General features: G+C 60.5%; 218 protein-coding genes, 1 tRNA gene and 5 pseudogenes (2 of these 224 cut by a window edge). 113 read left to right on the plus strand and 111 right to left on the minus strand.

Annotation, left to right across the window (positions count from 1 at the left end):
- A protein-coding gene (locus HU722_RS17240; RefSeq protein ID WP_065881993.1) for a creatininase family protein crosses the window boundary here: on the plus strand, nt 1-575 show its 3' portion. Its footprint begins 172 nt before the window's first position; only the last 575 of its 747 coding nucleotides appear in the window; its start codon lies off the left edge, out of view; the stop codon is at nt 573-575.
- Nucleotides 576-633: 58 nt separating this feature from the next.
- Here HU722_RS17240 and HU722_RS17245 read toward each other — a convergent pair whose 3' ends face one another.
- Together HU722_RS17245 and HU722_RS17250 are read right to left on the minus strand one after the other, a co-directional pair.
- On the minus strand, nt 634-975 hold the full coding sequence (locus tag HU722_RS17245) for a hypothetical protein (protein WP_049712789.1): 342 nt from the start codon (nt 973-975) through the stop codon (nt 634-636).
- A gap of 34 nt (nt 976-1,009) precedes the next feature.
- Complete coding sequence (locus HU722_RS17250) at nt 1,010-1,645, minus strand: ATPase (RefSeq protein WP_186752809.1); 636 nt, start codon at nt 1,643-1,645, stop codon at nt 1,010-1,012.
- Nucleotides 1,646-1,776: 131 nt separating this feature from the next.
- On the opposite strand from HU722_RS17250, the gene HU722_RS17255 reads away from it, so the two are divergent.
- Nucleotides 1,777-2,049: a hypothetical protein gene (locus tag HU722_RS17255; protein WP_049712787.1), complete on the plus strand. Its 273-nt coding sequence runs from the start codon at nt 1,777-1,779 to the stop codon at nt 2,047-2,049.
- Here HU722_RS17255 and yfcF read toward each other — a convergent pair.
- A complete protein-coding gene (gene yfcF / locus HU722_RS17260; RefSeq protein ID WP_065890812.1) occupies nt 2,024-2,656 on the minus strand; it encodes a glutathione transferase in 633 nt (210 codons plus the stop codon). The two genes, HU722_RS17255 and yfcF, sit on opposite strands and share 26 nt — an antisense overlap.
- A gap of 232 nt (nt 2,657-2,888) precedes the next feature.
- Between yfcF and HU722_RS17265 the strand changes: the two genes are divergently transcribed.
- Complete coding sequence (locus HU722_RS17265) at nt 2,889-3,542, plus strand: hypothetical protein (RefSeq protein ID WP_139114560.1); 654 nt, start codon at nt 2,889-2,891, stop codon at nt 3,540-3,542.
- 9 nt (nt 3,543-3,551) lie between these two features.
- Here HU722_RS17265 and HU722_RS17270 read toward each other — a convergent pair whose 3' ends face one another.
- The 4 genes from HU722_RS17270 to HU722_RS17285 all read right to left on the minus strand — a co-directional run bounded on the left by HU722_RS17270 (nt 3,552) and on the right by HU722_RS17285 (nt 8,144).
- A complete protein-coding gene (locus tag HU722_RS17270; protein ID WP_065890810.1) occupies nt 3,552-4,088 on the minus strand; it encodes a DUF924 family protein in 537 nt (178 codons plus the stop codon).
- An 85-nt stretch (nt 4,089-4,173) separates the two neighbouring features.
- Nucleotides 4,174-6,606, minus strand: coding sequence for a TonB-dependent receptor (locus HU722_RS17275; RefSeq protein WP_065890809.1), 2,433 nt, complete (start codon nt 6,604-6,606; stop codon nt 4,174-4,176).
- Nucleotides 6,607-6,696: 90 nt separating this feature from the next.
- Entirely contained in the window at nt 6,697-7,650 is a 954-nt protein-coding gene (locus HU722_RS17280) for a FecR domain-containing protein (protein ID WP_065890808.1), read from the minus strand.
- On the minus strand, nt 7,647-8,144 hold the full coding sequence (locus tag HU722_RS17285; protein ID WP_049712781.1) for a sigma-70 family RNA polymerase sigma factor: 498 nt from the start codon (nt 8,142-8,144) through the stop codon (nt 7,647-7,649). The genes HU722_RS17280 and HU722_RS17285 overlap by 4 nt, the downstream gene beginning before the upstream one ends.
- Nucleotides 8,145-8,278: 134 nt before the next feature.
- Here HU722_RS17285 and HU722_RS17290 point away from each other — a divergent pair, with 134 nt between their 5' ends.
- Nucleotides 8,279-9,433: an acetyltransferase domain-containing protein gene (locus HU722_RS17290; RefSeq protein ID WP_065890836.1), complete on the plus strand. Its 1,155-nt coding sequence runs from the start codon at nt 8,279-8,281 to the stop codon at nt 9,431-9,433.
- A gap of 128 nt (nt 9,434-9,561) precedes the next feature.
- On the opposite strand, the gene metE is transcribed toward HU722_RS17290, so the two are convergent.
- Entirely contained in the window at nt 9,562-11,850 is a 2,289-nt protein-coding gene (metE, locus tag HU722_RS17295) for a 5-methyltetrahydropteroyltriglutamate--homocysteine S-methyltransferase (RefSeq protein WP_065946306.1), read from the minus strand.
- A gap of 317 nt (nt 11,851-12,167) precedes the next feature.
- On the opposite strand from metE, the gene HU722_RS17300 reads away from it, so the two are divergent.
- Entirely contained in the window at nt 12,168-12,653 is a 486-nt protein-coding gene (locus tag HU722_RS17300; RefSeq protein ID WP_065872164.1) for a GNAT family N-acetyltransferase, read from the plus strand.
- Between the two features lie 171 nt (nt 12,654-12,824).
- Here HU722_RS17300 and HU722_RS17305 read toward each other — a convergent pair whose 3' ends face one another.
- The 7 genes from HU722_RS17305 to HU722_RS17335 form a co-directional block, all read right to left on the minus strand.
- On the minus strand, nt 12,825-14,144 hold the full coding sequence (locus HU722_RS17305) for an OprD family porin (RefSeq protein ID WP_065872163.1): 1,320 nt from the start codon (nt 14,142-14,144) through the stop codon (nt 12,825-12,827).
- 137 nt (nt 14,145-14,281) lie between these two features.
- Complete coding sequence (locus HU722_RS17310) at nt 14,282-15,115, minus strand: phosphodiesterase (protein WP_065881978.1); 834 nt, start codon at nt 15,113-15,115, stop codon at nt 14,282-14,284.
- A gap of 9 nt (nt 15,116-15,124) precedes the next feature.
- The gene (locus HU722_RS17315; protein WP_065890806.1) at nt 15,125-16,156 is read right to left on the minus strand and encodes an ABC transporter ATP-binding protein; all 1,032 of its coding nucleotides are present in this window, start codon (nt 16,154-16,156) and stop codon (nt 15,125-15,127) included.
- Nucleotides 16,153-16,947 carry an ABC transporter permease gene (locus HU722_RS17320; protein ID WP_065872160.1) on the minus strand — a complete coding sequence of 265 codons (795 nt, stop codon included), beginning with the start codon at nt 16,945-16,947 and terminating at the stop codon, nt 16,153-16,155. The genes HU722_RS17315 and HU722_RS17320 overlap by 4 nt, the downstream gene beginning before the upstream one ends.
- Nucleotides 16,944-17,762, minus strand: coding sequence for an ABC transporter permease (locus tag HU722_RS17325; protein WP_065872159.1), 819 nt, complete (start codon nt 17,760-17,762; stop codon nt 16,944-16,946). The genes HU722_RS17320 and HU722_RS17325 overlap by 4 nt, the downstream gene beginning before the upstream one ends.
- Nucleotides 17,763-18,767, minus strand: coding sequence for an ABC transporter substrate-binding protein (locus HU722_RS17330; protein ID WP_065872158.1), 1,005 nt, complete (start codon nt 18,765-18,767; stop codon nt 17,763-17,765).
- Nucleotides 18,751-19,770 carry a LacI family DNA-binding transcriptional regulator gene (locus HU722_RS17335; RefSeq protein WP_065890805.1) on the minus strand — a complete coding sequence of 340 codons (1,020 nt, stop codon included), beginning with the start codon at nt 19,768-19,770 and terminating at the stop codon, nt 18,751-18,753. Before HU722_RS17335 ends, HU722_RS17330 begins: the two co-directional genes overlap by 17 nt.
- Nucleotides 19,771-20,139: 369 nt before the next feature.
- Between HU722_RS17335 and HU722_RS17340 the strand changes: the two genes are divergently transcribed.
- A complete protein-coding gene (locus HU722_RS17340; RefSeq protein WP_065890804.1) occupies nt 20,140-21,237 on the plus strand; it encodes a carboxynorspermidine decarboxylase in 1,098 nt (365 codons plus the stop codon).
- A 28-nt stretch (nt 21,238-21,265) separates the two neighbouring features.
- The gene (locus HU722_RS17345) at nt 21,266-22,510 is read left to right on the plus strand and encodes a saccharopine dehydrogenase family protein (protein WP_065872155.1); all 1,245 of its coding nucleotides are present in this window, start codon (nt 21,266-21,268) and stop codon (nt 22,508-22,510) included.
- A gap of 206 nt (nt 22,511-22,716) precedes the next feature.
- Here the strand turns inward: HU722_RS17345 and HU722_RS17350 are convergent, their stop codons facing one another.
- Nucleotides 22,717-25,701: an amino acid adenylation domain-containing protein gene (locus HU722_RS17350; protein WP_065890803.1), complete on the minus strand. Its 2,985-nt coding sequence runs from the start codon at nt 25,699-25,701 to the stop codon at nt 22,717-22,719.
- A 444-nt stretch (nt 25,702-26,145) separates the two neighbouring features.
- Here HU722_RS17350 and HU722_RS17355 point away from each other — a divergent pair.
- The 3 genes and pseudogenes from HU722_RS17355 to HU722_RS17365 form a co-directional block, all read left to right on the plus strand.
- Nucleotides 26,146-26,490: pseudogene (locus tag HU722_RS17355) on the plus strand (methyltransferase family protein); the annotation flags it as partial.
- A 422-nt stretch (nt 26,491-26,912) separates the two neighbouring features.
- On the plus strand, nt 26,913-27,152 hold the full coding sequence (locus tag HU722_RS17360) for a DUF6124 family protein (RefSeq protein WP_065872153.1): 240 nt from the start codon (nt 26,913-26,915) through the stop codon (nt 27,150-27,152).
- Nucleotides 27,153-27,224: 72 nt separating this feature from the next.
- Nucleotides 27,225-27,725, plus strand: a complete 501-nt coding sequence (locus HU722_RS17365) for a signal peptidase II (protein WP_065890802.1) — start codon at nt 27,225-27,227, stop codon at nt 27,723-27,725.
- A gap of 98 nt (nt 27,726-27,823) precedes the next feature.
- On the opposite strand, the gene glsB is transcribed toward HU722_RS17365, so the two are convergent.
- Together glsB and HU722_RS17375 are read right to left on the minus strand one after the other, a co-directional pair.
- Entirely contained in the window at nt 27,824-28,732 is a 909-nt protein-coding gene (gene glsB, locus HU722_RS17370) for a glutaminase B (RefSeq protein ID WP_065890801.1), read from the minus strand.
- 55 nt (nt 28,733-28,787) lie between these two features.
- Complete coding sequence (locus HU722_RS17375) at nt 28,788-29,132, minus strand: hypothetical protein (protein ID WP_065872151.1); 345 nt, start codon at nt 29,130-29,132, stop codon at nt 28,788-28,790.
- 91 nt (nt 29,133-29,223) lie between these two features.
- On the opposite strand from HU722_RS17375, the gene HU722_RS17380 reads away from it, so the two are divergent.
- Nucleotides 29,224-29,571, plus strand: a complete 348-nt coding sequence (locus HU722_RS17380; protein WP_065872150.1) for a hypothetical protein — start codon at nt 29,224-29,226, stop codon at nt 29,569-29,571.
- A 128-nt stretch (nt 29,572-29,699) separates the two neighbouring features.
- On the opposite strand, the gene HU722_RS17385 is transcribed toward HU722_RS17380, so the two are convergent.
- Complete coding sequence (locus HU722_RS17385; protein ID WP_065890800.1) at nt 29,700-30,110, minus strand: hypothetical protein; 411 nt, start codon at nt 30,108-30,110, stop codon at nt 29,700-29,702.
- Nucleotides 30,111-30,220: 110 nt separating this feature from the next.
- On the opposite strand from HU722_RS17385, the gene HU722_RS17390 reads away from it, so the two are divergent.
- Nucleotides 30,221-31,075 carry an AraC family transcriptional regulator gene (locus tag HU722_RS17390; RefSeq protein ID WP_065890799.1) on the plus strand — a complete coding sequence of 285 codons (855 nt, stop codon included), beginning with the start codon at nt 30,221-30,223 and terminating at the stop codon, nt 31,073-31,075.
- On the opposite strand, the gene HU722_RS17395 is transcribed toward HU722_RS17390, so the two are convergent.
- The 5 genes from HU722_RS17395 to HU722_RS17415 are packed head-to-tail and all read right to left on the minus strand — an operon-like array spanning nt 31,076 to nt 36,204.
- Nucleotides 31,076-31,864 (minus strand): ABC transporter ATP-binding protein, encoded by a 789-nt coding sequence (locus tag HU722_RS17395; RefSeq protein WP_065890798.1) that lies wholly within the window; start codon nt 31,862-31,864, stop codon nt 31,076-31,078. It lies immediately after the preceding gene.
- Nucleotides 31,858-32,847, minus strand: coding sequence for an ABC transporter permease (locus tag HU722_RS17400; RefSeq protein ID WP_065872146.1), 990 nt, complete (start codon nt 32,845-32,847; stop codon nt 31,858-31,860). The genes HU722_RS17395 and HU722_RS17400 overlap by 7 nt, the downstream gene beginning before the upstream one ends.
- On the minus strand, nt 32,834-33,892 hold the full coding sequence (locus HU722_RS17405; protein WP_065890797.1) for an ABC transporter substrate-binding protein: 1,059 nt from the start codon (nt 33,890-33,892) through the stop codon (nt 32,834-32,836). The genes HU722_RS17400 and HU722_RS17405 overlap by 14 nt, the downstream gene beginning before the upstream one ends.
- Nucleotides 33,893-33,943: 51 nt before the next feature.
- Nucleotides 33,944-35,269, minus strand: coding sequence for an LLM class flavin-dependent oxidoreductase (locus HU722_RS17410; protein ID WP_065890796.1), 1,326 nt, complete (start codon nt 35,267-35,269; stop codon nt 33,944-33,946).
- Nucleotides 35,266-36,204 (minus strand): aliphatic sulfonate ABC transporter substrate-binding protein, encoded by a 939-nt coding sequence (locus tag HU722_RS17415; protein WP_186752810.1) that lies wholly within the window; start codon nt 36,202-36,204, stop codon nt 35,266-35,268. Before HU722_RS17415 ends, HU722_RS17410 begins: the two co-directional genes overlap by 4 nt.
- 336 nt (nt 36,205-36,540) lie before the next feature.
- On the opposite strand from HU722_RS17415, the pseudogene HU722_RS17420 reads away from it, so the two are divergent.
- Nucleotides 36,541-36,804 (plus strand): annotated as a pseudogene (locus HU722_RS17420) (ABC transporter substrate-binding protein); the annotation flags it as partial.
- 151 nt (nt 36,805-36,955) lie between these two features.
- On the opposite strand, the gene HU722_RS17425 reads toward HU722_RS17420, so the two are convergent.
- From HU722_RS17425 to HU722_RS17435, 3 genes are read right to left on the minus strand one after another with little or no spacing between them, the layout of a single operon-like run.
- Nucleotides 36,956-38,431 (minus strand): FGGY family carbohydrate kinase, encoded by a 1,476-nt coding sequence (locus HU722_RS17425; protein WP_065872141.1) that lies wholly within the window; start codon nt 38,429-38,431, stop codon nt 36,956-36,958.
- A gap of 5 nt (nt 38,432-38,436) precedes the next feature.
- On the minus strand, nt 38,437-39,369 hold the full coding sequence (locus HU722_RS17430; protein ID WP_065872140.1) for a transketolase family protein: 933 nt from the start codon (nt 39,367-39,369) through the stop codon (nt 38,437-38,439).
- A complete protein-coding gene (locus HU722_RS17435; RefSeq protein WP_065872139.1) occupies nt 39,359-40,195 on the minus strand; it encodes a transketolase in 837 nt (278 codons plus the stop codon). The genes HU722_RS17430 and HU722_RS17435 overlap by 11 nt, the downstream gene beginning before the upstream one ends.
- Nucleotides 40,196-40,556: 361 nt before the next feature.
- Between HU722_RS17435 and HU722_RS17440 the strand changes: the two genes are divergently transcribed.
- The 7 genes from HU722_RS17440 (at nt 40,557) to tal (ending at nt 47,739) form a co-directional block, all read left to right on the plus strand.
- Nucleotides 40,557-41,564 (plus strand): ABC transporter permease, encoded by a 1,008-nt coding sequence (locus HU722_RS17440; protein WP_049712752.1) that lies wholly within the window; start codon nt 40,557-40,559, stop codon nt 41,562-41,564.
- A gap of 51 nt (nt 41,565-41,615) precedes the next feature.
- Nucleotides 41,616-42,548, plus strand: coding sequence for a sugar ABC transporter substrate-binding protein (locus HU722_RS17445; protein WP_065872138.1), 933 nt, complete (start codon nt 41,616-41,618; stop codon nt 42,546-42,548).
- 15 nt (nt 42,549-42,563) lie between these two features.
- The gene (locus tag HU722_RS17450; RefSeq protein WP_065881951.1) at nt 42,564-44,072 is read left to right on the plus strand and encodes a sugar ABC transporter ATP-binding protein; all 1,509 of its coding nucleotides are present in this window, start codon (nt 42,564-42,566) and stop codon (nt 44,070-44,072) included.
- A gap of 145 nt (nt 44,073-44,217) precedes the next feature.
- Entirely contained in the window at nt 44,218-44,982 is a 765-nt protein-coding gene (locus HU722_RS17455; RefSeq protein WP_065872136.1) for an SDR family oxidoreductase, read from the plus strand.
- 9 nt (nt 44,983-44,991) lie between these two features.
- Complete coding sequence (locus HU722_RS17460; protein WP_065872135.1) at nt 44,992-45,792, plus strand: SDR family oxidoreductase; 801 nt, start codon at nt 44,992-44,994, stop codon at nt 45,790-45,792.
- Nucleotides 45,793-45,837: 45 nt separating this feature from the next.
- Entirely contained in the window at nt 45,838-46,791 is a 954-nt protein-coding gene (locus tag HU722_RS17465; RefSeq protein ID WP_065872134.1) for a sugar-binding transcriptional regulator, read from the plus strand.
- A 24-nt stretch (nt 46,792-46,815) separates the two neighbouring features.
- Nucleotides 46,816-47,739: a transaldolase gene (tal, locus tag HU722_RS17470; RefSeq protein ID WP_065890794.1), complete on the plus strand. Its 924-nt coding sequence runs from the start codon at nt 46,816-46,818 to the stop codon at nt 47,737-47,739.
- Between the two features lie 493 nt (nt 47,740-48,232).
- Here tal and aqpZ read toward each other — a convergent pair whose 3' ends face one another.
- Nucleotides 48,233-48,937 carry an aquaporin Z gene (aqpZ, locus tag HU722_RS17475; RefSeq protein WP_065890793.1) on the minus strand — a complete coding sequence of 235 codons (705 nt, stop codon included), beginning with the start codon at nt 48,935-48,937 and terminating at the stop codon, nt 48,233-48,235.
- A 223-nt stretch (nt 48,938-49,160) separates the two neighbouring features.
- On the opposite strand from aqpZ, the gene HU722_RS17480 reads away from it, so the two are divergent.
- Both HU722_RS17480 and nadS read left to right on the plus strand, forming a co-directional pair.
- Complete coding sequence (locus HU722_RS17480; RefSeq protein ID WP_065872131.1) at nt 49,161-49,475, plus strand: type II toxin-antitoxin system RelE/ParE family toxin; 315 nt, start codon at nt 49,161-49,163, stop codon at nt 49,473-49,475.
- 2 nt (nt 49,476-49,477) lie between these two features.
- Nucleotides 49,478-49,765, plus strand: coding sequence for a NadS family protein (gene nadS, locus HU722_RS17485; RefSeq protein WP_049712743.1), 288 nt, complete (start codon nt 49,478-49,480; stop codon nt 49,763-49,765).
- A 29-nt stretch (nt 49,766-49,794) separates the two neighbouring features.
- Here nadS and HU722_RS17490 read toward each other — a convergent pair whose 3' ends face one another.
- The 4 genes from HU722_RS17490 to HU722_RS17500 all read right to left on the minus strand — a co-directional run bounded on the left by HU722_RS17490 (nt 49,795) and on the right by HU722_RS17500 (nt 52,504).
- Entirely contained in the window at nt 49,795-50,979 is a 1,185-nt protein-coding gene (locus HU722_RS17490; protein ID WP_065872129.1) for a sugar transporter, read from the minus strand.
- 113 nt (nt 50,980-51,092) lie between these two features.
- Nucleotides 51,093-51,248 (minus strand): hypothetical protein, encoded by a 156-nt coding sequence (locus tag HU722_RS29305; protein WP_371913946.1) that lies wholly within the window; start codon nt 51,246-51,248, stop codon nt 51,093-51,095.
- Complete coding sequence (locus tag HU722_RS29310) at nt 51,233-51,421, minus strand: hypothetical protein (RefSeq protein WP_371913945.1); 189 nt, start codon at nt 51,419-51,421, stop codon at nt 51,233-51,235. Before HU722_RS29310 ends, HU722_RS29305 begins: the two co-directional genes overlap by 16 nt.
- Nucleotides 51,422-51,505: 84 nt before the next feature.
- Entirely contained in the window at nt 51,506-52,504 is a 999-nt protein-coding gene (locus HU722_RS17500) for a bile acid:sodium symporter family protein (protein ID WP_065872128.1), read from the minus strand.
- Nucleotides 52,505-52,590: 86 nt separating this feature from the next.
- Between HU722_RS17500 and HU722_RS17505 the strand changes: the two genes are divergently transcribed.
- Nucleotides 52,591-53,379, plus strand: coding sequence for an AraC family transcriptional regulator (locus HU722_RS17505; protein ID WP_065872127.1), 789 nt, complete (start codon nt 52,591-52,593; stop codon nt 53,377-53,379).
- A gap of 32 nt (nt 53,380-53,411) precedes the next feature.
- Here the strand turns inward: HU722_RS17505 and HU722_RS17510 are convergent, their stop codons facing one another.
- The gene (locus HU722_RS17510; protein ID WP_065890792.1) at nt 53,412-54,425 is read right to left on the minus strand and encodes an ABC transporter substrate-binding protein; all 1,014 of its coding nucleotides are present in this window, start codon (nt 54,423-54,425) and stop codon (nt 53,412-53,414) included.
- Between the two features lie 163 nt (nt 54,426-54,588).
- On the opposite strand from HU722_RS17510, the gene HU722_RS17515 reads away from it, so the two are divergent.
- Entirely contained in the window at nt 54,589-55,017 is a 429-nt protein-coding gene (locus HU722_RS17515) for a hypothetical protein (protein ID WP_065872125.1), read from the plus strand.
- Between the two features lie 360 nt (nt 55,018-55,377).
- On the opposite strand, the gene HU722_RS17520 is transcribed toward HU722_RS17515, so the two are convergent.
- Genes HU722_RS17520 through HU722_RS17530 form a run of 3 tightly spaced genes read right to left on the minus strand, consistent with a single transcriptional unit; the run spans nt 55,378 to nt 57,495 of the window.
- Entirely contained in the window at nt 55,378-56,337 is a 960-nt protein-coding gene (locus HU722_RS17520) for a saccharopine dehydrogenase family protein (RefSeq protein ID WP_065890791.1), read from the minus strand.
- Nucleotides 56,334-56,735 (minus strand): VOC family protein, encoded by a 402-nt coding sequence (locus HU722_RS17525; RefSeq protein WP_065890790.1) that lies wholly within the window; start codon nt 56,733-56,735, stop codon nt 56,334-56,336. Before HU722_RS17525 ends, HU722_RS17520 begins: the two co-directional genes overlap by 4 nt.
- A 16-nt stretch (nt 56,736-56,751) precedes the next feature.
- Complete coding sequence (locus tag HU722_RS17530) at nt 56,752-57,495, minus strand: SDR family NAD(P)-dependent oxidoreductase (RefSeq protein ID WP_065890789.1); 744 nt, start codon at nt 57,493-57,495, stop codon at nt 56,752-56,754.
- Nucleotides 57,496-57,633: 138 nt separating this feature from the next.
- On the opposite strand from HU722_RS17530, the gene HU722_RS17535 reads away from it, so the two are divergent.
- The 5 genes from HU722_RS17535 to HU722_RS17550 all read left to right on the plus strand — a co-directional run bounded on the left by HU722_RS17535 (nt 57,634) and on the right by HU722_RS17550 (nt 62,133).
- Nucleotides 57,634-58,536, plus strand: a complete 903-nt coding sequence (locus tag HU722_RS17535; protein ID WP_175403066.1) for an AraC family transcriptional regulator — start codon at nt 57,634-57,636, stop codon at nt 58,534-58,536.
- Nucleotides 58,537-58,966: 430 nt separating this feature from the next.
- Complete coding sequence (locus HU722_RS29005) at nt 58,967-59,098, plus strand: hypothetical protein (RefSeq protein WP_256532845.1); 132 nt, start codon at nt 58,967-58,969, stop codon at nt 59,096-59,098.
- Between the two features lie 49 nt (nt 59,099-59,147).
- Entirely contained in the window at nt 59,148-60,392 is a 1,245-nt protein-coding gene (locus tag HU722_RS17540) for a YcaO-like family protein (RefSeq protein WP_083213970.1), read from the plus strand.
- Between the two features lie 104 nt (nt 60,393-60,496).
- Nucleotides 60,497-61,270 carry a class I SAM-dependent methyltransferase gene (locus HU722_RS17545; protein ID WP_175403061.1) on the plus strand — a complete coding sequence of 258 codons (774 nt, stop codon included), beginning with the start codon at nt 60,497-60,499 and terminating at the stop codon, nt 61,268-61,270.
- A gap of 23 nt (nt 61,271-61,293) precedes the next feature.
- Complete coding sequence (locus HU722_RS17550) at nt 61,294-62,133, plus strand: alpha/beta fold hydrolase (protein ID WP_175403062.1); 840 nt, start codon at nt 61,294-61,296, stop codon at nt 62,131-62,133.
- Between the two features lie 44 nt (nt 62,134-62,177).
- Here HU722_RS17550 and HU722_RS17555 read toward each other — a convergent pair whose 3' ends face one another.
- From HU722_RS17555 to HU722_RS17580, 6 genes are read right to left on the minus strand one after another with little or no spacing between them, the layout of a single operon-like run.
- Nucleotides 62,178-63,920: an ABC transporter substrate-binding protein gene (locus tag HU722_RS17555; protein WP_065872119.1), complete on the minus strand. Its 1,743-nt coding sequence runs from the start codon at nt 63,918-63,920 to the stop codon at nt 62,178-62,180.
- 32 nt (nt 63,921-63,952) lie between these two features.
- The gene (locus HU722_RS17560) at nt 63,953-64,225 is read right to left on the minus strand and encodes a DUF2160 domain-containing protein (protein WP_003232363.1); all 273 of its coding nucleotides are present in this window, start codon (nt 64,223-64,225) and stop codon (nt 63,953-63,955) included.
- 10 nt (nt 64,226-64,235) lie between these two features.
- Entirely contained in the window at nt 64,236-65,036 is an 801-nt protein-coding gene (locus HU722_RS17565) for a carbohydrate ABC transporter permease (protein WP_003232361.1), read from the minus strand.
- Between the two features lie 10 nt (nt 65,037-65,046).
- A complete protein-coding gene (locus HU722_RS17570) occupies nt 65,047-65,913 on the minus strand; it encodes a carbohydrate ABC transporter permease (protein ID WP_017735078.1) in 867 nt (288 codons plus the stop codon).
- Nucleotides 65,910-67,007: an ABC transporter ATP-binding protein gene (locus HU722_RS17575; RefSeq protein ID WP_065872118.1), complete on the minus strand. Its 1,098-nt coding sequence runs from the start codon at nt 67,005-67,007 to the stop codon at nt 65,910-65,912. Before HU722_RS17575 ends, HU722_RS17570 begins: the two co-directional genes overlap by 4 nt.
- Nucleotides 67,007-68,101, minus strand: coding sequence for an ABC transporter ATP-binding protein (locus HU722_RS17580; protein WP_065881935.1), 1,095 nt, complete (start codon nt 68,099-68,101; stop codon nt 67,007-67,009). The genes HU722_RS17575 and HU722_RS17580 overlap by 1 nt, the downstream gene beginning before the upstream one ends.
- Nucleotides 68,102-68,466: 365 nt before the next feature.
- Between HU722_RS17580 and HU722_RS17585 the strand changes: the two genes are divergently transcribed.
- Nucleotides 68,467-70,284, plus strand: coding sequence for a sigma-54-dependent Fis family transcriptional regulator (locus HU722_RS17585; protein ID WP_065872116.1), 1,818 nt, complete (start codon nt 68,467-68,469; stop codon nt 70,282-70,284).
- Here the strand turns inward: HU722_RS17585 and HU722_RS17590 are convergent.
- The 4 genes from HU722_RS17590 to HU722_RS17605 all read right to left on the minus strand — a co-directional run bounded on the left by HU722_RS17590 (nt 70,281) and on the right by HU722_RS17605 (nt 74,404).
- Nucleotides 70,281-71,213 carry a FecR family protein gene (locus tag HU722_RS17590; RefSeq protein ID WP_065872115.1) on the minus strand — a complete coding sequence of 311 codons (933 nt, stop codon included), beginning with the start codon at nt 71,211-71,213 and terminating at the stop codon, nt 70,281-70,283. The two genes, HU722_RS17585 and HU722_RS17590, sit on opposite strands and share 4 nt — an antisense overlap.
- Entirely contained in the window at nt 71,210-71,752 is a 543-nt protein-coding gene (locus HU722_RS17595; RefSeq protein WP_065872114.1) for a sigma-70 family RNA polymerase sigma factor, read from the minus strand. Before HU722_RS17595 ends, HU722_RS17590 begins: the two co-directional genes overlap by 4 nt.
- A gap of 126 nt (nt 71,753-71,878) precedes the next feature.
- Entirely contained in the window at nt 71,879-73,990 is a 2,112-nt protein-coding gene (locus HU722_RS17600; protein WP_065890788.1) for a TonB-dependent receptor family protein, read from the minus strand.
- Nucleotides 73,991-74,134: 144 nt separating this feature from the next.
- Nucleotides 74,135-74,404, minus strand: a complete 270-nt coding sequence (locus tag HU722_RS17605; protein ID WP_065872112.1) for a hypothetical protein — start codon at nt 74,402-74,404, stop codon at nt 74,135-74,137.
- Nucleotides 74,405-74,644: 240 nt separating this feature from the next.
- On the opposite strand from HU722_RS17605, the gene HU722_RS17610 reads away from it, so the two are divergent.
- The 3 genes and pseudogenes from HU722_RS17610 to HU722_RS17620 all read left to right on the plus strand — a co-directional run bounded on the left by HU722_RS17610 (nt 74,645) and on the right by HU722_RS17620 (nt 76,982).
- Nucleotides 74,645-74,926 (plus strand): hypothetical protein, encoded by a 282-nt coding sequence (locus tag HU722_RS17610; RefSeq protein WP_065872111.1) that lies wholly within the window; start codon nt 74,645-74,647, stop codon nt 74,924-74,926.
- A 54-nt stretch (nt 74,927-74,980) separates the two neighbouring features.
- Nucleotides 74,981-75,073, plus strand: a pseudogene (locus tag HU722_RS29085) (DUF2256 domain-containing protein); the annotation flags it as partial.
- A gap of 91 nt (nt 75,074-75,164) precedes the next feature.
- Nucleotides 75,165-76,982 (plus strand): sensor domain-containing phosphodiesterase, encoded by a 1,818-nt coding sequence (locus HU722_RS17620; protein ID WP_065872110.1) that lies wholly within the window; start codon nt 75,165-75,167, stop codon nt 76,980-76,982.
- Here the strand turns inward: HU722_RS17620 and HU722_RS17625 are convergent.
- Nucleotides 76,933-77,682 (minus strand): hypothetical protein, encoded by a 750-nt coding sequence (locus tag HU722_RS17625; protein ID WP_065872109.1) that lies wholly within the window; start codon nt 77,680-77,682, stop codon nt 76,933-76,935. The two genes, HU722_RS17620 and HU722_RS17625, sit on opposite strands and share 50 nt — an antisense overlap.
- A 476-nt stretch (nt 77,683-78,158) precedes the next feature.
- Complete coding sequence (locus HU722_RS17630; protein ID WP_065882052.1) at nt 78,159-78,476, minus strand: hypothetical protein; 318 nt, start codon at nt 78,474-78,476, stop codon at nt 78,159-78,161.
- Nucleotides 78,477-78,818: 342 nt separating this feature from the next.
- Between HU722_RS17630 and HU722_RS17635 the strand changes: the two genes are divergently transcribed.
- From HU722_RS17635 to HU722_RS17645, 3 genes are all read left to right on the plus strand, one after another.
- A complete protein-coding gene (locus tag HU722_RS17635; protein WP_065946311.1) occupies nt 78,819-79,220 on the plus strand; it encodes a hypothetical protein in 402 nt (133 codons plus the stop codon).
- A gap of 228 nt (nt 79,221-79,448) precedes the next feature.
- On the plus strand, nt 79,449-79,880 hold the full coding sequence (locus HU722_RS17640) for a glycine zipper domain-containing protein (protein ID WP_065872107.1): 432 nt from the start codon (nt 79,449-79,451) through the stop codon (nt 79,878-79,880).
- 228 nt (nt 79,881-80,108) lie between these two features.
- Nucleotides 80,109-80,972: a sensor domain-containing diguanylate cyclase gene (locus tag HU722_RS17645; protein ID WP_065890834.1), complete on the plus strand. Its 864-nt coding sequence runs from the start codon at nt 80,109-80,111 to the stop codon at nt 80,970-80,972.
- A 158-nt stretch (nt 80,973-81,130) separates the two neighbouring features.
- Here HU722_RS17645 and HU722_RS28900 read toward each other — a convergent pair whose 3' ends face one another.
- From HU722_RS28900 to HU722_RS17675, 6 genes are all read right to left on the minus strand, one after another.
- Nucleotides 81,131-81,628, minus strand: coding sequence for a YuaE family lipoprotein (locus tag HU722_RS28900; RefSeq protein ID WP_225930637.1), 498 nt, complete (start codon nt 81,626-81,628; stop codon nt 81,131-81,133).
- A gap of 702 nt (nt 81,629-82,330) precedes the next feature.
- A complete protein-coding gene (locus tag HU722_RS17655; protein ID WP_309304401.1) occupies nt 82,331-82,822 on the minus strand; it encodes a GNAT family N-acetyltransferase in 492 nt (163 codons plus the stop codon).
- Nucleotides 82,823-83,022: 200 nt separating this feature from the next.
- Nucleotides 83,023-83,655 carry a hypothetical protein gene (locus tag HU722_RS17660; protein ID WP_065881928.1) on the minus strand — a complete coding sequence of 211 codons (633 nt, stop codon included), beginning with the start codon at nt 83,653-83,655 and terminating at the stop codon, nt 83,023-83,025.
- A gap of 92 nt (nt 83,656-83,747) precedes the next feature.
- On the minus strand, nt 83,748-84,119 hold the full coding sequence (locus tag HU722_RS17665) for a hypothetical protein (RefSeq protein ID WP_225930638.1): 372 nt from the start codon (nt 84,117-84,119) through the stop codon (nt 83,748-83,750).
- A gap of 170 nt (nt 84,120-84,289) precedes the next feature.
- Entirely contained in the window at nt 84,290-84,718 is a 429-nt protein-coding gene (locus HU722_RS17670; RefSeq protein ID WP_065881926.1) for a hypothetical protein, read from the minus strand.
- A gap of 252 nt (nt 84,719-84,970) precedes the next feature.
- Nucleotides 84,971-85,201 (minus strand): hypothetical protein, encoded by a 231-nt coding sequence (locus HU722_RS17675; protein ID WP_175405789.1) that lies wholly within the window; start codon nt 85,199-85,201, stop codon nt 84,971-84,973.
- An 88-nt stretch (nt 85,202-85,289) separates the two neighbouring features.
- Between HU722_RS17675 and HU722_RS28905 the strand changes: the two are divergent.
- Nucleotides 85,290-85,454, plus strand: a pseudogene (locus tag HU722_RS28905) (integrase); the annotation flags it as partial.
- A gap of 127 nt (nt 85,455-85,581) precedes the next feature.
- On the opposite strand, the gene HU722_RS17680 reads toward HU722_RS28905, so the two are convergent.
- Nucleotides 85,582-85,672, minus strand: a tRNA-Ser gene (locus tag HU722_RS17680).
- A gap of 152 nt (nt 85,673-85,824) precedes the next feature.
- On the opposite strand from HU722_RS17680, the gene HU722_RS17685 reads away from it, so the two are divergent.
- Nucleotides 85,825-86,496, plus strand: coding sequence for a Bax inhibitor-1/YccA family protein (locus HU722_RS17685; RefSeq protein WP_003174664.1), 672 nt, complete (start codon nt 85,825-85,827; stop codon nt 86,494-86,496).
- Between the two features lie 75 nt (nt 86,497-86,571).
- On the opposite strand, the gene murB is transcribed toward HU722_RS17685, so the two are convergent.
- The 8 genes from murB to HU722_RS17725 form a co-directional block, all read right to left on the minus strand.
- Complete coding sequence (gene murB, locus HU722_RS17690) at nt 86,572-87,591, minus strand: UDP-N-acetylmuramate dehydrogenase (protein WP_065890784.1); 1,020 nt, start codon at nt 87,589-87,591, stop codon at nt 86,572-86,574.
- Nucleotides 87,588-88,052, minus strand: a complete 465-nt coding sequence (locus tag HU722_RS17695) for a low molecular weight protein-tyrosine-phosphatase (RefSeq protein ID WP_065872101.1) — start codon at nt 88,050-88,052, stop codon at nt 87,588-87,590. The genes murB and HU722_RS17695 overlap by 4 nt, the downstream gene beginning before the upstream one ends.
- The gene (gene kdsB / locus HU722_RS17700) at nt 88,052-88,816 is read right to left on the minus strand and encodes a 3-deoxy-manno-octulosonate cytidylyltransferase (RefSeq protein WP_065881922.1); all 765 of its coding nucleotides are present in this window, start codon (nt 88,814-88,816) and stop codon (nt 88,052-88,054) included. Before kdsB ends, HU722_RS17695 begins: the two co-directional genes overlap by 1 nt.
- Nucleotides 88,813-88,998 (minus strand): Trm112 family protein, encoded by a 186-nt coding sequence (locus HU722_RS17705; RefSeq protein ID WP_003174668.1) that lies wholly within the window; start codon nt 88,996-88,998, stop codon nt 88,813-88,815. Before HU722_RS17705 ends, kdsB begins: the two co-directional genes overlap by 4 nt.
- Before the next feature lie 24 nt (nt 88,999-89,022).
- Nucleotides 89,023-90,033, minus strand: coding sequence for a tetraacyldisaccharide 4'-kinase (lpxK, locus tag HU722_RS17710; protein ID WP_065890783.1), 1,011 nt, complete (start codon nt 90,031-90,033; stop codon nt 89,023-89,025).
- Nucleotides 90,033-90,461 carry an ExbD/TolR family protein gene (locus tag HU722_RS17715; RefSeq protein WP_065872098.1) on the minus strand — a complete coding sequence of 143 codons (429 nt, stop codon included), beginning with the start codon at nt 90,459-90,461 and terminating at the stop codon, nt 90,033-90,035. The genes lpxK and HU722_RS17715 overlap by 1 nt, the downstream gene beginning before the upstream one ends.
- The gene (locus HU722_RS17720) at nt 90,458-91,093 is read right to left on the minus strand and encodes a MotA/TolQ/ExbB proton channel family protein (RefSeq protein ID WP_033896796.1); all 636 of its coding nucleotides are present in this window, start codon (nt 91,091-91,093) and stop codon (nt 90,458-90,460) included. Before HU722_RS17720 ends, HU722_RS17715 begins: the two co-directional genes overlap by 4 nt.
- An 83-nt stretch (nt 91,094-91,176) precedes the next feature.
- Complete coding sequence (locus HU722_RS17725; RefSeq protein WP_065890782.1) at nt 91,177-93,390, minus strand: DNA internalization-related competence protein ComEC/Rec2; 2,214 nt, start codon at nt 93,388-93,390, stop codon at nt 91,177-91,179.
- A gap of 147 nt (nt 93,391-93,537) precedes the next feature.
- On the opposite strand from HU722_RS17725, the gene HU722_RS17730 reads away from it, so the two are divergent.
- Nucleotides 93,538-94,053 (plus strand): DUF2062 domain-containing protein, encoded by a 516-nt coding sequence (locus HU722_RS17730; protein WP_012724913.1) that lies wholly within the window; start codon nt 93,538-93,540, stop codon nt 94,051-94,053.
- 44 nt (nt 94,054-94,097) lie between these two features.
- Here HU722_RS17730 and HU722_RS17735 read toward each other — a convergent pair.
- Nucleotides 94,098-94,637: pseudogene (locus HU722_RS17735) on the minus strand (ATP-binding protein); the annotation flags it as partial.
- Between the two features lie 338 nt (nt 94,638-94,975).
- Between HU722_RS17735 and HU722_RS17745 the strand changes: the two are divergent.
- From HU722_RS17745 to HU722_RS17760, 4 genes are all read left to right on the plus strand, one after another.
- Nucleotides 94,976-97,729: a response regulator gene (locus HU722_RS17745; protein WP_065881915.1), complete on the plus strand. Its 2,754-nt coding sequence runs from the start codon at nt 94,976-94,978 to the stop codon at nt 97,727-97,729.
- Nucleotides 97,730-97,907: 178 nt separating this feature from the next.
- Nucleotides 97,908-98,897, plus strand: a complete 990-nt coding sequence (locus HU722_RS17750) for a 2-hydroxyacid dehydrogenase (RefSeq protein WP_065890781.1) — start codon at nt 97,908-97,910, stop codon at nt 98,895-98,897.
- A 71-nt stretch (nt 98,898-98,968) separates the two neighbouring features.
- Nucleotides 98,969-99,409 (plus strand): hypothetical protein, encoded by a 441-nt coding sequence (locus HU722_RS17755; protein ID WP_065872093.1) that lies wholly within the window; start codon nt 98,969-98,971, stop codon nt 99,407-99,409.
- Nucleotides 99,406-99,810: an META domain-containing protein gene (locus HU722_RS17760; RefSeq protein WP_065890780.1), complete on the plus strand. Its 405-nt coding sequence runs from the start codon at nt 99,406-99,408 to the stop codon at nt 99,808-99,810. The genes HU722_RS17755 and HU722_RS17760 overlap by 4 nt, the downstream gene beginning before the upstream one ends.
- Before the next feature lie 112 nt (nt 99,811-99,922).
- Here the strand turns inward: HU722_RS17760 and HU722_RS17765 are convergent, their stop codons facing one another.
- Nucleotides 99,923-100,384: a TlpA disulfide reductase family protein gene (locus HU722_RS17765; protein ID WP_049712698.1), complete on the minus strand. Its 462-nt coding sequence runs from the start codon at nt 100,382-100,384 to the stop codon at nt 99,923-99,925.
- 115 nt (nt 100,385-100,499) lie between these two features.
- On the opposite strand from HU722_RS17765, the gene arsC reads away from it, so the two are divergent.
- The 3 genes from arsC to HU722_RS17780 are packed head-to-tail and all read left to right on the plus strand — an operon-like array spanning nt 100,500 to nt 101,867.
- Entirely contained in the window at nt 100,500-100,853 is a 354-nt protein-coding gene (gene arsC, locus HU722_RS17770; RefSeq protein ID WP_065881911.1) for an arsenate reductase (glutaredoxin), read from the plus strand.
- Nucleotides 100,850-101,464: an NAD(P)H:quinone oxidoreductase gene (gene wrbA / locus HU722_RS17775; RefSeq protein WP_065890779.1), complete on the plus strand. Its 615-nt coding sequence runs from the start codon at nt 100,850-100,852 to the stop codon at nt 101,462-101,464. The genes arsC and wrbA overlap by 4 nt, the downstream gene beginning before the upstream one ends.
- Nucleotides 101,448-101,867, plus strand: coding sequence for a DUF2069 domain-containing protein (locus HU722_RS17780; protein WP_065881909.1), 420 nt, complete (start codon nt 101,448-101,450; stop codon nt 101,865-101,867). Before wrbA ends, HU722_RS17780 begins: the two co-directional genes overlap by 17 nt.
- A gap of 88 nt (nt 101,868-101,955) precedes the next feature.
- Here the strand turns inward: HU722_RS17780 and HU722_RS17785 are convergent, their stop codons facing one another.
- Together HU722_RS17785 and ttcA are read right to left on the minus strand one after the other, a co-directional pair.
- Nucleotides 101,956-102,627 carry a DNA-3-methyladenine glycosylase I gene (locus HU722_RS17785; protein WP_065872088.1) on the minus strand — a complete coding sequence of 224 codons (672 nt, stop codon included), beginning with the start codon at nt 102,625-102,627 and terminating at the stop codon, nt 101,956-101,958.
- A gap of 67 nt (nt 102,628-102,694) precedes the next feature.
- Nucleotides 102,695-103,519 (minus strand): tRNA 2-thiocytidine(32) synthetase TtcA, encoded by an 825-nt coding sequence (gene ttcA, locus HU722_RS17790; RefSeq protein WP_065890778.1) that lies wholly within the window; start codon nt 103,517-103,519, stop codon nt 102,695-102,697.
- Between the two features lie 364 nt (nt 103,520-103,883).
- On the opposite strand from ttcA, the gene HU722_RS17795 reads away from it, so the two are divergent.
- Both HU722_RS17795 and HU722_RS17800 read left to right on the plus strand, forming a co-directional pair.
- The gene (locus HU722_RS17795) at nt 103,884-104,486 is read left to right on the plus strand and encodes a Yip1 family protein (protein WP_065872086.1); all 603 of its coding nucleotides are present in this window, start codon (nt 103,884-103,886) and stop codon (nt 104,484-104,486) included.
- Nucleotides 104,487-104,614: 128 nt separating this feature from the next.
- On the plus strand, nt 104,615-105,109 hold the full coding sequence (locus HU722_RS17800; protein ID WP_065872224.1) for a SprT family zinc-dependent metalloprotease: 495 nt from the start codon (nt 104,615-104,617) through the stop codon (nt 105,107-105,109).
- A gap of 92 nt (nt 105,110-105,201) precedes the next feature.
- On the opposite strand, the gene HU722_RS17805 is transcribed toward HU722_RS17800, so the two are convergent.
- The gene (locus tag HU722_RS17805; RefSeq protein ID WP_065890777.1) at nt 105,202-106,383 is read right to left on the minus strand and encodes a CaiB/BaiF CoA transferase family protein; all 1,182 of its coding nucleotides are present in this window, start codon (nt 106,381-106,383) and stop codon (nt 105,202-105,204) included.
- 157 nt (nt 106,384-106,540) lie between these two features.
- On the opposite strand from HU722_RS17805, the gene tusD reads away from it, so the two are divergent.
- From tusD to HU722_RS17835, 6 genes are all read left to right on the plus strand, one after another.
- Nucleotides 106,541-106,933 carry a sulfurtransferase complex subunit TusD gene (gene tusD, locus HU722_RS17810; RefSeq protein WP_065890776.1) on the plus strand — a complete coding sequence of 131 codons (393 nt, stop codon included), beginning with the start codon at nt 106,541-106,543 and terminating at the stop codon, nt 106,931-106,933.
- 1 nt (nt 106,934) lies between these two features.
- The gene (gene tusC / locus HU722_RS17815) at nt 106,935-107,285 is read left to right on the plus strand and encodes a sulfurtransferase complex subunit TusC (protein ID WP_065890775.1); all 351 of its coding nucleotides are present in this window, start codon (nt 106,935-106,937) and stop codon (nt 107,283-107,285) included.
- The gene (tusB, locus tag HU722_RS17820; protein WP_065872082.1) at nt 107,285-107,563 is read left to right on the plus strand and encodes a sulfurtransferase complex subunit TusB; all 279 of its coding nucleotides are present in this window, start codon (nt 107,285-107,287) and stop codon (nt 107,561-107,563) included. The genes tusC and tusB overlap by 1 nt, the downstream gene beginning before the upstream one ends.
- A complete protein-coding gene (locus HU722_RS17825) occupies nt 107,560-107,895 on the plus strand; it encodes a TusE/DsrC/DsvC family sulfur relay protein (protein ID WP_065872081.1) in 336 nt (111 codons plus the stop codon). The genes tusB and HU722_RS17825 overlap by 4 nt, the downstream gene beginning before the upstream one ends.
- Complete coding sequence (locus HU722_RS17830; RefSeq protein ID WP_065890774.1) at nt 107,892-108,893, plus strand: glycosyl transferase family protein; 1,002 nt, start codon at nt 107,892-107,894, stop codon at nt 108,891-108,893. The genes HU722_RS17825 and HU722_RS17830 overlap by 4 nt, the downstream gene beginning before the upstream one ends.
- 88 nt (nt 108,894-108,981) lie before the next feature.
- Entirely contained in the window at nt 108,982-109,977 is a 996-nt protein-coding gene (locus tag HU722_RS17835; RefSeq protein ID WP_065890773.1) for a glutathione S-transferase family protein, read from the plus strand.
- Between the two features lie 104 nt (nt 109,978-110,081).
- On the opposite strand, the gene cysG is transcribed toward HU722_RS17835, so the two are convergent.
- Genes cysG through HU722_RS17870 form a run of 7 tightly spaced genes read right to left on the minus strand, consistent with a single transcriptional unit; the run spans nt 110,082 to nt 117,831 of the window.
- Nucleotides 110,082-111,476 carry a siroheme synthase CysG gene (cysG, locus tag HU722_RS17840; RefSeq protein ID WP_065872078.1) on the minus strand — a complete coding sequence of 465 codons (1,395 nt, stop codon included), beginning with the start codon at nt 111,474-111,476 and terminating at the stop codon, nt 110,082-110,084.
- On the minus strand, nt 111,477-112,757 hold the full coding sequence (serS, locus tag HU722_RS17845) for a serine--tRNA ligase (protein WP_065881892.1): 1,281 nt from the start codon (nt 112,755-112,757) through the stop codon (nt 111,477-111,479).
- 16 nt (nt 112,758-112,773) lie between these two features.
- The gene (gene crcB, locus HU722_RS17850; RefSeq protein WP_065872076.1) at nt 112,774-113,148 is read right to left on the minus strand and encodes a fluoride efflux transporter CrcB; all 375 of its coding nucleotides are present in this window, start codon (nt 113,146-113,148) and stop codon (nt 112,774-112,776) included.
- Nucleotides 113,148-114,470 (minus strand): replication-associated recombination protein A, encoded by a 1,323-nt coding sequence (locus HU722_RS17855; RefSeq protein WP_065890772.1) that lies wholly within the window; start codon nt 114,468-114,470, stop codon nt 113,148-113,150. Before HU722_RS17855 ends, crcB begins: the two co-directional genes overlap by 1 nt.
- A gap of 27 nt (nt 114,471-114,497) precedes the next feature.
- Entirely contained in the window at nt 114,498-115,121 is a 624-nt protein-coding gene (gene lolA, locus HU722_RS17860; protein WP_016975527.1) for an outer membrane lipoprotein periplasmic chaperone LolA, read from the minus strand.
- A 54-nt stretch (nt 115,122-115,175) separates the two neighbouring features.
- A complete protein-coding gene (locus HU722_RS17865; protein ID WP_065890771.1) occupies nt 115,176-117,581 on the minus strand; it encodes a DNA translocase FtsK in 2,406 nt (801 codons plus the stop codon).
- Entirely contained in the window at nt 117,556-117,831 is a 276-nt protein-coding gene (locus tag HU722_RS17870; RefSeq protein WP_139114558.1) for a hypothetical protein, read from the minus strand. Before HU722_RS17870 ends, HU722_RS17865 begins: the two co-directional genes overlap by 26 nt.
- 246 nt (nt 117,832-118,077) lie before the next feature.
- Between HU722_RS17870 and aat the strand changes: the two genes are divergently transcribed.
- The 3 genes from aat to infA all read left to right on the plus strand — a co-directional run bounded on the left by aat (nt 118,078) and on the right by infA (nt 119,840).
- Complete coding sequence (gene aat, locus HU722_RS17875) at nt 118,078-118,758, plus strand: leucyl/phenylalanyl-tRNA--protein transferase (protein WP_065890770.1); 681 nt, start codon at nt 118,078-118,080, stop codon at nt 118,756-118,758.
- 55 nt (nt 118,759-118,813) lie between these two features.
- Nucleotides 118,814-119,521, plus strand: a complete 708-nt coding sequence (locus HU722_RS17880; RefSeq protein ID WP_012724939.1) for an arginyltransferase — start codon at nt 118,814-118,816, stop codon at nt 119,519-119,521.
- A gap of 100 nt (nt 119,522-119,621) precedes the next feature.
- Nucleotides 119,622-119,840 carry a translation initiation factor IF-1 gene (gene infA, locus HU722_RS17885; RefSeq protein ID WP_002553999.1) on the plus strand — a complete coding sequence of 73 codons (219 nt, stop codon included), beginning with the start codon at nt 119,622-119,624 and terminating at the stop codon, nt 119,838-119,840.
- A gap of 175 nt (nt 119,841-120,015) precedes the next feature.
- Here infA and clpA read toward each other — a convergent pair whose 3' ends face one another.
- Complete coding sequence (gene clpA / locus HU722_RS17890) at nt 120,016-122,286, minus strand: ATP-dependent Clp protease ATP-binding subunit ClpA (protein ID WP_049712679.1); 2,271 nt, start codon at nt 122,284-122,286, stop codon at nt 120,016-120,018.
- Between the two features lie 29 nt (nt 122,287-122,315).
- Nucleotides 122,316-122,684, minus strand: coding sequence for an ATP-dependent Clp protease adapter ClpS (clpS, locus tag HU722_RS17895; protein WP_005789091.1), 369 nt, complete (start codon nt 122,682-122,684; stop codon nt 122,316-122,318).
- A gap of 218 nt (nt 122,685-122,902) precedes the next feature.
- Between clpS and cspD the strand changes: the two genes are divergently transcribed.
- Entirely contained in the window at nt 122,903-123,169 is a 267-nt protein-coding gene (gene cspD / locus HU722_RS17900) for a cold shock domain-containing protein CspD (RefSeq protein WP_065872072.1), read from the plus strand.
- Between the two features lie 77 nt (nt 123,170-123,246).
- Here cspD and icd read toward each other — a convergent pair whose 3' ends face one another.
- A complete protein-coding gene (icd, locus tag HU722_RS17905) occupies nt 123,247-124,503 on the minus strand; it encodes an NADP-dependent isocitrate dehydrogenase (protein WP_065890769.1) in 1,257 nt (418 codons plus the stop codon).
- A 495-nt stretch (nt 124,504-124,998) separates the two neighbouring features.
- Between icd and HU722_RS17910 the strand changes: the two genes are divergently transcribed.
- From HU722_RS17910 to HU722_RS18030, 25 genes are all read left to right on the plus strand, one after another.
- Nucleotides 124,999-127,224, plus strand: a complete 2,226-nt coding sequence (locus HU722_RS17910) for an NADP-dependent isocitrate dehydrogenase (protein ID WP_065872071.1) — start codon at nt 124,999-125,001, stop codon at nt 127,222-127,224.
- Nucleotides 127,225-127,396: 172 nt separating this feature from the next.
- Complete coding sequence (locus tag HU722_RS17915; protein WP_065890768.1) at nt 127,397-128,614, plus strand: serine hydrolase domain-containing protein; 1,218 nt, start codon at nt 127,397-127,399, stop codon at nt 128,612-128,614.
- A 69-nt stretch (nt 128,615-128,683) separates the two neighbouring features.
- Nucleotides 128,684-129,130: an NUDIX hydrolase gene (locus tag HU722_RS17920; RefSeq protein WP_186752811.1), complete on the plus strand. Its 447-nt coding sequence runs from the start codon at nt 128,684-128,686 to the stop codon at nt 129,128-129,130.
- A gap of 58 nt (nt 129,131-129,188) precedes the next feature.
- On the plus strand, nt 129,189-130,313 hold the full coding sequence (gene mnmA / locus HU722_RS17925; RefSeq protein WP_065890766.1) for a tRNA 2-thiouridine(34) synthase MnmA: 1,125 nt from the start codon (nt 129,189-129,191) through the stop codon (nt 130,311-130,313).
- A complete protein-coding gene (hflD, locus tag HU722_RS17930; RefSeq protein ID WP_065872067.1) occupies nt 130,310-130,933 on the plus strand; it encodes a high frequency lysogenization protein HflD in 624 nt (207 codons plus the stop codon). Before mnmA ends, hflD begins: the two co-directional genes overlap by 4 nt.
- Before the next feature lie 125 nt (nt 130,934-131,058).
- Nucleotides 131,059-132,429, plus strand: coding sequence for an adenylosuccinate lyase (gene purB / locus HU722_RS17935; RefSeq protein WP_065872066.1), 1,371 nt, complete (start codon nt 131,059-131,061; stop codon nt 132,427-132,429).
- Nucleotides 132,430-132,512: 83 nt separating this feature from the next.
- Nucleotides 132,513-133,679, plus strand: coding sequence for a ribosomal protein uL16 3-hydroxylase (locus HU722_RS17940; RefSeq protein WP_065881884.1), 1,167 nt, complete (start codon nt 132,513-132,515; stop codon nt 133,677-133,679).
- Nucleotides 133,672-134,094 carry a GNAT family N-acetyltransferase gene (locus HU722_RS17945; RefSeq protein WP_049712672.1) on the plus strand — a complete coding sequence of 141 codons (423 nt, stop codon included), beginning with the start codon at nt 133,672-133,674 and terminating at the stop codon, nt 134,092-134,094. Before HU722_RS17940 ends, HU722_RS17945 begins: the two co-directional genes overlap by 8 nt.
- 205 nt (nt 134,095-134,299) lie before the next feature.
- On the plus strand, nt 134,300-135,037 hold the full coding sequence (locus HU722_RS17950) for a secretin N-terminal domain-containing protein (RefSeq protein WP_065881881.1): 738 nt from the start codon (nt 134,300-134,302) through the stop codon (nt 135,035-135,037).
- A 490-nt stretch (nt 135,038-135,527) separates the two neighbouring features.
- Complete coding sequence (gene aceA / locus HU722_RS17955; protein ID WP_065872064.1) at nt 135,528-136,853, plus strand: isocitrate lyase; 1,326 nt, start codon at nt 135,528-135,530, stop codon at nt 136,851-136,853.
- Between the two features lie 651 nt (nt 136,854-137,504).
- On the plus strand, nt 137,505-137,918 hold the full coding sequence (locus tag HU722_RS17960; RefSeq protein WP_003219575.1) for an NADH-quinone oxidoreductase subunit A: 414 nt from the start codon (nt 137,505-137,507) through the stop codon (nt 137,916-137,918).
- Between the two features lie 10 nt (nt 137,919-137,928).
- A complete protein-coding gene (locus HU722_RS17965) occupies nt 137,929-138,603 on the plus strand; it encodes a NuoB/complex I 20 kDa subunit family protein (RefSeq protein WP_012724951.1) in 675 nt (224 codons plus the stop codon).
- A 72-nt stretch (nt 138,604-138,675) separates the two neighbouring features.
- Complete coding sequence (nuoC, locus tag HU722_RS17970) at nt 138,676-140,460, plus strand: NADH-quinone oxidoreductase subunit C/D (protein WP_065890764.1); 1,785 nt, start codon at nt 138,676-138,678, stop codon at nt 140,458-140,460.
- Between the two features lie 2 nt (nt 140,461-140,462).
- Nucleotides 140,463-140,960 carry an NADH-quinone oxidoreductase subunit NuoE gene (gene nuoE / locus HU722_RS17975; RefSeq protein WP_065872062.1) on the plus strand — a complete coding sequence of 166 codons (498 nt, stop codon included), beginning with the start codon at nt 140,463-140,465 and terminating at the stop codon, nt 140,958-140,960.
- Nucleotides 140,957-142,312 (plus strand): NADH-quinone oxidoreductase subunit NuoF, encoded by a 1,356-nt coding sequence (nuoF, locus tag HU722_RS17980; RefSeq protein ID WP_065872061.1) that lies wholly within the window; start codon nt 140,957-140,959, stop codon nt 142,310-142,312. The genes nuoE and nuoF overlap by 4 nt, the downstream gene beginning before the upstream one ends.
- 135 nt (nt 142,313-142,447) lie before the next feature.
- Complete coding sequence (nuoG, locus tag HU722_RS17985) at nt 142,448-145,162, plus strand: NADH-quinone oxidoreductase subunit NuoG (RefSeq protein WP_065890763.1); 2,715 nt, start codon at nt 142,448-142,450, stop codon at nt 145,160-145,162.
- The gene (nuoH, locus tag HU722_RS17990) at nt 145,159-146,166 is read left to right on the plus strand and encodes an NADH-quinone oxidoreductase subunit NuoH (protein WP_012724954.1); all 1,008 of its coding nucleotides are present in this window, start codon (nt 145,159-145,161) and stop codon (nt 146,164-146,166) included. The genes nuoG and nuoH overlap by 4 nt, the downstream gene beginning before the upstream one ends.
- 11 nt (nt 146,167-146,177) lie before the next feature.
- Nucleotides 146,178-146,726, plus strand: coding sequence for an NADH-quinone oxidoreductase subunit NuoI (nuoI, locus tag HU722_RS17995; RefSeq protein ID WP_003174725.1), 549 nt, complete (start codon nt 146,178-146,180; stop codon nt 146,724-146,726).
- A 9-nt stretch (nt 146,727-146,735) separates the two neighbouring features.
- Nucleotides 146,736-147,239, plus strand: a complete 504-nt coding sequence (gene nuoJ, locus HU722_RS18000; RefSeq protein ID WP_049712667.1) for an NADH-quinone oxidoreductase subunit J — start codon at nt 146,736-146,738, stop codon at nt 147,237-147,239.
- A 2-nt stretch (nt 147,240-147,241) separates the two neighbouring features.
- The gene (gene nuoK / locus HU722_RS18005) at nt 147,242-147,550 is read left to right on the plus strand and encodes an NADH-quinone oxidoreductase subunit NuoK (RefSeq protein WP_003174727.1); all 309 of its coding nucleotides are present in this window, start codon (nt 147,242-147,244) and stop codon (nt 147,548-147,550) included.
- Complete coding sequence (nuoL, locus tag HU722_RS18010) at nt 147,547-149,400, plus strand: NADH-quinone oxidoreductase subunit L (protein WP_065872059.1); 1,854 nt, start codon at nt 147,547-147,549, stop codon at nt 149,398-149,400. Before nuoK ends, nuoL begins: the two co-directional genes overlap by 4 nt.
- Before the next feature lie 49 nt (nt 149,401-149,449).
- A complete protein-coding gene (gene nuoM, locus HU722_RS18015) occupies nt 149,450-150,982 on the plus strand; it encodes an NADH-quinone oxidoreductase subunit M (protein WP_049712665.1) in 1,533 nt (510 codons plus the stop codon).
- 7 nt (nt 150,983-150,989) lie between these two features.
- Entirely contained in the window at nt 150,990-152,453 is a 1,464-nt protein-coding gene (nuoN, locus tag HU722_RS18020) for an NADH-quinone oxidoreductase subunit NuoN (protein WP_049712664.1), read from the plus strand.
- Nucleotides 152,454-152,691: 238 nt separating this feature from the next.
- On the plus strand, nt 152,692-153,042 hold the full coding sequence (locus tag HU722_RS18025; protein ID WP_065890833.1) for a type II toxin-antitoxin system RelE/ParE family toxin: 351 nt from the start codon (nt 152,692-152,694) through the stop codon (nt 153,040-153,042).
- Nucleotides 153,032-153,346 carry a helix-turn-helix domain-containing protein gene (locus HU722_RS18030; RefSeq protein WP_065881873.1) on the plus strand — a complete coding sequence of 105 codons (315 nt, stop codon included), beginning with the start codon at nt 153,032-153,034 and terminating at the stop codon, nt 153,344-153,346. The genes HU722_RS18025 and HU722_RS18030 overlap by 11 nt, the downstream gene beginning before the upstream one ends.
- A 60-nt stretch (nt 153,347-153,406) precedes the next feature.
- Here HU722_RS18030 and HU722_RS18035 read toward each other — a convergent pair whose 3' ends face one another.
- A complete protein-coding gene (locus HU722_RS18035) occupies nt 153,407-154,159 on the minus strand; it encodes an outer membrane beta-barrel protein (RefSeq protein WP_065890761.1) in 753 nt (250 codons plus the stop codon).
- A gap of 124 nt (nt 154,160-154,283) precedes the next feature.
- Complete coding sequence (locus HU722_RS18040) at nt 154,284-155,120, minus strand: arylamine N-acetyltransferase family protein (RefSeq protein WP_065890760.1); 837 nt, start codon at nt 155,118-155,120, stop codon at nt 154,284-154,286.
- 120 nt (nt 155,121-155,240) lie between these two features.
- Here HU722_RS18040 and HU722_RS18045 point away from each other — a divergent pair, with 120 nt between their 5' ends.
- Complete coding sequence (locus HU722_RS18045; RefSeq protein WP_065872056.1) at nt 155,241-155,477, plus strand: DUF6555 family protein; 237 nt, start codon at nt 155,241-155,243, stop codon at nt 155,475-155,477.
- 31 nt (nt 155,478-155,508) lie between these two features.
- Here the strand turns inward: HU722_RS18045 and HU722_RS18050 are convergent, their stop codons facing one another.
- Together HU722_RS18050 and HU722_RS18055 are read right to left on the minus strand one after the other, a co-directional pair.
- Entirely contained in the window at nt 155,509-155,709 is a 201-nt protein-coding gene (locus tag HU722_RS18050; RefSeq protein WP_065872055.1) for a DUF6021 family protein, read from the minus strand.
- 14 nt (nt 155,710-155,723) lie between these two features.
- Complete coding sequence (locus tag HU722_RS18055) at nt 155,724-155,900, minus strand: hypothetical protein (RefSeq protein WP_175403064.1); 177 nt, start codon at nt 155,898-155,900, stop codon at nt 155,724-155,726.
- A 113-nt stretch (nt 155,901-156,013) separates the two neighbouring features.
- Between HU722_RS18055 and HU722_RS18060 the strand changes: the two genes are divergently transcribed.
- Nucleotides 156,014-156,535 carry a DUF3087 domain-containing protein gene (locus tag HU722_RS18060; protein ID WP_065881869.1) on the plus strand — a complete coding sequence of 174 codons (522 nt, stop codon included), beginning with the start codon at nt 156,014-156,016 and terminating at the stop codon, nt 156,533-156,535.
- A 1-nt stretch (nt 156,536) separates the two neighbouring features.
- Here HU722_RS18060 and HU722_RS18065 read toward each other — a convergent pair whose 3' ends face one another.
- From HU722_RS18065 to HU722_RS18080, 4 genes are all read right to left on the minus strand, one after another.
- The gene (locus HU722_RS18065) at nt 156,537-157,670 is read right to left on the minus strand and encodes an MFS transporter (RefSeq protein ID WP_065890759.1); all 1,134 of its coding nucleotides are present in this window, start codon (nt 157,668-157,670) and stop codon (nt 156,537-156,539) included.
- 58 nt (nt 157,671-157,728) lie between these two features.
- Nucleotides 157,729-159,096 carry an MFS transporter gene (locus tag HU722_RS18070; protein WP_065873423.1) on the minus strand — a complete coding sequence of 456 codons (1,368 nt, stop codon included), beginning with the start codon at nt 159,094-159,096 and terminating at the stop codon, nt 157,729-157,731.
- 200 nt (nt 159,097-159,296) lie between these two features.
- On the minus strand, nt 159,297-160,172 hold the full coding sequence (locus HU722_RS18075) for a Dyp-type peroxidase (protein ID WP_065873424.1): 876 nt from the start codon (nt 160,170-160,172) through the stop codon (nt 159,297-159,299).
- Nucleotides 160,173-160,200: 28 nt separating this feature from the next.
- Nucleotides 160,201-160,917, minus strand: a complete 717-nt coding sequence (locus HU722_RS18080; protein WP_065873425.1) for an ArsR/SmtB family transcription factor — start codon at nt 160,915-160,917, stop codon at nt 160,201-160,203.
- A 128-nt stretch (nt 160,918-161,045) separates the two neighbouring features.
- On the opposite strand from HU722_RS18080, the gene HU722_RS18085 reads away from it, so the two are divergent.
- From HU722_RS18085 to HU722_RS18095, 3 genes are all read left to right on the plus strand, one after another.
- Complete coding sequence (locus HU722_RS18085) at nt 161,046-162,110, plus strand: MFS transporter (protein WP_065890758.1); 1,065 nt, start codon at nt 161,046-161,048, stop codon at nt 162,108-162,110.
- 78 nt (nt 162,111-162,188) lie between these two features.
- Complete coding sequence (locus tag HU722_RS18090) at nt 162,189-163,805, plus strand: NADP-dependent glyceraldehyde-3-phosphate dehydrogenase (protein WP_065881859.1); 1,617 nt, start codon at nt 162,189-162,191, stop codon at nt 163,803-163,805.
- 148 nt (nt 163,806-163,953) lie between these two features.
- A complete protein-coding gene (locus HU722_RS18095) occupies nt 163,954-165,012 on the plus strand; it encodes an FUSC family protein (protein WP_186752812.1) in 1,059 nt (352 codons plus the stop codon).
- A gap of 180 nt (nt 165,013-165,192) precedes the next feature.
- On the opposite strand, the gene HU722_RS18100 is transcribed toward HU722_RS18095, so the two are convergent.
- Entirely contained in the window at nt 165,193-165,951 is a 759-nt protein-coding gene (locus HU722_RS18100) for a TetR/AcrR family transcriptional regulator (protein WP_065873428.1), read from the minus strand.
- Nucleotides 165,952-166,313: 362 nt separating this feature from the next.
- On the opposite strand from HU722_RS18100, the gene HU722_RS18105 reads away from it, so the two are divergent.
- From HU722_RS18105 to HU722_RS18120, 4 genes are read left to right on the plus strand one after another with little or no spacing between them, the layout of a single operon-like run.
- Nucleotides 166,314-167,018 carry an ABC transporter ATP-binding protein gene (locus HU722_RS18105; protein WP_065881857.1) on the plus strand — a complete coding sequence of 235 codons (705 nt, stop codon included), beginning with the start codon at nt 166,314-166,316 and terminating at the stop codon, nt 167,016-167,018.
- Nucleotides 167,015-168,232: an ABC transporter permease gene (locus tag HU722_RS18110; RefSeq protein WP_065890757.1), complete on the plus strand. Its 1,218-nt coding sequence runs from the start codon at nt 167,015-167,017 to the stop codon at nt 168,230-168,232. Before HU722_RS18105 ends, HU722_RS18110 begins: the two co-directional genes overlap by 4 nt.
- Nucleotides 168,225-169,703, plus strand: a complete 1,479-nt coding sequence (locus HU722_RS18115; protein WP_049712645.1) for a TolC family protein — start codon at nt 168,225-168,227, stop codon at nt 169,701-169,703. The genes HU722_RS18110 and HU722_RS18115 overlap by 8 nt, the downstream gene beginning before the upstream one ends.
- Nucleotides 169,693-170,940 (plus strand): efflux RND transporter periplasmic adaptor subunit, encoded by a 1,248-nt coding sequence (locus HU722_RS18120; RefSeq protein WP_065890756.1) that lies wholly within the window; start codon nt 169,693-169,695, stop codon nt 170,938-170,940. The genes HU722_RS18115 and HU722_RS18120 overlap by 11 nt, the downstream gene beginning before the upstream one ends.
- 12 nt (nt 170,941-170,952) lie before the next feature.
- Here HU722_RS18120 and HU722_RS18125 read toward each other — a convergent pair whose 3' ends face one another.
- The 11 genes from HU722_RS18125 to HU722_RS18175 form a co-directional block, all read right to left on the minus strand.
- Nucleotides 170,953-172,347 (minus strand): FAD/NAD(P)-binding protein, encoded by a 1,395-nt coding sequence (locus HU722_RS18125; protein ID WP_065890755.1) that lies wholly within the window; start codon nt 172,345-172,347, stop codon nt 170,953-170,955.
- Nucleotides 172,348-172,359: 12 nt separating this feature from the next.
- On the minus strand, nt 172,360-173,127 hold the full coding sequence (locus HU722_RS18130; RefSeq protein ID WP_065890754.1) for an ABC transporter ATP-binding protein: 768 nt from the start codon (nt 173,125-173,127) through the stop codon (nt 172,360-172,362).
- 3 nt (nt 173,128-173,130) lie between these two features.
- Nucleotides 173,131-174,471 (minus strand): ABC transporter substrate-binding protein, encoded by a 1,341-nt coding sequence (locus tag HU722_RS18135; RefSeq protein WP_065890753.1) that lies wholly within the window; start codon nt 174,469-174,471, stop codon nt 173,131-173,133.
- Between the two features lie 21 nt (nt 174,472-174,492).
- The gene (locus HU722_RS18140) at nt 174,493-175,542 is read right to left on the minus strand and encodes a branched-chain amino acid ABC transporter permease (RefSeq protein WP_065881845.1); all 1,050 of its coding nucleotides are present in this window, start codon (nt 175,540-175,542) and stop codon (nt 174,493-174,495) included.
- Nucleotides 175,543-175,546: 4 nt separating this feature from the next.
- Nucleotides 175,547-176,428: a branched-chain amino acid ABC transporter permease gene (locus HU722_RS18145; RefSeq protein WP_065890752.1), complete on the minus strand. Its 882-nt coding sequence runs from the start codon at nt 176,426-176,428 to the stop codon at nt 175,547-175,549.
- Nucleotides 176,428-177,198, minus strand: coding sequence for an ABC transporter ATP-binding protein (locus HU722_RS18150; RefSeq protein ID WP_065910984.1), 771 nt, complete (start codon nt 177,196-177,198; stop codon nt 176,428-176,430). Before HU722_RS18150 ends, HU722_RS18145 begins: the two co-directional genes overlap by 1 nt.
- Nucleotides 177,195-178,097, minus strand: a complete 903-nt coding sequence (locus HU722_RS18155; protein ID WP_065890751.1) for an AMP-binding protein — start codon at nt 178,095-178,097, stop codon at nt 177,195-177,197. The genes HU722_RS18150 and HU722_RS18155 overlap by 4 nt, the downstream gene beginning before the upstream one ends.
- Before the next feature lie 132 nt (nt 178,098-178,229).
- Nucleotides 178,230-179,660 carry an LLM class flavin-dependent oxidoreductase gene (locus tag HU722_RS18160; RefSeq protein ID WP_065873439.1) on the minus strand — a complete coding sequence of 477 codons (1,431 nt, stop codon included), beginning with the start codon at nt 179,658-179,660 and terminating at the stop codon, nt 178,230-178,232.
- A complete protein-coding gene (locus tag HU722_RS18165; RefSeq protein WP_065873440.1) occupies nt 179,660-179,986 on the minus strand; it encodes an acyl-CoA dehydrogenase in 327 nt (108 codons plus the stop codon). The genes HU722_RS18160 and HU722_RS18165 overlap by 1 nt, the downstream gene beginning before the upstream one ends.
- A 12-nt stretch (nt 179,987-179,998) precedes the next feature.
- Complete coding sequence (locus tag HU722_RS18170; protein ID WP_065890750.1) at nt 179,999-181,195, minus strand: SfnB family sulfur acquisition oxidoreductase; 1,197 nt, start codon at nt 181,193-181,195, stop codon at nt 179,999-180,001.
- Between the two features lie 154 nt (nt 181,196-181,349).
- Nucleotides 181,350-181,913, minus strand: a complete 564-nt coding sequence (locus HU722_RS18175) for a helix-turn-helix domain-containing protein (RefSeq protein ID WP_065873442.1) — start codon at nt 181,911-181,913, stop codon at nt 181,350-181,352.
- Nucleotides 181,914-181,967: 54 nt separating this feature from the next.
- Here HU722_RS18175 and HU722_RS18180 point away from each other — a divergent pair, with 54 nt between their 5' ends.
- The 9 genes from HU722_RS18180 (at nt 181,968) to HU722_RS18220 (ending at nt 190,569) form a co-directional block, all read left to right on the plus strand.
- Complete coding sequence (locus tag HU722_RS18180) at nt 181,968-182,936, plus strand: DMT family transporter (protein WP_371905586.1); 969 nt, start codon at nt 181,968-181,970, stop codon at nt 182,934-182,936.
- Nucleotides 182,937-183,140: 204 nt separating this feature from the next.
- Nucleotides 183,141-186,062, plus strand: coding sequence for a monovalent cation/H+ antiporter subunit A (locus HU722_RS18185; protein WP_065890749.1), 2,922 nt, complete (start codon nt 183,141-183,143; stop codon nt 186,060-186,062).
- On the plus strand, nt 186,062-186,406 hold the full coding sequence (locus tag HU722_RS18190) for a Na+/H+ antiporter subunit C (protein ID WP_003192163.1): 345 nt from the start codon (nt 186,062-186,064) through the stop codon (nt 186,404-186,406). The genes HU722_RS18185 and HU722_RS18190 overlap by 1 nt, the downstream gene beginning before the upstream one ends.
- The gene (locus HU722_RS18195) at nt 186,403-188,085 is read left to right on the plus strand and encodes a monovalent cation/H+ antiporter subunit D (protein ID WP_065890748.1); all 1,683 of its coding nucleotides are present in this window, start codon (nt 186,403-186,405) and stop codon (nt 188,083-188,085) included. Before HU722_RS18190 ends, HU722_RS18195 begins: the two co-directional genes overlap by 4 nt.
- On the plus strand, nt 188,082-188,570 hold the full coding sequence (locus HU722_RS18200; RefSeq protein ID WP_065881838.1) for a Na+/H+ antiporter subunit E: 489 nt from the start codon (nt 188,082-188,084) through the stop codon (nt 188,568-188,570). The genes HU722_RS18195 and HU722_RS18200 overlap by 4 nt, the downstream gene beginning before the upstream one ends.
- Entirely contained in the window at nt 188,567-188,845 is a 279-nt protein-coding gene (locus HU722_RS18205; protein WP_003211751.1) for a K+/H+ antiporter subunit F, read from the plus strand. The genes HU722_RS18200 and HU722_RS18205 overlap by 4 nt, the downstream gene beginning before the upstream one ends.
- Nucleotides 188,842-189,180, plus strand: a complete 339-nt coding sequence (locus HU722_RS18210) for a Na+/H+ antiporter subunit G (protein WP_065881836.1) — start codon at nt 188,842-188,844, stop codon at nt 189,178-189,180. Before HU722_RS18205 ends, HU722_RS18210 begins: the two co-directional genes overlap by 4 nt.
- Nucleotides 189,181-189,370: 190 nt before the next feature.
- Nucleotides 189,371-189,922, plus strand: a complete 552-nt coding sequence (locus tag HU722_RS18215) for a dihydrofolate reductase family protein (protein ID WP_065890747.1) — start codon at nt 189,371-189,373, stop codon at nt 189,920-189,922.
- Between the two features lie 311 nt (nt 189,923-190,233).
- Nucleotides 190,234-190,569, plus strand: coding sequence for a DUF6124 family protein (locus HU722_RS18220; RefSeq protein ID WP_065873447.1), 336 nt, complete (start codon nt 190,234-190,236; stop codon nt 190,567-190,569).
- A gap of 378 nt (nt 190,570-190,947) precedes the next feature.
- Here the strand turns inward: HU722_RS18220 and cysS are convergent, their stop codons facing one another.
- Both cysS and HU722_RS18230 read right to left on the minus strand, forming a co-directional pair.
- Nucleotides 190,948-192,336 (minus strand): cysteine--tRNA ligase, encoded by a 1,389-nt coding sequence (gene cysS / locus HU722_RS18225; protein ID WP_065890746.1) that lies wholly within the window; start codon nt 192,334-192,336, stop codon nt 190,948-190,950.
- A 37-nt stretch (nt 192,337-192,373) separates the two neighbouring features.
- Nucleotides 192,374-194,074 carry a glutamine--tRNA ligase/YqeY domain fusion protein gene (locus tag HU722_RS18230; RefSeq protein WP_065873449.1) on the minus strand — a complete coding sequence of 567 codons (1,701 nt, stop codon included), beginning with the start codon at nt 194,072-194,074 and terminating at the stop codon, nt 192,374-192,376.
- Nucleotides 194,075-194,322: 248 nt separating this feature from the next.
- On the opposite strand from HU722_RS18230, the gene HU722_RS18235 reads away from it, so the two are divergent.
- A complete protein-coding gene (locus HU722_RS18235) occupies nt 194,323-194,826 on the plus strand; it encodes a peptidylprolyl isomerase (RefSeq protein ID WP_065873450.1) in 504 nt (167 codons plus the stop codon).
- Entirely contained in the window at nt 194,823-195,572 is a 750-nt protein-coding gene (lpxH, locus tag HU722_RS18240; RefSeq protein ID WP_065890745.1) for a UDP-2,3-diacylglucosamine diphosphatase, read from the plus strand. Before HU722_RS18235 ends, lpxH begins: the two co-directional genes overlap by 4 nt.
- A gap of 91 nt (nt 195,573-195,663) precedes the next feature.
- On the opposite strand, the gene HU722_RS18245 is transcribed toward lpxH, so the two are convergent.
- The 7 genes from HU722_RS18245 to HU722_RS18275 all read right to left on the minus strand — a co-directional run bounded on the left by HU722_RS18245 (nt 195,664) and on the right by HU722_RS18275 (nt 206,629).
- The gene (locus HU722_RS18245) at nt 195,664-197,193 is read right to left on the minus strand and encodes a DHA2 family efflux MFS transporter permease subunit (RefSeq protein WP_065890744.1); all 1,530 of its coding nucleotides are present in this window, start codon (nt 197,191-197,193) and stop codon (nt 195,664-195,666) included.
- Nucleotides 197,193-198,392 (minus strand): HlyD family secretion protein, encoded by a 1,200-nt coding sequence (locus HU722_RS18250; RefSeq protein ID WP_065890743.1) that lies wholly within the window; start codon nt 198,390-198,392, stop codon nt 197,193-197,195. Before HU722_RS18250 ends, HU722_RS18245 begins: the two co-directional genes overlap by 1 nt.
- Before the next feature lie 15 nt (nt 198,393-198,407).
- On the minus strand, nt 198,408-199,859 hold the full coding sequence (locus HU722_RS18255) for an efflux transporter outer membrane subunit (protein ID WP_186752813.1): 1,452 nt from the start codon (nt 199,857-199,859) through the stop codon (nt 198,408-198,410).
- The gene (locus HU722_RS18260) at nt 199,856-200,329 is read right to left on the minus strand and encodes a MarR family winged helix-turn-helix transcriptional regulator (protein ID WP_065873455.1); all 474 of its coding nucleotides are present in this window, start codon (nt 200,327-200,329) and stop codon (nt 199,856-199,858) included. The genes HU722_RS18255 and HU722_RS18260 overlap by 4 nt, the downstream gene beginning before the upstream one ends.
- A gap of 186 nt (nt 200,330-200,515) precedes the next feature.
- On the minus strand, nt 200,516-204,187 hold the full coding sequence (locus HU722_RS18265) for a translocation/assembly module TamB domain-containing protein (protein ID WP_065890742.1): 3,672 nt from the start codon (nt 204,185-204,187) through the stop codon (nt 200,516-200,518).
- A complete protein-coding gene (locus HU722_RS18270; protein ID WP_065890741.1) occupies nt 204,187-205,914 on the minus strand; it encodes an autotransporter assembly complex protein TamA in 1,728 nt (575 codons plus the stop codon). The genes HU722_RS18265 and HU722_RS18270 overlap by 1 nt, the downstream gene beginning before the upstream one ends.
- 64 nt (nt 205,915-205,978) lie before the next feature.
- Nucleotides 205,979-206,629: a GNAT family N-acetyltransferase gene (locus tag HU722_RS18275; RefSeq protein ID WP_065873458.1), complete on the minus strand. Its 651-nt coding sequence runs from the start codon at nt 206,627-206,629 to the stop codon at nt 205,979-205,981.
- Between the two features lie 169 nt (nt 206,630-206,798).
- Here HU722_RS18275 and xthA point away from each other — a divergent pair, with 169 nt between their 5' ends.
- Together xthA and HU722_RS18285 are read left to right on the plus strand one after the other, a co-directional pair.
- A complete protein-coding gene (xthA, locus tag HU722_RS18280) occupies nt 206,799-207,611 on the plus strand; it encodes an exodeoxyribonuclease III (RefSeq protein WP_065873459.1) in 813 nt (270 codons plus the stop codon).
- 127 nt (nt 207,612-207,738) lie between these two features.
- Nucleotides 207,739-209,070, plus strand: a complete 1,332-nt coding sequence (locus HU722_RS18285; protein WP_065881823.1) for a substrate-binding domain-containing protein — start codon at nt 207,739-207,741, stop codon at nt 209,068-209,070.
- 131 nt (nt 209,071-209,201) lie between these two features.
- Here the strand turns inward: HU722_RS18285 and HU722_RS18290 are convergent, their stop codons facing one another.
- Nucleotides 209,202-210,431 (minus strand): acyl-CoA dehydrogenase, encoded by a 1,230-nt coding sequence (locus HU722_RS18290; RefSeq protein WP_065873461.1) that lies wholly within the window; start codon nt 210,429-210,431, stop codon nt 209,202-209,204.
- 152 nt (nt 210,432-210,583) lie between these two features.
- On the opposite strand from HU722_RS18290, the gene HU722_RS18295 reads away from it, so the two are divergent.
- From HU722_RS18295 to HU722_RS18305, 3 genes are all read left to right on the plus strand, one after another.
- Nucleotides 210,584-211,519 carry a LysR family transcriptional regulator gene (locus tag HU722_RS18295; protein ID WP_049712614.1) on the plus strand — a complete coding sequence of 312 codons (936 nt, stop codon included), beginning with the start codon at nt 210,584-210,586 and terminating at the stop codon, nt 211,517-211,519.
- Nucleotides 211,520-211,741: 222 nt separating this feature from the next.
- Nucleotides 211,742-212,134, plus strand: a complete 393-nt coding sequence (locus HU722_RS18300) for a MerR family transcriptional regulator (protein WP_065881821.1) — start codon at nt 211,742-211,744, stop codon at nt 212,132-212,134.
- A gap of 16 nt (nt 212,135-212,150) precedes the next feature.
- On the plus strand, nt 212,151-213,050 hold the full coding sequence (locus tag HU722_RS18305; protein WP_065890832.1) for a hydroxymethylglutaryl-CoA lyase: 900 nt from the start codon (nt 212,151-212,153) through the stop codon (nt 213,048-213,050).
- A gap of 548 nt (nt 213,051-213,598) precedes the next feature.
- Here HU722_RS18305 and HU722_RS18310 read toward each other — a convergent pair.
- Nucleotides 213,599-218,773, minus strand: coding sequence for an NEL-type E3 ubiquitin ligase domain-containing protein (locus HU722_RS18310; RefSeq protein ID WP_065890740.1), 5,175 nt, complete (start codon nt 218,771-218,773; stop codon nt 213,599-213,601).
- A gap of 81 nt (nt 218,774-218,854) precedes the next feature.
- Nucleotides 218,855-220,489, minus strand: a complete 1,635-nt coding sequence (locus HU722_RS18315) for an AMP-binding protein (protein WP_065873464.1) — start codon at nt 220,487-220,489, stop codon at nt 218,855-218,857.
- Nucleotides 220,490-220,639: 150 nt separating this feature from the next.
- Between HU722_RS18315 and HU722_RS18320 the strand changes: the two genes are divergently transcribed.
- Genes HU722_RS18320 through HU722_RS18335 form a run of 4 tightly spaced genes read left to right on the plus strand, consistent with a single transcriptional unit; the run spans nt 220,640 to nt 226,166 of the window.
- Nucleotides 220,640-221,803, plus strand: coding sequence for an isovaleryl-CoA dehydrogenase (locus HU722_RS18320; RefSeq protein WP_065890739.1), 1,164 nt, complete (start codon nt 220,640-220,642; stop codon nt 221,801-221,803).
- An 11-nt stretch (nt 221,804-221,814) separates the two neighbouring features.
- Complete coding sequence (locus HU722_RS18325) at nt 221,815-223,422, plus strand: carboxyl transferase domain-containing protein (RefSeq protein WP_065873466.1); 1,608 nt, start codon at nt 221,815-221,817, stop codon at nt 223,420-223,422.
- A 15-nt stretch (nt 223,423-223,437) separates the two neighbouring features.
- Entirely contained in the window at nt 223,438-224,244 is an 807-nt protein-coding gene (locus tag HU722_RS18330; protein ID WP_065890738.1) for a gamma-carboxygeranoyl-CoA hydratase, read from the plus strand.
- Nucleotides 224,241-226,166: an acetyl/propionyl/methylcrotonyl-CoA carboxylase subunit alpha gene (locus HU722_RS18335; RefSeq protein ID WP_065890737.1), complete on the plus strand. Its 1,926-nt coding sequence runs from the start codon at nt 224,241-224,243 to the stop codon at nt 226,164-226,166. The genes HU722_RS18330 and HU722_RS18335 overlap by 4 nt, the downstream gene beginning before the upstream one ends.
- Here the strand turns inward: HU722_RS18335 and HU722_RS18340 are convergent.
- The gene (locus HU722_RS18340) at nt 226,163-226,795 is read right to left on the minus strand and encodes a LexA family protein (RefSeq protein ID WP_065881809.1); all 633 of its coding nucleotides are present in this window, start codon (nt 226,793-226,795) and stop codon (nt 226,163-226,165) included. The genes HU722_RS18335 and HU722_RS18340 overlap by 4 nt on opposite strands.
- 130 nt (nt 226,796-226,925) lie before the next feature.
- Here HU722_RS18340 and HU722_RS18345 point away from each other — a divergent pair, with 130 nt between their 5' ends.
- Nucleotides 226,926-227,043: the beginning of a DUF6124 family protein gene (locus HU722_RS18345; RefSeq protein ID WP_065873470.1), read on the plus strand. It continues 233 nt past the right edge of the window; the window shows 118 of its 351 coding nt (coding positions 1-118); the start codon lies at nt 226,926-226,928; the stop codon falls past the right edge of the window.

A 227,043-nucleotide genomic window follows, 5' to 3' on the forward strand; every position in this document is an offset into this window, starting at 1 on the left:
TCATCGGCCCGACCTTCAACATCGGCATGGCCCAGCACCACCTGGGCTTCCCCGGCACCATTTCCCTGCGCCCTTCCACCTTCATGGCCGCCATTGGCGACTGGGTGCGTTCGCTGGCCGGGCACGGTTTCGAGAAGATCCTGTTCCTGAACGGCCATGGCGGCAATATCGCCACGATTGAAGCGGCGTTTTCCGAGCTGTACGCCGAAGCGAGCTTCGCCCGCCGCCCGGCCGGTTTTGCGTTGAAGCTGGTGAACTGGTGGGACCTGGAAGGCGTGAGTGACCTGGCTCAGCGCCAATTTCCGGTGGGCCATGGCAGCCATGCCACGCCATCGGAGATCGCGGTGACGCAGTGGGCGTACCCGGACTCGATCAAGACTGCCGACTACTCGCCACAAATCGCCAACACCGGGCCGATCCGCGAAGCGCTGGACTTCCGCGCGCGTTTCCCAGATGGGCGCATGGGCTCGGACCCAGCGCTGGCGACGGTAGAGAAAGGTGGGGAATTGGTGGCACTGGCGGCTCAAGGGCTGATCAAGACGGTCAACACCTTCAGCAACGAAGCCAAACCCTAGGCCCTACACACATCCAAACTGTGGGAGCTGGCTTGCCTGCTCCCACAGGGATCGTGTGTTACTTACATTCCTGTGCAGCCAGCTCCAACCGCGACGGCGTAATCGTCGACGCCAGTGGCTTGCGTTCATACAAGAACACCTTGGCGCCCTCCTGGGACTTGTAGGCTTCCAGTACATCGTCGGCGGCAATCTTGCTGGTCAACAACACCCTGGCGTGGCGCGAGCCTTGTGTCACGGTGGAGGTAATCCCGTGCTTTTCCAGCTTGGGCAATACACATTGCACATAAGCCTCGGGAGCCTTGCTGGTTTGCAGGGTCAGCGTTGGTGCGTTGGGAGCAGAAACACAACCGGCCAGCAACAGGGAAGCAAAGGCCAAGCCCGGGGCGAAAAAAGAGCGCATGAAAAATTCCTGACTATAAAAATAATGGTTCACATCAACCCGCACGGACTAACGCCTTGAGCGACGCATCGAACTGCTTCAAGGCATCCAGCTGCACATCCCGCTGCTGCTCGATCTGCGCGGCAATCTCTGGCACGGCCTTGTTACGTACCCACACCGACGGCACCTGCTTGTGCACCGAGCCTTCGGCCTTGGCGATGTATTGCAGGTTCGCGTCATAGAACCGCGCAATAAAACGCGCTTCGACTTGGTCATTACGCTGGGTCAACAGTTGGTTATGGGTATCGAGCATCACCACCACATCGGGGTGAGCCTGCACCAGGACATCCATGTTGTCGTAGACAGTCACCGACAAAAAACTGCCTTGCAGCGAGTTCATCAACCAATCAATGGCCAATTCCGGGTCGGAACTGTTGACGAACGCCTGGCGGATGCGCCCGTCGAGGGCATCCTTGGCGCCATTCAAGGCCATGTCGTGGTAGCGTTCAAGGTAGCTGAGGTTGTCGCGGGTGTTATCGCTCAACAACACACCTACCGACTGCGTGTGCTGTAGCGAGTCTACGCTACTGACGATAGGTAGCAAATGGCTATCATCGGCGAGTGCGACGTTGTTCACGACGACCGTGCCAAGCATCAGGGCCATCAAAGCTAGTTGAATAAACGTCCTCATCGCGCATTTCCTTGAACAGCGTCTCGATGGGGGGATTTTCCGCTTTTCCTGCAAAAACAGAACTTGCGATCCGTGATGGTGACTATTATCTGAACCGATAGTGCACCCATAAAACCTATAAGGACCACGCCATGAAGCCCCACCAGAAAACCTTCGACCGCATCCGCGAAGCCGTACTACCGGAGTTTCGCGAGCGGGTCGCCGATTACCTGGTCGATTATGAAAACGTGCTGCAGGATGACGCGGCGGATGCCAGCCGAGTCACGGCCAGCGCCCAGCAACTGCGCGGCTACCTGCGCGGCCTGAACACCACGCGAGTGCTGGGCATGGCGGACTGGGAAGACCTGGACCGCCGCGTCTTGCAGATCACTGAACGCTCTACAGCGCAGGGCGTTGTTGATTGACCCACGCCTGCACCGACGGCCGCTGCCACTGGCGCTGCGCGTATTCCACCAACTCGGCGGGCACGTTGTCGCCGTTGAGAATCAAGCGATTGAGCATTACCGCCAAGTCCACATCGGCAATTGACCATGCGCCGAACAGATAGGCCGGGTTACCCACCAACAACGCCTGTGCCGCACTGATCAACTTCGCGGCGGCGGCTTCGGCCACGGGTGACAGCGGCGGCATCTTCTGCCCATAGAACACCACCATCGTCGAGCGTTCCTGGCGAATCGGCAGCAAATCGCTGCGCAGCCACGCCTGCACCTGCCGCGCCCTCGCCCGCTGTTTGGGGTCGGCCGGGTACACCGGCGTTTCGGGATAAACCTGCTCCAGGTACTCGGTGATCGCCGAAGACTCCGACAGTGCAAATTCACCTTCTACCAAGGTGGGCACACGCTGGGTCAGGGACAGTTGGGCGAAATCAGCCGTCTGGTTCTGCGCAGCGTCCAAGTCCAGGGTGAGCGTGTCGAACGCCAGGCCCTTTTCCTTCAGGGTCACGAACACCGACATGGCGTAGGGGCTGGTATACAAATGATCAACATACAGACGCAACGGTCGCTGGCTCATAACGGCTCTCCTTGAATGGAACACCACGCTACGAGATGTGCCGCGAGAAAGACAATGCGCTGTTTTTATGGGGGCATTCCTGGCAGGAATAGCCAAGCTAGGCTTTGACGGCCAGGCCTGCCAAGGTAGACTCGCCGCCTCGCGTGCAACCCTGCACGGCCGGAAAGGGATTTTCGTCTTGCGCTTGCCTTTTGTGTTTTGCCTGCCCCTCTTCGCCGCTTCGTGGATAGCCATGGCCGACGAAAACTCATCGCCTCCCGGCGAAGCGCAGTACCAGGAAGCAGTCGCGGTCCTGGCGAAAACCGACCCACAGCTCGCCGACCTGATGCGGTCCGTGCAGGCCAACCAGAAGGCGGCGGACTTTGATCAGAAAATGCGCGAGCTGGGCGAGCCATTTCGTCTCACCGAGCGACTGCTGAGCGAGTCGGCAACGGCCGGGCACCCTGTCGCGCAATATCGGCTGGTGTTGCTTTACCAGTCTTATCTGGTCCCCGGTAAAGAACAGGAGATGTGCGACCTCTCGGCGTCAAGCCTGGAGGCAGGCTTCGCCCCTGCCGCCCTGTATCTGGCCAATGCCTGCCTGAGTTACACCCAAGGCCCACGGTATGAACCGGCGCTGCAAGGCGCTCTCGCGAAATTGCCCGACTATGCTCGCTATTACCCGCAACCGACCGTCTGGCTAACGTGCGGCGCGCCACCCACGGGCGTTGAACTGCAACTGGGCAGTGCAAACGACTTCCGCGCTGAGCTCTACAAATTGCTCGCCAGTCAGACTGATAAGAGGAAGGCGTTGCCCCTGCGCATCGAATACCTGGAGAAAGCGCTGGCAAGCAACGGTTGCCCGTATGCGCGCGAGCGGCTGGACATCTACCGACCCGCTCAATAAAACCCTGCTCTATCCAGCAAAGCCACCCTCATCCAGAAACACACGCTCTTCATCCGTGGTCTCTCGAGCCAACACCTCATTACGATGGGGAAAGCGTCCGAAACGCTCGATGATCGCGGCGTGCTCCTTGGCCCAATGGTAGGTGTTGGCGTCCAGTTGCTGGTTGAGGATCAGGGAGCGCTGCTGATCAGCCGGGTTCTCCGAATGTTCGAACGGCAGGTAGCAGAACGCACGCAACGCCGGTTCGATCTGCCGGTCCAGCCCGGCGTCCACCATGCGCTGGGCATACAGCCGCGCCAGCGGGTCGGTGGCGAACATATGCGCGGTGCCACGAAAGGTATTGCGGGGGTATTGGTCGAGCAGGATCAGCAGGGCCAGCGCGCCCTCCGCCGAGTCCAGCCAGCTTTCCAGCTCGCGCCGGGCGGCTTGCAGGTGGGCGGCATGGAAGGTGTCGCGGAACGTAGCGTCGAAGACGTCGTCCTTGGCGAACCAGCGTTTTGGGCCGGCGTGTTTCCAGAAGTCGATGACGGCATTTGGCGTTGTCATGATGAGAGGCCTAGGCAAGCGATTCATCTGACGGTATCAGAATCCATCGCCTGGCCGGGATCAAATATGGGAGCGGCGTCGCTGGTTAGAAATCCACCGTCGCCGAGAGTTTGACGGTGCGCGGCTCACCCTGGGTAAGGTAATTATTGGCCGTCGACGCCGACGCCCAATACGCTTTGTTCGCCACGTTCTCGACGTTGGCGCGCAGGGTGATGTACTTGTCGTCGGCCTTGAAACCATAACGGGCGCCGAGATCGACACGGGTCCAGGCGGGGATGCTCAGGGTGTTGGTGGCGTTGACGTACTCGCCACCGGTGCGCAGCATCCGTGCGTTGACGGCGGCGCCCTGGATGCCGGGAATGTCCCAGTCGGCGCCGACGTTGTACTGGAAGCGCGGTACGCCGGCGGCGCGATTGCCGTCGCTGAGGCCGTTGGAGGTGTTCTTCAATTCGGTGTTCATCCAGGTCGCACCGGCCAGCAGGCGCAGGCCGTCAATTGGTTCGCCGAAGACGTTCAACTCCACACCTTTGTTGATCTGCTCGCCGTCGACGCTGAAGGTGTCCAGGGTATTGCCGGGCAGGCGCGATGTGGCGTTGTTCGGCTGCTCGATACGGTAAACACCCAAGGTCGCACCAAAGCTGTCCCAATCCAGCTTCACCCCTGCTTCCGTCTGTTTGCTGCGGTTAGGCGCAAAGACCTCACCAGGGTTGGTGACATTGGTCAACGGCGCGGTTGGCCCCTGGGCCAGCCCTTCAATGCGGTTGGCGTAGAACGACACGTGCTCCCACGGCTTTACCACCAGGCCATACACGGGTGTGGTGATGGTCTCGGCGTAGTTGGCATTGCGCACGCCTGTGGTGGTATTCCACGCGTCCACCTCAATGGTCTGGCGCCGCACGCCCAGGGTCAGCAACACACGATCGTCAATAAAGCCCAGGGTGTCGGACACCGCCGCGCTTTTGATGCGGTTTTTGCCGACGATGCGCGGGTCGTGGATATCACTGCCGAAGTAGGTGACAGACGGACGCGGAATCTGCACCGGGTCATACAGATTGCCCGGCTGACGATTGGCCTGCTGGATCGCTTCAAACGCCGAACGCTGCTCACCCCAGATGCCAGACAAACCGACGTTGACCTGATGAGTCACCGCCCCCGTGTTGAAATGCCCGTTCAAGCCGGCCATGGCGCTTTTGTTGTCTTCATCGTGAGGCGAGTACAAAAAGCCCACGCGACCGCTGCCATTGTTGCCCACGTACAGCGACGAATACTGACCATTTTCCCGCGTGTGCTTGGCCCCGCCGCCCACGTAGGCCGTCCAGCTTTCATTCAGGTCGTACTCGGCATTGAACATGCCGTAGGTGTCTTCCAGCTCCGACCAGCTCCAGTCCTGGGCGTAGTTGTGCTTTGGCGATGGCGCCTCTGGCACTTGGGTGCCATTCGGGTACACCACCGAGCGGCCATTGTTGATGCGCTGTTTCTGGTAGCCGACATCGGTGGACACCCGCAGGCGATCGCCACGGTAATCCAGGGCGACGGCCACCAATTGCGAGCTTCTGAATTCATCCTCGATGGCCGTGTCGCCACCGTGCTTGGCCAGGTTAACCCGCGCGCCAAAGCGGTTGTCTTCGCCAAAACGCTGGCCCAGGTCGAGGTGGCCGCCGCTTTGACCATCGGTAGTGGTGTCGAGGGTGACGCTGCGGGTCGGCGTGTCTTCGGCGCGCTTGGGCACCAGGTTGACGCTGCCGCCAATGCCGCTGCCCGCTGGCGATACACCATTGACGAACGCATTGGGGCCTTTGAACAACTCGACACGCTCCAGCGCTTCGGTGGTGATGATCTGCCGCGGCAGCACGCCGTACAGGCCGTTGAAGGCAATGTCATCGGTGTTCAGCGGCAGGCCGCGAATGGTAAACACCTGGGAGAAATTGCCGAAGCCTGACGATTGGCGCACCGACGCGTCATTGAGCAGCACATCCCCCACGGTGCGCGCCTGCTGGTCGGCAATGGTCTTGGCGGTGTAGCTGACCACGCTGAATGGCACGTCATTGATTGAGCGATTACCCAACACCCCCAAACGCGCCGAACGCGCGACCTGGCCACCGGCATAGGTGTCGGCCTGCGCCCCGCTCTCGCCGCTGATAGTGGTCGCGCCCAGCTCCAGCGCATCGCCAGTGGCCTGGGGCACTACGGTGTAGCCATTCGCGCCAGTGTTTTGCAGGGTATAGCCGCTGCCTTGCAGCAGCTGCATAAAACCCGATTGCGCGGTATAGCCGCCCTGTAAACCGGCGCTTTGCTGGTCATTGAGCAGTGTGGAATCAAACGACAACGGCACCCCGGACAACGCCGCGAACTGCGCCAACACATTGCCCAAGGGGCCCGGCGCGAGGCTGTAGCTGCGTACTGCGCTGGTCGACGCCGCGTCCGCTGCCACGGCACTGTGCAACGGTGCGATCGCCGCCAGGGCAACAGCCAGGCTCAAGGCCTTCAAAGGGCGGATGGGATGCGGTGTGAAGGTCATGGGAATTCCTGTCGGCGCGGTACAAATGTTGAGGGTTCTCCTCTACACCGGGCGACAACTGAAAAGGTATCAGCGAAAAATGAAAAAATTTCAGCGCGGTTCGAGGGTCACCCAGTAACCGGTCAGGCTGCTGACTTTGATCGGCAGGGTTTCCTGCAACAGGCGTAGGCTGGCGTCGGTGTCACGCAAGGGGAATGCCCCGGACACGGTCAACCCGGCCACACTGTCGTGGCAACGCAACACGCCATGGCGATAGCGCCCCAGTTCATCGAGCAAATCCGCCAGGCGCATCTGCTGGGCCAGCAGCATGCCGCTCTGCCAGGTCGTCGCGCTGATATCCAGCGGCTGCACTGCGGCGACGCCGTCACTGCCAAAGGCACTTTGCTCGCCGGCCTTGAGGATCAACCCACGACTGGCGCGCTGCGGCAGCATTTCCACCGCGCCGTCGAGCACAGCCACGCGGCTGCTCTGCTCGCCGACCCGCACGCTGAAATGCGTCCCCAGCGCACGGGCGGTGCCGTGGCGGGTCTGCACGACAAACGGTCGAGGTGTCGGCGCGGGGTCTTTGGCGGTGGTGATCATCACCTCGCCTTGCAGCAACTCGAGGCGCCGCACCTGGTCGGTGAAGGCGATATTCAGCGAGCTGGCGGTGTTGATCAACAGGCGCGTGCCGTCGGGCAACATGAGATTGCGTTGCTCGCCGACGGCGGTGTGCTGGTCGGCGGTCCACGGTTGCCAAGGCTTGTGCCGATAGGCCAGCCAAGTCGCCGGCGCCGCCAGCAGCAACAGCCCGAGGGCCTGGCGGCGTCCGAGGGCTTGCTTGCGGCCGATGCATTTGAGGGTGTCGCCGGCAATCGCAGCCGGCACGCTGTTGAAATCCCCCAGAATCGCCTGCGCCCGTTGCCACGCCTGGGCGTGCTGGGCGCTGCGGCCCTGCCATTGGGCGATGGCGCGGCGGTCTTCATCGGTGGCGCTGCCGGACTGCAACTGCACCATCCAGTCAGCGGCTTCGCCGAGGATCAGCGGGTCAATGGCGGGGGTCATGCCACGCTCAGGCACGCAAGGAAGGCCTCGCGCATATAGCGTTTGACCGAGACCAGCGACACCGCTAACTCATCGGCTATCTGCTGGTAAGTCAGGCCGTCGATCTGCGACATCAGGAAGGCTCGGCGAGTCTTGTCCGGTAAATCGCGCAGCATGGCTTCGATACGGTACAGCGCCTCCAGGATCAGCCAGCGGGTTTCCGGCGACGGCACTTCCTGCTCCGGCAAGTGCGCGATGGTTTCCAGATAGGCGCGCTCAACTTCCTGGCGACGCCAGCTGTCGATCATCAAGCCCTTGGCGATATGGGTGAGCAACGCGCGCGGCTCAGTGCCGAACCCGGCGCCGTTCTGACGGGTCAGCAGGCGCATAAAGGTGTCATGGGCCAGGTCGGCCGCGTCGCTGGCATTGCCCAACTTGCGGTCGAGCCAGCGGTACAACCATCCGTGGTGTTCGCAGTACAGGTCCTGAATGGGCAGATTGACGGGGGACGACATGCGAGTCACCGGCACAGGGGCCAAGGAGTAATTAAGAATTGATCGCATTCTAATCCGCGCAACGAATCGCGGCAACGCGCAAATTAATGTTATAGGATAACGCGCCATTTCCACCCTGCCCTGTGACCCTGCCCATGACCGATGCTGTTCCGCTACGCCAACGCCTGCTTTCCATCGACGCCCTGCGCGGCTTGGTGATCCTGTTCATGCTGCTGGACCACGTGCGCGAAACGTTCCTGTTGCACCGCCAGGTCGGCGACCCGATGACCATCGACAGCACCGAGCCCGCACTGTTTATCAGCCGCACCCTCGCCCACCTGTGTGCGCCAGTGTTTGTGTTGCTCACGGGTTTGTCGGCCTGGCTGTACGGCCAGAAATACCAGGGCCGCCGCGATGTCTCGGCGTTCCTGTTCAAGCGCGGGCTGTTCCTGGTGGTGCTGGAATTTACCCTGGTCAACTTCGCCTGGACCTTCCAGCTGCCGCCCAGCGTGATCTATATGCAGGTGATCTGGGCGATTGGCGTGAGCATGATCGCCCTGGCCGCGCTGGTGTGGTTGCCGCGTCCGGCGTTGATCGTGTTGGCGGTGGTGATCATCGCCGGGCATAACCTGCTGGATGGGCTGCATTTCGACGCGGGTTCGGCGTTGCATATTCCGTGGACGATCCTGCATGAGCGCAACTGGATCGACGTGGGCGACTCGCTGCGACTGCGCACCACTTATCCGGTGCTGCCGTGGATCGGTGTGATTGCCCTGGGTTACGGCTTGGGCCCGCTGTTTGCCAATGGCATGCAACCGGCGTTTCGCCAACGTTATCTGTTGCTGGGCGGTGTGGGTGCGTTGGTGGGGTTTGTGGTAGTGCGCGCGGCCAATGGTTATGGCGAGAAGCCCTGGCAGGCGTATGACAGTGGCGTGCAGACGTTGATGAGCTTTTTCAACGTCACCAAGTACCCGCCTTCGCTGTTGTTTTTGGCGCTGACATTGGGGATTGGGTTGTTGCTGTTGCTGGCGTTTGAACGTGCGGGGCAGAAACGCTGGATTGGCGTGCTCGCCACGTTCGGGGCTGCGCCGATGTTCTTTTATTTACTGCATCTGTATGTGTTGAAAGTGCTGTATGTCGCGTGTGTGGCGTTGTTTGGCCTGAACCATGGCAACTACTTTGGGTTCGACGGCATGGGCGCGATATGGCTAATGGCGCTGTTGTTGCCCCTGGGGCTCTACCTGCCAGTGCGCTGGTTCGCCGGGCTAAAAGCGCGGCGCCGCGACCTGGCCTGGCTCAAATACCTGTAGCGCCCCGGTTGCTTTTCTGTGGGAGCTGGCTTACCTGCGATTGCATCACCGCGGTATCACGTTAGACCGAGGTGCCTGCATCGCAGGCAAGCCAGCTCCCACATTTTTGACCGTGTTCTACTCAGGAATCAGGCCAGTTCGGCGCGCAGTTGACGGGCGGCCGTCACCATGTGGATCAACGCCGCCTCAGTCTCCGGCCAGCCACGGGTTTTCAACCCACAATCCGGGTTCACCCACAACCGCTCAGCCGGAATCCGCTTCGCCGCCTTGCGCAACAGATTGGCCATCTCCGAAGCCTCCGGCACGCGCGGCGAGTGGATGTCATACACGCCCGGCCCAATGTCATTCGGGTAAGCGAAGGCTTCAAACGCATCCAGCAACTCCATATCCGAACGTGACGTCTCGATGGTGATCACGTCAGCATCCATCGCCGCGATGCTTTCGATCACATCGTTGAATTCGCTGTAGCACATGTGGGTGTGGATCTGGGTTTCGTCACGCACACCCGAGGCGCACAGGCGGAACACTTCGGTGGCCCAATCCAGATAAGGCTGCCACTGCGCCTGGCGTAGCGGCAGGCCTTCGCGGAATGCGGCTTCGTCGATCTGCACGATCTTGATGCCGGCGGCTTCCAGGTCCACCACTTCATCACGAATGGCGAGGGCCAGTTGACGGGCCTGCGCTTCGCGGCTCACGTCTTCGCGGGGGAACGACCACATCAGCATCGTCACCGGGCCGGTCAGCATGCCCTTCATCACCTTGCCTGTCAGGCCTTGGGCGTAGCGTATCCACTCCACGGTCATGGCTTTCGGGCGGCTCAAGTCGCCCACAATCACCGCCGGTTTCACGCAGCGCGAACCATAGCTCTGCACCCAGCCGAAGCGGGTGAATGCATAGCCGTCCAGTTGCTCGGCGAAGTACTCGACCATGTCGTTACGCTCGGCTTCACCGTGCACCAGCACGTCCAGGCCGAGGTTTTCCTGCACCTCCACGGCGTGCTTGATCTCGCTGTGCATGGCTTCGACGTATTCGGCTTCGCTCAGTTTTCCAGCCTTGTACGACTGACGCGCCAGGCGAATCGACGCGGTCTGCGGGAACGAACCGATGGTGGTGGTCGGGAACAGCGGCAGGTTGAGGCCGGCCCGTTGCTTCTCGATGCGCTGGGCAAACACTGACTGGCGCTGGCTGTCCCTGGCGGTAATGGCGGCGACACGGGCCTGCACCGCAGGTTTATGGATACGCGGCGACGCGGCGCGGGCCGCTTGTACGGTGCGGCTCTCAGCCAGGGCAGCCAGTACGTTTGGCGCTTCTGGCACGTCGACCGCACGTGCCAACACGGCGACTTCAGCGCACTTCTGCACGGCAAACGCCAGCCAGCTTTTCAGCTCAGAATCCAATTTGTCTTCACGGCCTACATCCACCGGGCTGTGCAACAAGGAACAGGACGGCGCAACCCACAACCGATCACCCAGTTTCTCATGGGCGTGCTGCAAGGTAGCCAAGGCCTTTTCCAGGTCGCAACGCCAGACGTTACGGCCGTTGACCACGCCCAGGGACAGCACCTTATACGCCGGCAGGCGGTCGAGGATGGTCGGGTACTGGTCCGGCGCACGCACCAGGTCGATGTGCAGGCCATCCACCGGCAAGTTGGCGGCCAGACCGAGGTTCTCTTCCAGACCACCGAAGTAAGTCGCCACCAGCTTTTTCAACGGGTCGCGCTGGATCTGGTTGTAGGCACGTTCAAAGGCGTTTTTCCAATCCTGCGGCAGGTCCAGCACCAGGATCGGCTCGTCGATCTGCACCCATTCCACGCCCAGTTCTGCCAGGCGCTGGAAGATCTGGCCGTACAGCGGCAGCAGGCGGTCAAGCAAATCGAGCTTGTCGAAATCACCACCCTTGGCCTTGCCCAGCCACAGGTAAGTCAGCGGGCCGATCACTACCGGCTTGACGTTGTGGCCCAGCTCGTGGGCTTCCTGGACTTCTTCGAACAACTGATCCCAACCCAGGTGAAACTGCTGGTCAGCACTGAATTCAGGCACCAGATAGTGGTAATTGGTATCGAACCACTTGGTCATTTCCTGGGCGTGGGCACTGCCGCAGCAGCTGTCGCTGACACCACGGGCCATGCCAAACAGGGTCTGCAGGGTGGCTATGCCATCCGCCGGGCGGAACCGCTCCGGGATCACACCGAACATCAGCGAGTGGGTCAGTACCTGGTCGTACCAGGCGAAGTCACCGGCTGGCAGCAGTTCAATGCCGGCCTGTTTTTGCAGGTCCCAGTGGGTCTTGCGCAGATCACGGCCAACGGCGCGGAGGCCGGCTTCGTCGAGCTCACCCTTCCAGAACGCTTCCTGCGCTTTTTTCAATTCACGATCGCGTCCAATGCGCGGAAAACCAAGGGAATGAGCGACTGCCATGACTTACAACTCCAATGTCAATATTTATGGAGCTATTGTCGGCAGATGGAGATAGTGAAACAAACTCATTTTATTCGAGATGATCACAAGATCTGCTCATGTTGGTAGGTAGTGAGCGGGCTTGCCCCGCGCTGGCCGGCGAAGCCGCCCCAATAAATCCACCTCGGTTTTTCAGAAAGATTGCGGCGCCTGGGTTTAGGGCGGCTTCGCCACCCAGCGCGGGGCAAGCCCGCTCACTACAGGGGCGGCTACCGCATTTGATCTTCTGGGTTTTCAGGGTTGTAATCGCGTGGGTATTTATCAAGAGCAGAATTAGCATGGATGCCACCAACCACAGCCATTCCAGAAAATGCCAGGACAACCTTCCTTCGATACGCAAACTCGAACGACTTCCAGAACAGATCCGTAACTTGGAAGCCCAAGCTATCGCCGAAGGTTTCAGATTCCTGACGCGCCTGATTACCGAGTGGGACGACCACGCCAACCGATTCGACCAACCGGGCGAGTGCCTGTTGGGCGTATTTTGTGAAGGGCAACTGGTCGCAATCGGCGGCCTTAACTGTGACCCGTATGCACCTCCAGGCACGGGACGACTCCGCCGCGTGTACGTTGCGCCCGCCGTACGCGGTCGCAATGTCGGAAAAGCACTGGTGCAACAGCTGCTGGAACATGCCCGCGCGCAGTTCCAATCGGTTCGCCTGTCGACCGATACGCCCGAAGCCGCAGCGTTTTATCTTCGCTGTGGCTTTCATCAGGTGGCGGATGACACGGCAACGCATGCAAAGGCACTGAAGCGTTGCTGAGACGGACACTGTCCGTTCAGCAACATCGATCAACTGTGGGAGTTGTCGAACTTCAGCGAGGCTGCGATGGCGGTGTGTCAGGCGGCATCTCTATCGGCAATGCCGCCGTCATCGCGGCCTCGCTGGGGCTCGACGGCTCCCACATTGGTTTTTGCAGAGCTTTGAGAGTAATTACATCAACGGAATCGAATAACTCACGAACAGCCGATTCTGGTCCTGATCCCGTGCGACCTCGCTGCGCGAAACCCCATTACGCCAGCCAAACCCAACGTTCTTGAACGTACCGCTCTGCACCACGTAATCCAGGGAAATATCCCGCTCCCATTCGCTGGCATCGTTGCCACTGGCGGTAAGGATATGGTCGCCTTTCAAGTACATCAGCGACGCCTTCAAACCCGGCACGCCGAGCGACGCGAAGTCATAGGCATATTGCGCAAACGCGGTGCGCTCGCCGGCCTGGATGAAGGTCTGCACGGTGCGGTCGGTGTAAAGGTACAGGCTGGAACCACCCTCCCCTTTATTCACCAGGCCGCCCTGGTTGAGTTGGGCGAAGTTGCTGTCGTCCGAGACTTGCTGGTAACCGGCAGTAATCGCGTGCGGGCCCAGGGAATAGATGAACGCTGCGCTCCAGGTGTTGTTGTCGATTTCACCTGTGCCGTTCTTGGTATAACCGCCAAGTTTGTAGCCTTCGGCACGACCGGCGACGGTGCTGTTTTTGCCGTCGGACGTGGTTTTGAAGTAACGCAGGTCAGTCTTCAGCGAGCCGTATTCGCCGAGCGGCAACACGTGGATCAGCCCGGCAAAGTGCTGTTGGTAATAGTCTTCAAGGTTGGCGTAGTAGTACTGGACCATCAGGTCCTTGGTCACTTGGTAGTCGGCACCGGCGTAGTTGAATTTGTTGCTTTCCTGAGTGCCACCCGCCGCGGCCAGGCCGCTGCGATCACTGGAGCCTCGACCGGTGGTGTGTTGCAGTTGGCCGCCGACCAGGGTCAGGTTGTCGATGTCCTTGCTGGTGATTTGCCCGCCTTCGAACGACTGCGGTAACAGGCGCCCATCGTTGCTCACCAGGATCGGCAGGTTCGGTCGCAGGTAACCGTAGCGCGCCTCGGTCTTGGCGAAACGCGCCTTAGCGGTGGCGCCGCCACGGCTCCAGCTATCGGCGGCCTTACCGTCGTCGTTGGGGATCATCGAGCTGCCCACATGGCGGCCGGCGCCGCTATCGAGGGTCAGGCCGAGCATGCCGACCGCATCCAGACCAAACCCCACCGTGCCATCGGTAAAGCCTGACTGATAGTTAAGGATAAACGCCTGGCCCCACTCTTCGGTCTTGGACGGTGCGGCGGCGCCGTCACGGTTGTCGTTGTTGAAGTAGAAGTTGCGCATGCTCACGTTGGCTTTACTGTCACTCAAGAAATCAGCCGAGGCCAAGGGGCTCAGGGCAATGCCCAGGCCGCCGGTCAATACGCTTATTACATTCAAAGTGGCTTTCATCAGGACGAACTCCGGCGCGGAATCCAAGTTCCGGGCGCAAAAAATGGGCAGCAGGAAGCACGCGGCCAAACTCGGCTTGGCCGGTGCGTTAACTAACGTTTACGACTTAGTTGCGCGAAGTGAACCTCCGTAAAACCTCAGTCAATCAATCCATGAGCGTCATAAAACGGATACGGCCCCGGGTACTCCCCGAACACGCCGTTGTGGCTGATCACACCTTGTTGCGCCTCCCAGCGGTGCAACAAATAGCCCGCCGGCTCCAGGTTAAAATGCGCGGGCGCCGCTTCTTGCAAATCCAGCACGATCTGGTGAGACGTGCCGGGACACACACAACTCAAACTGCCGCCGAAACGGCGCTGCATCGGCCGATGCAGATGCCCGCACAACAGCCGCTCCACTTGCGGGTGGCGTGCGACGACCTGCTCCAGGCCAGCGGCGTTGATGAAGGGTTCGCGGTCCATATGGCCGATACCGCTGATGAACGGCGGGTGATGCAGGATCAGCAAGGTGGGTGCATCAGGACGCAACGCCAGTTGCTCATCGAGCCACTGCAATTGGCTGTCCAACAACTGCCCGCCATGGCCGCCGGGAATGGTGGAGTCGAGGCCGATCAGGCGCAGCGGATACTCGTCCACCACCCAGTCCAACGGGCCATCTGCCGACAGTGGCAAATAAGGGTGATCACGGAACGCCTCCAGCAACGGCCCGCGTGTGTCATGGTTGCCAGGCACCAGGTAGCACGGCATGTGCAGGCGTGCGAGTTCGGGGTGCAGCACGGCATATTCATCGGCGCGGCCGAAGTCCACCAGGTCACCGCTGATTACCACGATATCGGGCCGTGGGTGGCTTGCGTTCAAATGGTCGACGGCGCGGCGCAACGCACCCAGGGTATCGACAACGCCATAGGTCAGGCGCTGGCCGGCTTTGAGGTGCAGGTCGCTGATCTGCGCGACTAGAAACGGACGATTCACAATAGATTCTCAAGCATTCAGGGTGAACAACATGTGCGGCGCAACCGCCAGGGCAATCGGCGCGCCGACCGCGTACAGTTGGTTGTCGCTGCTGTCGACCAACAGCGGTTGCGGGCCGCCGACATCCACCAGCAGGCGGCTTTGCGCGCCCTGGAAAAACTGCGCCAGCAGATGGCCGTGCAGGTGCCCTTCGCCCTCCATCACCCGCAGGTGTTCGGGGCGGCAGTAGACCGTGCCCGGCAGGTTGGCTTCGTGCCACGGCAACTCGCCGCCGCAGACTTTCAAGCCATGGGATGACGGCTCGATCACCACGAAAGCGTTAAGGTTGCCGACAAAGCCCGCGACGAAGGCGTTGGCCGGTTTCTGGTAGATGTCCCGTGGGCTGGCCAACTGGGCGACGCGACCGTGCTCCATCACCAGGATACGATCGCCCAGGGCCATGGCCTCACCCTGGTCGTGGGTGACGAACACTGACGTAATGCCGAGACCGCGCAACAGTTCATTCAGCTCACTGCGCAGGCGTTCGCGCAGTTGCGCATCCAGCGCTGCCAGAGGTTCATCCAGCAATAAAACCTTGGGGCGCGGCGCCAACGCACGGGCCAACGCCACGCGCTGACGCTGACCGCCGGAGAGTTCATGGATGCTGCGCTTGCCGTGGTCCTGCAAACCCACCAATTCCAGCAATTCATCACAACGCTTGTTGCGCTCCGGTGCCGACATACCGCGAATTTTCAGGCCGTAGACGATATTGCCCGCCACATCCAGGTTGGGAAACAGCGCGTAGTTCTGAAACACCATGCCCACGTCACGGCGTTCAATGGGCAGGCGGGTCACGTTCTGGTCACCGAAAAACACCTGGCCCACATCCGGGCGTTCCAGGCCGGCAATCAGGCGCAGGGTGGTGGTTTTGCCACAGCCGGACGGGCCAAGGATCGCCAGGGTTTCGCCGCCTTCAACGGTCAAATTCAAGTCATGCACGGCCACGGTGCCGTCGGCGAACGCCTTGCGACAGCCTTGCAGGCGGATAGTGATAGCGGTCATCGACGCTCTCCACGGGACAAACGGGCACTGATGGCCTGCAACGCAATCAGCAGCGGCACGATCATCAGCAAAAAGATAAGGGTGTAGGCGCTGGCGATTTCCAGCCGGGCCGAGGCGTAGCTGTCGGCCAGGCCGACCGGCAAGGTTTTGGTCATCGGCGTGTGCAGCATCCAGGTCAGGTTGAATTCACCCAGGGACAAGGTGACCACCATCAGCACACCCGCCAGAATCCCCGCCCGGCAATTAGGTACCACCACGCTGAAAAAGCGCTTTATCGGACCTGCACCCAGGCTGGCCGCTGCTTCCTCCAATACCGGCAATTGCTGGCGTTGCATCACCGCCATCACCGGGCGTACCAGGAACGGCAAAGTGAACAGCACATGACCGACGAGGATGAACAGCCAACTGCTGCGGAAGCTGCCGAACTGGCCGTAGGTCAGCAGCAAAGCCAACGCACTGGCCAAGCCGGGCATGGCCACCGGCAGCACCATCAGCTCCTCGAAGGCGCGGCTGAAGCGGTTGTTCATACGCACCAAGGCGTAGGCTGCCGGCACACCGATGACACAGACGCACACCGCGCAGGCCAAGGCCAATTGCAGCGACAGCCACACAGTCGGCGAATAGGCCTGCCACACCTGAATAATCCAATCAAAGGTCAAGCCACTGGACACACCCACGAAAAAGTTGCGGGTCAGCCCGGCCAGCAACGACATCAGCACCGGTACCAGCATGAAGGCGCACACCAGCAGGGTGAACAGCAGTTGAATCACAAACAGCGATGAGCGTTTCACAGCACAGTCCCCGCGTTTTTCACCAGGCGTCGCGTGAGCAGCAACACCGCCCAGGTCACCGCACCGAGTACCACCGACAGCGCAGCGGCGACGGCAAAATTGGCGTAGTTGGTGAATACGTTGTAGATCGCCACCGGGGTGACATTGAGCCGCGTGCCCAAGGTAAAGGCGGTGCCGAAAGCGCCCATGGACGTGGCAAAGCAGATCGCCCCACAGGACGCCAACGCGGGTGCCAAACCGGGCACGATCACGTCGCAGACCACGCGCCAGTGCCCTGCGCCCAGTGAATGCGCGGCCTCCTCCAGGCTGCGGTCGAGGCTTTCACAGGCGGCCATTACCGTGAGAATTACTCGCGGAATCGAGAAGTACAGGTAGCCCACAAACAGCCCCGCCAATGAGTAGGCGAAGATCCAACGTTCCCCGGCCAGTTGCAGGCCCAGTGACGCCAGCAGGCCTTGGCGGCCTGCCAACAAAATCACCAGGAAGCCCACCACCACGCCGGGAAAGGCCAAAGGAAAAGTGAGCAACGCCACCAGCGCCGAGCGCCCGAAAAACTGCTGGCGGGCGAGGAACACGCCGCTGATGCCGCCAATCACCAAAGCGACCAGCGTCACCACCACTGCCAGGATCAGGGTTTGCCCAAGGCTGCCCAGGTACTGCGCGCTGCTGAGCACCTGCCAATAGCCGCTGCCGCTGCTGTCGCGGCTCTCGGCGCCAAGCACCATCAGGTGCGCCAGCGGCAACAACCAGAACGCGAGCAGTACCGCAAAAGCCGGGGCCAGCGCCCAGGCTGCATGTCTTGCCGATGCGGCCACTTACTTGACCTCGTTAAGGTATCGGGCGGCGAAGGCTTCCTGCACAGCGGCCATTTTTTCGTAGTCCACCACACCGGCACGGGCATAGTCGCTGTCCGGGAGGAACTGCGCAGCCACGTCAGCCGGCATTTTCATTGGACGCACTGGGCGCAAGTAAGCCTTGGCCCAAAGCGCCTGGCCTTCGTCCGACAGCACGAAGTCGAGGACTTTCTCGGCATTGGCGCGGTGCGGTGCATTGGCGACCAGGCTCATCACGTAGGGCACGCTGATGCTGCCTTCTTTCGGAATCACGAAGGCGACGTTGGCGTTGTCTTTGTAGCGCGCGCGATAGGCGTTGAAGTCGTAGTCCACCAGGATCGGCAATTCGCCGGAGAGCACCCGCGCATAGGCGGTTTGCTTGGGCACGATGGGCGCGTTTTTCGCGAGTTTCTGGAAGTAGTCGATGGCCGGGGCGAAGTTGTCCAGGTCGCCGCCCATGGCGCGGTTGATCGCCACTGCCGACACGTAGCCGACGAAGGCACTGGACGGATCGAGGTAACCGACCATGCCTTTGTATTCCGGCTTGAGCAGGTCAGCCCAGCTTTGCGGGACCGGCAAACCGCCGAGCGCGTCGACATTGACCATGATGCCCAAGGTGCCGGAGTGGATCGCGAACCAATGGCCGGCCGGGTCTTTGAGGCCAGCGGGGATCTGGTCCCAGGCCTTGGGTTTGTAGGTGTCGACCACGCCGGCTTTTTGCGCCTGCAGGCCGAAGGTCACGCCGTAGTAAACGACATCGGCGACCGGTGCGGCTTTTTCCGCCACCAATTGCGCCAGGGACTGGCCGGAGTTTTTGTTGTCCAGCGGCACTTGCACGCCGGTGCTGGCGGCGATGGCCTTGAGCTGGGTGCCCCAATCGGCCCAGTCCGGCGGGCAGTTGTAGCAGATCGCGGTTTCGGCGGCCTGGGCCAGGCTGGCCGCACCGCACAGCAACAGGGCTGCCAGGGTTTTACTGAGTGCGCGCATCAAGGGTCTCCTCGTAGGGTTGAGTACTTTCGCCGGGCCGGATATGGCAAGGCAGGCAATGGGACGTCGGAGCATTGCCGGCGATTTGCGCCAGCAGTTGGTCAATCACGGTGCTGGCCAACAGCGCAATGGGCTGCACCACGCTGCACAGGGTCGGGTGCATCTGGGTGCCGAGGCTGATGCCGTCGAAGCCCATAACCGAAAGCTGTTGGGGCACGTTCCAGGCGTTGCGACGCAGTTCGGCAATCAGGCTGATCGCCAGGAAATCGTTGGAGCACACCAAGGCGGTCGGTGCATCGGCGCCCTGGAGGAAAGGTTCGATGGCGGCGAACTCAGCTTGGGTGTGAGCCGGCATTTCGATCACCGGACGGCTCTTGATGCCGTATTCCTGCATGGCATCGCAGTAGCCGGCGTAGCGCAGGCGAGCACGGTCCGATTGCAACGCGGGCCCGGCGACCATGCTGATGCGGCGGTGCCCGGCTTCCAGCAGATATCGCGTGGCGAGGGCCATGCCAGCGCGGTTGTCGACCGACACAGCGCTGTAGTTGGGGTTGCTCGGCTGGTGATACGCCAGCACGAACGGGGTCTGCTCGGTGTTCAGGCTGCTGAGCACGCTGTTGCTTTCGGCATCGGTGACCGTCAGTACCAAGCCGTCGACGCGCTGGCGCAGCAGTTCTTCCACCACAATGCACTCACGTTCGCTGCTGTAGTCGGTGGTCGCCAGCAACAGGCTGTAGCCGCGCGACCGTGCAGCGCGCTCCATGGCCTGGAACTGTTCAGCGAACACCGGGTTGAGCAGGTTAGGCACCACCACGCCGATCAACTGGGTGGTTTGCAGGCGCAGTTGGCGGCCCAGCAGATTGGGCCGAAACCCCAACTCGCGGGCGGCGGCGAACACCTGTTCACGGGTGGCCGGGCGCACTTGGTCAGGGGAAGCAAAAGTGCGGGCGGCGGTGGCGCGGGATACGCCAGCCAGGCGCGCAACGTCTTTCAGGTCAGTCATTGTCACTCGCTTGAGATCGATCTCATTGGCGAGGACAGTAGCGGGGGAATATGGCAGGACGGTGGTGGGGAGATGACGGTTTGATGTCACTGAGCATTAAGCGCCCTCTCCCTCTGGGTGATGATCAAAGGTGGGAGCTGGCTTGCCTGCGATTGCGGACTATCAGCCAGTACTGTTGGCACTGACCCACCGCTATCGCAGGCAAGCCAGCGCCCACATTCGACCTGTGTATGCCTATAGACAGTCATACTTCGCAACTACGATTGAAAACCGGGTGCAGCAAATTCCGCCCACTAACCTTTCGATTCAATCCAAGTGCGGGCACAATGCCTGTCCTTTTTTGGCAGGCACCGCCGCAGGCTCTCAAAAATGATCAAAACGCCGTACTACCTCATCGATAAACAGAAACTTCTGGTCAACATGCAGAAGATTGCTTATGTGCGCGAGCAGTCCGGCGCCAAGGCGTTGCTGGCGCTCAAGTGCTTTGCCACCTGGTCGGTGTTCGACCTGATGCAGCAATACATGGACGGCACCACCTCGTCGTCGCTGTACGAGTTGAAGCTCGGCCGCCAGAAATTCGAAGGTGAAGCGCACGCCTACAGCGTGGCCTGGGCCGACGATGAAATCGAAGAGATGCTGGAGCACTGCGACAAGATCATCTTCAACTCGATCAGCCAGCTGCAGCGCTTTGCCGAACGCTCCGAAGGCAAGACCCGTGGCCTGCGCGTGAACCCACAGGTGAGTAGCTCCGACTACCTCCTGGCGGACCCGGCGCGCCCGTTTAGCCGCCTCGGCGAATGGGACCCGGTGAAGATCGAAGGCGTCATTGATCAGATCTCCGGCTTCATGTTCCACAACAACTGCGAGAACGGCGATTTCAGCCTGTTCGACAAAATGCTCGGCACCATCGAAGAACGCTTCGGCGCGCTGCTGCACAAGGTCGAGTGGGTCAGCCTTGGCGGCGGCATCCATTTCACCGGTGAAGACTATGCCGTGGACGCGTTCTGCGCCCGCTTGAAGGCGTTCTCCGAGAAGTACGGCGTGCAGGTCTACCTGGAACCGGGCGAAGCGGCGATCACCAACAGCGCCTCCCTGGAAGTGACCGTGCTCGACACCCTCTACAACGGCAAAAACCTCGCCGTGGTAGACAGCTCCATCGAAGCCCACCTGCTGGACCTGCTGATCTATCGCCTCAATGCCAAGCTGGCACCGAGCGAGGGTGAACACACCGTCATGGTGTGTGGCAAATCCTGCCTGGCCGGGGACATTTTCGGCGAGTATCAATTTGATCGTCCGTTGGCCATCGGCGATCGGCTGTCGTTCATCGACACCGCGGGCTACACCATGGTCAAGAAAAACTGGTTCAACGGCCTGAAAATGCCGTCCATCGTAGTGAAACAACTCGACGGTACAGTCGAAGTGGTTCGTGAATTTGGTTACGACGACTACCTGTCCAGCCTTTCGTAAGCTGGCGGATAAAGGAGAGATAAAGCAATTGAAAAAGAACGTTCTTATCATTGGTGCAGGAGGTGTCGCCAAGGTGGTGGCCCACAAGTGCGCGCAGCACAACGACGAACTCGGTCGTATTGCTATCGCGTCGCGCAACATCTCCAAATGCCAGGCCATCATCGACAGCGTCAAGGCCAAGGGTAGCCTCAAGGTTCCCGCCGACATCCAAGCCTTCGCGCTGAACGCCCTGGACGTGGAAGCGACCAAGGCCCTGATCCGCGAGACTGAATCGCAGATCGTCATTAACGTGGGTTCCGCGTTCCTCAACATGTCGGTACTGCGTGCCTGCATCGACACGGGCGTTGCGTACCTCGACACCGCCATCCACGAAGAGCCGGGCAAGGTCTGCGAGACCCCGCCGTGGTACGGCAACTACGAATGGAACCACCTGGAAGAGTGCAAACAGAAGAACATCACCGCCATCCTTGGCGTGGGCTTCGACCCAGGTGTCGTCAACGCGTACGCCGCGCTGGCGCAGCAACAGCATTTCGACCGCATTGACTCGATCGACATCCTCGACGTCAATGCCGGCTCCCATGGCAAATACTTCGCCACCAACTTCGACCCGGAAATCAACTTCCGCGAGTTCACCGGACAGGTGTGGAGCTGGCAGAACAGCCAGTGGACCAGCAACACCATGTTCGAAGTCAAACGCACCGACGACCTGCCGGTCGTCGGTTCGCAGAACCTTTACCTCACCGGCCACGATGAAGTGCACTCCCTGTCGAAAAACCTCGACGTGCCCAACGTGCGCTTCTGGATGAGCTTCGGCGAACACTACATCAACGTGTTCACCGTACTGAAAAACCTCGGCCTGCTCTCCGAGAAGCCGGTCACCACCGCCGAAGGCCTGGAAGTCGTGCCGCTGAAACTGGTCAAGGCCGTGCTGCCCGACCCGTCTTCGCTCGCGCCGGGCTACACCGGCAAGACCTGCATCGGCGACCTGGTCAAAGGCACCAAGGACGGCCAGCCGCGTGAGATGTTCATCTACAACGTGGCGTGCCATGAAGAAGCCTTTGCCGAGACTGACAGCCAGGGCATTTCGTACACCGCAGGCGTTCCACCCGTAGCCGCTGCGCTGCTGGTTGCCCGTGGTGAGTGGGATGTGAAGCACATGGCCAACGTCGAGGAACTGCCGGCTGAGCCGTTCCTGAAGGCGCTGGACGTGATGGGGTTGCCAACTCGGATTAAAGACGAGAATGGTGATCGTGCTTGGGATGCGACTGCCTGAATAGGCGATAGCTGACCGAACAAAAAAATGCGCCCTCAGGGGCGCATTTTTTGTTGGGGCTCACATAAATCCCAAAGAAGAATGAAGATCAAAATGTGGGAGCTGGTTTGCCTGCGATAGCGGTCTTCCAGTGACTGAGAGACTGCTGACACACCGGTATCGCAGGCAAGCCAGCTCCCACAGGGATGGCACTGCGCCCCAAATTCTCAGATATTTCCAACGCCGCCTCCCAACCGGTCCAGGTAGCGCGCCAGCACGTCTCCCGAGAATTCCGATTGCCGAATCCCGCTGCCCATCAAAAAAGCCCGGACATTGCGCCTATCCCAAGCGTAATTGTGCTGGTAAAGCTGCAATATCGTTTGCCCCTCATGCATGTCGTCCTTGAACATCCCCAATAGCGGGTACAGCAACGCATCCGTCTGGTTTTCCCACAGCCCAACCCATTTCTCGTACGGCAAGACAGCAAGGCGGCGCCCATAGTAACGGCCAACCCGCGAACAAAACTGCTTGAGATTTGGATCACGGTGCAGCGTCTGGCACAGGTTGAATTTCTTGCCAAGGGCCGCAGGTTGGCGAGCAATGTGAGCGACGGCCTTTACCATGTAGTCAACAGTCGTCAGGCCTTCGCGCATTTTTCGCAGGTCTGGCACAGCGCCATGCTCAAGACAGGTTTTGATAAACCGGCCCCACCACTGGTAGTCGGCACATACGCCGGTGCGGCTGTGACAGGTCGCGTAACCGAGGCGGAAAGTCATCAAGGGCAGGCCTTTGGCAGCCGCCATATCCGCTATCTTTTCCATCACCCACTTACTTTGAACATACCCAAGATCGTGCCGTATTGCGGGTAGGTTTTCATCGATGCAATCGTCCTCGTACACACGGCGCTTAAGGGTATAGCGGTGCCCCCAGCTGTAGATGGAAATAGTCGACATCAACATCAGCGCTTTGGTTTTTCCTGCGGCGCAAAAACTGAGAATGCGCCTGAGGCCCTCGACGTTATCAGTCCTCATGTAGGAATACGGCATGATGAAATTGACCGCGCTGGCCGAGTGGACCACCGCATCAATCATTTTAGAAAGCCACGCATACTCGCCGGGCTCTAATCCCATGTTGTGCTGCGACAAATCGCTGACATACACACGGATGCGCGCCCAATCACTCGCTTTAAGCTCCACCCGGTAACGCTCGCTGATTTGTTGAAGCCGCGCCAGGCCGGCTTCGGGCTGTTCACAGCGTACCGGGCAATGAATGCACGCGGCGCCCGTGGCTAAAAGCTGCTGGAGCAGATGAATCCCAACGAACCCTGTCACCCCGGTAAGCCAGACATGCTTTGGGTCGCCTACCTGTGCGGTATCAAAGCCACCTCTAAAATCCGTACCGGCATCCAGGAATACATCATCTTCGAAATTGATGGCAGGCTGAGCGCCGCCCTGCGCGGAAGGCTGACAGCGGTGGGCCAGCTCAGCGGCAAGATCTTTCAATACGATATGTTCATAGATTTCACGCACTGCCACCCTGATACCGAAGCCTTCAGACAGCTGTTTAGCCAACTGCGCCACGCGCAACGAATGCCCGCCCACCTCAAGAAAACTATCGTCCACTGAAAAATTGCCATGCCCGAGCACCGCATACCAAGCGAGCGCGACCTTGCGCTGGTTTTCATCGCTGAAGCGATCCACTGCCAACAGGTCGGGTTGCAGTTTTTTCAATAATTCGAGCAGGGCTGGCTTATCGGTCTTGCCGTTGCCATTGCTTGGCAGTTCGGCCACGCAGTGGAAGGTGAAAGGCACCATATATTCAGGCAAGTCGCGCCCAAGGCTACGGCGCAGGTCGGCCTCCAGCCGCTTCGGATGGACGTGTCGATTCCAGGGCACGACAAATGCAACCAAACGTTTGTCAGCCTGAGTGCCCCCATCTTCCACAACCACCGCCGCACTGGTGACTTGCGACTCCTTAAGCAGGCGTGCCTCGATCTCACCCAGTTCAACCCGGTAGCCGCGTATCTTGACTTGACCGTCCAGCCGCCCTAGAAACTGGATACTGCCATCCTCAAGGATCCGTGCTTGGTCGCCGCTGCGATATAGGCGACGCCTGAGCACTTTGGAATAGATGAAACGCTGCCGGGTCAATTCAGGCGCGCCCAGATATTCTCTGGCCAAACAGGGCCCGGCAATACACAACTCACCTACCTCGCCAGCGCCTACTTCTTGCAAATGCTCATCAAGGATGTGGATTTTGCACTGTCCGATCGGAAGGCCAATGGAATCGGCTTGGTTCAAACGTCTGCTTTGCACAAGGTGCGAGGTAACGAAAATAGTCGCTTCGGTGGGGCCATAACAGTCCACCAATTTAAAGGATAAGTGCTCCACTCTCAGGGGATGCAGCTTTTCGCCACAGGTATAGATGTATTTGAGTGAGAGGGCTGGCGGCTGGCGGGCATTCACGATGTTGTAGACTTTCAGGGTTGGTACGAACGCGTGCGTGATTTGATGCGTCACACAAAAAGCCAGGAATGCATCACTGCTGAGTAACGACTCTTGATCCAGCAGATAAAGGCAAGCTCCGGCAACCAGATTTGACCAGACTTCTGCTTGGATCAAGTCAAACCCTACTGCTGCCATCACCGTGGATCGGCTGCTCGGGTCGATATCCAGACGTGCATTGTGTTCGAGCATCAACCCTATGACGCTACGATGCTCGACGACCACGCCCTTCGGATTGCCCGTAGTGCCCGATGTGAAAATCACGTACATAACGTCCGTGGGCTTGACCCACACCGGTCGAGACAGCACGGACTCGGGGCCGGCCAGCAACTCGTCGACCGTTGTTAATGTGCACTCAGGCAGTGGCGCTCGATCATGAGCCAGGGTAGAGAGCACCACCCGAGCGCCGCATTGCCGGGCAACGTATTCTTTGCGGTTTTGTGGCAATGTCCTGTCGAGCGGGACGTACGCTGCACCGGTTTTGAGTACGGCCAAAAAGGCAATGATCAGCGCCACCGAGCGCTCAGCCTGAACCAACACCAGATCGCCGGCACCGATCTTCAACGCTTGCAAACCGGCCGCCACCTTAGTGCTTTGATGGTCGAGCTCTGCGTAAGTCAGCCGCTGCGCCTGGCCTACCACAGCCAACCTATCAGGATTGACCTTGACCTTTTGTGCAAATGCGCTCACAACCGTGTGCGGGAACATGTTAAACCCTCCTGGTTCGCTCTCCTTGGCCACGTACTGCCGCCTTCGAGCTGTTATTTTTTTCTGATTTCCAGAACATTTCTCCTGTTAGAAATGACAGTTTTTTAGACTGACTTCATCTAATTGCTATAGCGTCCGAACACCGCCCCCCCCCAATTTGCTCACTCAGTCACTCCTACGCCTTCATCCCCGCCAGCGGATATCCCGGCGCATTCAATTCCGGCGACCAGCCCCCACCGCTTCAAAGACACTGTCACTTCTCACAGGTTACTGATCTCATAAACCCCGCTAGCCTTAGCCAGTCGAATTCGTACGTCGACTGGTTTACCCATTCACCATGCACGAAAGGAGTCGTCCATGATCTCGCAAAAAAACTCAAACAGCCTCGTCGTGCGGGTGTACAGCATCGGCTGCTATCTGACTTTCCTGGTCACGTTTTTATAGCTGGCGACGTTGTTGTTCAGCCACTTCGAACTTTTCGGGCTCAAACAGGCTATTGACCGCTGGCGCGGCACGGCACAACACGCGCCGGCATTCAGAACGCCGGGGCTCTACAAGATCGTTCGTCACCCGCTTTACCTGGGGTTCTTGATTGCCTTTTGGGCAACACCGGACATGACGGCAGGTCATCTGTTGTTTGCGGTGGGGCTGACCATCTATCTCTTCGTTGGGACCCACTTTGAAGAAAAGGATCTGGTGGTGCTGTTTGGGGAAAGGTATCAACGGTATCAGGGTGAGGTGAGCATGATCGTGCCGGTGCCGAAGAGGAAAGCCAGGGGATGCCAATAAAGACAGTGAATAGACACTCCAGCCGATGATTTACGATGTGGCGAGAGTGCCAGTGCCGGATGTGCTAGCTGACACACTGCATAGCAGGCAAGCCAGCTCCCACAGGGATGGCACTGCGCCCCAGATTCTCGGATATATCCCACAACCGTTTCAGGTTGTCGCTCGGAAGTGCGCTGACTAACCTCTCTGCCGTCGCTGCCAATTCAGCGACCGGATTTGACCGTCCGAACCCGAATACACTTATGCCAACATCGATTCAGGCGTTTTTTTTACGTCTGATGTATCGTGTCGCGGCAGCTGTACGCGGGATACCTTTGGGTATGCCGGGCTCCTCGGGACCGGTCGGTCAACCCGCGTATAGCTGCCACCCTATTTCGTTTGACCGCGAATCGTGGCAGCTCCATTCCCGACGGAGTTTCACCATGATCAAAGACAGTCCAAATCCCCCAGAAACACTCTTCACCGTCCGCGCCGATTTAGGCACGGAAACCCTGCTGGTCAACGCCTCCCAGGACCTGGCCTCCATCAACGATATCGCCACTCACCTGGCCTTTGAAATCGACGGTGCTCAACGCAACGTCGCGCTGGGTATCTGCCGCATGCTCGAAGGTGTGCAACTGCTGGTCGACAAGGCATTGGACGTAGCCCACCCGGCGGCCTGAAGATGGACGGGATAGAGCGCCTGAGCTATCTTCGGGCGCTCTATCGACCGCCCCCAGACAGGAAGTTACCGCTTGAGCACGTCACCCCTACTGCGAGGCCGCACCTTCGCCCTCTTCGCCGGTATCGCCTTTGTTGCCATCGACCAACTCGTCAAACTACTGGCCCTGGTTTCACTGCAAGCCAACAGTTTCAAAATCGGCTCTAACCCCATCAACCTCGCATTGGAACTGAGCCTGAACCCAGGCGCCTTCCTGAGCCTGGGCGCTGCTTTGCCGCCGCAGGTCAAACAGCTGATCTTTATCGTCGGCGTGGCAGTAGTGGTGGCCTGGGCGATGTGGTGGTCGCTGTCCAATTGGAGCCAACCACTGCGTAAGGTCTTGCCGCTGTATGCGATTGCGTTGGGTGGCATTGCCAACCTTATAGACCGCGTCTTTCGCGACGGTCATGTGGTCGACTACATGGTCCTGAATGTCGGACCGACGCATACCGGCGTGTTCAATATCGCCGATATCGCGATCACCGCTGGAGCGCTGTACTTGATGGTGGATTTGTTTTTGAAACGTAAGGCCTAAAGTGATTGCTGAACCCGTGTGGGAACGGGCAAGCCCGCTCCCACAGGGAAATCATGGTGCTGGTAGATTGCATTTCAGCAGATCAACGCCATTACACCTTAGAACACCGACCACCCAATCCGCTCACTCAACAACTCCAACGCCTTCATCCCCGCCAGCGAATTCCCCGCCGCATTCAGCTCCGGCGACCACACGCACACCGTAAACTGCCCCGGCACCACCGCGACAATCCCGCCGCCGACCCCGCTCTTGCCCGGCAACCCCACGCGATAGGCGAAATTCCCTGCCTCGTCATACAGCCCGCTGGTGGCCATGATCGAGTTGACTTGCTTGGTCTGGCGCGCCGTCAGGATTTGCTCGCCGCTGTGGGCGCTGGTGCCCTCGTTGGCGAGAAAGCTGAAGGCCTTGGCCAGGTCCAGGCAGCTCATCTGCAACGCGCAATAGTTGAAGTAGCTGTGCAGCACCGCGTCTACGTCATTGTGGAAGTTACCGAAGGACTTCATCAGGTAAGCCATGGCCGCGTTGCGCGCGCCGTGCTGGGCTTCGGATTCGGCGACAACGCTGTTGACCAGGATCTGCGGGTTGCCGGACAGGCGCCTTACAAAGTCGCGCATCGACAGGATCGGTACGGCAAAGCGCGATTGGTTGATGTCACAAATCACCAGCGCGCCCGCATTGATAAACGGATTACGCGGGCGCCCGCGCTCGAATTCCAGTTGCACCATGGAGTTGAACGGTTGCCCGGACGGTTCGTGGCCCAAGCGTTCCCAGATGGTTTCGCCGCCGTGGTCGATGGCCTGCACCAGGCTGAACACCTTGGAAATGCTCTGCACCGAGAACAACGTATCGGCGTCACCGGCGCGGTAGGCCGAGCCGTCGTTGCCGTACACGGCGATGCCGATCTGGTTGGCGGGTACATCGGCCAGCGCGGGGATGTAGTCGGCGACTTTGCCGAGGCCGATCAATGGACGAACTTCGTCAAGGATCGAGTCCAGCAGCGCCTGCATGTCTTGTCCTGTCATCTGTCTTTGAATCAGTGATAAGCGGGGCGCGGAGGATACTTCAATGCGCGCGGAAGCCCCACACAATCTCTACCACCCGCTCGGCCACCACCAGATACACCAGGATCAACAACAGCTGTAGCGCCAGGTGATAACGCAGCTTGGCCAATCGACGGATACCATCACTGACGTTCAACAGCATCAACAGCGTCGACAGCACAATCAGTCCCCAGCCGGCCACGCTGGAGGCAAACACCCCGATAAACAGGTCCTGCTGGCCCACGAGCGTATTGGTCCCTGCCGCAAACAACAGCGCACACACCAGCAGGTTTTTCACGTTGTCGAAAATCTGTGTGCTCAGATCGTTTTCCAGCAAGGCCAAATACCGCTTCCATAACGCGTGCATGGGTAAGTACCGGGTAGGGATCGCTCGTCAATCAAAGTAGTCCAATTGCCCGTACACTGCACCGCTGCGCTTACCCAATGAGGACTTTTGCATGAAATTGATGATCGGCCTGGCCGCCCTGCTGTTGGTATCGGCTTGCACCTCAACAGCGCCCACCACGCCACCTGCGCAAGACGCCGCCGCGTCGACGTGCCTGGCAGGCGGCGGCACGATGAAGCAAGTCGGCAAGTTGCAGAGCTGGAAATGCATCACGCCGTACAAGGATGCAGGTAAGGCGTGTACCGACTCTAGTCAGTGTGATGGCGAGTGCCAAACCAGTGTCACCACCCAAACTGGCAGCACGCCGATCAGCGGCACCTGCCAAGTGGACAACAGCCACTTCGGCTGCTCGGCGACGGTGGAAAAAGGCAAGCTCGGCCGGGCGATTTGCGTGGACTGAGCCTCGCCACCGAACAAATGTGGGAGCGGGCTTGCTCGCGAATACGGTGTATCAGTTAACGATGTATCCACTGATCAAACGCATTCGCGAGCAAGCCCGCTCCCACATTTTTTGCTCCACATTACCCTTCAAAAATGCGCCACATCCGACACCCGCTCATCCAGCACATCCCGAGCCAGTGCCCACGCCTGGTCTTTGGACTCCACCACCAGCAACGGGTACCCCCACGCCTTGCCGAACATCGCGGCGAACGGCTTGAGCGCCAGGCGCTGCGCTGCGCTGGGTTCCACCTGGATCATGCCTTTGACGTAGGCACGCAGCGCCTGTTTGTTTTTCTTCATCCAGATCGAGGCGTGCTTGCGTTCCTCGTGGGAGTGTTCGTGGTTGTTTTCATCCACGGTTTTTTCGTGCAGCAACACGAAGGATTGCTGACGGGCCAACAGGCTTTCGAAAATCCGGAAGGCATCTTCCGGGCCTCTCTCGCTGGGCGCATCAAAGACGATTTTCACCACCGGAAATGTTGTGCTGTCGAGTCGCATGGCAGAGCTCCTTGTTGAGAACGGATCTCACTATATCCACCGCACCACTAGACGGCATTGCACAGGATAGCCAGACTGTTTCGCAATTCAGCCAACTTGCGATCCCCGCCATGAAGCACCATCGCCTTGAAATGCACGACCCGCTGATGGCCAAGGACGCCGATGTGTTCCCGCGCGCCGTGGTGGCCGTGACCGCCACCAGCACGTCGGACACCTGGGAACATGCGCAACATGCCCATCGCAAGGGCCAGTTGATGTACACCCTGCGCGGGATCATCCATTGCGAGATCGAAGCGGGTATCTGGATCGTTCCGCCGCAATGTGCACTGTGGATTCCCGGCGGCACGTCCCACGCGGCGCGCGGGTCTGGCGAAGCGGAAGTCTATTGCCTGTTGATCGACCCTGGCGTCGCATGCGCCCTGCCCCTGCGATGCTGCACGTTGGCCGTGTCGGGGCTGTTGCATGAGTTGATCAGCAAGGCGGTGAATTTCCCGCAGCTCTATGACGAAGGGGGTGCCCAGGGCCGTTTGATCGATACGCTGCTGGACGAACTGGCGGCTGCACCCATCGAAGCCCTGCATTTGCCCATGCCCAAGGACCCTCGACTGCGCCGCCTGGCCGATAGTCTGTTGGCCGAACCGGCGGACAAAGCCACTCTCGGCCTATGGGCGGTGCGCATCGGCATGAGCGAACGCAGCATGACGCGCTTGCTGCTGGAGGAACTGGGGCTGAGCTTCGGTCGCTGGCGCCGGCAGTTGCATGTGATCCTGTCGTTGCAGCGCCTCGCCAAAGGCCAGAGCGTGCAAACGGTGGCGTTGGAGCTCGGCTATGAGAACGCCAGCGGCTTTATCACCATGTTCCGCAAGGCGGTGGGCCAGCCGCCGGCGCGTTACCTGGCAGACCGCGCCGGAGCATTCAGCGCGATGCCCCAGGCCATTGCGCTGAAAGAAGCTGAGCCTGAATGACTACCAGCTACCGCCCAACCCCAGCAGGCCTAGTATCTGGCGCCGCAGGTCAACCAGATAAGGATCATCCCGGTGCCGCGGATACGGCCGATCGATGCTCAATTGCGCCTGGATTTTTGCCGGACGGTCGCTGAACACAATCACCCGGTTGGCCAGCAGCAGGGCTTCTTCCACGTCATGGGTCACCAGCAACGCCGTGTAGCCCTGGCGCTGCCACAGGTCGATCAGCTCTTTTTGCATGGTGATGCGGGTCAAGGAGTCGAGCTTGCCTAAGGGCTCATCGAGGATCAGCAGGCGCGGTTGATTGACCAGTGCGCGGGCCAGAGCCACCCGCTGCGCCATGCCACCGGACAGTTGCCGAGGATAGGCACGGGCGAACTGACTCAGGCCGACTTTTTCCAGGGTTTCATCGACCTTGGCCGAATGGGTCTTGAGCAGACCCTGGGCTTCCAGGCCGACCGCCACGTTGTCCCACACGCGGCGCCACGGGTAAAGCGTCGGGTCCTGGAACACCACCACGCGGCTCGGGTCCGGGCCGGTGATGGCTTCACCATCCGCCAGCAAGCGGCCGGAATCCGCAGGTTCCAGGCCGGCCACCAAACGCAGCAAGGTGGATTTGCCGCAACCCGACGGTCCGAGCAAGGCCACGAACTCTCCCGACGCTACCTCCAGAGATACCCGCTCCAACACCGGCAGGTGCTGCCCGTCCAGGGCAAAGCCATGGCTGAGGTTTTCGATGCGCAGCGCCAAGCCTTCCGACGCCGATACTGCGTGTGCCAGGGCTACCATTTCATTGATCCTTTCTGCCAGGCCAGCAACCGATCACGCACCAGGAACAACCCGGTGATCAACCCTGAACAGGCGAGTGCCATGATCAGCAATGCGGCGTACATATTCGCGTAGGCGGCCCACCCTTGGGCCCATTGCAGGTACCAGCCGATGCCGGATTTGACGCCCATCATCTCCGCCACCACCAGCGTCGAAAAGGAAGCGCCCAGGCCCATGAACAGGCCAACGAACACGTGGGGCAAGGCCGCGGGAATCGCCACTTTGAAAACCAGGAAGCCCTGCTTGGCGCCCAAGGTGCGGGCCACGTCGTAATAGGCTTGATCCACGCTCGACACGCCGGACCAAGTCAGTACCGTGACCGGGAACCACGTGGCCAGGGCGATCAGAAACACGCTGGCGCTCCAACTGCTCGGAAACAGGAAAAAACACAGCGGCAACAACGCCGTTGACGGCACCGGGCCAAGGATGCGCAGCACCGGGTGCAACCAGTAGCCGATGCGCGTGGACCAACCGATGGCCACCCCGGCAATAAACCCGGTGATCGCGCCCAGGGCCACGCCCGAGCCGAGCAGCAACGCCGAATGCAGCAGGCTGTCGGCCAGTCGCGGATAGTCTTCGAGATACACCGCCAGCAAGGCCTGGGGCGGCGCAAAAAACGGCACCGGCAACAGCGCCAGCTTGGCGGTGGCCAACTCCCAGATACCCAGTAGCACCGGCAAGGCGATCAACCAAGGGCCGGCATTACGCAAGCGCAGGCCTAGCCCTGGCAGCTTGCGCCCCAGCAGGCTCAGCACGATGAACAGCGCCGCCACAGCCACACACAGGTTGGCCAAGCCTTGGGTCATCGGCCAGTTGCGTGTCGCGTTGGGCCAGTAGCTGATCAACAGCGCAACGGCGACCCAGGCCCCGACCACCGCCACGCCCTGCCACCAGACTTTGAACGCCAGGGAGGGGTTCAGGGTTGTTGCATCAGCTGAAGACATCGACGGTGATCTCCTTGGCAAACTCCAACGGGTCGGTGCTCTTGCTGATCACCTCGACGGTTTTCAGGTCGGTAATGTAGGTGAGGATTTCCTGGGTCAGCGCCGCGCCCACCGCGTGGTGACCGTGGGTGTGGTCGTGGAGGATCGCCTGCACTTCCTCCACCGAGGTGTTCAGCGCATGGGCCTGGAAGCCTTTGGCGACTTCTTCCGGATGTTGCACCGAATAGTCGTGAGCTTCGAGGATCGCCTGGGTCAGTGCCGCGACCACGCGCTTTTCTTCACGCACCAGCTTGCCGGTGACACCGACCACGCAGCAGCTGAGGTTGGCGTACTCCTCCACCAGGTTGGTGGACAGCTCCTTCGCCACGCCAGACTTGATCAGGCGGTACATGAAGGGGTCGCTACCGCTCACCGCCTGCACTTCGCCGCGCTCAAGCGCAGTGCCGAGTAGGTCGGCTGGAAACAGACGCCATTCCACGTCACGTACCGGGTCGACACCGTGTTTTTTCAGCAGGATCGAGAAGAAATTGCGGTCCGGGCTGGCCATGTCGGTCACGCCAATGGCCTTGCCCTTGAGGTCTTCGAGTTTGGTCACGCCGCCATTCACCGCACTGAGCAAGCGCAGGCAGCCACCGTGGGTGCCGGCGGTGAGTTTCACGTCAAAACCCTGCTCCAGCGCCTTGAGCCAACGCAGCGCCATGCCCACGCCGGCATCGGCCTTGCCGGTGGCAATCGCTTCCAACAGCACTTCGGTGGAGTTACCGAAGTTGACCAGTTCCACGTCCAGGTTGTGATTGGTGAAAAAGCCCTGGCCATGGGCGATCACCACCGGGGCCAGGCACACGGCGTTCAGGTTGACGGCGAGTTTCAACTTGCGCGGTGCGTCGAGGCGGATGAACTCACCGGTGCCGGCAGGTTCCTGGGCGACATTATGGCCGGCATGCGCGTCGGCAGCGAAGCCGAGGCGCGGCAGCGACAGGCTGGCCAGGGTGATACCGGCCAGGCCGAGCAGGCGACGACGGGTTAAATAATCGAAATCAGTCATGCAAAGTGTCCCTTCTAAATTGATAGATTTGCGGATATGACATGTGGGCGTTCAGCGTGTGAGATCAGCGAGGCCCAGGTGCTCGCGCAGCGTCGTCCCCTCATACGCCGTGCGGAACAACCCCTTGCGCTGCAAATGCGGAATCACACTCTCCACAAACTCCGTGAACGAGCCCGGCAGATACCCCGGCGAAATCACAAACCCATCGCAACCGCCCTGCTCGAACAGCTCGGCCAACTGGTCGGCGATTTGTGCGCCCGTGCCCACCAACTGGGGCACACGCACGCTACTGGCGAAGATGCGGCCGAGTTGTTCGAGGGTGGTTTCCGGGCCTTGCATCAATAGCTTTTCAGCGGCCGCCCGAGGGATCAGGGGCGACTGAGCGATCTCGGCCAGCGTCGCCGACAGCGGGAATGGCGACAGGTCGACATTCAGCTGCGAAGCCAAGGTCACCAACCCCAACTCCGGACGTGCCAGCGCGTTGTGCTTGTCGCGCTTGGCGCGGGCCTCGGCTTCGCTGCCACCAATAAACGGCATCACCGCCGTGAGCACTTTGCAGCTGTCAGCGGCACGGCCTTGTTGCACGACCTGGGCACGTACGTCATCACGAAACGCGCGCATCGCCGCCAAGTGCGAGTGAATGGTGAAAATGGCCTCGGCCCAACGCGCACCAAAACGCCGGCCACGCCCCGAAGAACCGGCCTGGATCAGCACCGGCCGGCCCTGGGGCGTGCGCGGAATATTCAGCGGGCCTTCAACCTTGAACCACTCGCCCTGATGCTGCACCGAACGGATCAGTTCAGGGTCCGCCAGCACCCCGCTTTCGCGATCCAGTTTCAGCGCGTCCTTGCCCCAGCTGTTCCAGAGCTTCAACGCGACTTCGACAAACTCATCGGCGCGGTCGTAGCGCAGGTCGTGTTCCAGGTGCTTGTCCTTGCCGAACAGGCGCCCTTCGCTGTCGTTCATCGAGGTGACGATATTCCACGCTGCACGGCCCTTGGACAGATGGTCGAGGGTCGCGAATTCACGGGCAATGTGCGCCGGCTCGTAATAGGTGGTGGAGCGGGTGGCGCCCAGGCCCAGCTTGGTGGTCTTGCCCACCAGGTAAGAGAGGATCGGCAACGGGTCCAGGCGCGTGGCGTCCTGGGCGCCGTAGCGCAAGGCGAACTCGCGGGAGCCGCCCATCTGGTCACCCACCGCGAGGCGATCAGCGAAGAACAGGAAGTCGAACAGCCCCTCCTCCACCACCTTGGCTACCCGTGCGTAATACTCGGGGTCGAGGTAATTGCCGACGGTTTCCGGGTGGCGCCACACCGCATGGCTGTGCACCACCGGCCCACTCAACAGGAACGCGGATAAATGGATTTGGCGGCTCATGGTTTGGGTGTCCACACGGTGATTGCGCTGACCTTCAACGCCTTGGGAATCAGCTTGGCGGCGTAGTAGGTGTCGGCGATGCGTTGTTGTTCGGCGAGGTGTTCAACCTTCACGGGAATGATGTCGTAGCTGCGGCGACTGTTCGCGCGCTCCACCGTGGCAGGGGCGATATTGCCCCACAGTGGGCCAAGTATTTCGGCGGCTTCCTTGGGATGGGCCTTCACCCATTGGCCGGTCTCGCGCAGGGTGTCGAAGGTCACCTGCAACACGTCCGGATGGGCGTTGGCGAACTGAGTGGTGGCCAGGTAGAAGCGGTTGTAGTCGGCCAAGCCGTCCTTGCCATCGGCGATCACACGCACATGATGATCGAGTTGCTGGGTGGCGAGAAACGGGTCCCAGATCACCCAGGCGTCCACGCTGCCATTGGCGAAGGCGGCGCCGCCATCCGGCGCTTTCAGGTAACGCGGGGTGATATCGCTTAGCGTCAGCCCGGCTTTTTTCAGCGCAGAGATCAGCAGGAAGTTGCTGCCCGAGCCTTTGGATACGGCGACGGTCTTGCCCTTGAGGTCGGCGATGCTGTGGATCGGTGATTTTTCCTGGACGATGATCGCCTGGGCACTCGGCGATGAGTTTTCCTGGGCGTAGTAGGTCAACGGCGCGTCCGCGGCCTGGGTAAACAGGGCAAAGGCGTCGGCCACATCGGCGTGCAGATCGACACTGCCAGCGTTGAGCGAGCTGAGCAGGCCGGTGCTGAACTCATGCCAGTTAACTGTGAAACCCAGCGGCTTGAGGCGCTGTTCCAACTGGCCATTTTGCTTGAGCAGGATCCACAAGGTGGACGAACGCTGGTAGCTGATATCCAGGCTTTGCTCGGCATGGGCCGCCGCAGCGGCGAACAGCAAACTGGCGGCAACAATAAGTTTCTTGAACGTCATGGAAGACCTTGGCGTGGGAGAAATGAAAAGAGCTGCATATGCCAAAAACCCGCGCAAGGCCTGGCAGTAGAGTTAATTCGATTATATTAATGACGAGAAATTATGAAAGAACCCTATAATTCTATGGTTATGCCCAATTCGTCGGAACCTGGAAAAAGCGCCCTAAGCTAAGATCGAAAGAGTATTTAGCGAATAGTTTTTAGAACCTTAAGCTCAAATCTATTTCGTTAGAGATCGAGCACACCATGTCCATACGTCGTCCCCTCGCCGCAGTAATCGGGTTGCTGGCTTTTTCCATCGGCATAAGCGCCGAGGCCCAGGCTATCGTGGGGCGCGTTGAAGGTGGTGTATGACGCTTTGGAAAAAGCGGGCAAGTGGGTGAAAACCAACCCGCAGGACGCGGCTAAAGTGCTCGGCCCGTTGTGGGGCAATCTGGATGTCGCCACGGTTGAAGCGGCGAATGCACACCGCAGTTATCAGGTGCAGCCGGTGACGATCGATCAGTTGGGTGAACAGCAGAAGATTGCCGATGCATTCTTCAAGGCGGGGTTGTTGCCCAAGGCGGTGGATGCGAAGGATGTGCAGACCTGGAAGCCTTAAGCGAATAACAGGCACAACTCGATCAATTGTGGGAGCTGGCTTGCCTGCGATGGCGGTGGGTCAGCAATGAAAATATTGGCTGAAAAACCGCTATCGCAGCGGTGCGACGATTCGACAAGCCAGCTCCCACACTTTTAGGCTGCATAAATAGTTAGAGAAGAGTACGGCTCAAGGCCTTTTTCCACTCGCCATAACGCCCCGCCATCGCCGGATCTTCCTGCGGCTCAAACCGCTCCCGCTGGCGCTCCAACGCGCCCAGCGCTTCATCACTCGCCCACACTCCCGACGCCCTGCCCGCCAGGTGCGCCGCGCCCAATGCCGACACCTCCGGTGACAGGCTGCGCACCACCGGGCGTTGCAGCAGGTTGGCCAGGAACTGCATCAGCCAGCGGTTGCGCGTCGCGCCGCCATCCACCCACAACTCCTTCAACGGGCTGCCGATGTCCTGCTGCATCGCTTCGAACACATCACGGATCTGATAACCGATGGATTCCAGTGAAGCACGCAGGATGTGTGCGCCGGACGTGGCTTCGGTCAGCCCGCAGATCAACCCGCGTGCGTCAGCTTTCCAATGTGGCGCGCCCAGCCCGGACAGCGCCGGCACGAAATACACGCCGCCGTTGTCGGGCAGTTGCGCGGCCTGCTCCGTCAAGGCGTCCAGGGATTCCCCGGCCACCAGCCGCGAAGCCCACTGCACGGCGGCACCGGTGTGGACGATATTGCCTTCCATGCCGAAGGTCGGTGTGCCGCCGTCGTGCCAGGCCAGTGTGGTCGAAAGGCCGTGAGTGGAGGCAATCGGGCCGCTCATGGGCGTCATCAAGGATGAGCCGGTGCCAAGCGTGGCTTTCACCAGGCCGGGCGCAAAACCACCCTGCCCGTAGAGTGCGGCGTGTGAGTCGCCGATCATCGACATCACCGGGATGCCGGCGGGCAAGCCGCCCACCGCGACGGTTTCGGCGAAGAAGCCGGCGCTGGGCCGAATCGGCGCCAGTGCCGCCAGCGGGATGGCGAACAGCGCTAACAGCTCTGGGTCCCAGGCGCAGGTGTGCAGGTTGAACAATTGCGTGCGCGCGGCGTTGGAATAGTCGGTGGCAAATACCTGGCCGCCGCTGAGTTTCCACAGCAGCCAACTGTCGACCGTGCCCAGGCAGATCTCACCCGCAGCAGCGCGGGCATGACCATTTTCCAGATTGTCGAGAATCCAGCGAAACTTGCCGGCGGAAAACATCGGGTCGAGGGCCAAACCGGTTTTTTCCAGAACGAGCGCCTCATGACCTTGCGCGTGCAGCCGGGCACATAACGCCGTGGAGCGCCGGCACTGCCAACTGATACACGGCGAGAGTGCTTCACCGGTATGTCGATCCCAGGCCACCACCGATTCACGCTGGTTGCTGATGGCCAATGCAGTGACTGGCCGATCCACCTGAGCCAGGCATTCTTCAATGGCGGCCAGGGTGCTGTGCCAGATCAACAGCGGATCCTGCTCAGAAAAACCCGGCTGTGGATGAATGATGCTCAATGGCCGAGAGCCGCGTGCTATCACCTGCCCGAGCTCGTTGACCAGCACCGCCTTGGCGTTGCTGGTGCCTTCATCTATCGCCAGGATCAGCGGCGTAGGATTATTCATGACGTTCACCGCAACCGAGTGGCAGCCGCCACAATCCCAGCCACGTCGATGTTATGCAAGGCGCGCGTCGGTTCCCGGGCGCCCGCGGCGGCGTATTCGCCATCGCCGATGCCCAGGCGAGTCAGCGCAATGCCCAGGCCGGCCTCGGCGAGCACTTCGGCGACCAGGCTGCCGACACCGCCATTGATGTTGTGTTCTTCGACAGTGATCACCGCGCGCGTGCCACGCAACGCGCTCAACAGCACATCACGCTGCAAGGGGCGGATCGACGACAGGTTGATCACCTGCGCCTCAATGCCCTGCTCCGCCAGCAACGCCGCCGCGTCGACCGCTTCGTGCACCACCGACCCCAAAGCGACGATGCTGAGGTCTGCACCCTGGCGCAGGATATCCACGTGCCCGGGTTTGAATTGGTAATCGGCGCCATGAACGTCGGGCAAGGCCTTGCCGTCGAGACGGATGTACACCGGCCCCTCATACCGCAGCGCGTAATCGACAATCTGCCGGCACTCGACGGCATCGGCAGGGGCAAAGATCTGCACATTGCCAAAGCCACGCATCACCGAAATGTCGTCGAGGCTGTGGTGGGTACTGGCTAACGGGCCATAGCTGGTGCCGGCATTCAGACCGAACATCTTCACATTGGCCTGGTTGTAGCAGACGTCCACTTTGATCTGTTCATTGGCCCGCGAAATCAGGAACGGCGCCGCATTGCAGGTGGCGGCGATCTTACCGCCCAATGCCAGCCCCGCCGCCACGCTGACCAGCGACTGCTCGGCGATGCCAACGTTGATCAGGCGCTCGGGAAAACGCTGCGCAAACGGCCCGATCTTGGCGGTGGACGTGGAATCGCTGACCACCGGCACCACGTCGAGCCCGGCATCAACGGCGGCAATAAAGGCGTCCACCATGACGCTCGCCAAATGTTCACTCGCCATGGTTCAACTCCTCCAGTGCTGCGTTGATTTCATCACCCTTGGGCACACGGTGGTGCCATTCGGGGCGAGCTTCGATAAACGACACGCCCTTGCCTTTGATGGTGTGGGCGATCAGCACCTGGGGCGCGCCGGTCTTGGTCTGCATGCTTTCCAGGGCTGCGATCAACTGACCCACATCGTTGCCGTCGCACTCGCTGACGCTGAAGCCGAAGGCGGCCCATTTCACGTCCAGCGGATCCAGCGGCATGATGTCGGCCGTCAGCCCCGCCAGCTGCAGCTTGTTTTTGTCGACGATCACAAACAGGTTATCCAGGCCGTACTTGGCCGCCGCCATCGCGGCTTCCCAATTGGAGCCCTCGGCCAACTCGCCGTCGCCGGTCAGCACATAGATGCGCTTTTTGCTGCCGGACATCTTCGCCGCCAACGCCAGCCCCACCGCCACCGGCAGACCGTGCCCGAGGGCGCCGGTATTCAGTTCGATGCCGGGGGTTTTCTGGCGTACCGGGTGGCCGGGCAAGTGGGAATTGAAGTGCTGGTAGGTAGGCAACCACTCGGTGGGGATGTAGCCCGCCTGGGCCAGGCAGCAATACAAGCCGCCGACGCCGTGGCCTTTACTCTGGATGTAGATATCCCGCTCCGGGTCTTCGGTGCGCTCCGGACCGGTATTGAGGATGCGGAAGTACAGGGTGGCGAGGATGTCGGTTTCCGACAGGTCGGCCCCGGTGTGCCCGCCGGCCGGAGAGTCGGCATTCAGGCGGATCACGTGGCGCCGGATCAGGCGGGCCTGTTCTTTGATCTGGTGAGCGTCGTACTGGAAGGCATTCATGCAGCGGCTCCTGTGGGCTGACCACGCGAGGTGAAAGTGCCGAAAGCTGTGTTTGAATATTTATTCAGCAGTGACAATATATTTCTATTTAGACGCCGAACGCCCCGCAGGTCAAGTAAGCGGACGGTGGAAAAATGAAATAAAACTCGGAAAGACCCCTCGGACAAACGGCCAAAATCCCACGCGCACCACTCTATCCCGTGGCTTTGCGCCCGGTGAAAGCAGCGTTCTAGAGACATACCTGAAAAATTAAGCGCTTGACTTTGACACGGTGGCACTGGAATCTGAATTAACAGTCAGGCACGCATAAATATTCAAGCCGCCTGAAAGCACTCCAAAAAAAATAAATCAGGAGAACACTGTGGACGCCAAAGCTATTGTCCAGCACCCGGCCGAACTCAAGCCGCCCCACCGCCCACGGCTGGTGAAACTGCTCCCCAGCAACATCGGCGGCCCGCTGATCGGCCTGGTGCTGCTGGTGCTGGTCTTCTCCTTCAGTTCGGAATTCTTCTTCTCTTTACGCAATGGCCTGAACATCCTTGATCAGGTCACGGTGCTGGGCATCCTGGCGATTGGCATGACCGCCGTGATCGTGATCGGCGGCATCGACCTGTCGGTAGGGTCGGTGCTGGCCTTCTCAATGATGATGCTCGGCTGGCTCTATCAGGATCAGGCCGTGCCGCTGGGCTTTGCGATTCCGATCTCGATCGCCACCGGCATGCTCGCCGGGCTGGTGTCGGGCGCGCTGATTACCTATGCCAAGTTGCCGCCATTCATTGCCACGCTGACCATGATGTCGGTGGCCCGTGGCCTGGCGAATATCCTCACCGAAGGCCGGCAGATTGTCGGCTACCCGGAGTGGTTTACCAATCTGGCCACGGTGCGGCATTTCGGTTTTCTCTCGGCGACGGTCGGGTTTTTCCTGGTGATGCTGGTAGTGGCCTGGGTGTTCCTGCGCTTTCGTGCCGGTGGCCGCAACCTGTACGCCATGGGCGGCAGCCCGGAAGTTGCGCGGCTGTCGGGTATCAAGGTGCGCGCGATTACGTTGTGGGTGTACGCCATCAGTGGCGCCCTCGCCGGTATCGCCGCCGTGACCCTGGCCGCGCGCCTCGATTCCTCGCAACCCAGCGCCGGCCTGAGCCTGGAACTGGACGCCATCGCCGCCGTGGTGATTGGCGGCGCCAGCCTTAACGGTGGCGTCGGCAGCATCGGCGGCACCCTGGTGGGCGTGCTGATCATTGGCGTGCTGCGCAATGGCCTCAACCTGCTGGGCGTCTCGCCCTTTATCCAACAAGTGGTGATCGGCGTGGTGATCGCCCTCGCCGTGACCATCGACACCCTGCGACGCCGCTCCAGCACTGCCCGTTAAAACCTGTTCGACAGTTGACACCCTCCAACAATAAAACCAGGAGTCACCGACATGTTCAGCCCCAAGAAACTGCTGTTGGCCACCGCTCTCGCTGCCGCCACCCTTTCCGCTGCCGGCACCACCTGGGCCAAGGACCTGACCATCGGCCTCGCCGTGGCCAACCTGCAGGCCGACTTCTTCAACCAGATCAAGCAATCGGTGGAAGCCGAGGGCAAGGCCAAGGGGATCAAGGTGATCACCGTGGACGCCCAGGGCAACTCGTCTACCCAGGTCAGCCAGATTGAAGACCTGATCACCCGCCAGATCGACGTGCTGATCTACATCCCTGCCGGTGCGACCGCCGCCGGTGTGCCAGTCAAAGCCGCCAAGGCCGCCGGCATCCCGGTGATCGCCGTCGACCGCAACGCCCCTGACGCGCCGGGCGATACCTTTATCGCCAGCGACAGCGTGGCAGGTGCCAAGACGCTGGCCGAATACGTCGGCAAGATCACCGACGGCAAGGGCCGCATCGCGATCCTGCAAGGCCAGCTCGGCACCACCCCTGAAAACGATAGAGCCAAAGGCTTCGAAGAAGGCTTGAAAGCCTTCCCGGACCTCAAAGTCGTCGCCCAGCAACCCGCCGAATGGGCCCAGGACAAAGGCTTCGCCGTGGCCCAGGACTTGCTCCAGCGTGACCCGAACATCACCGTGTTTTTCGGCCGTGCCGATGCCATGGCGTTGGGCGCTGCACAGGCAGTGAAAGTCGGCAACCTGGATCACAAGGTCGTGGTGGTTGGTTTTGACGGTGACGTCGCCGGGCTCAAGGCGGTGCAAAGCGGTGTGCTGAACGCGACTATGACCCAGCAGACGCAGAAGATGGGCCGCCTGGCGGTGGCGTCGGCGATTGACCTGAAGGCCGGCAAAGACGTGCCCAAGGAACAACTGCTGCCCACCGTGCTGACCACCAAAGACAACGTCGCGCCGTTCCTGCAACAGCACCCGTAAACCTTGGAGGTCGTCATGCGAGCAGCAGCTCTGGATAACACCGCCGAAGCGGTGTTGTGCCTGCGCAATATCAGCAAGGCCTACGGGCCGGTGCAGGTCCTGTCGCAGGTCAACGTGGACATTCGCCCCGGCGAAGTATTGGCCCTGCTCGGCGAGAACGGCGCGGGTAAATCCACCCTGTCGTCGATCATCGCCGGGCTTGTGCAGCCCGAAGCCGGCGGCAGCATGACCTGGCTCGGCGCGCCTTACGCACCGGGTTCGCCGGGGGCCGCGCTGAGCGCCGGGATCGGCCTGATCCATCAGGAAATCCGCCTGCTGCCGCAATTGTCGATCGCCGAAAACATCTTCGTCGGCCGCCTGCCCATGCGTTATGGGAAGGTGGACCGCGAATACATGGAAGCCCAGGCGCAGATCCAGTTGGAACGCCTGGGGCTCAAGGTGCCGGCGTCGCGCAAGGTCGAAGGCCTGAGCGTGGCGGCGCAGCAACTGGTGGAAATCGCCAAGGCGCTGACCCTCAAGGCGAGCCTGTTGATTCTCGATGAACCCACCGCGGCGTTGGGTGGGGAAGAGACCGAGCTGCTGTTCAAACAGGTGGAACGGCTCAAGGCTGAGGGGGTGTCGTTTATCTACATCAGCCATCGCCTGGAAGAAATCGCGCGTATTGCCGACCGCGTGCTGGTACTGCGTGACGGTCGCCAAATTGCCTTGCACGCCACGGCCCAGGTGCCGGTGCGTGAGTTGGTCGAGCAAATGGTCGGACGCAGCCTGGAGCGAATTTTCCCCGCGCTGCAACCGCCGCAGGACCAAGTGATGTTGCAGGTCAAGGATTTAAGCTGCCGTGAATTCGCCCTGCACGGCATCGATTTCAGCGTGCGCGCCGGTGAGGTATTCGGCATTGCCGGCGTGGTCGGCGCCGGGCGGACCGAACTGGTGCGCACCATTGCCGGCGCGGCCCAGGACATTCAGGGGCTTATGGTGCTGGATGGCGAGGTGCGTCAGTTGCGCTCGCCGTTCGAAGCCATCCAGGCCGGCGTGGTGCTGGTGCCCGAGGACCGCAAGCAGCAAGGCGTGGTGGTGGAACATCGCATCGAAGACAACCTGATCTATGGCAACACCGACCTGCTGGATAAACGCGGCTGGGTGTTCCCTGCCCCGCTGCGCGAATTCGCTCGCACGGCGGTGGCTCGACTCGGCGTGAAAGGCGCGCCGCAGTCGCGGATTTCCAGCCTGTCCGGCGGTAACCAGCAGAAAGTGATCATTGCCAAATGGCTGGCGCGTAATCCCAAGGTGTTCATTCTGGACGAGCCGACTCGAGGCATCGACGTGGGTGCGCGGGCGGCGATTTATGAGGTGATTGCAGACCTGGCGGCCAAGGGCATGGCGGTGATAGTGGTCAGTTCGGACCTGGATGAGGTGCTGGGATTGTCCCATCGGGTGATGGTGATGAGCCGGGGACGGCAGATGGGGATTCTGGAGCGTGGTGAAGCCACACCGGTGTCAGTGATGGAAATGGCCACCGCGTGAGCAAAGACAACACACATCAACTGTGGGAGCTGGCTTGCCTGCGATGGCGGTGTACCAGCCACCGAAGATGTGACTGAACGACCGCTATCGCAGGCAAGCCAGCTCCCACAGGGGTCCCACTGTGATTTCAACAATGGAGTATTTCATGCAGCTTTTTAGTCTTCAGGGCCAAGTCGCCTTTGTAACTGGCGCCGGCAGTGGCATCGGCCAAGCCATCGCCGTCGGCCTCGCCGAAGCCGGCGCCGATGTAGCCTGCTTCGATCTACCCGGCAGCCCGGGTATCGCCAGCACCGTCGAACGCATCCAAGCCCTCGGCCGTCGCGCCCTGGCCCTCAGCGGCACGGTCACCGAACGTGCCGCCCTGGATGCGGCCGTCGCCCGCACCGAAAGCGAACTCGGCGAACTCAGCGTCGCCGTCAACTGTGCCGGCATCGCCAACGCCCAGGCTGCCGAAGACCTGGAACTGCAACGCTGGCAAACCACCCTCGACATCAACCTCACCGGCATCTTCCTCAGTTGCCAGGCCCAGGCCGCGGTGATGTTGCCGCGTGGCAAAGGCGCCATCGTCAATATCGCCTCCATGTCCGGTAGCATCGTCAACCGTGGCCTGTTGCAGGCGCACTACAACACCTCCAAGGCTGGGGTGATCCACCTGAGCAAAAGCCTGGCGATGGAATGGGCCGACAAGGGCTTGCGCGTGAACTGCATCAGCCCCGGCTACACCGCCACGCCGATGAACTCGCGGCCGGAAGTGGCCGACCAGGTGAAGATATTTGAACAGACCACGCCCATGGGCCGCATGGCCAGCGTGGAAGAAATGGTTGGCCCGGCGATCTTCCTGGTGAGCCAGGCGTCGTCTTTCTGCACCGGTGTCGACCTGTTGGTCGATGGCGGCTTTGTGTGCTGGTAGGAGTTCATCATGTCGCAACGATTCAGCGGTAAAACCATCGTCATCACCGGCGCCTGCCGTGGCATCGGCGCCGGCATTGCCGAGCGCTTCGCCCAAGAGGGCGCCAACCTGGTACTGGCCTCCAACGATCTGGAACGCGTGACCTTTACCGCTAACCAGCTCGCCCAGGAATACAACGTGGACACCCTGGCCCTGGGCATCGACGTCACAGACGAAAGCGACATCGAAAAGCTCTACCGCGAAGGCCATGCCCGCTTTGGCAGCATCGACGTGTCGGTGCAGAACGCCGGCATCATCACCATCGACCACTACGACACCATGCCCCGCGCCGACTTCGACAAGGTGCTACAGGTCAACACTACCGGCGTGTGGCTGGGGTGCCGGGAAGCGGCCAAGTACATGGTCAAACAAGGCAGCGGACGGCTGATCAACACGTCATCCGGCCAGGGCCGCCAGGGGTTTATCTACACGCCGCACTACGCCGCGAGCAAAATGGGCGTGATCGGCATCACCCAGAGCCTGGCGCTGGAGTTGGCGCGGCACAACATCACGGTGAATGCGTTCTGCCCCGGCATCATCGAAAGCGAGATGTGGGACTACAACGACCGCGTCTGGGGCGAGATTCTCAGCACCGACGAAAAGCGCTACGGCAAGGGGGAGTTGATGGCCGAATGGGTCAAGAACATCCCATTGCGCCGCGCCGGCAAACCCTCGGATGTCGCGGGGTTAGTGGCGTTCCTGGCGTCCGATGACGCGGCTTACCTGACCGGCCAGGCGATCAATATCGACGGCGGCCTGATCATGTCGTAAGGGTTTGGTATCCTCACCCGCATTGATGTCATCACTGAGGCCTTCATGAGCCAGATCGAAGAACAGCGCCTGATCACCAAGATCGCGAGCCTCTATTACGAAGAAGGGCTCAAGCAATCCGAGATTTCCGCACAGTTGGACTTGTCGCAGTCCTTTATCAGCCGCGCCCTGCGTCGGGCGCTGCAGGAAGGCGTGGTGAAGATCAGCGTGATGCGCCTGCAGGGCCTTCACCTGGAGCTGGAAACCCAATTGCAGCGCCGCTACGGCGTGCGCCAGGTGATCGTGGTGGAAGCCACCGAGCCCGGTAACGATGAAAGCATCAAGCAGGCCATCGGTTCAGCGGCCGCGCATTACCTGGAAACCAGCCTGTCGCCCCAGGACCATATCGGTATTTCGTCGTGGAGCAGCACCATTCGCGCCATGGTTGGCCACTTGCATGCGCAGCCGGGCAAACAGGCAGCCCAGGAAGTGGTACAACTGTTGGGCGGCGTCGGCCATAAGGGCGCGTTTGAAGCCACCCTGCTCACCCAGCGCCTGGCCACCCTGCTCAACTGCCCGGCGTTTTTGCTGCCGTCGCAAAGCATCGAGCAATCAGTGCAAAGCAAGCAGCGCATCATGCAGATGGAAGAGGTCAAGGAGGTGCTGCAACGCTTTGACAGCATCACCCTGGCGATTGTCGGCATCGGCGACCTGGAACCCTCGCAACTGCTGCGCAACAGCGGTAACTACTACACCGAAGACATGCTGCGCCTGCTGGCCGAGCGCGGTGCCGTGGGTGACATCTGCCTGCGCTACTTCGATGCCCAGGGCAAGCCGGTACTGGAGGAAGACGAAGAATTCGTAGTGTCGGTGGCGCTGCCCAAATTGCGCTCGATCCACCGCGTGCTCGGCCTGGCCGGCGGGTTGAACAAGGTCCAGGCGATTCGCGGCGCGCTCGAGGGCGGCTACCTGGACATCCTGATCACCGACCTGGATACCGCACAGGCCTTGAATCACTAAACTCATTAGGGAGATCGACCGCTCATGACATCCAAGCTCGAACAACTCAAGCAGTTCACCACGGTGGTCTGCGACACGGGCGACCTTGAGGCTATCAGCCGTCTGAAACCGGTCGACGCCACCACCAACCCGTCGCTGCTGCTCAAAGCCTCGGCTATCGCACACTACGGCGACATCCTGCGTCACTCGGTCGACCTGTCCAAGGGTGACCTGGGCCTGGCCTGCGACCAGTTTTCGGTGGCAGTAGGCTGCGGCATCCTCAAGGCCATTCCAGGTCGCATCTCGACCGAAGTCGACGCGCGCCTGTCGTTTGACGAAGACGCGCTGTGGGCCAAGGCCAACCAGCTCATCGAGCTGTATGACAAAGCCGGTGTCGGCCGCGACCGTGTACTGATCAAACTGGCTTCTACCTGGGAAGGCATTCGCACCGCCGAGCGCTTGGAAAAAGCCGGTATCCAGACCAACCTCACGTTGTTGTTCTCGTTTGCCCAGGCGGCGGCGTGCGCCGATGCCGGGGTGTTCCTGATTTCGCCTTTTGTCGGCCGCATCTACGACTGGTACCGCAAGAACACCGGCCTGGACTACACAGGCGCCGAGGACCCGGGCGTGCAGTCGGTTACGCGGATCTACAACTACTACAAGGCCAACGGCATCAAGACGGTGGTCATGGGCGCCAGCTTCCGTACTCTCAGCCAGATAGAGGAATTGGCCGGGTGTGATCGCCTGACCATCAGCCCTGAATTGCTGCAAAAACTCGATGAAGACCAGGGCCCGCTGGAGCGCAAGTTAGTGCCGGGGGCGACGGGCGAGCCGCGCCAGAGCATCGACGAGGCGCAATTTCGCTGGGCGTCCAATGAAGATGCGATGGCTACCGAGAAGCTGGCCGAAGGTATTCGGCAGTTTGCGCGGGATCAGGAGAAGCTTGAGGCGGTATTGGCTGCGCTGTGATGACGCTGTCTACTTTTGGTCCGGTGGCAACCTGATAGCCGCCCGAACCCTATCAGGTGTAAATCGATCAAAATGTGGGAGCTGGCTTGCCTGCGATGGCGGTTTGTAGGGCGGCCATGTGTTGTGGTTGGAATGAGTACATATCCGTTATTTAGGTGATGGCTAATATAGGTTTCGCCCTTACGGCGAGTCACTTTGCAAAAGCGGCAAAGTAACCAAAACGCTCTTGCCCCACCACTCGGCACCTCGCCCAGGCTCGGTGTGCCCTCACTCCGGCTTGAATCCGTGGGCCGCCGCGATGGGCCATCCTTGGCCCAGCGCGGCTAACCCGGCGTCCTGCCGGGTTACCCACGGATTCAAGCCTGCGTTCGGCCAGCGTGGTTGACGGGGCGCCTGAGATCAACATCAAAAACAGATCAAAAGCCAAGGCCAACGCCAAAGCCAACACTGCCGAAAGCTAAGTCTGTACCGATTTTCTCAAACGTATAAGGTGTCAACTCGGCTTTTGCTCGCCCAGCGTGCGAGCTGCCAACGCTCCCAACACTCCGCCAACAATTGGCGCCACCCAGAACAACCATAGCTGCGCCATGTATTCGCCCCCGGCAAACAACGCCGGTCCGGTGCTGCGCGCCGGGTTCACCGACGTATTGGTCACCGGGATCAGCACCAGGTGAATCAACGTCAGCGCCAGGCCGATGGCAATCGGCGCAAAGCCAGGCACAGCGCCCGGTGCGGTCACGCGCATGATGATGAATACGAAGAAAAACGTGGCGATCAGTTCGGCCAGCAACGCGGCCTTCATGTCGAAGAGGCCTGGGCTCAATGGGCCATAGCCGTTGGCGGCAAAACCACCCATAGCGAAATCAGGCTGCCCGCTGGCAATCAGGTACAACGCCGCAGCGGCGACGATCGCTGCGCTGACCTGCGCCGCGATGTACGGCAGCACATCACCCGCAGGAATGCGGCGCCCTGCCCATAGGCCAATGGTCACCGCCGGGTTGAAATGCCCGCCGGAGATGCCGCCGACCGCGTAGGCCATGGTCAATACCGTGAGACCAAACGCCAGCGAAACGCCCACAAAGCCAATGCCCAAGCCGGGGAAGGCAGCCGCCAGAATGGCGCTGCCACAGCCGCCGAACGTCAGCCAGAAAGTGCCGATAAACTCGGCGGTCAAACGCTTTTGCACAGTGGACTCCATTGCTGTTCAAGTGCCGTCACCACAGGCGGTGGGCGGTCTTGGGCGACGGTAGCAATGGGTATCAAAATACTGTGTAAGACTTGTCTGGAGTTCTAGCCCCTGAACACGTTGCTTCTGAAGCACGCCGGCCCTTTGTATAAAACCCGCTTACAACTAACCAGCTGTTCCCCTTCCCTGACTGCACTAGCATTGCCGCCGACTAAGTCAATGGCGTACATTTGCTATGATTTTCATTGAAACTGCGGTTTTCACCCGGCGTGTAACGGAGCTCATGAATCACGACGCCTACCTGGGTTTGCAGGTAGCGTTGATGTTCAATCCGTGCGTTGGAGATGTGATCGAAGGAACGGGCGGCATCCGAAAGCTGCGTATTGCTTCAAAAGGTCACGGCAAACGAGGCGGCGCCAGAGTGATTTACTACCACTTTGTAACGGCTTCAAAAATTGCGTTATTAATGATCTATCCAAAAAACGAACAGCAAGACCTGACTAACGATGAACGCAAAGCACTGAAAGCCGTCATCGAACACTGGAGATAACCATGAGCAAATTCTTCGATGAGCTGATGGAAAGCGTGCAACAGATGGACGAAATCGTCCGAGGCGAGCGCAAGCCCTCTCGCGAATTCATTGTTGACGCGCTTCAAGTCAAACAAATCCGTAAGGCAACGGGCCTGACTCAAGCCAAATTCGCAGCCATCATCGATGTTCAAATCGGCACGCTACGTAATTGGGAACAGGGGCGACGCGAACCAACAGGGCCAGCAAAGGCGCTGTTGAGGGCCATTCACAATGACCCGGTCCATGTGTTGAATGCGTTGGCCCTTTAACCCAACGGTGGCTGGCGCGAGAGTTTGATTCAGGCTCCCGCCACACCCTGCCCAAACTTGCGAATCGCCAAGCAATACCCAATCAACGCCACCGCCGCCAGCAACCCGCCCGCCGCGCCGATCCAGGCGAAGCCGAACTGGCTGCCGACCCAGCTGCCCATCAGTGCGCCGCCGCCGATGCCGATGTTGTAGATGCCGGAGAACATCGCCATGGCCACGTCGGTGGCATCCGGTGCCAGCACCAGCACTTTGGACTGCATGGCAAGGCCAAAGCCCATGATCGCCATGCCCCAGAAAATGCTCAGCACCACCAGGTAGGATTCCGCGCCGCTCAACGGCAGCAGCAGCGCCAGGCACGCGGCCAGGATAAATACCGCGCCGACGACGAATACATGCGGGTTGAAGCGGTGCACCAGGCTGAACAGCAGCGAGCCGATGATGCCCGCGCCGCCGAATACCAGCAGGATCAGGGTCACCGCGCTGCCGCTCATGCCGGCCACGCCTTCGACGAAGGGTTCGATGTAGCTGTAGGCGGTGAATTGCGCGGTGACGGTCATCGCGGTAAGCACATAAAGCGCCACCAGCGCCGGGCGCTTGAACAGCAGCGGCAGGCTGCGCAGGGAGCCGGAGTTCTGGCTCGGCAATAGCGGCAAGGTGCGCGCCAGCCAGAACACCAGCGCGGCAGCGAAGGCGCCGATCACCAGGAACGTGGTGCGCCAGCCCATGGCTTCGCCGAGCAGGCGACCCAGGGGAATGCCCAGGACCATGGCCAGGGACGTACCGGTAGCCAACAGGCCGAGGGCTTGCACCTGCTTGCCTTCCGGCGCCAGGCGAACGGCCAACGATGCGGTGATCGACCAGAACAAGGCATGGGACAAGGCAATGCCAATGCGACTGAGCATCAGCAAGCCGAAGCTGTTAGCGACGCTGGAAAGGATGTGGCTGACAATAAACATGCAGAACAGCACGATCAGCAGCTTGCGCCGTTCGATGTTGCGGGTCAGCAGCATCACCGGCAGGGAGGTCAGGGACACGATCCAGGCGTAGATCGTGAGCATCAGGCCGACGCTGGACACCGGCATGTCGAAGCTGGCGCCGATGGCACTGAGCAGCCCAACGGGCACGAATTCGGTGGTATTGAACACAAAGGCGGCCAACGCGAGGGCGATGACCGGTTGCCAATTGGTTTGGGGGGTTGCGGCTGAAATGCTCATTGAACGGCGCGGTACTCTGACGGTGATCGAGCGGCCACCCAGGACAAGCGCCGCCGCCGAGTATTCTATAGGTTTCTGGCCCCACTGTTGACGCGGATCGTCGCCTAAGGGGGTCAGGGCGACGTCAGGATGATCACGTAGTTACCCGACTGAATCGGCTTGCCGGCGCTGTCCACCAGCACATACCGCTGCTCGTAATAACGCCCGTTACCACTGTTCGCCACCCGCTGCACATGGGCTGCATTGACACTGGCTACGCCATGTTGCACACATCCAGGCGCCTGTCACGCCTGGACTCGGCACAGCCGTTCGACGCCATGACCGTGCCCCTGTGCGCATTTGTCGCACATCCGGGCTCGACGACACTGCCCACGGTTTGCGCCGCGCGCCCCGCCCAGACGCACAACAGGCCGGTAAGCAGCGAAATACCTTTAGTGCTCATGCCGACACGCCTTACTGGGCTCTTACCACTAAGTTGTCTGGCCGGGCGTTTATTGAGCTTACTCGGCAAAGGCTGTGACGTAGATCAAGGATCCACCTGCCCCATCAATTCCGGAATGCTTTCCGGGCGCTTGGCATAACGCTGGGCCAATGCCGCACAGACCATCAACTGGATCTGGTGAAACAGCATCAGCGGCAGGATCAGCACCCCCATGGTCGCCCCGGCGAACAGCACCTGCGCCATCGGCACGCCGGTCGCGAGGCTCTTCTTCGAGCCGCAGAACAGAATGGTGATGCGGTCTTCCTGGTTAAAGCCGAAGGCCTTGCCCAGCACCGCCGACGCCACCAACACCAAGGCCAGCAACACGCAGCACGCCACCACCAGCCCGCCCAGTTCCCACAGCGGGATCTGGTGCCAGATGCCTTCGTTGACCGCTTCGCTGAACGCGCCGTACACCACCAGCAGGATCGAGCCTTGGTCGACGAATTTCAGCCAGGATTTATTGCGCCCCACCCACTCGCCGATCCAGCGACGCGCGATCTGCCCGGCGATGAACGGCAGCAGCAATTGCACGCTGATTTTCAGGATTGCGTCGACGGTCGAGCCGCCGTCACCGTGCACGTTGAGCAGCAATGTCACCAACAGCGGCGTGAGGAAGATGCCAAACAGGCTGGAGGCCGCCGCACTGCAAATCGCCGCCGGGATATTGCCGCGTGCCAGGGACGTGAAGGCAATCGCCGACTGCACCGTAGCCGGCAGAGCGCAGAGGTAAAGCATGCCCATGTACAGGTCGTTGCCGATCATTGGCGACAACAGCGGCTTGAGCGCCAGGCCCAGCAGCGGGAACAGCACGAAGGTCAGGCTGAACACCAGCAGGTGCAGGCGCCAATGACCGGCGCCGGCAACAATGGCCTGGCGCGACAGCTTGGCGCCGTGCAGGAAAAACAGCAGTGCGATAGCCAGGTTGGTGACCCAGCCGAAGGCCACGGCGGTCTGGCCGCTGGCGGGCAACAGGGAGGCGAGGATCACCGTGGCGATCAGCGTCAGGGTGAAGTTGTCGGGCACGAAACGCGGGCGAGTCATAAGCAGGATCTTCCAGGGGTTGCCAAGAGCGTCACCGCGACTCTAACGTAACGGCTTATTACCGACTAACGCCAATGAGCCAGTAAATGCCGCCTAAAGGACATGAAAAGACCGTCCGCCGCAGTGTCCCTGGGCTTTCCAGCCTGCCACGGCCGGTGTATGGGCGCACCGAATCGCTGCCCAACCGTGCGCTGACCCGCCGACACAGCCACCCTTGGGTGCAATTGTCCTACGCGATTTCCGGGGTGCTGGAGATCCAGACCAGCGTCGGCCGTTTCGTGGCGCCGCCACAGCGCGCTGTGTGGATACCAGCGGGAATGCCGCACCGGGTGTTCAGCTCGCCCCACACAGAAATGCGCAGTCTGTACCTCGATTGCAGCGTCACGGCCTGGGCGGCTGAGCGCTGTCATGTGCTGGAAGTGAGCAATTTACTGCGCGAGTTGATCCGCAGCTTCAGCGAACTCCCGGTGGAATACGCTGAGGACGGGCCGGATGGGCGTTTGGCGCAAGTGGTGCTGGATCAATTGGCAGCGGCACCGCAGGTCGATTTGATGTTACCGCTGCCGCTGGACCCGCGCTTGCGGCAGATCTATCGCAGTTTGAACCTGCACCCGGAGCAGCAGACAACGTTGGGCCAGTGGAGCCAAAAGCTGGACGTGAGTGAGAAGACGTTGAGCCGGTTGTTTTTGAGGGATACCGGGCTGACGTTTCGCGCATGGCGCCAGCGCTTGCGGTTGCTCACCGCCCTGCCCGCCCTGGAGCAAGGCGAGCGGGTAACGGATGTGGCGTTGGGGTGTGGGTATGAGTCGACGTCGGCGTTTATCAATGCGTTTCGGCAGCAGTTTGACGCCACGCCCGGTGAGTTTTTCCGCTGACCGCTCAAACACTGCAGCTCCCACATTGGAGGTCAGCTGCCGTTACCACTGTGGGCTTCTTCGAAGAAGTAGTCCTTCCAGCTGTCGGCCTTGTTTTTCAGCACGCCGAGTTCCTGCAGTTTTTCAGCATAGATATAGGTTCGCTGCGGCACGATGGTGAAGTCGATTTCCGGGTCCTGGACGATCTTCTCCACCAGGTCCAACGGCAACTTCGACTGCTCTACCCGAATGTACGCCTTGGCCGCCGCCGGTTTATCAGCCTTGATGATGTGTTCGGCTTCGGCCAGCGCGGCATAGAACGCCCTGTAGGTCTTGGGGTTTTCGTCGTGGAATTTCTGCGTGGTGTACAGCACGTTGAACGTCGCCTGCCCACCGAGGATGTCGTAGGAACTGAGCACCTTGTGCACATTCGGATTGAGCAATTCCTGATACTGGAACGGCGGGCTGGAAAAGTGCGAGTTGATCTCCGAGCCACCGGCAATCAATGCGGCAGTCGCGTCGGGGTGCGCCAGGCTGATGGAGATGTCATCAAACTTCTTGTAGTTGGCATCGCCGAACTGCTTGGCCGTCTCGATCTGCAAGGTCCGCGACTGGAAACCCACGCCAGCGGCGGGCACGGCGATGCGATCTTTTTCGCTGAAGTCCTTGAGGGTCTTCACGTTGGGGTTGTTGGTCAGCAGGTAGTTGGGCATCGAACCGAGCGAAGCGATGGCCTTGACGTTCTGCTTGCCCTTGGTGCGGTCCCACAGGGTGAGCATCGGCGGCACGCCCGCAGAAACCACGTCCAGCGCGCCGGCCAGCAGCGATTCGTTCATCGCCGTGGCGCCGGAAATACTGTTCCACTCCACTTGGATATCCAGGCCCTGCTCCTTGCCATGCTTCTCGATCAGGTGCTGGTCACGCACCACGTCGAGGATCAGGTAGCCGATGCCGAATTGCTGGGCAATGCTGATCTTGCCCTCGGCCTGGGCACCGGGGCTGAGCAAAGTGCTTGCGGCAGCCAGCGAGGCAGCCAGAAGGGTCAAAGAGGAGCGCTTGAGGGTCATGGGGATCTGCCGCACTTTTGAGAAGGTGAACGAGGGTAGCCACGATTTTTAAGACGGGAAAAGAATATCGAGATCTATTGTTATGCAAATAACCCACAAACAGCCGCTCGGCTGCTATTGTGCCGCGCTTTGAAAAACCGCCGAATCTGCGAGGAAATGGACGTTGAACACTGACGAAAAAATGACCGGGGACCTGTTCGAGGTGGATAAGCGCCTGTCACTCAAACCCGTGGTGGACTTCAACGCCTACCTGCGCAGTGCTTTCGGCGAAGGCCCGTGCAGCTGCATCCGCTGCACCGCCAGCCAGGGTGATGAAACCGGCTACGCGTTCCAGCACACCTTCACTTTTGACGGTAAACCTACCCACCGCCGCTTCGCCACCACCGCCGGCAGTGATGTGTTGCAGGCACTGAAGAAAGCCTGGTTGTCGTACACCAAGGCCGAGTTGCCGTTGAGCGGCGTACTGGCGCTGGAGACGGTGAAGGAGTTTGTCGAGCCACAATTGCATAAACGCCTGGCACCGCTGTTTTTGGCCAGTGAGTTGGTCAAGGATGTCGAGGGGGAGTTGCTGGTTCAGCCACAGGCGGCGTGATCTTGAAATCACCGCACGACAATAGGTGGGAGCTGGCTTGTCGAATCGTCGCACCGCTACGATAGCGGCGGGTCAGCAAAGCACTTGTAAACTGACAGTCCGCTATCGCAGCATAAGTATCTACACATCTTGGGGGAACCCTCTGCGTAGCAGCTGTCGAGCCCTGGCGAGGCTGCGTTTGCGGGCTGTCTGACACACCGCTGACGCAGCCTCGCCAGGGCTCGACAGCTGCTACGCAATTTCACGTTGAAGATGTGTAGATACTTATGGCTATCGCAGCGGTTCGACGATTCGACAAGCCAGCTCCCACATTTGAGCTGCGACGTTCTCAAATACCCGCCGATGGCAATTCCCGATAGCTCAATAATCGATGATCTGCGTACCGGCAATCGTCTGGGCAAAGCCCACGCCGAACAGCTTTGCAGGTGTTTCGAAGCCGGCCCGGCGCTCACCGCCGAGTACCCGGCGCGCGGCTTCGACGGCTGCCAGTGGGGTGTAGCTGTAGCCGTTGACGGTCTCGATGACCGAACGCGCCACCGAACCATCGGCACCCATAACTTCGGCCACGGCGAGGGCGCGATGGGCGTCACGCTGTGCCTGGGTGGGGCCATCGGGCAGCAGCGACAGGTCGCCTTCGGGAAAGGCTTCGCCGGTGATGTGCACGAACATGGCGATATTCGGAATAGCGCTGGAATGCCAGGCCGTCACTAGGTCGCCAAACGACAAGGGCGCGCACAGCGCCGGGCCATCGCCAAAGTCCAGGTACTGCGGTTGCGCGTCCGGCGTGGCGACCAGTTGGCCGTCGATCCGCGCCATCACGCCGGCACCGATGATCTCGCCGACACTCATGGCCGACCCACGGGACATGGCGCCGGGCACCTGCAGAGCGATTTTTATCGACTGCGGCTGCTGCACACGGCGGGCAACATGCAGGGCCAGGCAGTCGGTGGGCACCACGTCCCAGCCCACACCGGGCAGCAGCATCACCTGCACTCCAGCCCCGAGTTGCTCGGCCAAGCGGTACACGTTGATTTCGGCGGTGATGTCCAGGTAGTCGGTGCCATTGGCGATGCACGCACGCATCAGGGCTCCGGCGGTCTGGGCGAAAGGGCCGGCGAAATTGAGCAGGACGTCAATCCCTTCCAACTGGGCGGCATCTGGCGTGAATACGCGGTAAGGCGCGTCCAGTTCAGCCGCCAGGGAAGCCAGGCGTTCGACGTTGCGGCCGGCCAGCACCAGGTTGAGTCCGCGTGTTTTCGCGTGTTGCGCCGCCATGCGTCCGGTGTAGCCGGTGGCGCCGTAGATCATCAGGGTTTTCATGAGGTGTGCTGCCAGTTCTTGTAGACGAATTCGAGGCTGTAGCCGTCCGGGTCAAGGACATTGGCCGCGTAGTAGTTGGGGTCGTAATGCAGGCGTGCACCCGGCGCGCCGTTGTCGGTGGCGCCGTTCGCCAAGGCGGCGGCGTAGGCTTTTTCCACCTCAGCGCGATTATTGGCGACAAAGCCCACATGCACCGCTCGCCCTTCCATCACGCCTTCGCGCAACCAGAAAAATATCCGGCCATTGGCGCCAAAGCCCTTCAAGTCCGGGTGGCCGGGTGGGCCGTCTTTGCCGTCGTAGTCATGCCGCGCAGTGATGCCGAGGGGCGTCAGGGTGGCTGCGTAGAAACGAATGGAGCGCTCGATATCACTCACCGAAATAAACAGATGATCCAGCATGGTGGGGTCTCCCGACTCAGATGATGTAGCCGCCCGCGACTTCAAGGGTCTGGGCATTAATCCAGCGGCCTTCTTCCGATAGCAACAGAGCGATTACCCGTGCCACGTCTTCCGGTTCGCCTACACGGCCAAGGGCGGTTTGCCCGGCCAGCTGGGCTTCGAACTCGTCGTTCAAGCCGCCGCCCAGTTCGGTGCGGATCGCGCCGGGGGACACGGCGTTGGCGCGGATACGCCGCTCGCCGAACTCCTTGGCCATGTAGCGGGTGAGCACATCCAGGCCGCCCTTGAAAGCGGCGTAAGGTGCGACGCCAGCCGTAGCGACGCGGGTGGTGGCGCTGGTGAGGTTGACGATGCTGGCGTGTTCTTCCAGCAGCGGCAGCAAGGTTTGGGTCAGGAAAAACGGCCCCTTGAGGTGCACGTTGAACAGGCCGTCGAATTGCGCCTCGGTCACCGATTCAAGGGGGTTGAACAGGCCGTAGCCCGCGTTGTTCACCAGGCCGCTCAGGGTGCTTACGCCCCAAGTGGCTTGCAGGGCGCGCGCCACGGCATCGTGGAATGCAGCGAAAGTGCTGACGGCGGCAACGTCCAATTGCAGCGCCACGGCTTTACCGCCTTCAGCCACTATGCGCTTGACCACCGCCTGCGCCGCACCCGGGTTGCTGTTGTAAGTAAGGATCACGCCGTGCCCCTGGCGCGCACACAATTGGGCGGTACTGGCACCGATCCCGCGGCTGCCTCCGGTAATTACGATGACGCTCATGGCCTGCTCCACTGCTAAAAAGTTGAGTGACCACAGTAGCCATCACCCTACGCCTCCACGCAGCCGTTCCTACTCCAATCCTGCCTGTTTCTGCTTTTTGCTTGCGCGAGGTTTGTAGGAAGGAACAGCATGGCGGCCATGAATACTCAATTGATCGAACTGCGTGCCCTGGCCGCCAAGGCTGAAAACCGCCGCACCGAGACTGGTATCCCCCGCGTGGCGATGGTCCAGGGGGCGATTCCCGAGCATATGCTCGCGGCGGTGTATGACCCGATGATCAACCTGATCCTGCAGGGCAGTAAGTGCATGACCGTGGGCGACCGCACCTTGCACTACGACCCGGCGACGTATTTTGTGATGTCCATCGAGCTGCCTGCCGTGGGGGTGGTGAACCCGGCGAGCACCGGCGAACCTTACCTGGCGGTGAGCCTGACCCTGGACCCGAGCGTGCTGACCACACTGCTCAATGACTTGCCGGCGCCCAGTGGTCGTCGCGAACAGGAAGCCGGTTTTTCAGTGGCGGCGGTGACGCCGGCCTTGATGGATGCCTGGGTGCGCATGCTGCGCCTGATGGGTGACCCCGTGGCGATCGCCGCCCTGGCACCGGTGTATGAGCGGGAAATCCTCTACCACGTGTTGCAAGGCCCCCACGGCTGGATGTTGCGCGAGATTGCTGCGCCGGATACCGCCATAGCGCGGGTCAGCCAGGCGATCCAGTGGATTCGCCGGGATTTTGCAGAGCCGATTCGAGTGGAAGCATTGGCGCAGAAGGCGGCGATGAGTGTTTCGGCGTTTCACCGGCACTTCAAGGCGGTGACTAATCTGAGCCCGTTGCAGTATCAGAAGCGTGTGCGATTGTTGCAGGCGCGCACGTTGATGGTGGCCAGCGCGAGCAGCGTGACAAGTGCGGCGTTTGAAGTGGGGTATGAAAGCGCGACCCAGTTCAGCCGGGACTATGCGCGGGTGTTTGGGCTGCCGCCGGCGAGGGATACAGCGCGAATTTTAGGCGAGAACAAAAGCCGTCATTCAATGCAGGACTGATCTGGGCGTTAGGCGCACCGTGGTGATGCCATCGCAGGCTAGCGAGCGCTCCTATCAATCTTTTTGCAAGCAAGCCCGACAGCGTCAGTAGTACATCAAACCAAGATCAATATCGGGACGGCCATCACCGCTTCACCACCGCGAAAATTCAACACCTCTGGAAGACTTACCCGCCCCTGCCCAGGGCAATGCCTACCGCCACTCCCCTTAGCGATGGATCTCACCACAGACGCAGCCCCCCGGTTCCAAAGCAAAGCAACCTCTCCACAGCGGTCAAATATTGAAGTGAAAGAATTCATTTCCATAGCCCTCCGCCAACGCTTTTGCAACAGCTGCTCACATTTGCCCACGCCGGCCATTTTTAATAGGTTCTAGCCGTGCTCATCGAGAGCACGTCACCCTACCTTCAAACAAAAATGAGGCTTCAAACATGGGCTACATGGCTAGTGCAAACGCAAATAAAATCGCCGAGATGGAACAGCTGGAGCAGGAGCACGCGGATGATTTCATCGAGACCCTGCAGCTCACTGATACGGAAAGAGCGGAGCTGGAAGCCGAGTAAGTGAGTCGAGGAGAGGCAATGCCTCTCCTCCTTCCCAGGAGTTACCTTCATGAGCATTCCCCAAGCCATCGCCCCCGAACGCTGCCAGACACTCGTACTCGCCCACCATCAGATTCTCGCCCAGTTGAGTGCGTTGAATTTGCGCGCACACTTGCGCATCGTGGGTGAAGGCGAGCTGTGCGTCCAAGCCTGTTTGTACGACGCACATGCGATAGAGGTCGCACGCGGCGCGGGCAAGGGTCCTCCGGCAGCGGCACGTGTCGGCGCGTTATATGAGGCACTGGAACACTATTTGAGCGACGATCTGCATGCGTCGCCCCTTCACTGCCAGGCGTCCGGCTACTTTGTTGATCACCCACAGTTTGTCGATGACAGCGCGTTGGCATTGCTGGTCGCACAACAAGAAGACGCTGTCGTTTGCCGCACCTATCGCAGCTTGGTGGATGACCAGTCATTTTCCTACCCGCTAGCGTTGACCTGCCCACGCTACTGCGAGCAGCCACTGCATAACGATCCGACAGACCTGCGCGTCCTGCGCCGTTATTCGAGCAACAGCGGAACTGCCATCGGAGCCACGGCTGACGAAGCGCTTCTGCATGCCTTGAACGAGACTATCGAACGGGATGCCCTTTCACTGTTTCTGCTGGAGCATTTCTACTACCAGCGCCCGCTCAGTCGTCTACGCCGCGTCTATCCGGACAGCCTTGGCCCCGAGGCCCGAGCCGTGTTGCAAACACTGAGTCAGCCCTTCGATGCAGAGGTGGTCTTGCTGGATATCAGCCGCGAATTCTGCGCGACCACCTGCCTGGCCTTTATCAACACGCCTTGCGCGATGCCAACCGTCTACGGCTCAGGCACCTCCCTGACGCCCGCGCACGCGGCCTGGCGTGCACTGACCGAACTAGCACAGTTGCAGGCGCTGGCGGTCGAACCGCCTTTGAGCCGTCATTTGCTCAATGCCCAGCGACACCTGGCACGATTCCCGCGCCTGCAACGCTGCCTGCAATTCGCCCCTGAGCGCCTGATGGCGCAACCCGTCGAATGGGTGCAACTCCACGAGCGGCCGGCGCCAACCGGTCTAGGCGAACAAATCACTCTCCTGGTGGGCGATATGGCCAGCCACAACCTGACACCCGGGGTGTGCCGCCTGTTTCAAAGCCAGCTTGGCACCACGCTCGTCCAGGTGGTGATCCCGGGGCTGGAGCGTTTTTTCCTGGTCTCCACCGGCAATATCGTGGTGCCGCAACAGCGCGGCAGGCGTCTATGCGGTGAATCGCAAGTTGCCACGCTATGAACCCCAGCACCGTGCAACGTCATTTTGAGCCATTGGGATTCGGGCTCAGTCAGCTGTTTGTACTCAATACCGGGAGCCGCCACTGGGCAGGCCGCAACAGGCCGATGCCCGACGATCAGGGGCAACGCCGCCTGAGCAGCCTCTTGCGTCCCTCCATGCTGCTGGGCCCCCTCACCAGCCATCACTGGAGCAATGAAGGCGTTGCACTTTTCTATCAGGCCGCTACGCCTGCGGCCAAGCACCTGGCATTTATCGAAGCACAGCAGCAAATCCATAGCGACGTGTGCTTTCCGTATCCGCCGCTGGAGATGCACGCTGAGGAATTCGTCTGCCCGCCGAGCTTTTGGGAGTGTGACGATGAGCGCGCCACGCAGTTGAACATCGACGAAGCGCACTTTCGTGAACAGTGTGTCGCTGTGCTACGCGAGCGCCTCAAGCCTGGGGCGCTGATCCATGACCCGGCGTGCTCCACCGGCGAGTTGATCGCCCATCTGGCCCAGGCGCTGCCCCGTTGCCGGTGCCTGGGCTCGGACCTTTCGGCCTCGATGATTCGCTACGCATCGCAACGCCACGTCGGTTCAACCGTGCGCTTCAGGCAAGCTGACGCTGCACGGGAAAACCCTGCCTGCGATGCCTTGATCCTACGCTTTCTCAACGCCGAGGTGGTCACGCGGCGCGACGCCGAAACCTTGTTGCGCACATTACTCGGCAGCCTCAAGCCGAGTGGCCTGGCCTTGGTTTTTGGTCATACGCCGGTACTGCCGGCAGTCCCCTGGATCGCACAAGCGCTGGGCATCACCTTGGAATCCTGTGTGGCAGCCCGGCCAGGACAGCTTGAGCTGTTTCAGTTTTACTTGCTCAGTCGCCCCTCGGCATGAAGCCTCTGTATCGCAGTGGGCACTTGCCGGTATCCGGCGGCCATCAGGTGTATTGGGAGCGGCACGGCCAGGAAGGTGGTGAACCGGTGTTCTTCTTGCACGGCGGGCCGGGCGGTAGTTCCAGCCACGATCACCTGGCGTTTTTTAACCTGGAACACTTCGAAGTCGTCCTGTTCGACCAGCGCGGTGGCGGACGCTCGAGTCCCCATGGCGAGTGGCAGAACAACGAAACGGCCCGGATCATCGAAGACATTGAAGCGTTGCGTAAGCATTTTGGCTTTACCCAGATCACATTGCTGGGTATTTCCTGGGGTAGTTGGCTGGCGCTCAAATATGCTTGGCAGGCCCCATCGCGAGTATGCCGATTGGTGCTGGCATCACTGTTCGTACCCACTCCCAATCACCTTGCCACCTACCATCGAGCACTAGCGTGCTACTTGAAGGCCGAGGCGGTTACATCGTTTGAACAAGTGTGCAAGGACCTCGAACAATCTTGCGAACGCTTGCAACACAAGGCAGCGATGGCATGGGTCGGCGCAGCGCTGCGCCTGAATCGCCAGCGGATGGGCAAGGCAGCCTTGGAGCACTTCATTGATGAAGTCGCCTTGCGCGCAATCCGTCTGGAGGTGCACTACCATCGCGCCGGTTATTTTTTTTGCGAGGAGGATCAGGGGCTGACACTGAGCTGTGCGTGCCACGTGATACAGGGCATCAATGACCCTATCGGCCTGTCGAGCCTGCGTTGGTTGCGCCAACGAGCACTGCTGAAATGCAGACTATTGCGCGCCGGGCATGATGCGTTTGATCCCGTGCTGATGCGTGCAATTCAACAAAGCCTGATGCGGGCAAACTGCGGACAGTAAAACGACACGCAAGCGTGTCGTTTTACCCTTCTGCACTGGCGTTATTACTTACGCGCCGCCTCCCACGACTTGAGCAGGTCGCTGTAGCTCACGGTCTCGCCTTTCGGCTTCTCATTCGCCAGTTTCGGTTTTGGCGCGCCCGGCTGGTCGAACCAGTACTGCGCGTCACGCTCGGGGTTCATTTTCGGACCGCACACCGGTTGCACCTTGGAGCGCTCCAGGCGCGTCATGATCGCATCCTGCTCCTTGGCCAGGTTGTCGAGGGCCTGCTGCGGGGTTTTCTCGCCGCTGGCGGCCGCGGCGATGTTGCTCCACCACAGTTGCGCCAGGCGCGGGTAGTCCGGCACGTTGGTGCCGGTTGGCGACCATTCGGTACGCGCCGGGCTGCGGTAGAACTCCACCAAACCACCCAGTTTCGGCGCCATGTCGGTCATGGCCTGGGAGTTGATGTCGGACTCACGAATCGGCGTCAGGCCAACGATGGTTTTCTTCAGCGAGACGGTCTTCGAGGTCACGAACTGCGCGTAAAGCCAGGCCGCGAGTTTCTGTTTCTCCGGCGTCGACTTGAGGAAGGTCCAGGAACCTACGTCCTGATAGCCCTTCTTCATGCCCTTTTCCCAGTACGGTCCGACAGGTGACGGCGCCATGCGCCATTTCGGCGTGCCGTCGGCATTCACCACCGGCAAGCCCGGTTTGACCATGTCGGCGGTAAACGCGGTGTACCAGAATATCTGCTGGGCGATGTTGCCTTGGGACGGCACCGGGCCGGATTCCGAGAAGGTCATGCCCGCCGCTTCCGGTGGCGCGTAGGCTTTCATCCAGTCCACGTATTTCTGTGTGGCAAATACCGCGGCCGGGCCGTTTGTGTCGCCGCCACGGGTGACGCTGGAGCCCACCGGGTGGCAGTCCTCCACGCGAATGCCCCACTCGTCCACCGGCAAGCCGTTGGGCAGGCCCTTGTCGCCGCCACCGGCCATGGAGAACCAGGCATCGGTGAAGCGCCAGCCCAGGGACGGGTCCTTCTTGCCGTAGTCCATATGCCCATAAATGCGCTTGCCGTCGATTTCCTTGACGTCTTCGCTGAAGAATTTGGCGATGTCTTCATAGGCCGACCAGTTCACCGGCACACCGAGGTCGTAGCCGTATTTTTCCTTGAACTTGGCTTTCAGCTCGGGGCGCTCGAACCAGTCGGCGCGGAACCAGTAGAGGTTGGCAAACTGTTGGTCGGGCAATTGGTAGATCTTGCCGTCCGGCGCGGTGGTGAAGGAGATGCCGATGAAGTCCTTGATATCCAGGGTCGGCGAGGTGAAGTTCTTGCCTTCATTGGCCATCAGGTCGGTGATCGATTCGGTCTTGCCATAGCGAAAGTGTGTACCGATCAGGTCGGAGTCGTTGACCCAGCCGTCATAGATGTTTTTGTCGGACTGCATCTGGGTTTGCAGCTTCTCCACCACGTCGCCTTCCTGCAGCAGGTCGTGGGTCAGCTTGATCCCGGTGATCTCGGTGAAGGCCTTGGCCAGCACCTTGGACTCGTACTCGTGGGTGGTGAGGGTTTCCGACACCACGTTGATCTTCATCCCACGGAAGGGTTCGGCGGCTTTGATGAACCACTTCAACTCTTCGAGCTGTTGGGCTTCGGTGAGCGTCGACGGCTTGAACTCGCTGCCGATCCATTTTTTTGCGGCATCTTCATACGCATCGGCCCAGGCCGAGGCGCTCAAACCGCTGAGGGCCAGTACGGCGGCCAATGAAATGCTATGTCGCAGCTTATTGTTTTTATTCAACATAGAGACCTCCAGGTGGTTTATTCACAAGGGCATCAGCCCCAACGCATCACACTCAACAGCCATACCAGGGAGAGCGCGGACGCCACCCAGATGCTCCAGTCGGTAACGCCGATAACCAGCAAATGCAGGTAGGCGCTACCGAGAAGACCGATAAACAAGCGATCACCACGGGTGGTGCTGATCGGCAGAAAACCCCGCCGAGGGATACTCGGCGAGCGCAGTTCCCAAGTGGTCATGCCCGCCAGGATCAGGGCTATGCCGCCAAAGAACAGCGCCGTGGGGGTGGTCCAGGCCATCCATTCCATCATCGACTCCTCAGACCCGGCCCAGGGCAAAGCCCTTGGCCACGTGATTGCGAACAAACCAGATCACCAGCATGCCGGGAAGGATAGTCAACACCCCCGCCGCCGCCAGTACGCCCCAATCGATACCCGACGCCGAGACCGTGCGCGTCATCACCGCCGCAATAGGCTTGGCGTTGACCGAGGTCAGGGTGCGCGCCAGCAGCAGTTCGACCCAGGAAAACATGAAGCAGAAAAACGCGGTCACCCCAATGCCCGAGCCAATCAATGGGATAAAAATCTTCACGAAAAACTTAGGAAACGAGTAGCCATCGATGTAGGCGGTTTCGTCGATTTCCTTGGGCACGCCGGACATAAAGCCTTCGAGGATCCACACCGCCAACGGCACGTTGAACAAGCAGTGCGCCAAGGCGACGGCAATGTGCGTGTCAAACAGACCGATCGACGAATACAGCTGGAAGAACGGCAGCAAAAACACCGCCGGCGGTGCCATACGGTTGGTCAGTAGCCAGAAAAACAGGTGCTTGTCGCCAAGAAAACGGTAGCGCGAAAACGCATAGGCCGCCGGCAGCGCCACGCTCAAGGAGATCACCGTGTTCAGGCTCACGTAGTACAGCGAGTTGAGGTAGCCGGTGTACCAACTCGGGTCGGTGAAGATCACCTTGTAATTGGCCAGGGTGAAGTCCTGCGGAAACAACGTCAGCCCACCGAGGATTTCGGTGTTGCTCTTGAAGGACATGTTCAGCAGCCAGTAGATCGGCACCAGAAGGAACAGGATGTAGATCAGCAATGGAATCAGCTTGCGCTTGCTCATGTTGGCGGCCTCAGCGGTTGGCGTCGGAGTGGGTCATGGCGGTGTAGAACAGCCAGGACACCAACAGGATGATCAGGAAATACACCAGCGAGAATGCCGCCGCCGGGCCCAAGTCGAATTGGCCTACAGCCATCTGGGTCAGTGTCTGACTGAGGAAGGTGGTGGCGTTACCCGGTCCGCCGCCCGTGAGGACGAAGGGTTCGGTGTAGATCATGAAGCTGTCCATAAACCGCAGCATCACCGCGATCAGCAGCACGCTCTTCATCTTCGGCAACTGGATATGTCGGAAAACTGCCCAGGCGGATGCCCGATCAATCCGCGCAGCCTGGTAGTACACATCCGGAATGGCACGCAGTCCCGAATAACAGAGCAGCGCTACCAGTGAAGTCCAGTGCCACACGTCCATCACCAGCACGGTGACCCAGGCATCCGCCGTGTTGGCCGCGTAGTTGTAGCTGATCCCCAGGGCGTTGAGGCTGTAACCCAACAGGCCGATGTCGGCGCGCCCGAAAATCTGCCAGATGGTGCCCACCACGTTCCATGGAATCAGCAGCGGAATGGCGAGGATGATCAACACCAGTGACGACCAGCGGCCCTTGGTCGGCATGGTCAGGGCGATGGCGATGCCCAGCGGGATTTCGATCAGCAGCACGCAGGCCGAGTAGATGAACTGGCGCAGCAGCGAGTCATGCAGACGCGGGTCGAGCAGCACTTGCTTGTACCAGTCGGCGCCGACGAAGTAGCGGCTGGATTGGTCAAAGATGTCCTGCACCGAATAGTTGACCACGGTCATCATCGGGATCACCGCACTGAACGCTACCAGCAGGAACACCGGCAACACCAGCCACCAGGCCTTGTTGTTCTGCACCTTGTTCATGGCAGCACCTCCAGCAGGTAATCGTCGGCATACACCATCAGCCATTGCGCCGGGAAACTGATGGAGGCCTTGCCTTCGGGCACCGGTTTGTCTTCGGCCAGGCGCACCTTGAGCGTGGCGCCGTCGAGGTTGAGGGTGACGATCTTGTAGGTGCCAAGGTCTTCAAGGTGTGTTACATCGGCCTGCAGGGCGTCAGGGTTGTGCTCGTCCCACACGTGGATAAATTCCGGGCGGATACCCACCTGCAATTTCTTGTAATCGGCGCTGGCAATACGTTGCTGCATGGCCTCGGACAATGGCAGGTGCATGCCGGCAAACCGTACTCCGCCCGCTTCGGCCTGCACCTCGATCAGATTCATCCCAGGGCTGCCGATGAAATAGCCGACAAAGGTGTGGCTCGGCCGTTCGAACAAGTCACGGGGCGTGCCGAACTGCACGATCTGGCCGCCGTACATCACCGCGATTTTGTCGGCGAAGGTCGAGGCCTCCAACTGGTCGTGGGTCACGTAGACCATGGTGATGTTGAATTGCTCGTGGATCTGCTTGAGCTTGCGCCGCAGTTTCCACTTGAGGTGCGGGTCGATCACCGTCAGCGGTTCGTCAAACAGGATCGCCGACACGTCGTCGCGCACCAGGCCACGGCCCATGGAGACTTTCTGCTTTTCGTCGGCGGTGAGGTTGCGGGCTTTTTTGCTCAGCAGGCTTTGCAGGTCAAGGACTTCAGCAATTTCCTGCACCTTGCTGTGAATTTTCGCTTCGGCCATGCCCTGGTTGCGCAGGGGAAATGCCAGGTTATCGAACACCGTCATGGTGTCGTACACCACCGGGAACTGGAACACCTGGGCGATGTTGCGTTTTTCCGGGGTGAGGTCGTTAACCACCTTGCTGTCGAACAGCACCTGGCCTTCAGACGGGCTGAGCAGGCCGGAGATGATATTGAGCAACGTCGACTTGCCGCAGCCCGACGGCCCGAGCAAGGCGTAGGCTCCCCCCTGCTCCCACACGTGGTTCATTTCCCTAATCGCGTAGTCCTCAGGACCACTCGGCGTAGGGCTGTAGCTATGCGCCAGGTTCTGCAAGTGGATCTCGGCCATCAGGCAACCCTCGCGACACGGCGTCCGGGGGCCTGGACCAAACGGCCCTGGCCATCGAACACAAACAGTTTATGGGTGGGGATGTACACACGAATCGGCGCGTCGACGTCGTATTCGTGCACCCCCGACAGGTGCAGCACCAACAGGAAATGCTCGCTGCGTACGTGCAGGAAGGTTTCCGAGCCGCTGATCTCCGCGACTTCCACGGTCACCGCCAGCTCCAGGTCGTCGTCGTTGCTCGGTACCAGGCTGATATGGCTGGGGCGTACGCCAAACCGGAACTCGCCTTCACCGATGGGGCGCAGGTCGACGTTCAGCGGGAAGTGCACGAAATTGGCGAAGCTCACTTCGTTGCCGCTGATACGCCCTGGCATCAGGTTGATCGGCGGTTCGGAAAACAGCTCAGCGGCCAGCACGGTCTGCGGCTGGTGATACACCTCGGCGGCTTTACCGCTCTGGACCACCCGGCCTTCGTGAAGAATGGTGGTGGTGCCACCGAGGGCCAACGCTTCATTGGGCTCGGTGGTGGCGTAGATGGCGATGGTGTGACGTGCCGCGAACAGTTCGCGCATTTCCTGACGCAGCTCTTCGCGCAGTTTGTAGTCCAGGTTCACCAAGGGCTCATCGAACAGGATCAATTCGGCGTCCTTGACCAACGCGCGGGCCATGGCCGTGCGTTGCTGCTGGCCACCGGAGAGTTCAAGCGGGTGGCGCTGGAGGAATTTCTCGATGCGCAGCATCTTCGCGGTTTCCAGCACCTTGCCCTGGATCACCTCGTCGGACACACCGGCCTGGCGCAACGGTGAGGCGATGTTCTCGAAAACGGTCATGGTCGGGTAGTTGATGAACTGCTGATACACCATCGACACGTTGCGCAGGCGCACCGGCTTTTGCGTGACATCCACACCGTTCATCAGGATGCGGCCACTGCTGGGCTTGTCCAAGCCGGCCATCAGGCGCATCAGGCTGGTCTTGCCTGACAGGGTGCGACCGAGCAGGACGTTAAAGGAACCGGCTTCGAAACGCAGGTTGGCGTCGTCGATCCAGGTTTGGCCTTCGACAACACGGGAGACATTTTCCAGGGTCAATGACATGACACGACCTTTTTATTATTGGAATGAATCTGGCCAGATGTGACAGCGAGTTTCGTGCCAAAACGGCAAGTGCTTGATGCGCAAGGAAATGGCTTAAATGGGATGTTCAGGAGTGAACAGAAATGAACAACGCAGGCTGAACAACTGAACACTCAGGGCCTTGACAATGAACAGTTCTGAACAACACTCTCATCACCAACACAGGACAAATGTGGGAGCGGGCTTGCTCGTGAATGCGGTGTGTCAGTCAATACATAGGTCGACTGGTCCACCGCTTTCGCGAGCAAGCCCGCTCCCACATTTTGATCCGGTTTCTTCAGGTAGATTGTGCAAGCCCAATAACAATAAAAACGAAGGTCGCCCCCATGGCCGAACCCTTGGCTCACGACACCCTTATCCAGGAATCCTGGCGCCGTTGCCGCGCCTTCGGCCTGGACCACCAGAGCACGCCCAGCTTCGACCAACTGCCCGCCGAGGGCATCAGCCAATTGCTCGAAAGCCAGCACTCGCTGGTGCAAACCACCCATCAGGAAGTGCTGCCCTACTACGAGAACATCCTCAGCAACTCCAATTGCCTGATCATGTTGGCTGACAACCAGGGCCAGGTGCTGACCAGCTGGGGCACCCAGCGTTTTATCGAGCCCAAGCTGGCTCGGGGCTTCAACCCCGGCGCCAGTTGGATGGAGCGTTCCAGCGGCACCAACGCTATCGGCACCGCGCTGGCCTGTGCCCAGGCGGTGCATATCGAACACGATGAGCACTTTCTCAAGGCCAACCGCTTCATGACGGGCTCAGCGGCGCCGATCTTTGATGCCCAGCGCGAGATCATCGCGGTGCTGGATGTGTCCAGCGACAGCTACCTGCCGCCCTCCCACACCCTGGGCATGGTCAAGATGATGAGCCAGACCGTGGAGAACCGGCTCATCCTCAACCTGTTTCGCGGTGAACATTTCCAACTGACCTTTAACACTGGCTTGAGCAATCTGGATAGCCAGTGGGCCGGTCTGCTGATTTTTGATGAGAGCGGCCAAGTGCTGTCGGCCAACCGTCGCGCCGACAACCTGTTGGGCATCAGTTTGTCGCGGGTGATGATCGACAGTTTGTTCAAGGTGTCGTTGCTGGAGTTGTTGAACCAGCCGGAGGGGTTGCCCTTCTCGCTGCAAGCGGCGGGACGCAACCGGTTCCAGTGCGTGTTGAAGCGGCCTCAGCAGATGCCGGTGCAGGCCCGCGTATTCACGGAGCCGGTGCCGGCCAAACCCACGTCGATTGGCCTCAAGACCCTGCATTTTGGCGATGTGCGCGTGGAGAAAGCCGTGCGTCAGGCCGAGCGCTTACTGGAGAAGGACATCCCCCTGCTGATCCACGGTGAAACCGGCGTGGGCAAGGAAGTGTTCGTCAAAGCCCTGCACCAGGCGAGCTCACGCAGCCAGAAAGCGTTTATTGCGGTGAACTGTGCCGCGATTCCGGCAGAGCTGGTGGAGTCGGAACTGTTCGGCTACGAAAAAGGCGCGTTCACCGGCGCCAATCAAAAAGGCAGCATCGGCCTGATCCGCAAGGCCGACAAGGGCACGCTGTTCCTGGATGAAATCGGTGATATGCCGCTGCCGACACAGGCCCGCCTGCTGCGGGTATTGCAGGAGCGTTGCGTGCAGCCGGTGGGCAGCAGCGAGTTGTTCCCGGTGGATTTACGCATCATTTCGGCCACCAACCGCACGTTACGCGAGCTGGTGCAGGCCGGGCGGTTTCGTGAGGATTTGTACTACCGTATCGGCGGCCTGACGCTGGAGCTGCCGCCGTTGCGCGAGCGTACGGACAAGCAGGCGCTGTTCCAGCAACTGTGGCAGCAACACCGCGAGCCGACCCAATGGGCGGGCCTGAGCGCCGAAGTGCTGGCGCTGTTCGATCAGCACCCTTGGCCGGGGAACTTGCGCCAGGTCAGCAGCGTGTTGCAGGTGGCGCTAGCCATGGCCGAGGAGCAGCCGATCCGCCCGGAACACCTGCCGGATGATTTTTTTGTGGATTTGGACATGGCGGCGCCGCGGCCCGCCAGTGACGAGCTGGACGACAGCATCGACCTGAACCAGCGCTTGAAGGCTGCCGGCGGGAATATTTCCCACCTGGCGCGCGAGCTGGGCGTGAGCCGCAATACCTTGTACAAGCGCCTGCGCCAGAACGAAGGCTAGCGCGGCTTGACCACCACCAGCAGGTCGGTGAAGTACTCCACTTGGATCGGCAGGTTATCCGCCAGTGACGACAGCGCCGCCGCCGTGTCATCCAGCTTGAAGACCCCCGATACCCGCAGGTTCTGCAGGGCCTGAGGGTCGAAGCGCAGCATCCCGTGGCGATAGCTGGCGAGGGTTTGCAGCACCTCGCTCAGGGGTTGGTCGTTGACTTTGAGCAGGCCGCGGGTCCAAGCGTCCGGGTCGGCATCGGCGATGGCTTGCGGCGGCTGGGCGCGGCCGTGGTCAAGGACCGAACGCTGGCCGGCCGTGACCTTGACCCCCTCGCTGGCTTCACCTTTGACCGCTACGCTGGACTCGATCACCGTGACGACCGTGGTGCCGTCTGCCGCCCGCTTGACCAGATAACGTGTACCCAATGCGGTGGCCGTGCCTTGGTCGGTGCGCACCACAAAAGGCCGTTGCGCATCCTTGGCCACTTCGACCCAGAGTTCACCTTGCAACAGCTCTATCACGCGTTGATGCCCGTCGAATTTCACGTCGACTGCCGAGTTGCTGTTGAGCTGCAACTGGCTGCCGTCTTCGAGGGCAATCTGCCGGCGCTCGCCGACGGCGGTGCGCTGGTCGGCCATCCAGACCGGCACGTGTTGCAAGCCCAGCCAGCTGCACAAGACCACGCCGAGCAAGCCCGCCACCTGCGCACCACGCGGACGTTGCGGGGTAAACGCGCGGTTCAGGGCAACACGGGCGGGCTTGGCGGGCAAGGTGTCGAGGCTGCCCCACAAGGCGCGCATGCGTTCAATGGCCACGGCGTGACGCGGGTCGGCCTGGCACCAGGCATTAAACGCGTGACGGTCGGCGTCGCTGACGTCCTCGTCGTGCAGGCGGGTCAGCCACTGCGCCGCTTGCTGGATGATCTGCTCGGTGCTCATACCAGCGGGTCTGTCGGGTGCAGGCTGTGGTAGCAATGCACCAGGGCGCTGGAGATGTAGTTTTTGACGGTGCTGGAAGAGACGTCCAGGCGCGTGGCGATTTCGCTGTAGGTCAGCCCATCCAGGCGACTCAACAGGAAGGCTTCGCGGACTTTGGCAGGCAGGCCAGTGAGCATCTCGGCGATGCGTTCCAGGGCTTGCAGCGCCACATGAATCGCGGCTGGGTCGGGCATGCCGGCGTCTTCGCACTGGATCACCAACGCCTCCATGTAGGCTTTTTCGATACGGCGACGACGAGCGCCGTCGATCAACAACCGCCCTGCCGTGGTGGCCAGGAAGGCGCGGGGTTCCTTGATAGTTTGCGGTTCGGCCAGCATCAGTACGCGGATGAACGCGTCATGCGCCAGGTCGGCGGCATGCTGGGAGCACCCAAGTTTCTTGCGCAGCCAGCCGTGCAACCAGCCGTGGTGCTCGCTGTACATCGCCGTGAGAGTCTGCTGCCGGACGGAGTCGCCCAGCGCGGCGGGAATGTCATGCATGCGCAAAAAGATCTCAAATGGGAAGTGTTACCAATTGCGCAAACAATGCCAGTAAATCGGTGTAGGAGCAAGGGCCTGTCCCTCTCTGAAAGTAGCCCCGATCAAATGTGGGAGCTGGCTTGCCTGTCAGCGCCAGCTCCAGGAGACGCCGGTGTAGATGCCGCGGCCATCCGCTGGCGTCGAACGCGCTACATCCTGGCCCTTGTCGTCATAGCCCGGCGTGACCGTATTGGCGTAACGGCGGTTGGTGAGGTTGCGCAGGTCGACCCAGGCTTGCCAGTCTTGCTTTGGCGCGTCGTAGCCAAAGGTGGCGCCGAGGATGGTGTAGGACGCAGCGTAATAGGAGTTGGCGTAGTCGACCGCCACGCGCGAGGAATATTCGCTATTGAGGCTGGTAAAGAAACCCGTCGGGTGGCTGTAGCGCACTTGCGCCTGGTAGTAGTGCTTGGGGATGCCGGGCAAGGTGTTGTCGCCGAAACGGTCGTCGTCGCGGTAGTGGAAGTCGCTGAAGGTATAGGCCTGGCGCAGGGAGAGCTGGCCGTTGCGGCCGCCGTCCCACAAGGGGCTGAGCAGGCTCACTTCCAGGCCTTGGTGCACAGTGGGGCTGGCATTGGCTTCCGCGATAATGGCATTGCTGGTGGACGTTTGCGCCTGGGTTTCCACGGTGAGCAGTTCGTGGCGCACTTCAGAGCGGTACAGCGCCAGGTCCCATTGGCCGAGCCACGCTTCGCCACGCCCGCCGATTTCCAGGGTGGTGGCGGTCTGGTTTTCCAGGCTCACGCCTTCGCGCGCCAAACCTTTGGCCGGCCCACTCGTGAAGTATTTGTTGGAGCCCCAGATCATCGACCACGCGTGCGGCGGCTCGACCGAGCGGCTCAGGTTGCCGTACACCTGCAGTTGCGGATTGAAGTCATAACGCAGGCCGATGCGCGGCGCATAGTCCCAGTCGTGCTGGCTGAGCGGCGCCTGGCCTTCGGGGTAGGTGACCTGGGTTTCGCGCCGGGTGTAGATCGCGGCCAGGCCGGTCGTCAGCCACAGGTCAGGGACCAGCTCCAGGTCGTTGCCGATATGCAGCACGGTGTCGGAACCCAGATAGCTGTAGTCGCGGGTCTTGGTGCCCGGGGCGTAGCCAGCGGTATTGACGGCGGGCGTGCGCACATATTCCGCAGCGCCGTTGTTAGGCATCGCTTGGGTAGTGCGCAGGCCCAGCGTGGTTTTGCTGTCGTGGCCGAACAGCGTGTCCTGGCGGATGTAGTTGAGGGTGCCGCTGACATCGGTGTAGGCGACTTTAAGGCGGTTGGTGCCTTCGCGCAGGTCCATCGGGTAGTCGTGGTAGGCCAGCCCGACTTCGACCCGGGAATTGTCGTCCAACTGCAAGGTGGTCTTGTTGGCGATCCAGGTGGAGCCCGGTTGCAGGCGCTTGGAGTCGCGGGCGGCGTTGAGGCTGTTGGCCGCCCGCGGGTCATGGCTGATTTGCGCGCGCGTGAGCTTGCCGGGGGTGTCGTTGGTGGTTTCGCGGTAGCGGAAATAAAAGCGGGTTTCCAGGTCCGGGTTGAAGCGGTAGCCGAAGTTAGCGGCCACGCCCTTGCCGGTGGCGGCGCTCTGGTGCTGGTAGCCGTCAGACGCGGAGTCGGTGAGGCTGATGTAATAGTCGGCATCTCCCAAGACCTGGCCGGAACTGATCTCGCGCTGGGCGTAACCCTTGCTGCCCGCCTCGTATCGCACCTGCAACTTAGGCGCATCGTAGCCCGTGCGGGTCACGTAGTTGACCGCGCCACCGAGGGCCAGGGCGCCCTGGTCAAAACCATTGGCGCCGCGCAGCACTTCGACGCGGCTTTGCCACAAGGGGTCTTTCAGCTCATAGGGGGTGCCACCAGGCCCGGTCAGTGGCAGACCGTCGAACATTTCATACAAGCCGGAGGCATGGGAACCGGGGCTGCGGTTCAGGCCAGAACCGCGAATCGAGAGTTTCACCCCTTCATTGTTCGCTGCCTTGGCGTACACCCCGGCCTGGTACTTGAACACGTCTTCGTTGGTGCTCACCCGCCCCTGCTGCACGCTGTTCATGTCGATGTAGTTAGTGCCGCCGGGGACGTTTCTGAGCTGCGCCTGCGCCATTTCACCGGCGCTGGCTTCGCTGCCGGTGACTTCGACCGGGGCCAATTGCAGGTCTTCGGCGTGCACCAGTGAGCTTAACGTCAGGGCGGCAAACAGGAACGGAGGGTGGCGCAACAGCATCGGGCAAGTCCTTGGAATTCGGGGGCACGTGGTGGGAAGACTGAGACGCCCGCCAGGTCACTCCCTATTAACGCACCAGCCCCTTCACAAAACAGCATCAACTGTAGCTGGTTCGCAGATACTGTCATTTCGGACGCAAAGAACTCAGCCGCCAGGTTCGCCTAACGTCCGCATCAATTCCTCTGCTTCTGATCCTGGAGCAAACCTGAACCCAACCATTTCATCAGTGTCGAGAATTTCGCCCAACGTTCTCAATACCTGCGCCTCAGTGGGCGATTCACGCAGTAATTTGTGCGCTGGCAGCAACAACTCGGAGGAAACACCCTGAGCGCTTGCCGCGTCGATTACCGCGAAGAGGATAAAGCGCAGGCGTATTTCGCGTTCAGTCGGCCAAACCGTTTTTCGCTTACCCATCGTGAAGGCTTCACTTTCAGAAAAATCCGAGGCTATTGCCGGCAGACAGGTGTTTCAAGCCACGGGGTGCAAGATAGGCCGCCTCCTACATGCAAAAGTGAAACCCCCTACTGGCAGATAGGGCCGGCCATCCGGTTTTCTCTAAGGCCTTGCATAACCGGCAATCACTCCGTGGAAACCTCTGGGTCAGGCAGGAGGTCTACCGCCTGAATCCGCCCGCTAATTAAAGGAAGCAATCTCATGTCTCAAACTTATCAGGGCACTGCCAGTGTGTTGTTGGCTTCTCGCCACTTGGGCGTGGAGCCAGACGAGTGCTTGAACGAAAATGTGACCGTGCGCCTTTCGGAAAGCGGCACGCCGACCATCGCACGCCTGGAAGTCGATCAGCCCGTACAGTGGCCAGGACACGCTAACCACGTGGAAGTCAGGCTGCCTGATGGCAGCGTTGTGAAGGGTGTGATCGTGGAAATCAACCGTCAGGCTGAACACGCCGCATGGTTGACGTTCAGCCTGGACGATTGACGGGATGGCGTCGTCAAGGCGCCGCTTTCAAGCGCGTCGTAAGCCGCAAGATAATGCTGGGACGAGGTGCGCTATTGCTCCGAGCGGTGTCGACGAGGCAAGCGCCCGCTTCCACCGCCGGCACAAGGCTGCAACCCTGCACAATGATTTGCTATTGTCTTGATAGATAAATAGGTAATCCGGTAGGACACCGTAGCTGATAGGTTTCAGGCAAGTCTACGTATACGCAGGGGTCAACATGGACGAAGCAACTCCGACTTCAGACTATGAAGTACAACGCTTGCAGCGCGTCGCAGCCTTGTGCGCTCGCGATGCCGAACACGACGACGCCTTCGAAAAACTGGTCGCGATGACCTCGAACTATTTCGGTGCGCCCATCGCGCTGATTTCAATCATCGATGAGCATCAGCAGTGGTTCAAAGCACGCATCGGCATTGAAGAAGAGCAAACCGCGCGCGAAATTTCATTTTGCGCCTATTCGCTGTTCGACCGGGTACCGCTTGAGATTCTCGACTCGCACAACGACGAGCGCTTTATAAACAATCCGATGGTCACCGGCACGCCCTACATTCGGTATTACGCCAGTGCGCCACTGATGACGGCTGACGGCTTCTCGCTGGGCAGTCTGTGTATCATCGACACCGTGCCCCGCGAGCCAATGAGCGAGCGTGATTTTTCCATGCTGGTGTATTTCGCTGAGCTGGTGATGATGCACATCACTGGCGCGCGTGCTCGCATTTACATCGACCAGCCTACCGGGCTGTTCAACCGCCTGCGGTTTGAGGAAGACATCCGCCAGGCAGCGGCGACGTCCGAGCATTTTCACGTTTTTGCCGTTGATATTGTCTCCCCGGCCTTCTTGAACAACGTGGTCAAAGCGCTCGGCTACAACTTCGTCCAGGACCTGATCCTGGCGATCAAAGCACGTTTGCACGCGCTGCTGCCCAGCCAATGCCTGTTATATAAAATCAGCCCGACGCGCTTCGGCTTTTTGTCAAAAGGCAGCGTGCCTCTGGAGGATGTGTGCGCCGGGATTCTTGAAGATTTTCATACCCCCGTCGAGTGCCACGGGATCCCGATTCTCATGCATGCCGGTATTGGTGTCCTGGCAGTCACCAGTGGCGAGCCGCAGGATTGGATCAGGCTCGTCGTTGCCGCAGCGGACGACGCCAGGGACAGAAACCTGGGGTGGTCGCTTTATCAACCGCACATCGATGCGGCGCAGCAGCGTGCTTTTATGCTCTTGAGTTCGTTGCCGGACGCTATGCGTGCCCGTCATCAATTAAGCCTGGTATTCCAGCCGAAGATCCAACTGCCGCAGGGTGAATGCAGCAGTGTCGAGGCATTGCTGCGTTGGGAGCATCCGCTATTCGGCGCGATCTCCCCTTCGGAATTTATTCCCTTGGCGGAAACAACCGCGCTGATGCATTCGATCAGTTTTTGGGTACTCGACGCAGTCCTCCATCAGGCACTGTCCTGGAAACAGCAAGGGCTGGTGATTCGCATCGCCATGAACGTCACCGCGGGCGACCTGGAAACACCGCGATTTATCGACAAGATGATCGATGACATCCACAGGCTCCAACTCGACCCTGCCACGTTCGAGCTGGAGTTTACCGAAAGCGCGTTGATGACTGATGCAGACACGGTCAGCCGGCAACTTGAACGAGCCCGCGGATACGGCATAGGCGTTGCTATTGATGACTTCGGCACGGGCTATAGCAATTGGACGTACTTGCGCCAATTGCCCATTGATTCGGTCAAGCTGGACCAGTCATTGATCAGCAACATAAAAACCCATGAAAAAGATGCGCGTCTGGTCAAAACCCTGATCGAATTGGCAAGGGGACTCAGCTACAAGGTAGTCGCAGAGGGCGTGGAAAACGCGGATACCCTCGAATTGATCACTCAATGGGGATGCTCGGAGGCCCAGGGTTTCTTGATCTCCAAGCCAATGGGGGCAGACGCCCTCGCCGATTGGTTTCAGGCAGGCGGCTACCGCACGATTACTGCACCGGCAGAAAATTCATCAGCAACAAGCTCTGCGCGTAGTTGACACCTATGCGCCGGTAGCGCTCATCGAGCATCTGGGTCAGCAGATCGAGGCGAGCGACAATCTTGCCGAACTCCACCGCGAAACTCAGGTTGCTGCCCTCCTCCGATATCTCGTTGGAAAACAGCAGCAACACCCCATTCGCATCCTGGCGCTTGCTCAGCAGCCAGGTGGCCTTCTCGATATTGCGCGCAGCATTGCTGACGAATTCAGGGTTGATCGCATCGGTGATGTAAAACTCCGTGCGCCCACCGTGAGCAGTCACGATCATGCTGCCGATGGCATAGATAAAAGCGCCGACGCGGTCGCCTTTGAATTCCGGGCTCAAGGAATAGCTCAGCGCCGCCAAGTCACGGCGCTCCCCCAGCGCTGGAAGGGATCGGCGTTGCTCGATGGCCTGGCGAATCTCCCGCGCAGCGGTCACCGCATCCGGGTAACCCGACTGACGCCACTGGCTGGGATTACGCAGATAGAGCTTGTTCATGAGCAAATACAGGCTTTGCAAATTGTCGCGCATGCCCAGTGTTGCCATGCGATCGACACTGGTCTGGAAGAATTCATCAGGTTTGCCATTGCTGAACTGCTTGGCGATATCCCGACCCTGTTGCTGGCTGCAACCGCTGGCGCAGAGCATCAGCACGGCAGCCAGCAGCATGGGCTGGCGTAGCCGTCGAATATTGAAACGAGGAAACGTGCGATCCATCGGCACCCGATCTGGCTCATCTGCCCACGCGGGAATCGGCGGGGCTGGGACAAGGATAGAGCTAAGAAATCAAAAAAAGTGCAATGGCCGTGGCTAGATAGTTGTAAGCAGATACCGTCCGGCCGGTGAACGGGCTCAAACGTGAAGAATTTTTTTTAGGCTCTATACTGTTTGCAACAGCTGCGTGTGTTGTTGGCGATCCAGGGTGGCATTTCAACCTTTGAACGGCTTGGCGCGTTTTTCTATATCGCCCCGGCATACTCACCAGCAGCTGTACATGAGGGAGACGGCAATGAAACATCCAATTCGCGCTCAAATGGTTGTTCAGGTGATTTGCCTGCTTTCGGTGGCTCAGCTTTTTTGTTGAGCGGCGTGTGACTGCCTTCACATTCAGCTGCAGTTGCGGCAGTGAGAGGTATTGCCAGCTATAAGCCATCATCTGGCCCGACAGTCGATTGCCGGGCCAGAGCGTGCAGCTATAGCAAGATCGTGGACAACATACCTAAGGCGCCCAGGCAAAACCCGATCAATGCGCCTCGACCGGGGAACTCCTGAAACAGCGCCCAGATTACGATAGGCTCCAGCAGCAATAAGGAGGTAACGGACACAACCGTCACCACCCAAATGTCACCGACCGCAAGATACCCCAGCCAATAAGCCCCCAGCAGACAAAGCCCGGCAAAGCACATCAACACAACAGGCATGATGAAAGCGTGCCATGAGCCGTCGCCCGCTTGAGCTAACTTGGCGGTCACCACCTCACTGTAGATTGCACAAAACTCACCGATGATCATCAACCCTAGAGCAGAAACTCCGAGTAGTTCTTTGGACATATCAAAAACTCCTTCGTATTCAACGCAATATTCTTCAACTCCCAGTGGGCAATGCCGCTGCCCAGAGTTTCGTTGCAGTGAGACGAAGCAGCCTTGAACAGGCCTGAATTACCGAAGTGCTTTTCCATGCTCATGTCCTTTATAGAAGGTGAGGCTTTAGCGACCAGATGAGGCGCTCGGCCTGATCATACGTTTCGGCGGGCATCAGTAACAACCTTGGCCGTGGAACCGCCGCAACGGCCTGTTTATTTCTCGGTGTTTGTATAAGCTTGCCGTTCGTTTTTTCGGGACCAGGAAAGGTAAATGAGTGACGACAATGGAAAGCGCTTGCTGATTAACCAGAAGCACATTTGCATGGCTGCAATCTCGCTGGTTTTCTCCTGCACCTGTGTTGCCGCAGACACTTACTCGGAGCTGAGCACGCCTGATAAATCGGGATTCATGTGGGGGCAGGTCTACCAGCATACAAAAGCCGCATGTGGCACTCTCCCGCAAGACCTTGAAGACGATTACGCGAAGGCGATCCGATTCCTTTCAGAGGCCAGCCCAGAATTTGGACCGACCTTTAAGGACGGCCTGAAGCCCAGCCTTAAGAAGGCGCCTCCAAAATCAGCCGAGGAACTGGAGGACGTATGTGTCAAAGGTCAGACAGGCCTCAGAAACCAAGTGAAACTCGCCAGATACTGGTTTACCGAAAAATGGTGAGTGTGGAATAGCGAGACGGCGAGAGTTGCTATCAGGCGCTACTTTCAGTGCCTTCCACCGTCTATGCTCGTGAGGTCGGCATCTGCGTTTCAATGTCAGATTTAATTTCGCGAGTCGGGGGCCAGCATGCTTGCCATATGCCGCCCGCGCAGAACTTCGAGCTTTTGTTTTAATCCCAAGCGTGCTTTAAAGATTAACGCCTGCTGACAGCCCATAGAGGTTCACAAAATGAAAATGACACTACCCGCCCTGGTGTTGGGTGTTCTGATATCGCAAGGAGCGATAGCCGCCGGTGATGGTACAGCCGCTCTTGGAGGTGGCGTTGGTGGTGCACTTGGCAATATCGTCGGCCAACAGCTTGGCGGCTCAACGGGTGCAGCGGTAGGCGCAGGCTTAGGGGGGGCCGCCGGTGGAGCAGTCGGTGCCCAGAAGGGTAAGAGGACAGAAGCTGCGATAGGCGGCGGAGTTGGCTCTGCGGGTGGGTCACTTATAGGCAATCGTCTGGGCGGCACAACTGGTTCGACTATCGGAGCGGGTCTCGGTGGCGCTGCAGGTGGCGCGCTCGGCAACAACCTGGCGGATGATGAGAGCAATCATCGATCTGACGGGAAAAAGCACAAAGGCAACAATAAGCACAAGCATAAGAACAAGCGCCATTGATGAGCCATGGCTCGTGCTTGCAGTAGGCGCCAATAAATGCAGACGCCGTTTGGCGGGTCAGCTTAGCGAACAAGTGAGGGGCTGGGCCTGATCATATGTGTGAGCACCTGTTTTGAATAACCGGGGTTCGACGAGTATGAACGGTATTAAAAACTCGCAGGACTCCCCGCCGCCGCCCGTCATGATTGGGCTATGATCAGGCCATCTGAACCGGACGCCCAATGCCCCATGCCCGTTGACCTACAAGCGCTCTATCCAAAACTGATCCACTTGATGCTGGATACGGTATTCGTCGTCGACAGCGACAACCAGATTGTCTTCGTGAGCGACGCCTGTGAGTCACTGCTCGGCTACCGCGCCGAAGAGCTGATCGGCACCCTGATCATCCACTACATGCACCCTGAAGACCTCGCGCGCACCCGCGCCTCAATAGTTCGGGTCATGAATGGCCAAGCCCACGTCGACTTCCGCAACCGTTATCTGCGCAAGGATGGCAGCGTCGTACACATTTTGTGGGCGGCCTTCTGGTCCAAAGAAGTCGGTGCGCGGATCGGTGTCGCGCGGGACGTAACGGCGCTCACCCAGGCCGAGGAAGAGTTACGCTTCCTCGCCCATCATGACCCGCTGACGGCCCTCACCAACCGATCGCTGTTCAACGATCGGCTCGACAGTGCGCTGCAAAGTGCACAGAGCCATGACCGGAGCTTGGCGTTGCTGTTTCTGGACATCAACGACTTCAAGTGCATCAACGATGTGCATGGTCATGCCATGGGCGATCGCGTGCTCTGTGTGATTGCACGACGGCTAGAGCGCTGTGTGCACGAAGGCGATCTAGTGGCCCGGATGGGCGGTGATGAATTCACGGTACTGATCACGGATATCCAGTCGCCGGATGCGGTTGCCGGGAAGGTGGCGCAGATACTTGCGGTCATGGCTGAGCCACTGGGAGCCGAGTTTGGCGGAGTGAAAATGCCGTCTTGCAGCGTCGGCGTGGCGTTTTATCCGGAGGATGGAGAGGATGCGGATACGCTGTTGAGTCATGCGGATGGGGAGATGTATCGGGTGAAGAGGCTGCGGGTTGCGAGTGAGTGAAGATATGAAGTACACCGTAGCGTAGGGTCTCGCAACCCGCGTCGGTAAAGAGCCAATGCCCCGACGAGTCGGGGCATTGGCTTTTATGGTCTTGGATAAATCAAAGGGCTTTTCAGCCTTACGGGTGAAGAACCGCTTGCTGACCATCATGCACGAGGCTATTTGGCTTGGCGAAGCACAAGTTCCGATAGACGGGTCTTAACGCGGAAGCAGAACTCACGAATTTGAAATTGATAAGCGGGCATAACCATGTAGTTCAAGTCAGGACCTAATGAGTCTTTGATTTCCATATATTTAGCGGTCTTGGCAGCAATGGCTTGGTACTCCGCCTCGTATTTAACGTAAGACGCTTTGTTGTAAACCTTCAAAACGTCCAGTTCTTTACGGCATTGCTCTGCGCGATTTTGGTTTAAGTCTGTTTCTGATTCTGACTGAGCAGCTTCCGCAGAGGCAGGGACGTGGGAGTCAGCACTGGTGCCCGCAGGTGCAGCCTCATATCGCACAGTCCAATTAGGTGGTGTCGAAGACGCGACTTCAGGGGGGGCTTCCTGGACGACGGCAGGAGGCGGAGTCACGTTAGATTTTTCTGGCGTTTTCGTAGCGCATCCAGAGAGGGCAAGTCCTACCACTACAGCGATGCCACACAGTTTATACATCGGTTTCACCAAGACGTAATTATGGTTGGCTGAGTCGTTAGGTTCTGGGTAAAAGTAATAACTCACTCGATGATCGAGTATAAATTTTCTACCAGACTCAAGGCGCTCAGCCTCTCTTCCTTGAGTGCGCAGGTGAGTGATAATAGTAAAAAAACAAAGAGATGACGAGTAAAAGCTCGTCAGAAAAGCCACAGATTTAACGGGACAATTGCGGTGGGTCCAAGCTGAGCATGGACCCTCATTGTGCCGTGTTCGGATCGCAGGGCAAGATGAGGCGACTCATGCAATAGGTGCAATCGCCAAGCCTTTCAAATAGGCAACGTTTCGGAACGCCTACGAAAAACCGTGTTCCGCCACCAAACCCCAGAAACACAAAAGCCCCGCTTTCGCGAGGCTTTCGTTTGAATCTTGGCGGGAAACCAGGGATTCGAACCCTGGAGACGCTATTAACATCCGCCGGTTTTCAAGACCGATAGGCAAATTCAAGCGGGCCGACGCCCTGAAGGCCGTCGGCGTTCCATTACTCATGGCAACCGGTCAGTCTACAGACCGCATTCTGCAGGGGGGGCGTTTTGAGTTTGGGAACCGTTTTTGCCCTCCCAAGCATCCTGTCGAATGAAGGCAAGCCACAGCATTGCCCAACGATTTACGAAATACATCGTGACTGTTTTGGGCCAGAAGCGGACCCGCACCGAACACCCCTCACGCTTGGCGCTTATACGTCAGGTAATCATGGGCACCGGTACCGGTGCATAAAAACCCTGCCTTCTCGTACATCCTCTTCGCGGGGTTATCAGGTCGCACACTCAACCGCAACTGCGTAAATCCGTGCCGTGCCGCGTCCAGTGCATAGGCTTCCAAGAGGGCCATTCCCACCCCGCTACGCCGATGTTCTGGACTTACATGGATAGTGCAAAGTTCTGCGTAACTCTGCTCAGGTATCCAGAGTGAGTAACCTGCGAAGGCATTACCCATGAACGCGACGTTCAGACGTTCAAAATTCTCTACCCAACGCGTCAGGTGCCGTTCCAGTTGGGCTCGCCACGATGCTTCATGCTCGGGCTCCCAACAGCGGATATAGCTCTCCTCGCCTCTGTAGATGGCCGGAAGATCGGTAACACGTGCTTGTCTGAGTTGTAGTGCCATTCCATTAGCCTTTGATGACGTGAAGGTATGGTATGGCTTGCCTGACATTTCGCAAAGCCGGACGATGGGTCGCGATCCGGGTGCAGCGCGAGGTTACAGGTGGCTAACAGCCGATCATGAAAGGCTGCTTCTGGCCGATTTCTGCCAGTTAGGGCCACCCAGTGTACTGGTCAAACCCGATGCAAATGACTGGTCAAGTCGAATGCAAATGTGTGGTCAGGTGGAGTGCAATTACCCACGTGCTTCGTTCATTTGTCCAGATTCAGTAGTTCATGCATCCGTTCGCCAATTATTCCTCGCAACCACGCCGAATGAAATTCGATTTCTTCCAGAGAAGTACCCTCAGCAAATCGGTATTCGAACACTTTGTCCTTCGGCCCCTTATACACAACGCTAAAATGGCCATCGCGATCAAACATGGCGAGCTGGTAGGGGCAGATATAAAGGATGTCGCTAAACGGCACGCGCAATTCGGAGGGTTTACGGCCGCGACGGGTGACCGTGAGGGTAAGCAGTTGCTGACCTTCGTCAAACGTGAAGGCTTGCACGCTAGGCGCAGAGAAAAACCACCCGAAGACCAGCCCCATGAGCACAACAAAACCAAGCAGGAACAGGATGAGCGACGACGTCGTAAAACTCGACTCATCGCTGGACGGCACATCCTGCATCGCGCCAAGTCCGAGAAGAAGCAATATCGCCAGGCCAAAAGCCGGCAACAACATAAGCAGCGCAAAGCAGAAACCCAAAATGCCCGAACCCGTGCTGCCAATGATCGGTAAATCCGGACCACTATGCCAAATAGGTGGGTGGACGACAGGGGCTTGAGTGCCTGGCGCGACTTGAGTCGTTGCGACATGGCGAGGTGGGCTTTGAGGATTCATCCAGCAGGCTCCAGGGGTGCAGCGTAGGTATTACCAATGACGCACACCCTCGATGCTGACTCAAGGAAGCGCCAGCCATCCACTCGCTATGATTACTGGGCGCTAACGCTTGGAACCCATAAAGTGCACGAAGTCGCAGCTTGGGCAATGAGCCAATCATGCTCACGCTTCGCGAAGGGCCGAGGCATCCCGTAAGAAATCCGGAGAGCAAAGTTGTAGGCACCCCTGACTTCATTTCCAGTGGGTGTAGCTTCTTTCAACGTTGTGTTGGTTTTGAGCCCTTCTACCGCTCCATGTAGCGCCAGCGCCTGCTTGGAGGTGTCCGCGCTTTCCTCCAGGATCTGTACCGCGATAAAGGCCGCATTCGAGCAGCGATCCATCTTTTCCCACTGCTTCATTTGGGCTTCATCGCCGAGCGCTACAGCAGAGGTGAGCAACATCAATGAGCCAATCAAAAAACGCATTGCTTTGATCCTTCAAATTAGTTTGCGTAGTAATACATCAACCTATACCCAATCGCTACCACGGTATTCGTCCGATAACAGCCAGCAAAATGCTGGGTTTGCACGGAGCCAGTCGCTTACTGCGGCATACCGACAGCCGACCACCGGGCTAGTGAGCAAAGCGAGTGCCGTTACTCTTCAATCCTTGGCCAATTGAACTTGTAATTCAGCGGAGGCAGCTCGTAATGTTCAGCCAGATACAACGCCAGCATTTCCCCTTCCTTCGCGTACGCAGCCGCTTTATCAGAAGTCGGATACCAACTCACCCAAAGCGTTTCTAGAGGGAAGACTTTCTCAAACGCCGCATAGTTGAAACGCCAGCCAGCCATATGCCCGGCTGCTCCAGGATTTTTTGCGCATCGAACAAATGCAGAGAGGCGGCGCCTAAGATTATCTGACTCTCCAATGGTCAATATTCCGTTCTCATCCACGCCTATCGCGCGATTGAGCGCCCTGTCTGCGCAAATAATATATGCCCCGGGGACAACAGGTGCGCTCTTATAGTGTTCCGTGAGCTTTAACCACTCAGGCTCCCATCCCTGCCAGTTTTTGACGTTCATCTGCTGCCTCCACCAATAGAGGCAAAACGATATCACGCCCCATAGCGACTCTAGTAGCTTGGGTTGTCAGGGAAGCTCTCTAAAGCCTGAAAAAGTGGCACATTGCCGGTATTGGTGAGCAAATTTTTACTCGCAAGGAAGCCCACCCTCATGTCCTTTGCTCTTGTTAGCGCTGCTGCAACCTGCCTACTGACTGCGGTAACTCTCCTTCGGATGCGCCAGTCCCCCGACAGAGGGTAGTGAGCGCGAAAATCACCTGACGTTGTTCTGTTCTCGCGCATCGCTTGCTTCCTTATTAACTTGAGCCTGACGGCGCTGTTCTTCTTTCCGGGCCACATTGCCAGCCTCGGTGATAGCAAGCGCTTGGGCCTCGCCAATGCCAGCCAGCTTTTCCCCATAACGCCAGTCCTGTACGCGCCAAGTCCCACCAGTGCTGACCACCATCGCCAGCAGGATCGACGCCAGGCAATTCACGGGCGTCATGGCAGCACCTTCAGAGCTCTTTCGTACAGTGCTTGGCGATCCTGCGCACCGTTCGGCACACGCCCACGTCGACCTGTATTGATGAGTGTTGGCAGCCAGCATTCGAAAGTTCCAGTTCCGCGACATCCGCCCCAAGGCCGCAAGCGAGATCCTCGACCTAGGAGATGCAAGCCGGCTCCTGGGACTCACAGACAAGCGGATAACCGAGACCGTATATCGACGCGTTGGGGAGATCGTGAAGCCGACTCGCTGACCGCAATTTGCAACGAGTTGCGGAAACCGCCTGAAAGGATGCGGAAACTATCAGCCTGTACGCTGATGGCTTTGCCAAACCCCAAAAACACAAAAGCCCCGCTTTCGCGAGGCTTTCGTGTGAATCTTGGCGGGAAACCAGGGATTCGAACCCTGGAGACGCTATTAACGTCCGCCGGTTTTCAAGACCGGTGCATTCAACCACTCTGCCAATTTCCCTTGTGCATCACAGGATTATAGTAGCCCATCCTGTCTCAGCGGGCGCCATAATACCCGAATGAAACACACTGTCAAACTCTCGGCATCGCTTGTTACAGAGCGTCTGTTATGATCTTTGCGACTGAACGTTTCAAAACCGAAGGAGTGTCGCCATGCGCGAACAGAATTACGCAGTGAATGGCAACGCGCAGGCTGAGCAGCTTGAAGTCAGCCGCGTGTTGCGCAACACCTATGGCTTGCTCGCCCTTACCCTCGCATTCAGCGGCGTAATGGCGTTTGTGGCTCAGCAGATGCGCGTCGGCTACCCGAACATCTTTGTCGTGCTGATCGGCTTCTACGGGCTGTTCTTCCTGACCAACAAGCTGCGCGACTCGGCCTGGGGCTTGGTGTCGGCGTTTGCCTTGACCGGTTTCATGGGCTTTATCCTCGGCCCGATCCTCAACCGTTACCTCGGCATGGCCGGCGGTGCGGAAGTGGTCAGCTCGGCGTTTGCCATGACGGCCCTGGTGTTTGGTGGTCTGTCGGCCTACGTGCTGATCACCCGTAAGGACATGAGCTTCCTGGGTGGCTTCATCACCGCAGGCTTCTTTGTGCTGCTGGCGGCTGTGGTTGCAGGTATGTTCTTCCAGATCAGTGGCCTGCAACTGGCGATCAGCGCGGGTTTTGTGCTGTTCTCCTCGGTGTGCATCCTGTTCCAGACCAGCGCCATCATCCACGGCGGTGAGCGTAACTACATCATGGCGACCGTGAGCCTGTATGTGTCGATCTACAACCTGTTTATCAGCCTGTTGCAGATCTTCGGCATCATGAGCCGCGACGATTGATTAGTTAACGCAATAAAAATGCCCCGTATCGAAAGATACGGGGCATTTTTGTTTTTAGGCTGTTAAGAGCCGGTTTCAGTATTTGTTGGGTTCCATCTCCAGATCAACCTTGAAACGCTGCGCAATATCCTGCTGGATCCGCTGAGCCAGGTTGGCAATATCGTGCCCCGAGGCACCGCCATAGTTGACCAACACCAGCGCCTGCAGTTTGTGCACACCTGCATCCCCCTCACGAAAGCCTTTCCAGCCAGCCTTGTCGATCAGCCAACCGGCCGCGAGCTTCATCTGCCCATCGGGCTGCGGATAAGCCACCAGGTCCGGGTACAGCGCCTGCAGCTCAGCTGCCAACACCTGGGACACCAATGGGTTCTTGAAGAAGCTTCCCGCATTGCCAAGCTCTGCCGGGTCCGGCAGTTTTTCGCGGCGGATGCTGCAGATCGCACGGCTGACGTCACTCGGCGTCGCTTCAGTGATCCCCTGCCCCGCCAGGCGCTGCTGCACCGGGCCGTAGTCAAGTTTCAGGTGGCTGGTGCGGCTCAGGGCGAAGCGCACCCGCAGGATCAGCCAGCGGCCGGTTTCGTGCTTGAACAGGCTGTCACGGTAGGCAAAGTTGCATTCTTCCAGGCTGAATTCGCGCAGTTCGCCGGTGTGGCGATCCAGGGCGGTCAGCCCGGCGAATACGTCCTTGATCTCCACGCCGTAGGCGCCGATGTTCTGCATCGGTGCTGCGCCAACAGTACCGGGGATGAGGCTGAGATTTTCCAGGCCGCAGAAACCCTGTTCCAGGGTCCATAGCACGAAGGGGTGCCAGGCTTCGCCCGCTTGCGCCTCGACCACCACCTGCGTGCCGTCATCGTGGACCACGCGGATGCCTTGGGTCGCCATGCGCAAGACCAGCGCAGGAATGTCCTGGGTCAGCAGCAAGTTGCTGCCACCACCGATCACCAGCAGTGGCACCGCATGTGCGGCTGAATAAGCCAGGGCCTCGCGGACGTCATCGTCGCTGTGAGCCTCGGCGAACAACTGGGCGCGTACGTCGATGCCAAAGCTATTGAAGGGCTTGAGCGATACCTGTGAGAGCACCTGCAAGGTCATAACCGCCCCTTCAATTCGATCACCAATAAATCACAGGCGCGTTCGATCAGGTCCAGAACCCGCTCGAAGCCTTGTTCACCTTCGTAATACGGGTCTGGCACTTCGTCCACTTCGCCGTCGTAGCGGCGCAGGAACAGGTCCAGCTCCGCTGTGCCCTGGCCCGGCTGCATGGCCTTGAGGTTGCGCAGGTTGCTGTGGTCCATGGCCAGGATCAGGTCATAGCGCGCAAAGTCGGCGCGGGAGACCTGCTGGGCCCGCTGGGCCGACAAGTCATAGCCGCGCACCAGCGCCGCACGTTGGCTGCGCTTATCCGGTGGGTTGCCAATATGCCATTCACCCGTACCGGCGGACGCGACCTCGACCTGCCCTGCCAAACCCGCTTCGCGCAATTTATGGCGCAGCACGCCTTCTGCGGTGGGCGAGCGACAGATATTGCCCAGGCAGACAAACAAGACCTCCATCAGGCCCCCAGCAGGCGACGGACGCGCTCAAGGTCTTCCGGAGTGTCGACACCCGCTGGCGGCGCTTCCAGCGCATCGCCCACATGAATGCGCACGCCGTGCCACAAGGCACGCAGTTGCTCCAGCGATTCGGTGTTTTCCAGCCAGCATGGGCCCCAACTGACGAAGTCATGCAGGAAACCGGCACGGTAGGCATAGATGCCGATATGACGGCGATACGGCACGCCTTCCGGCAATACGTCGGGGTGCTTAGCGAAAGCATCGCGCGCCCACGGCAAGGTCGAACGGCTGAACGTCAGCGCCAGGCCATTGATGTCGCTGACCACTTTCACCACGTTCGGGTTGAACAAGGTGTCGATGTCTTCAATCGGTTCGGCCAGGGTCGCCATGCGCGCCTCGCCATGGGCGGCCAGGTTGGCGGCCACTTGGTCGATCACGCTCGGCGGAATCAACGGCTCGTCACCTTGCACGTTGACCACGATGGCATCAGGTGCCAGGCCGAGTTTCGTGGCCACTTCGGCCAGGCGGTCGGTGCCGGAGTTATGGTCTTCGCGAGTCAGCACTGCCTCAGCGCCGAAGCCTTTGCAGGCTTCGATGATGCGTGGATCATCGGTGGCCACCACCACGCGCTCGGCGCTGCTTTTACAGGCCTGTTCCCACACCAACTGGATCATCGGCTTGTCGCCGATCAGTTGCAGCGGCTTGCCCGGCAAGCGGGTCGACGCGTAGCGGGAGGGAATGACAACGGTAAAGGCTGTGGTCATTTATCCAAGCGCTCATCGGTGGTCAGGGTGCGGGCTTCGCTTTCCAGCATTACCGGGATGCCATCACGGATCGGGTAAGCCAGGCCGGCGCCTTTGCTGATCAGCTCGGTTTTGTCGGCGCTGAGCTTGAGCGGGCCTTTGCAGATCGGGCAAGCGAGGATATCGAGCAGTTTGGTGTCCATGAGTGTTTCCTGGAAAGAAGCGATTTAAGGCAAGAGACGGGCAGGCAACAGGCGCATCAGCTGCGTGTCGAACCAGGCGACAAACGCCGGCGACGGCAGCGCATCCACCGCAAGGTACCACCAGTCGGGCTGGGCAAAGGCGCGGCACTTCACCGCGTCCTTTTCGGTCATGACCAGCGGCAATGACGGTGAAAAATTCAGGACTTCGGCGCTGTACGGCGCGTGGTCGGCAAACGCATGGGGTATCGGCTGCCAGTGTAGCGTTTCGAGGGTGTTGAAGAAACGCTGCGGGTTGCCGATACCGGCGACCGCATGCACCTGCTGGCCCGCCGCAAAGTGATCGACCGGCTGGCGCTCGCCGGTCTTCAGATTGACCAGTGCGGAAGGCTGTAAGCGAAAGGCAAAACCATCGTCTCGGTCGCTTGCGGCGCCGTTATACAACAGCGCATCGACACTCTGCAGCCGCTCCACGGGTTCGCGCAACGGCCCCGCCGGCAGGCAACGGCGATTGCCCAGGCCACGGGCGGCGTCGATCAGCACCAATTCAAGGTCGCGGGCCAGGCGGTAATGCTGCAGGCCATCGTCGGAGAGGATCAGGTCCAGGGTTTCACTGGCCAGCAGCGCCTTGACCGCACGGCTGCGATCGGGGTCGATCACTAACGGTACGCCGCAGCGCTGCACGATCAATAAGGGTTCGTCGCCCGCCACTTCGGCACTGTGGTTAGCTTCGACCCGCCACGGCAACCGCGGCGGCTTGGCCCCATAACCCCGGCTGACCACCCCCACGCGCAAGCCGCTGCGTCGGCAGTGCTCTATCAACCACAGGATCAACGGGGTCTTGCCGGTGCCACCCACGGTGATATTACCGACCACCACCACGGGCACGGGCGACTGATAGATCTCGCCCTCACCCGCAAGGAAACGTGCGCGCTTGCGCTGCACCACTCGGCGGTACAAGGACTCCAGCGGCCGCAGCAACGTGAGCGCCGGATGGCCCTCGTACCAGGCCTTGAGCAAACGATCGGACATGACCATCAGGGTTGGCTCGCTGCCTCGACGGTGGTCATGCGCAGGTGGCTGAAACCGAGCTTGCCGGCGGCATCCATGGCAGTGATCACGGCTTGGTGCTGGGTCTTGCCATCGGCACTGATCGACAGCGGCAGCTTGGTATCGCCGCCGGACTCTTTCTGCAAGGCCTCCATCAGGCTGTTGAGATCGTTCTTTTCGAGCAACTGGTTATTCACTGAAAACACCCCGTCGGCGCTGATGGCGATGTCCAGTTGCTTGACCTCCTGGTCTTCGGCCGGCGAACCGCTCACGGCTTCCGGCAGGTCAACGCGCAGCTCGGTTTGCCGGGTAAAGGTGGTGGTAACGACAAAAAACAGCAGCAGGATAAACACCACGTCGATCAGCGACGCGAGGTTGATATCGACATTTTCCCGTTGCTTGCGGCGAAATTTCACGCTTTGCCCCCAACCAGATCAACGTCACGGTCACCCTGCACGACTTCCACCAGTTTGATGGCTTCCTGCTCCATGCCGACCACCAGCTCATCGATGCGCCGTTGCAGGAAACGGTGGAAGAATACCGAAGGAATACCGACCATCAGGCCCGCTGCCGTGGTGATCAGCGCCTTGGAGATACCACCGGCCAATACGGCCGCGTTGGTGGTCATGCCGGAGCCCATGAACGAGCTGAAAATATCGATCATGCCCAGCACCGTCCCCAGCAAACCGAGCAACGGCGCCATGGCAGCGATGGTGCCGAGGGCATTGATGTAGCGCTCCAGTTCATGAATGACACGGGCGGCAGCCTCCTCGATGCACTCTTTCATGATCTCGCGACCATGCTTGGAGTTGGCCAGGCCGGCGGCAAGGATTTCACCCAACGGGGAGTTGGCGCGCAGTTCCTTGAGTTTTTCCTTGTCCAGTTGCTTGTTCTTGATCCAGGCCCAGACCTGCCCCAATAGGTGCTCGGGGGTGACGCGACTGGCGCGCAGGGTCCACAGGCGTTCGGCGACGATGCCGAGTGCGGCGATAGAACTCATGATGATCGGCAACATCATCCAGCCGCCGGATTTGACCAATTCCCACACAGTGAATGTCCCCTCGAAAAAGTGCGCCACTTTACCATATAGGTTCGTCGACCACAGACCCCATCGGCTGCGGCCACAAGCGCCTAAGGTAACCGTTCACGCCAGAACCTGCGTTGACTGCGCGCAACAACCGGTGGTGCAAATGCCCCCAGTTGCAGGCGCACGGCGCCCTGCTCGGCGCTGTCATAGACCTGGCTGCCCAACCGCTGGTAGCGTGCCATCACCTGCGGATGCGGATGGCCGAACGCATTGCTGCGCCCTCGTGAAATGAGCACCGAACGAGGGGCAAGGTGTTCCACAAACGCCCAGGACGAAGAACTGCGACTGCCATGGTGTGGCGCCTGCAACCAATCGGTGGGCACTGCCAGAGGTGAGGCGAGCATTGCCTGTTCCGCCGCGCGGTCGATATCGCCGGTCAACAGTAAGCGCTCACCATTGGCCTGCACCTGCAACACGCAGGACTTCGGGTTGCCACTGATAGCGTCCGGCCACTGCCACAGCTCGAACGTCACACCGTCCCAGGTCCATCGCTCGCCACTGTTGCACGACTGCGTACCGAGAAACGCCGGCAGGCCCTCGGTTTCCCCGCCCACCACGCGTTTGATTGGCATCCCCTTGGCAATCGCCCCCGCGCCGCCGGCATGATCCGCATCGGCATGGCTGATCAACATCATGTCTAACGCCTTTACCCCGAGTTTTTGCAACGACGGCAATACCACCCGCGCACCCAGGTCAAAGGTTCCGGAGCGCGGGCCGGCGTCGTAGAGCAAGGTGTGATGGCGAGTACGCAAGATCAGCGACTGCCCCTGGCCGACGTCCAACTGCACCACCTCCACTTGCCCATGGGGCACCAGTTCACGCGGGGGAAACACCGCCAGCAACAGCATCGGCAAGCCCAGCACACGAAATGGCACGCCCTTGGGTAATAGCAATAGCAGCGCACCGATCAGGCTCAGCAGCCAATACCGCTGCGGTACCTCGGCCGGAATCCAGGCAGGCAGTTGTCCGGCAAGCCATGCCAAGCCCTTGAACAACCCATCCAACGCACCGCCCGCGAGCCATAGCACTCCCTCCCCTATAAACGGCAGCGGCAGCAACGCTGTCCCCAGCAACGCCAGCGGTAACACCACCAGGCTGATCCAGGGCACGGCAACCAGATTGGCCAGCGGCGCACTCAGGCTGATGGGCAACCCCAGCACCAGCAAGACAGGTAACAATCCAACGGCAATCAACCACTGGGGGCGGGTCCACGCCTGCCACACGCTCCACGCCCCCAGCCGCCCACCAAACGCCAGGATCAGCACTGCCACCGCCGCAAACGACAACCAGAACCCCGACTGTAAACTGGCCAACGGCTCCAGGACCAACACCCCATCGAGTGCCAACAGCAACGGCCACCACAGCCCCAGGTGCCGGAAGCGCAGCCGCCATAACAACACCAGCCCCACCATCACACAGGCGCGCTGCACCGGCACGCCAAACCCGGCCAGCAAGCCGTAACTCAGCGCGGCCGTGAACGCCAGGCCACACGCCCACGGCAGCCACGGCCAGGTTCGGGGCCAAAGCCCATAACGTGCCAACCCGGCGATCAACCCGTAGATCAAGCCCGCCAGCATGCCGATGTGCTGGCCGGATATAACCAGCAGATGCACAGTGCCGGTGTCCTGTAGCACCTGCCAATCAGCGGCGGCCAATCCAGAGCCGTCTCCCAGCACCAGGGCGATCAAGCCTGCTTCCCGACCAAAGGCATCCACCGCCATCAAGCGCTGGCGCACGCCATCCCGCCAGGCGCTGCGCGCCGCAGCCAGACGTTCGCCGTCCTTCACCGTGCCGGTGGCACCAATACGTTGGGCGAGCAGCCAGGCTTCCTGGTCAAATCCGTGAAAATTCAGCAGACCGGCCGGCCGCTTCAGGGTGATTGCCAGGCGCCAGCGCTCACCGCTGTGCACAGGCGGCCCGCCACGCCAGGACACTCGGATGCGTTTGGGCAACCGGGCATTTCGCGACCGGCTGTCGGCCAATTCGAAACGCACCCCTTCGCCCGTCTGCTGCGGCAGCCCAATGACTCGCCCCTCCACCCAACGTGTCTGGCCGTCCAGGGTCGGCTTGAGGCGATCATCCAGCGCCCACTGCGCACTGATGCATGCCCAGCTCAGCCCCAGCAGGAAAAACGCCAGTGGGTAAGTGCGAAACGGCAACAGCATCAACGCCAGCACCAGCAAGGCGATCAGCCATCCCGCAGGCGGCAATGCCGGTAAAAAACGCAGGGCCAGTAACCCCAGCGCCAACGCGAACATCCCTGTCCTCATGAATCATCCCTTTCAAGTGATCCACTCAGTCTTAGCCGGGCGTCCGACATTGCCTATGATGTTTTGTCACAAAGTCTGAATTTTCTGTTTATAGAATGCGGGCATACTTGCCCCTCGAACTGACCTGGACCCCTTATGCCACGGCGCTTATTCAAACGGTACATGCCTGACCCCAGCAGTATCAGGGAACACAAGTCATTACAGTTTCTCGGCACATTGCTGCATGACCCGAACCTCTGGCACCTCAACCGGCACTCGGTCGCGCGCGCGATGGCCGTAGGTTTGTTCGCGGCCTTTATCCCGATTCCCTTGCAGATGCTGCTGGCGGCCGTCCTGGCGATTACCGTGCGCGGCAACATGCCCATCGCGGTCAGCCTGGTGTGGCTGACCAACCCGATCACCATGCCGGTGGTGTTTATCTGCACCTACATGACCGGCGCCTGGCTGATGAACGTGCCACCCCGCAGCCTGCCCGATGACCTGACCTGGGAATGGATCAGCGGGCAACTGAGTACGTTGTGGCAGCCGTTCCTGCTCGGTTCAGTGGTATTGGGACTGGTGCTGGGCGCCCTCGCCTACTGCCTGACCATGGGCTATTGGCGCTGGTGGGTTGCCCATCAGTGGAAAAAGCGCAAACAACGCCGCGCTTAGCAGGCCCGCAAGCGCAAATGCACGCGCAGCCCTTGCCCGGTGTTTTACGCCCACAGGCTGCCGTCCTGGCGTTGCACGGCGTTGCGGGCAATGCTCAAGCCCAGGCCGAAGCCACCATCGCCGGGGCGTGAACCGTCCAGGCGGGTAAAGGGCGCGAAGATCCGTTCCAGGTCCCCGTCATCGATCCCGCCGCCCTGATCCTCCAGCCACACATGCCAATAATCCCCTTCACGCCGGCCATCCAGGCTGACCACGCCGCCCACAGGCGAATGGCGAATAGCGTTGCGCAGGATGTTTTCCAGGGCCTGGGCCAACGCATTCAGGTTGCCCCGTACCCAGCACTCCGTACCTAGCAGGCAAGGCAGGCGCGACGCCGGCCAATCGCTTTCAAAACACGCGTTTTCGCGCAACATGTCCCATAACGCCTGAAGCTGGATATCCTCCTGGGGCAGCGGCCCGCGCTCGGTGTCCAGCCAGGCCAGTTGCAGGCTGTCTTCGACTAGGCGCTGCATGGCGTCGATCTCACGCCCCAACCGCTCGCGCAGTTGCGCCAGGTCTTGCTCACTGTCCCGCGCCATCTGCAGGCCCTGCTGGCCGTTCTGGCACCAGGTCACCTGGAACCCACAGCGCCCCAGGTACTCATGGACCTAGGCGCCCAGCACGGGGGTCATCTTCGATGGTCAGGATACTGGGCAGGCCGATTGATGCGGGATTCATTAGTATCTGCAAGTCATTCTCAATGGCCGATTATTCAAGATTGCCTTGCCGCAGGCAATCGCCACCGGGCGCCAAATGACTTCAAGATTGCCGTATGTCATTAATTTGCAAGATTCCACGCCGCGCAAATGGCTACACTGCGCAGGTGGCGCGGGCCGGATGCCCGTGCCGATCATAGATATCAATGTGGTAGCAGGAGAGTAGCGTGCTGACAAGAATGGGGATAAAAGGCCGCGTACTGTTGCTGACCTTATTACCGACCAGCCTGATGGCCTCGTTGCTGGGGGGCTACTTCACCTGGATGCAGCTCTCGGAACTGCAGACCCAATTGCTGCAACGCGGCGAAATGATCGCGGAGCAATTGGCTCCGCTGGTGGCGCCGGCCCTGAGCGCCCGCAACACCGACCTGCTGGAGCGCATCGCCACTCAATCCCTGGAGCAGCCGGACGTGCGCACCGTGGCGTTCCTCAGTCCGGACCGCATCTCCCTGGCCCATGCGGGCCCGACCATGCTCAACCAGGCGCCCATCGGCAACAGTTCCCATTTGTTGCAGCGCACCGGCAATGACGCCACCCGCTACCTGCTGCCGGTGTTTGGTCGTCATCGCAACCTTGCGGGCGACCTGATCCCGGATGAAGCCGACCGCCTGCTGGGCTGGGTCGAGGTGGAACTCTCCCACAACGGCATGTTGCTGCGCGGCTACCGCAGCCTGTTCGCCAGCCTGCTGCTGATCGCCATCGGCTTGATCTGCACCGCGGCATTGGCTTTGCGCATCAGCCGCACGATCAACTCGCCAATCGGCCAGATCAAGCAGGCGGTGGCCCAACTCAAGGACGGCAACCTGCAAACCCGCTTGCCTGCGTTGGGCAGCCAGGAGCTGGACCAGCTCGCGTCGGGCATCAACCGCATGGCCGAGACCCTGCAGAACGCCCAGGAAGAACTGCAACACAGCATCGACCAGGCCACCGAAGACGTGCGCCAGAACCTGGAAACCATCGAGATCCAGAACATCGAGCTGGACCTGGCGCGTAAGGAAGCCCTGGAGGCCAGCCGCATCAAGTCGGAGTTCCTGGCCAACATGAGCCATGAGATCCGCACGCCGCTCAACGGTATCCTCGGCTTTACTCACCTGCTGCAAAAAAGCGAACTGACCCCACGCCAGCTCGATTACCTGGGCACCATCGAAAAGTCCGCCGACAACCTGCTGGGCATCATCAACGAGATCCTCGATTTTTCGAAAATCGAAGCCGGCAAGCTGGTGCTCGACAGCATCCCGTTCAACCTGCGCGATTTGCTGCAGGACACCCTGACCATCCTCGCTCCCGCCGCCCATGCCAAACAGCTGGAGCTGGTCAGCCTCGTCTACCGCGACACGCCGCTGGCGCTGGTCGGCGACCCGCTGCGCCTGAAGCAGATCCTGACCAACCTGATCAGCAACGCGATCAAGTTCACCCGTGAAGGCACCATCGTGGCCAGGGCGATGATCGAGGACGAGCAGGAAGACAGCGTGCAACTGCGCATCAGCGTGCAGGACACCGGCATCGGCCTGTCCAGCCAGGACGTGCGCGCGTTGTTCCAGGCGTTCAGCCAGGCCGATAACTCACTGTCGCGCCAGCCCGGCGGCACCGGGTTGGGCCTGGTGATTTCCAAGCGCCTGATCGAGCAGATGGGCGGTGAAATCGGCGTCGACAGTACGCCGGGCGAAGGTTCGGAGTTCTGGATCAGCCTGAACCTGCCCAAGACCCGTGACGATGTCGAGGATTTGCCTTGCGCGCCGCTGCTCGGCCGTCGCGTGGCGGTGCTGGAAAACCATGAACTGGCGCGCCAGGCGCTGCAACATCAGTTGGAAGACTGCGGCCTGGAAGTTACCCCGTTCAACAGTCTGGAAAGCCTGACCAACGGCATCACCAGTGCCCATCAGACCGATCAGGCGATTGACCTGGCGGTACTTGGCGTAACCGCCAATGACATCCCGCCCGAGCGCCTCAACCAGCATCTATGGGACCTTGAGCACCTGGGCTGCAAGGTGCTGGTGCTGTGCCCCACCACTGAACAGATGCTGTTCAACCAGTCCGTACCCAACCCCAATAGCCAATTGCAGGCCAAGCCGGCGTGTACGCGCAAGCTGCGCCGCGCGCTGTCCGACCTGATCAGCCCGCGACCATCGCGCAGCGAACCGGGCGAGCCGCTGTCCAGCCGGGCGCCGCGCGTATTGTGCGTGGATGACAACCCGGCGAACCTGCTGCTGGTCCAAACCCTGCTGGAAGACATGGGCGCGCGGGTGCGTGCAGTGGAAAGCGGGTATGCGGCCGTCGACGCCGTGAAACAGGACACTTTCGACCTGGTGCTGATGGACGTGCAAATGCCTGGCATGGACGGCCGCCAAAGCACCGAGGCGATCCGCCAGTGGGAAAGCGAGCGCAGCGGCACGCCATTGCCGGTGGTCGCCCTCACCGCCCACGCCATGGCCAACGAAAAGCGCGCCTTGCTGCAAAGCGGCATGGACGACTACCTGACCAAACCCATCAGCGAACGGCAACTGGCCCAAGTGGTGTTGAAATGGACCGGCCTGGCCCTGCGTAACCAAGGCCCGGAACGCCCAACGGACGGCCTCGGCCCTGGCGTGAAATTGCCGGTGCTCGACCATGAAGAGGGCCTGCGCCTGGCCGCCGGCAAGGCTGACCTGGCGGCGGACATGCTCGCCATGTTGCTGGCCTCCCTGGAAGCCGACCGCCTGGCCATCACCATCGCCCGCGAAGCCAATGACAACAACGCCCTGATCGAACGTGTGCACCGCCTGCACGGCGCAACCCGTTACTGCGGCGTACCGCAACTGCGTGCCGCCTGCCACCGCGCCGAGACCCTGCTCAAACAGGACGACGCCAAGGCCCTGCACGCGCTGGACGAACTGGACATGGCGATTGCCCGGCTGGCGAGTGAAGCAAGGGTCAATGCCTAATGCTCCGCTTTGGATCTGCTTTTGATCTTAATCTCAGGCGCCCCGTCAACCACGCTGGCCGCTTACTTTTGGGTCTTTCCAAACCCCCGTCGCCTGACAGGCCGTAATCGCAGGCAAGCCAGCTCCCACAGGGTTTATGTATTTATTCAGTCAGTCAGTTAGTGCAGAGAGCATTCCAATGCGCGTCATTCTTTTCAGTAGCCAGACCTACGACCGCGACAGTTTTCTCGGCGAACCGCTGCCACCCGGCCTGGAGCTGCAATTCCAGCCTGCACGGCTCAACCTCGACACCGTGGCCCTGACCGAGCATCACGAAGTGGTGTGCGCCTTCATCAATGACGACCTCAGCGCCGCGGTGCTGGAGCACTTGGCCAAGGGCGGTACGCGGTTGATCGCCCTGCGCTCGGCGGGCTACAACCATGTGGACCTGGCCGCCGCCAAGCGCCTGGGCCTGACCATCGTGCGCGTGCCGGCCTACTCGCCCCACGCGGTGGCCGAACACGCGGTCGCACTGATCCTCGCCCTCAACCGCCGCCTGCATCGCGCCTACAATCGCACCCGCGACGGCGACTTCAGCCTGCATGGCCTCACCGGTTTCGACCTGGTGGGCAAGACCGTCGGCGTGGTCGGCACCGGGCAGATCGGCGCGACGTTCGCCAAGATAATGGCCGGTTTCGGTTGCCAACTGCTCGCCTACGACCCCTTCCCAAACCCGCAGGTCCTGGCCTTGGGGGCGCGCTACGTGAGCCTGCCTGAGTTGCTGGCCCAAGCGCAGATCATCAGCCTGCACTGCCCGCTGACCGCCGACAGTAAACACTTGATCAACGCCTGCTCGCTGGCACAGATGCAGCCGGGTGCGATGCTGATCAACACCGGTCGCGGGGGGTTGGTCGACACCCCGGCACTGATCGAGGCACTCAAGGAGGGCCAACTCGGCTACCTCGGGCTGGATGTGTATGAGGAGGAAGCGCAGCTGTTTTTCGAGGACCGCTCCGACCTGCCCCTGCAAGATGACGTACTCGCGCGTCTGCTGACCTTTCCCAATGTGATCATCACCGCGCACCAGGCATTTCTTACCCGCGAAGCCCTGGCGGCCATCGCCGGCACCACCTTGGCCAACATTGCCGCATGGGCCGATGGCCGGGCGCAGAACCTTGTCGAAGGATGATCAGCGGTCACATACCAGGCTCATGATAGGCCAGCACCCGTGATAGGATGCCGCGCCTATTTGGAGGATCCATGGCCGAACACGATTTCCGCTTCAGTTTGCTGAGCCCGCAACACACCCTGATCGAATGCCGCGCCCTGGTGCCGGGCCGTTACCAGGTGACTGGCAACGGTGGTTCGATCAAGCATGGCGACGTGCTGATCGTCACCCTGCGTGGCAGTAAAACCCTGTCGATGCGCCTTACCGTCGAAGGTGACGCACGCTACTCCATCCGCCCGGCCGGCCAATGGGTCGCCATGGCCCAGGGGCCGAAATTCGGCGAGTTGGAGATTCACACCTGGAAGGTCAACTGCGACAGCTGCGATGCGGTGCTGGAGTTCGAGTTTGCGGTGGAAACCAAGCTGACCAAAGAACCCCTGCAACCGGCCGCCAACGCGCGCATTGCCGAGTTGGGCTGGGCCAGCGAAGGCGACAAGCACCGCTGCCCGAAATGCCAAAAGGCCGCGCAATGAGAGGCCTGCTCTTGCTCGCCGCCCTCGGGGCGGCCCTGACGGGTTGCGCCGGGGACGCGGTCAAGCTCAAGCGGGATCATAGCTACGTGGTGGAATGGATTGGTGAGCGGCCGTTGATGGATTACGCGCACCTGACCGTCACCCTCGGCACCGATGGCCGCGCCTACGGCAATGGCGGTTGCAACCACTGGTTTGCGCCGTACACCGTCGAAGGCGACAAGATCAGCTTCGGCAAGATCGGCAGCACCCGCAAGCTGTGCGCCGAAGCCTTGATGGAGCAGGAACACCGCTTCTTCCAGGCCCTGCAGGGGGTGCAGCGCTGGGATATCTCACCGATTGACCAAACGCGCTTCTGGCCGGCCGAGGGCAAGCCGATTCGCCTGTGGCTGGAAGAAGGCTGATTTCACTGCGGATTGGCTTTTCTGTGGGAGCTGGCTTGCCTGCGATCACATCGACTCGGTACCACAGACACATTGAGTCGCCTGCATCGCAGGCAAGCCAGCGCCTACCAAATCAGCCGCGTAAAGCCTTGAGCTTAGCCAACACCCCTTCCGCCGTCTGCTCACCCATCAGCTGCTCGCGCACCTTGCCCTTGTCATCAATGATGTAGGTCACCGGCAACGCTTCGCTGCGCGGGATATCAAAAATCCCCTCCGGGTTCTGCGCCAGCACGGTGAACTTGATGCCCAGTTTGTCACTGGCGGCTTTCAGCTCTTCACCCTGCACGTTGTCGAAATTGACCCCGAACACCCCTACGTTCTGCGCCTTCAGCTGTTCGGCCAAGGCATTGAGCTCAGGAATTTCCGTGCGGCACGGGCCACACCATTCGGCCCAGTAATTGACCACCAGCCACTGTTTGTCCAAGCGTTCGGCCGCCACTTTCTGGCCATACTGGTCAACGCCGTAGTCATTACCGCAGCCGCTGAGCAGCAGGGTTGTGATGATCGCCAATGCACCGATCAGTCGCCTAGTCATGGGGTAATCCTTCGCAAAAATGAACGTTGACTGCGACCTATCGCCTCTTACGGTTTAAGGACGGGCCGCAGCGCGGGTAGAATACCCGCCACCTTACGCAAGATGCGACCCGCACATGACCGATCTGACGCTTTATCACAACCCGCGCTGCTCGAAATCCCGCGGTGCGCTGGAATTGCTCGAAGCCCGCGGCCTCACCCCGACCGTGGTGCGCTACCTCGAAACCCCGCTGAACGCCGCGCAGCTGAAAGCATTGCTCGGCAAGCTGGGCATCAGCGCGCGCCAACTGCTGCGCACCGGCGAAGACGAATACAAGACCCTCAACCTGGCCGACGCCAGCCTCAGCGAAGCGCAATTGATCGCCGCCATCGCCGAGCATCCGAAGCTGATGGAACGCCCGATCCTCGAGACCACCAATAAAGCCATCATTGGCCGTCCGCCAGAGAACGTGCTGGAGATCCTGCCGTGAGTGCCCCGTATGTGCTGGTCTTGTACTACAGCCGTAACGGCTCGGTCAGCGAAATGGCCCGGCACATTGCCCGGGGCATCGAACAAGGCGCAATGGAGGCCCGACTGCGCACCGTGCCGGCGATCTCCACCGAGTGCGAAGCCGTCGCGCCGAGCATTCCGGACGAAGGCGCACTGTATGCCAGCCTCGATGACCTGAAAAACTGCTCGGGCCTGGCCCTGGGCAGCCCGACCCGCTTCGGCAACATGGCCGCGCCGCTCAAGTACTTTATCGACGGCACCAGCAACCTGTGGCTCACCGGCGCCCTCGTCGGCAAGCCGGCCGGGGTGTTTACCTCCACCGCCAGCCTGCATGGCGGCCAGGAAACCACGCTGATGTCGATGCTGTTGCCGCTGTTGCACCACGGCATGTTGATCACCGGCCTGCCCTACAGCGAACAGGCATTGCTCGACACCCAAGGCGGCGGCACGCCGTATGGCGCCAGCCACCATGCCGGGCCTGACGGCAAGCGCATGCTCGATCAACACGAAATCACGCTGTGCCGCGCCTTGGGCCTGCGCCTGGCTATAACCGCTAGGTTGCTGGAGAACGGCCGTGGCCAGGAAGCCTAAGGTCCTGCCCTCCCAGGCGTGGCTGGCGCCACGGGTCAAGGTGGCGCGCACGCTGAGCCTGTTGGCGTTTTTGGGCTTGGTGGGGTTGCTCTGCGTTTACTACCTGTTCGTCGCCGACCTGCACGGCGCGCGGCCGTGGGTGATCCTGCTGATCGAACTGGTGCCGCTGCTGGTGCTGGCGCCCGGCATGCTGCAAGGCAGCGCGCGCGGGCATTCGTGGATGTGTTTTGTGGTGAACCTGTATTTCATCAAAGGCGCGCTGGCGGCGTACGACCCGAACCGGCAGTGGTTCGGGGTGTTGGAGATGCTGGCGAGCCTGGCGGTGTTTTGTACGGCGTTGTTGTACGTGCGGTGGCGGCATCAGTTGAATCGGCGGTTGGCGGCAGGTCCTTTGCCGGCCTGACGTCCGCTATCGCAGGCAAGCCAGCTCCCACATTTGGAATGCATTCCCCTGTGGGAGCTGGCTTGCCTGCGATGGCCTCACCTCGGTCTCAATGATTCACCGTATAGGCCAACATCATCGACAACTGACACATCGGCCGCCCGCTCTCGGCATGCCACTGGTTGAACGCCCCCTGCACCGCCGCCAGGTCGCGCAGGCTGGTCGGCGCCTTGTCGACGATTTTCTGCGCGTTCAACGCCGCGACCACGTCATAACTCGGCACAAACGTGTCCTTGCCCACCATGCGCAAAAAGCGCGGCGCTGACAGCCCGCCCAGTTGGTGGCCGTGCTTGCTCAGGTACTTCCACAGCCCAACGATATCGGTCACCGGCCAATCGGCGACAAACGCACCAAAGCTGCCTTTCTCCTGCTCAATGTCGAGGATCATCTGCGCATTGCGCGGCACGCTCTTGAGCTTGCCCAGGTGGCGGATGATTCGCGTGTCCTGCATCAACCGCTCCAGGTGTTCGGCGCCCATCAGCACGACTTTTTCCGGATCGAAGCCGAAGAACACTTGCTCGAACGCCGGCCACTTGGCGTCTACCACGCTGTGCTTCAAACCCGCGCGAAATACCCGCAGCGCCAATGTCGACAGGTAGCGGTCATCACTGATCTTGCGTAACTGCGCCGGGGTCTTGGGTACAGGCAGGTGGGCTTCCAGCTCGGCCGCCGAACCGAAGCGGTTCAGACAATATTCGTGCAGCCACTTGTAATCGCGCATGCCCTCTCCTGGGATTCGAATTGAAAACGGCGCCCGCGAGCGCCGTGTGTCAGAGCATTGAACAGGCTCAGAGGTTCACAACATTAACGAAGCGCGAAGCGGCGCTCTCATCAATTTTCAGGCTGGTGAAGTCGAACAGGCTGCGGTCGGCCAACTGCGACGGCTGCACGTTCTGCAGGCTGCGGAAGATACTTTCGGTGCGACCGGGCGTCTTGCGCTCCCAGTCCAGCAGCATCTCCTTGACCACCTGGCGCTGCAGGTTTTCCTGGGAGCCACACAGGTTGCACGGGATGATCGGGAATTGCTTGAGGTCGGAGTAGGCCTGGATGTCCTTCTCGTTGCAATACGCCAGCGGGCGGATTACCACGTTGCGCCCGTCATCGGCGCGCAGCTTGGGTGGCATGGCTTTGAGCGAGCCATTGAAGAACATATTGAGGAAGAAGGTTTCGACGATGTCATCGCGATGATGACCCAGGGCCATCTTGGTCGCGCCGATCTCATCGGCGAAGGTGTACAGCGTGCCACGGCGCAGGCGCGAGCACAGCGAGCAGGTGGTCTTGCCTTCCGGGATCAGTTCCTTGACCACCGAATAGGTGTCTTTTTCGACGATGTGGTAATCGACGCCCAACGCCTTGAGGTAGGCCGGCAGCACATGCTCGGGGAAGCCCGGTTGTTTCTGGTCCATGTTGACGGCAACGATCTCAAACGTGATCGGCGCGACCTTTTGCAGGTGCAGCAGCACATCAAGCAAGGTGTAGCTGTCTTTGCCGCCGGAGAGGCAGACCATGACCTTGTCGCCGTCCTCGATCATGTTGAAATCGGCGACCGCTTCACCGGCCAGGCGACGCAGGCGTTTTTGCAGTTTGTTCTGGTTGACCGTAAGAGTGCCCATGGCGCTTGGATCCGCTGGAGGTGTGTGACGAAAAGCCGGGTATTTTACCGTTATGAGCGACCGAGTTCCAATGTGGGAGCTGGCTTGCCTGCGATAGCGGTGGGCCAGTTAACGTATCGGTTTCTGACAGGTCGCCATCGCAGGCAAGCCAGCTCCCACAGTCGACCGAGTGGCGCCTGACAGACCTCACCGCGATTAAGCCCAATGTTTACAGCGCAATTTGCTCTAAAGGCCCTACAGTTATTCCGGGCATCTCTTCCTATACTGCGACTAGAGGTCGCACAGCTATCCGGGACCTTTGAGGCCATTTGGCCCGTGGGCGCTCCGATGGGGGGCGATGGCAATAACGACAGGAGTGACCGGCATGATCCATCACGTCGTGGGGCTTTTTACCCATCCCGACCAGGAATGGCGGGAAATTCGTGGCGATAAAGAAGAAAGCATCAGCCACATGTACCTCACTCACACACTGATTCTCGCGGCGATCCCCGCCGTATCAGCCTTTATCGGTACCACCCAGGTTGGCTGGGTCATCGGCAACCGCTCGCCAGTGATGCTGACCCAGGAAAGCGCCCTGTGGATGACGCTCATGTCCTACGCCGCCATGCTTGGCGGTGTGGCGGTGATGGGCGCGTTCATCCACTGGATGGCGCGTACCTACGACGCCAACCCCAGCATGGCGCGCTGCGTGGCGTTTGCCACCTACACCGCCACGCCGCTGTTTATCGGCGGGCTGGCGGCGCTCTACCCACATATGTGGCTGGGCATGGTCGTGGGCACGGCGGCGATTTGCTACACGGTGTACCTGCTGTACGTGGGGCTGCCGACCTTCATGAACATCGACCCGGATGAGGGTTTCCTGTTTTCCAGCTCGGTGCTGGCCGTAGGCCTAGTGGTACTGGTGGCGATCATGGCGTTTACCGTGATTGTCTGGGGCCTCGGCGTAGGGCCGATCTATACCAACTGATCCGATTAAACCGTAGGAAAGGCCACCGCAAGGTGGCTTTGTGCGTTATGCATGACCATTCGGCGCCTGACAGATTCGGAAACACTCAGCTTTGCGGCATACTGGGGGTCTCTGGAGATATGTACAGCATGCCCGAGCAACTCAATACCCGCGTCGAAGATTGTTTCCAACAAGCCGAATCCTTTTTCAAACGAAGCTTCAAACGCCCCCAGGTCAGCCTCAAGCTGCGGGGCCAGAAGGCCGGTGTCGCGCATTTGCACGAGAACCTGCTGCGCTTCAACCCACAGTTGTACCGTGAAAACAGCCAGCATTTCCTGAAACAGACCGTGGCCCACGAAGTGGCGCACTTGATCGCCCACCAATTGTTCGGCGAGCGCATCCAGCCGCATGGCGAGGAATGGCAATTGATCATGCGCGGGGTTTACGAACTGCCACCTGACCGTTGCCATACGTATGAGGTGAAGCGCCGCCAGGTGACTCGCTATATTTACCGATGCCCGTGTGCCGATAGCGACTTTCCGTTTTCGTCGCAGCGACATGGCATGGTGGCGCAGGGGCGGCGGTATTTGTGTCGGCGGTGTCGGCAGACGTTGGTGTTTACCGGGGAAACTCGGGTGGAGTGAGGGCCTCATCGCAGGCAAGCTAGCTCCCACACTTTGACCGCGCCGCCTATCAAATGTGGGCGCTGGCTTGCCTGCGATAGCGTCAGCTCAGGCTACCCAACCACCTTGGCCTGTCGCAGCTCGCTTATCCGCTGAGCACTAAGCCCCAACTCCGCCAACACTTCATCACTGTGTGCGCCCACTGCAACCCCAATATGCCGAGGCGCTGGCACCCCCTCGGAAAACTTCAGCGGGCACGCCAGTTGCGCCTGGGTCGAACCGTCACCCCGAGGCACCTGGCTGATCAATTCGCGCGCCTTTAACTGCGGATGCTCCACCGCCTCGCTCAGGCTCAGCACCGGTTCGACACAAGCGTCGACCCCGGCAAACAACTCACACAACTCGTCGAAGCTACGCTTTTCAAACTCGACTTTCAGCGCCTGCTTGAGGGACTTTTGCTGCTCCGGCTTGGGCGACAAGCCTTGTGCCGCCAACTCCGGCCGTCCCAGCGTTTCACAGAGTTGTTGCATGAACCCTGGCTCCAAACTGCCCACCGCCATCCAGCGCCCCTCCCGCGAGCGGTAATAGTCGTAGAAACTCCCGCCGTTAAGCACATGGCTCTCCCACTCCGGCTCCACCCCACACGCCAGGTAACCCGCGCCGGCCATGGCATTCAGGCTGAACGAGCAGTCGGTCATGCTCACATCCAGGTATTGGCCGACCCCGCTCTGCTGTCGGGCGATAACAGCCGCTAACAACCCCACCACCGCATGCAGCGACCCTCCTCCCACGTCCGCCAGTTGCACGCCCAACGGCAGCGGCCCACTGTCGGCACGACCGGTGTAGCTGGCCACGCCGGCCAGTGCCAGGTAATTGATATCGTGCCCGGCGCGGTCCTTATAGGGCCCGGTCTGGCCGTAACCGGTGATAGACACGTAAATCAGCTTTGGGTTGATCGCCTTCAACGCCTCATACCCCAAGCCCAGACGTTCCATCACCCCTGGCCGGAACTGTTCGAGCACGATGTCGTACGCCTTGACCAACGCCCGCACGATCTCCAGCGCTTCAGGCTGCTTGAGGTCAAGCGCCAGGCTGCGCTTATTGCGATTGAGGTAGGCATGGCTCGCCGAAACACCCTGATCATGGGGCAGTAATACCCGCAGCAGGTCCGGGCGCGTGGGCGATTCGATACGCAGCACCTCGGCGCCCATGTCCGCCAGCATCAACGATGCAAACGGGCCCGGCAGCAAGGTGGAAAAATCCAACACTTTGAGGGACGCCAAGGGACCTGACATGGGCACTCCATTTTTGTTTTGAATGCACACAGACTAGGCAGCCTTGCGCTTACCGGCAATCGCCGGAACGGTCACCAACAGTGACCGTTTTGATCACGGCGGGCTTTTTCGTGGCAGCGGCTTTATCATTGCCCCACGTTTGCTTGCAGAGTGTTCCATGAAGTTCGCGATTGCACTGTTTTCCGCCGCCCACGCGCCCTCTTCGCGCCGTGCCCTGCTGTTCGCCCAAGCGGCGTTGGCCGGCGGGCATGAGATTGTGCGGCTGTTTTTCTACCAGGACGGCGTGTACAGCGCGTCCAATAACATCGTTGCGCCCCAGGATGAGCAAGACATCGCCCGCCAATGGCGTGAGTTTGTCAGCCAGCACCAGCTCGACGGCGTGGTGTGCATCGCCGCCGCCTTGCGCCGTGGCGTGCTTAACCAGGAAGAAGCCACGCGCTATCAACGCAGCGCGGTAAACCTGGATACGCCGTGGGCGCTGTCGGGCCTGGGTCAGTTGCATGACGCCGCCCAGGCCGCCGACCGCCTGATCTGCTTTGGAGGGCCGTGACATGTCCAAATCCTTGTTGGTGATCAGCCGCCAGCCGCCATGGTCCGGGCCGAGTGCCCGGGAAGCCTTGGATATCGTCCTGGCCGGTGGCGCCTTCGATCTACCGATTGGCCTGCTGTTCCTTGATGACGGCGTGTTCCAACTGGCGCCGCACCAGGATGCCAAGGCCGTGCAGCAAAAAGACCTCAGCGCCAACTTGCAGGCATTGGGCCTTTTTGGCATCGATGACGTATTTGCCTGCCGCCACAGCCTGGCCGAGCGCGGCCTCGCGCCGCCCGCCAGCGCCCAGCCGCTGGACAGCGAAGCGATCTCCCAGTTGATTGACCGTTACGACCAGGTGATGACCCTCTGATGTCGACTCTCCATGTGGTTTCCCACTCCCCGTTTACCGATAGCCGCCTCGACAGCTGCCTGCGCATCTGTGGCACCAAGGACGCCATCCTGCTCTGCGGCGATGGCGCCTACGCGCTGCACAACCCGGCGCTGCAAACCAAGGGCGTGAAGGTCTTTGTGCTGGCCGAAGACATGCAGGCGCGCCATTTGCCTCTGCCGGACTGGGCCGACAGCGTGGACTACCCAGGTTTCGTGCAGTTGTCGATCGACTACGACAAGGTCAACACCTGGCTATGAACACCCTGACCGTCGGCGCACGCACCCTGGAACTGGACAAGGACGGCTACCTCGTTGACCTGAACGAGTGGTCCGATGAGGTGGCAATCGCCCTGGCCGCCACTGAGACGCTGGAGCTTACCCCGGACCATTGGGAAATCCTCCAGCTGCTGCGCCAGTTCTACGCCGAATTCCAGCTGTCGCCCGCCACCCGCCCGCTGATCAAGTACACCGCCTTGAAGCTGGGCCCGGAAAAGGGCAACAGCCTGCACCTCAACAAACTGTTCAACGGCACTCCCGCCAAACTCGCCGCCAAGCTGGCGGGCCTGCCCAGGCCGACGAATTGCTTATGACCGACTTTGCCCCGCTGCCCCTTGAAACCCCTGCCGAGCACCCGTTTGCGCCGTTCGTGCGCATCCTGGGCAAAGGCAAGCGCGGCGCGCGCAACCTCACCCGCGAGGAAGCCCGCGAAGCCATGGGCATGCTGCTCGACGAAAAAGTCGAAGACACCCAGCTCGGCGCCTTCTTGATGCTGTTGCGCCACAAGGAAGAAAGCCCGGAAGAACTCGCCGGCTTCACCGAAGCCGTGCGCGAACGCCTCAACGCCCCGGCGCTGAACGTGGATGTCGACTGGCCCACCTACGCCGGCAAGAAGCGTCACCTGCCGTGGTACCTGCTTGCCGCCAAGTGCCTGGCACAAAATGGCGTGCGCATCCTGATGCACGGCGGCGGCCCGCATACGGCGGGGCGGCTGTACACCGAGCAATTAGTGGAAACGTTGGAGATTCCGCTGTGCCGTAACTGGCAGCAGGTGGAGACCGCCTATGAGCGAGGCAACCTGGCATTTATCCCACTGGGCGATTGGGCGCCGCAGTTGCAGCGCATGATCGACCTGCGCAACACCCTGGGCCTGCGCTCACCGATCCATTCCCTGGCGCGCCTGCTCAACCCGCTGAATGCGCGGCTTGGCCTGCAAAGCATCTTCCACCCCGGCTACCAGGGCGTGCACCGCGATGCCAGCGGCTTGCTCGGCGACAATGTGATTGTCGTGAAGGGCGATGGCGGCGAAATCGAGATCAACCCCGACTCGGCCAGCCATTTGTACGGCACCACCGGTGGCGAAAGCTGGGACGAGGAATGGCCCGCCCTCTCCGCCCAACGCCACGTCAAACCTGCCACGTTGGAACCCGAACACCTGAAGGCCGTGTGGCGCGGGGATGTCGAAGACAGCTACCCACAACTGGCCCTGATCGCCACCATGGCCCTGGCCTTGCGCGGCTTGGGTCACTCACGGGAACAGGCGTTCGTGGTGGCCCAGCAATACTGGGACGTGCGAGATAAATCGATTTAATCGATCATTCACCTGCAGTCTTTGCGCTTTTAAATCGAACTCAGCCCTTTAGACTGGCCTCCAACGCTTAATAGCAGAGGAGCCAGTCATGGGTTTGCTGATTGAAGGACGCTGGAAAGACCAGTGGTACGAAAGTAGCGCAGACGGCGCATTCCAACGGGAACAGGCGCAACGCCGCAACTGGGTGACCGCCGACGGTTCGCCAGGCCCGAGCGGCGAAGGCGGCTTCAAGGCCGAGGCCGGTCGCTACCACCTCTACGTGTCCCTCGCCTGCCCGTGGGCCCATCGCACCCTGATCCTGCGCAAGCTCAAGGGCCTCGAACGCTTGATCGACGTGTCCGTGGTCAGTTGGTTGATGCTGGAAAACGGCTGGACGTTCGACAAGGCCCACGGCTCGACCGGCGACGCGCTCGACGATTTCGCCTTCATGCACCAACGCTACACGGCCGACACCGCCGACTACAGCGGGCGCGTCACCGTGCCGGTGCTGTGGGACAAAAAGCTGAAGCGCATCGTGAACAATGAATCGGCGGAAATCATCCGCATGTTCAACAGCGCGTTCAACGGGATGACCGGCAACACCCTGGATTTTTACCCCGAAGCGCTGCGCCCTACCATTGACGCGCTGAACGAGCGCATTTATCCCGCCGTGAACAACGGCGTGTACCGCGCAGGCTTTGCCACTTCGCAGCGGGCGTATGAAAGTGCGTTTGATGATGTGTTTGCCGAACTGGATCACCTGGAACAGCATCTAGGCGATCATCGCTACCTGGCCGGTGAGCACCTGACCGAAGCCGATGTGCGCCTGTTCACCACGCTGATTCGCTTTGATGCGGTGTATTACAGCCACTTCAAATGCAATTTGCGGCGGATTGCGGATTATTCGAATCTGTCGAATTGGCTGAGGGAGATGTATCAGTGGCCAGGTGTGGCTGAGACGGTGGATTTTGAGCATATCAAGGGGCATTACTACGCCAGCCATCGCACGATCAATCCGACGGGGATTGTGCCGAAGGGGCCGTTGCAGGTGTTTGATGCGCAGCATGATCGGCTGCGTTTGAGCGGCAAAGGTGTCCGGAACTGATCCGAATTATGACCTGGCTTTGAAGCACCATCGCGGGCAAGCCCGCTCCCACATTGGAATGCAATCCCCTGTGGGAGCGGGCTTGCCCGCGATGCTTTTAAGGCTTAAACCTGTGCCTGGGCGCCTTCAAACCACTTCAGCTTCTCACGCAACATCACCACTTCACCGACGATCACCAGTGTCGGCGCATGCACTTCATGCTCCGCCACCATGCGCGGCAAGTCGGCCAGCGTGCCAGTAAACACACGCTGGTTAGATGTGGTGCCCTGCTGGATCAATGCTGCCGGGGTATCCGCTGCCCGCCCATGCTTGATCAGCTGTTCGCAGATGATCGGCAAACCAATCAAGCCCATGTAGAACACCAAGGTCTGCGAGGGGCCTACCAAGTCATCCCAAGGCAGGTCCGACGTACCGTTCTTCAAATGCCCGGTGATAAATCGCACTGACTGCGCATAGTCACGGTGGGTCAGCGGAATGCCCGCATACGCTGCGCAACCGCTGGCCGCCGTGATCCCCGGCACCACTTGGAACGGGATGCCGTGGGCTGCCAGTTCCTCAATCTCTTCACCACCTCGCCCAAAGATGAATGGATCGCCACCTTTGAGGCGCAGCACGCGTTTGCCTTGCTTGGCCAGGTCAACCAGTTGCTGGTTGATCTGATCTTGCGGCACAGCATGGTCGGCGCGACGCTTGCCGACGTACACGCGCTCGGCATCACGGCGGCACAGCTCGAGAATTGCCGGCGCAACCAAGCGGTCGTACAGCACCACGTCGGCTTGCTGCATCAGGCGCAGGGCGCGGAAGGTCAGCAGGTCAGGATCACCCGGTCCTGCGCCCACCAGGTAAACCTCACCCGGCGCATAAGGCGGCGCTCCGTTGACCTTTTCGATCAGTAAACGCTCGGCTTCAGCCCCCTGCCCGGCCAGCTGGCGATCGGCAATCGGGCCTTGAAACACCTCTTCCCAGAACGCGCGACGTTGCTGCACATCCGGGTACAAACCTTTGACCTGGGCACGAAAACGCGCCGCCAACCCGGCCAACTGACCGTAGGTGGAAGGAATCCAGGTTTCCAGCTTGGCGCGGATCAGGCGCGCCAGCACCGGCGCATCGCCGCCGCTGGACACCGCGATCACCAAAGGCGAACGGTCGACAATCGCCGGGAAGATCACGCTGCACAAGGCCGGCGCATCCACCACATTGACCGGCACGCAACGACGCTTGGCATCGCTGGACACTTGCGCGTTCAGCGGCTCGTCGTCCGTTGCCGCGATGATCAGGGTGCAACCGTCGAGGTCGGCCTCCTGATAACCGCGCAACATCAGTTCCCCGCCACTGCCCTGCACCAGCTCACGCAACTGGTCTTCGATCTGGGGAGCAACCACCCGCAACACCGCACCGGCGTCGGCCAGCAGCCGGGATTTGCGCAAGGCAATCTCCCCACCACCGACGACCAACACACGACTGCCGCGCAGGTTATGAAACAGCGGCAGAAATTCCATTTAGCGGATGACCTCGACGCCAGCCATGTAAGGCTTGAGCACTTCAGGCACGCGGATCGAACCGTCAGCCTGTTGGTAGTTTTCCAGCACCGCCACCAGCGTACGGCCTACGGCCAGGCCCGAACCGTTGAGGGTGTGGACCAGCTCCGGCTTGCCGGTTTCCGGGTTACGGAAACGCGCTTGCATACGACGCGCCTGGAAATCACCGCAGTTGGAGCACGACGAAATCTCGCGGTATTTATCCTGGCTCGGCACCCACACTTCGAGGTCGTAGGTCTTCACGGCGCTGAAACCCATGTCGCCCGTGCACAGCGCCAGCACGCGATACGGCAGCTCCAGCAGTTGCAGGACGCGTTCGGCGTTGGCGGTCAGGCCTTCCAGGGCTTCCATGGACGTCGACGGCTCGACGACCTGCACCATCTCGACCTTGTCGAACTGGTGCTGGCGGATCATGCCGCGAGTGTCACGACCCGATGCACCGGCTTCGCTGCGGAAGCACGGGCTGTGAGCCACGAACTTCAACGGCAGTTGCTTGGCGTCGAGGATCTCGCCCGCCACGATGTTGGTCAGCGACACTTCGGCGGTCGGGATCAGGTACAGATCGGCGTCACCGTCGCGGCTGATCTTGAACAGCTCTTCCTCGAACTTCGGCAGCTGGCTGGTGCCCATCAGCGCCGGCGCCTGCACCAGGTAAGGGGTGTAGGCTTCTTCGTAACCATGCTCGGCGGTGTGCAGGTTGATCATGAACTGCGCCAGGGCGCGGTGCATGCGCGCGATCGGGCCGCGCAGCAAGGCAAAGCGTGCGCCGGACATCTTGGCGGCAGTTTCAAAATCCAGGCCGCCGGTCAACTCGCCTAGGGCAACGTGGTCCTTGATCTCGAAATCAAAGGCTTTTGGCGTGCCCCACCGACGCACTTCGACGTTGCCGTCTTCGTCTTCGCCAATCGGCACAGACTCATGCGGCACGTTAGGGATGCCCAGCAGGATCGAATCCAGCTCGGTCTGAATCTTGTCCAGCTCGACTTTGCCGTCGGACAGCTCGGTGCCCATGCGCTCGACATCCGCCATCAGCGGCGCGATGTCTTCGCCGCGCTGCTTGGCCTGACCGATGGATTTGGAACGCGCATTACGCTCAGCCTGCAGTGCTTCGGTGCGGGTCTGGACGGTCTTGCGCTGTTCTTCCAGCGCTTCGATGCGCGCGACATCCAAGGCAAAGCCACGGGATGCCAGGCGGTCCGCTACGTCCTGAAGGTTGCTACGTAACAGTTTGGAATCGAGCATGTCGGTCTCTCGTTTATCAAAGTTTGGTCAAGGACAGGCCAGCCCAGGTGGCGAGCAGCCCGCCGAACACGCTGATGCCCAGGTACCCGAAGGCAACCAAGGCCTGCCCGCTTTCCAGCAGGCGCAGCGTATCCAGTGAAAAGGATGAAAAGGTCGTCAGACCGCCTACAAAGCCGACAATCAAGCCAGCCCGAATTTCAATCGGTACTTCCGGGCGCAACAGGAACCAGCCGTACAACAGCCCGATGATCAAACAGCCCACTAGGTTGACCGCCAGGGTCGCCGCATAAAAATGCTTCGGCCAGTTGGCGCTGACCCAGGTGCTAGTGGCGAAACGCAATAATGTACCAGCGATGCCGGCTGCGGACACGGCAAGAATCGTCTTGAGCACTACTTTCTCCGCTGTTTTGGGCTGAGTCGATCGAGTTGGGCGAGGTGATTGAGCTTTTCACCGATCTTCAGCTCCAGGCCACGGGGCACCGGCTGGTAGAACGGTTGTGGCTCAAGGTCGTCGGGGAAGTAATCTTCACCGGCAGCATAGGCGTCCGGTTCATCGTGGGCATAACGGTATTCATCGCCGTAACCCAGTTGTTTCATCAGCTTGGTCGGGGCGTTGCGCAGGTGCAGCGGCACTTCCAGGGAGCCGTGTTCGGCCGCGGCGCGCAGCGCGGACTTGAAGCCCATGTACACCGCGTTGCTTTTAGGTGCGCAGGCCAAATAGGTAATGGCCTGGGCCACTGCCAATTCGCCTTCCGGGCTGCCCAGGCGCTCCTGAACTTCCCACGCCGCCAGGCACAGGCTCAGCGCACGCGGGTCGGCGTTGCCGATGTCTTCGCTGGCCATGCGCACCACACGGCGGGCAAGGTAAAGCGGGTCGCAGCCGCCGTCGATCATGCGCGCGAACCAGTACAGCGCGCCGTCCGGGTTGGAACCGCGTACGGATTTGTGCAGCGCCGATATCTGGTCGTAGAAGGCTTCGCCGCCCTTGTCGAAGCGCCGACGCGTATCGCCGAGCAGGCTTTGCAGGAGGTCGACGCCAATTTCATTGCCGTCTTCGGCGAGGTCCGAGGCGTTTTCCAGCAGGTTGAGAAAGCGGCGCCCGTCACCGTCGGCGGCGCTCATCAGTATCTTGAAGCCTTCATCGCTGAGACTCAGCTGGCGCTTGCCCAGACCCTTGTCTTCGCTTAACGCACGCCGCAACAGCTTTCGCATCGCCGCCTCGTCCAGGCTTTTCAGCACATAGACGCGCGCCCGCGAAAGCAAGGCGTTGTTCAATTCAAAAGAAGGGTTCTCGGTGGTGGCACCGATAAAGATCAGCGTGCCGTCTTCCACATAGGGCAGGAACGCATCCTGCTGCGATTTGTTGAAGCGATGCACTTCATCGACAAACAGGATGGTGCGCTTGCCGTATTGCCCGGCCTGCTGCTTGGCGACTTCCACCGCCTGGCGGATCTCCTTGACCCCGGCGAGCACCGCGGAGACCGTCTCGAAGTGTGCATCCGAGACCTTCGCCAGCAGCCGCGCCAGGGTGGTTTTACCCACGCCCGGCGGCCCCCAGAAGATCATCGAATGCAGTGCGCCCTGCTCCAAGGCTTCGCGCAGGGGCTTACCGCGCGCGAGCAGGTGTTCCTGACCGACGTACTCATCCAGGTTGGTCGAGCGCAAGCGCGCGGCCAGGGGCTGGGCAATCGGGTCACTTCGAAACAGGTCCATGGGCAGCGTTTGAAACCTCTGGGGGATTTATTCCTGGATCACATCGGCACCCTTGGGGATGTCGAACTTGAACTTGGACGCCGGCACCGGCTGGTTGGCCTTGACCCCGGAGAACAGGATATCGGTGCGTTGGCCGACGCTGTCGACCAGGCGCATGTTATTGATCACGCCGTTGCCAAACGACAGGGACAGTGTGTCAAACAGGGTGTCCTTGGATTTCGGCTTGAGGGTGAACTCAATGACGTTGCTGGTTTGCTTGGACGTGATGTCGAAGCTGTCGTTGATTTTCGACACATCGCCCGACAGCAACAGCGCCGGGGTCTGGTTCAGGCGCGGGTCGAGCTTCTTGATGGTCGCCTGTTCCAGGTCCGGGTCCCACAGGGTGACCTTCTGGCCATCGGACACGATGGTCTGCTCAGCCTTGCCTTCCGTATGCCAGTAGAACAGGCCCGGGCGCTGCACGGCCATTTCGCCTGCAGTTTCCTGCAACTGGGTGCCGCCGGCATCCAGGGTCAGCTGGGAAAAGCGCGCAGTCAGCGTTTGGGATTTGTCCAACAGGTTCTTCAGGCTGGCGACGGAAGCCGGGTCAGCGTGAGCCGAAACAGCGGTCAGGGCCAGTGCCGGCAACAACAGCATGCGGATAAGACGCATGGGAGTCCTCATTGAGTAGTCAGGGCGCGCCGCGTGCTGCCACGCGGCACGGGGTCAGTCGCGCATCTGCCCGGGGGCAATGACTTCGCGCGAGCCGTTGGTGTTCATTGCGGTGACGACGCCGGCATTTTCCATGGATTCGATCATGCGGGCGGCGCGGTTGTAGCCAATCTTGAGTTTGCGTTGCACGGCAGAAATCGACGCGCGACGGCTTTCCAGCACGAAGGCCACGGCTTCGTCGTACAGCGCGTCGGTCTCGGCATCATCGTCGCCACTGCTGCCGCCGTCGAAGCCACTGCCGGCTTCTTCAACGCCTGCGAGGATGTCGTCGTTGTATTCCGGCGCGCCGCGCAGTTTCCAGGCTTCCACCACGCGGTGTACTTCATCGTCGGAAACAAACGCGCCGTGCACCCGGATCGGCAGGCTGGTGCCTGGCGGCATGTAGAGCATGTCACCGTGGCCCAGCAGTTGCTCGGCGCCGCCCTGGTCGATGATGGTCCGCGAGTCGATCTTGCTCGACACCTGGAACGCCATGCGCGTCGGGATGTTGGCCTTGATCAGGCCGGTGATCACGTCCACCGACGGACGCTGGGTCGCGAGGATCAAGTGGATACCGGCCGCCCGAGCTTTCTGGGCGATACGTGCGATGAGTTCTTCGACCTTCTTGCCGACGATCATCATCATGTCGGCAAATTCGTCGACCACCACCACGATGGTCGGCAGCTTGGTCAGCAGCGGCGCTTCGTCGTGGATGCTTTCGCGCTTGTACAGCGGGTCGGCCAGCGGTGTGCCGGCGTCCTGGGCTTCCTTGACCTTGGCGTTGAAGCCCGACAGGTTACGTACGCCCATCTTCGCCATCAACTTGTAGCGGCGCTCCATCTCGGCAACGCTCCAACGCAACGCGTTGGCGGCGTCCTTCATGTCAGTGACCACAGGGCACAGCAGGTGCGGGATGCCCTCGTAGATCGACAATTCCAACATCTTCGGGTCGATCATGATCAGCTTGGCGTCATCCGGGCCGGACTTGAACAGGATCGACAGGATCATCGCGTTCACGCCCACCGACTTACCGGAACCGGTGGTACCCGCGACCAGCAGATGAGGCATTTTCGCCAGGTCAGTGATTACCGGCTTGCCGCCGATGTCGTGACCCAGGGCCAGGGTGACCGGCGATTTGAAGTTATCGTATTCCGGCGTCGACAGGACTTCGGAGAAGCGCACGATCTGGCGGTCTTCGTTGGGGATTTCGATACCCACGGTGGTTTTGCCGGGGATCACTTCCACCACGCGCACGCTGGTCACGGCCAGGGAACGCGCCAAGTCTTTCGCCAGGTTGGAAATACGGCTGACCTTGACGCCCGCAGCCGGCTGGATCTCGTAACGGGTAATCACCGGGCCGGGGTGGATCGAGTCCACCGTCACTTCGACGCCGAATTCCTTGAGCTTGATTTCCAGCAGGTGGCCGACGGCCGCCAGCGACTCTGGGGAATAATTGAGTTGTTTCTTTTCGGCCGGGTCGAGAATCGAGATCGGCGGCAAGGTACCTTCGACGGCGCTGTCGACGAACAACGGCGCCTGTTTCTCTTTTTGCACGCGAGCGCTGGGCTCGGGGGCCTTGGGCGGTGCCGGGGCAATCACTGGCGGCACCTGCTTCTCGCGGTCCGACATGTGCTTGCTCAGGGCTTGCTCGCGTTCGATCAGGCGTTCCTTGACCTTGGCCTGTTCGCGTCGGTCCGGCGTGCTCGGGGCCACCACCTCGTTGACGCGGGTGTCCACCTCACGCAGTTGGGCCACCATGCGTTTGCGGTCCACACGGGCCGACCACCAGCGATTGGCCGCGCCCTGGAACAACTCCAGCAGGTCGAGGGTGATCTTGCCTGTCACGTCCATCACCTTGAACCACGACAGATCGGTGAACACGGTGAGGCCGAACAGGAACAGCGCAATAAACATCAGGGTGCTGCCCTGGATATTCAGGCTCTTGCGCGCCAGGTCGCCGAGGCTTTCGCCCAGCGCACCGCCCGCACCCGCCGGCAAGCCGGTCGGTGCATGAAAATGGATATGGGCCAGGGCCGCGCCGGACAGCACCAGAAACACCAGGCCGATCAGGCGCCACGAAAACAGCCAACCGCTCCACTCCCAGGGTTCGTGACGCTGGCGGAAGATCTGCCAGGTCTTTATCGCCAGCAGCAACGGGAAGATATACGCGAAGTAACCCAGCACCATAAACAGGATATCGGCGCTGTAGGAACCGGCGGGGCCGCCGAAGTTCTGCACGTCTTCGATCTTGCTGTTATGGCTCCAGCCCGGATCGTCTTTGCCATACGTGAGCAAGGCCATCATCAGGAACAGGCACAGCGCGCCGATAGCGATCAGCGCACCTTCCTTGAGGCGATAATGCAGGTGCTGGCGCCAGGCCGGCACGACTGCTGCTTTAGGTGTTGCGGCGGATTTCTTCAAAACGGGTCTTTTCCTGCGCCTTTAGCGCGTCCATCTGTTGAATGACTGCAAATGCTGCCCAATCCGAGCAGCTGAAAAATGAACGAGTGTCGTTGAATCTACTTTTACCATTGGGCGATTGCTGGATGAAATGAGGAAAGCGCCACAATGCCCGCATTGTACGGGTTTGTGACTGCGATGCCACGCCCTGGCCCTTCACCCGGCAGCCTAGCCAATCGCGTCTCACAACATGTTCAATTTGAGCATGCATTGTCTTTGCTGACAAAGGCTTATGAGCTGTTTTTATCAATCCAGGCCAGCTTGGCAAATGGCCTGCATCGAACCGACCCGATTACGACCGCGTCCCCGACACAGAGTTGCAGAAACACCTGCTCACGCTAATACGCCTGAAAGGCCGATTCGGGCTGGCCCGATGGCGCCAGGTCGACAATAATCAGCACTGCGCAAGCAGGTGTCACACCTGTCACTCCCCTCCCCTTCCGTAAGCCTGGATGCCATGCTGACCTGGTTACAACGCGATTCACTGACCTTCCCTCCGCTGGCCAAGGCCATGCGCGAGCCCAATGGCCTGCTCGCGGCCGGTGGCGACCTCTCGGCCGAACGGCTGGTGCAAGCCTACCGTCATGGCTGCTTCCCTTGGTTCTCGGAGGGCCAGCCGATCCTCTGGTGGTCGCCTGACCCACGCACCGTCATATTCCCCGACGAACTGCATGTGTCTCGCAGCCTGGGCAAACTGTTGCGCCAGCAGCGCTACAGTGTCACCTTCGACCAGGACTTCGCTGCGGTCATCCAGGCCTGCGCCGCACCGCGCGCCTATGCCGATGGGACCTGGATCACTGAAGGCATACAGAGCGCCTACCTGGCACTTCACCAGCGCGGCTTCGCCCACTCGGTCGAGGTCTGGGACGGCGGCGAACTGGTGGGCGGCCTGTATGGCCTGGCGATGGGCCAATTGTTTTTCGGCGAATCGATGTTCAGCCGCGCCGACAACGCTTCGAAATTCGGCTTCGCCACGTTGACCCGCCAATTGCAGGCCTGGGGTTTCGTGCTGGTCGACTGCCAGATGCCCAACGACCACCTGCACAGCCTGGGTGCCCGCGCCCTATCCCGCAGCGAATTCGCAGGTTTCCTGCGTGACCATCTGGACCAGCCCAACGCCGGACCGTGGGTTTCTTAAGCGACTTGCGCACTCCTGGCTTACACTTATTTCAAAGCTTATCCGAGGGTTGATCATGACCGAGTTGGCGCGTTTGAAGTTTTATGCCACTCAACCCCACTCTTGCAGCTATCTGCCCGACGAGCAGGCCACCACACTGTTCCTCGACCCCAGCCAGCCGATGGACGTGCATGTGTATGCCGACCTCTCGGAAATGGGCTTTCGGCGCAGTGGCGATCATTTGTACCGGCCGCATTGCCAGAACTGTAATGCCTGCGTGCCGGCACGCATCCCTGTGGCGCAGTTTCTGCCGGACCGTAACCAGAAACGCATCCTCAAGCGCAACGCCGATCTGACGGTAATGCCAGCCAAGCCGCGCTTCACCGAAGAATACTTCGACCTGTACCAGCGTTATATCGAGGAGCGGCACGCCGACGGCGATATGTTCCCGCCCAGTCGCGACCAGTTTTCCACGTTCCTGGTGCGCGACCTGCCCTTCTCACGCTTCTACGAGTTTCGTGCGGACGGCCGCCTGGTGGCCGTCGCCGTGACCGATTTGCTGCCAAACGGGCTTTCAGCGGTCTATACCTTTTATGAGCCTGCGGAAGAACGCCGTAGCCTGGGACGCTTCGCGATCCTCTGGCAAATTGGCGAAGCGCTGCGCCAGGAACTGGAGGCGGTGTACCTCGGCTACTGGATCAAGAACTGCAAAAAGATGAATTACAAGACCCAATATCGACCGATTGAACTGCTGATTAATCAAAGATGGGTCACACTTAACTAGAACCCCTTGGCTTAAACACCCTTTTTCGGGCACAATGCACGCCGCTTTTGCCTGGCGCAGTTGCACCGGGCCATTCACTGGATACCGAGGGCTTTACTGCATGTCGAAAGAAGACAGCTTCGAAATGGAAGGCACTGTCGTCGACACCCTGCCCAACACCATGTTTCGTGTGGAGTTGGAAAATGGGCACGTCGTAACCGCGCATATCTCCGGCAAGATGCGCAAGAACTACATTCGTATTCTTACCGGCGACAAAGTGCGCGTCGAGCTGACGCCCTATGACTTGAGCAAAGGGCGCATCACTTACCGCGCTCGCTAAGCAAGTCAATACAAAACGCCCGGTTATGCCGGGCGTTTTTGTGTGTGTGCGATTTAACAGATACTGGTTAAGCCAGCTCCCACATTTGGTCTTTATTGACCTGAAGACTGCATTGCACAATCAGAGACAGCAAAAAGGCGCCTTTCGGCGCCTTTTGCTTTGTTGCAGTCAGCTATCAGGCCATTTCAGCCGTGGTTTCGAAGTCAAAGGTCAGCTCGCCGTCCTTCAGATCGATGTGCACCACGCCACCATGGTCGGAAAGCTCGCCAAACAGGATCTCTTCGGCCAGCGGCCGCTTGATCTTGTCCTGGATCAGACGCGCCATCGGGCGTGCGCCCATTGCCGCATCGTAGCCGCCTTCGGCGATCCAGCTGCGCGCCGCTTCCGAAACCTCCAGTTGCACGCGCTTGTCTTCCAACTGCGCCTGGAGCTCGGTGAGGAACTTGTCCACCACACTTTTGATGACCTCATGGCTGAGGCGACCAAATTGGATAATGGTATCCAGGCGGTTGCGGAACTCAGGCGTAAAGCTCTTCTTGATCACTTCCATGGCATCAGAAGAGTGATCTTGATGACTGAAGCCAATCGAAGCGCGCGCGGCCGTTTCGGCACCGGCGTTGGTGGTCATGATCACGATCACGTTGCGGAAGTCCGCTTTGCGCCCGTTGTTGTCGGTCAGGGTCCCGTGGTCCATCACCTGCAACAGCAGGTTGAAGACTTCCGGGTGGGCCTTCTCGATTTCATCGAGCAGCAACACGCAATGCGGCTGCTTGGTGATCGCCTCGGTCAACAGTCCGCCCTGGTCGAAACCGACATAGCCAGGAGGCGCACCGATCAGGCGCGACACGGTGTGCCGCTCCATGTATTCGGACATGTCGAAGCGCACCAGCTCGATCCCCATGGCCTTGGCCAACTGCCGCGCCGCTTCGGTCTTGCCGACGCCGGTCGGGCCTGCGAACAGGAACGAACCGACAGGCTTGTCCGGCGACTTGAGGCCCGCACGCGACAGCTTGATCGCAGTGGACAGCGCGTCGATGGCCGCGTCCTGGCCAAATACGGTGAGCTTGAGGTCGCGCTCCAGGTTACGCAGCAGTTCCTTATCAGAACTGTTGACGTGTTTAGGTGGAATCCGCGCAATCTTCGCCACGATATCCTCGACTTGAGGCACGTCAATGCGTTTTACGCGTTTCTCGACCGGCTGCAGGCGCTGGTAAGCACCCGCCTCGTCAATCACATCGATGGCCTTGTCCGGCATGTGCCGGTCATTGATGTAGCGCGACGCCAGCTCAGCCGCCGCACGTAAGGCTTCATCGGTGTACTCGATACCGTGGTGCGCTTCGAAGCGCCCCTTGAGCCCGCGCAGGATGCCGATGGTGTCTTCCACCGAAGGCTCGGACACATCGACTTTCTGGAAGCGACGCGCCAAGGCACGGTCTTTCTCGAAGATGCCGCGAAATTCCTGGAACGTGGTCGAGCCGATGCAACGGATATCACCCGAGGACAACAACGGCTTGAGCAGGTTGGAGGCGTCCATCACCCCACCGGAGGCCGCACCGGCACCAATGATCGTGTGGATCTCGTCGATGAACAGGATGGCCTGCGGGCGTTTTTTCAGCTCGCCGAGCAACGCCTTGAAGCGCTTCTCGAAATCGCCCCGATACTTGGTCCCGGCGAGCAAAGCGCCGAGATCAAGGGAGTAGACGACGCTGTTGGCCAGCAGGTCCGGCACCTGGTTATCCACGATGCGCTTGGCCAGGCCTTCGGCGATCGCGGTTTTACCCACGCCCGCCTCACCCACCAGCAACGGGTTGTTCTTGCGACGACGCGCAAGGATCTGCGCGACGCGCTCAACTTCAAGCTCACGCCCCACCAGCGGATCGATCCGCCCCTGGCGCGCCAGTTCATTGAGGTTGCTGGCATAGGCATCCAGTGGATTGCCCGAAGAAGAAGACTCACCCCCCTCGTCGTCCTGCATCTCCTGCTCACCCTCGGAATGATCGCCGTGCCCAGGCACCTTGGAGATACCGTGGGCGATGTAGTTGACGACATCGATACGGGCAACGCTCTGCTGTTTCAGCAGGAACACTGCCTGGCTTTCCTGCTCGCTGAAAATGGCCACAAGCACATTGGCGCCCGTGACTTCACGCTTACCGGAGCTCTGCACGTGGAAAACAGCACGCTGAAGCACCCGCTGGAAGCCCAGGGTTGGCTGGGTTTCACGGTCTTCATCGTGGACGGGAATAAGTGGCGTCGTGGAGTCGATAAACTCCTGCAGGTCATGCTTGAGTTTGTCGAGGTTAGCGCCGCACGCACGCAGAACGGTGGCGGCAGCTTCGTTATCCAAAAGTGCCAGCAGCAGGTGCTCGACGGTCATGAATTCATGACGCTTCGAACGGGCCTCCTTGAAGGCAAGATTGAGGGTGACTTCGAGCTCGCGGTTTAACATAGCTTCACCTCATACCCAAGTGGTCGGCGTTAACCGTCCTTCTCGATTTCACAGAGTAGCGGATGCTGGCTTTCCCTGGCGTACTGGTTGACCTGCATGGCCTTTGTCTCGGCGATGTCGCGGGTAAACACTCCACATACTGCCCGTCCTTCTGTGTGAACGGCCAGCATTACCTTGGTCGCCAACTCGCGGTTCAGGTTAAAAAACACCTCGAGCACTTCGACGACGAAATCCATCGGTGTGTAGTCATCATTGAACAAAACCACCTTGTACATCGGCGGCGCCTGTAAAGCAGGCTTGGCCTCTTGAACAGCAATGCCTGCAGAACCGTCGTCATCATGTTCCTGATCCGGTCGATCCTGATTGAATGTTAGTCGAATCTGGCTGTTTGCATGCATGGAAAGAAAGGTTCGTCAGTGGTTCAAATACAGTGGTGGGGGCGACCTGTCAGAATTTCAACTCTGACCAACGGGTCGCCTTGACTATCGGCAAATCGGTGTTACAACCAATAGAACCCACAGTGGGTAAAAAAGGTCCGCGCAGTCAACCTTATTTATTCGGGTTAGGACGGATAAACTGGATGATACTCCAGTGATGGAGTCTGGTGCAGAGGGATATGGGTATGGCAACTGGTAAGGTCAAGTGGTTCAACAATGCCAAGGGGTTCGGCTTCATCATTGAAGAAGGCAAGGATGAAGACCTTTTTGCGCATTACTCAGCGATCGACATGGAAGGATACAAAACCCTGAAAGCGGGCCAGGGCGTCGATTTTGAGATTATTCAAGGCCCCAAAGGCAAGCACGCTGTGAAAATCAAAGCATCAATCTGCATCGGCACCGTTAAAACAGAACCAGCTCAAAAACCAAAAACGCAACTGGCCTGATCAGCCACTGAGCAAACTTCCATAAAAAAGCCAGCCACTCCGATTCACGAGGGTGGCTGGCTTTTTGTGTTTCTGTCTTACATATGCGAAATCAACGCATCGCCGAAGGCCGACGAAGACAGCAACTTGGCGCCCTCCATCAAGCGATGGAAGTCATAAGTCACGGTCTTGGCCGAAATCGCACCGTTGGTGCCCTTGATGATCAAATCCGCCGCCTCGGTCCAGCCCATGTGGCGCAACATCATCTCTGCCGACAGAATCAACGAACCTGGGTTGACCTGGTCCTTGCCTGCATATTTAGGCGCAGTACCATGGGTTGCCTCGAACATCGCCACAGTGTCGGACAAGTTGGCCCCCGGCGCGATACCGATACCGCCCACTTCCGCGGCCAGGGCATCAGACAGGTAGTCACCGTTCAGGTTGAGGGTGGCGATCACGTCATACTCAGCCGGACGAAGCAGGATTTGCTGGAGCATCGCGTCGGCAATCGCATCCTTGACCACTACATTCTTGCCGGTCTTCGGGCTCTTGAACTGCATCCACGGCCCACCATCGAGCAGCGTCGCGCCGAACTCTTCCGCCGCCACTTCGTAGGCCCACTCCTTGAAGGCCCCTTCGGTGAACTTCATGATGTTGCCTTTGTGCACGATAGTCAGCGAATCGCGGTCATTATCCACCACATATTGCAGGGCCTTGCGCGCCAGGCGCTTGGTGCCCTCCAGCGACACCGGCTTGATGCCAATCCCGCAATCCTGGTCGAAACGGATCTTGGTCACACCCATTTCTTCCTTCAGGAACTTGATCACCTTGATCGCTTCGGGCGAACCGGCCTTCCATTCGATCCCGGCGTAAATGTCTTCGGAGTTTTCACGGAAGATGGTCATGTCCACATCGCCTGGTTTCTTGACCGGGCTGGGCACGCCTTCGAACCAGCGCACCGGGCGCAGGCACACGTAAAGGTCGAGCTGCTGACGCAGGGCCACGTTCAGCGAACGGATGCCGCCACCCACCGGCGTGGTCAGCGGCCCCTTGATGGACACCACGTAATCCTTGACCGCATCCAGGGTTTCCTGGGGCAGCCAGGTATCCTGATCGTAGACCTGGGTCGCCTTCTCACCGGCGTAAACCTCCATCCACGAGATCTTGCGCTTGCCGCCGTAAGCCTTTTCAACAGCTGCGTCGACCACCTTGATCATCACCGGGCTGATGTCGACGCCGATACCGTCACCCTCGATGTAAGGGATGATCGGTTGGTCAGGAACATTGAGAGAATGGTCTGCATTGACGGTGATTTTGTCGCCGACTGCCGGAACCTGAATCTTCTTGTATCCCATGCTGAACTCCATCTATGGATTGAACATCTGGCTGCGTTCGAGCCTACTCCAGATAAATGGCGACTGAAACCTCGCGCCATGCTCATTTGTCCCGAAAACAGCATAAATTGTCGCCTACAAGCCTGAAAGCAAAGGGAAAAGCGCCAATCTTGAGCACATCGTGCGACTTTAGGCGTAACCCGACACCTGCGACCTTTAGACCAATGGACGACACACCTTTTGTATGAAGGCTCGGCGTAAGCATAGCGACCTATGTATAATGCCGCCGCTGACCAAAGAGTCACGATAGCCGACCGCTCTAGAACAGATGCCCTCGGCTCGCAAAGCAGGACTATTACAATAGTCCACCCGCTTGACGCTCGACTGATGCAACCCAACATCACCGCGAAGAAACCTCGACATTTCGCTCATGGATGACTTTGAACGAACGCGCTCCACCCGGCGCATCTCGAGTTTCTGCGCACGCTTTCAGCAAAGAAGAGAGTTAATCCGAATATGCCCACCCGCTCGAAGATCATCTATACCTTCACCGACGAAGCCCCGGCACTCGCCACCTATTCACTGCTGCCTATCGTAGAGGCCTTCACCGCTTCCGCTGATATTGCCGTGGAAACCCGCGACATCTCCCTCGCCGCGCGTATCCTCGCAAGCTTCCCCGAGCAACTGGGCGCAAAGGCTATCCCGGACCACCTCGCCGAACTGGGCGACCTGGCCGTTACGCCTGAAGCCAACATCATCAAGCTGCCTAACATCAGCGCCTCGACCCCGCAGCTGCAAGCCGCGATCAAGGAACTGCAGGCCCAGGGCTACGCCCTGCCGGACTACCCGGAAACCGTAACCACCGACGCGGAAAAAGAAACCCGTGCACGTTACGACAAGGTCAAGGGCAGCGCCGTGAACCCGGTACTGCGCGAAGGCAACTCCGACCGCCGCGCACCGCTGTCGGTCAAGAACTATGCACGCAAGCACCCGCACAAAATGGGCGCCTGGGCTGCCGACTCCAAGTCGCACATTGCGCACATGAACAGTGGCGACTTCTACGGCAGCGAAAAAGCCGTACAGATCGAAGGCGCTGATGCCGTCAAGATCGAGCTGATCGCTCAAGACGGCACTGCGACCGTCCTGAAGGAAAAAACCTCGGTACAGGCTGGCGAAATCATCGACACCGCCGTACTGAGCAAAAAAGCCCTGCGTTCGTTCATCGCCGCTGAAATCGAAGACGCCAAGAAACAAGGCGTGCTGCTGTCGGTTCACCTGAAAGCCACCATGATGAAGGTCTCCGACCCGATCATGTTCGGCCAGATCGTTGCCGAGTTCTATAAAGACGCCCTGGCCAAGCACGCGACCGTGCTGGAGCAGATCGGCTTCAACCTGAACAACGGCATCGGCGACCTATACGCACGCATCAAGGCCCTGCCGGCTGACCAGCAAGCGCAGATCGAAGCTGACATCCAGGCGGTCTACGCCGCTCGCCCTGCCCTGGCGATGGTCAACTCCGACAAAGGCATCACCAACCTGCACGTGCCGAGCGACGTCATCGTCGACGCATCGATGCCTGCCATGATCCGTGACTCCGGCAAAATGTGGGGCACCGACGGCCAGTTGCACGACACCAAGGCTGTGATTCCGGATCGCTGCTACGCCACCATTTACCAAGCCGTCATCGAAGACTGCAAGGCCAATGGCGCGTTCGACCCAACCACCATGGGCAGCGTGCCAAACGTTGGCCTGATGGCCAAGAAAGCCGAAGAGTACGGCTCCCACGACAAGACGTTCCAGATCAAGGCTGACGGCGTAGTCCGCGTCACCGACAGCAAGGGCAGCCTGCTGATGGAACAGAAAGTCGAAGCCGGCGACATCTTCCGCATGTGCCAGACCAAAGACGCGCCGATCCAGGACTGGGTCAAACTGGCCGTCAACCGTGCCCGCGCCAGCAACACCCCGGCCATTTTCTGGCTGGACCCACAGCGTGCACACGATGGTGTCGTGGTCGAGAAAGTTCAGGCTTACCTGAAAGACCACAACACCGAAGGCCTGGACATCCGCATCATGTCGCCCGTCGACGCGATGAAGTTCACCCTGGAGCGCACCCGCAAGGGCCTGGACACCATCTCGGTGACGGGTAACGTGCTGCGTGACTACCTGACCGACCTGTTCCCGATCATGGAACTGGGCACCAGCGCCAAGATGCTGTCCATCGTGCCGCTGATGAACGGCGGTGGCCTGTTCGAAACCGGCGCTGGCGGTTCGGCTCCGAAACACGTGCAGCAACTGGTCGAAGAGAACTTCCTGCGTTGGGACTCCCTGGGCGAGTTCCTGGCCCTGGCCGCCTCCCTTGAGCATTTGGGTGTGACGTACAACAACCCGAAAGCCCTGGTACTGTCCAAGACCCTGGACCAGGCCACCGGCCAGTTCCTCGACAACAACAAGTCGCCATCGCGCAAAGTCGGCAACATCGACAACCGCGGCAGCCACTTCTACCTGGCGCTGTACTGGGCTCAAGCCCTGGCCGCTCAGACCGAAGACACTGCACTGCAAGCGCAGTTTGGCGAATTGGCAAAAACCCTGACCGCGAACGAAGCAACCATCGTTGCCGAACTCAACGCCGTACAGGGCAAGCCAGTGGACATCGGCGGCTACTACGCGCCGAGCCCAGAGCTGACCAGCAAGGCCATGCGTCCGAGCAACACGCTCAATGCGGCGATTGCTGCGCTGGTGTGATGCTTCACGGTGTCGCTGATGTGACGATTGCGGGCTGATCTTCACACAGCAGGAAAATCCGGAACCCGAAAGGGTCCCGGATTTTTTTTGCGTTTTTTTTGGAGAATGGGCGCAGGACTTGCTTTGGGTTTTGGCTCAAGCCATTCAGAAAACCATACATAGGGAAGTTTCCATGCAAAGAGCTCACTTCCAAGCGCTGGCCTGGGCTTCAGCGATCGCACTGCTGACCGCCTGCGCAACCCATTCGCCGCCCTATCCCCACGCACAGGAGCCGATTGGCGACGTGCAGACGATGTACGACGGCAAACTAAGCCCCGACGCAGCTGTCAGCACCTTTCGCAACATCGACCGCTTATTCCCGGTGCGCACCATTCCAGCCGGCGGCCACCCGCTTCCACTGCCGCGCAGCAGCCAACCACTGGGCCCGGTCACATTCGACTACGAAGGCAAACGCTACAGCCTCGATGACTATGTCACCCTGAACCGGGTAACAGGCCTGCTAGTGATCAAGGACGGTCAAGTCGTTACTGAACGCTACGAAAAAGGCAACACACCGGCTACCCGCTGGATGTCGATGTCAGTGGCCAAATCGATTACCTCGACCCTCGTCGGCGCTGCACTGCAGGATGGCTCGATCAAAAGCCTTGATGACAAAGTGACCCGCTACCTGCCCGCACTGGCTGGCAGCGGTTATGACCAGGCCACGGTACGTCAGGTCCTGGCGATGCGCTCCGGGGTCAAATGGAGCGAAAAGTATGCTGACCCCACATCAGACCGCCGCATGATGCTCAAGCTGCAAACCGAGCAAGTACCCGGCTCCGCGCTCAAATTCATGGCCAGCCTGCCCAGCGCCGCGCCTCCTGGGACCCGAACCAACTACAGCACCGGCGAAACCCAAGTCTTGGGACAACTGGTCAGCGCCGCAGTGGGCAAGCCGCTGGCGCAGTACCTGAGTGAGAAGATCTGGGCGCCGTACGGCATGCAAACCGACGCCAACTGGTGGCTTGATGGCCCTAACGGCAATGAAGTGGGCGGTAGCGGCATCAGCGCAACGCTGGAAGATTACGGGCGGTTCGGACAATTCGTACTCAGCGGCGGCAAGGCCGGCGACAAGCAAGTGTTGCCCAAGGACTGGATGAGCTTTGCCAGCGCCACCACCGGCACCGATCCCGCGTACGGTGATTTTGCCTCCATGTGGTGGCCCGCATGGACCGACGCCTCCAAGGCCGACAAAACCTTCACGGCTGCAGGCATTTTCGGCCAGTTCATCTACATCAACCCTAGCAAAAAAGTGGTGATCGTCGTGTGGCAAGCGCAAACCAAAGCCACCGGCGGTGAAGTCATTGACGACATGGTCGCCTTCGACGCCATCACCAAGGCCGCGAAGTAAACGACAGGGGCGCTCGGCGGGCGCCCCTGTATGATGCGCGTTTGCCCCTCTGATTCATCGAGAACTCCCATGACCTGGCAACCCCACATCACCGTCGCTACCCTCGTCGAAGACAACGGCCGCTTCCTGATGGTCGAAGAACTCAAGGGCGGCCGCGCCGTACTCAACCAACCCGCCGGCCACCTCGACACGCATGAAACCCTGATCGAGGCCGCCGTACGCGAAACCCTTGAAGAAACCGGCTGGGACGTCGAAGCCACCAGCCTCGTCGGCATCTACCTGTACACCGCCCCCAGCAATGGCGTGACCTACCAGCGAGTCTGCTTTACCGCCAAAGCCCTGAAACACCACCCGGACTATCAACTCGACGAAGGCATCATCCGCGCCCGCTGGCTGACCCGTGACGAGCTGATGGCCCTGCGCGACAGCTGGCGCAGCGAGCTGATCATCCGCTGTATCGACGATTATCTGGCCGGCCAGCGCCACAGTCTCGAATTGATCCGCCCTTCTCTTTAGCCTTGAAGGCTCGGGCCTGATAGAATCGCGTCCTTTTTCAAGACACCCGTTGAAACCTATGCGTGATCCAGCCCCTTCTGACACCCAAAAGAAGCTCGTCATCGTCGGCATGTCCGGCGGCGTGGATTCTTCCGTTTCCGCCGTTCTGCTCATGGAGCAGGGTTATGAGGTGGAAGGCCTGTTCATGAAGAACTGGGAAGAAGACGATGGAACGGAATATTGCACCGCCATGGACGACCTGGCGGACGCCCAGGCCGTGTGCGACAAGATCGGTATCAAGCTGCACACCGCCAACTTTGCCGCCGAATACTGGGACAACGTGTTCGAGCACTTCCTGGCCGAATACAAGGCCGGCCGCACGCCGAACCCAGACATCCTGTGTAACCGTGAAATCAAGTTCAAGGCGTTCCTCGACTACGCGATGATGCTCGGCGCCGATCTGATCGCCACTGGCCACTACGTGCGCCGCCGCGACATCGAGGGCCGCACCGAACTGCTCAAGGGCCTGGACCCGAACAAGGACCAGAGCTACTTCCTGCACGCCGTTGGCGGTGAACAGATCGCCAAGACCCTGTTCCCGGTGGGTGAGCTGGAAAAGCCCGAAGTACGCAGGATCGCCGAGAAACACGGCCTGGCCACCGCCAAAAAGAAGGATTCGACCGGGATCTGCTTTATCGGCGAGCGCCGCTTCAGCGACTTCCTCAAGCAATACCTGCCGGCGCAACCGGGTGAAATCAAAACCACCGAAGGCGACGTCATCGGCCGTCACCATGGCCTGATGTACCACACCATCGGCCAGCGCCAGGGCTTGGGCATTGGCGGCTTGAAAGACGCCGGTGAAGAGCCGTGGTACGTGCTGGTCAAGGACCTGGAACACAACGTGCTGATTGTTGGCCAGGGCAACGAACATCCATTGCTGTTCTCCGGCGCCCTGCTGGCTTCCGAGATCTATTGGGTCAACCCGATCGACCTGAGCAGCCCGCGTCGCCTGACCGCCAAAGTGCGCTATCGCCAGGGCGATCAGCCCTGCACCCTGGAAAAAACCGCCACCGGCTATCGTGCGACGTTCGATGACCCGCAGCGCGCAGTCACCCCTGGCCAGTCCGTGGTGTTCTATGACGGCGAAATCTGCCTGGGCGGCGGCGTGATTGAAGTGGCCGAAGCCTGGAGCAACCCCGCATGAGCCCGACCCAGGAGCAATTGACCGCGCTGGGCGGGGTTTTCCTGGCTGCGGTGTTGGTGGACAAGATCGCCAAGACCGGCCAGGTCACCGAAGCCGGACTGACCTGCATGCTTGGCAGCCTGCTGATCCGCGACCCCAAGGACACCCTGGAAGTCTACGGGGGTGACGATATCGCGCTGCGTGAAGGTTACCGCGCGCTGATCGGCGCCCTTGAGCGCGACCCCAGCACCTTGCAGCGCGAGCCGTTGCGCTACGCGCTGTCGATGCTCGGCCTTGAGCGTCAACTGGCCAAGCGCGAGGACATGCTCGAGGTCATCGGCAAGCGCCTGCCGCAAATCCAATCCCAAGTGGAACACTTCGGCCCGGCCCACGAAAACGTGGTTGCCGCCTGCGGTGCGCTGTACCAGGACACCTTGAGCACCTTGCGCCAACGAATCCAGGTACACGGCGACATGCGCAACCTGCAACAGCCAAACAACGCCTCGAAAATCCGCGCCCTGCTTCTGGCCGGTATTCGCTCGGCGCGCTTGTGGCGCCAGTTGGGCGGACATCGTTGGCAGTTGGTCATCAGCCGTCGCAAATTGCTCAAAGAACTTTACCCGTTGATGCGCAACGAATAAGTCGCACCAGCCGCTCATTTTCAAGCCGTTACGCGTAATACGCCGGTCAGTTGGCAACGGACCGGCGGATTTTTTCATGTATGATACGCGCCCCATTTCGTTGCCCGACTGTCCGAGAACACCCCATGCAGCTTTCTTCGCTCACTGCGGTTTCCCCTGTTGACGGCCGCTACGCCGGCAAAACCCAGGCCCTGCGCCCTATTTTCAGCGAATACGGCCTGATCCGTGCTCGCGTACTGGTTGAAGTGCGCTGGCTCCAGCGCCTGGCCGCTCACCCCGCCATCAGCGAAGTGCCGGCGTTTTCCGCGCAAGCCAACGCTGTGCTCAACACCTTGGCGGAAAACTTCTCCCTGGAGCACGCCGAGCGTGTGAAAGAGATCGAGCGCACCACCAACCACGACGTCAAAGCCATCGAATACTTGCTGAAAGAGCAAGCGGCCAAGCTGCCGGAATTAGCCCAGGTCAGCGAGTTCATCCACTTTGCCTGCACCAGCGAGGACATCAACAACCTGTCCCACGCCCTGATGCTGCGCGAAGGCCGTGATGACGTCATGCTGCCGCTGATGCGCCAGACCGCTGAAGCCATCCGCGAACTGGCTATCCGTTTCGCCGATGTGCCGATGCTGTCGCGCACCCACGGCCAGCCGGCATCGCCAACGACCTTGGGCAAAGAACTGGCCAACGTGGTGTACCGCCTGGAGCGCCAGATCGCTCAGGTCGCAGCCGTGCCACTGCTGGGCAAGATCAACGGCGCCGTAGGCAACTACAACGCCCACTTGTCCGCCTACCCTGAGATCGACTGGGAAGCCAACGCCCGCGCCTTCATCGAAGACGAGCTGGGCCTGGGCTTCAACCCGTACACCACGCAGATCGAACCGCACGACTACATTGCCGAGCTGTTCGACGCCATTGCGCGCTTCAACACCATCCTGATCGACTTCGATCGCGATATCTGGGGCTACATCTCCCTGGGCTACTTCAAGCAGCGCACCATTGCCGGTGAAATCGGTTCGTCGACCATGCCGCACAAGGTCAACCCGATCGACTTCGAAAACTCCGAAGGCAACCTCGGCATCGCCAACGCCCTGTTCCAGCACCTGGCCAGCAAGTTGCCGATCTCCCGCTGGCAGCGCGACCTGACCGACTCCACCGTACTGCGCAACCTCGGTGTGGGCTTCGCTCACAGCGTGATCGCCTACGAAGCCAGCCTCAAAGGCATCAGCAAGCTTGAGCTCAACGCGCAGAAGATCGCCGCTGACCTGGACGCGTGCTGGGAAGTCCTGGCCGAGCCAATCCAGACCGTGATGCGCCGTTACAACATCGAAAACCCTTACGAGAAGCTGAAAGAGTTGACGCGCGGCAAGGGCATCAGCCCCGAAGCACTGCAAACTTTCATCGACGGCCTGGACATGCCAGCCGCCGCCAAGGCCGAGCTGAAGCTGCTGACCCCGGCCAACTACATCGGCAACGCTGTAGAGCAAGCCAAGCGCATCTGATTACCGCAAGACCCTTGAGACGCCCGGCCGCGCCGGGCGTTTTTATTTCAGTCTGAAAAGTGCATTTTTTCAATAGGTTACACATGAATCCTGATATCCCTCTTCAACTTCTGGGCGGCATCACGGCACGGGAATTCCTGCGCGACTATTGGCAGAAAAAACCGCTGCTGATTCGTCAGGCCATTCCTGATTTCGAAAGCCCGATCGACGCCGACGAACTGGCCGGCCTGGCCCTGGAAGAAGAAGTCGAATCGCGCCTGGTGATCGAACACGGCGAGCGTCCGTGGGAACTGCGTCGCGGCCCGTTCGCTGAAGACGCCTTCAGCACCCTGCCCGAGCGTGAGTGGACCCTGCTGGTGCAGGCCGTCGACCAGTTCGTACCGGAAGTGGCCGAGCTGCTGGAGCAGTTCCGCTTTCTGCCGAGCTGGCGCATCGACGATGTGATGATCAGCTTTGCGGCCCCGGGTGGCAGCGTGGGTCCGCACTTCGACAACTACGATGTGTTCCTGCTGCAAGCCCAGGGCAAGCGCAACTGGAAAATCGGCCAGATGTGCAACTCCGAAAGCCCGCTGCTGCAACACGCTGACCTGCGCATCCTCGCCGAATTTGAAGAAAGCGCCGAATGGGTCCTGGAACCGGGCGACATGCTCTACCTGCCGCCGCGCCTGGCGCACTTCGGCATTGCCGAAGATGACTGCATGACCTACTCGGTCGGCTTCCGCGCGCCAAGCGCCGCTGAAGTGCTGACCCACTTCACCGACTTCCTGGCCCAGTACCTGACCGACGAAGAGCGTTACACCGACGCCGACGCCCAACCCGTCAGCGACCCGCACCAGATCCAGAGCGACGCCCTCGACCGCCTCAAGAGCCTGCTGGCCGAGCACATGAGCGACGAGCGCATGCTGCTGACCTGGTTCGGCCAGTTCATGACCGAGCCACGCTACCCGGAACTGGTGGCCGGTGAAGAAGTGGGCGAAGAAGACTTCATCAGCAGCCTGCAAGACGGCGCGATCCTCGTGCGCAACCCGAGCGCGCGAATGGCCTGGTCGGAAGTGGACGACGACGTGCTGCTGTTCGCCAGCGGCCAGAGCCGTTACTTGCCAGGCAAATTGCGCGAGCTGTTGAAGCTGATCTGCGCCGCCGACGCCTTGCACGCTGAAAACCTCGGCCCATGGCTGGCGGATGAAGACGGTCGCGACCTGCTGTGCGAATTGGTCAAGCAAGGCAGCCTGGGATTTGCCGATGAATAAGATTCACGTACGTGTCGCGGACTGGCGAAAGGATATCGACGAGATTCGGCGCATTCGTGAAGCGGTGTTTATCGCTGAACAATCGGTTCCACCGGAGCTGGAGTGGGACGCGGACGACGCTGGCGCCATGCACTTTCTTGCATTTGAGGGCGACTTTCCGATTGGCACTGCACGCCTGCTGCCCAGCGGCGAGATTGGTCGCGTGTCGGTACTCAAGGACTGGCGCGGGCTGAAGGTCGGCGACAAGCTGATGGAAGCGGTGATCGGCGAGGCCGAGAAACGCGGCCAGACCCGGCAGTTTCTGAGTGCGCAGGTTTATGCGGCGCCGTTCTATGAGCGGTTGGGTTTCAAGATTGTCAGTGATGAGTTTCTTGAAGTCGGGATTCCGCATGTGGATATGGTGCGCGGGGACTGATCCGGGGCACTGGCTTGTAGTGAGCGGGCTTGCCCCGCGCTGGGCTGCGCAGCAGTCCTAAAACCAGACGCCGAGTTCTTCCAGAAAGAACTCGGCGTTTTTATTGGGGCTGCTGCGCAGCCCAGCGCGGGGCAAGCCCGCTCACTACACGCCAGGCCGACAAACTGGCAAACTCAAGCCCAAATGACTCGCAGAGATCACGGACATGTCCCTACGCACCCTGCTCACCGCCCTTCTCCTGACCGCCAGCGTCTCGGCCATGGCCGACACTGAAGTCGTCAACCTGAGCAACCGCACCAGCGCCGACCTACTGCCTGTGGCACAGAACTTCATTGGCAAGGACGGCACCGTCAGTGCCTACGGCAACCAGCTGATCGTTAAGGCCGACCCCGCCAAGATCCAGGACTTGCGCGCCCTGCTCTCGCAACTGGACACCCCGGCCAAGCGCTTGCTGATCACCGTCGACACCAACGAAAGCAATCAGCAGAACAGCGGCGACAGCCAGACCCGCATCATCAGCTACGGCACCACCAGCCGCGACGGCGGTATCCAGCAGATCCAGGCCAGTGAAGGCGTACCCGCCTTGATCCAGGTGGGTCAAAGCGTACCGCTCACTACCACCCAGCAAGACAGCTATGGCCGTCTGCAAAACCAGACCCAGTACCGCAACGTCACCCAGGGCTTCTACGTCACAGCCAGCGTCACCGGTGAAACCGTGCACCTGGCAATCAGTACCAACCGTGACCGCATGAGCCAGGAACGTCCCGATGTAGTGAACGTGCAAAGCACCGACACAACCGTCAGCGGGCAGTTGGGCGAGTGGATTACCCTGGCTGGCATCAATCGCGAAACCCAGGCCGACAAATCCTCTACAACCCGCAGCTACTCTACTCAGGGCCGCGACGACCTAACGGTGCGGGTCAAGGTCGACACCCTGAACTGAAGCACCAAAAACTGACTGATGAGTCGTATTAGACTAAAGATGTAGTGCTCAAAAAAAAGCACTACAAAACATTTGACGATCCAAAAAAGCATGGGCATGATGGCCTCGCTCCCGCTAATCAGGGGCCCTGGCAAGGGCCTTCGGATCGCCGCTCTAAGCTACCCACCTGAGCCGATTCGTGTCTGTACCGCCCACAAGGTGTGTTTGACGAGGTTGCGACTGGAACGAAGTTGTCCCGAGGGACGGAAGCTAACCAGGTAACCCGGCTACACGCTGCTGAACACCTAAGGGCCCACGACGCCTGAAGACTGTTCCTGGTCTGCCTTTACCTGCTCCCCCCTCTCGCCAATCGTTCATCCCGTCGCATTCCCCGCCAGACCCGACATGACCGCCTAAGCTTCTGGTCAGCGAGCAGCCCTGCCCACGCATTGAATGCAGGGCTGGCAAATGGATTTTTCCACCACACGAAGACGCGACGAGGTTTACTTCCATGGCACTGACACGCGAACAGCAAATTGCAGCCCTTGAGAAAGACTGGGCTGAAAACCCACGCTGGAAAGGCGTGACCCGCGCTTATTCCGCTGCTGACGTCGTCCGCCTGCGTGGCTCGGTTCAACCTGAGCACACCTTTGCAAAACTCGGCGCCGAGAAGCTGTGGAACCTGGTCACCCAAGGTGCCAAGCCTTCCTTCCGTCCCGACAAAGATTTCGTCAACTGCATGGGCGCCCTTACCGGTGGCCAGGCAGTCCAACAGGTAAAAGCCGGTATCCAGGCAATCTACCTGTCCGGCTGGCAAGTGGCGGCGGACAACAACTCCGCTGAATCCATGTACCCCGACCAATCGCTGTACCCGGTGGATTCGGTTCCAACCGTGGTCAAGCGCATCAACAACTCGTTCCGTCGTGCCGACCAGATCCAATGGAAAGCTGGCAAAGGTCCGGGCGACGAAGGCTACATCGACTACTTCGCCCCCATCGTGGCTGACGCTGAAGCCGGTTTCGGCGGCGTACTCAACGCCTACGAGCTGATGAAGAGCATGATCGAGGCAGGCGCTGCCGGCGTGCACTTCGAAGACCAACTGGCTTCGGTGAAGAAGTGCGGCCACATGGGCGGCAAGGTACTGGTGCCAACCCAGGAAGCCGTACAGAAGCTGACCGCTGCCCGCCTGGCCGCTGACGTTGCCGGCACACCAACCATCATCCTGGCGCGTACCGATGCCAACGCCGCTGACTTGCTGACCTCCGACTGCGACCCGTACGACCAGCCATTCGTGACCGGCGAACGTACCCAGGAAGGTTTCTACAAAGTGCGCGCCGGTCTCGACCAGGCGATCGCCCGTGGCCTGGCCTACGCGCCGTACGCCGATCTGATCTGGTGCGAAACCGCCAAGCCGGACCTGGACGAAGCCCGTCGTTTCGCCGAAGCGATCAAGAAGGAATACCCGGACCAACTGCTGTCGTACAACTGCTCGCCTTCCTTCAACTGGAAGAAAAACCTGGACGACGCGACCATCGCCAAGTTCCAGCGCGAACTGTCCGCCATGGGCTACAAGCACCAGTTCATCACCCTGGCCGGCATTCACAACATGTGGCACAGCATGTTCAACCTGGCGCACGACTACGCCCGCAACGACATGACCGCCTACGTGAAGCTGCAGGAGCAAGAGTTCGCTGACGCCGCCAAGGGCTACACCTTCGTGGCGCACCAGCAGGAAGTGGGCACCGGCTACTTCGACGACATGACCACCGTGATCCAGGGCGGCTCCTCGTCCGTGACCGCGCTGACCGGTTCGACCGAAGAAGAGCAGTTCCACTAAGTATCGAGTACACGGCCACTGCGTAACCGTTCAAAAGCTAACCGCAGTGCCGCACAACAATCACGCCCCGACTGGTTCGGGGCGTTTTTTTGCGTGAAAAAATCTGACTGACGCAATGCAGAGCAGATGTTGGAGCTGGCTTGCCTACGATGGCGGCGTGCCAGTCACCACATTCTTTTGCTGACACACCGCCATCGCGGGCAAGCCCGGCTCCCACAGAGACCGAGCCGGGTACTTTTTGTGCAAAACATTGATCCAGAGCGGTATTTGCCAGAGCCCAATCGGTTAAAAGATCCCAATCGGCAACTAAGCCGCAATCAACCAAGTAACGGCAACTTCCCGCGCCACACGAGAAACATTCGCTTAAACCCCACGCAAACAATATTCATTATCATTTGACTCATAAAAACTTCGTTACCGGTTAAACAAAACACATTTGATTAAATGCCCGCTAATGCCCGTCCCATAAGGGCTACAGCCCCAAGAAGGTGCACTATGTGCTTATTCCACCGAATAATTTCGCCCTAGGAATTTTACTTGCCCGGTGTTTAGCCATAAAATCACCGCGATTGATTGCAGTGCGACATATCGTCACTGCATCGTTACTTTTTCGAGCTCAGAGACCTTTGCTCTCTGTTAAGGATTTCCAGCATGACCGAAGCGACAGGACTCATGGCCCACAACTGGGGCTTTGCCATTTTCCTCCTCGGTGTTGTAGGCCTTTGCGCCTTCATGCTCGGTGTCTCCAGCCTCCTCGGGTCAAAAGCCTGGGGCCGCAGCAAGAATGAACCGTTCGAGTCCGGCATGCTGCCTACAGGTGGCGCCCGCTTGCGGCTCTCAGCCAAATTCTATCTGGTCGCGATGCTGTTCGTGATCTTCGATATCGAAGCCCTTTTTCTCTTTGCCTGGTCTGTGTCCGTCCGCGAAAGCGGCTGGACCGGATTCGTCGAAGCCCTCGTTTTCATAGCAATTCTGTTGGCAGGCCTTGTCTACTTGTTCCGAGTGGGCGCCCTTGATTGGGCTCCGGAAGCTCGTCGTAAGCGGCAAGCGAAGCTGAAACAATGAGGCTTTGGCGATGCAATACAATCTCACCAGGATCGACCCGGATGCTCCTAACGATCAGTACCCTATCGGCGAACGGGAAACCGTTTCCGATCCGTTAGAAGATCAAGTCCACAAAAACATCTACATGGGCAAGCTGGAAGACGTGCTGAGTGGCGCGGTCAACTGGGGGCGTAAAAACTCCCTGTGGCCGTACAACTTCGGTCTGTCCTGCTGCTACGTGGAAATGACCACCGCCTTTACGGCGCCCCACGATATCGCGCGCTTTGGCGCCGAAGTTATCCGGGCATCGCCGCGTCAGGCGGATTTCATGGTTATCGCCGGTACCTGCTTTATCAAGATGGCGCCGATCATTCAGCGTCTCTACGAGCAAATGCTCGAACCAAAGTGGGTTATCTCCATGGGTTCGTGCGCCAACTCCGGTGGCATGTACGACATCTACTCCGTGGTTCAAGGGGTGGACAAGTTCCTGCCCGTGGACGTCTACGTGCCTGGCTGCCCGCCCCGCCCTGAAGCGTTCTTGCAAGGCTTGATGCTGTTGCAGGAATCGATTGGCAAGGAGCGTCGCCCGCTTTCCTGGGTCGTCGGCGATCAAGGCGTGTATCGCGCCGAGATGCCGTCGCAAAAGGAACAGCGCCGCGAACAGCGTATCGCAGTCACCAACCTGCGCAGCCCCGACGAAGTCTGATCCAGCACCGCTTCTTTTATAGAACGAAAACCTGGCTTCATTCTTTACGTTGACCGAAAGCGATAAAAAACCATGACTACAGGCAGCGCTCTGTACATCCCGCCTTATAAGGCAGACGACCAGGATGTGGTCGTCGAACTCAATAACCGTTTTGGCCCTGACGCCTTCACCGCCCAGGCCACACGCACCGGTATGCCGGTGCTGTGGGTGGCGCGTGCCAAGCTTGTCGAAGTCCTGACCTTCCTGCGCAACCTGCCCAAGCCGTACGTCATGCTCTATGACCTGCATGGCGTGGACGAGCGTCTGCGCACCAAGCGTCAAGGCATGCCGAGCGGCGCCGATTTCACCGTGTTCTATCACCTGCTGTCGATCGAACGTAACAGCGACGTGATGATCAAGGTCGCGCTGTCCGAAAGCGACCTGAGCGTACCGACCGTGACCGGCATCTGGCCGAACGCCAGCTGGTACGAGCGTGAAGTCTGGGACATGTTCGGTATCGACTTCCCGGGCCACCCGCACCTGACGCGCATCATGATGCCGCCCACCTGGGAAGGTCACCCGCTGCGCAAGGACTTCCCTGCCCGCGCCACCGAATTCGACCCGTACAGCCTCAACCTCGCCAAGCAACAGCTTGAAGAAGAGGCCGCGCGCTTCCGTCCGGAAGACTGGGGCATGAAACGCTCCGGCACCAACGAGGACTACATGTTCCTCAACCTGGGCCCGAACCACCCTTCGGCTCACGGTGCCTTCCGTATCATCCTGCAACTGGACGGCGAAGAAATCGTCGACTGCGTGCCGGACATCGGCTACCACCACCGTGGTGCCGAGAAGATGGCCGAACGTCAGTCGTGGCACAGCTTCATCCCGTACACCGACCGTATCGACTACCTCGGCGGCGTGATGAACAACCTGCCGTACGTGCTCTCGGTCGAGAAGCTGGCCGGCATCAAGGTACCGGACCGCGTCGACACCATCCGCATCATGATGGCCGAGTTCTTCCGGATCACCAGCCACCTGCTGTTCCTGGGTACCTATATCCAGGACGTTGGCGCCATGACCCCGGTGTTCTTCACCTTCACCGACCGTCAGCGTGCCTACAAGGTCATCGAAGCCATCACTGGCTTCCGCCTGCACCCGGCTTGGTACCGCATCGGCGGTGTGGCCCACGACCTGCCGAATGGCTGGGAGCGCCTGGTCAAGGAATTCATCGACTGGATGCCCAAGCGTCTGGACGAGTACCAAAAGGCAGCGCTGGACAACAGCATCCTCAAAGGCCGTACCATCGGCGTCGCCCAGTACAACACCAAAGAAGCCCTGGAATGGGGCGTCACCGGTGCTGGCCTGCGTTCGACCGGCTGCGATTTCGACCTGCGTAAAGCGCGCCCGTACTCCGGCTACGAGAACTTCGAATTCGAAGTCCCGCTGGCGGCCAACGGCGATGCCTACGACCGTTGCATCGTGCGCGTCGAAGAAATGCGCCAGAGCCTGAAGATCATCGAGCAGTGCATGCGCAACATGCCGGCCGGCCCGTACAAGGCGGATCACCCGCTGACCACGCCGCCGCCGAAAGAGCGCACGCTGCAGCACATCGAAACCCTGATCACGCACTTCCTGCAGGTTTCGTGGGGCCCGGTAATGCCGGCCAACGAATCCTTCCAGATGATTGAAGCGACCAAGGGTATCAACAGTTATTACCTGACGAGCGATGGCGGCACCATGAGCTACCGCACCCGGATTCGTACCCCAAGCTTCCCGCACTTGCAGCAGATCCCTTCGGTGATCAAAGGCGAGATGGTCGCGGACTTGATTGCGTACCTGGGTAGTATCGATTTCGTTATGGCCGACGTGGACCGCTAAGCATGAATAGCACGCTTATCCAGACAGACCGTTTCACCCTGAGTGAAACCGAGCGCTTGGCCATCGAGCACGAGCTGCATCACTACGAAGACCCGCGCGCGGCGTCGATCGAAGCCTTGAAGATCGTCCAGAAGGAACGTGGCTGGGTGCCTGACGGTGCCCTCTACGCCATCGGCGAGATCCTTGGCATCCCCGCGAGCGACGTTGAAGGCGTGGCGACGTTCTACAGCCAGATCTTCCGCCAGCCGGTGGGTCGCCACATCATTCGCGTGTGCGACAGCATGGTTTGCTACATCGGTGGCCACGAGTCGGTGGTCAGCGAGATCCAGAACAAACTGGGCATCGGCCTCGGCCAGACCACCCCGGACGGCCGCTTCACGCTGCTGCCGGTGTGCTGCCTGGGCAACTGCGACAAGGCGCCGGCGTTGATGATCGACGACGACACATTCGGTGACGTACAGCCTGCTGGCGTGACCCAATTGCTCGAGGGCTACCCATGACCCTGACCTCTTTCGGCCCGGCCAACCTGATCAAGCGTTCGGCCGAGACTCACCCGCTGACCTGGCGCCTGCGTGACGACGGCGAGCCGGTATGGCTCGACGAGTACCAGGCCAAGAACGGTTACGCCGCTGCGCGCAAAGCCTTCGCCGACATGGCCCAGGACGATATCGTCCAGACCGTGAAAGACGCCGGCCTTAAAGGCCGCGGCGGTGCAGGCTTCCCCACGGGTGTTAAGTGGGGCCTGATGCCCAAGGACGAATCCATCAACATCCGCTACCTGCTGTGCAACGCGGATGAAATGGAACCGAACACCTGGAAAGACCGCATGCTGATGGAGCAACTGCCCCATCTGTTGATCGAAGGCATGCTGATCAGCGCCCGCGCATTGAAAACCTACCGTGGCTACATCTTCCTGCGTGGCGAATACACCACCGCCGCCAAGCACCTCAACCGTGCGGTGCAGGAAGCCAAGGCAGCGGGCCTGCTGGGCAAGAACATCCTTGGTTCGGGTTTCGACTTCGAACTGTTCGTGCACACCGGCGCCGGGCGTTATATCTGCGGTGAAGAAACCGCACTGATCAACTCTCTCGAAGGCCGCCGCGCCAACCCGCGCTCCAAGCCGCCCTTCCCTGCCGCCGTGGGCGTGTGGGGCAAGCCAACCTGCGTGAACAACGTGGAAACCCTGTGCAACGTGCCGGCGATCATCGCCGACGGCGTCGACTGGTACAAATCGTTGGCTCGCGAAGGCAGCGAAGACATGGGCACCAAGCTCATGGGCTTCTCCGGCAAGGTCAAGAACCCTGGCCTGTGGGAGCTGCCATTCGGCGTGACCGCGCGCGAGCTGTTCGAGGACTACGCCGGCGGCATGCGCGACGGCTACACCTTGAAAGCCTGGCAGCCAGGCGGCGCCGGTACCGGTTTCCTGCTGCCTGAGCACCTCGACGCGCAAATGTATGCCGGCGGCATCGGCAAGGTGGGCACCCGGATGGGTACCGGCCTGGCGATGGCGGTCGACAACACGGTGAACATGGTTTCGTTGCTGCGCAACATGGAGCAGTTCTTCGCGCGTGAATCGTGCGGTTTCTGCACCCCCTGCCGCGACGGCCTGCCATGGAGCGTGAAGCTGCTGATGGCCCTGGAAAATGGCGAAGGCCGCGAGGGTGATATCGAAACCCTGCTCGGCCTGGTCGGCTTCCTTGGCCCAGGCAAGACCTTCTGTGCTCACGCACCGGGCGCCGTGGAGCCATTGGGCAGCGCAATCAAATACTTCCGCTCGGAGTTCGAAGCCGGCATCGCGCCTACCAGCGCCGCCGTCCCGCCTCTGGCGAGGCCGATCGTAGTCGGCGCGTAACGCTTTAAAAGGCGAAGGGTCCGTGCCTTTCGCCTTCTCATGTGCTGACGCCTTTAGGGCTGTGTAGATGCACATGAATAACAAGATTCCATTAGCCACGCCCGCTGACAACGGGCCAACGAAGAACTTTGAACCATGGCCACTATCCACGTAGACGGCAAAGCGCTCGAAGTCGATGGGGCAGACAACCTGTTACAGGCATGTCTCTCACTAGGCCTCGACATCCCGTATTTCTGCTGGCACCCCGCGCTTGGTAGCGTCGGTGCCTGTCGCCAGTGTGCGGTCAAGCAATACACCGACGAGAACGACACCCGTGGTCGTATCGTCATGTCGTGCATGACGCCAGCCACCGACAACACCTGGATCTCCATCGACGATGAAGAATCCAAGGCGTTCCGCGCCAGTGTCGTCGAATGGCTGATGACCAACCATCCCCACGACTGCCCGGTCTGTGAGGAAGGCGGTCACTGCCACCTGCAAGACATGACGGTGATGACCGGCCACAACGAGCGCCGTTATCGCTTCACCAAGCGCACCCACCAGAACCAGCAACTGGGCCCGTTCATTTCCCACGAGATGAACCGCTGCATCGCTTGCTATCGCTGCGTGCGTTTCTATAAAGACTACGCCGGCGGCACCGACCTCGGCGTGTTCGGCGCCCACGACAACGTGTACTTCGGTCGCGTTGAAGACGGCGTGCTTGAAAGCGAGTTCTCCGGCAACCTCACCGAGGTCTGCCCGACCGGTGTGTTCACCGACAAGACCCACTCCGAGCGCTACAACCGTAAGTGGGACATGCAGTTCTCGCCGAGCATCTGCCATGGCTGCTCCAGCGGTTGCAACATCTCCCCGGGCGAGCGCTACGGCGAACTGCGTCGCATCGAAAACCGCTTCAACGGTTCGGTCAACCAGTACTTCCTGTGCGACCGTGGCCGTTTCGGTTATGGCTACGTCAACCGCGAAGACCGCCCACGCCAGCCGCTGCTGGCCGATGGCGCCAAGCTGAGCCTCGACGCGGCGCTGGATAAAGCCGCCGACCTGCTGCGCGGCCGCAACATCGTCGGTATCGGTTCGCCACGCGCCAGCCTCGAAAGCAACTTCGCGTTGCGCGAACTGGTCGGCGCTGAGCACTTCTACAGCGGTATCGAAGCCGGTGAACTGGAGCGCATCCGCCTGGTCCTGCAAGTGCTGAACGACAGCCCGCTGCCCGTTCCGAACATGCGCGACATCGAAGACCACGACGCCATTTTCGTGCTCGGTGAAGACCTGACCCAGACCGCTGCGCGTATCGCGCTGTCGCTGCGCCAGTCGGTGAAAGGCAAGGCTGAAGACATGGCCGACGCCATGCGCGTACAGCCTTGGCTCGACGCCGCGGTGAAAAACATCGGCCAGCACGCGCTGAACCCGCTGTTTATTGCAAGCCTCGCTGAAACCAAGCTCGACGATATCGCTGAAGAATGCGTACACGCAGCACCGGACGACCTGGCGCGCATCGGTTTCGCCGTGGCCCACGCCCTCGACGCCAGCGCACCGGCGGTCGAAGGCCTGGACACTGAAGCCGTTGAACTGGCCCAGCGTATCGCCGACGCCCTGCTGGCCGCCAAGCGCCCATTGATCATTGCCGGCACCTCCTTGGGTTCCAAGGCGCTGATCGAAGCCGCCGCCAACATCGCCAAGGCCTTGAAGCTGCGCGACAAAAACGGCTCCATCAGCCTGGTCGTACCGGAAGCCAACAGCCTCGGCCTGGCCATGCTCGGTGGCGAGTCCCTGGACGCGGCCCTGCAAGCCGTGATCGACGGCAACGCCGACGCCATCGTCGTGCTGGAAAACGACCTGTACACCCGCACGGATTCGGCCAAGGTCGACGCCGCGCTGGACGCGGCCAAAGTACTGATCGTTGCCGACCACCAGAAGACCGCCACCAGCGAGCGTGCAAACCTGGTGCTGCCAGCCGCTACCTTCGCCGAAGGCGACGGTACCCTGGTCAGCCAGGAAGGCCGCGCCCAGCGCTTCTTCCAAGTGTTCGACCCGAAATACATGGACGCCAGCATCCTGGTCCATGAAGGCTGGCGCTGGCTGCATGCCTTGCGCGCGACCCTGCTGAACCAGCCAATCGACTGGACCCAGCTCGACCACGTCACCGCTGCCACCGCCGCAAGCGCGCCGCAGCTGGCACGTATCGTCGACGCCGCACCATCCGCCGCGTTCCGCATCAAGGGCATGAAACTCGCCCGTGAGCCGCTGCGTTACTCCGGTCGTACCGCCATGCGCGCCAACATCAGCGTGCACGAACCGCGTACGCCGCAGGACCCGGACACCGCGTTCAACTTCTCGATGGAAGGTTACTCGGGTTCGGTCGAGCCACGTCAGCAGGTGCCATTTGCCTGGTCGCCGGGCTGGAACTCGCCGCAGGCCTGGAACAAGTTCCAGGACGAAGTCGGTGGTCACATCCGCGCTGGCGACCCGGGCACCCGCCTGATCGAAAGCACCGGTGACTCGCTGAACTGGTTCGCCGCCGTACCGCGTCCGTTCAACCCGGCCCCGGGCACCTGGCAGGTTGTGCCGTTCTTCCACCTGTTTGGCAGCGAAGAGACCTCTTCGAAAGCCGCGCCGGTACAAGAGCGCATTCCAGAAGCCTACGTGGCCCTGGCCAAGTCCGAAGCCGATCGCCTGGGCGTCAACGACGGTGCCCTGCTCAGCCTGAACGTGGCTGGCCAGACCCTGCGCCTGCCGCTGCGCATCAACGAAGAGCTGGGTGCTGGCCTGGTTGCCCTGCCGAAAGGCATCGCCGGTATTCCAGCGGCGATCTTTGGCAAAACCGTTGACGGTCTGCAGGAGGCAGCGCAATGACTTGGTTCACGCCTGAAGTGATTGACGTGATCATCTCGGTGGTCAAGGCCATCGTGATCCTGTTGGCCGTGGTTGTCGCGGGCGCTCTGCTCAGCTTCGTCGAACGCCGCCTCTTGGGCTGGTGGCAGGACCGTTACGGTCCGAACCGCGTTGGCCCATTCGGCATGTTCCAGATCGCTGCCGACATGCTGAAAATGTTCTTCAAGGAAGACTGGACCCCGCCGTTTGCCGACAAGGTGATCTTCACCCTGGCACCGGTCGTGGCCATGAGCGCCTTGCTGATCGCCTTCGCGGTCATCCCGATCACCCCGACCTGGGGCGTGGCGGATCTGAACATCGGCTTGCTGTTCTTCTTCGCCATGGCCGGCTTGTCGGTCTACGCGGTGCTGTTCGCGGGTTGGTCGAGTAACAACAAGTTTGCCCTGCTGGGCAGCTTGCGGGCTTCGGCCCAGACCGTGTCCTACGAAGTCTTCATGGGCCTCGCGCTGATGGGCATCGTGGTGCAGGTGGGCTCGTTCAACATGCGCGACATCGTCGAATACCAGGCGCAGAACCTGTGGTTCATCATTCCGCAGTTCTTTGGCTTCTGTACCTTCTTCATCGCTGGCGTCGCCGTGACTCACCGTCACCCGTTCGACCAGCCGGAAGCGGAACAGGAACTGGCCGACGGTTACCACATTGAATATGCCGGTATGAAATGGGGCATGTTCTTCGTCGGTGAATACATCGGCATCATCTTGATCTCGGCCCTGCTGGTCACGCTGTTCTTCGGCGGCTGGCACGGTCCATTCGGCATCCTGCCGCAGTTGGCGTTCTTCTGGTTCTTCCTGAAGACCGCGTTCTTCATCATGTTGTTTATCCTGCTGCGCGCTTCCATTCCGCGTCCACGATACGACCAGGTGATGGATTTCAGCTGGCGCTTCTGCCTGCCACTGACCCTGATCAATTTGCTGGTGACGGCTGCCGTTGTGTTGTTGAACACGCCAGCGGCCGCGGTTCAGTGAGGATTTGACCCATGTTCAAATATATTGGCGACATCGTTAAGGGTACCGGTACCCAGTTGCGAAGCCTGGTGATGGTGTTCGGTCACGGCTTCCGCAAACGCGACACCCTGCAATACCCGGAAGAAGCGGTGTACCTGCCGCCGCGTTATCGCGGCCGTATCGTGCTGACCCGTGACCCCGATGGCGAAGAGCGTTGCGTAGCCTGCAACCTGTGCGCCGTGGCGTGCCCGGTGGGTTGCATCTCCCTGCAGAAAGCTGAAACCGAAGACGGTCGCTGGTACCCGGACTTCTTCCGCATCAACTTCTCGCGCTGCATTTTCTGCGGCCTCTGCGAGGAAGCTTGCCCGACCACCGCAATCCAGCTGACACCGGATTTCGAGATGGCCGAGTTCAAACGTCAGGACCTGGTGTACGAGAAAGAAGATCTGCTGATCTCTGGTCCCGGTAAAAACCCTGATTACAACTTCTATCGTGTTGCAGGTATGGCCGTTGCTGGTAAGCCGAAAGGCGCCGCACAAAACGAAGCCGAGCCGATCAACGTGAAGAGCTTGCTGCCTTAAGGAAGAAAGATGGAATTCGCTTTCTATTTCGCGTCCGGTATTGCAGTGGTGTCCACGCTTCGCGTGATCACCAACACCAATCCTGTGCACGCCCTGCTCTACCTGATCATTTCGCTGATCGCCGTGGCCATGACCTTTTTTGCACTCGGCGCGCCGTTCGCCGGTGTGCTGGAAGTGATCGCCTACGCCGGCGCCATCATGGTGCTGTTCGTGTTTGTGGTGATGATGCTCAACCTCGGTCCGGCTTCGGTCGCCCAGGAACGCGTCTGGCTCAAGCCCGGCATCTGGCTCGGCCCAGTCATCCTCGCAGCGCTGCTGCTGGCTGAACTGCTGTATGTGCTGTTCGCTCACCAGAGCGGCCAGGCCATCGGCCACACCACCGTAGACGCCAAGGCCGTGGGCATCAGCTTGTTCGGCCCGTACCTGCTGGTGGTCGAACTGGCTTCGATGCTGCTGCTCGCCGCAGCCATCACTGCCTTCCACTTGGGCCGCAACGAAGCCAAGGAGCAATGACGATGCCTGCTATCCCTTTGGAGCATGGTCTGGCGGTCGCCGGCATCCTGTTCTGCCTTGGCCTGGTCGGCCTGATGGTTCGCCGTAACATTTTGTTCGTGTTGATGAGCCTGGAAATCATGATGAACGCCGCAGCACTGGCGTTCATCGTGGCAGGCGCACGTTGGGGCCAGCCGGATGGACAAGTCATGTTCATCCTGGTGATCAGCCTGGCAGCCGCCGAGGCCAGTATCGGCCTGGCGATCCTGCTGCAACTGTATCGTCGCTTCCACACGCTTGATATCGACGCTGCCAGTGAGATGCGCGGATGAACATGATCTTTCTGACTTTCGTATTCCCCCTGATCGGTTTCCTGCTGCTGTCGTTCTCTCGCGGACGCTGGTCGGAAAACCTTTCTGCCCTGATCGGTGTGGGTTCCATTGGCCTGTCGGCCATCGTGGCCGCCTACGTCATCTGGCAATTCAACGTGGCGCCGCCGGAAGGCGGTCACTACACCCTGGTGCTGTGGCAGTGGATGTCGGTGGAGGGCTTCAAGCCCAACTTCGCCCTCTATGTCGACGGCCTGTCGATCACCATGCTTGGCGTGGTGGTGGGCGTGGGCTTCCTGATCCACCTGTTCGCGTCCTGGTACATGCGCGGTGAAGCGGGCTATTCGCGCTTCTTCTCGTACACCAACCTGTTTATCGCCAGCATGCTGTTCCTGGTGCTCGGCGATAACCTGTTGTTCCTGTACTTCGGCTGGGAAGGCGTGGGCCTGTGCTCGTACCTGTTGATCGGTTTCTACTACAGCAACCGCAACAACGGTAACGCGGCACTCAAGGCGTTTATCGTCACGCGTATCGGCGACGTGTTCATGGCCATCGGCCTGTTCATCCTGTTCCAACAGGTGGGCACGCTGAACATCCAGGAACTGCTGGTGCTGGCACCGCAGAAATTCCAGGTCGGCGACTTCTGGATCACCCTGGCCACCCTGATGCTGCTGGGCGGCGCTGTCGGTAAATCCGCGCAACTGCCGCTGCAAACCTGGCTGGCGGACGCGATGGCCGGCCCTACCCCGGTTTCCGCACTGATTCACGCGGCAACCATGGTGACTGCGGGTGTCTACCTGATCGCGCGTACCCACGGCCTGTTCACCCTGGCGCCGGATATCCTGCACCTGGTGGGCGTAGTGGGCGGCGTGACCCTGGTACTGGCCGGCTTTGCCGCGCTGGTCCAAACCGACATCAAGCGTATCCTCGCCTACTCGACCATGAGCCAGATCGGCTACATGTTCCTGGCCCTGGGCGTGGGTGCCTGGGACGCGGCGATCTTCCACCTGATGACCCACGCCTTCTTCAAGGCCCTGCTGTTCCTTGCGTCCGGTGCGGTGATTGTTGCCTGCCACCACGAGCAGAACATCTTCAAGATGGGCGGCCTGTGGAAGAAACTGCCACTGGCCTACGCCAGCTTCATCGTCGGTGGTGCCGCCCTCGCAGCCCTGCCGCTCGTGACCGCCGGTTTCTACTCGAAAGACGAAATCCTCTGGGAAGCCTTTGCCAGCGGTAACCAGAACCTGCTGTACGCAGGCCTGGTGGGTGCGTTCATGACCTCGCTGTACACCTTCCGCCTGATCTTCATCACCTTCCACGGTGAAGCCAAGACCGAAGCACACGCAGGCCATGGCATTTCGCATTGGTTGCCTTTGTCGGTACTGATCATCCTGTCGACCTTCATCGGCGCACTGATCACCCCACCCCTGGCCGGTGTACTGCCGGAAAGCGCTGGCCATGCTGGCGGCGCGGCCAAGCACAGCTTGGAAATCGCCTCGGGCGCCATCGCCATCGCGGGTATCCTGCTGGCGGCCCTGCTGTTCCTCGGCAAACGTCGCTTCGTGACTGCCGTTGCCAACAGTGGCATTGGTCGTTTCCTGTCGGCCTGGTGGTTTGCTGCCTGGGGCTTCGATTGGCTCTACGACAAACTGTTCGTCAAGCCTTACCTCGCCATCAGCCATGTACTGCGTAAAGACCCGCTCGACCAGACCATCGGTTTGATCCCGCGTGCCGCCAAGGCCGGTCACACCGCCCTGAGTCGCAGCGAGACGGGCCAATTGCGTTGGTATGCAGCTTCCATGGCGGCAGGTGCCGTGCTGGTGATCGGCGCCATCGTTGTGGTAGCGGTTTGACTATGAACATTGCGATCTTTGCGAACTTGCGAAAGGAAACGAGCCTGTCATGATTCTGCCCTGGCTAATCCTGATCCCCTTTATCGGCGGCCTGCTCTGCTGGATGGGTGAACGCTTCGGCGCCACCCTGCCCCGCTGGATTGCGTTGCTGACCATGTCCCTGGAACTCGCACTCGGCCTCTGGCTGTGGGCCCATGGCGACTATTCATTTGCTCCGGCACCGGGTGCCGATCCAACCTTCGCGCTTGAGTTCAAGCACGTGTGGATCCAGCGCTTCGGCATCAACGTGCACCTGGCCCTCGACGGCCTGTCGCTGTTGATGATTCTGCTGACCGGCCTGCTGGGTATCCTCTCGGTACTCTGCTCCTGGAAAGAGATCCAGCGTCACGTGGGCTTCTTCCACCTGAACCTGATGTGGATCCTGGGCGGCGTTGTCGGCGTGTTCCTCGCCCTCGACCTGTTCATGTTCTTCTTCTTCTGGGAAATGATGCTGGTGCCGATGTACTTCCTCATCGCGCTCTGGGGTCACAGTTCTTCGGACGGCAAGAAAACCCGGATCTACGCGGCGACCAAGTTCTTCATCTTCACCCAGGCTTCCGGCCTGATCATGTTGGTGGCGATCCTGGGTCTGGTACTGGTCAACTTCAACAGCACGGGCGTGATTACGTTCAACTACGCCGACCTGTTGAAAACCAAGATGTCCCTGACCACCGAGTACATCCTGATGCTGGGCTTCTTCATCGCGTTCGCGGTGAAGCTGCCGGTGGTGCCGTTCCACTCCTGGCTGCCGGATGCCCACGCACAGGCACCGACCGCCGGCTCCGTGGACTTGGCCGGTATCCTGTTGAAGACCGCCGCCTACGGCCTGTTGCGTTTCGCCCTGCCGCTGTTCCCGAATGCCTCGGCCGAGTTCGCGCCGATCGCCATGACCCTGGGTCTGATCGGGATCTTCTACGGCGCGTTCCTGGCCTTCGCACAAACCGACATCAAGCGTCTGATTGCCTTCTCGTCCGTTTCCCACATGGGCTTCGTACTGATCGGCATCTACTCCGGCAGCCAGTTGGCATTGCAAGGCGCCGTGATCCAGATGTTGGCCCACGGTGTCTCGGCCGCTGCACTGTTTATCCTGAGTGGCCAGCTGTACGAACGCCTGCACACCCGTGACATGCGGGAAATGGGTGGCGTGTGGTCGCGCATCGCTTACCTGCCGGCGATCAGCCTGTTCTTTGCCGCCGCGTCGCTGGGCTTGCCGGGTACCGGTAACTTCATCGGCGAGTTCCTGATCCTGATGGGTGCCTTCGTGCAAACACCGTGGATCAGTGCGATTGCTACCTCCGGCCTGGTGTTTGGTTCGGTCTACTCGCTGATCATGATCCACCGCGCCTACTTCGGCCCGGCCAAGTCCGACACCGTCCTGCAAGGGATGGATGCGCGCGAACTGATCATGGTGCTCGGCCTTGCGGTACTGCTGATCTACATCGGCGTGTACCCGCAACCGTTCCTGGACACTTCTGCCGCGACGATGCATGGCGTGCAGCAGTGGTTCGGCACCGCCTTCTCTCAACTCGCTTCGGCCCGGTAAGAGCGCTATGGAATTCACGATCCAACACTTTATCGCGCTTGCGCCGCTGCTGATTACCAGCCTCACCATCGTGGTGGTGATGCTGGCAATCGCCTGGCGCCGCAATCACTCGCAAACGTTCCTGCTGTCGTGTGCCGGTCTCAACCTGGCCCTGCTGTCGATCATTCCGGCCCTCAAGGTCGCACCACTGGCGGTCACGCCACTGATGATGGTCGATGACTTCGCGCTGTTGTACATCGCGTTGATCCTAGTCGCGACCCTGGCCTGCGTCACCCTCGCCCACGCCTACCTTGGCGAAGGCGGCACCGGCTACCCAGGCAACAAGGAAGAGCTGTACCTGCTGATCCTGCTGGCTGCGGCCGGCGGTATCGTGCTGGTCAGCGCTCAGCACCTGGCCGGCTTGTTCATCGGCCTGGAACTGCTGTCGATCCCGACCTACGGCCTGGTGGCCTACGCTTTCTTCAACAAGCGCTCCCTGGAAGCCGGCATCAAGTACATGGTGCTGTCGGCCGCCGGTTCCGCGTTCCTGTTGTTCGGTATGGCCCTGCTCTACGCAGAAGCCGGCAGCCTGAGCTTCACCGGCATCGGCCACGCATTGGCGGCGACCAGCATGCCTGCGCCGATTGCCCAACTGGGCCTGGCCATGATGCTGATCGGCCTGGCGTTCAAGCTGTCCCTGGTGCCGTTCCACTTGTGGACCCCGGACGTGTACGAAGGCGCCCCGGCGCCAGTGGCTGCGTTCCTGGCGACCGCGTCGAAAGTGGCCGTGTTTGCGGTGATGGTGCGTCTGTTCCAGATCTCGCCTGCGGCCAACACCGGCGTGCTGAGCGACGTGCTGACCGTGATCGCCATTGCGTCGATCCTGTTCGGTAACCTGCTGGCGCTGACCCAGAACAACCTCAAGCGTCTGCTGGGTTATTCGTCCATCGCCCACTTCGGCTACCTGCTGATCGCCCTGGTGGCGAGCAAAGGCCTGGCCGTGGAAGCCATGGGCGTGTACCTGGTCACCTACGTGATCACCAGCCTCGGCGCATTCGGCGTGATCACGCTGATGTCCTCGCCATTCAAAGGCCGTGACGCCGACGCCCTGTACGAATACCGCGGCCTATTCTGGCGCCGTCCGTACCTGACCGCCGTACTCACCGTGATGATGCTGTCGCTGGCCGGTATCCCGCTGACCGCAGGCTTTATCGGCAAGTTCTACATCGTGGCGACCGGTGTTCAAGCGCATGAATGGTGGCTGGTTGCGTCGCTGGTATTGGGCTCCGCCATCGGCGTGTTCTACTACCTGCGCGTGATGGTCACCCTGTACCTGATCGAGCCAAACCTGCGCCGTGTGGACGCCGAGCTGCATTGGGAACAGAAGGCAGGCGGCGTAATGCTGCTGGCCATCGCCCTGCTCGCGTTCTTCCTGGGCGTGTACCCACAACCGTTGCTCACCCTGGTGCAGCACGCGGTACTGGGCGTTTGATCGCTTAGCGGGATGCAGTAAACAAAACGGCGCCTTCGGGCGCCGTTTTGCGTTTCTGGGGCCGGTGCTTTTACCCTCCCCTACTCAGGGAAATTTCCTCCTGCACCTGCCTCCTTATCTGGCATCTACCCAATGAAGGCCGCCGTATGGTGTTTGCGTTTTAGGAAAGTTCCCACAGCAGGGTCACTTGACCCAAAGCGAGTGGGCCACCAAACTATACGCAGGCTACGTACAGAACATGGATGCTCTATTTATCGAACTGCCGGCCTTCGAGCGGCATCGCAAGGACTATCTGAGTGACGAGCTTTTCCACGGTTTTCAACAGGCGTTGATGAAGAACCCGGAAGCGGGAGACGTGATCGAGGGAACAGGCGGGTTACGCAAGGTTCGCTTTGTCGACGAACGACGCAACAAAGGCAAGCGCGGTGGCCTGCGGGTCATTTACTACTGGTGGTCGGGCGGCACGCAATTCTGGTTATTCACCCTGTACGGCAAACACGAACAGGACGACCTGACGCCACAGCACAAAAAAGCCCTAAAACACAGGCTGGACAGGGAAATCAAAGCGAGAACACACCATGAAACGTGAAATCTTTTCCGAACTGGTCGAAGGCTTCGACGCCCTGGCAAACGAACGCCAAGGCAAAGTCACCCTGCGGACCCACAAGGTTCATCTCAACAACCTGAAGCCGCTCACCGCAGAGGAAGTGGTCGCCGTGCGCCAACAGCTCAACCTCTCCCGTGCGGTCTTCGCCATGTACCTGCGCACCAACACGCGTACGCTGGAGAACTGGGAGCAAGGCCGGGCCAAACCCAACGCTCAGGCCGCCACCCTGATTCGCCTGGTGGCACGTTTTCCTGAGACCGTGGCGCAACTTGCTGCCTTGGGTTGACCTGCAATTACCCCAAAAAAAACGCCCCGAACATTCGGGGCGTTTTCCATTGCAACGGCGTTAGAACGCGATACCGACCTTGAAACCGTACTCATCACGCTTGAGCTTGGTGTTGTCGGCTACGTCGGAATCACCGTCGAGCTTGTACTCGGTGCGGGTGTAGTACAGGCCCGCCATCACCGGCAGGTCGCCTTTCTGATTCATCAGCAGGCTGACTTCGGCGTACGGGTTGGTGCGGTCCTTTAGGTCCACGGTGTCGCTGCCAACGTCATCTACCTTGAGCCTGGTGCGTCCATCGATAGTACGACGGGCGCCCGCTTCGACGCGCAGGGTCATGTCGTCGAACTGGTGGTTGTAGCCCAGGGCCGCCTTGGCGAACGGCGATTTGTTGGTGAGTTTCACATCGAGGTCGTTGATTTCCGGCTCGTAGCGGGTCCAGCTGTAGCCACCACCCACGATCACGTCGACAAAGTTGCGCGCATCCAGCGCAGCACGCCAGCCGAGGTCCAGGTCAGCCTGGCCTTCCTTGAGTTTGTTGTCGCTTTTTTCGCCGTACTTGGCTTCGATACCGGCCTGGTAGATAAAGCCGGATTCGGCAGTGAGCTTGTTACCGAAGTTGTAGAACAGGCCTGCTTCGGGCATGTGGCTCCTGTCGCTTTGGCTACCGCCTTCAAATTTGAAGTCGTTGTAGCTGCCCATGATCCCGAAGGTGGAAATCGGGTCGGTGGACGGTGCGGCGAACACCACGGCAGGCGCAGCGACCAGCGCCAGCAGCGATGAACCCTTGAAGAATTTTCCGAATAGCTTGGACATCGTTTTACATCTCCTTGTCTGGTGAGCAAATTATTCAGGAACCGCTTCGAACCCTGGCTTACGCGAAAGGTTCGAAATAATTTGCACCGATCTGAAAATAAAACGGGCCAACCAAGGCTCTAGCTCAACGGCCTCCAGATTCAGACGCTGCCAAGCCCGCAAGGATTTGGCGAAGCTGGGGCGAGACTGGCACGCGAATCCCAAAAATGTCGGCGAGCATCCCCACCATTTCATCGGCACTCTGGAGCGTACGTTTTTCACTCGGCCGGTCCAGGGAGTGCACTGCATAGCTGGCATTGTTCAGGGTATGGCGTTTACCCGCCGCCAACCGCGCGACTTTCAGTTGGCCCACGAACGGCGAATCCGGGTGGGTGGAGACGTACCAGTTGCCGATTTCATAGTCGATGGCCCCCTGCACTTGCAGGTCGAATACATACAAGCCCCGCCATTCCCCGGCGACTTGCGCCCACAGGGTGTAACTGCCCTGGCCGTCGAAGCTCAGCCGATAAGGTTCGTGCGCCGTGGCCTGCACCGCATCGGTGTCCAGTTGCAATGGGGTGCTGGGCACCATGCCGCCAAAACCCACGTCGGTGATATAGCGCACGCCTTCCAGCGTCACCAGGCTCAAGCGATGAGTGCGCGAGGTGCGCGCGTCCGGCGGGCCGCCCATCACCACCCGACCGGTGATACCTCTTGCATCGAAACCGAGTTCCTGCAACAGGGCCAGGAACATCTGGTTCAACTCATAGCAGTATCCGCCCCGCCCCTCCAACAGCACTTTTTGCTCGACGCTGGGCAGGTCAATGGGCACCGGCAGGCGCATCAAAGTCGACAGGCTTTCGAAGGCAAAGGTGCACACATGGCGCAGCTGCAAATCCTGCAGGGTGTGCAAGGTTGGCGCGGGCGGCGTGTCATAGCCCAGGCGTTGCAGGTAGAGGCGGCTATGGGTCAACAGTGACATGGCGCAATCCTTGGGCGCGGGATAGAGGCGACACTATGCCGCGCCAGCACGCAGGTTGTCATTTTGAATGAACCTTTTTGAACGCTCCCGTATCCATCTATAACAACACAGGGAGGCAACATGAGTACCGCAAAAATCTACACCATCAACTACCAACTGCACGGTCAACCGAAGTCCTTTGTGGTGCGCGCCGAAGTGATGAACAACGCCGAGGCATGGCACTGGGCGGCCGTTGATGCCGACATTGCGCATGTCAGCCGTGTGGGTCGCGTGGGCCACGAACAGGTGAAGAAAACCACCCGACCTTGGGCGGAGAAATTCGGCATTACCGACGTCATCTGGATCGCGCCCAAATAAACAAAAGCCCCGCACAAAGGCGGGGCTCGATTCAAGGCTTCAAGTCGCCCAACGGATCGTAGGGCGGCTTTTTTTCTGCCGGGTCTTTCTTGTCCTTGTCCAGCGGTGCAATGGCAGGGCCGATGGGGTCGACCTGTGGGTCTGCCACATCCGGCGAATCCGGGTCGAAGCCCAATTCATCCTTACCGCTGGCATGCTCGTCTGAAGACGGGCCTTTCGGTGGATTACTCACGGCGATCTCCTTGTTTAAAGCGGGCGCGCTTTGTCGTGAAGGTTTTCCAGGTCTTCCTCGACGCGTTCCACGTCGTCGTTCTGACGTTCCGCCGGGTCATTGGGGCGCAACGCATCGTTGTCACGCTCCTCTTCACCGGGTGTGCGGTCAGGGTTCGGGGTGCCGGGCGGCGGCTGCTTGTAGTCGGACATGATGGTTCACCTCAAAGGGTCTACACAGCTTTAGAGAAACCGCTGTGCGCCATCGTTCAACTTGTTTGCCCAAGCGTGAGATGATGCCAGCCCCTTCTGGAGAAACGACCCGGATGTTCGAGCTCAAACCCTGCGACCCTGTCACCTTTCGCCAACAGACCCGGCGCAGTACGCTGATTGTGGCGGTGCTCTTCCTGGCCCTGGGTATGTTGCTGTCGAGCCTGGCAGTGATGCTGTTCGGCGAGCCCGGCGGTGATAACTTCCGCTTCAATGTCGGCGGCGTCTTCGCCGGGGTGCTGATCACCTTGGCCCTGGTGCGCGGGCCGTTCTGGACCCAGCCTTGGCTGGCGCCGGCGGTGTACGGCTGGCAACTCAAGCGCAGCCTGATGAGCGTGACCAATGTGATGCACAAGGTCACCGAGCGGGTCCAGGCCAATGACCCGACGGCGATCAAGGTGCTGCGTTTTTATCACCTGGGCCTGACGCAAATGCATGAGTTGGACGCCAACTCCAGCGCCCAGGCGCAATTGGTCGGTGAGGTCGAGGCCCATAAGGCCAAGATGCAGGCATTGGGCATGGATACCGAACAAACCCGCTTCGATCCGGCCTGGCTGCAAAGCTTCAAAACCCCTTGAATCATTGCGTTGCCGTGTTGGCCCTCCAGCAGAACACCGCGCTCAGCGCAATCGCCGCGCCCGCCAGGCCAAACACCCAGGGCGCCGAGGCAATCGGCAGCAGCAGGCCTGCGAGCAATGGCCCGAGGCCGGCGCCGATATCACGCCACACGGCATTCGAGGCCAGGGCCGATACGCGCATCGAACCGGGGTTACGCTCCGCCACCAGGGTCGTCACCAGCGGCAGTTGCAGCGCGCGCAGTACCAACACCGCCGCCGCGCCGACAATCACCCAGTAACTGCCAAACGCCGTCAGGGCCAGGGCACTCAGGAACGAAAACAACAGCAACATCGAGGTGGCGCCAAAATGCTGCGCGGCGCGGCCGCCCAACGGGCTCAGGAGCATTTCCGACACATACCGCAGGGCCATCAGGCCACCGGCGATCAGCACCGCATCACCGCCAAGCAGCTTCTGCGCCTGGATCGACAGGCCAAAGATAAACAGACCATCCAGCGCCACGCCCTCGATAAACGACCACACCGCCACGCTGTCCGGCCACTTGAAGCGACGCCCCGGCGTGCTGTGTAAATCATGCCCAGCGGTAGGCAAGCCGCGCGCCATCCACAAGCCCACCAGGCAACACCCGGCCAAAATCAAAAAGATCGGACGCGGCCCGGCCCACAACGTCAGCCAGCCGCCGAGCGGCAGCGCCAGCATCGGCCCCAGCGCAATCATCGCCCGGGAACGCCCGGCCCGGCGTGCGGCACCGGCCGGCTCCGAGGTGGCCAGTACTTGGGTCGACAGGTTCAACGCGGCAAAACACAGGCCCCACACCAGCCGCAACCCCAACAAGGCCGCGAAGCCTGACAACATCGAGTTGCCCAACGCGCACAGGGTCGCCGCACCGGCGGCAATCATGCAGGTCAGGCGGTCGCCGTTGCGCGCGTAGAAATTGAGCACATGCCGGTAGCCGAAAATCCGCACCAGGCGGTTGGCCGCCAGCAGCACCCCGGCTTGGGCCAGGGTGATACCGAACGCCTGGGATTCCATCGGCAGCAGCAGGTACAGCAACACGTCACTGGGCAAGCATAAGGCCAGGGTCAGCGCGGCGCGGCGAGAATGGGTATCAGCAGTGCGGAGGGCCAGGCTGGACATAAATCTGGAAACATCCCGAAATATTCAGGTCGCCACGGTAGCCTTCCGCAACCGTGATTTACAACGGCTTTTTCCCGTAGGGCAACAAACGCAAGCCACTGGCCACGGCGCCCACCAGTGCGAACCCGCAACCCAACCACAGCGCATAATGCGGGCCGTTGCCCAGCGACAGGTGGAAACACAAGGCCACCAACGACGCGCCCAGCGTCTGCCCCAGCAATCGCGAAATCGCCACGATGCCGCTGGCTCCACCACTGCGAGCCAGCGGTGCGCTGGTCATCAACGCCTTGAGGTTAGGTGACTGGAAGAAGCCAAAACCGGCTCCACACAGCGCCATGCGCCAGCCGATATCAAACGCCGAGGCGCCGCTGCCCAATGTTGCCAGCGCGGCCATTCCCACGCTGAGCATCAATAGGCCGATGCCGCACAGCGCGCCCAGGGATACACGGTCCGCCAGGCGCCCCGCTACCAGCGCCATCACCGCCACCACAGCCGGCCACGGCGTCATTAGAAAGCCGGTTTCGACCTGGCTATGGCCAAGCGCCGCTTGCAACAGAAACGGCAACGACACAAACGCCAGGCCCTGGGCGCTGAAGGCGCAAATAGCGGTAAGGGAAGACAACGCAAACACCGGGCGCTTGAACAGATCCAGCGCCAGCATCGGCGCCGGGTGCCCGGCTTGGCGCCGCAGCAGCAAGGCGCCGCACGCCAGCGCCACGGCGACCAGGCCTAGGGTCAGAGTGCCTTGTGCACCGTGCACTGCCGTGCCCAGCCCCAAGACCAGCAACGCAAACAACCCGGCACACAACACGGCGGCGACTCGATCAAAGGCGTGCCCAGTCATCGGCAAGGTCGGCAACGAGCGCAAGCCCAGCGCCAGTGCGAGCAAGCCCAAGGGTACGTTGATCAGATACAACCAGTGCCAGGTCGCCACAGACAGTATCGCCGACGCCGCCGTCGGCCCAAGCGTAAACGCCAGCCCCACCACCAACGAGTTATAGCCCAACCCCCGTCCAAGCATTTTTGAAGGATAGATATGCCGCAACAACGCCGTATTCACGCTCATGATCGCCGCCGCCCCCAGCCCCTGCACCACCCGCGCGGCGGTCAGGGTGACGAGCGAACCGGCGAGGCCGCAAAACAGCGACGACACGATAAAGACGAGCAACCCGCCGAGGTAAACGCGGCGATGTCCCAGTACGTCACTGAGCGAAGCAAACGGCAGCACCGTCGCGATGATCGCCAACTGGTAGGCATTGACCACCCAGATCACCGACGCAGAGTCAGTGCCAATCCCCTCGGCCAAGGTCGGCAACGCGGTGTTGACGATGGCCGTGTCCAGCGTCGCCATGCCGATCCCCAAGGAGATCGCAATGACGGCCGGCAGGCGTTTATTGAGGGGCAACCCATCGGCAACAGAAGACATGAACGGTCCGGGCAGGTGACAAAGGCGTTTAGATTAAGGGCGGCGGCGAATTTTTTCAGTGGCTGATTGCGTGGCTGTCCGTATCTTCATGTTCACCGATGCTCCGTTTTAGCCATGCCCCACAATAATTCACTGCCAAGCCAGGTGGCCAGGTATTCACCCGCCGAGCCGGTAGGTAGCTGCACCCCCCTCGCACATTTTCAGTGGCTTGCAGTGACGAACAGTGCACTCAGGTCCAGACGCCCCTCCTTGATCGGCGGGCACCAGTAGTAGCCGCCGGTCAGCGGCGTGCTGATGCGATACAACCCGTCGACAATCCCATCTTCCAGGCCGCTCATGCGGCGCAGTTGCGCTTCAAACGCATCAAAGGAATGACCAAACGCAAGAAACATCAACCCGGCCTGGCCATTCTCGGCCCATGGCATGGAACGGCGTACCACGAAGGCTTCCGGGGTAAAGCTTTCCTGGGCGGTGCGTTTGGTGTGGGCGGACTCGGGGGCGTCGTCGAGTTCTTCGTTGTCGCTGTGGCGACGGCCGATGATGTGGTCGCGCTCTTGCGCAGGCAAGGCGGCGAAGCCGTCGAGGTCGTGCTGCCACTGCTGGATCGCGGCAAAACTGGCGCCGCTGTCGGTCAGGGCCGCTTCAACCGCTGCGTCGTCATGGGGGTTTTCAGTGCCGTCTTCGTAGTCGGTCAGGTCGAAGCCGGTCTTGTAGCGGAAACCTTCGGTCGCCTGCACCAGGCGAAACGCCGGGGCCAGCGCCTTTTCAAAGGCGCGGCTGCGCAACAGCAGTTCACCACGATCCACGCCATGCAACCACACCCACAGTGCTTGCTGGGTCGACGGGTTATGCGCGCCCGGCCCACTGACGATGGGGAATGTGCGCAAGCCTTCAATCCCTGCGCCCAGAGCGCTTACCAGCGGCTCGCCAAAACCGACCACTGCCACCGAATCGGCCAACTGCACCAACGCGTCCAGCGCTGCGGGAACGGCAGCCAGGGAATCCACGGCAAAAAACAGATGGCGTGCCTGCAACGGCACCGGTGCGGCAAGAATGCCCGGCTGGTACTGACTCATGTGAACTCCTTCAAGAAAGCCGCCAAGTTTACCCGGCCAGCGCGGGCTTGTGCTCAAGGTTTTCCAGGTCACGCGGGGCCAGCCCCAGTTGCGCCTTGAACTGCGCCCACCCTTTGGGCGTGACCAGCACCGCACGGGAGTTTTTGGAACGGCGCAACCAACCGGCTTCGCACAAGGCGCTCAGCAGTTGCACGCCCAGCGGGCCGGCCACGTGATGAGTGCGCTCGGTCCAGTCCAGGCATTGGCGGGCGGGCTTCACGGTAGGAGAGTCGATGCCCAGGGTGCGCAACCATATTTCGCCTGCAGGCAGCACCTCGAAGTGTTTATCGTCGATGGCGCGCAGGTAGCCGTTTTTCTCCAACGCCTGGGTCACGGCGACGCCCAATTGCCCGGCCAGATGGTTGTAGCAGCAACGCGCAAAACGCAGCCCTTGGGCTTCGCGGCTCTGGGGTTTGAGCACTATCGCCGACATCGGGGCAATTGCGCTGAGGTATTCAATGGCCTGTGCCACATGCGCACCGGCCAAGCGGTAATAACGATGCCGGCCCTGGGTTTCGCAGGCGAGCAACCCACCGGCGACCAGCTTGGCCAGGTGGGTACTGGCCGTCTGCGGGGTGATGCTGGCGGCAAAGGCCAGTTCGCCGGCCGGCAGCGCACGCCCGTCGAATAACGCCAGCAGGATCGCGGCGCGGGCAGGCTCGGCAATCAGGGCGGCAACTTCAGTGAAGGTGGACGGGTTTGACATGGCAGCTCTCCATCAGGACCGACGCAGTATAGGCGCGCCGACCGCGTGCATGCTTCGGCCGCCGTCGAAGCATCCACGTCAACCGTTCGGCTAGATTCGCCGCCTGCCCCTTTCAAGGATGACCCGCGATGCAACAACGACAGGCAGTGGCCGCAACCAGCCTCAGCTACGTACTGGTGATCCTCGACACGTCCATCGTCAACGTCGCGCTGGAGCCCATCGCCCTCGCCTTGCACAGCAACAATACAGCGCTGCAGTGGGTGGTCAGCGCCTACACGTTGAGCTTTGGCTGCCTGCTGCTCGGCGGCGGAGCACTGGCGGACCGGTTTGGCGCGCGCCGTCTCTATCTGCATGGATTGCTGCTGTTTACCCTGGCGTCGTTGCTGTGTGGTTTGGCCGGGAATGGCATGACACTGGTTGCCGCTCGGGTACTGCAAGGCATGGGTGCAGCGATGCTGGTGCCGGCGTCACTGGCGTTGATCAACCAGGCGTATCTCGACGACCCGGTCGGGCGCGCGAAAGCAATCGGCATTTGGGCCGGTTGTGGCGGTATCGCCATGGCTGCCGGGCCTCTGGTAGGCGGCGTGCTGATCGAGACCCTGGGCTGGCGCAGCATTTTCCTCGCCAACCTGCCACTGGGCCTGATCGCCATCGGCTTGAGCGCGCGCCTTGCCGCCAGTGCACCACAGCCTCGAGCGTCGGTGTGGCGCGCGGTGCAACTGTTTGGCAACCGCGTGTTCAGCGCCTGCGTGGCAGTGTCCCTGGTGTCGGCGCTGCTGTTGTATGGCCTGATGTTTTTACTCAGCCTGTATTTCCAGCGGACGTTGGGTTTCTCACCGCTGAGGACCGGCGCCGCCTTCCTGCCACTGACGGTCATGGTCAGCCTTGGCAGCCTGATGGCCGGCGAACTGGTTCGCGCCTTTGGCAGCCGCTGGCTGATCGGTGGCGCCTTGTTTTCATACACCGTGGGTTTCGCCCTGCTGCTGATCAGCGTCTCAACACCCGATTACGCGTTGATCGTCGTGCCCATGCCGCTGATCGGCCTCGCCGCGGGGCTGATCACCCCCGCCGCCACTGCCGCGCTGATGAATGGGGTGCAAAAGGAACAGGCTGGGGTGGCCGCCGGCATCCTCAACACCGCCCGGCAAATCGGCGCGGCGCTGGGCGTAGCGCTGGCCGGCGGGCTGCTCTGACGCGCCTGGCCCTTGCCACGCAGCCCTTGGATGGGTGACTCTCTAGTCATGTTTTGCAACTATTACAGGGGTAGCGACATGACCACCAGCAACCTGCTCGCCCAGCTGTTTCCCGCCTCCGCCGCCGACATTCCCGAAGAATTCCGCCTGGCAGCGCCCATCGAACAGCGCGATTACCTGGTCGACGGCCAGTTGCAAGTATGGAACGGCCCGTTAGCCAAGGTGCAAAGCCCGGTGCAACTGGGCGACGAGCGTGTGCATATCGGCAGCACGCCGCTGCTGGATGCCGACACCGCACTGACCGCCCTCGACGCCGCCGTGCGCGCCTATGACCGGGGCCAGGGCGAATGGCCGACGATGCGTGTGGCCGACCGCATCCAGCATGTCGAAGCGTTCTTGCGACGCATGCGTGAACAACGCGACGCGGTGGTGAAGTTGCTGATGTGGGAAATCGGCAAGAACCTCAAGGACTCGCAGAAAGAATTCGACCGTACCTGCGACTACATCACCGACACCATTAATGCCCTCAAGGAACTCGACCGTCGCTCCAGCCGTTTCGAGCTGGAACAGGACACCCTCGGCCAAATCCGCCGCGTCCCGCTGGGCGTGGCCTTGTGCATGGGCCCTTATAACTACCCACTGAACGAAACGTTCACCACGCTGATCCCGGCGCTGATCATGGGCAACACCGTGGTGTTCAAGCCAGCCAAGCTCGGCGTGCTGCTGATCCGCCCATTGCTGGAGGCGTTTCGCGACAGCTTCCCAGCCGGGGTGATCAACGTGATCTACGGCAGTGGCCGCGAAACCGTCAGCGCGCTGATGGCCAGCGGGAGGATCGATATCTTCGCGTTTATCGGCACCAACAAGGCCGCCAGTGACTTGAAGAAACTGCACCCCAAGCCGCACCGCCTGCGTGCGGCGCTGGGCCTGGATGCGAAGAATCCCGGCATCGTGCTGCCTGAGGTAGACCTGGACAATGCCGTCAGTGAAGCCGTCACCGGCTCGTTGTCGTTCAATGGCCAGCGCTGCACCGCGTTGAAAATCCTGTTCGTGCATGAAGATGTCGTCGGCAGCTTTATCGACAAATTCAATAAGAGGCTGGCCACGCTCAAACCCGGCATGCCGTGGGAAAACGGTGTGACGCTGACGCCATTGCCCGAAGTGGGCAAGGTGGATTACCTCAACAGCCTGGTGGCCGATGCCGCGCAACACGGTGCCAAGGTGGTGAATGAGCATGGCGGTGAGAGTCGCGGGTCGTTCTTCTACCCGGCCGTTCTGTACCCGGTGAACCCGCAGATGCGCGTGTACCACGAGGAACAGTTCGGCCCAGTGGTGCCGATCGTGCCTTACCGTGATGTAGAGAAGGTGATCGACTACGTGCTGGACTCGGATTTCGGTCAACAACTGAGCATCTTCGGTACGAATGCCGTGGAAGTCGGGCGCCTGGTGGATACCTTCGCTAACCAGGTCGGCCGTATCAACATCAACGCCCAGTGCCAGCGCGGGCCGGACACTTTCCCTTTCAACGGGCGCAAGAACTCGGCCGAGGGCACGCTGTCGGTACATGACGCATTGCGCGTGTTCTCGATCCGCACCTTGGTGGCGACCAAATTCCAGGAGAGCAACAAGGCGCTGGTCAGCGATATTTTGCGTAACCGTGATTCGAGTTTCTTGACCACTGATTACATTTTTTAAGCGTGCCACCGCTCACAATGTGGGAGCTGGCTTGCCTGCGATAGCATCGACCGGGTGTACCTGAAACACCGAGGTGCCTGCATCGCAGGCAAGCCAGCTCCCACATGTGATCGAGTTTGCCCTGATCACCGAGGCCACTTTAATACCGATGAACCTGCCCCTCTTCGCCCGGCGCCTGTTGCGCCCACTGCTCGACCCCTACCGCCGCTATCGCCACGCCAAGCTGATCCACGCCGTGCGCGTGTCCATCGGCTTGCTGGCGACGATTATGCTGACCACTGGCCTCAACCTGCCCCACGGTGAATGGGCCTCGGTGACCATGCTGGTGGTGATCGGCGGCTTGCAGCACCACGGCAATATCGGCAAGAAAGCCGTGGAGCGTGCCTATGGCACCTTGATCGGCGCCAGTGTCGGCTTGTTGCTGGTGGTGCAGGAGGCGTACGTCGGCCAGCCGCTGTTGACCTACCTGCTGATGTCGGTGGTGTGCGGCTTCTTTTCCTACCACGCCATCGGCAAGGGCGGTTACACCGCGCTGCTCTCGGCGATCACTGTGTTTATCGTCGCGGGTCACGGCGACAACCCGCTGTCGGACGGGTTATGGCGCACCGTGGATATCCTGATCGGTATCGCCCTCGCCCTGGCCTTTTCCTTCGCCCTGCCGCTGTATGCCGTGTACTCCTGGCGCTACAACCTGGCCAGCGCGTTGCGCGATTGCGCCGAGATCTACAGCCGGATTATCAATGGCGAGTCGGTCACGGATGATCAGCACCTGAAGCTGCTCAATCGGCTGAATGCGGCGATGTTGCAGTTGCGCTCGTTAATGTCGTCGGTGTCCAAGGAGGTACGCATCTCCATGACTGAGCTGGACGCGATCCAGCGGCATTTACGGATGTGCATCAGCACCCTGGAAATTCTCGGCAATACCCGGCCCGACCCTCGCGATAAACCGGCGATGGCGCGGATGCAGGTGATGTTGAAGGCCGAGCATCGGCAAATTCGCGTGCAACTGGTGGGCATGGCACGGGCGTTGAAATCTGGAGTAACGGAGCGGTTGGAGCGGCCGAGCCACGCCAGCGTTGAGCCTGGGTTGGACGTGCCGGTCTATAGCGCGTTGGATGGCTACCGGCTGCTGACCTTGCAACTGGCGCAGAACATCGATGCGATGCGCCAGCGGCTGGCCAAGAGTGCCGGGCGCTGGAAAATCTGAATTCGCCGGGAGGAAAAGAAATTCCCCATGCGATTACAGATTTCAAGGTTTTCACACTTTACCTTACAAAGTTTTCACGTTTTATTCACATCCCGGAACGTAGTGTGAAGCCTCATCCGTTACAAACGTTGCATATCAAGCCCGCCGCCCCAGCGGGCTTTTTTTTGCCTGGAATTTGAGCTAGCGCGCCGCCTTGTTCGCGGGCGCGACCGCCTGCTCACGAATGGCCCGCTGGGTATCCAGCACCTTGGCCAAAGCATGCTCCGCTTCCGGGCTTTGCTGTGGCACGCGGATCGCCGCCGACACCAGGGTGATCAACTTGGCCATCACCTCGGCATCCGTCGCCGGACGGCCCAGGCTCATGGAGTTCATCAGCAGGCGCAGCTCAGTCCCGGCCATCACGCCGGAAATCGCCTTGAGGGCAAACTGCAGGCGCACCCCAAGTTCATTGCGCGGCAGATCCGGCAAGGCCAGGGCGAAGGCTTCGAAGAAACGCTGGAACACCGGCTGGTAATGCACCTTGAGGTATTCCTGGATAAACGGCGACGTGTCGCTGTAGACCCGACCCAGGAACCGGATAAACGAACGCCCTTCCCCACTCGCGCTGGCTGGATCGCTGCGTTCCAGGCCCATGGCCGGGGCAAACAGCACGCCAAGCAAGGTGTCGCAATCGAGTGGGCCGTCGGACTCGGCTTCGCAGCGTGCCAACAGCTCCAGGCGCTGCTCGTTGAGCGGTTCCAGGCGCTGCATCAGCAGGGTTTTCATCAGGGAGTCCTTGTCCCCGAAGTGGTAGTTCACCGCCGCCAGGTTCACCTGGGCGCGCTCGGTAATCTGCCGCAACAAAACGGCGTCGTATCCATACTTGATGAAGAGAGCCTCTGTCGCATCCAGCAATCGAGTCTTGGTAATGTTTGGAGCGCTGACTTTCTTCGCGACCATAGAAGTTCCACGTGGGAAATATTGTTTTAAAAAATTATTTGATTTTTTTATACCGGGGACGTCGCTCGAAAGCAAGTAGTGACACACCGCCATATGTTCGAAAGCCTCGAACGACGGGCTCGCCATGGATGATTCATCAAAGTGTTGAGCCACCTTTCTCCACCGGGAGTAAGCATTTTCCCAAGGTAATACCGCTCTACATCGATGGCTGGCGAAGCGACGGGAAGCCGGTTAGTATTCAAACAATATTTTAAAAACAAGAAACAAAACCAGTCCATGGCGTGTACTCCGTCAGTCTCCCCAACTTGTTACAAAGCTTTACCGGAGCAGATGAGGGCGGCGCCCAGACTGAAGGCGTATTCATGACAGCTACCCCCGCGCACCCAGGCTTGATCTCGCTGCAAGGCATCGGCAAAAGCTATCAGCTGGCCGGGCAACACCTGTCCATTCTCAATGATGTATGCCTGACCATCGCCAGCGGCGACAGCTGCGGCATCCTCGGCGCATCCGGCTCCGGCAAAAGTACCCTGCTCAATATCCTCGGCCTGCTGGACCTGCCCAACTGCGGTCAGTACCACTTTGCCGGCCACGATATCTTCAACGCCACCCCCGATCAGCTGGCGGCCATCCGCAACCAGCAGATCGGGTTCGTGTTCCAGAGTTTCAACCTGCTGCCGCGCCTCAGCGCCCTGGACAATGTCGCCCTGCCCTTGAGTTATCGCGGCCTATCGCGCCACGAGTCGGTGGAGCAAGCCCTGCGCATGCTCGAGCAAGTCGGCCTGGCCGACCGTGCCCACCATCGCCCCGCCGACCTTTCCGGCGGCCAGCGCCAACGGGTCGCGATTGCCCGGGCCCTGGTGGGCAAACCCTCGGTGATACTGGCCGACGAACCCACCGGCAACCTCGACAGCACCACCGCTCAGGACATCATGGACCTGCTGCTGGCCTTGAACCGCGAGCAACAGGTCACGCTGATCATCGTCACTCACGACCCGCACATCGCCGAGCGCCTGGACCGCAAGATCCTGGTGCGCAATGGCGTGGTGCAAGAGGCCGGCTGCCTATGACCCCGCAGGGAGAGAGCCGCCTGCGGGTCGAACAAAGCCTCAGCCAACTGCTGCATGAAGCGTTTGTCAGCCTGCGCACCCTGGGCAAGCGTTCGATCCTGGCCCTGCTGGGTATCGTGATCGGCAGCTCGTCGGTGGTGGCACTGATCAATATCGGCCATAACGCGGCGGTGGATGCCGCGATGATATTCAAGGACATGGGCACCGACACCCTGATCGCCCAGTTCCCACCCAAAGGCGGCAGCAGTTCACCGATGCCCGCCCGCCTGGACCTGGACGCCGTGCGCCAAGCGGTGCCCGGCGTTGCGCACATCGGCGCCCTCTCGTTATTCAGCGGGCCCATCGTATTCCATGGCCGCACCGTCAATACCAACTTCGTCGGCAGCACACCGGATATCAAGGACGCGATGCGCCTGGCACTGCAACAGGGGCGTTTCCTGTCGAGCTTTGATGCCAATGAAACCTACGGCGTGATCGGCGCGCAGGTGGCCGAGGCCCTGGGCGCGCCGGGTGACCCGCTGCAACTGGGCGACCGTGTGCGCATCAACGATTACCTGTTCCTGATTGTGGGCATCCTGCAAAGCCAGCCGCGGGCGATGCTGATGCCGGTGCAGGCCAACGAATCACTGTTCATCCCCGCCGAAGGCATGCGCCGCATCTATGCAGCGCCGCAGATCGGCAACGTGATCATCCGCGCCACGCAGGGCCAGGACATGGAGCGCGTTGCCAAGGACGTAGCCGCCGCTCTCAAACCGCAACTTCCCGACCACGATGTGGACATCCAGGTGCCCCAGCAAATGATCGACGGCATGACCCGGCAAAGCCGCACCTTCGCCTATCTGCTGCTGGCCCTGGGGGCGATCTCCCTGGTGGGCGGTGGCGTGGGGGTGATGAACGTGATGTTGATGAACGTCTCGGAGCGGCGGCGCGAGATCGGCATTCGCATGGCTCTCGGTGCGCGCCAGCGGGACATCCGCAACCTGTTCCTGCTCGAAGCCATCACGCTCACGGCGGTGGGGGCCTTGTGCGGTGCCGTGTTGGGCATGACCGCCGCGTGGCTGTATGCCTGGCTGTCGAGCTGGGAATTCGCCCTCGCCGTCGCTGCGTTGCCGCTGGGGGTGGGCAGCACATTGCTGGTGGGGTTGTTCTTCGGCCTCTACCCGGCGGTCTCAGCCTCACGGTTGCAGCCGGTGGAGGCCCTGCGCGATGAGTAAATGGCTCTGGCTGCTCGCATTGGTCAGCCTGCCGGGCGTGGCCGCCGACGTGGTGATCAAACCGTCGGCGCCGAGCACCACCCGCAGCGGCTACGACCGCGGCGTCTCGTTGAATGCCCAGGCCACCACCATGACGTTGGGCGATGCGGTCTACCTGGGCCTGCGCAACAACCCGGCGATTCGCAGCGCCTACCTGCAACGGGTCGCGCAGAAGTTCGACCTGCGCGTGGCCGAAGATGTGTTCAACCCCAAGCTCACCCTCAACAGTTATTACCGTAATACCCGCGGCTCCGCCGACAACGCGCGCAATGCCAACGTGGCGCCGGCCACCAGCCTGCTCGGCGAATACGGCACGCGCCTGAGCATGGCCTGGACCCAGCAACTGAACAACGCCGACCGCGCCGGCCGCTATCGCAGCGACGGCCTCGACCTGGCGATCATCCAGCCGCTGCTGCGTGGCGCCGGCTGGGACGCCACCACCGCACCGCTGCGCCTGTCGCGCCTGTCGGAACAGGCCAACCGCCTGAACCTCAAGGCCACCGTGGCGCAGACCATCAGCCAGATCATCGCGACCTACCGCGAGCTGCTGCGCGCACAGGAGCAACTGAGCATCGTGCAGGACGCCCTCAAGCGCTCCGGCACCTTGCTGGAAGTCAACAAGGCGCTGATCAGTGCCGGGCGCATGGCCGAGTTTGAAATCGTGCAGACCGAAGCCGACATCGCCACCCAGCAACTGGGCGTGGAAGAGGCGCAGAATCAACTGGACACCAGCCGTCTCTCCCTACTGCGCCTGCTGGCCCTGGACCTGTCCACGCCGGTCCGTGCCACCGAAGCCCTGGAGGCCCGGCCGATGCAGATCGACAAGCGCCAGGCCTTCAACCTGGCGCAGACCCAGCAGCCTGAATACCTTGCCGCCTTGCTCGGCAGCCAGCAGGCTGACCTCAACCTGGTGATCGCCAAGGACTCCGGGCGCTGGCAGGTGGACTTGGTGGCCGGCGCGAATCAGGTGCGCGACGCCTACAATAACGATGCCGGCAGCAGCAACAATCGCACGTGGGACAGCTACGCCGGGGTGCAGGTGCAAATCCCCATCGGCGATATCAGCACGCGCCAGGCCGAAGTCCGCGCACGGGTAAACGTGGAGGACCAGGAGATCCGCATCACCGACGCGCGCCAGGAACTGGAGCGCAGCGTCAACGATGTGGTGCGCGACCTCGGCACCCGCTGGCGCCAATATGAAATCTCCCAGCGCGCCGTGGAATTGTCGCGGCGCAAGATCGAGATCGAGCGGGAAAAACTCAGCGCCGGGCGCTCCACCAACTTCCAGGTGCTGAGTTTCGAGACCGACCTGCGCAACGCCGAAAACGCGCAGCTCAATGCGCTGATTGCTTATTTGAACGCCCAGACCCAGCTCGACTTGACGCTGGGCATGACGCTGGAAAGTTGGGAAATCGCCCTCAATGACTACTAATCAGAAACGCCTGCTGGGCGCCGTATTGATCGTACTGCTGGGGGGCGCGGGCCTGGCCTTGCGCAGCCCTGCGTCCGCGCCGGCCAGCACCAGCGAGCAGTGGCTGGCCGTCAAGCCCGATGCGCTGGTGCACCAGATCGGCCTGGTGGGCAAAATCGAGCCCGACACCACCATCACCCTTACCGCGCCTTTCGATGGCAATGTGCAAGCCAATCTGGTGGAGCAAGGCCAGCGGGTCGAGGCCGGCCAAGTGCTGTTGCGCATGGACCCGGCGACCCTCGAGGTGCAACTGCGCGACGCCCTCTCCGCCCAACTCAAGGCCCGGCGCACCGTGCAAGAGATGCAGGACTGGGACAACGGCCCCACCGTCAGTCGTGCACGCCGCAGCCTGCGCACCACCGAAATGACCGCCAGTAACACCCAGCGCAAACTCACCGAAAGTGAAAACCTATTCCAGCGCGGTATCATCCCGCGCAATGAGCTGGACGACCTCAGGCAACAGACCCAGCAGCAACAACTGGACCTCGCCTCCGCCCGCAGCGAATTGCAACAGGCGATCGACCAGGGCAAGGGCGAATACCGCCAGATCGCCGACATGGAACTGACCAACGCCACGGTGAAATACGACGCCCTGTACCAACTGCTCGAAGGCAAAGAGGTCAAGGCACCCTTCTCCGGCATCGTGGTGCCACCGCCGGGCAATAGCTCCTCCTCCCAAGGCGGCGGCAACAACAATGCCCCGGTGCAGGCCGGCAGTAAGGTCAGCCAGGGTCAGGTGTTGTTTGGCCTGGCAAATATCGAGCGGCTGAAAATCGTTGCCAAGGTGTCGGAGCTGGACATCAACCAGTTGCACCAGGGCCAGGCGGTGGAAGTGCTGGGGGATGGTTTTGAGGGTGAGCGGCTGACAGGGTCGGTAAGCGTGGTGAGTGGTTTGGCGATTGCTACCGACAGCCAGGGCAGTGCGCAATTCCCGGTGACCTTGTCGATTCCCAAGCTCACGCCGCAACAGTTGCAGCGTGTGCGGCTGGGGATGAGCGCGCGGCTGACCATCGTGACCTACAACAATGCGCAGGCGATTGTGATTCCGAGCCAGGCGATCCAGCCGGACATGACGGTTGAATACCGGGAGGCGCTGGATAAGCCGGTGGAGCGAGTGAAGGTGACGACTGGGCAATCGACGGCGCAGGGGGTTGAGGTGTTTGGGCTTAGGCCTGGACTTGTGAAAGTCTCAAGATAAATGAAGATCCATTTAGATTTTTGTCAGCTTTGCGGCCAAGGCTTTAGCTTGAATCGCCACATCCGTTACCGCCGTACTTTCCCACCACATCCCCCGCAACGGCGGCCCCATGGCAAACAACCGCGAGCTGACCTGCCCCTGGGCATCCACCACCGCCCCCGAAGCATCCGCCGCAATCCCCAACGCCAATGGCCCTGGCTGAATCAACCCACGCTTGAGCAACTGTTGCGGCAACGGCCGGGCCACGCGGCGCCAGTCGTATTCGATGCCGCTGGAGTTGATCAACGCCGACCCTGAAACCTGCGTGACCGCTTGCTCGCCGCGGTGACGCAAACGGATGGTCACCCCTTCAACCGAAGGTTCCAGGCCTCTGTAAGACGCCGCCCGAATCCGCAACCGCCCCTCTTCCTGCAACCGTGCCACCAGCTGCGCGCTCAACGGCGGCGAGCGGTGATGATGGCTTTCCCACCACGGCCTGACATGACGCACGAACTGACGTTTTTCACGCTCGCTGGCCTGGCTCCACAGGCGAGCGATATGCGCGCGCACCGTGTCCAGTGGCGCTTGCCAATCGATACCCTGCGCTTGCGCAATCCGGCATTGGCGACGCACCTCACGCAGCAATTGCCGAGGAGTGCGCAGGCTGTAGTCTTCGCCGAGAAAATCCACCCAGCTCGGCGGTTGTCGGCGCACGTGAGGTAGCAGGCCGTGACGCGAGAAAACTTCGATCGGCCCACAATGCCCGGCCTGTTCCAGGGACACCACGGCATCGACCATGGTCAGCCCGGAACCGATGATCAGCACCGGCGCTTGCGGGTCAATCAAGGTCATCGCCTGCACGTCCCAAGGGTCGACCGCCGCCGCGTTCAAGCCGCTGGACTCGGTCTGCGGTGTACGCGCCGCCGGGAACATGCCGGTGGCCAACACCGCAACGCCGCCGCGCAGTTGCTGCCCGTTATTGAGGGTGAGCAGCGTCGAGGCGTCATCCACTTGCAGGTCGACCCCTTCACCGCGCACATGCTCAACGCTGGAAGCGGACTGCGCCTTGGCTTCGGCCAAGCGTTGCTGGGCATACAGACCAAAAATGCCGCGCGGCGGAAACAGCTCGCTGATCGGCACAGCCTGCTGGCTTGACTCGGGCCAACCACCCGCGCTGATGTAGTCGGTGAGCCATTGGGTCAGGTCGTCGGCATTGTCCGGGTCGACGCTCATGCGCGCCGCGTTGCCGTTCAGGGTGTGGCCCAGCTCGACGGCGCTGTAGGCTTCGCCCCGGCCGAGTTCAGCGCGCGGCTCGATCACCAGAATCTGCCGCTTGCCCGGCAAGCGCAGCAGTTGCACGGCCAGCATCGTGCCGCTCAGGCCGCCGCCGATGATCAGCACATCAGCGTTGCGGATGGATTCAGTCATGCGAAATCGCCCTTACTGTTTGCCCAGATAAATATCATGCAGGTCGCCCCGCGCCAGCAGTTCAGCGGCGCTGCCACTCAGGGCCACGCGCCCAGTATCCAGCACGTAGCCGTGGGACGCATAGTTCAGCGCAACGTTGATGTTCTGCTCGGCGATCAAAAAGCTCACCTGCTGCTCACGGTTGAGTTGCGCGATGATCTCGAAAATCTCCTGCACGATCATAGGCGCCAAACCCATGGACGGCTCGTCGAGCAGTACCAAAGTAGGACGCGTCATCAGCGCCCGGCCAATGGCGACCATCTGTTGCTCGCCGCCCGACGTCAGCCCGGCGCGGGTGTTGCGCTTGGTCTTGAGCCTTGGAAACCAGGCGTAGATACGTTCCAGGTCGTGCGCCATCTCCTTGCGGCTCAAGCGCCGCACAAAGCCGCCGCTGCGCAGGTTGTCCTCCACGGTGAGCTGGCCGAACACGTGGCGACCTTCCAGCACATGCACCATGCCCTGGCGCACGCGTTGGCTGGGGTCGATGCCGGCCAGGTCGCCGCCGGCGTACTCGATAACGCCGCGGCTGACCTCGGCTCGCTCGGCGCGCACCAGCCCGGAAATAGCCTTGAGCGTGGTGCTCTTGCCCGCGCCGTTGGCACCGAGCAACGCGACGATGGCGCCTTTGGGCACGTCTAGCGACACGCCGGCCACCGCCAGGATCGCACCGTCGTAGATCACTTCGATATCGTTGACCGTCAGCAGCGACGGGCGCGCAGAGTCGGTGGCAGGCTGGCTCATGGTTTATTCATCCCCGGTGCAGGTACGCGGCGTCAGGCCTTTTTCTTTGGCGAACGCAGCGGATTTTTCATCGATCAACGGGCGCAGTAATGCGCGGTCGGCGGCGATCCAGTCACTGATCAGTGTCCAGTTGGCGCCGTCCCACTGTTGCACCCGCGCCGAGCCGCCGCCTTCATGGTCGCGGCAGGACAGCTTGAGGTTCTGCATCAGGCCCAGGTAGCCCATGTCCTTCAAACGCGCATCGTCGATATTCAGGTGTTCCAGGCCCCAACGGCCTTCCTCGCCATTGAGCGGGCGCTTGCCAAACTTGGCCTGGCCGGTGCGGATCGCTTCCACCGCGACGGCGGCGTTCACCAGGCCGGAGTTGTAGTAGACGCTGCCGAAGTTTTTCAGGTCTTTGAGATCGCTGTGGCCCTTGTCGAGCACGTACTGCTTGAGCCGTTTGTGGATCTCGAAGTCCGCACCCGCCGGGTACGGTGTGAGGGCCAGGTAGCCTTTGGCGGCAGCACCTGCGGGCAAGACGTCTTCGCTGGAGCTGGCCCAGATATCGCCGATGATATGGTCCACCGGAAAGCCGAAGCGCGCAGCGGTCTTCACCGCCACCGGGGTGGACACGCCCCAGGTGCGCAGGAACACCCAGTCCGGGTTGGCCTGGCGCACCTGGCGCCATTGCGCCGATTGCTCGTTGCCAGGATCGGCCACCGGAATCTGGATATTTTCAAAGCCGTATTTCTCCGCCAGCAACTTCAGCGGGCCGAGGGTTTCGCGACCGTAGGCCGAATCGTGGTAGACCGTGGCAATCTTCTTGCCCTTGAGCTTGTCGAAACCACCCTCGCGCTCGGCGATGTAGTTCACCAGCGTCGATGCCTCGCTGTAGAAGGTCAGCATCACCGGGAAGTTGTACGGGAACACCGTGCCGTCGGTGGCTTCGGTGCGACCGTAGCCCAGGGTGATCAGCGGGATCTTGTCCACCTCGGCACGCTCGCTCAGCGCATAGGCTGCCGGTGCACCGTTAGGCTGGTACACCGCGACCGGCGCGCCATCCAGGCCATTCTTGAAGCGCTCGTAGCACTCGATGCCCTTCTCCGCCGTCCATTCGGTCTCGCATTCCTGCCACACCAGTTTCACGCCGTTGATACCGCCTTCGACCTCGTTGATGTAACGCAGGTAGTCAATCATCCCGGCCCACACCTGCACGCCGCTGGAGGCGTAGGCGCCGACACGGTAGGTCGCCAGGGGAATGAATTGCTGGTCCGGCGAGGCCATGGCCTGGGGTACAGCGCCGGCCAGGGAGGCCAGCGCGAAAGCGGCGCCGACCAGGGAACGTTTCAAGGATGCACGCATAGGAGTTCTCTTCGAGGAATGTCAGAAACGCAGCGGCCACTGCCGCACACGGTCACGCAGGTTGTGCAACAGGCGAATCAAGCCGTCGGGTTCCTTGATCAGGAACACGATGATCAACACGCCAAAGATGATTTTCTGCAGGTTCTGCAACTGCCCTGCATCCACCGAACCGCCGAACAGCGCCTGCCCGGCATGGCTGAGAAAGATCGGCAGCAAACTGATGAAGGCCGCGCCGACGAAGTTGCCGGCGATGCTGCCCATGCCGCCGATAATGATGATGAACAGGATCTGGAATGAGCGGTTGATATCGAAACTGCTGGCGCTGGCCGTGCCCAGATAGGCAAAGGCCCACAGCGCGCCGGCTATCCCTAAGTAGAACGAGCTGACCGCAAACGCCAGGCGCTTGTAGCGCACCACGGGAATACCGACCACGGCGGCGGCGGTGTCCATGTCGCGGATCGCCATCCAGTTGCGCCCGACCTGGCTGCGCACCAGATTGGTCGCGGTCCACGTCAACAACAGCACCGTGACCAGGGTCAGCAGGTAGCGACCCAGCGGGGTGTTGAGGTCATGGCCGAACAGCGCCAGCTTCGGCGCAGAGATAGTCCCGGATGAGCCGTAGTTGTAGAACCAGGGGAATTTGACGAACAGCCACTCCAGGAAAAATTGCGCGGCCAGCGTGGTCACCATCAGGTAGAAGCCTTTGATCCGCGAGCTGGGCAAACCGAACAGCAGGCCAACCAAAGCGCTGATAACCCCACCGCCGAGCAAGGCCACCGGCAAGCCAAGCTCCGGCAAGCGCAGCAGGAACCCGTAGGTGGCGAACGCGCCGACAGCCATGAAACCGGCAGCGCCCACCGAGGTTTGCCCGGTGTAGCCGGTGAGCAGGTTCAGGCCCAACCCGGCCAACGACAGCACCAGAAACGGGATCAGAATCGCATTGAGCCAATAATCATTGCCCCACAGCGGCACCACGATAAACGCCAGCGCCAACAGGCCAATCAGGCCCCAGGGGATACGCCGCTGGATCAGCAACAGCGGCGCGGTTTCTTGAGCAACGGGGATCGACATGGTTTCAGACTCGCTCGATGGCGCGCTCGCCAAACAGGCCGGCGGGACGGATATACAGGAAGGCCAGGGCCAATACGTAGGCGAACCACGGCGTGATGCCGCCGCCGATCAGCGGGCCGATGTAGACCTCGGCGAGGTTCTCCGCCGCGCCGACAATCAGCCCGCCGACAATCGCCCCGCCAATCGAGGTAAAACCGCCAATGATCAACACTGGCAGGGCCTTGAGCACCACCAGCGACAGCGAAAACTGCACACCCTGGCGCGCGCCCCACAGCAGCCCGGCGATCAACCCGACAATCCCGGCCACGGCCCAAACGATCTGCCAGATGCGGTTAAGGTTGATGCCGATGGACAGCGCCGCCGTGGTGTCATCCGCCACCGCACGCAGCGACACGCCGATGCGGGTTTTGTTGAACAGCAGCGCCAATACCGTCACCAGCACCACAGCGCCAGCGGCGGCGATCAGGTCGAACTGGCTGAGCATCAGCGGGCCAACGAACAGCGGCACGTCGTCGATGCCCAGGTCCAGCGCGCGCACTTGCGAGCCCATCAAGCCTTGGGCCAGGCCTTCGATGATGAACGACAAGCCCAGCGTCGCCATGAACAGCGTGATCTGCGAGCGGTTCACCAGCGGCCGCAGCACCAGGCGCTCAATCAGCAAGGCGCCGACGATCATCACGATCACCGTGAGCAGCAATGCCAGGGCAAACGGCACGCCCTGCTCATGCAGGCTGACAAAGGTCAGCGCCGCAAACAGCAGCATTGAGCCCTGGGCGAAATTGAACACGCCGCTGGCTTTGTAGATCAGCACGAAGCCGATAGCGACCAGCGAATACAGGGTGCCGGCGAGCAGGCCGCCGAGCAGGGTTTCAAGGAAGAACGTCATCAGTGCACCGCTCCCAGGTAAGCCGCGATCACTTCGGGATTGGCCTGCACTTCGGCGGGCGTGCCGTCGCCGACCTTGCGCCCGTAGTCGAGCACCACCACATGGTCGGACAGGCCCATGACCACGCCCATGTCGTGTTCGATCAACACCACGGTGGTGCCGAGGTCCCGGTTGACGTCGGCGACGAAGCGCGCCATTTCGTGTTTTTCCTCGGCGTTCATCCCGGCCATGGGTTCGTCGAGCAGCAACAGGCTGGGGCCGGCGATCAGCGCCCGGCCCAGCTCCACGCGTTTTTGCAGGCCGTAGGACAGGTTGCCGACCAATACATCGCGATGGGCTTGCAGTTCGAGAAATTCGAGGATGCCTTGGGCACGCAGCCGGAACGCTTCGGCTTCTCGCCGCACGCGGGGCAGCCCTAAAGCCTGCTCAATAACGCTGCTGCGCATATGCCGCGACAGGCCGGTGAGGATGTTGTCGAGCACGCTCATCTTCTTGAACAGCGCGTTGTTCTGGAAGGTGCGGCCAATGCCCCGCCGCGCGGCACCCAACGGATCGATGCGGTGGAAGTGCTGGTCTTCAAAAACAATCTCGCCGGCATCGAAGCGATAAACGCCATTGAGCACGTTGAGCAACGAGCTTTTACCGGCACCGTTGGGCCCGATCAGCGCGCAGATCTCGCCGCGCACTACGTCGAACGACAACGCATTGATCGCCTTGACGCCCTTGAACGACAGCGAGATATCCCGCACCTGGAGGATGGCTTGGCTCATGCGATGTCCCGTTTGAATTCATCCAGCCACGTCGGCTCGGCTGTGGATTTGAGGGGTTGCCAGATATAGGCCAGGCGCTGGAAGCCGAGCAGTTTGCGCACACGGTTTTTCAGCAGGCGACGCAGGCCACTTTGCGGGTGGGCGATGGCCCAGTCGCACAAGCGCCGACGCCAGGTCCCGTGGGGCGCGAGGCGGCTTTCAATCTCGTCGGCCAGGTACTGCAAACGTATGGGCGACAACAGCAAGCCGGTGGGCGCAATTTCACTGCGATCACGCCGCGCCGAGGCCTGGCTTTCCGGGAAGGCCAGGCCGTGACCGGTGTTGAGCCATTGCTCCAGCACCACGACCAGGCCCCCCTGCCAATGGGTGCCCTCTTCGCTCCACAGCGCGGCCTCGTCGGTGGCTTGCCACCACCGCGTAAGGTGCTGGGCCGGTTCGACCGGACCGAGCAGTTGGGTGAAATCCACTGGGTTGGCGGACTGCCAATGCCGCAGGTGTTGGCGGCCCGGCGCATAAGAATGGGTGGGGTGGATGCGCCACAGGTGTTGCTGCAGCGCCTCGGGCTCCAGGTCATCGTCCAGGGTCAAGACCTGCCCGCCGATGGCCTGCGCCGCGAGCGCCAGCAGCAGCAGGTTCGGCTCGAAAGACCCGCTGAGCGCCAGCCGCGACTGCTCGCTGAAACCCCGCTGGCGCAGGCCGTCGGCCAGGCGCTCCACGTCACGTAATGCATCGATCCAGCGCCAGGCATACCACTGGCCCTGGCGTTTGTGGCGCAGGGCGGTGTGCAACGGTGTGATCTGCGCCCAGTGATGCAGTTGTTCGAGCGCCTTGGGCAGGTTGCCGAGCAGTTCGGCGGGCCATTCCAGGGTCAGCGGGCGTTTGAGTTCGTGCACGCTCATAGGCAGATGCTCCTATTGGGTGGTTAAGCGTGCGGTGGTCCGCTGGCTGAAATAGATCAAACAATGAAGATCAAAATGTGGAAGCGGGCTTGCTCGCGAATGCGGTAGGTCAGTCAACATCAATGCTGAATGTCAGTCCGCTTTCGCGAGCAAGTCGAGTCGTCGCACCGCCGCTCCCACATTCGTTTTGTGTACACCCGATAGATTGCGGTAGCCGGCGCCAGGGTGGTTCGCTCCGAGTCGTGGGCCGTCGCCGAACAGCTTCTCGCGCAACGTCCCTTGGGCATATTCGGTCTTATACACACCGCGCCTCTGCAACTCCGGCACCAGCAGGTCGACGGCGTCGATGAAGGTTTCGTGGGTCAGTGCATACGCCAGGTTGAAGCCGTCCACATCGGTTTCTTCGACCCATTCCTGCAGCAAGTCCGCCACGGTTTCCGGGCTGCCGACAAACAACGGGCCAAAGCCGCCGATGCCAACCCAATCAGCCAGTTCGTTCGGCGTCCAGACCTTGTCTGGGTCCGCCGTGGAAAATGCTTCCACCGCCGACTGAATCGCGTTGGTGTGCACATGCTTGAGCGGCTCATCCGGCTTGAACTGGCTGAAGTCGATACCGGTCCAGCCGGAGATCAGCGCCATCGCGCCCTCGTAGCTGACATAGGATTTGTAGTCGTCGAACTTGGCTTTTGCCTGTGCGTCCGTCTCGCCGACGATCACCGTCTGCAGGTTGAAGATCAGGATTTTCTTCGGATCACGCCCGGCTTCGGCGGCACGGCGACGGATATCGGCGACGGTCTTTTTCAGCAGCACTTTGGACGGCGCAGCCACAAATACACATTCCGCCTGTTCGGCGGCGAACTGCTTGCCACGGCTCGACGCACCCGCCTGGTACAGCACCGGCGTGCGCTGCGGCGAGGGTTCACACAGGTGAATGCCGGGCACCTGGAAGTGTTTGCCCACGTGGCGGATCTCGTGGATCTTGCTCGGGTCGCTGAATATCCGCCGCTCGCGGTCGCGCAGCACCGCGCCCTCCTCCCAACTGCCTTCCCAAAGCTTGTAGCAAACCTCGAGGTATTCCTCGGCATAGTCGTAGCGCGCGTCGTGTTCGGTCTGGGCTTTCTGGCCGAGGTTCTTGGCGCCGCTTTCCAGGTAAGAGGTGACGATGTTCCAGCCGATCCGGCCCTTGGTCAGGTGATCAAGTGTGGAGAGACGCCGGGCGAACGGATAAGGATGCTCGAACGACAACGAGGCGGTCAGGCCAAAACCCAAGTGTTCAGTGACCAGCGCCATCGGCGCGATCAGCGACAACGGGTCGTTGACCGGCACCTGGGTAGCCTGGCGAATCGCTGCGTCGCCATTGCCGTTGTACACGTCATAAATGCCCAACACGTCGGCGATAAACAGGCCGTCGAACTTGCCGCGCTCAAGGATTTTGGCGAGGTCGGTCCAGTATTCCAGGTCCTTGTACTGCCACGAGCGATCACGCGGATGCGCCCACAGGCCGGGGGATTGGTGGCCGACGCAGTTCATGTCGAAGGCATTCAAGCGGATTTCACGGGCCATCAAAGCACTCCGTTGAGGTGGTAGTTGCCAACGATTTGGTATTTGAGGCGCAACGGATCATCGAGTGTCGACGGCAGTGCGGTGCGATGGCCGGTGAGTTCAAACTCGGCGTTGCTGGCGGCAATCAGGGCTTCGGCAGCGGCGATCTGCGCTTCGGTGGCGGCAACCGGGCTCGGGTGAGTGTCGGCACGCTCCAGCAACGCGGCGGCGACATCGACGCGGATCTGCAAATCGCCGAAGCGGCTGATCACGTACGGGTCATCGCTTGTCTCGACGTGGTGGCGGGTAGTTTCAAGCAGTTGGCGCGCAAGATTCAGTACGGTCATAGGTCAGGCTCCTCAGTTCCAGGCGTGACGCGCAGGTTTCACGCCGTTGAGCACGAAGTTACCGATCAGGTGGTATTTCCAGCGGACCGGGTCATGCAGGGTGTGGGTGCGCGCGTTGCGCCAGAAGCGGTCAAGGTTGTGCTTGCCGGTGACCGAACGGGTTCCGGCCAGTTCGAAAAGCTTGCTGCTGGCGAGCAAGGCGGTTTCGGCCGACAGCACTTTGGCCTGGGCGACCACCAGCGAGGCGTGGGCCACGCTGTCTTCGCTGGGTTCGGCGAGTGCTTGGTCGACCGCCTTGCCGGCCTTGGCGAGAATCGCTTCGGTGCCGTGCACACGCCATTCGAGGTCGCCGATGGCGGCGATGGTGAACGGGTCTTGCCAGCCGTGATCCTGCTGGCTGTCGATCCACGGGCGCGCCTGGCGTGCGTAGATCTTGGCGTGTTCGAGAGCGCCCAGGGCAATGCCGGTGTCGACGGCGGCCTGGATAATCTGCGAGATCGGGCCGTTGGCGGTGGGCGTGTCGAAGGCCTGGTGGGCGGGGATCACCGCACTGCGCGGCACGGTGACGCGGTCGAGGGTCACACCGCCGCTGGCCGTGGTGCGCTGGCCGAAACCGTCCCAACTGTCGATCACGCTAAGACCCGGCGCATCACGTTCGACGAAGGCGATGAAGGCTTGATCGTTTTCGTTGTTGCCAACGGTGGGCACGATGTGGGCGAACAATGCACCGGTGCAGTAGAACTTCTCGCCATTGATTTGCGCGGTGTCGCCATGGAAGCGAATCTGCGTGTCAAAGGTGCCGGCATTTTTGCTCTTCGCTTCGGAGAAGGCGTTGCCGAAACGGTAGCCGGCCAGGACTTTGCCGAAATAATGACGCTTTTGTTCCTCGGTCGCGGTTTGCAGCAGGATGTCGACCACGCCCAGGTGGTTCTGTGGGATCTGGCCCAGTGAAGGGTCCGCGGCGGAAATCAGTTTGATCACCTCGGCCACGGTCACATAGGACACCTCGGCGCCGCCGTAGGCCTTGGGAATGGTGATGCCCCACAGGCCACTGGCTGAAAACGCGTCGAGCTCAGCGATGGGCAGGCGACGCTCGCGGTCGCGCTCGCTGGCGTCGACGGCAAACCGTGCGGCCAGGCGCGTGGCAACCTCGATGGCTTCCGCGTCCGAGCGGATGATATGGGCAGGGTGTTGAGGGTGGGCAGACATGGGCCGACTCCAGGCTCCGATGGGATGCTGGAGTGATTGCAGGAGTCGTGCCTGAATTTAATCGCCAATAAAATCAGCGACTTGCTGTTAAATCAGCGCAGTAGAGCGCGTTTCAAACCAGCAAAGTGTGCATCTACTGTTGCCGGGCGAACAGTTAGATCACCACGGTCCGCACAAAGCACACCGCCACGTCACCCTCGTTGCGATAGCCGTGGGATTGGCGGCTGGCGAACATATAGAACTCACCCGCCACGACGTGTTTTTCTTCGTCGTCGAGGATCAGGGTCAGTGCGCCCTCATACACGAACAGCTGCACGCTCCAGCCATCCGGATCGGGCTCGGGACTGTAGCGATCACCGGGTTCCAGGCGCATCTCCCACAATTCCACTTCGCGCCGGGCATTGGCTTTGGCCAGTAGCACCGCCTTGCTGCCCGGAATCTCACCGGCCCACGCCAGCTCATTGATGCGGCTGTGGTCGGGCGCGTCCGGCGCCTGGATGAGGTCGCTGAAGGCCACGTTTAACGCTTCGGCCACGCGGTCGAGGGTGGACAGGCTGACATTCTTCTCCCCCGCCTCGATCGCCACCAGCATGCGCCGGCTGACCCCGGATTTTTCCGAAAGCGCGGTCTGGCTGAGGTCGGCGGCGTGGCGCAGGCGACGAACGTTCTGGCTGACGTGCTGCAGGACCGAGGCCCGTTGTGGATTTTCTTTGTGCACTATATTGCTCAATGGGTGGGTGTGCGCAGTATACTGCCCAGCGTGCGGCGCATTGTGCGTGCCGCGTTCTCACTGTGCAAGATCAGAGCCGCCATGACTACCTCGACCGCGTCCCCGCGTTTCAATCGCTTCAGCAAAGCCGAATGCATCCTGGTGGTGATCACCATGATCTGGGGCGGCACGTTTTTGCTGGTGCAGCACGCGATGACCGTCAGCGGGCCGATGTTTTTCGTAGGCCTGCGCTTTGCCGCTGCGGCCATTGTGGTGGGCTGCTTTTCCTTGCGTACCCTGCGTGACTTGACCTTGTTCGAATTGAAGGCCGGTGTGTTTATTGGGGTGGCGATTATGTTTGGCTACGGCCTGCAGACCATCGGTTTGCAGACCATCCTGAGCAGCCAGTCGGCGTTTATCACCGCGCTCTATGTGCCATTCGTGCCACTGCTGCAATGGCTGGTGCTGGGCCGTCGCCCGGGGTTGATGCCGAGCATTGGCATCATGCTGGCGTTTGCCGGCTTGATGCTGCTGACGGGGCCGGCGGGGGCCTCGCTGAATTTCAGTCCCGGTGAAATCGCTACGCTCATCGGCGCCATCGCCATTGCGGCGGAAATCATCCTGATCAGTGCATTCGCGGGGCAAGTGGATGTGCGCCGGGTGACGGTTGTGCAACTGGCCACCGCTTCGCTGCTGTCGTTCCTGATGGTGGTGCCGATGGGCGAAGCGCTGCCGGGGTTTTCGTGGCTACTGCTGTTCAGCGCGGTGGGCCTGGGCTTGACCAGTGCGGTGATTCAGGTCGCGATGAATTGGGCGCAGCAGAGTGTTTCGCCAACGCGGGCGACGTTGATCTATGCCGGTGAGCCGGTGTGGGCGGGCGTGGTGGGGCGGATTGCCGGAGAACGCTTCCCGCCGATTGCGATGCTGGGGGCCGTGTTGATTGTGGCGGCGGTGATTGTGAGTGAGATGAAGACCAAGGGGCAGAAGGCCCTTGAATTGCGGGATGCTCGGGAACAGGAACAGCAGGGGTAAAGCCGAACCCTGTGGTGACTGGGAAATCGCTATCGCGGGCAAGCCCGGCTCCCACAGGGGTAAGCACTTCAAAGCCCACTCCCTCGAAACAATGCGTTATGGGAGTTTTCGGCCTACTTTGTAGGATCCTTACACATCTTGCCGTTTGGTGATCGCGAAAGCGGCACGTATGATGCATCCCAAACTCCCGCAGATTAGAAGCCTATGTCCCTGATAGTTCTACTGCTTCTGCCTTTTATTGGCAGCTGTCTGGCGGCCTTGCTGCCGCACAATGCACGTAACACCGAATCCCTGCTGGCCGGCCTGGTGGCGCTGGTTGGCACCATTCAAGTCGCCCTGCTCTACCCCCAGATCGCCCACGGTGGCGTGATCCGCGAAGAATTCATGTGGTTGCCCAGCCTTGGGCTGAACTTCGTGCTGCGCATGGATGGGTTTGCCTGGCTGTTCTCGATGCTGGTGCTCGGCATCGGCTCGCTGGTGTCGCTGTATGCGCGTTACTACATGTCGCCGGATGATCCGGTGCCGCGCTTCTTCGCGTTTTTCCTGGCCTTCATGGGCGCCATGCTCGGGCTGGTGATTTCCGGCAACCTGATCCAGATCGTGTTTTTCTGGGAACTGACCAGCCTGTTCTCGTTCCTGCTGATCGGCTATTGGCACCACCGTGCCGATGCCAGGCGCGGCGCGTATATGGCGCTGATGGTCACCGGCGCCGGCGGCTTGTGCCTGCTGGCGGGCGTTATGTTGCTGGGGCATATCGTCGGCAGCTATGACCTGGACCTGGTATTGGCGGCGGGCGATCAGATTCGCGCGCATTCGCTGTACCCGGTCATGCTGGCCCTGGTGTTGATCGGTGCCCTGAGCAAAAGCGCGCAGTTCCCGTTCCACTTCTGGCTGCCCCACGCGATGGCGGCTCCCACGCCGGTGTCGGCGTACCTGCATTCGGCGACGATGGTGAAAGCCGGCGTGTTCCTGCTGGCCCGCCTGTGGCCGTCGCTGTCCGGCAGCGAAGAATGGTTCTATATCGTCGGCGGCGCCGGCGCCCTCACCCTCCTCCTCGGCGCTTACTGCGCCATGTTCCAGAATGATCTCAAGGGCCTGCTGGCCTACTCCACCATCAGCCACCTCGGGCTGATCACCTTATTGCTGGGCCTTAACAGCCCGCTGGCCGCCGTCGCGGCGGTGTTCCATATTCTCAATCATGCGACCTTCAAGGCGTCGCTGTTCATGGCGGCGGGCATCATCGACCACGAAAGCGGCACGCGGGATATCCGCAAGCTCAGCGGGCTGGTGCGATTGATCCCGTTTACCGCGACCCTGGCGATGGTGGCCAGTGCGTCCATGGCCGGCGTGCCGTTACTCAATGGCTTCCTGTCCAAAGAGATGTTCTTCGCCGAAACCGTCTTTATCTCCTCGACTCAATGGGTGGAATTCGCCCTGCCGTTGATCGCGACCATCGCCGGTACGTTCAGCGTGGCCTATGCCCTGCGCTTTACCGTGGATGTGTTCTTCGGCCCGACCGCGACAGACCTGCCGCACATCCCTCACGAGCCGCCGCGCTGGATGCGCGCCCCGGTTGAGCTGCTGGTGTTTACTTGCCTGCTGGTGGGGATTTTCCCGGCCCAGGTCGTCGGCTCTATCCTCGCTGCCGCCGCCTTGCCCGTGGTGGGCGGTGTGCTGCCGGAGTACAGCCTCGCGATCTGGCACGGCTGGAACGCGCCGATGATCATGAGCCTGGTGGCCATGTCCGGGGGGGTGGTGCTTTACCTGCTACTGCGCAAGCAACTCAAGTTGGGCCGCTTCAAATACCCGCCCGTCATCAGCTACTTCAATGGCAAGCGCGGCTTTGAGCGCTGCCTGGTGGTGATGATGCGCGGCGTGCGCAAGATCGAAAAACGCATCAGCACCAAGCGCCTGCAGACCCAGCTGTTTCTGCTGGTGCTGGTGGCGGTCATCGGCGGCATGATCCCGATGATCAACAGTGGCCTCAGTTGGGGCGACCGGCCGAAAATCCCGGGCTCCATCGTGTTTGTGACCCTGTGGCTGCTGGCGATCGCCTGCGCCCTCGGTGCCGCCTGGCAAGCCAAGTATCACCGGCTGGCGGCCCTGACCATGGTCAGCGTGTGCGGCCTGATGACCTGCGTCACCTTTGTGTGGTTCTCGGCGCCGGACCTGGCGTTGACCCAACTGGTGGTCGAAGTGGTCACCACGGTGCTGATCCTGCTGGGGCTGCGCTGGTTGCCACGGCGGATCGAAGAAGTGTCGCCACTGCCCAGTTCGCTGCGCAAGGCACGCATCCGTCGTCTGCGTGACTTCCTATTGTCCACCGTTGTCGGCGGCGGCATGGCATTGCTGTCCTATGCGATGCTGACGCGCCAGACGCCCAACGATATCTCCTCGTTCTACCTGAGCCGCGCCCTGCCCGAAGGCGGCGGCAGCAATGTGGTCAATGTGATGCTGGTGGACTTCCGTGGCTTCGATACCCTCGGCGAAATCACTGTGCTCGGCGCCGTGGCGCTGACCGTGTACGCCCTGCTGCGGCGCTTCCGCCCGTCCAGGGAAAGCATGCAGCTGCCCGCGCAACAGCGCCAACTCGCGCCGGACGTGGCCACCGACCTGGTCAACCCGCGCCAGGCCAGCGATACCGCCCTGGGCTTCATGATGGTGCCGGCGGTGCTGGTGCGCCTGCTATTGCCGATTGCGCTGGTGGTGTCGTTCTACCTGTTCATGCGCGGCCATAACCAGCCGGGCGGCGGGTTTGTCGCCGGGTTGGTGATGTCGGTGGCGTTTATCCTGCAATACATGGTCGCCGGAACGCAGTGGGTGGAGGCGCAGATGAGCCTGCGGCCGATGCGCTGGATGGGCTTCGGCCTGCTCGCCGCGACCTTGACGGGCCTGGGCGCATTGTTTGCCGGGTACCCGTTCCTCACCACGCACACCTGGCATTTCAGCCTGCCGGTGCTGGGCGATATTCATGTCGCCAGCGCGCTGTTCTTCGACGTCGGCGTGTACGCCATGGTCGTCGGTTCGACGCTGCTGATGCTCACTGCCCTCGGTCACCAGTCGGTGCGAGCGCATAAACCGAGCAACCAGGCCAAGGTCGTTGCTGCAACAGAAGGAGCCGCCTGATGGAAGAAGTCATCGCAATTGCCATTGGAGTCCTGGCCGCTTCCGGCGTCTGGCTGATCCTGCGGCCACGGACGTTCCAGGTGGTGATGGGCCTGTGCCTGCTGTCGTATGGGGTCAACCTGTTCATTTTCAGCATGGGCAGCCTGTTTATCGGTAAAGAGCCGATCATCAAGGACGGCGTGCCGCAGGACCTGCTCAACTACACCGACCCGCTGCCCCAGGCGCTGGTGCTCACGGCGATCGTGATCAGCTTCGCCATGACCGCGCTGTTTCTGGTGGTGCTGCTGGCCTCGCGTGGCCTGACCGGTACTGACCATGTTGACGGCCGGGAGCCCAAGGAATGAATTGGGTCAACCAACTGATCGTCGCACCGATCCTGCTGCCATTGCTCACCGCCGCGCTGATGCTGATGCTGGGTGAAAAACGTCGCCCGCTGAAGGCGCAGATCAACCTGGTGTCGAGCATGCTTGGCCTGGGCGTTGCCATTCTGCTGCTGTACTGGACGCAAAAAGGCGGCCCCGGCTCGATCGGCGTGTACCTGCCGGGCAACTGGCAAGTGCCGTTTGGCATCGTGCTGGTGGTGGACCAACTGTCGGCGCTGATGCTGGTGCTCACCGGGATCATCGGCGTGAGCGCGCTGCTGTTCGCCATGGCCCGCTGGGACCGTGCGGGCACCAGTTTCCATGCACTGTTCCAGATCCAGATGATGGGGTTGTATGGTGCGTTTCTCACCGCCGACCTGTTCAACCTGTTCGTGTTCTTCGAAGTGTTGCTGGCGGCGTCTTACGGTTTGATGCTGCACGGTTCCGGCCGCGCGCGGGTGTCGTCGGGGCTGCATTACATCGCAATCAACCTGCTGGCGTCGTCGCTGTTTCTGATTGGCGCGGCGATGATCTATGGCGTCACCGGCACGCTGAACTTCGCCGACCTGGCGCTGAAAATCCCGCTGGTGCCGGAAGCCGATCGCGGCCTGCTGCATGCCGGTGCGGCGATCCTCGCCACCGCGTTCCTGGCCAAGGCCGGCATGTGGCCGCTGAACTTCTGGCTGGCCCCGGCCTACTCCTCGGCCAGTGCGCCGGTGGCGGCGATGTTTGCGATCATGACCAAGGTTGGCGTGTACACCGTGCTGCGCCTGTGGACCCTGCTGTTCTCCGGCCAGGCCGGTGCGTCAGCGCTGTTTGGCGGCGACTGGCTGGTGTATGGCGGCATGGCGACCATCATCTGCGCGGCGCTGGCGATGGTGGCGGCGCAGCGTCTAGAGCGCATGGCCAGCCTGAGCATTCTGGTGTCAGCCGGCATTCTGCTGTCGGCGGTAGGCTTCGCCCAGCCGAGCCTGACTGCTGGCGCGCTGTTCTATCTGGTCAGCTCCACCTTGGCGTTAAGCGCGCTGTTCCTGCTGGCTGAGCTGATCGAGCGTTCGCGTTCGGCCAACGATTTGCCGCTGGACGAAGAAATCGATGCGCTGCCCAAGGCCATGGAATCCCTGCATCCGCGCCCCGGCGTCAACCTGGATGATGAGCAGAAAGCCGTCGTCGGCCAGGTGATTCCGTGGACCATGGCGTTCCTCGGCTTGAGTTTTGTCGCCTGCGCGCTGCTGATTATCGGCATGCCGCCGTTGTCCGGGTTTATCGGCAAGCTCAGCTTGTTGAGTGCGCTGGTCAATCCGCTGGGCCTGGGCGTCAGTGTCGACGAGCCAATCCGTCCCGCTGCCTGGGGCCTTGTGGCGCTGTTGATCCTCTCCGGCCTGGCTTCGCTGATCGCCTTTGCGCGCCTGGGCATCCAGCGCTTCTGGACCCCCGAAGAGCGCCCCTCACCGCTGCTGCGTCGCTACGAGTGCGTGCCGATCTTCTTTCTGCTCGGCCTTAGCATCCTGCTGACCTTCAAGGCCGAACCGCTGATGCGCTACACCCAGGCCACCGCCGCCAGCCTGAACAACCCGGAACGCTACGTGATGGCCGTCATGGCAACACGTCCCGTCCCCAGCCCTGAAGCCAAGACCGCCGCGTTGGAGGTGCAGCCATGAAGCGCCTGTTCCCTGCCCCGTGGCTGTCCCTGGCCCTGTGGCTGTTGTGGCTGGTGCTGAACGTGTCACTCAGCGCTGGCAACCTGCTGCTGGGTGCCGCACTGGGCTTTCTTGCACCGCTGTTGATGGCACCGCTGCGCCCGCTGCCGATTCGCATCCGCCGCCCGGGTGTGATCATTCGCCTGTTTTTCCGGGTGGGTCGCGATGTAATCATCTCCAACCTGCAAGTGGCCTGGGGCGTATTGATCTGTGGTTCACGCCCGCCGCGTTCGCGCTTTATCAAGATCCCCCTGGACCTGCGCGACGCCAACGGCCTGGCCGCGCTGTCGATGATCACCACGGTGGTGCCCGGCACCATCTGGTCGGAACTGGCGCTGGACCGCAGCATCCTCCTGCTGCACGTGTTTGACCTCGAGGACGAAGCGTCGTTTATCGAGCACTTCAAGACCACCTACGAGCGGCCCCTGATGGAGATCTTCGAATGAGCGCCCTGCTCTCCAACGCGATCCTGTTCAGCCTGTTCCTGTTCTCCCTGGCCATGGTGCTGACCCTGGTGCGCCTGTTCAAAGGCCCGTCGGCACAAGACCGGGTATTGGCGCTGGACTACCTGTACATCCTGGCCATGCTAATGATGCTGGTGCTGGGCATTCGTTATGCCAGTGACACCTACTTTGAAGCGGCGCTGCTGATTGCGCTGTTTGGCTTCGTGGGCTCGTTTGCCCTGGCGAAATTCCTGCTGCGTGGGGAGGTGATTGAATGATGCCGTTATGGATGGAAGCGGTGGTCGCGGTGCTGCTGGTGTTGAGCAGTGTGTTTGCATTGATTGGCGCGATTGGATTACTGCGGATGAAGGACTTTTTTCAACGCATGCACCCACCGGCACTGGCTTCGACATTAGGCGCGTGGTGTGTAGCATTGGCGTCGATTATCTACTTTTCGGTGCTCAAATCCGGGCCGGTGTTGCACGGGTGGTTGATTCCGATTTTGTTGTCGATCACGGTGCCGGTGACCACATTGCTATTGGCCCGCACCGGACTGTTCCGCAAGCGCATGGCCGGTGACGACGTCCCCGCCGAGGTCAGCAGCCGCCGCTGATCCCTCAAGTGGGCAGCGTAAAAATGTGGGAGCTGGCTGGCCTGCGATTGCGGTGGGTCAGTCAACATTTTCGGTGACTGACACGCCCTCATCGCAGGCAAGCCAGCTCCCACATTTGAATGGGTGCCAGGCGCGAGATCGGATGTGTGCCGGGGACGTCTTTCGGACATCAGGAAAAGGAATTCCCATTATGGATATCAAGTGTTCCGTGTTTATCGCCGCGAGCGTTGACGGTTTTATCGCCCGGCCAGATGGCGATATCGAGTGGCTGCACCGGCCGGAATATGAGCTGGCAGCGTTGAACGGCCTGACGTATGAAAGCTACATCGCGACGGTTGATGCGCTGGTGATGGGCCGCAAAACCCTGGAAAAAGTCCTGTCGTTTGCGGAGTGGCCCTATGAGGGTATGCCGGTCATCGCCCTTTCTCACCAGGCCGTAGAAATCCCGACGTATTTGCAGGGCAAGGTCGAGGTGATGTCCCTGGACCCAATCGCGCTGGTGGCACAGTTAGCCGAACGCGGCATGAAGCATCTCTATATCGATGGTGGCCAAACGATCCAGGCGTTTCTAGACTCAGGGCTGATCAACGAGCTGATCATTACGCGTATTCCGGTGCTGCTGGGGCAAGGGATTCCATTTTTCAGCCAGGTCGGCAACGAGCATGATCTTCGCCATATCGGCACGTATGTGTCGGAGAATGGATTTGTTCAGAGTCGGTACGAAGTCACTGACAAGCGCTGATGCTCAGGCATCAGCTCCCGGAAATTTCCGACAGCGTTCTAAGGTTGCCCCTCGGAAGATGACGCCCTAATCTTCGGTGGTCGCTGAAAACTCAGCGACCGGGTTTCGCAGCCCGGTTAAACTCTAGACGCACAGCGTCCACCTCAAGATAGCGGGCGCTTTTTTATGCCTGATGTTATGGCGGCTGTGCGCGGGATACCTTCGGGTATGCCGGGTGCCTAGAGTCCCGGTCTGCGAACCTGCGTACAGCTGCCACCCCGGTATCGTTTCGCAGCGATGGGTGGTGGCTCCAATACTCTAGGAGCTTCGTCATGATCAAAGACAGTCCGAATCCGCCGTCAGACTCAGCCGCGTTTCATACTGCGGCTCATCGAGCAATCAACCACTATCTGAACCCACCTGAGAAACCAGAGCCTTCTACTGAGGACCATAGTTTATTTACCGTACGCGAAGGATTAGACGTCGAGACGCTGCTGGTCAACGCGTCGGAGGATCTTGCCTCGGTTCAAGCGCTGGCAAGCCATTTGGCTTTTGAGATCGACGGCAATCCTCGCAGCGTGGCCTTGGGAATGTGTCGGATGCTGGAGGGGATCCAGCTAATGGTGGATAAAACACTAAGCCTCAAAGACCATCCAACTCACACATAAATCTGAAATTGAAGAGTTCGCAAAGTGGGCACGGTAAAAAATGTGGGAGCTGGCTTGCCTGCGATAGCGGTGGGTCAGTAAACATCTTCGGTGACTGACACTCCCTCATTGCAGCATAAGTATCTACACATCTTCAAAGTGAAATTGCGTAGCAGCTGTCGAGCCCTGGCGAGGCTGCGTCAGGGGTGTGTCAGACAGCCCGCAAACGCAGCCTCGCCGGGGCTCGACAGCTGCTACGCAGAGGGCTCCCTCAAGATGTGTAGATACCTATGCTCATCGCAGGCAAGCCAGCTCCCACAGTGGATCGAGTGAAACGTTAAACAGTGTGCAAAAAAACGCCCCGAACCAGTCGGGGCGTTTTTGTTCAGCGTTTACCGATCAGGCCTGATCAGCCAACCGCCACGTCGTCCCACCCTTGCCGTCTTCCAACACCACACCCATCGCGGTCAGTTGGTCACGGATACGATCGGATTCCGCCCAGTCCTTATTGGCCCGCGCAGACAAACGCGCCTGGATCAGCGCATCCACTTCAGCCGCATCCACACGCCCTTCGGCGCCGGCTTGCAGGAAGTCATCGGCTTCCATCTGCAACACGCCCAGCACGCTGGCCAGCTCTTTCAAGCGAGCAGCGAGGCCCGCCGCTGCATCGAGATCACTCTCGCGCAGGCGGTTGATCTCACGCACCATCTCGAACAGCACCGCGCAGGCTTCCGGTGTGCCGAAGTCGTCGTTCATGACTTCGGTAAACCGTGCCACGAACGCTTCGCCGCCGGCAGGTGCCACGGATGGCAAGCCTTTCAACGCATGGTAGAAACGTTCCAGGGCGCCTTTGGCATCCTTGAGGTTGTCTTCCGAGTAGTTGATGGCGCTGCGGTAATGGCTCGACACCAGCAGGTAACGCACGACTTCCGGGTGGTACTTTTCCAGCACGTCGCGAATGGTGAAGAAGTTGTTCAAGGACTTGGACATCTTCTCGCCATTGATGCGGATCATGCCGCAGTGCATCCAGGCGTTGGCGTAGGTCTTGCCGGTGGCGGCTTCGCTCTGGGCGATTTCGTTTTCGTGGTGCGGGAACTCGAGGTCGCTGCCGCCGCCATGAATGTCGAAAGTTTCGCCAAGGCAGCAGGTGGACATCACCGAGCATTCGATGTGCCAGCCCGGACGCCCGGCGCCCCACGGCGACTCCCAGCTCGGCTCGCCGGGCTTGGTGCCTTTCCACAGCACGAAGTCGAGCGGGTCTTGCTTGGCTTCGTCGACTTCGATGCGGGCGCCAATGCGCAGGTCTTCGATTTTCTTGCGCGACAACTTGCCGTAGCCCATGAATTTGGCGACGCGGTAGTACACGTCGCCATTGCCTGGGGCGTAGGCGTAACCCTTGTCGATCAGGGTCTGGATCATCGCGTGCATGCCCGGAATGTGGTCCGTGGCGCGCGGCTCCATGTCCGGCTTGAGGATGTTGAGGCGCGCCTCATCCTCGTGCATCGCGGCGATCATGCGCTCGGTCAGCGCGTCGAACGACTCGCCGTTTTCATTGGCGCGGTTGATGATCTTGTCGTCGATGTCGGTGATGTTGCGCACGTACGTCAAGTCGTAGCCGCTGAAACGCAACCAGCGGGTCACCAGGTCGAAGGCAACCATGCTGCGGCCGTGGCCGATGTGGCAGTAGTCGTACACGGTCATGCCGCACACGTACATGCGCACCTTGTTGCCATCCAGCGGTTTGAAGACTTCTTTGGTCTTGCTGAGTGTGTTGTAGATCGTTAGCACGACATTTCCTTCTTTCTACGCAAAGCCGCCAAAGGCTTCACTGGCCCCACGAATCACGCAAAGTCACGGTACGGTTGAATACCGGATGACCGGGTTTCGAGTCCTTGATATCCGCGCAGAAGTAACCTTCGCGCTCGAACTGGAAACGGTCTTCCGGCTGTGCGTCGCCAAGCGATGGCTCGGCACGACAACCCGTAAGGACTTGCAGGGAGTCAGGGTTGATGTTGTCGAGGAAACTCGCGCTGTCTTCGGCCTTTTCAGGGTTCGGCGAGCGGAACAGACGATCGTACAAGCGCACTTCGCACTCGATGCTGGCAGCCGCAGGCACCCAGTGGACCACGCCCTTGACCTTGCGGCCTTCAGGGTTCTTGCCGAGGGTTTCCGGGTCGTACGAGCAACGCAGTTCGACGATGTTGCCATCGGCGTCCTTGATCGCTTCATCGGCACGGATCACGTAGCTGCCACGCAGGCGCACTTCGCCGTTTGGCTCCAGGCGCTTGTAGCCTTTTGGCGGTTCTTCCATGAAGTCATCGCGGTCGATGTAGATTTCACGGGCGAACGGCAGCTTGCGCACGCCGAGTTCTTCTTTTTGCGGATGACGCGGCAGTTCGAGGTGCTCGACTTTGTCTTCCGGGTAGTTGGTGATCACGACTTTCAACGGACGCAGCACGCACATGGCGCGCGGGGCGTTCGCGTCGAGGTCCTGGCGGATGCTGAATTCGAGCATGCCGAAGTCAACCACGCCGTCGGAACGGTTGGTGCCGACCATGTCGCAGAAGTTGCGGATCGACGCAGGCGTGTAGCCACGACGGCGGAAGCCCGACAGCGTCGACATGCGCGGGTCATCCCAGCCATGCACGTGCTTTTCATCGACCAGTTGCTTGAGCTTGCGCTTGCTGGTGATGGTGTAGTTCAGGTTCAGGCGGCTGAATTCGTACTGACGCGGGTGCGCCGGTACCGGCAGGCTGTCGAGGAACCACTCATACAATGGGCGATGGCTTTCGAACTCCAGGGTGCAGATGGAGTGGGTGATGCCTTCGATGGCGTCGGACTGACCGTGGGTGAAGTCGTAGTTGGGGTAGATGCACCACTTGTCACCGGTCTGGTGGTGATGGGCATGGCGGATGCGGTACATGATCGGGTCGCGCAGGTTCATGTTCGGCGAGGCCATGTCGATCTTGGCACGCAGTACGCGAGCGCCGTCCGGGAACTCACCGGCGCGCATGCGGGCGAACCAGTCGAGGTTCTCTTCCACCGAACGGTCGCGGAACGGGCTGTTCTTGCCCGGTTCGGTCAGGGTGCCACGGTATTCCTTGGCTTGCTCCGGGGTCAGGTCGTCAACGTAGGCCTTGCCGGCCTTGATCAGCTCGACCGCCCAGTCAAACAACTGGTCGAAATACTTGGACGCATAGCGCACTTCACCGGACCACTCGAAACCCAGCCACTTGATGTCGCTTTCGATGGCGTCGATGTATTCCTGGTCTTCCTTGGCCGGGTTGGTGTCGTCGAAACGCAGGTGCGTGACGCCACCGAACTCCTGGGCCAGGCCGAAGTTCACACAGATCGACTTGGCGTGACCGATGTGCAGGTAGCCGTTGGGCTCTGGCGGGAAGCGGGTGACGATCTGCGTGTGCTTGCCCGAATCCAGGTCCGCCTGGATGATCGGGCGCAGGAAATTGACCGGGACGGCAGGTCCGGCCTTGGCATTCGAGGTAGGGTCGACAGTGGGCTTGCTCATAGGATCCTTGAACAGACAAGTACGTGGCCGGGCTAGGCCGACAAAACAAAGGCGATATCATAGCCGATGCTGTCAAGCACCTGACAGAGAAGCACTGAAAACGGCTGCATTTATTGCATAGGCGGTAAAAAACCACCTCGAAATTCCTGCAAGGCACGCTAAACTGCGCGTCTTGGCCGCAATTTCGCCATACCGGTCGTGGTGCCCAGGCACCCAAACCCACGAATTCCCTGAAAAGAGTAGTGAACATGACTCAAGTCAAACTGACCACCAACCACGGTGACATCGTCATCGAGCTGAACGCCGAGAAAGCCCCGATCACGGTCGCCAACTTCATCGAGTACGTTAAAGCCGGCCACTACGAAAACACCGTTTTCCACCGTGTCATCGGCAACTTCATGGTCCAGGGCGGCGGTTTCGAACCTGGCATGAAAGAAAAGAAAGACAAGCGCCCAAGCATCCAGAACGAAGCGGACAACGGCCTTTCCAACGACAAGTACACCGTCGCCATGGCCCGTACCATGGAGCCGCATTCGGCCTCCGCGCAGTTCTTCATCAACGTGGCCGACAACGCGTTCCTGAACCACAGCGGCAAGAACGTGCAGGGCTGGGGCTACGCGGTATTCGGCAAAGTGACCGAAGGCCAGGACGTCGTTGACAAGATCAAAGGCGTGCAGACCACCAGCAAAGCAGGTCACCAGGACGTGCCGGTAGAAGACGTTATCGTCGAGAAAGCCGAGATCGTTGGGTGATATTGCTGATTTCAGACTTGCATCTGGAAGAGGAGCGCCCGGACATCACCCGGGCGTTTCTGGATCTGCTCAATGGCCGCGCCCGTGGCGCCCAGGCGTTGTACATTCTGGGGGACTTCTTTGAAGCCTGGATTGGCGACGATGGGATGACACCGTTCCAGCGCTCGATTTGCGCGGCTCTACGCGAGCTAAGCGACAGCGGCACCCCGATTTTTATCATGCATGGCAATCGCGACTTCCTGATCGGCAAGGCGTTCTGCACAGCAGCCGGTGCCACCTTGCTCAAGGACCCGAGTGTCGTGCAGCTCCATGGCGAACCTGTGCTGTTGATGCACGGCGACAGCCTGTGCACCCGCGACGTCGGCTATATGAAGCTGCGGCGCATCCTGCGTAACCCGATTGTGCTGTTTATCCTGCGCCACCTGCCGTTGCGCACCCGGCACAAGCTGGCGCGCAAGCTGCGCAGTGAAAGCCGTGCGCAGACGCGCATGAAGGCCAACGATATTGTGGATGTGACGCCCGAAGAAGTGCCGCGGGTGATGCAGCAATTTGGCGTGCGCACCCTGGTCCACGGCCATACTCACCGCCCCGCCATTCACAAGTTGCAGATTGGTGAACAGGCGGCCAAGCGTATTGTGCTGGGGGATTGGGATAAGCAAGGGTGGGCGTTGCAGGTGGATGAGCACGGGTTTCAATTGGCGGCGTTTGATTTTGTGAACCCGCAATTGGCGTTGCCCGGCGCCTGAACCGACTGTACCTGGCTGGCTTTTTGTAGTGAGCGAGCTTGCCTCGCGCGGGGCAAGCCCGCTCACTACAAAAGCATGGGCAGCCTCCGAACTAGTGGCCTGAGGCTTCCGGCCCAGCCTTGGCGCCAAACGGCGGCTTGGCCAACCACACCAGCAACATCAACCCCATGAACATCCACCCCAGCAACGTGAAGTAATCCACGGTGGACATCATGTACGCCTGGCTGGTGAGGATCTGGTCCAGTTGCGCATACGCCTTGTGACCTGCCCCACCCAGCGACTGCAACGCATCGCGGGTCGCCGAGTCGTAGGTGGTCATGTTTTCGCTCATGTACGCATGGTGCTGGTCCGCCCGGCGAATCCAGATCCAGGTGGTCAGCGAGGCCGCAAAGCTGCCGCCCAGGGTCCGCAGGAACGTCGCCAGGCCCGCACCGTCGGCAATCTGGTTGGGCGGCAGGTCGGACATCAGGATGCTCAAGGTCGGCATGAAGAACAGCGCCACGCCGATGCCCATGAACAGCTGCACCATCGCGATGTGCGTGAAGTCCACCTCATTGGTGAAACCCGCACGCATAAAGCAGCTCAAGCCAATCGCCAGGAACGCCAGGCCTGCCAGCAGGCGCAGGTCGAACTTGTGCGCGTATTTGCCGACAAACGGCGACATCAGCACCGGCAGGATGCCGATCGGCGCGACCGCCAGGCCCGCCCACGTGGCCGTGTAGCCCATCTGGGTCTGCAACCATTGCGGCAGGATCAGGTTGATGCCGAAGAAGCCTGCGTAACCTAGGATCAACACGATGGTGCCGATGCGGAAGTTGCGGTAGGCGAACAGCCGCAGATTCACCACCGGGTGCTTGTCGGTCATCTCCCAGATGATGAACACCGCCAGGGCAATCACCGAAATCGCGGCACCAATGATGATGAAGTTGGATTCAAACCAATCCAGGTCATTGCCCTTGTCGAGGATGATCTGCAAGGCGCCAACCCCCACGATCAGGCTTAGCAACCCCACGTAGTCCATGGGTTGGTAGCTGGTCTCCACCGGGCGTTTCTTCAGTTGCGAACGCACCACCATCACCGCAAAGATGCCGATGGGCACGTTGATAAAGAAGATCCACGGCCAGCTGTAGCTGTCGGTGATCCAGCCGCCGAGGATGGGACCGGCAATCGGCGCCACCACCGTGACCATCGCCAATAACGCCAGGGCCATGCCGCGCCTGGCCGGCGGGTAGACGGCGATCAGCAAGGTCTGGGTCATGGGGTACAACGGCCCCGCGACCAACCCCTGCAGCACCCGAAAACCGATCAGCTCGGGCATCGAGGTGGAAATACCACAGAGGAACGACGCCAGCACAAACAGCATCGTCGCCCACAAAAACAGCTTCACCTCGCCAAACCGGCGGCTCAGCCAACCGGTGAGTGGCAACGCGATGGCGTTGCTCACCGCAAACGAGGTGATGACCCAGGTGCCCTGCTCCGAACTCACGCCGAGGTTGCCGGAAATAGTCGGCAGCGCCACGTTGGCGATGGTGGTGTCGAGCACCTGCATAAAGGTCGCCAGCGACAGGCCAATAGTGGCCATCAACAGGCTGGGTGGCGTGAAGGAGGCGTTATTGCTCATCAGCGTTGCGCAGCCTTGGGCGCGGCGGTGCTGTTGTCATGGATCAACTGGTTGATCATGGCGTCCGCCTCGGCCAATTGGCGGTCATACACATTGGTGGTGAACGACGCCTTTTGCGGCGCCTGTTGCGCCAGGACCGGGCCGCTCTGGTCGTGCAGGTCCACATTGACCACGGTGCTCAAGCCCACGCGCAGCGGGTGTTTGGCCAACTCGTCGGCGTTGATGTGGATGCGCACCGGCACCCGTTGCACGATCTTGATCCAGTTACCGGTGGCGTTCTGCGCCGGCAGCAGGGCAAATGCGCTGCCGGTACCGGCGCCAAGGCTGTCCACGGTACCACTGTACTTTACGTCACTGCCGTAAATGTCCGACTCGATGTCCACCGGCTGGCCAATGCGCATATCGCGCAGTTGGGTTTCCTTGAAGTTGGCGTCGATCCACAGCTGGTTGAGTGGGATCACCGCCATCAACGCCGTGCCGGGTTGTACGCGCTGGCCCAGTTGCACGGTGCGCTTGGCCACGTAGCCGGTGACCGGGGCAATCAGGGTGCTGCGTGCATTGGTCAGGTACGCCTGGCGCAATTGCGCGGCGGCGGCCTGCACGTCCGGGTGGGACGAGATCACGGTGTCATCCACCAGCGCGTTGCTGGTCTTGAGTTGCTGCTCAAGGTTGGTCAGGGCGTTTTTCGCCGCCGTCAGGCTGTCACGGGCGTGGGACAGTTCTTCCTGGGAAATCGCCCCGCCCTGGGCCAGGGTTTTACGGCGGTTGAAGTTGTCCTGGGCCGTTTGCACATCGGCTTTCTGCGCATTGACCTGGGCCTTCATGCCGTCGACGTTGCTGTACAAACCACGCACCTGACGCACCGTGCGGGCCAGGTTTGCCTGGGCGCTTTGCAGGCCGACGGCCGCATCGTTCGGGTCGAAGTTGATCAGCACCTGGCCTTCATGGACCAAATCGCCATCGTCGGCGCCGATGCTCACCACGGTACCGGTCACCAGCGGGGTGATTTCCACCACGTTGCCGTTCACATAGGCGTCGTCGGTGCTTTCGTTGAAGCGGCCGTAGAGCTCATACCAGCCCCACACGCCGACGATACCGAGGATGACGATCAGTGCCAGGCCGATCAGCATCACTTTGCGTTTGCGTGGGTTGTTGTCCTTGGGTTGTTCAGTTGCGGTGTTGCTGTCGGCAGTGGCCATGACAAATACCTCAAATTATTCCGAGCGTGTGGCTGGGGTGGTCGCGGCCACATTGTTGGCGTCGTATCCGCCACCCAGGGCCTGCATCAATTGAATCGACAGATCGATCTGCGCAGCATTCAGGCTCGCCAACTGACGCTGGGCCTGCAGCAACTGCTGCTCGATGCTGAGCACATCCAGGTAGTTACCGATGCCGGAGCTGTAGCGTTGAACGCCGGTGTCGTAGGACTGCTGGGCAATGTCCGCGGCGTGTTGCTGGGCCTGGATCTGCCGGCCGGTGTCGCGCAGTTGCGAAAGGGTGTTGCCGATATCACCGAGGGCTTGCACCAGGGTTTTGTTGTACTGGGCCACGGCCAGGTCGTAGTCGGCGTCGCGGGCATCGAGGTCGGCGCGCAGGCGGCCGCCGTCGAAGATCGGCAGCGAGATCGTCGGCGCGATATTGAAGAAGCGGCTGGCCGAACCAAACATCGCGTCCCCCAGCAACGACTCGGCCCCGGCGCTCGCGCTCAGGTTGAGGTTGGGGTAGAAGCGGGTTTTGCTCGCGTCAATATTCTTGCCCGCCGCCTCGACACGCCAGCGCGCGGCGATCAGGTCCGGGCGACGGCCCAGCAGTTCAGCCGGCAGCACTGAAGGCACGGCGACTGCGCTGGGCTTCAGCACGTTGGGACGAGCCAGCTCGTTGCCACGGTCCGGGCCTTTGCCGAGCAACACCGCCAGGGCGATTTTTGCGCTCTGCAGTTGTTTTTCCGCATCGATCAGTTGCGACTGGGAGCTGGCTTCCAGGCTTTCGGTTTGTTGGTACTGGTACTGGCTGTCAATGCCCGAGTCCAGGCGGCGTTTGCTCAGGTCAAGCATCTGCCGGGTGCGTTTGAGGTCGTCATTGGCCAGGTCACGCACGATATGCGCCTGGCCCAAGTCGCTGTAGGCCTTGGCGACGTTGGCGGCCAGGGTCAGGCGCGCGGCCTGTTGATCAACCTGGGCGGCGCGTGCCTCGCCCAGCGCGGCTTCCCAGGCAGCGCGCTGGCCGCCCCAGAGGTCGAAGTTGTAGTTGAAGCTGGCGCCGATGTTGCGCACGGTCGAATAGGCATCGCCTTCGCCGCGCGGGTCCTGGTCTTTGGCCAGGCGCGAGCGGCTCACACCGGCGCTGGCATCCAGGGTCGGCATGCGCTCGGCATTGGCGGCGTAGGCGGCGGCTTCGGCCTGATGGGCACGGGCGCTGGCGACTTGCATGTCGGGGCTGTTTTGCAGGGCTTCCTGGATCAGGCCGTCGAGCTGCGGGTCGCCAAGGCTTTTCCACCAGTCGGCGCTGGGCCAGGCGGCACTCGACAAGGCCACGCCACTCAAGGACTTGCAGGTTTGCAGGGTATTGGCGTCAAGGCGCTTGCCCTGGGTGTCGAGGCCGCTGTAATTGGCGCAACCGGCCATGCTCATGGCCACCAGCACCAGGCAAAGGGCGCGTGTGTTCATTGGTTACCTACCCGCTGGATAGTGATCGGATCACCTGCAGCTATCAGAATTTTCTTGAGGATCTTTTCCAGGGTTTCCAACTCACCCGGCTCCAGTGCGCCGGCCAACTGGTTCAACGCATCGGCGCCGATGAACGGCAGCATGTCTGCCAGGCGCTGGCCGTCCGGGGTGAGCACCAGCTGCACTTGGCGTCGATCCAGCTCTGAACGCTTGCGGCCCAGGAGCCCCTTCTGCTCCAGGCGGTCGAGCATGCGCGTCATTGAACCGCTGTCCAGAGACAGGTGGCGGCACAGCTCAGCCGGGGTGTCGACGCCGAACTGAGCCATGATGATCAACACCTTGAACTGCGCGGCGGTGATGCCGTGGGGTTCCATGTGGGTGTCGATGATGCGGTCTTTGAGGATTGCGGCACGCCCAAGCAAAAGCCCGAGGTGGCAGTTGTGGAAGTTATCCGGGGTGAAGTGTTTCATCGGAAGTCACCTTATTACTGCCTAGGCAGTGAATGTGTGACGAGATATTACTGCTTAGGCAGCGAATGTCAAATGGAATAGTTAGCTTGCTTTGTAATTTCGCGACGAGTGGTTTGGAAGGCAGACGCAATGTGGGAGCCAGCGCCCACATAAGCCAGCTCCCACCGTTTTGAACAGTGCCGGGTTTTAGAAATCGCGTTTGTAGAAGATATCCAACGAACTGGCCACACCACTCGCCACCTCCAGGTACACCTTCTTGCTCAACAAATAGCGCAAGGCGATGGTACTGGCCGGTTCGAACACCCCTACCCCGTAACGCAGGCTGAGCTTTTCGGTGATTTTGCCGCTGGCGACCACGGCGGTGTTGTTGCCGCTGCCCTGGGTATCCAGGTCGAAATCCTGGATGCCCAACTTGGTGGCAAGGTCCGAGGTCACCCCGGCGCTGCCCATCAACCCCAGGCCCAACGCCGCCTGGGCAAGCATGTTGTTGTCTTCACCGGTGGAGCTCAGCGGACGGCCCAGCACCAGGTAGGACAGCGCCTGTTCCTGGCTCATGGCCGGTTCGGAGAAGATTTGCGTGGTGGGCTGCTCGGCGCTGCCGCTCAGGCGGATACCGGCGATGACATCGTCGGTCTTGCGGATCGCTTCGACATCGAGGTACGGCTGGTCCAACGGACCGGCGAACAGCAGCCGTGCACGCCGCACATCGAGCCGCTGCCCGTAGGCGCGGTAGCGGCCATCGTTGAGCCACAGCTCGCCACGGGTATCGAGGTTGTCGCCGATGTGCACCTGGCCCTGCACCTTGGCGGTGAGGCCAAAGCCCGAGAAGTTGAGCTTGTCTTCACCCACCACCACGTTGATGTCCATGGCCATCGCCATCGGCGGCTTGCCCTCTTCGGTCTGGCTGCCCACGATCACGGTGTCATCCGAGACCTTCACGGTGGACGGTGGCAACTCGCGCACGATGATATCGCCTCGCGGGATGTGCACGTTGCCGGCGACGGCGAGCTTGTCATTCTTGAGGGTGATTTTCAGGTCGGGCGCCACTTCCAGCACGGCATAAGGTTCAACCGTGACCGGTAACTGCGAGCCTTGCAGGCTGAGGTCCACCACCAGGGCCTGGCCCCAGTCGATCTGCCCTTTGAGGCTGCCCTGCCCGGCTTTGCCGCTGCGCCAGCCGCCGTTGAGCTGCACGCTTTCACCGGCGATCAGCGCCTGCACGTTCAGGCCTTCCAGACTAATGGGCAGTTCCGGACCGGAAATCTCACCGCCCACCAGGTTCACGCTGCCGTTGACCAGAGGTGCCAACAAGCCACCGGAGATGCGCCCGTTGCCATTGAGCTTGCCGCTGAGGGTTTCCACCATCGGCACAAACGGCCGCGCCACCGCGAGGTCCAGGCCGGCAAGGGTGAACGTGCCCGTGATCGGTTTGTTCTTCGGCAACGGGTTGATCTGCGCTTGCACCATCAGCTCGCCGAGCTTGCCGCCACGGAAGTCCAGCTGGGTGTCGATACGCTTGGGGTTGAGCGTGGTTTCCAGCTTCAGCGTGTCATAGGGGAAATCCAGCCACTGGTCCTTGTCCTTGACGCGCAAGGTGCCACCGCTGGCGTCAACCGAAACCACGCCTTTGGGGCCGCTGTCCGGCAGATCGAGCTGCAGGTCGGCGTTGAGCTTGCCCTTCCAGGCGAAATCCTTGGGCAAAAACGCCGCCAGGCTGTCGATGGGAAATTGCTTGAGGTGGTAGCGCAACTTTGGCTCGGGCATCAGCCGCTGGTCTTCGCCGCACAGGCTGGCAGGGCCGGAGACCCAGCAGTGTGCGGCAAACGTCAGCTTGCCATCGGCCATGCGTTCGATCTTCGCTGGTGCTTGCAGCTTCCAGTCCTGGCCGCCCGCTTGCACATCACCACTGGCGAGGCGCCCGCGCCAATTGCTTTTGTCGAGGTTGCCATCCAACGCCAGGGCCAGCTTGACCAAGGGGCCGGCCAGGTCCAGTTGGACCTTCTGGTTCTTGATATCGCCCTGGGCGCTGGCAGTCAGGGTGCCGACCTGAGTGTCACCGCTTTGAATGCCGCTGCCCTTGAGGTCGATCCTGGCGCGCTGGGCGTTATCGAGGCTGGCGTCGAGGGTAAGACTTTGCAGGCGATTGTCGGCGAACGCCAATTGCTGGCCTTTGAGGCCGAGCTTGCCTTGGGGGGCCTTGAGGCTGCCGGCCACGTCGAGTCGGCCATTAACCTGCCCGCGCAACTGCGGCCACAGCTGGGCCAGGCGCGCCAGCTTGATATCGATCTGCCCAGCCAGGCGTTGTTGCAGGCTGCCGCTGCCGTTGATGCGGTTGTCGCCCAGGCGGATATCCAGGTTGGCCAGGGTCCACTGCTCGCCCGCGCCTTCGGCCTTGGCCGCCAGCACGGCAGTTTGCCCGCGCAGGCGACCCTTGAGGTCGAGGTCGGCATTCAGCTTGAGCTGCTCGTTCTTGAACTCGCCCTTGCTGCGCAGGGGGCCGGCCAGGGTGCCGGGCAGTTCAGCAACCCAGTACGCCGGGTTCAGGGCCGACAGGTCGAGCGCGGTGTCCCAGGCGATGCCGTCAGCGAATTGCAGGTTCAAGTGGCCTTCGGCCTTGCCTTGGCCGGCGGTGAGTTTCAGCTCGGGCAGGAAGACTTGCTTGAGGTCGCCACTGAACGGCGTGACCACATTGAACTTGCCCGCCGGGCCGTCGAGGTCGGCCTTGAGGTTGCCCAGGTAGTTACCGTCTTTGTAGGAGACCTCACCATTAAAGGTACGCAGTGCGACTTGCGGCTCGTCGATAACCGGATAGAGACGATGCCAAGGGAAGTCCAGCCAGTCGATCCTGGCGTCGGCGCTGAAGCCTTGTTGCCAATCCAGTTGGGCCGTCAGCTTGAGGCTTTGCTTGTCTCCGGCATTCAGGTCCAGGCCGGCGATCTGCGCGCCCTTGGCGTCAACCCGGCCTTGCAGCAGCACATCCACCGGGCCTTTTTCCGCAGGGAGCACGGCCTTGCCCAACAATTGGTAGCCGCGCTTCAAGTCACCTTTAGCGGTGAGATCGAGTTTGTTGAGTTGCAAGGTGTCCGGTAGATCGGCGCTGGGCTTGAAACCGTCGGCGGTGATGTGCAATTGGGCCGGGAGGTTTTCTGCCAAGGGTTGCAGTTCGCCCGTGAGCTTGGCTGGCAGATAGCCGCTGCTGTCTGCATCAAGCTTGAGCGTCTTTAACAAATCCCCATCAATCTTCAACGCCACCGCCCAAGGTGCACCACCTGGCGCATACGGCAGGCTTACATTCCCAGTCGCGGTCAGCGGCCAATCGCCGGTGGGTTGCAGCAAGCCGGCCAAGTCCAGTACCAGATCATCGCGTTGCAGGTGCACAGAGTCGATCTGCAGGCCGGCAGCCGTCCAATGCGCCGCCAATTGCAGGCCCTTGAGTTCTTCGCTGCCGTTGAACAGCAGGCGACCGACGCGAACGTCGCCCAACTGGATCGCTACCGGCAGTTTCAGGTCGGGTAACTGGATCGGACCGCTGCTTTCCTCAGTGCCCGGCGGAAATTGCAGGCTGACCTGGTCCACGTCCAACCGATTGATGCACACCGTCATGCGCAACAGGCAGGCGGGCGACCAATCCACGGTCGGTGCCTGGAGTTCGACGCGGCTGCTGTCTTGCTGCCACAGCAGGTGGTCGGCGCTCCACTGGTCGCCCAAATGCCCCTGGAAATTCTCTACGCTCAAACCCGGTACGCGGGCCAACGCCCAGCGGCTGCCGGCCTGGGTGCCGAGTAACGCCCACAGCGCCAATAACAGCACGGCGAGGATGGCAACCACGGCCAGCCCCGCTATTTTCACACCACGCATCACAGCTCAGGCCCCATGGAAAAGTGCAATCGAACGCCGCCCGGATCTTCGAGGGCGTGGGCCAGGTCAAGGCGGATCGGGCCGACCGGCGAGACCCAGCGGATACCGACGCCGACGCCGGTTTTCAGGCTGGGCAGGTCCAGGGAATTGAACGAGTTGCCTTGGTCGATAAACGTCGCGATCCGCCATTTCTCGGCGATGGAATATTGATACTCGGCGCTGAGGGCAACCATGTAGCGGCCACCGATGCGGTCGCCGCGGTCGTTCTCGGGCGACAGCGTCTGGTACTCATAACCGCGCACGCTCTGGTCACCACCGGCAAAAAAGCGCAACGACGGCGGCACCGATTTGTAACCGTTGGTGGCACTGCCGCCGACCTGGGCGCGGGCCAGAAAGCGGTGGTTGTCCCACAAGGTGGTCAGGCCCTTGACCATGGCCGTGCCGTAAAGCAGGTTGGTGTCGGAGCCCAAGCCCTCTTTGGCGACCTTGGTGTCGAATTGCAGGCGGTAGCCGTGGTGCGGGTCAATGCGGTTGTCGCTGCGCAGGTAGGAGTAGCTGATCCCCGGCATCACCATGTTACTCAAGCCGGAGTCGTTGCCCAGGCGATATTCTTCACGCTGATACTTGAGCGAGATCACCCGGGTCCAGCCGCTGGGCAACTTGCTATGCCACTCGGGGCCAAGGGTGAGCAATTTACTCACGGTGTCGGTGTTGGCGATTTCTTCGTTCTGATAGCCACCGGCGAAGCGCAGTTTGTCGGTGAGCGGGGGGTCGAGCGGAATGTCGTACCACAGGCCGACGTTCTGTCGCGGCGCCGACAGCTCGGCTTCCCAGCCATAGCTATGGCCCTGGGGGTTGACCCAGTGACGGGTCCAGTTGGCTTTGCCGCGCGGGCCAACGTCGGTGGAAAAACCAAGGCCCAGCCCCATGGTGCGGGGCTTGCGGGTCTCCAGGCGCACAGCCACCGGGATGATGTCATCCGTCGAGGCGGCCGGCGCAGCGTCCACGCGCACGCCTTCGAAAAAGCCGCTGGCTTGCAGGTTCTGGTTGAGTTCGGCGATCAATTCGGAATCGTAGGGCGTGCCGCTTTTGAACGGCACCATGCGTTGCAGCAGCTCTTCGTCAAACGGCGTGTCGCCGGCAAAGCTCACCTTGCCCAAGGTGTAGCGCGGGCCGCTGTCATAGATGAGTTCGATATCGGCGACGCCCGCCTGCGGGTCCACCGACAGCTTCTGTTTGGTAAAACGCCCGCTGAAGAAACCGTAGCGCGAGGCCTGGTTCTGGATCAGCCGCTTGGCATCTTCGTAATGGCCGTGGTTGAGCACGGCGCCGGATTTGAGGTCGTCGCTGACGGGCACGCGAAAGGCCTTGAGGTCTGCGGCTTGGCCGTCGACCCGTATGGTCACGTCTCGCAAATGCACCGGCTCGCCGGGGTCGATGGTGAGGATCAGGCGCGGGTTCTTGCCGCCCTTCACATCACTTTCGATCTGTGGCTGATAGAAGCCCAGGGCCTGGGCTGCTTTTCGCGCCTGCTCCTCGGCGCCACGGCTGAACCGCAGCAAGGCCTCTTCATCACGATCGCCCACCCCGCCGATGTAGCCTTCGATGTTGGCTTTCAACGCATCGTTTGAGGGCTTGATCCGCACGTCCAGTTCGCTTTGCGCCAACGCGCCGCAGCTTGTGAACAGCAGAATCAAGCCGCTGGTAAATCTTCCTGGAAACTTCATAGGCGCGGATGCTACACGAGCTGGAGAGCACTTTAGAACTCGGAAAATTCTGAAAAATTCTGCATCAAGCCGTTGCAGCATGTGACGACTGCGGGTTGGGATGAAAAAACACGTGCTCCACGACAGGTCCTACAGCGACTTCACCGATCTCTTCATACCCCTGGCGCTTATAGAAATCCAAGTAGCGCGAATTGCCGGTGTCCAGCACCACACCGGATGAGTGCGGGTCGTCGGCACACCAGTTGTGCACCGCCTCAAGCAACTGCTCGCCGTAGTGTTTGCCCTGGAATTGCGGGTGAATACCCAGCAGCGGCAGCACATGCACCGACTCACTTGGCAGGCACGCCAGCACCGCATGGTGGTAGTCGAGGTAACGCCGCGTGCCGCGCACGCCGGTGCTCAGCCACATACGGATTTGCCAGGCCCAGCTCTCGGTAATCCCCAGGCGCCGCTGCGGGGGAGCGATCAGGGCGATGCCGATGAGCCGGTCATTGACGAACAGGCCGATGGCCGGAAGCTTCTGGAAGAAATGCTGCTTGACCAGTTCGCGCACGGTGGCGCGCACTCGCTGCTCATAACCTGAACGTTCCGCTTCAAAGATATAGGCAAATGTTGGCTCATGCCGATAGGCCTGGTACAGCAGGGAACGGGCCTCACGGGAATAGCCGCTGTTGAGCAAGCGGATTTCGCCAATGGCGGTCGAAGTGTCTGGCATACAGTGAATCTCCCTGGGCACCGCTCAGAAGGCGGCGTTCTTATGGGTACGAACCCACGCAGCACGAGTCGTTCCCAGACATTAGCAGCGCAACTGCCCTACCGCCACGCTGGCCCCCGTCCGACTTGTCGGCTAGCATCGCCCTTTTGCCAGGACTGGACTGCCGACCATGAAAATCGTCTCCTTCAATATCAACGGGCTGCGCGCCCGCCCTCATCAGCTGGCGGCGCTGATCGAGAAGCACCAGCCGGATGTGATCGGCCTGCAGGAAACCAAAGTCCACGACGACCAGTTCCCGTTGGCCGAAGTGCAAGCTCTTGGCTATCACGTGTACTACCACGGGCAAAAAGGCCATTACGGTGTGGCGCTGCTCTCGCGCCTGCCGGCGTTGAGCCTGCACAAGGGTTTTGCCACCGACGAAGAAGACGCCCAGCGCCGGTTTATCTGGGGCACCTTCGCCGACGAAAACGGCCAACCGGTCACCATCATGAATGGCTACTTCCCTCAAGGCGAAAGCCGCGACCACCCGACCAAGTTCCCGGCCAAGCAACGCTTCTATGAAGACTTGCAACAGTTGCTGGAAAGCCAGTTCCGCAATGACCAGGCGCTGGTAGTGATGGGCGACGTGAATATTTCCCCGGAAGACTGCGACATCGGCATCGGCGCCGACAACGCCAAGCGCTGGCTCAAGACCGGCAAGTGCAGTTTCCTGCCCGAAGAACGCGAATGGATGGCCCGCCTGAAGAACTGGGGCCTGGTCGACAGCTTCCGCCACCTCAACCCGGACGTGGCCGACCGCTTCAGCTGGTTCGACTACCGCAGCCGTGGGTTTGAAGATGAGCCCAAGCGCGGGCTGCGCATCGACGTGATCCTGGCGTCCAATGGCTTGCTGCCAAGGGTCAAGGATGCGGGCGTGGATTACGATCTGCGCGGGCTGGAGAAGCCGTCCGACCATGCGCCGATCTGGCTTGAATTGAGCTGACACCCCCCTTCAACGTGGGAGCTGGCTTGCCTGCTCCCACAACTGGACCCCTGGCTTATCAGTCATATTTCTGCAACCGGCCTGACTTATTCTCGCGGCACTCCCTTTGGCTTAAGAAGGTGCCGGCATGATGCTGCGCGTTCTGTTTCTGCTGGCACTCTTTCCTCTCTACGCTGCTTCCGCCCCCCTACCCGCTCCCGATCAAGGCCCTGCATTACGCATCCAGGGTTCCAATACCATTGGCGCGGCGCTGGGGCCCGCGCTGGCCAAGGGGTTGATGGAACATCAGGGCCTGCAGGCGGTGCGCATTGAACCGGCGCAAGGTGCCAATGAACAGCGCGTGACCGGCAAGACGCGCCAAGGCAAGACCGTGTCGATCGAGGTCGCTGCCCACGGCTCCAGCACCGGTTTCATGGCGCTGAAAAAAGCCACGGCCGACCTGGCAGCCTCGTCCCGTCCGATCAAGGACAGCGAACTGGTCGACCTCGAACCCCTCGGCGACCTGAAAAGCCCCGAAGCCGAACAGGTGATCGCCATCGACGGGCTGGCCATCATCCTCAACCCGCGAAACCCGTTGAACACCCTGAATACCGAGCAACTGGCGCAGATCTTCAATGGCGAAATCAGCACGTGGGAAGCATTAGGCGGCATCGGCGGGCCGATTCATTTGTATGCGCGCGATGATCAGTCCGGCACCTACGACACCTTCAAGGAACTGGTGCTGCGCTTGCGTGGCAAGCCGCTCGGCGCAGGTGCCAAACGCTTCGAGTCCAGCGAACAGCTGTCCGACGCGGTCAGCCAGGACCCTCAGGGCATCGGTTTTATCGGCCTGCCTTATGTGCGTCAGGCGAAGGCGGTGGCGATTGTGGATGGCGACTCGCACCCCATGTTGCCGCTGAACAGCCTGATTGCCACCGAGGATTACCCGCTGTCGCGACGGTTGTTTTTCTACCTGCCGCCATCGGGTCATAACCCGTGGGCCAAGGCACTGGTGGACTTTACCCAGAGCAGCAAGGGCCAGGCGATTGTGGCGGCCAACGGGTTTATCGCGCAGCAGGTACAGGCGATCGCCGTCGAGCCGCGCGCGTCGATGCCCGAGGACTATCAGGCCATCGCGCGTGACGCTCAGCGTTTGACCGTGAATTTTCGCTTCGAAGAAGGCAGTGCCAGCCTGGACAACAAGGCGCGCCAGGATTTGCAACGGGTGGTGGCGTATCTGAAAAGCCACGACAAGCTGGATAAGCAGGTGACATTGGTGGGGTTTGGTGATGCCAAGAATGACCCGCAACGGGCGGCGTTGTTATCTAAGTTGAGGGCGATGGCGGTGCGTCGGGAGCTGGTGAAGAACGGTGTGGTATTGCGCGATATTCGTGGGTTTGGGGCACAGATGCCGGTGGCCGCAAATACGGCGGATGAAGGCAGGATCAAGAATCGGCGGGTGGAGGTTTGGGTGTACTGAACCTTGGGTTTTGGGTTGTTCAGACTGGCCTCATCGCGGGCAAGCCCGGCTCCCACATTAGACCGTGTTCTCCTTAAAAACTCGGTCTAATGTGGGAGCCGGGCTTGCTCGCGAATGCAGGCGACGCGGTGTTACTGCCCGCTGCGCATCAACTCTTTAGGCACATACTTGCCAATCTCAAACTTGCCAATCGCGGCGCGGTGCACTTCATCCGGCCCATCCGCCAATCGCAGCGTACGTTGCATGGCGTACATATAGGCCAGCGGGAAGTCGTTGGAGACGCCCGCGCCGCCGTGGATCTGGATCGCACGGTCAATCACCTTCAATGCCACATTCGGCGCGACCACTTTGATCTGGGCGATTTCACTTTTCGCGACCTTGTTGCCCACAGTGTCCATCATGTACGCCGCCTTCAAGGTCAGCAGGCGCGCCATGTCGATCTCCATGCGTGAGTCGGCGATCTTGTCGATATTGCCGCCCAAACGGGCCAGCGGCTTGCCGAACGCGGTGCGGCTGACGGAGCGTTTGCACATCAACTCCAGTGCACGCTCAGCCATGCCGACGGAGCGCATGCAGTGGTGGATACGGCCTGGGCCAAGGCGGCCTTGGGCAATCTCAAAACCACGGCCTTCGCCGAGCAGCACGTTTTCATAGGGCACGCGCACATTGTCGAACAGCACTTCAGCATGCCCATGGGGCGCGTCGTCGTAGCCGAACACTGGCAGCGGGCGCACGATCTTCACGCCGGGGGTGTCCACCGGCACCAGGATCATCGAGTGCTGCTGATGGCGCGGCGCATCCGGGTTGCTCAGGCCCATGAAGATCAGGATCTTGCAGCGCGGGTCGCAGGCGCCGGAGGTCCACCATTTCTTGCCGTTGATCACCCATTCGTCGCCCTGGCGCTCGGCGCGGGCAGCCATGTTGGTGGCGTCCGAAGACGCTACGTCCGGTTCGGTCATGGCGAAGGCTGAGCGAATTTCACCACGCAGCAGCGGCGCCAACCAGCGTTGTTTTTGCGCTTCGTTGGCGTAGCGCACCAACACTTCCATATTGCCGGTATCAGGGGCGGAGCAGTTGAACGGCTCCGGGCCCAACAGTGAGCGACCCATGATTTCGGCCAGCGGCGCGTATTCAAGGTTGGTGAGGCCAGCGCCCAGTTCGGATTCCGGCAGGAACAGGTTCCACAGGCCTTCGGCTTTGGCGCGGGCTTTCAGCTCTTCCATGATTGCCGTGGGCTGCCAGCGATCACCTTCGCTGACCTGGCGTTCGAACACCGGCTCGGCCGGGTAAACGTAAGCATCCATGAATGCAGTGACGCGTTCACGCAGTTCCTGAACCTTGGGCGAATAGGCGAAATCCATGAGCAGCTCCCTTCTCTGAGAGGTTGTTTAGGTCATGCAATCGATGCTAGAACAGCGTTGATAATTTACCTAGCCTATTCTCGGCGTGTATTAACATTCATCACCGATATATGATCGGCCTATCGGCACCCTAACAATAAGAGCGCAACCCAATGAATCTGAGCAAGGTCGACCTCAACCTGTTTATCGTCTTTGACGCGATCTACACCGAAGCCAACCTGACCCGCGCCGGGCAGATTGTCGGCATCACCCAACCGGCGGTGTCCAACGCTCTGGCACGCCTGCGCGAGACCTTCAACGACCCGCTGTTCGTGCGTACTGCCCAAGGCATGGTGCCCACGCCGATGGCGCAGAACATCATCGGCCCCGTGCGTAATGCATTGTCGTTGCTGCGGGTGTCGGTGCAGGAAAGCCGGATTTTCAACCCGCAGCAGGCGGCCAAGACCTACCGCATCAGCATGACCGACCTCACCGAGGCGGTGATTCTGCCGCCGCTGTTCCAGCGCTTGCGCCGCCTGGCGCCGACGGTGGTGATCGAGAGTTTCCTGTCCAAACGCCGCGAGACCACCAAGGAATTGGCCGCCGGGCGCCTGGACTTTGCCGTGGATGCGCCGCTCAACACCGACCCGCAGGTGCGCCACGTCAAGCTGATGGAAGACCGCTATGTGTGCGCCATGCGCAAGGGTCATCCTATGGCTGGCAAAGACAAGCTGACGCTGGATGACTACCTGGCGCTGACCCACATCCATATCTCCAGCCGCCGCAACGGCTTGGGCCACGTTGACCTGGCACTGGGCAAAATGGGCATCCAGCGCAAGATCGCCCTGCGCTCCCAGCACTACCTGATGGCCTCGCAAGTGTTGCAGCAGACCGACATGGTCATGACCGTGCCCGAACGCTTCGCCCGCCGCCACGAACTGCACTGGTTCAACCTGCCGGTCAACGATGTGCCGCCGGTGGAAACCCACCTGTACTGGCACGAAAGCACCGATCAAGACCCGGCGAACCGTTGGATGCGCGAGCAGATGATCGAGTTGTGCCAGCAGGTGACGGCCCATGAAAAGAAGTTGGATGGCAAACAAGCCTGACTGTAGTGAGCGGGCTTGTCGAATCGTCGCACCGCCCGCGCTGGGTGGCGAAGCCGCCCTAGACAAGACACCACCGAGTCCCAGATAAACCCAGGTCGCCCGGTTTGGGGCGGCTTCGCCACCCAGCGCGGGGCAAGCCCGCTCACTACAAGAGCGCGCCCCTTGACGTTAACGTCAAGCAGCCATTAGCTTAGCGCCCAAGACATCTTCTCGGGCACACCCATGAGCACGACCTACAGCATCTCCGACCTCGCCCGCGAGCTCGACATCACCACACGCGCCATTCGCTTCTACGAAGAACAAGGCCTGCTGGCCCCGGAACGCCGGGGCCAGGAGCGCATCTACTCGGCGCGCGACAAGGTCAGCCTCAAGCTGATCCTGCGTGGCAAGCGCATCGGGTTTTCCCTGGCCGAATGCCGCGAGCTGATCGAGCTCTACGACCCCTCCGGCGGCAACCACATCCAACTCAACAGCATGCTGGCCAAGATCGCCGAGCGCCGTGAACAGTTGGAACAGCAACTGCTGGATATCGAACAAATGAAGCTGGAGCTGGACACCGCCGAAGAGCGCTGCACCCAGGCCCTGGCCCACACCATGAGCCAGGTTGGCCATTGATCAGAAGGTAACTGCCATGTCCCTCCCCTTACACGTACGCCTGGTGGAAGTCGGCCCGCGCGACGGTTTGCAGAACGAAGCCCAACCCATCAGCGTGGCGGACAAGGTTCAACTGGTGGACGCCCTCAGCGCTGCGGGCTTGAGCTATATCGAGGTCGGCAGTTTTGTATCGCCCAAATGGGTGCCGCAGATGGCCGGTTCTGCCGAGGTGTTTGCACAGATTCAGCGTAAAGCTGGCGTGACCTATGGTGCCCTGGCGCCGAACCTGCGCGGTTTTGAGGACGCGTTGGCGGCTGGCGTCAAGGAAGTAGCGGTGTTTGCGGCGGCGTCCGAGGCGTTCTCCCAGCGCAATATCAACTGCTCCATCAACGAAAGCCTGGAACGCTTCGCGCCGATCATGGCCGCGGCCAAGCAACATGGGATCAGCGTGCGTGGTTATGTCTCGTGCGTACTGGGTTGCCCGTATGAGGGCGAGATAGCGCCGGAACAGGTGGCGATGGTCGCGCGCGAGTTGTATGCCATGGGCTGCTATGAAGTGTCCCTGGGCGACACCATCGGCACCGGTACGGCGGGCGCGACGCGGCGACTGTTCGAGGTGGTCGGCGCCCAGGTGCCACGAGAAAAGTTGGCCGGGCACTTCCATGACACCTATGGCCAGGCCGTTGCGAATATCTACGCCAGCCTATTGGAAGGGATCACCGTGTTCGACAGCTCTATCGCGGGCCTTGGCGGCTGCCCCTATGCCAAAGGCGCCAGCGGTAACGTTGCCACCGAAGATGTGGTGTACCTGCTCAACGGATTGGGCATCGAGACCGGTATAGACCTGGAGGCGTTGATTCGTGCGGGCCAGCAAATCAGCAACGTGCTGGGCCGACCGACAGGGTCGCGCGTGGCCAAGGCAGGCAACGCCAGTTGAGTAGCGTAGCCGTGACAATGTGTTACCGCACACCTACACAACGAGTAACACGGGAACATATTTTGTCGTATTTGCCGTAGGCCACCTCCCACAAAAAAATCAAACCATTGATTTTAAAGGAATTTACAAAGTTGGCACGGCTTCTGCTATCTCTATGGCATAACAAGAATAAAAAGCGCCAAACCTAATAAAAATAAGACGAAACGACTCTGACATAACAAAAACAACACGGCAGAGACGCAGCTAACAGATTTTTTTGGAGAAGATGTGCTTTGCAGGGTACGGCGTGCCGAAACCCGCAACCGGTTAGAGAAAAATAAAACTACCTCAGGTAGCTACCCACTGGTTGGATCGATAACGAAGAAGCAGATCAGCGCTCAAAAAAATACGTTTGCTCTTGACCCCGAATGGGGGTCGCCAAAAACAGCGGTAAAGGGTAACGGTTGCCAAAAACAACAATAGACCGCCCCTCAATAATAAAAAAAGAGCACGCAACGACAAATTAAAGGGGACCCTAGGGTCCCCTTTGTGCTTTCTGCACCGTGCGATTACAGGGCGGTCCCACCTGAGGCCGCGAAGTTGTTGAACACCCGCCGCGTCAAGGTGTGCAGCGTTCGTTGTTCCAGCGCCTGCCGCTCAGCCCCTAGCTGCTTGAGTTCACGCTCAAAAAACACGCTTTGCATCGAGCCGTTCACCAGGATTTGATCCCTGCGCATACTCAACAGGCGCGCCAACCGGTCGACTGCCTCATCATGTTTTGTCTGCCACAGTGCTTTTGTGGCTGGATCTACAGCGGCGTCTTGCTCGCCTTGCAAATCTGAAATATCGAACAGCGCAGTGCTCTTTTCGTCTATCAGAACCAGGTCCGGCTTCATTAACGCCTCAAGTTCCTGAGGGTATCGGGTGCGCAGGTGCTTATCCCAGAACAGGCGCCCGATAAAAAAGTCCGCCTCTTTAGCCGCATTGCGCATTTCTCTTTGCACCTCTGCGCCCGCATTATCGATATCCGTTTGACTCACAGCGGCCTGTTGCGCAAACAACATGTCCCGGGATTGGACCGGCAAATCCAGCGATACCGCAAGCCGGGTGCGATAAGCCAGAATGACTTCAACCTGCTCGGTAAACCCGGGTCCTCTCGCCGCGACATCCCGTTCGGCAATGGCGTCTACCAACGCTAGACGAAACAACTTTCTGCCCGTGGATACCAAGGCGCCCTCTTCGCTCTCAACGCCTGCCAACTCGAGTGCCCTCGCCCCCAGCAATTCACTCTCAAGATTCATGAATTCGACCGAACTGCCGTCGCCACAGGTGACTCGATCATCGGCAGCTGCAAATAACGACGCTCGGATAGCCTGGCTTTCGCTTGCGGCCTCGAGCATGTTCCACACGCGCTGCGCCAGTACCGGGCGCGTCACATCACTGCTGAATTCCGCGCTGCGAGTAGTATCGGACACCACGGTAAAAAAAGCGGCTGACTCAGGATGGGCCCTGAGTTCGTCCCAGATCCCGCCGCGCCGGGCTGATTCGCTGGCCGACAACGCTCCCAGCCACAAGCCGCGCGCTTCGTCGACCGTGATGTGCTCCCCCAAATGCGCCGCGTTGAAAGGCTCACCCAGCCGCGCCAGGGTAGCCGCCGACAATGGATTGTCGTGCACGATGATGCGGTCCGGATGCTGATAAGCGTATTCAGGTAACGTCGTGATCCGATTGGTGTGCAGATCGACGCGGGCCAGTTGAGGTAGTTGTTCGGCGCCGATAGGAAAGGTCTCCGTGCCGGTATCCGAAAGATAAAGCTGGTTCAAATTGCGCAGGCGGCGCAGGTCGGCCAGCCATCCCAGGCGACGATTATCGCTGAGATTCAGAATCTTCAGGCTCTGCATTCTCTCCAGACGCAGGCGGCTCGATTCGGTCAACTGGATATCGTTTCCACTCAAATAGAGTTTAGTCAGCCCGGACCCGCCATTAGCGAAATCTGGCAGTTGCGTCAGGTTGTTCTCTCGCATGTCCAGCCAGCGCAAGCCGCCGAATGCGTTCAGAAAAGGCAGTGAGCTGTCTGAAAGCGCCATTCGACGTAGAACCAGGCTGCCCACGTGATCCATATTTGCGGTTATCGCAGGCAATTCGCCAATCACTTCATGCGACAAGTCCAGTACATGGCCGATCGGCGTCTGATCCCCAGCCAATGCCTGCGCAGAACTTCTACGCCAGGCAGCCTTGATGGTGCCCGACACTCTGCGCCTGGCGCTTGCATAACCCGATCCGCCCTCCTGCTGCCAACGGGCCAGCGCCGTGTCCAAGTCTGCAAGCTCAGCTTCGAGTTGGGTCAACTTCGCCAGAAGTACAGCGTCGCCAGCGCCTTGAAGGTCGAGCATGACCTCGACCTCTGCCATGGACTTCGACGGGTACAGCGACATTGCTTTCATCGTACAAACAGACGGACGCTCGCCAGCGCCGCCCACCGGGCTGAGTGGATACCCTATGCGCCCGTCAGCCAGACGCATGGGTGATTTGAAACCGGGTTTGATTGTTTTCAAGCCAAGTGCGCGCCGGCTCGCCAGCTCGCTCAGCGGCTGTTGCGCAATCTGCATCTTCAAGCGTTGGGCAGCCCTATTGAATTCGGCCCACCCTGTGAACTTGCCACTGCTTGCCATCCAGAGCGCGTTAAAGAACGCGCCTTCATCACTGCGCCAGTACTCTGCTTTTTCCGGGCCGCTGCAGAGTTTCCACTCCTTCAGGTCGGTATGGATAAGACGCAGTTGCCTGGGCGCGCTCGTATCGCCCACCCGGTCCAGCAGAGGACCATCGTAAGCGCCCTCGCGTAGCTCAACAGACACCCCTTCCAGAAGTCCGGGCAGCGAGGCCATCTTGTGCAAGGCCAGCCGTACGACGTCCAACGTGAATTGGTTGTCGAACAGAAGATCAGCGTGTGCCCGCATGACTCGCGCCTTCTGCCAGTAAACACGCGCTTCCTCGGCCAGGCGTAAAGGCAAACGTGACCCGGCCTGCATGCTTGTCAGTTCCTGACTAGTGGCATGGCTGACTATTTCTTCGGCGGCCAGTTTAGGCAGACCCGGAAAGTCGCGCTGGATCAGTTTTACATTCGCGTCACTGGATACATCACCGGCTGATATCTCCCGGTTGAACAGCTTGACTTTGGTGCTATAGGCCGCCTCAAGCAAGCAATCCCGGTACCTCACCACCCTCGCATAATGTGTACGCAAATACTGCATCAGCGGATCAGTATCTCCATCGTCACGTTCTTCGATCGCGGAGGACGAAGTCTCGGATGAAACGTCTCGGGTCCTTAGGAACAGCGTTGATACAGCCTCTTGCGTCATCTTTTTTTCGCCCAATAAGTGGCGAATTTCGGGCTCCGTCAACTGCTCCCTGAATGACGAAAAGAGGCGGCCACTTTTCAGTTCCTCATGCCCAAGCGTGACGACCGAGGACGAATCACTCGGAACAGCTGAACACCACACCTGATTGCCCTCAGCATCCAGCGCCACCAACACGCGCGACTCGGGCCACATCCCACACTCGAGCAACAACTGGACTTGTGTGAACCAATCGACCTGGCTAAAAAACCAAGGGTCTGAGTGGCTCAACCGATCAATAAATGACTGGTATTTAGCGGCGCATTCAAACCGCCGCAGCATATCTTTGAGGAGTGGCGCAGGCGGCCGGTGCTCGATGAACACCCGACGCAACTCGTCATCTGTGACGCCACTGATCGCCCTCGCCTGCTCGAGCTGACTATCGCTAAGGTGATCGACCGTATGCCCCATGCGACGCAACAGGGTTTGGCGATCCCACGTCAACGGTTGTTCGAACTCATGCACCCAAGCACCTTCGCCGTTATGTCGCACACGTGGCGCATAGCGGGTATCACCCTCAGGGTGCACAAACCTGAATTCGTTATCGGTACCGCTGGCTTTGACCTTGTAATGACCCCCCCCCTTTGCCGGCAAGTAGAGACCTGCTTCGTGCACATAGAGCCCTAGCGCGTTTGGCCGTTGTCCGTCGGGCAACGCAATTTGATGCAGATATGACCTCGGCTGGAAATCATACAAACGCGGTCGCCCTCCGAGTTCCACATGCACCAGCCGCTTGATGAACGCCGTATTTTTCGCTGTCTCCAACACTTTGGGCAGCGCCAGCCCCGCCAGATTGAAACCCACCGCCGAAAAATGTGCCCAAACCGCTTGGGCATCGTCCTGAGACCAGGCATCAATCCCTTCACCTACCTCGTAGAGCACTTGCGCGGCGGCAACGACCAGCATCACCTCTCCCAGGAAAGGCACCACGAAAGAGGCAAGATTGAGAATATCCAGCGCTTTGCTGCCGAACGACCAGAGCCAGGCTTTGTAAACCCGATCGTCGACATCCTGGGTGGACACCACACTGGTGCGGGCATTGCTCATGATCAGCCGTATGCGCTGCATCGCGCAGTCCATCCAGACGTCTCGCCACGGCGACGCATAGGTTCCCTGACGATGGATCCGGCTTTTTTGCGCCGGGGCAAAATCCTGATCGTGGGCGTATACCGCCCCCGGATCCAGCAGTGTCTTCAACTGTGTAAAAAAACCATCCTGATCGGCAAGTGGCACGAACTGGCTGAAGAATGTGCGGTATTCGACATGACACAAACGCGTCGTCAGCTCGTCGGTAAAGGCCGCAACATGGTCATAGACCTTGAGTGGATGGAGTGGATCGCCGGGAATGTATACCAGGCATGGTCGGGGCACGAGCTCTGCACTCCTCACATTTGTCCGCCACACCACCGGACCGATGACCAGGATGTTCTCGATCACAAAATTGAGTAACCGCAACGGCGAAAACTTCACCACTTCGCCGTCCCATTTGCGGTCTGCCTGATCTATTAACAGATCGTTGATCAACTGGTGGTGAGCAGCGCCGATGTCCCCCTTCATCAAGGCAATCTCAGCGGCCAGTTTCAACTGGTTCCGATGGCTGGTAATCAGGGTGCTGTACAGCTTGCCAATTCCCGCCGGCGTGGTGGTGGTCCGAATATGATTGTTGAGAAAGGTGCGCACGTACTCGTAGTAGGAGCTCCCCAGATCGAGTTCCCGACACAGTTTGGCGAACTCATGAGGCTTGATACGCACTGGGAGTGACTGGACGTTACCTGGCGAATGAAGCTTGTCGCTTGGATATTGGTAAAAGTTGTAATAGGTGATCAAGTGGCAGTCCTGGCAAACCGGATCACTTGCCTCTTGCGAGGTGAAGTTGTTCAGCGCAGCCTCCAGCAAGCTGATGCCTTTGTAAAAATAGAATTGCGGGGCCAATGTGCTGGCGTGGGAAATCGAGACTTCTCTGGGGGCGGAATCGCATTCCAACTGTGTCAGCTTGCGGGCATAAAACGCTTTTCTGGTATCCAACCTCTGCCCGAACGTTTTCTCGATCGCTGCCACCAACAACGGCTCGGCGTACTCTGCTGGTCCCTTCAGTTCACTGAACATCTGATCGAGTTGGTTCAAGGACGTCCTGCTGCGTGAGTGGATCGTGCTCATGCGATCGCGCGCAGCCGCCGGGGCCTTTTTGTACCAATCCGGGATGTTCAGTGCCAACGAGGCCAGTTCGGTTTTGCGCTGATCCAGCGCATCGGTGTACCAGTCAGGTGTGTTGTCCTTGATAAGCCGTCCATGTGGACTGTGCTCGTCCTGAAGAGGGCGCGTCGGGGGATCAATCGTGCGGTGTGTCATCGGTATGGCCGTCAAGTGGCGAAGTCGTGCGCCACTTTAGGCATCGCGCTGGCGCGCGCAGCAGTAGACATGCACCCCGCTTCAGGCGTCGTCGCGCAACTCCTCGATGCTGATCTCGCGCATGCGGAATTTCTGAACCTTGCCCGTGACCGTCATTGGAAACTCCTCCACGATCTTGAAATGCTTGGGCGTCTTGAAATGCGCGATGCGCCCCTTGCACCAGGTGTGCAGTTCCAATTCATTGGCCACATGGCCTGGATGAAACTTGACCCAGGCCACGATGGCTTCACCGTAACGCTCATCCGGAATACCGATCACTTGCACATCCGCCACCGCCGGATGGGTGAAGAAAAACTCCTCCAACTCACGCGGGTACACGTTCTCTCCACCGCGAATGATCATGTCCTTGTTGCGCCCGGCGATGCACACGTAGCCGTGGGCGTCCATGCTCGCCAGGTCGCCGGTGTGCATCCAGCCGGCGTCATCAATGGCTTCGCGGGTGGCGTCGGGGTTGTTCCAGTAGCCAAGCATCACGCTGTAGCCACGGGTGCATAACTCGCCGATTTCACCGCGCGCGACGGTATTGCCGTCAGCGTCGATGATCTTGTTTTCCAGCTGCGGCTGGGTGCGGCCGACCGTGGTGACGCGACGTTCCAGGTCATCATCCGCGCCGGTTTGCAGGGACACCGGGCTGGTTTCGGTCATGCCGTAGGCAATCTGCACCTCACTCATGTGCATCTCGTTGATGACCCGGCGCATCACTTCGATGGGGCACGTCGCACCGGCCATGATGCCGGTGCGCAAGGTAGACAGCTCGAAGTCGCCGAGACGTGGGTGATCGAGCATGCTGATAAACATGGTCGGCACGCCGTACAAGCCGGTGGCGCGCTCTTCGGCGACGGCAGTGAGGGTCAGCAGCGGGTCGAAGCCGTCATTGGGGTAGATCATGGTGGTGCCGTGGGTGATGCAACCCAGGTTGCCCATCACCATGCCAAAGCAGTGATACAGCGGCACCGGGATCACCAGGCGATCCTGCGCGGTTAAACCCAGGCTTTCGCCGACCATATAGCCGTTATTGAGGATATTGTGATGACTGAGGGTCGCGCCCTTGGGGAAGCCGGTGGTGCCGGAGGTGTACTGGATATTCACGGCTTGGTCGAAGTGCAGGCTGGCCTGGCGGTTGTGCAATTGTTCGGGCGCGATGCCAGCGCCGAGCGCGGCCAACTGCGACCAGGGCAGGAATCCCGTGGGCGGACTGGGGTCGAGGCTGATGATGCCGCGCAGCTCGGGCTTCAATTCCTGGAGCATCGCGTGGTAATCGGACGTCTTGAACGACCCGGCGCATACCAGCCACTGGCAACCGGACTGCTTGAGCACGTACTCCAATTCACTGCTGCGGTACGCCGGATTGATATTGACCAGAATCACACCCAGCTTGGCACTGGCGATCTGGCTGATACACCACTCGGCGCAATTGGGTGCCCAGATACCCAGGCGATCACCGATCTGCATGCCCAGTGCGAGGAATGCGCGGGCATGTAAATCCACGGCGTGGGCCAGTTGCTGCCAGGTGTAGCGCTGCTGTTGATGGCGCACCACCAGAGCCTCGCCATCGGGAAACTGTGCAACGGTGCGATCAAAGGCCTGGCCAATCGTCATGGCCAGCAAGGTCTTGTCCTGAACGCCACGGCTGTAGCTCTGATTCGATTGATCCATAACGACCCCTGTTGTCTTTTTTGTAGGTTGACGTAAACGTAAACTACGATTGACAGCGCCTTAACGCAAGCTTACGTTAACGTAAAGGTGAGCGCCCTTCCCTGGCGCGCCATCCACACAAAAACAAAGCTCACATTAAGGTGCCTGTCCATGAGTTACCCGTCCCTGAACTTCGCCCTCGGTGAAACCATCGACATGCTGCGCGACCAGGTGCAGTCGTTCGTGGGCAAGGAAATCGCGCCCCGTGCGGCACAGATCGATATCGACAATCTCTTTCCCGCCGACCTGTGGCGCAAGTTCGGCGACATGGGCCTGTTAGGCGTTACTGTGCCGGAAGAGTACGGCGGCGCTGGCCTGGGTTACCTGGCCCACGTGGTGGCCATGGAAGAAATCAGCCGCGGTTCGGCGTCGGTGGCCTTGTCCTATGGCGCGCACTCCAACCTGTGCGTGAACCAGATCAACCGCAACGGCAGCCATGAACAAAAACTCAAGTACCTGCCCAAACTCATCAGCGGCGAACACGTCGGCGCGTTAGCCATAAGTGAGCCGAACGCCGGCTCCGATGTGGTCTCGATGAAACTGCGCGCGGACAAGCACGGCGATCATTACGTGCTCAACGGCAGCAAGACCTGGATCACCAACGGCCCCGACGCCAGCACCTACGTGATCTACGCCAAGACCGACCTGGAAAAAGGTGCCCACGGCATCACCGCGTTTATCGTCGAGCGCGATTGGAAAGGCTTCAGCCGCAGCAACAAGTTCGACAAGCTGGGCATGCGCGGCTCCAACACCTGCGAACTGTTTTTCGATGACGTGGAAGTGCCCGAAGAGAACATCCTCGGTGTACTCAATGGCGGCGTGAAAGTGCTGATGAGCGGCCTGGACTACGAACGCGTGGTGCTCTCCGGTGGCCCCACCGGGATCATGCAGGCCTGCATGGACCTCATCGTGCCTTACATCCACGACCGCAAGCAGTTTGGCCAGAGCATCGGCGAATTCCAACTGATCCAGGGCAAGGTCGCCGACATGTACACCCAACTCAACGCCAGCCGCGCCTATCTCTACGCGGTAGCCCAAGCCTGCGAACGTGGCGAAACCACGCGCAAGGATGCGGCCGGGGTGATCCTCTACAGCGCCGAACGCGCCACACAAATGGCCCTCGATGCGATCCAGATTCTCGGTGGCAACGGCTATATCAACGAATTCCCTGCCGGGCGGCTGTTGCGCGATGCCAAGCTGTACGAAATCGGCGCCGGTACCAGTGAGATCCGCCGGATGCTGATCGGTCGCGAACTCTTCAACGAAACCCGCTGAAGGAGCGCACCATGGCCACCTTGCACACCCAGCTCAACCCACGCTCGGCGGAGTTCGCCGCCAACAGCGCGGCGATGCGCCAACAGGTCGACGCCCTGCACAGCCTGCTCGCCGATGTGCAGCAAGGCGGCGGCGCCAAGGCTCAGGAGCGGCACACGTCGCGCGGCAAATTGCTGCCACGCGAGCGCATCAACCGTCTTCTCGACCCAGGCTCGCCGTTTCTTGAGCTCAGCCAATTGGCCGCTTATCAGGTGTATGGCGAAGATGTGCCCGCCGCTGGCGTGATTGCCGGGATCGGCCGCGTGGAAGGCGTCGAATGCATGATCGTCGCCAATGATGCCACCGTGAAAGGTGGCTCCTACTACCCCCTCACTGTAAAAAAGCACCTGCGTGCACAGACTATCGCCGAGCAGAATCGCCTGCCGTGCATTTACCTGGTGGACTCCGGCGGCGCCAACCTGCCACGTCAGGATGAAGTGTTTCCGGACCGCGAGCACTTCGGGCGGATCTTCTTCAACCAAGCCAATATGAGTGCCCAAGGCATCCCGCAGATTGCCGTGGTGATGGGCTCATGCACCGCCGGCGGTGCTTATGTGCCGGCGATGGCGGACGAGGCAATCATGGTGCGCAACCAGGCGACGATATTCCTCGCCGGACCGCCTTTAGTGAAGGCTGCCACCGGTGAAGTCGTCAGCGCCGAAGACCTCGGCGGTGCCGATGTGCACTGCAAGATCTCTGGTGTGGCCGACCACTACGCCGACAGCGATGAACACGCCCTGGCGCTGGCCCGACGCAGCGTGTCCAACCTCAACTGGCGCAAGCAGGGCGAACTGTTGCAGCGCCCGCCCGTAGCACCGCTGTACAGCTGCGAAGAGCTTTACGGTGTGATTCCGGCCGACGCCAAGCAACCCTTTGACGTGCGCGAAGTGATCGCACGGCTGGTCGACGGCTCAGTGTTCGATGAGTTCAAAGCATTGTTTGGTACCACGCTGGTGTGCGGCTTTGCGCACCTGCACGGCTACCCGATGGCGATCCTGGCCAACAACGGGATTCTGTTTGCCGAAGCAGCGCAAAAAGGCGCGCACTTTATCGAGTTGGCCTGTCAGCGCGGCATTCCCCTGCTGTTCCTGCAGAACATCACCGGCTTTATGGTCGGGCAGAAATACGAAGCTGGAGGCATTGCCAAACACGGCGCCAAGCTGGTCACCGCAGTGGCCTGCGCCAAGGTGCCGAAGTTCACAGTGATCATCGGTGGCAGCTTTGGTGCCGGTAACTATGGTATGTGCGGCCGTGCCTATGACCCGCGTTTCTTGTGGATGTGGCCGAATGCACGCATTGGCGTGATGGGGGCCGAACAGGCGGCCGGCGTGCTGGTGCAGGTTAAACGTGAGCAGGCTGAACGCGCGGGCGTTGCTTTCAGCGCCGAAGAAGAAGCCGCGATCAAGCAGCCAATCCTCGACCAGTACGAAACCCAGGGCCACCCCTACTATTCCAGCGCGCGCCTGTGGGACGACGGTGTCATCGACCCGTTGCAGACCCGCGACGTGCTGGCCCTGGCCTTGTCCGCCTCGCTGAACGCCCCCATCGAGCCGAGCCGCTTCGGCGTGTTCCGCATGTAAATGGAGCTGCACCCCATGAGCGATTTCAATACCCTCGAACTGATCACCGACAGCCGTGGCTTTGCCACGCTGTGGCTCAGTCGTGAAGCCAAGAACAACGCGTTCAACGCCGAGATGATCCGCGAACTGATCATCGCCCTCGACCAGGTGCAAGGCGATCCGTCCTTGCGCTTTTTAGTCCTGCGCGGACGCGGCAAGCACTTCAGTGCCGGCGCAGACCTGGCCTGGATGCAGCAATCGGCCGAACTGGATTACCACACCAACCTGGACGACGCCCGCGAACTGGCGGAGCTGATGTACAACCTGGCCAAGCTGAAAATCCCGACACTGGCGGTGGTACAAGGCGCGGCCTACGGCGGCGCACTGGGCCTGATCAGTTGCTGCGACATGGCGATTGGCGCGGACGATGCGCAGTTCTGCCTGTCGGAAGTGCGCATTGGCTTGGCACCGGCGGTGATCAGCCCGTTTGTGGTGCAGGCCATTGGTGAACGCGCGGCGCGGCGCTATGCGCTGACCGCCGAACACTTCGGCGGCCAGCGTGCACGGGAGATCGGTTTGTTGGCGGAGAGCTACCCAATCGACACGCTGGACCAGCAGGTGGAACAGTGGGTCGCCAACCTGCTGCAAAACAGCCCGGCGGCGATGCGTGCCAGCAAAGACTTGCTGCGCGAAGTCGGCAACGGCGCCCTCACTCCGGCCCTGCGTCGCTATTGCGAAAATGCGATTGCGCGCATTCGCGTCAGCGCCGAGGGCCAGGAAGGTTTGCGCGCCTTCCTGCAAAAACGTCCACCGAGCTGGCAGCCACAGGAGCCGCGTTCATGAGCCCACTCACGACCCTGCTGGTCGCCAATCGTGGCGAGATCGCTTGCCGCGTGATGCGCACCGCCAAGGCCATGGGCCTGAAAACCGTGGCCGTACACAGCGCCACCGACCGCGATGCACGCCACAGCCGTGAGGCCGATATCCGTGTCGACCTGGGCGGTAGCAAAGCCACCGACAGTTACCTGCAAATCGATAAACTGATCGCCGCCGCCCAGGCCAGTGGTGCCCAGGCAATTCATCCGGGCTATGGTTTTCTGTCGGAGAACGCCGGGTTTGCCCGTGCGATCGAAGCCGCCGGCTTGATCTTCCTCGGGCCGCCCGCCTCGGCCATCGACGCCATGGGCAGCAAATCGGCCGCCAAGGCGCTGATGGAAACCGCCGGCGTGCCGCTGGTACCGGGTTATCACGGCGAGGCCCAGGACCTGGAAACCTTCCGCGCGGCCTGCGAGCGTATCGGCTATCCGGTGCTGCTCAAGGCCACGGCCGGTGGCGGTGGCAAAGGCATGAAGGTGGTCGAGGATGTCAGCCAATTGGCCGAAGCCCTCGCCTCTGCACAGCGTGAGGCGCTGTCGTCCTTCGGCAACGGGCAGATGCTGGTGGAAAAATACCTGCTCAAGCCGCGTCACGTGGAGATCCAGGTGTTTGCCGATCAGCATGGGCACTGCCTGTACCTCAATGAACGCGATTGTTCGATCCAGCGGCGCCACCAAAAGGTTGTCGAGGAGGCGCCGGCACCTGGGTTGACTGCTGAACAACGCAAGGCTATGGGCGAAGCCGCCGTGCGTGCGGCCCAGGCCATCGGGTATGTCGGCGCAGGTACCGTGGAGTTTTTGCTGGACGCTCGCGGTGAGTTTTTCTTCATGGAGATGAACACGCGGCTGCAGGTGGAGCATCCGGTGACCGAGGCGATTACCGGCCTCGACCTGGTGGCCTGGCAGATTCGTGTCGCCCAGGGCGAGGCGCTGCCTATCACTCAGGAACAGGTGCCGCTGATCGGCCATGCGATCGAAGTACGACTGTATGCCGAGGATCCGGCCAATGATTTCCTGCCCGCCACCGGGCACCTGACGCTGTACCGCGAATCCGCGCCGGGCGCTGGCCGCCGCGTGGACAGCGGTGTCGAGCAAGACGATAGCGTGTCGCCCTACTACGACCCGATGCTGGGCAAGCTGATTGCCTGGGGCGAGGACCGTGAACAGGCGCGCCTGCGCTTGCTGGGCATGCTGGATGAGTTTGCCGTGGGTGGACTGAAGACCAACCTGGGCTTTTTGCGGCGCATTATCGGGCATCCGGCATTTGCGGCAGCCGAGTTGGATACCGGCTTTATTCCGCGCTATCAGGATGAGTTGCTGCCGATACCTGGCGAACTGAGCAATGAGTTCTGGCAGGCAGCGGGCGCGGCGTTCATACAGACCTTGCCGGCCGGTGACGGGCCTTGGGCAGATAAGCGAGGCTTTCGTACCGGTTTACCTGCCGAGGTTTCGCTGCATTTGAGCTGCAATGGTCAGGATCGGCTGGTGACACTGGCTGCCGATACCGCGCAAATGCGCGGCGAACCGTTGTTGATCGAGCACCAGGGCGTGCGCCGTAGCCATCTGGCTGTACGCCACGACCGTACGGTGTACCTGCGTTGGGACGGCGAGATGCATGCCGTCAGCCTGTTTGACCCGATTGCAGCGGTCGACGCCAGCGGCGCTCATCAAGGTGGCCTTACGGCACCGATGAACGGCAGCATAGTGCGCGTGCTGGTGCAGGTCGGGGACAACGTGGAGGCCGGCACGCAACTGGTGGTACTGGAGGCCATGAAGATGGAACACAGCATCCGCGCGCCCGAGGCTGGAGTGGTCAAGGCGCTGTTCTGCCAGGAAGGCGAAATGGTTGCCGAAGGTTGCGCGTTGGTGGAGCTGGAAACAGCGGGCTAGAACTTTGCCGTGGCCTGCACAACGACGCCGAGAATGCGGCAATCGCCGGTGAACTGCCGTTTCGGATAAGTGGGATTGAGCGGTACCAGATAGAGCTGGCCGCTCTCTTCAAGCAACTGACGGAAGGTCGCCTGGGGGCTCTCGGCCCATTGGGCGACCACCAGCTTGCCGGGCTCGGCGGCAATGGCCGGATCGACCAGAATCATCATGCCCGCACTCACGCTGAGCCCGCTGGGTGCCGTCATGGCATCGCCTGTAACCGGCAGCCAAAAGGCATCGCCGTGGGCATGATAATCCGTCAACTCGAAACGGGCGGTGCCATAAGGCGTTCGCTCTTCGCGGATTTCGCACAGCCCTTTCCAATCGCTGACCGGATAGCGGAAATACGGGTTGTAGTTTTTCTCCAGAGGCACTTCATCGGCCCGCTCGCGAATGTCCAGCGCGACCTCCAGATACCCCAGGCCCAACGCCGCCAATACCCGGTTCATGTCCGCCAGGCTGGGTGCACGGCGCTTGTTGAGCCAATGGCCCACGCCGCCCTGGGACATGCCCAAGCGTTCAGCCAACTCACCTTGCGTGACCTTGCGGTCTTCCATGTTGGCCTTGACCAACGCGATCCAGTTATCCATGGGGCTGACAATACGTCACGTAGTTTTCAGGGCAATAAACAGTTTGTAGTAATCCATAAAACGACATAAATACGATACGTACTATCATCGGACATAAGGTTTTCGACATCCACCCAGAGTACCGCCCCTTATGACGACAAGCCCGCTTCTCCTGCCTGAAATCCCGGAAGACAACGAATTGCACGATCTGCGCAGCAGCGGTGCCGCCAAGCGTGCGTTGGACTTTTACTTGAAAGAAGATATGTCGG

This window comes from Pseudomonas tritici, assembly GCF_014268275.3.
GTDB classification, from domain to species: Bacteria; Pseudomonadota; Gammaproteobacteria; order Pseudomonadales; family Pseudomonadaceae; genus Aquipseudomonas; species Aquipseudomonas tritici.

Excerpts from the sequence above, each read along its gene's own strand:
- HU722_RS17245 (WP_049712789.1), bottom strand. The coding sequence starts at position 975 with ATGCGCTCTTTTTTCGCCCCGGGCTTGGCCTTTGCTTCCCTGTTGCTG.
- HU722_RS17250 (WP_186752809.1), bottom strand. The coding sequence starts at position 1,645 with ATGAGGACGTTTATTCAACTAGCTTTGATGGCCCTGATGCTTGGCACG.
- HU722_RS17255 (WP_049712787.1), top strand. The coding sequence starts at position 1,777 with ATGAAGCCCCACCAGAAAACCTTCGACCGCATCCGCGAAGCCGTACTA.
- yfcF (WP_065890812.1), bottom strand. The coding sequence starts at position 2,656 with ATGAGCCAGCGACCGTTGCGTCTGTATGTTGATCATTTGTATACCAGC.
- HU722_RS17265 (WP_139114560.1), top strand. The coding sequence starts at position 2,889 with ATGGCCGACGAAAACTCATCGCCTCCCGGCGAAGCGCAGTACCAGGAA.
- HU722_RS17270 (WP_065890810.1), bottom strand. The coding sequence starts at position 4,088 with ATGACAACGCCAAATGCCGTCATCGACTTCTGGAAACACGCCGGCCCA.
- HU722_RS17275 (WP_065890809.1), bottom strand. The coding sequence starts at position 6,606 with ATGACCTTCACACCGCATCCCATCCGCCCTTTGAAGGCCTTGAGCCTG.
- HU722_RS17280 (WP_065890808.1), bottom strand. The coding sequence starts at position 7,650 with ATGACCCCCGCCATTGACCCGCTGATCCTCGGCGAAGCCGCTGACTGG.
- HU722_RS17285 (WP_049712781.1), bottom strand. The coding sequence starts at position 8,144 with ATGTCGTCCCCCGTCAATCTGCCCATTCAGGACCTGTACTGCGAACAC.
- HU722_RS17290 (WP_065890836.1), top strand. The coding sequence starts at position 8,279 with ATGACCGATGCTGTTCCGCTACGCCAACGCCTGCTTTCCATCGACGCC.
- metE (WP_065946306.1), bottom strand. The coding sequence starts at position 11,850 with ATGGCAGTCGCTCATTCCCTTGGTTTTCCGCGCATTGGACGCGATCGT.
- HU722_RS17300 (WP_065872164.1), top strand. The coding sequence starts at position 12,168 with ATGGATGCCACCAACCACAGCCATTCCAGAAAATGCCAGGACAACCTT.
- HU722_RS17305 (WP_065872163.1), bottom strand. The coding sequence starts at position 14,144 with ATGAAAGCCACTTTGAATGTAATAAGCGTATTGACCGGCGGCCTGGGC.
- HU722_RS17315 (WP_065890806.1), bottom strand. The coding sequence starts at position 16,156 with ATGACCGCTATCACTATCCGCCTGCAAGGCTGTCGCAAGGCGTTCGCC.
- HU722_RS17330 (WP_065872158.1), bottom strand. The coding sequence starts at position 18,767 with ATGCGCGCACTCAGTAAAACCCTGGCAGCCCTGTTGCTGTGCGGTGCG.
- HU722_RS17335 (WP_065890805.1), bottom strand. The coding sequence starts at position 19,770 with ATGACTGACCTGAAAGACGTTGCGCGCCTGGCTGGCGTATCCCGCGCC.
- HU722_RS17340 (WP_065890804.1), top strand. The coding sequence starts at position 20,140 with ATGATCAAAACGCCGTACTACCTCATCGATAAACAGAAACTTCTGGTC.
- HU722_RS17350 (WP_065890803.1), bottom strand. The coding sequence starts at position 25,701 with ATGTTCCCGCACACGGTTGTGAGCGCATTTGCACAAAAGGTCAAGGTC.
- HU722_RS17360 (WP_065872153.1), top strand. The coding sequence starts at position 26,913 with ATGATCAAAGACAGTCCAAATCCCCCAGAAACACTCTTCACCGTCCGC.
- glsB (WP_065890801.1), bottom strand. The coding sequence starts at position 28,732 with ATGCAGGCGCTGCTGGACTCGATCCTTGACGAAGTTCGTCCATTGATC.
- HU722_RS17375 (WP_065872151.1), bottom strand. The coding sequence starts at position 29,132 with ATGCACGCGTTATGGAAGCGGTATTTGGCCTTGCTGGAAAACGATCTG.
- HU722_RS17380 (WP_065872150.1), top strand. The coding sequence starts at position 29,224 with ATGAAATTGATGATCGGCCTGGCCGCCCTGCTGTTGGTATCGGCTTGC.
- HU722_RS17385 (WP_065890800.1), bottom strand. The coding sequence starts at position 30,110 with ATGCGACTCGACAGCACAACATTTCCGGTGGTGAAAATCGTCTTTGAT.
- HU722_RS17390 (WP_065890799.1), top strand. The coding sequence starts at position 30,221 with ATGAAGCACCATCGCCTTGAAATGCACGACCCGCTGATGGCCAAGGAC.
- HU722_RS17395 (WP_065890798.1), bottom strand. The coding sequence starts at position 31,864 with ATGGTAGCCCTGGCACACGCAGTATCGGCGTCGGAAGGCTTGGCGCTG.
- HU722_RS17400 (WP_065872146.1), bottom strand. The coding sequence starts at position 32,847 with ATGTCTTCAGCTGATGCAACAACCCTGAACCCCTCCCTGGCGTTCAAA.
- HU722_RS17405 (WP_065890797.1), bottom strand. The coding sequence starts at position 33,892 with ATGACTGATTTCGATTATTTAACCCGTCGTCGCCTGCTCGGCCTGGCC.
- HU722_RS17410 (WP_065890796.1), bottom strand. The coding sequence starts at position 35,269 with ATGAGCCGCCAAATCCATTTATCCGCGTTCCTGTTGAGTGGGCCGGTG.
- HU722_RS17415 (WP_186752810.1), bottom strand. The coding sequence starts at position 36,204 with ATGACGTTCAAGAAACTTATTGTTGCCGCCAGTTTGCTGTTCGCCGCT.
- HU722_RS17425 (WP_065872141.1), bottom strand. The coding sequence starts at position 38,431 with ATGAATAATCCTACGCCGCTGATCCTGGCGATAGATGAAGGCACCAGC.
- HU722_RS17430 (WP_065872140.1), bottom strand. The coding sequence starts at position 39,369 with ATGGCGAGTGAACATTTGGCGAGCGTCATGGTGGACGCCTTTATTGCC.
- HU722_RS17435 (WP_065872139.1), bottom strand. The coding sequence starts at position 40,195 with ATGAATGCCTTCCAGTACGACGCTCACCAGATCAAAGAACAGGCCCGC.
- HU722_RS17445 (WP_065872138.1), top strand. The coding sequence starts at position 41,616 with ATGTTCAGCCCCAAGAAACTGCTGTTGGCCACCGCTCTCGCTGCCGCC.
- HU722_RS17450 (WP_065881951.1), top strand. The coding sequence starts at position 42,564 with ATGCGAGCAGCAGCTCTGGATAACACCGCCGAAGCGGTGTTGTGCCTG.
- HU722_RS17455 (WP_065872136.1), top strand. The coding sequence starts at position 44,218 with ATGCAGCTTTTTAGTCTTCAGGGCCAAGTCGCCTTTGTAACTGGCGCC.
- HU722_RS17460 (WP_065872135.1), top strand. The coding sequence starts at position 44,992 with ATGTCGCAACGATTCAGCGGTAAAACCATCGTCATCACCGGCGCCTGC.
- HU722_RS17465 (WP_065872134.1), top strand. The coding sequence starts at position 45,838 with ATGAGCCAGATCGAAGAACAGCGCCTGATCACCAAGATCGCGAGCCTC.
- tal (WP_065890794.1), top strand. The coding sequence starts at position 46,816 with ATGACATCCAAGCTCGAACAACTCAAGCAGTTCACCACGGTGGTCTGC.
- aqpZ (WP_065890793.1), bottom strand. The coding sequence starts at position 48,937 with ATGGAGTCCACTGTGCAAAAGCGTTTGACCGCCGAGTTTATCGGCACT.
- HU722_RS17480 (WP_065872131.1), top strand. The coding sequence starts at position 49,161 with ATGATTTTCATTGAAACTGCGGTTTTCACCCGGCGTGTAACGGAGCTC.
- nadS (WP_049712743.1), top strand. The coding sequence starts at position 49,478 with ATGAGCAAATTCTTCGATGAGCTGATGGAAAGCGTGCAACAGATGGAC.
- HU722_RS17490 (WP_065872129.1), bottom strand. The coding sequence starts at position 50,979 with ATGAGCATTTCAGCCGCAACCCCCCAAACCAATTGGCAACCGGTCATC.
- HU722_RS29310 (WP_371913945.1), bottom strand. The coding sequence starts at position 51,421 with ATGAGCACTAAAGGTATTTCGCTGCTTACCGGCCTGTTGTGCGTCTGG.
- HU722_RS17500 (WP_065872128.1), bottom strand. The coding sequence starts at position 52,504 with ATGACTCGCCCGCGTTTCGTGCCCGACAACTTCACCCTGACGCTGATC.
- HU722_RS17505 (WP_065872127.1), top strand. The coding sequence starts at position 52,591 with ATGCCGCCTAAAGGACATGAAAAGACCGTCCGCCGCAGTGTCCCTGGG.
- HU722_RS17510 (WP_065890792.1), bottom strand. The coding sequence starts at position 54,425 with ATGACCCTCAAGCGCTCCTCTTTGACCCTTCTGGCTGCCTCGCTGGCT.
- HU722_RS17520 (WP_065890791.1), bottom strand. The coding sequence starts at position 56,337 with ATGAAAACCCTGATGATCTACGGCGCCACCGGCTACACCGGACGCATG.
- HU722_RS17525 (WP_065890790.1), bottom strand. The coding sequence starts at position 56,735 with ATGCTGGATCATCTGTTTATTTCGGTGAGTGATATCGAGCGCTCCATT.
- HU722_RS17530 (WP_065890789.1), bottom strand. The coding sequence starts at position 57,495 with ATGAGCGTCATCGTAATTACCGGAGGCAGCCGCGGGATCGGTGCCAGT.
- HU722_RS17535 (WP_175403066.1), top strand. The coding sequence starts at position 57,634 with ATGAATACTCAATTGATCGAACTGCGTGCCCTGGCCGCCAAGGCTGAA.
- HU722_RS29005 (WP_256532845.1), top strand. The coding sequence starts at position 58,967 with ATGGGCTACATGGCTAGTGCAAACGCAAATAAAATCGCCGAGATGGAA.
- HU722_RS17540 (WP_083213970.1), top strand. The coding sequence starts at position 59,148 with ATGAGCATTCCCCAAGCCATCGCCCCCGAACGCTGCCAGACACTCGTA.
- HU722_RS17545 (WP_175403061.1), top strand. The coding sequence starts at position 60,497 with ATGCCCGACGATCAGGGGCAACGCCGCCTGAGCAGCCTCTTGCGTCCC.
- HU722_RS17555 (WP_065872119.1), bottom strand. The coding sequence starts at position 63,920 with ATGTTGAATAAAAACAATAAGCTGCGACATAGCATTTCATTGGCCGCC.
- HU722_RS17560 (WP_003232363.1), bottom strand. The coding sequence starts at position 64,225 with ATGGAATGGATGGCCTGGACCACCCCCACGGCGCTGTTCTTTGGCGGC.
- HU722_RS17565 (WP_003232361.1), bottom strand. The coding sequence starts at position 65,036 with ATGAGCAAGCGCAAGCTGATTCCATTGCTGATCTACATCCTGTTCCTT.
- HU722_RS17570 (WP_017735078.1), bottom strand. The coding sequence starts at position 65,913 with ATGAACAAGGTGCAGAACAACAAGGCCTGGTGGCTGGTGTTGCCGGTG.
- HU722_RS17575 (WP_065872118.1), bottom strand. The coding sequence starts at position 67,007 with ATGGCCGAGATCCACTTGCAGAACCTGGCGCATAGCTACAGCCCTACG.
- HU722_RS17580 (WP_065881935.1), bottom strand. The coding sequence starts at position 68,101 with ATGTCATTGACCCTGGAAAATGTCTCCCGTGTTGTCGAAGGCCAAACC.
- HU722_RS17585 (WP_065872116.1), top strand. The coding sequence starts at position 68,467 with ATGGCCGAACCCTTGGCTCACGACACCCTTATCCAGGAATCCTGGCGC.
- HU722_RS17590 (WP_065872115.1), bottom strand. The coding sequence starts at position 71,213 with ATGAGCACCGAGCAGATCATCCAGCAAGCGGCGCAGTGGCTGACCCGC.
- HU722_RS17595 (WP_065872114.1), bottom strand. The coding sequence starts at position 71,752 with ATGCATGACATTCCCGCCGCGCTGGGCGACTCCGTCCGGCAGCAGACT.
- HU722_RS17600 (WP_065890788.1), bottom strand. The coding sequence starts at position 73,990 with ATGCTGTTGCGCCACCCTCCGTTCCTGTTTGCCGCCCTGACGTTAAGC.
- HU722_RS17605 (WP_065872112.1), bottom strand. The coding sequence starts at position 74,404 with ATGGGTAAGCGAAAAACGGTTTGGCCGACTGAACGCGAAATACGCCTG.
- HU722_RS17610 (WP_065872111.1), top strand. The coding sequence starts at position 74,645 with ATGTCTCAAACTTATCAGGGCACTGCCAGTGTGTTGTTGGCTTCTCGC.
- HU722_RS17620 (WP_065872110.1), top strand. The coding sequence starts at position 75,165 with ATGGACGAAGCAACTCCGACTTCAGACTATGAAGTACAACGCTTGCAG.
- HU722_RS17625 (WP_065872109.1), bottom strand. The coding sequence starts at position 77,682 with ATGGATCGCACGTTTCCTCGTTTCAATATTCGACGGCTACGCCAGCCC.
- HU722_RS17630 (WP_065882052.1), bottom strand. The coding sequence starts at position 78,476 with ATGATCATCGGTGAGTTTTGTGCAATCTACAGTGAGGTGGTGACCGCC.
- HU722_RS17635 (WP_065946311.1), top strand. The coding sequence starts at position 78,819 with ATGAGTGACGACAATGGAAAGCGCTTGCTGATTAACCAGAAGCACATT.
- HU722_RS17640 (WP_065872107.1), top strand. The coding sequence starts at position 79,449 with ATGAAAATGACACTACCCGCCCTGGTGTTGGGTGTTCTGATATCGCAA.
- HU722_RS17645 (WP_065890834.1), top strand. The coding sequence starts at position 80,109 with ATGCCCGTTGACCTACAAGCGCTCTATCCAAAACTGATCCACTTGATG.
- HU722_RS28900 (WP_225930637.1), bottom strand. The coding sequence starts at position 81,628 with ATGTATAAACTGTGTGGCATCGCTGTAGTGGTAGGACTTGCCCTCTCT.
- HU722_RS17655 (WP_309304401.1), bottom strand. The coding sequence starts at position 82,822 with ATGTCAGGCAAGCCATACCATACCTTCACGTCATCAAAGGCTAATGGA.
- HU722_RS17660 (WP_065881928.1), bottom strand. The coding sequence starts at position 83,655 with ATGAATCCTCAAAGCCCACCTCGCCATGTCGCAACGACTCAAGTCGCG.
- HU722_RS17665 (WP_225930638.1), bottom strand. The coding sequence starts at position 84,119 with ATGCGTTTTTTGATTGGCTCATTGATGTTGCTCACCTCTGCTGTAGCG.
- HU722_RS17670 (WP_065881926.1), bottom strand. The coding sequence starts at position 84,718 with ATGAACGTCAAAAACTGGCAGGGATGGGAGCCTGAGTGGTTAAAGCTC.
- HU722_RS17675 (WP_175405789.1), bottom strand. The coding sequence starts at position 85,201 with ATGACGCCCGTGAATTGCCTGGCGTCGATCCTGCTGGCGATGGTGGTC.
- HU722_RS17685 (WP_003174664.1), top strand. The coding sequence starts at position 85,825 with ATGCGCGAACAGAATTACGCAGTGAATGGCAACGCGCAGGCTGAGCAG.
- murB (WP_065890784.1), bottom strand. The coding sequence starts at position 87,591 with ATGACCTTGCAGGTGCTCTCACAGGTATCGCTCAAGCCCTTCAATAGC.
- HU722_RS17695 (WP_065872101.1), bottom strand. The coding sequence starts at position 88,052 with ATGGAGGTCTTGTTTGTCTGCCTGGGCAATATCTGTCGCTCGCCCACC.
- kdsB (WP_065881922.1), bottom strand. The coding sequence starts at position 88,816 with ATGACCACAGCCTTTACCGTTGTCATTCCCTCCCGCTACGCGTCGACC.
- HU722_RS17705 (WP_003174668.1), bottom strand. The coding sequence starts at position 88,998 with ATGGACACCAAACTGCTCGATATCCTCGCTTGCCCGATCTGCAAAGGC.
- lpxK (WP_065890783.1), bottom strand. The coding sequence starts at position 90,033 with ATGGTCATGTCCGATCGTTTGCTCAAGGCCTGGTACGAGGGCCATCCG.
- HU722_RS17725 (WP_065890782.1), bottom strand. The coding sequence starts at position 93,390 with ATGTTCGCGTTGGCGCTGGGGTTACTGGCCCTGCGTTTTTTACCGGCA.
- HU722_RS17730 (WP_012724913.1), top strand. The coding sequence starts at position 93,538 with ATGCCACGGCGCTTATTCAAACGGTACATGCCTGACCCCAGCAGTATC.
- HU722_RS17750 (WP_065890781.1), top strand. The coding sequence starts at position 97,908 with ATGCGCGTCATTCTTTTCAGTAGCCAGACCTACGACCGCGACAGTTTT.
- HU722_RS17755 (WP_065872093.1), top strand. The coding sequence starts at position 98,969 with ATGGCCGAACACGATTTCCGCTTCAGTTTGCTGAGCCCGCAACACACC.
- HU722_RS17760 (WP_065890780.1), top strand. The coding sequence starts at position 99,406 with ATGAGAGGCCTGCTCTTGCTCGCCGCCCTCGGGGCGGCCCTGACGGGT.
- HU722_RS17765 (WP_049712698.1), bottom strand. The coding sequence starts at position 100,384 with ATGACTAGGCGACTGATCGGTGCATTGGCGATCATCACAACCCTGCTG.
- arsC (WP_065881911.1), top strand. The coding sequence starts at position 100,500 with ATGACCGATCTGACGCTTTATCACAACCCGCGCTGCTCGAAATCCCGC.
- HU722_RS17785 (WP_065872088.1), bottom strand. The coding sequence starts at position 102,627 with ATGCGCGATTACAAGTGGCTGCACGAATATTGTCTGAACCGCTTCGGT.
- ttcA (WP_065890778.1), bottom strand. The coding sequence starts at position 103,519 with ATGGGCACTCTTACGGTCAACCAGAACAAACTGCAAAAACGCCTGCGT.
- HU722_RS17795 (WP_065872086.1), top strand. The coding sequence starts at position 103,884 with ATGATCCATCACGTCGTGGGGCTTTTTACCCATCCCGACCAGGAATGG.
- HU722_RS17800 (WP_065872224.1), top strand. The coding sequence starts at position 104,615 with ATGCCCGAGCAACTCAATACCCGCGTCGAAGATTGTTTCCAACAAGCC.
- HU722_RS17805 (WP_065890777.1), bottom strand. The coding sequence starts at position 106,383 with ATGTCAGGTCCCTTGGCGTCCCTCAAAGTGTTGGATTTTTCCACCTTG.
- tusD (WP_065890776.1), top strand. The coding sequence starts at position 106,541 with ATGAAGTTCGCGATTGCACTGTTTTCCGCCGCCCACGCGCCCTCTTCG.
- tusC (WP_065890775.1), top strand. The coding sequence starts at position 106,935 with ATGTCCAAATCCTTGTTGGTGATCAGCCGCCAGCCGCCATGGTCCGGG.
- tusB (WP_065872082.1), top strand. The coding sequence starts at position 107,285 with ATGTCGACTCTCCATGTGGTTTCCCACTCCCCGTTTACCGATAGCCGC.
- HU722_RS17825 (WP_065872081.1), top strand. The coding sequence starts at position 107,560 with ATGAACACCCTGACCGTCGGCGCACGCACCCTGGAACTGGACAAGGAC.
- HU722_RS17830 (WP_065890774.1), top strand. The coding sequence starts at position 107,892 with ATGACCGACTTTGCCCCGCTGCCCCTTGAAACCCCTGCCGAGCACCCG.
- HU722_RS17835 (WP_065890773.1), top strand. The coding sequence starts at position 108,982 with ATGGGTTTGCTGATTGAAGGACGCTGGAAAGACCAGTGGTACGAAAGT.
- cysG (WP_065872078.1), bottom strand. The coding sequence starts at position 111,476 with ATGGAATTTCTGCCGCTGTTTCATAACCTGCGCGGCAGTCGTGTGTTG.
- serS (WP_065881892.1), bottom strand. The coding sequence starts at position 112,757 with ATGCTCGATTCCAAACTGTTACGTAGCAACCTTCAGGACGTAGCGGAC.
- HU722_RS17855 (WP_065890772.1), bottom strand. The coding sequence starts at position 114,470 with ATGGACCTGTTTCGAAGTGACCCGATTGCCCAGCCCCTGGCCGCGCGC.
- lolA (WP_016975527.1), bottom strand. The coding sequence starts at position 115,121 with ATGCGTCTTATCCGCATGCTGTTGTTGCCGGCACTGGCCCTGACCGCT.
- HU722_RS17870 (WP_139114558.1), bottom strand. The coding sequence starts at position 117,831 with ATGCATGCTCAAATTGAACATGTTGTGAGACGCGATTGGCTAGGCTGC.
- aat (WP_065890770.1), top strand. The coding sequence starts at position 118,078 with ATGCTGACCTGGTTACAACGCGATTCACTGACCTTCCCTCCGCTGGCC.
- HU722_RS17880 (WP_012724939.1), top strand. The coding sequence starts at position 118,814 with ATGACCGAGTTGGCGCGTTTGAAGTTTTATGCCACTCAACCCCACTCT.
- infA (WP_002553999.1), top strand. The coding sequence starts at position 119,622 with ATGTCGAAAGAAGACAGCTTCGAAATGGAAGGCACTGTCGTCGACACC.
- clpA (WP_049712679.1), bottom strand. The coding sequence starts at position 122,286 with ATGTTAAACCGCGAGCTCGAAGTCACCCTCAATCTTGCCTTCAAGGAG.
- clpS (WP_005789091.1), bottom strand. The coding sequence starts at position 122,684 with ATGCATGCAAACAGCCAGATTCGACTAACATTCAATCAGGATCGACCG.
- cspD (WP_065872072.1), top strand. The coding sequence starts at position 122,903 with ATGGGTATGGCAACTGGTAAGGTCAAGTGGTTCAACAATGCCAAGGGG.
- icd (WP_065890769.1), bottom strand. The coding sequence starts at position 124,503 with ATGGGATACAAGAAGATTCAGGTTCCGGCAGTCGGCGACAAAATCACC.
- HU722_RS17910 (WP_065872071.1), top strand. The coding sequence starts at position 124,999 with ATGCCCACCCGCTCGAAGATCATCTATACCTTCACCGACGAAGCCCCG.
- HU722_RS17915 (WP_065890768.1), top strand. The coding sequence starts at position 127,397 with ATGCAAAGAGCTCACTTCCAAGCGCTGGCCTGGGCTTCAGCGATCGCA.
- HU722_RS17920 (WP_186752811.1), top strand. The coding sequence starts at position 128,684 with ATGACCTGGCAACCCCACATCACCGTCGCTACCCTCGTCGAAGACAAC.
- mnmA (WP_065890766.1), top strand. The coding sequence starts at position 129,189 with ATGCGTGATCCAGCCCCTTCTGACACCCAAAAGAAGCTCGTCATCGTC.
- hflD (WP_065872067.1), top strand. The coding sequence starts at position 130,310 with ATGAGCCCGACCCAGGAGCAATTGACCGCGCTGGGCGGGGTTTTCCTG.
- purB (WP_065872066.1), top strand. The coding sequence starts at position 131,059 with ATGCAGCTTTCTTCGCTCACTGCGGTTTCCCCTGTTGACGGCCGCTAC.
- HU722_RS17940 (WP_065881884.1), top strand. The coding sequence starts at position 132,513 with ATGAATCCTGATATCCCTCTTCAACTTCTGGGCGGCATCACGGCACGG.
- HU722_RS17945 (WP_049712672.1), top strand. The coding sequence starts at position 133,672 with ATGAATAAGATTCACGTACGTGTCGCGGACTGGCGAAAGGATATCGAC.
- HU722_RS17950 (WP_065881881.1), top strand. The coding sequence starts at position 134,300 with ATGTCCCTACGCACCCTGCTCACCGCCCTTCTCCTGACCGCCAGCGTC.
- aceA (WP_065872064.1), top strand. The coding sequence starts at position 135,528 with ATGGCACTGACACGCGAACAGCAAATTGCAGCCCTTGAGAAAGACTGG.
- HU722_RS17960 (WP_003219575.1), top strand. The coding sequence starts at position 137,505 with ATGACCGAAGCGACAGGACTCATGGCCCACAACTGGGGCTTTGCCATT.
- HU722_RS17965 (WP_012724951.1), top strand. The coding sequence starts at position 137,929 with ATGCAATACAATCTCACCAGGATCGACCCGGATGCTCCTAACGATCAG.
- nuoC (WP_065890764.1), top strand. The coding sequence starts at position 138,676 with ATGACTACAGGCAGCGCTCTGTACATCCCGCCTTATAAGGCAGACGAC.
- nuoE (WP_065872062.1), top strand. The coding sequence starts at position 140,463 with ATGAATAGCACGCTTATCCAGACAGACCGTTTCACCCTGAGTGAAACC.
- nuoF (WP_065872061.1), top strand. The coding sequence starts at position 140,957 with ATGACCCTGACCTCTTTCGGCCCGGCCAACCTGATCAAGCGTTCGGCC.
- nuoG (WP_065890763.1), top strand. The coding sequence starts at position 142,448 with ATGGCCACTATCCACGTAGACGGCAAAGCGCTCGAAGTCGATGGGGCA.
- nuoH (WP_012724954.1), top strand. The coding sequence starts at position 145,159 with ATGACTTGGTTCACGCCTGAAGTGATTGACGTGATCATCTCGGTGGTC.
- nuoI (WP_003174725.1), top strand. The coding sequence starts at position 146,178 with ATGTTCAAATATATTGGCGACATCGTTAAGGGTACCGGTACCCAGTTG.
- nuoJ (WP_049712667.1), top strand. The coding sequence starts at position 146,736 with ATGGAATTCGCTTTCTATTTCGCGTCCGGTATTGCAGTGGTGTCCACG.
- nuoK (WP_003174727.1), top strand. The coding sequence starts at position 147,242 with ATGCCTGCTATCCCTTTGGAGCATGGTCTGGCGGTCGCCGGCATCCTG.
- nuoL (WP_065872059.1), top strand. The coding sequence starts at position 147,547 with ATGAACATGATCTTTCTGACTTTCGTATTCCCCCTGATCGGTTTCCTG.
- nuoM (WP_049712665.1), top strand. The coding sequence starts at position 149,450 with ATGATTCTGCCCTGGCTAATCCTGATCCCCTTTATCGGCGGCCTGCTC.
- nuoN (WP_049712664.1), top strand. The coding sequence starts at position 150,990 with ATGGAATTCACGATCCAACACTTTATCGCGCTTGCGCCGCTGCTGATT.
- HU722_RS18025 (WP_065890833.1), top strand. The coding sequence starts at position 152,692 with ATGGATGCTCTATTTATCGAACTGCCGGCCTTCGAGCGGCATCGCAAG.
- HU722_RS18030 (WP_065881873.1), top strand. The coding sequence starts at position 153,032 with ATGAAACGTGAAATCTTTTCCGAACTGGTCGAAGGCTTCGACGCCCTG.
- HU722_RS18035 (WP_065890761.1), bottom strand. The coding sequence starts at position 154,159 with ATGTCCAAGCTATTCGGAAAATTCTTCAAGGGTTCATCGCTGCTGGCG.
- HU722_RS18040 (WP_065890760.1), bottom strand. The coding sequence starts at position 155,120 with ATGTCACTGTTGACCCATAGCCGCCTCTACCTGCAACGCCTGGGCTAT.
- HU722_RS18045 (WP_065872056.1), top strand. The coding sequence starts at position 155,241 with ATGAGTACCGCAAAAATCTACACCATCAACTACCAACTGCACGGTCAA.
- HU722_RS18055 (WP_175403064.1), bottom strand. The coding sequence starts at position 155,900 with ATGTCCGACTACAAGCAGCCGCCGCCCGGCACCCCGAACCCTGACCGC.
- HU722_RS18060 (WP_065881869.1), top strand. The coding sequence starts at position 156,014 with ATGTTCGAGCTCAAACCCTGCGACCCTGTCACCTTTCGCCAACAGACC.
- HU722_RS18065 (WP_065890759.1), bottom strand. The coding sequence starts at position 157,670 with ATGTCCAGCCTGGCCCTCCGCACTGCTGATACCCATTCTCGCCGCGCC.
- HU722_RS18070 (WP_065873423.1), bottom strand. The coding sequence starts at position 159,096 with ATGTCTTCTGTTGCCGATGGGTTGCCCCTCAATAAACGCCTGCCGGCC.
- HU722_RS18075 (WP_065873424.1), bottom strand. The coding sequence starts at position 160,172 with ATGAGTCAGTACCAGCCGGGCATTCTTGCCGCACCGGTGCCGTTGCAG.
- HU722_RS18080 (WP_065873425.1), bottom strand. The coding sequence starts at position 160,917 with ATGTCAAACCCGTCCACCTTCACTGAAGTTGCCGCCCTGATTGCCGAG.
- HU722_RS18085 (WP_065890758.1), top strand. The coding sequence starts at position 161,046 with ATGCAACAACGACAGGCAGTGGCCGCAACCAGCCTCAGCTACGTACTG.
- HU722_RS18090 (WP_065881859.1), top strand. The coding sequence starts at position 162,189 with ATGACCACCAGCAACCTGCTCGCCCAGCTGTTTCCCGCCTCCGCCGCC.
- HU722_RS18095 (WP_186752812.1), top strand. The coding sequence starts at position 163,954 with ATGAACCTGCCCCTCTTCGCCCGGCGCCTGTTGCGCCCACTGCTCGAC.
- HU722_RS18100 (WP_065873428.1), bottom strand. The coding sequence starts at position 165,951 with ATGGTCGCGAAGAAAGTCAGCGCTCCAAACATTACCAAGACTCGATTG.
- HU722_RS18105 (WP_065881857.1), top strand. The coding sequence starts at position 166,314 with ATGACAGCTACCCCCGCGCACCCAGGCTTGATCTCGCTGCAAGGCATC.
- HU722_RS18110 (WP_065890757.1), top strand. The coding sequence starts at position 167,015 with ATGACCCCGCAGGGAGAGAGCCGCCTGCGGGTCGAACAAAGCCTCAGC.
- HU722_RS18115 (WP_049712645.1), top strand. The coding sequence starts at position 168,225 with ATGAGTAAATGGCTCTGGCTGCTCGCATTGGTCAGCCTGCCGGGCGTG.
- HU722_RS18120 (WP_065890756.1), top strand. The coding sequence starts at position 169,693 with ATGACTACTAATCAGAAACGCCTGCTGGGCGCCGTATTGATCGTACTG.
- HU722_RS18125 (WP_065890755.1), bottom strand. The coding sequence starts at position 172,347 with ATGACTGAATCCATCCGCAACGCTGATGTGCTGATCATCGGCGGCGGC.
- HU722_RS18130 (WP_065890754.1), bottom strand. The coding sequence starts at position 173,127 with ATGAGCCAGCCTGCCACCGACTCTGCGCGCCCGTCGCTGCTGACGGTC.
- HU722_RS18135 (WP_065890753.1), bottom strand. The coding sequence starts at position 174,471 with ATGCGTGCATCCTTGAAACGTTCCCTGGTCGGCGCCGCTTTCGCGCTG.
- HU722_RS18140 (WP_065881845.1), bottom strand. The coding sequence starts at position 175,542 with ATGTCGATCCCCGTTGCTCAAGAAACCGCGCCGCTGTTGCTGATCCAG.
- HU722_RS18145 (WP_065890752.1), bottom strand. The coding sequence starts at position 176,428 with ATGACGTTCTTCCTTGAAACCCTGCTCGGCGGCCTGCTCGCCGGCACC.
- HU722_RS18150 (WP_065910984.1), bottom strand. The coding sequence starts at position 177,198 with ATGAGCCAAGCCATCCTCCAGGTGCGGGATATCTCGCTGTCGTTCAAG.
- HU722_RS18155 (WP_065890751.1), bottom strand. The coding sequence starts at position 178,097 with ATGAGCGTGCACGAACTCAAACGCCCGCTGACCCTGGAATGGCCCGCC.
- HU722_RS18160 (WP_065873439.1), bottom strand. The coding sequence starts at position 179,660 with ATGGCCCGTGAAATCCGCTTGAATGCCTTCGACATGAACTGCGTCGGC.
- HU722_RS18165 (WP_065873440.1), bottom strand. The coding sequence starts at position 179,986 with ATGACCGTACTGAATCTTGCGCGCCAACTGCTTGAAACTACCCGCCAC.
- HU722_RS18170 (WP_065890750.1), bottom strand. The coding sequence starts at position 181,195 with ATGTCTGCCCACCCTCAACACCCTGCCCATATCATCCGCTCGGACGCG.
- HU722_RS18185 (WP_065890749.1), top strand. The coding sequence starts at position 183,141 with ATGTCCCTGATAGTTCTACTGCTTCTGCCTTTTATTGGCAGCTGTCTG.
- HU722_RS18190 (WP_003192163.1), top strand. The coding sequence starts at position 186,062 with ATGGAAGAAGTCATCGCAATTGCCATTGGAGTCCTGGCCGCTTCCGGC.
- HU722_RS18195 (WP_065890748.1), top strand. The coding sequence starts at position 186,403 with ATGAATTGGGTCAACCAACTGATCGTCGCACCGATCCTGCTGCCATTG.
- HU722_RS18200 (WP_065881838.1), top strand. The coding sequence starts at position 188,082 with ATGAAGCGCCTGTTCCCTGCCCCGTGGCTGTCCCTGGCCCTGTGGCTG.
- HU722_RS18205 (WP_003211751.1), top strand. The coding sequence starts at position 188,567 with ATGAGCGCCCTGCTCTCCAACGCGATCCTGTTCAGCCTGTTCCTGTTC.
- HU722_RS18210 (WP_065881836.1), top strand. The coding sequence starts at position 188,842 with ATGATGCCGTTATGGATGGAAGCGGTGGTCGCGGTGCTGCTGGTGTTG.
- HU722_RS18215 (WP_065890747.1), top strand. The coding sequence starts at position 189,371 with ATGGATATCAAGTGTTCCGTGTTTATCGCCGCGAGCGTTGACGGTTTT.
- HU722_RS18220 (WP_065873447.1), top strand. The coding sequence starts at position 190,234 with ATGATCAAAGACAGTCCGAATCCGCCGTCAGACTCAGCCGCGTTTCAT.
- HU722_RS18230 (WP_065873449.1), bottom strand. The coding sequence starts at position 194,074 with ATGAGCAAGCCCACTGTCGACCCTACCTCGAATGCCAAGGCCGGACCT.
- HU722_RS18235 (WP_065873450.1), top strand. The coding sequence starts at position 194,323 with ATGACTCAAGTCAAACTGACCACCAACCACGGTGACATCGTCATCGAG.
- HU722_RS18245 (WP_065890744.1), bottom strand. The coding sequence starts at position 197,193 with ATGAGCAATAACGCCTCCTTCACGCCACCCAGCCTGTTGATGGCCACT.
- HU722_RS18250 (WP_065890743.1), bottom strand. The coding sequence starts at position 198,392 with ATGGCCACTGCCGACAGCAACACCGCAACTGAACAACCCAAGGACAAC.
- HU722_RS18255 (WP_186752813.1), bottom strand. The coding sequence starts at position 199,859 with ATGAACACACGCGCCCTTTGCCTGGTGCTGGTGGCCATGAGCATGGCC.
- HU722_RS18260 (WP_065873455.1), bottom strand. The coding sequence starts at position 200,329 with ATGAAACACTTCACCCCGGATAACTTCCACAACTGCCACCTCGGGCTT.
- HU722_RS18265 (WP_065890742.1), bottom strand. The coding sequence starts at position 204,187 with ATGCGTGGTGTGAAAATAGCGGGGCTGGCCGTGGTTGCCATCCTCGCC.
- HU722_RS18270 (WP_065890741.1), bottom strand. The coding sequence starts at position 205,914 with ATGAAGTTTCCAGGAAGATTTACCAGCGGCTTGATTCTGCTGTTCACA.
- HU722_RS18275 (WP_065873458.1), bottom strand. The coding sequence starts at position 206,629 with ATGCCAGACACTTCGACCGCCATTGGCGAAATCCGCTTGCTCAACAGC.
- xthA (WP_065873459.1), top strand. The coding sequence starts at position 206,799 with ATGAAAATCGTCTCCTTCAATATCAACGGGCTGCGCGCCCGCCCTCAT.
- HU722_RS18285 (WP_065881823.1), top strand. The coding sequence starts at position 207,739 with ATGATGCTGCGCGTTCTGTTTCTGCTGGCACTCTTTCCTCTCTACGCT.
- HU722_RS18290 (WP_065873461.1), bottom strand. The coding sequence starts at position 210,431 with ATGGATTTCGCCTATTCGCCCAAGGTTCAGGAACTGCGTGAACGCGTC.
- HU722_RS18295 (WP_049712614.1), top strand. The coding sequence starts at position 210,584 with ATGAATCTGAGCAAGGTCGACCTCAACCTGTTTATCGTCTTTGACGCG.
- HU722_RS18300 (WP_065881821.1), top strand. The coding sequence starts at position 211,742 with ATGAGCACGACCTACAGCATCTCCGACCTCGCCCGCGAGCTCGACATC.
- HU722_RS18305 (WP_065890832.1), top strand. The coding sequence starts at position 212,151 with ATGTCCCTCCCCTTACACGTACGCCTGGTGGAAGTCGGCCCGCGCGAC.
- HU722_RS18310 (WP_065890740.1), bottom strand. The coding sequence starts at position 218,773 with ATGACACACCGCACGATTGATCCCCCGACGCGCCCTCTTCAGGACGAG.
- HU722_RS18315 (WP_065873464.1), bottom strand. The coding sequence starts at position 220,489 with ATGGATCAATCGAATCAGAGCTACAGCCGTGGCGTTCAGGACAAGACC.
- HU722_RS18320 (WP_065890739.1), top strand. The coding sequence starts at position 220,640 with ATGAGTTACCCGTCCCTGAACTTCGCCCTCGGTGAAACCATCGACATG.
- HU722_RS18325 (WP_065873466.1), top strand. The coding sequence starts at position 221,815 with ATGGCCACCTTGCACACCCAGCTCAACCCACGCTCGGCGGAGTTCGCC.
- HU722_RS18330 (WP_065890738.1), top strand. The coding sequence starts at position 223,438 with ATGAGCGATTTCAATACCCTCGAACTGATCACCGACAGCCGTGGCTTT.
- HU722_RS18335 (WP_065890737.1), top strand. The coding sequence starts at position 224,241 with ATGAGCCCACTCACGACCCTGCTGGTCGCCAATCGTGGCGAGATCGCT.
- HU722_RS18340 (WP_065881809.1), bottom strand. The coding sequence starts at position 226,795 with ATGGATAACTGGATCGCGTTGGTCAAGGCCAACATGGAAGACCGCAAG.